Annotated in this window: 200 protein-coding genes, 1 tRNA gene, 3 pseudogenes and 2 riboswitches (2 of these 206 running past the window's edge); of the genes and pseudogenes, 104 read left to right on the forward strand and 100 right to left on the reverse strand. The window is 62.5% G+C overall.

Going from position 1 to position 230686, the window contains the following annotated elements; all coding sequences use genetic code 11:
• Positions 1–735: the 5' portion of an HpcH/HpaI aldolase/citrate lyase family protein gene (locus PWG15_RS17580; RefSeq protein WP_275021797.1), read on the reverse strand. It extends 171 nt beyond the left edge of the window; the window shows 735 of its 906 coding nt (coding positions 1–735); the start codon lies at positions 733–735; its stop codon lies off the left edge, out of view.
• Positions 736–860: 125 nt separating this feature from the next.
• Between PWG15_RS17580 and PWG15_RS17585 the strand changes: the two genes are divergently transcribed.
• The 9 genes from PWG15_RS17585 (at position 861) to PWG15_RS17625 (ending at position 7894) form a co-directional block, all read left to right on the forward strand.
• A complete protein-coding gene (locus tag PWG15_RS17585) occupies positions 861–1115 on the forward strand; it encodes a hypothetical protein (RefSeq protein ID WP_275021798.1) in 255 nt (84 codons plus the stop codon).
• 189 nt (positions 1116–1304) lie between these two features.
• Positions 1305–1736, forward strand: a complete 432-nt coding sequence (locus PWG15_RS17590) for a VOC family protein (protein WP_275021799.1) — start codon at positions 1305–1307, stop codon at positions 1734–1736.
• Positions 1737–1891: 155 nt separating this feature from the next.
• Positions 1892–2497 (forward strand): 3-isopropylmalate dehydratase small subunit, encoded by a 606-nt coding sequence (gene leuD, locus PWG15_RS17595; protein WP_275021800.1) that lies wholly within the window; start codon positions 1892–1894, stop codon positions 2495–2497.
• Positions 2498–2507: 10 nt separating this feature from the next.
• Positions 2508–2888, forward strand: coding sequence for a RidA family protein (locus tag PWG15_RS17600; RefSeq protein ID WP_275021801.1), 381 nt, complete (start codon positions 2508–2510; stop codon positions 2886–2888).
• Between the two features lie 108 nt (positions 2889–2996).
• The gene (locus tag PWG15_RS17605) at positions 2997–3836 is read left to right on the forward strand and encodes an AAA family ATPase (protein WP_034802731.1); all 840 of its coding nucleotides are present in this window, start codon (positions 2997–2999) and stop codon (positions 3834–3836) included.
• On the forward strand, positions 3833–4276 hold the full coding sequence (locus PWG15_RS17610) for an NUDIX hydrolase (RefSeq protein ID WP_275021803.1): 444 nt from the start codon (positions 3833–3835) through the stop codon (positions 4274–4276). Before PWG15_RS17605 ends, PWG15_RS17610 begins: the two co-directional genes overlap by 4 nt.
• Positions 4277–4358: 82 nt before the next feature.
• A riboswitch (SAM riboswitch) is annotated at positions 4359–4436 on the forward strand.
• Between the two features lie 61 nt (positions 4437–4497).
• Positions 4498–5424, forward strand: coding sequence for a homoserine O-acetyltransferase MetA (gene metA / locus PWG15_RS17615; RefSeq protein ID WP_275021804.1), 927 nt, complete (start codon positions 4498–4500; stop codon positions 5422–5424).
• Positions 5425–5431: 7 nt separating this feature from the next.
• Positions 5432–6616, forward strand: a complete 1185-nt coding sequence (locus PWG15_RS17620) for a vWA domain-containing protein (RefSeq protein WP_275021806.1) — start codon at positions 5432–5434, stop codon at positions 6614–6616.
• A gap of 261 nt (positions 6617–6877) precedes the next feature.
• Complete coding sequence (locus PWG15_RS17625; protein WP_275024452.1) at positions 6878–7894, forward strand: aldose epimerase family protein; 1017 nt, start codon at positions 6878–6880, stop codon at positions 7892–7894.
• Positions 7895–8078: 184 nt separating this feature from the next.
• Here the strand turns inward: PWG15_RS17625 and PWG15_RS17630 are convergent.
• A tRNA-Gly gene (locus tag PWG15_RS17630) sits at positions 8079–8153 on the reverse strand.
• A 252-nt stretch (positions 8154–8405) separates the two neighbouring features.
• Here PWG15_RS17630 and PWG15_RS17635 point away from each other — a divergent pair.
• The 4 genes from PWG15_RS17635 (at position 8406) to PWG15_RS17650 (ending at position 11016) form a co-directional block, all read left to right on the forward strand.
• Positions 8406–8915, forward strand: a complete 510-nt coding sequence (locus PWG15_RS17635) for a prolyl-tRNA synthetase associated domain-containing protein (protein ID WP_275021807.1) — start codon at positions 8406–8408, stop codon at positions 8913–8915.
• Between the two features lie 58 nt (positions 8916–8973).
• The gene (gene trxA / locus PWG15_RS17640) at positions 8974–9942 is read left to right on the forward strand and encodes a thioredoxin (RefSeq protein WP_275021808.1); all 969 of its coding nucleotides are present in this window, start codon (positions 8974–8976) and stop codon (positions 9940–9942) included.
• A 194-nt stretch (positions 9943–10136) separates the two neighbouring features.
• The gene (locus PWG15_RS17645) at positions 10137–10817 is read left to right on the forward strand and encodes an LON peptidase substrate-binding domain-containing protein (RefSeq protein ID WP_275021809.1); all 681 of its coding nucleotides are present in this window, start codon (positions 10137–10139) and stop codon (positions 10815–10817) included.
• A 10-nt stretch (positions 10818–10827) separates the two neighbouring features.
• Complete coding sequence (locus PWG15_RS17650) at positions 10828–11016, forward strand: Trm112 family protein (RefSeq protein ID WP_043626122.1); 189 nt, start codon at positions 10828–10830, stop codon at positions 11014–11016.
• A gap of 145 nt (positions 11017–11161) precedes the next feature.
• Here PWG15_RS17650 and PWG15_RS17655 read toward each other — a convergent pair whose 3' ends face one another.
• The gene (locus PWG15_RS17655; protein WP_275021810.1) at positions 11162–12376 is read right to left on the reverse strand and encodes a ubiquinone biosynthesis hydroxylase; all 1215 of its coding nucleotides are present in this window, start codon (positions 12374–12376) and stop codon (positions 11162–11164) included.
• Positions 12377–12460: 84 nt separating this feature from the next.
• On the opposite strand from PWG15_RS17655, the gene tesB reads away from it, so the two are divergent.
• From tesB to PWG15_RS17690, 7 genes are all read left to right on the forward strand, one after another.
• Positions 12461–13345: an acyl-CoA thioesterase II gene (tesB, locus tag PWG15_RS17660; protein WP_275021811.1), complete on the forward strand. Its 885-nt coding sequence runs from the start codon at positions 12461–12463 to the stop codon at positions 13343–13345.
• Positions 13346–13581: 236 nt separating this feature from the next.
• Complete coding sequence (locus PWG15_RS17665) at positions 13582–13920, forward strand: P-II family nitrogen regulator (RefSeq protein WP_275021812.1); 339 nt, start codon at positions 13582–13584, stop codon at positions 13918–13920.
• 27 nt (positions 13921–13947) lie between these two features.
• Positions 13948–15303, forward strand: coding sequence for an ammonium transporter (locus PWG15_RS17670; protein WP_275021813.1), 1356 nt, complete (start codon positions 13948–13950; stop codon positions 15301–15303).
• A gap of 233 nt (positions 15304–15536) precedes the next feature.
• Positions 15537–18206, forward strand: coding sequence for an FtsK/SpoIIIE family DNA translocase (locus tag PWG15_RS17675; RefSeq protein ID WP_275021814.1), 2670 nt, complete (start codon positions 15537–15539; stop codon positions 18204–18206).
• Between the two features lie 204 nt (positions 18207–18410).
• The gene (locus PWG15_RS17680) at positions 18411–19073 is read left to right on the forward strand and encodes an outer membrane lipoprotein carrier protein LolA (protein ID WP_275021815.1); all 663 of its coding nucleotides are present in this window, start codon (positions 18411–18413) and stop codon (positions 19071–19073) included.
• 193 nt (positions 19074–19266) lie between these two features.
• Positions 19267–20073 carry an exodeoxyribonuclease III gene (locus PWG15_RS17685; RefSeq protein ID WP_275021816.1) on the forward strand — a complete coding sequence of 269 codons (807 nt, stop codon included), beginning with the start codon at positions 19267–19269 and terminating at the stop codon, positions 20071–20073.
• Between the two features lie 233 nt (positions 20074–20306).
• Positions 20307–22490, forward strand: coding sequence for a TonB-dependent siderophore receptor (locus tag PWG15_RS17690; protein ID WP_275021817.1), 2184 nt, complete (start codon positions 20307–20309; stop codon positions 22488–22490).
• A 22-nt stretch (positions 22491–22512) separates the two neighbouring features.
• Here PWG15_RS17690 and PWG15_RS17695 read toward each other — a convergent pair whose 3' ends face one another.
• Complete coding sequence (locus PWG15_RS17695) at positions 22513–22968, reverse strand: cyclic nucleotide-binding domain-containing protein (protein WP_275021818.1); 456 nt, start codon at positions 22966–22968, stop codon at positions 22513–22515.
• Between the two features lie 122 nt (positions 22969–23090).
• Entirely contained in the window at positions 23091–23774 is a 684-nt protein-coding gene (locus PWG15_RS17700) for a response regulator transcription factor (RefSeq protein WP_034802783.1), read from the reverse strand.
• A gap of 143 nt (positions 23775–23917) precedes the next feature.
• Between PWG15_RS17700 and PWG15_RS17705 the strand changes: the two genes are divergently transcribed.
• Positions 23918–24466 carry a L,D-transpeptidase family protein gene (locus tag PWG15_RS17705; protein ID WP_275021819.1) on the forward strand — a complete coding sequence of 183 codons (549 nt, stop codon included), beginning with the start codon at positions 23918–23920 and terminating at the stop codon, positions 24464–24466.
• An 18-nt stretch (positions 24467–24484) separates the two neighbouring features.
• Here the strand turns inward: PWG15_RS17705 and PWG15_RS17710 are convergent, their stop codons facing one another.
• The 5 genes from PWG15_RS17710 to rplS all read right to left on the reverse strand — a co-directional run bounded on the left by PWG15_RS17710 (position 24485) and on the right by rplS (position 29119).
• Positions 24485–25021: a SixA phosphatase family protein gene (locus tag PWG15_RS17710; protein ID WP_275021820.1), complete on the reverse strand. Its 537-nt coding sequence runs from the start codon at positions 25019–25021 to the stop codon at positions 24485–24487.
• A 159-nt stretch (positions 25022–25180) separates the two neighbouring features.
• The gene (leuC, locus tag PWG15_RS17715) at positions 25181–26590 is read right to left on the reverse strand and encodes a 3-isopropylmalate dehydratase large subunit (RefSeq protein WP_275021821.1); all 1410 of its coding nucleotides are present in this window, start codon (positions 26588–26590) and stop codon (positions 25181–25183) included.
• A gap of 244 nt (positions 26591–26834) precedes the next feature.
• Positions 26835–27656 (reverse strand): amino acid ABC transporter permease, encoded by an 822-nt coding sequence (locus tag PWG15_RS17720; protein WP_275021822.1) that lies wholly within the window; start codon positions 27654–27656, stop codon positions 26835–26837.
• Positions 27657–27665: 9 nt separating this feature from the next.
• A complete protein-coding gene (locus tag PWG15_RS17725; RefSeq protein ID WP_275021824.1) occupies positions 27666–28475 on the reverse strand; it encodes a basic amino acid ABC transporter substrate-binding protein in 810 nt (269 codons plus the stop codon).
• A 125-nt stretch (positions 28476–28600) separates the two neighbouring features.
• The gene (rplS, locus tag PWG15_RS17730; protein ID WP_043625625.1) at positions 28601–29119 is read right to left on the reverse strand and encodes a 50S ribosomal protein L19; all 519 of its coding nucleotides are present in this window, start codon (positions 29117–29119) and stop codon (positions 28601–28603) included.
• Positions 29120–29445: 326 nt separating this feature from the next.
• Here rplS and PWG15_RS17735 point away from each other — a divergent pair, with 326 nt between their 5' ends.
• Entirely contained in the window at positions 29446–30192 is a 747-nt protein-coding gene (locus PWG15_RS17735) for a sulfite exporter TauE/SafE family protein (RefSeq protein ID WP_275021825.1), read from the forward strand.
• Here the strand turns inward: PWG15_RS17735 and trmD are convergent.
• The 6 genes from trmD to PWG15_RS17765 all read right to left on the reverse strand — a co-directional run bounded on the left by trmD (position 30174) and on the right by PWG15_RS17765 (position 34549).
• Entirely contained in the window at positions 30174–30866 is a 693-nt protein-coding gene (gene trmD / locus PWG15_RS17740; RefSeq protein ID WP_275021826.1) for a tRNA (guanosine(37)-N1)-methyltransferase TrmD, read from the reverse strand. The genes PWG15_RS17735 and trmD overlap by 19 nt on opposite strands.
• 11 nt (positions 30867–30877) lie before the next feature.
• Positions 30878–31441, reverse strand: a complete 564-nt coding sequence (gene rimM / locus PWG15_RS17745) for a ribosome maturation factor RimM (protein ID WP_275021827.1) — start codon at positions 31439–31441, stop codon at positions 30878–30880.
• Positions 31442–31587: 146 nt separating this feature from the next.
• Positions 31588–31950, reverse strand: coding sequence for a 30S ribosomal protein S16 (gene rpsP / locus PWG15_RS17750; RefSeq protein ID WP_275021828.1), 363 nt, complete (start codon positions 31948–31950; stop codon positions 31588–31590).
• A gap of 38 nt (positions 31951–31988) precedes the next feature.
• Complete coding sequence (locus PWG15_RS17755) at positions 31989–32324, reverse strand: chorismate mutase (protein ID WP_275021829.1); 336 nt, start codon at positions 32322–32324, stop codon at positions 31989–31991.
• A 13-nt stretch (positions 32325–32337) separates the two neighbouring features.
• Positions 32338–33903 (reverse strand): signal recognition particle protein, encoded by a 1566-nt coding sequence (ffh, locus tag PWG15_RS17760; protein WP_275021830.1) that lies wholly within the window; start codon positions 33901–33903, stop codon positions 32338–32340.
• 256 nt (positions 33904–34159) lie between these two features.
• The gene (locus tag PWG15_RS17765) at positions 34160–34549 is read right to left on the reverse strand and encodes a MarR family winged helix-turn-helix transcriptional regulator (protein WP_275021831.1); all 390 of its coding nucleotides are present in this window, start codon (positions 34547–34549) and stop codon (positions 34160–34162) included.
• A gap of 208 nt (positions 34550–34757) precedes the next feature.
• Here PWG15_RS17765 and PWG15_RS17770 point away from each other — a divergent pair, with 208 nt between their 5' ends.
• From PWG15_RS17770 to PWG15_RS17795, 6 genes are all read left to right on the forward strand, one after another.
• Positions 34758–35774 (forward strand): MBL fold metallo-hydrolase, encoded by a 1017-nt coding sequence (locus tag PWG15_RS17770; RefSeq protein WP_275021832.1) that lies wholly within the window; start codon positions 34758–34760, stop codon positions 35772–35774.
• 92 nt (positions 35775–35866) lie between these two features.
• The gene (dapF, locus tag PWG15_RS17775; protein WP_275021833.1) at positions 35867–36778 is read left to right on the forward strand and encodes a diaminopimelate epimerase; all 912 of its coding nucleotides are present in this window, start codon (positions 35867–35869) and stop codon (positions 36776–36778) included.
• A complete protein-coding gene (gene mtaB, locus PWG15_RS17780) occupies positions 36775–38049 on the forward strand; it encodes a tRNA (N(6)-L-threonylcarbamoyladenosine(37)-C(2))-methylthiotransferase MtaB (protein ID WP_275021834.1) in 1275 nt (424 codons plus the stop codon). The genes dapF and mtaB overlap by 4 nt, the downstream gene beginning before the upstream one ends.
• Positions 38050–38067: 18 nt before the next feature.
• On the forward strand, positions 38068–39744 hold the full coding sequence (gene ftsY / locus PWG15_RS17785) for a signal recognition particle-docking protein FtsY (RefSeq protein WP_275021835.1): 1677 nt from the start codon (positions 38068–38070) through the stop codon (positions 39742–39744).
• A 108-nt stretch (positions 39745–39852) separates the two neighbouring features.
• The gene (locus PWG15_RS17790; RefSeq protein ID WP_275024453.1) at positions 39853–40485 is read left to right on the forward strand and encodes a septation protein A; all 633 of its coding nucleotides are present in this window, start codon (positions 39853–39855) and stop codon (positions 40483–40485) included.
• Complete coding sequence (locus PWG15_RS17795) at positions 40482–41072, forward strand: DUF2585 domain-containing protein (RefSeq protein ID WP_275021836.1); 591 nt, start codon at positions 40482–40484, stop codon at positions 41070–41072. Before PWG15_RS17790 ends, PWG15_RS17795 begins: the two co-directional genes overlap by 4 nt.
• A 246-nt stretch (positions 41073–41318) precedes the next feature.
• Here PWG15_RS17795 and PWG15_RS17800 read toward each other — a convergent pair whose 3' ends face one another.
• The 5 genes from PWG15_RS17800 to ccmA all read right to left on the reverse strand — a co-directional run bounded on the left by PWG15_RS17800 (position 41319) and on the right by ccmA (position 44378).
• The gene (locus PWG15_RS17800) at positions 41319–41927 is read right to left on the reverse strand and encodes a DsbE family thiol:disulfide interchange protein (RefSeq protein WP_275021837.1); all 609 of its coding nucleotides are present in this window, start codon (positions 41925–41927) and stop codon (positions 41319–41321) included.
• Positions 41924–42100, reverse strand: a complete 177-nt coding sequence (gene ccmD, locus PWG15_RS17805; RefSeq protein ID WP_082640735.1) for a heme exporter protein CcmD — start codon at positions 42098–42100, stop codon at positions 41924–41926. The genes PWG15_RS17800 and ccmD overlap by 4 nt, the downstream gene beginning before the upstream one ends.
• Positions 42097–42867 (reverse strand): heme ABC transporter permease, encoded by a 771-nt coding sequence (locus tag PWG15_RS17810; protein ID WP_275021839.1) that lies wholly within the window; start codon positions 42865–42867, stop codon positions 42097–42099. The genes ccmD and PWG15_RS17810 overlap by 4 nt, the downstream gene beginning before the upstream one ends.
• Before the next feature lie 164 nt (positions 42868–43031).
• On the reverse strand, positions 43032–43691 hold the full coding sequence (ccmB, locus tag PWG15_RS17815) for a heme exporter protein CcmB (protein ID WP_275021840.1): 660 nt from the start codon (positions 43689–43691) through the stop codon (positions 43032–43034).
• Between the two features lie 36 nt (positions 43692–43727).
• Entirely contained in the window at positions 43728–44378 is a 651-nt protein-coding gene (ccmA, locus tag PWG15_RS17820) for a heme ABC exporter ATP-binding protein CcmA (protein WP_275021842.1), read from the reverse strand.
• 269 nt (positions 44379–44647) lie between these two features.
• Here ccmA and acnA point away from each other — a divergent pair, with 269 nt between their 5' ends.
• The 3 genes from acnA to PWG15_RS17835 all read left to right on the forward strand — a co-directional run bounded on the left by acnA (position 44648) and on the right by PWG15_RS17835 (position 49041).
• A complete protein-coding gene (gene acnA / locus PWG15_RS17825) occupies positions 44648–47338 on the forward strand; it encodes an aconitate hydratase AcnA (RefSeq protein WP_275021843.1) in 2691 nt (896 codons plus the stop codon).
• A 211-nt stretch (positions 47339–47549) separates the two neighbouring features.
• Positions 47550–48323 carry a DUF1223 domain-containing protein gene (locus tag PWG15_RS17830; protein ID WP_275021844.1) on the forward strand — a complete coding sequence of 258 codons (774 nt, stop codon included), beginning with the start codon at positions 47550–47552 and terminating at the stop codon, positions 48321–48323.
• A 313-nt stretch (positions 48324–48636) separates the two neighbouring features.
• Positions 48637–49041 carry a DUF2794 domain-containing protein gene (locus tag PWG15_RS17835; protein WP_275021845.1) on the forward strand — a complete coding sequence of 135 codons (405 nt, stop codon included), beginning with the start codon at positions 48637–48639 and terminating at the stop codon, positions 49039–49041.
• 225 nt (positions 49042–49266) lie between these two features.
• On the opposite strand, the gene PWG15_RS17840 is transcribed toward PWG15_RS17835, so the two are convergent.
• The 4 genes from PWG15_RS17840 to PWG15_RS17855 form a co-directional block, all read right to left on the reverse strand.
• Complete coding sequence (locus tag PWG15_RS17840; protein ID WP_275024454.1) at positions 49267–49824, reverse strand: GNAT family N-acetyltransferase; 558 nt, start codon at positions 49822–49824, stop codon at positions 49267–49269.
• Positions 49825–49945: 121 nt separating this feature from the next.
• The gene (locus PWG15_RS17845) at positions 49946–50683 is read right to left on the reverse strand and encodes a Bax inhibitor-1/YccA family protein (protein ID WP_057254909.1); all 738 of its coding nucleotides are present in this window, start codon (positions 50681–50683) and stop codon (positions 49946–49948) included.
• A 223-nt stretch (positions 50684–50906) separates the two neighbouring features.
• Positions 50907–53459: an ABC transporter permease gene (locus PWG15_RS17850; RefSeq protein ID WP_275021846.1), complete on the reverse strand. Its 2553-nt coding sequence runs from the start codon at positions 53457–53459 to the stop codon at positions 50907–50909.
• A complete protein-coding gene (locus PWG15_RS17855) occupies positions 53456–54181 on the reverse strand; it encodes an ABC transporter ATP-binding protein (protein WP_275021848.1) in 726 nt (241 codons plus the stop codon). Before PWG15_RS17855 ends, PWG15_RS17850 begins: the two co-directional genes overlap by 4 nt.
• Before the next feature lie 65 nt (positions 54182–54246).
• Between PWG15_RS17855 and PWG15_RS17860 the strand changes: the two genes are divergently transcribed.
• Positions 54247–54888, forward strand: a complete 642-nt coding sequence (locus tag PWG15_RS17860) for an arylesterase (protein WP_275021849.1) — start codon at positions 54247–54249, stop codon at positions 54886–54888.
• Between the two features lie 114 nt (positions 54889–55002).
• Positions 55003–55593: an RNA 2',3'-cyclic phosphodiesterase gene (gene thpR / locus PWG15_RS17865; protein ID WP_275021850.1), complete on the forward strand. Its 591-nt coding sequence runs from the start codon at positions 55003–55005 to the stop codon at positions 55591–55593.
• Here the strand turns inward: thpR and PWG15_RS17870 are convergent.
• Positions 55530–56006, reverse strand: coding sequence for a low molecular weight protein-tyrosine-phosphatase (locus PWG15_RS17870; protein WP_275021851.1), 477 nt, complete (start codon positions 56004–56006; stop codon positions 55530–55532). The two genes, thpR and PWG15_RS17870, sit on opposite strands and share 64 nt — an antisense overlap.
• A gap of 87 nt (positions 56007–56093) precedes the next feature.
• Here PWG15_RS17870 and PWG15_RS17875 point away from each other — a divergent pair, with 87 nt between their 5' ends.
• The 8 genes from PWG15_RS17875 to PWG15_RS17910 all read left to right on the forward strand — a co-directional run bounded on the left by PWG15_RS17875 (position 56094) and on the right by PWG15_RS17910 (position 62292).
• Entirely contained in the window at positions 56094–56411 is a 318-nt protein-coding gene (locus PWG15_RS17875; RefSeq protein WP_275021852.1) for a 4a-hydroxytetrahydrobiopterin dehydratase, read from the forward strand.
• A gap of 152 nt (positions 56412–56563) precedes the next feature.
• Entirely contained in the window at positions 56564–56941 is a 378-nt protein-coding gene (locus PWG15_RS17880) for a YkvA family protein (RefSeq protein WP_275021854.1), read from the forward strand.
• 84 nt (positions 56942–57025) lie between these two features.
• A complete protein-coding gene (locus PWG15_RS17885) occupies positions 57026–57244 on the forward strand; it encodes a hypothetical protein (RefSeq protein ID WP_275021855.1) in 219 nt (72 codons plus the stop codon).
• Between the two features lie 90 nt (positions 57245–57334).
• The gene (locus tag PWG15_RS17890) at positions 57335–57838 is read left to right on the forward strand and encodes an invasion associated locus B family protein (protein ID WP_275021857.1); all 504 of its coding nucleotides are present in this window, start codon (positions 57335–57337) and stop codon (positions 57836–57838) included.
• Between the two features lie 229 nt (positions 57839–58067).
• Positions 58068–59303, forward strand: a complete 1236-nt coding sequence (gene rlmN / locus PWG15_RS17895) for a dual-specificity RNA methyltransferase RlmN (RefSeq protein ID WP_275021859.1) — start codon at positions 58068–58070, stop codon at positions 59301–59303.
• Between the two features lie 144 nt (positions 59304–59447).
• Entirely contained in the window at positions 59448–60401 is a 954-nt protein-coding gene (locus PWG15_RS17900; RefSeq protein ID WP_275021860.1) for an ABC transporter substrate-binding protein, read from the forward strand.
• A gap of 221 nt (positions 60402–60622) precedes the next feature.
• The gene (locus PWG15_RS17905; RefSeq protein ID WP_275021861.1) at positions 60623–61501 is read left to right on the forward strand and encodes an ABC transporter permease; all 879 of its coding nucleotides are present in this window, start codon (positions 60623–60625) and stop codon (positions 61499–61501) included.
• Positions 61498–62292: an ABC transporter ATP-binding protein gene (locus PWG15_RS17910; protein ID WP_275021862.1), complete on the forward strand. Its 795-nt coding sequence runs from the start codon at positions 61498–61500 to the stop codon at positions 62290–62292. The genes PWG15_RS17905 and PWG15_RS17910 overlap by 4 nt, the downstream gene beginning before the upstream one ends.
• Positions 62293–62549: 257 nt before the next feature.
• Here the strand turns inward: PWG15_RS17910 and PWG15_RS17915 are convergent, their stop codons facing one another.
• Complete coding sequence (locus PWG15_RS17915) at positions 62550–63191, reverse strand: LysE family translocator (protein ID WP_275021864.1); 642 nt, start codon at positions 63189–63191, stop codon at positions 62550–62552.
• Between the two features lie 171 nt (positions 63192–63362).
• Between PWG15_RS17915 and PWG15_RS17920 the strand changes: the two genes are divergently transcribed.
• Positions 63363–64580: an argininosuccinate synthase gene (locus tag PWG15_RS17920; RefSeq protein WP_275021865.1), complete on the forward strand. Its 1218-nt coding sequence runs from the start codon at positions 63363–63365 to the stop codon at positions 64578–64580.
• Positions 64581–64642: 62 nt separating this feature from the next.
• Here PWG15_RS17920 and PWG15_RS17925 read toward each other — a convergent pair whose 3' ends face one another.
• The 5 genes from PWG15_RS17925 to PWG15_RS17945 form a co-directional block, all read right to left on the reverse strand.
• Positions 64643–65881, reverse strand: coding sequence for a multidrug effflux MFS transporter (locus PWG15_RS17925; RefSeq protein WP_275021866.1), 1239 nt, complete (start codon positions 65879–65881; stop codon positions 64643–64645).
• A complete protein-coding gene (locus tag PWG15_RS17930) occupies positions 65878–66381 on the reverse strand; it encodes a MarR family winged helix-turn-helix transcriptional regulator (protein ID WP_275021868.1) in 504 nt (167 codons plus the stop codon). The genes PWG15_RS17925 and PWG15_RS17930 overlap by 4 nt, the downstream gene beginning before the upstream one ends.
• 76 nt (positions 66382–66457) lie before the next feature.
• Positions 66458–68287, reverse strand: a complete 1830-nt coding sequence (locus tag PWG15_RS17935) for an ABC-F family ATP-binding cassette domain-containing protein (RefSeq protein WP_275021869.1) — start codon at positions 68285–68287, stop codon at positions 66458–66460.
• A gap of 3 nt (positions 68288–68290) precedes the next feature.
• Complete coding sequence (locus tag PWG15_RS17940; protein ID WP_275021870.1) at positions 68291–68941, reverse strand: thiamine diphosphokinase; 651 nt, start codon at positions 68939–68941, stop codon at positions 68291–68293.
• An 84-nt stretch (positions 68942–69025) separates the two neighbouring features.
• Entirely contained in the window at positions 69026–69511 is a 486-nt protein-coding gene (locus tag PWG15_RS17945; RefSeq protein ID WP_275021871.1) for a GNAT family N-acetyltransferase, read from the reverse strand.
• A 137-nt stretch (positions 69512–69648) separates the two neighbouring features.
• Positions 69649–69766, forward strand: a riboswitch (TPP riboswitch).
• A 51-nt stretch (positions 69767–69817) separates the two neighbouring features.
• Between PWG15_RS17945 and thiB the strand changes: the two genes are divergently transcribed.
• The 4 genes from thiB (at position 69818) to PWG15_RS17965 (ending at position 75013) form a co-directional block, all read left to right on the forward strand.
• Complete coding sequence (thiB, locus tag PWG15_RS17950) at positions 69818–70846, forward strand: thiamine ABC transporter substrate binding subunit (protein ID WP_275021872.1); 1029 nt, start codon at positions 69818–69820, stop codon at positions 70844–70846.
• Positions 70847–70877: 31 nt separating this feature from the next.
• Positions 70878–72482 carry a thiamine/thiamine pyrophosphate ABC transporter permease ThiP gene (gene thiP / locus PWG15_RS17955; RefSeq protein ID WP_275021874.1) on the forward strand — a complete coding sequence of 535 codons (1605 nt, stop codon included), beginning with the start codon at positions 70878–70880 and terminating at the stop codon, positions 72480–72482.
• Positions 72479–73198, forward strand: coding sequence for a thiamine ABC transporter ATP-binding protein (gene thiQ / locus PWG15_RS17960; protein ID WP_275021875.1), 720 nt, complete (start codon positions 72479–72481; stop codon positions 73196–73198). The genes thiP and thiQ overlap by 4 nt, the downstream gene beginning before the upstream one ends.
• Positions 73199–73501: 303 nt before the next feature.
• A complete protein-coding gene (locus PWG15_RS17965) occupies positions 73502–75013 on the forward strand; it encodes a M48 family metalloprotease (RefSeq protein ID WP_275021876.1) in 1512 nt (503 codons plus the stop codon).
• A 234-nt stretch (positions 75014–75247) separates the two neighbouring features.
• Here PWG15_RS17965 and PWG15_RS17970 read toward each other — a convergent pair whose 3' ends face one another.
• The 8 genes from PWG15_RS17970 to PWG15_RS18005 all read right to left on the reverse strand — a co-directional run bounded on the left by PWG15_RS17970 (position 75248) and on the right by PWG15_RS18005 (position 84480).
• Complete coding sequence (locus tag PWG15_RS17970; protein ID WP_057254889.1) at positions 75248–76114, reverse strand: RNA polymerase factor sigma-32; 867 nt, start codon at positions 76112–76114, stop codon at positions 75248–75250.
• Positions 76115–76536: 422 nt separating this feature from the next.
• On the reverse strand, positions 76537–77106 hold the full coding sequence (locus PWG15_RS17975) for a CarD family transcriptional regulator (protein WP_275021877.1): 570 nt from the start codon (positions 77104–77106) through the stop codon (positions 76537–76539).
• Positions 77107–77516: 410 nt separating this feature from the next.
• The gene (fdxA, locus tag PWG15_RS17980; protein WP_275021878.1) at positions 77517–77855 is read right to left on the reverse strand and encodes a ferredoxin FdxA; all 339 of its coding nucleotides are present in this window, start codon (positions 77853–77855) and stop codon (positions 77517–77519) included.
• Positions 77856–78058: 203 nt separating this feature from the next.
• A complete protein-coding gene (locus PWG15_RS17985; RefSeq protein ID WP_275021879.1) occupies positions 78059–78472 on the reverse strand; it encodes an Hsp15 family ribosome-associated heat shock protein in 414 nt (137 codons plus the stop codon).
• Between the two features lie 8 nt (positions 78473–78480).
• Entirely contained in the window at positions 78481–81519 is a 3039-nt protein-coding gene (locus PWG15_RS17990; protein WP_275021880.1) for a helicase-related protein, read from the reverse strand.
• 663 nt (positions 81520–82182) lie between these two features.
• Positions 82183–82908, reverse strand: coding sequence for a beta-ketoacyl-ACP reductase (locus PWG15_RS17995; RefSeq protein WP_275021881.1), 726 nt, complete (start codon positions 82906–82908; stop codon positions 82183–82185).
• Between the two features lie 17 nt (positions 82909–82925).
• Positions 82926–83285 (reverse strand): hypothetical protein, encoded by a 360-nt coding sequence (locus tag PWG15_RS18000; RefSeq protein WP_275021882.1) that lies wholly within the window; start codon positions 83283–83285, stop codon positions 82926–82928.
• A gap of 13 nt (positions 83286–83298) precedes the next feature.
• Positions 83299–84480 (reverse strand): acetyl-CoA C-acetyltransferase, encoded by a 1182-nt coding sequence (locus PWG15_RS18005; protein ID WP_275021883.1) that lies wholly within the window; start codon positions 84478–84480, stop codon positions 83299–83301.
• Between the two features lie 224 nt (positions 84481–84704).
• Here PWG15_RS18005 and phaR point away from each other — a divergent pair, with 224 nt between their 5' ends.
• Positions 84705–85283, forward strand: a complete 579-nt coding sequence (gene phaR, locus PWG15_RS18010; protein WP_034802922.1) for a polyhydroxyalkanoate synthesis repressor PhaR — start codon at positions 84705–84707, stop codon at positions 85281–85283.
• 100 nt (positions 85284–85383) lie between these two features.
• Here phaR and PWG15_RS18015 read toward each other — a convergent pair whose 3' ends face one another.
• The 5 genes from PWG15_RS18015 to mtgA all read right to left on the reverse strand — a co-directional run bounded on the left by PWG15_RS18015 (position 85384) and on the right by mtgA (position 88732).
• Positions 85384–85785, reverse strand: coding sequence for a hypothetical protein (locus PWG15_RS18015; protein ID WP_275021884.1), 402 nt, complete (start codon positions 85783–85785; stop codon positions 85384–85386).
• Positions 85786–86032: 247 nt separating this feature from the next.
• Complete coding sequence (gene rpmF / locus PWG15_RS18020; protein WP_057254881.1) at positions 86033–86218, reverse strand: 50S ribosomal protein L32; 186 nt, start codon at positions 86216–86218, stop codon at positions 86033–86035.
• A 157-nt stretch (positions 86219–86375) separates the two neighbouring features.
• The gene (locus PWG15_RS18025) at positions 86376–87023 is read right to left on the reverse strand and encodes a glutathione S-transferase family protein (protein WP_275021885.1); all 648 of its coding nucleotides are present in this window, start codon (positions 87021–87023) and stop codon (positions 86376–86378) included.
• A gap of 61 nt (positions 87024–87084) precedes the next feature.
• Entirely contained in the window at positions 87085–87855 is a 771-nt protein-coding gene (locus PWG15_RS18030) for a DUF1868 domain-containing protein (protein WP_275021886.1), read from the reverse strand.
• A gap of 103 nt (positions 87856–87958) precedes the next feature.
• The gene (gene mtgA / locus PWG15_RS18035) at positions 87959–88732 is read right to left on the reverse strand and encodes a monofunctional biosynthetic peptidoglycan transglycosylase (protein ID WP_275021887.1); all 774 of its coding nucleotides are present in this window, start codon (positions 88730–88732) and stop codon (positions 87959–87961) included.
• Between the two features lie 145 nt (positions 88733–88877).
• On the opposite strand from mtgA, the gene PWG15_RS18040 reads away from it, so the two are divergent.
• From PWG15_RS18040 to PWG15_RS36460, 3 genes and pseudogenes are all read left to right on the forward strand, one after another.
• Positions 88878–89792 (forward strand): polyprenyl synthetase family protein, encoded by a 915-nt coding sequence (locus tag PWG15_RS18040; RefSeq protein WP_275021889.1) that lies wholly within the window; start codon positions 88878–88880, stop codon positions 89790–89792.
• Between the two features lie 4 nt (positions 89793–89796).
• Positions 89797–90852: a histidinol-phosphate transaminase gene (gene hisC, locus PWG15_RS18045; RefSeq protein ID WP_275021890.1), complete on the forward strand. Its 1056-nt coding sequence runs from the start codon at positions 89797–89799 to the stop codon at positions 90850–90852.
• Between the two features lie 84 nt (positions 90853–90936).
• Positions 90937–91577 (forward strand): annotated as a pseudogene (locus PWG15_RS36460) (LysE family translocator).
• Between the two features lie 70 nt (positions 91578–91647).
• Here PWG15_RS36460 and ispG read toward each other — a convergent pair.
• Positions 91648–92901: a flavodoxin-dependent (E)-4-hydroxy-3-methylbut-2-enyl-diphosphate synthase gene (gene ispG, locus PWG15_RS18060; RefSeq protein WP_275021893.1), complete on the reverse strand. Its 1254-nt coding sequence runs from the start codon at positions 92899–92901 to the stop codon at positions 91648–91650.
• Between ispG and PWG15_RS18065 the strand changes: the two genes are divergently transcribed.
• Positions 92900–93037 (forward strand): hypothetical protein, encoded by a 138-nt coding sequence (locus tag PWG15_RS18065; protein WP_275021894.1) that lies wholly within the window; start codon positions 92900–92902, stop codon positions 93035–93037. The genes ispG and PWG15_RS18065 overlap by 2 nt on opposite strands.
• A 79-nt stretch (positions 93038–93116) precedes the next feature.
• On the opposite strand, the gene PWG15_RS18070 is transcribed toward PWG15_RS18065, so the two are convergent.
• The 3 genes from PWG15_RS18070 to PWG15_RS18080 are packed head-to-tail and all read right to left on the reverse strand — an operon-like array spanning position 93117 to position 95498.
• Positions 93117–94301, reverse strand: a complete 1185-nt coding sequence (locus PWG15_RS18070; protein ID WP_275021896.1) for an MFS transporter — start codon at positions 94299–94301, stop codon at positions 93117–93119.
• 31 nt (positions 94302–94332) lie between these two features.
• Positions 94333–94716 carry a VOC family protein gene (locus PWG15_RS18075; protein WP_275021897.1) on the reverse strand — a complete coding sequence of 128 codons (384 nt, stop codon included), beginning with the start codon at positions 94714–94716 and terminating at the stop codon, positions 94333–94335.
• Entirely contained in the window at positions 94713–95498 is a 786-nt protein-coding gene (locus tag PWG15_RS18080) for a DeoR/GlpR family DNA-binding transcription regulator (RefSeq protein ID WP_275021898.1), read from the reverse strand. The genes PWG15_RS18075 and PWG15_RS18080 overlap by 4 nt, the downstream gene beginning before the upstream one ends.
• A gap of 25 nt (positions 95499–95523) precedes the next feature.
• Here PWG15_RS18080 and PWG15_RS18085 point away from each other — a divergent pair, with 25 nt between their 5' ends.
• The 4 genes from PWG15_RS18085 (at position 95524) to PWG15_RS18100 (ending at position 98090) form a co-directional block, all read left to right on the forward strand.
• Complete coding sequence (locus PWG15_RS18085; protein WP_275021899.1) at positions 95524–95775, forward strand: hypothetical protein; 252 nt, start codon at positions 95524–95526, stop codon at positions 95773–95775.
• Entirely contained in the window at positions 95772–96545 is a 774-nt protein-coding gene (locus tag PWG15_RS18090; RefSeq protein ID WP_275021900.1) for an amino acid ABC transporter substrate-binding protein, read from the forward strand. The genes PWG15_RS18085 and PWG15_RS18090 overlap by 4 nt, the downstream gene beginning before the upstream one ends.
• A 106-nt stretch (positions 96546–96651) precedes the next feature.
• Positions 96652–97332, forward strand: a complete 681-nt coding sequence (locus tag PWG15_RS18095; RefSeq protein ID WP_082616163.1) for an amino acid ABC transporter permease — start codon at positions 96652–96654, stop codon at positions 97330–97332.
• The gene (locus PWG15_RS18100; RefSeq protein ID WP_275021901.1) at positions 97329–98090 is read left to right on the forward strand and encodes an amino acid ABC transporter ATP-binding protein; all 762 of its coding nucleotides are present in this window, start codon (positions 97329–97331) and stop codon (positions 98088–98090) included. The genes PWG15_RS18095 and PWG15_RS18100 overlap by 4 nt, the downstream gene beginning before the upstream one ends.
• A 71-nt stretch (positions 98091–98161) precedes the next feature.
• Here the strand turns inward: PWG15_RS18100 and pyc are convergent, their stop codons facing one another.
• Positions 98162–101620 carry a pyruvate carboxylase gene (gene pyc, locus PWG15_RS18105; protein ID WP_275021902.1) on the reverse strand — a complete coding sequence of 1153 codons (3459 nt, stop codon included), beginning with the start codon at positions 101618–101620 and terminating at the stop codon, positions 98162–98164.
• A gap of 118 nt (positions 101621–101738) precedes the next feature.
• Positions 101739–102479, reverse strand: coding sequence for a helix-turn-helix transcriptional regulator (locus PWG15_RS18110; RefSeq protein ID WP_065374047.1), 741 nt, complete (start codon positions 102477–102479; stop codon positions 101739–101741).
• A gap of 384 nt (positions 102480–102863) precedes the next feature.
• Here PWG15_RS18110 and PWG15_RS18115 point away from each other — a divergent pair, with 384 nt between their 5' ends.
• Positions 102864–104621: a glucan ABC transporter ATP-binding protein/ permease gene (locus PWG15_RS18115; RefSeq protein WP_275021903.1), complete on the forward strand. Its 1758-nt coding sequence runs from the start codon at positions 102864–102866 to the stop codon at positions 104619–104621.
• A 156-nt stretch (positions 104622–104777) separates the two neighbouring features.
• Positions 104778–105410, forward strand: coding sequence for a LysE family translocator (locus tag PWG15_RS18120; RefSeq protein ID WP_275021905.1), 633 nt, complete (start codon positions 104778–104780; stop codon positions 105408–105410).
• A gap of 35 nt (positions 105411–105445) precedes the next feature.
• Here PWG15_RS18120 and PWG15_RS18125 read toward each other — a convergent pair whose 3' ends face one another.
• The 3 genes from PWG15_RS18125 to PWG15_RS18135 all read right to left on the reverse strand — a co-directional run bounded on the left by PWG15_RS18125 (position 105446) and on the right by PWG15_RS18135 (position 116748).
• Positions 105446–106600 (reverse strand): OpgC family protein, encoded by a 1155-nt coding sequence (locus PWG15_RS18125; RefSeq protein WP_275021906.1) that lies wholly within the window; start codon positions 106598–106600, stop codon positions 105446–105448.
• A gap of 269 nt (positions 106601–106869) precedes the next feature.
• On the reverse strand, positions 106870–115494 hold the full coding sequence (gene ndvB, locus PWG15_RS18130) for a cyclic beta-(1,2)-glucan synthase (RefSeq protein WP_275021908.1): 8625 nt from the start codon (positions 115492–115494) through the stop codon (positions 106870–106872).
• Positions 115495–115854: 360 nt separating this feature from the next.
• Positions 115855–116748, reverse strand: a complete 894-nt coding sequence (locus tag PWG15_RS18135) for a LysR family transcriptional regulator (protein ID WP_275021910.1) — start codon at positions 116746–116748, stop codon at positions 115855–115857.
• Between the two features lie 113 nt (positions 116749–116861).
• Here PWG15_RS18135 and hglS point away from each other — a divergent pair, with 113 nt between their 5' ends.
• From hglS to PWG15_RS18155, 4 genes are read left to right on the forward strand one after another with little or no spacing between them, the layout of a single operon-like run.
• On the forward strand, positions 116862–118262 hold the full coding sequence (gene hglS / locus PWG15_RS18140) for a 2-oxoadipate dioxygenase/decarboxylase HglS (protein WP_275021911.1): 1401 nt from the start codon (positions 116862–116864) through the stop codon (positions 118260–118262).
• 10 nt (positions 118263–118272) lie between these two features.
• Positions 118273–119694 (forward strand): FAD-binding oxidoreductase, encoded by a 1422-nt coding sequence (locus PWG15_RS18145; RefSeq protein ID WP_275021912.1) that lies wholly within the window; start codon positions 118273–118275, stop codon positions 119692–119694.
• A gap of 28 nt (positions 119695–119722) precedes the next feature.
• Positions 119723–121255 (forward strand): L-piperidine-6-carboxylate dehydrogenase, encoded by a 1533-nt coding sequence (amaB, locus tag PWG15_RS18150; RefSeq protein WP_275021913.1) that lies wholly within the window; start codon positions 119723–119725, stop codon positions 121253–121255.
• 26 nt (positions 121256–121281) lie between these two features.
• Positions 121282–122514, forward strand: a complete 1233-nt coding sequence (locus PWG15_RS18155) for a pyridoxal phosphate-dependent aminotransferase (protein ID WP_275021914.1) — start codon at positions 121282–121284, stop codon at positions 122512–122514.
• A 34-nt stretch (positions 122515–122548) separates the two neighbouring features.
• Here PWG15_RS18155 and PWG15_RS18160 read toward each other — a convergent pair whose 3' ends face one another.
• Entirely contained in the window at positions 122549–123097 is a 549-nt protein-coding gene (locus PWG15_RS18160) for a type II toxin-antitoxin system RelB family anti-toxin (RefSeq protein ID WP_065374039.1), read from the reverse strand.
• 147 nt (positions 123098–123244) lie between these two features.
• Here PWG15_RS18160 and PWG15_RS18165 point away from each other — a divergent pair, with 147 nt between their 5' ends.
• On the forward strand, positions 123245–124582 hold the full coding sequence (locus PWG15_RS18165; protein WP_275021917.1) for an omega-aminotransferase AptA: 1338 nt from the start codon (positions 123245–123247) through the stop codon (positions 124580–124582).
• Positions 124583–124689: 107 nt separating this feature from the next.
• On the opposite strand, the gene PWG15_RS18170 is transcribed toward PWG15_RS18165, so the two are convergent.
• From PWG15_RS18170 to PWG15_RS18210, 9 genes are all read right to left on the reverse strand, one after another.
• A complete protein-coding gene (locus tag PWG15_RS18170; protein ID WP_275021919.1) occupies positions 124690–125955 on the reverse strand; it encodes a glycerate kinase type-2 family protein in 1266 nt (421 codons plus the stop codon).
• Between the two features lie 9 nt (positions 125956–125964).
• Positions 125965–126282 (reverse strand): Dabb family protein, encoded by a 318-nt coding sequence (locus PWG15_RS18175; RefSeq protein WP_275021920.1) that lies wholly within the window; start codon positions 126280–126282, stop codon positions 125965–125967.
• Between the two features lie 7 nt (positions 126283–126289).
• On the reverse strand, positions 126290–127945 hold the full coding sequence (locus PWG15_RS18180; RefSeq protein ID WP_275021921.1) for a GMC family oxidoreductase: 1656 nt from the start codon (positions 127943–127945) through the stop codon (positions 126290–126292).
• A gap of 101 nt (positions 127946–128046) precedes the next feature.
• Positions 128047–128826 carry a 3-ketoacyl-ACP reductase gene (locus PWG15_RS18185; RefSeq protein ID WP_275021922.1) on the reverse strand — a complete coding sequence of 260 codons (780 nt, stop codon included), beginning with the start codon at positions 128824–128826 and terminating at the stop codon, positions 128047–128049.
• On the reverse strand, positions 128823–130334 hold the full coding sequence (locus tag PWG15_RS18190; RefSeq protein WP_275021923.1) for an FAD-dependent oxidoreductase: 1512 nt from the start codon (positions 130332–130334) through the stop codon (positions 128823–128825). The genes PWG15_RS18185 and PWG15_RS18190 overlap by 4 nt, the downstream gene beginning before the upstream one ends.
• Before the next feature lie 6 nt (positions 130335–130340).
• On the reverse strand, positions 130341–131456 hold the full coding sequence (locus PWG15_RS18195) for an ABC transporter ATP-binding protein (RefSeq protein ID WP_275021925.1): 1116 nt from the start codon (positions 131454–131456) through the stop codon (positions 130341–130343).
• Positions 131457–131460: 4 nt separating this feature from the next.
• A complete protein-coding gene (locus PWG15_RS18200; RefSeq protein ID WP_275021927.1) occupies positions 131461–132342 on the reverse strand; it encodes a carbohydrate ABC transporter permease in 882 nt (293 codons plus the stop codon).
• The gene (locus PWG15_RS18205) at positions 132342–133220 is read right to left on the reverse strand and encodes a carbohydrate ABC transporter permease (protein ID WP_065374030.1); all 879 of its coding nucleotides are present in this window, start codon (positions 133218–133220) and stop codon (positions 132342–132344) included. Before PWG15_RS18205 ends, PWG15_RS18200 begins: the two co-directional genes overlap by 1 nt.
• A gap of 172 nt (positions 133221–133392) precedes the next feature.
• Positions 133393–134625, reverse strand: coding sequence for an ABC transporter substrate-binding protein (locus tag PWG15_RS18210; protein ID WP_425536765.1), 1233 nt, complete (start codon positions 134623–134625; stop codon positions 133393–133395).
• A 315-nt stretch (positions 134626–134940) separates the two neighbouring features.
• On the opposite strand from PWG15_RS18210, the gene PWG15_RS18215 reads away from it, so the two are divergent.
• Positions 134941–136005: a LacI family transcriptional regulator gene (locus PWG15_RS18215; RefSeq protein ID WP_275021930.1), complete on the forward strand. Its 1065-nt coding sequence runs from the start codon at positions 134941–134943 to the stop codon at positions 136003–136005.
• Between the two features lie 99 nt (positions 136006–136104).
• Here PWG15_RS18215 and PWG15_RS18220 read toward each other — a convergent pair whose 3' ends face one another.
• Genes PWG15_RS18220 through PWG15_RS18240 form a run of 5 tightly spaced genes read right to left on the reverse strand, consistent with a single transcriptional unit; the run spans position 136105 to position 142047 of the window.
• Complete coding sequence (locus PWG15_RS18220) at positions 136105–137613, reverse strand: aldehyde dehydrogenase family protein (RefSeq protein ID WP_275021931.1); 1509 nt, start codon at positions 137611–137613, stop codon at positions 136105–136107.
• Positions 137613–138344: an enoyl-CoA hydratase/isomerase family protein gene (locus PWG15_RS18225; protein WP_275024455.1), complete on the reverse strand. Its 732-nt coding sequence runs from the start codon at positions 138342–138344 to the stop codon at positions 137613–137615. Before PWG15_RS18225 ends, PWG15_RS18220 begins: the two co-directional genes overlap by 1 nt.
• 40 nt (positions 138345–138384) lie before the next feature.
• Complete coding sequence (locus PWG15_RS18230; RefSeq protein WP_275021932.1) at positions 138385–140004, reverse strand: acyl CoA:acetate/3-ketoacid CoA transferase; 1620 nt, start codon at positions 140002–140004, stop codon at positions 138385–138387.
• Positions 140005–140008: 4 nt separating this feature from the next.
• Positions 140009–141010, reverse strand: a complete 1002-nt coding sequence (locus tag PWG15_RS18235; protein ID WP_275021933.1) for a Gfo/Idh/MocA family protein — start codon at positions 141008–141010, stop codon at positions 140009–140011.
• Entirely contained in the window at positions 141007–142047 is a 1041-nt protein-coding gene (locus PWG15_RS18240; protein WP_275021934.1) for a LacI family DNA-binding transcriptional regulator, read from the reverse strand. Before PWG15_RS18240 ends, PWG15_RS18235 begins: the two co-directional genes overlap by 4 nt.
• A 298-nt stretch (positions 142048–142345) precedes the next feature.
• Here PWG15_RS18240 and PWG15_RS18245 point away from each other — a divergent pair, with 298 nt between their 5' ends.
• Positions 142346–143518 (forward strand): dihydrodipicolinate synthase family protein, encoded by a 1173-nt coding sequence (locus tag PWG15_RS18245; RefSeq protein ID WP_275021935.1) that lies wholly within the window; start codon positions 142346–142348, stop codon positions 143516–143518.
• A gap of 72 nt (positions 143519–143590) precedes the next feature.
• Here the strand turns inward: PWG15_RS18245 and PWG15_RS18250 are convergent, their stop codons facing one another.
• Positions 143591–145753 carry a TonB-dependent receptor domain-containing protein gene (locus PWG15_RS18250; RefSeq protein WP_275021936.1) on the reverse strand — a complete coding sequence of 721 codons (2163 nt, stop codon included), beginning with the start codon at positions 145751–145753 and terminating at the stop codon, positions 143591–143593.
• A 151-nt stretch (positions 145754–145904) separates the two neighbouring features.
• On the opposite strand from PWG15_RS18250, the gene PWG15_RS18255 reads away from it, so the two are divergent.
• Complete coding sequence (locus PWG15_RS18255; RefSeq protein WP_275021937.1) at positions 145905–147380, forward strand: glycosyl transferase family protein; 1476 nt, start codon at positions 145905–145907, stop codon at positions 147378–147380.
• Positions 147381–147397: 17 nt separating this feature from the next.
• On the opposite strand, the gene PWG15_RS18260 is transcribed toward PWG15_RS18255, so the two are convergent.
• Positions 147398–149461 (reverse strand): M3 family metallopeptidase, encoded by a 2064-nt coding sequence (locus PWG15_RS18260; RefSeq protein WP_275021939.1) that lies wholly within the window; start codon positions 149459–149461, stop codon positions 147398–147400.
• Positions 149462–149566: 105 nt separating this feature from the next.
• Positions 149567–150208: a LysE family translocator gene (locus PWG15_RS18265; RefSeq protein WP_275021941.1), complete on the reverse strand. Its 642-nt coding sequence runs from the start codon at positions 150206–150208 to the stop codon at positions 149567–149569.
• 448 nt (positions 150209–150656) lie between these two features.
• On the opposite strand from PWG15_RS18265, the gene leuB reads away from it, so the two are divergent.
• Positions 150657–151769 carry a 3-isopropylmalate dehydrogenase gene (gene leuB / locus PWG15_RS18270; RefSeq protein WP_275021942.1) on the forward strand — a complete coding sequence of 371 codons (1113 nt, stop codon included), beginning with the start codon at positions 150657–150659 and terminating at the stop codon, positions 151767–151769.
• Positions 151770–152006: 237 nt separating this feature from the next.
• Positions 152007–152738 carry a phosphatase PAP2 family protein gene (locus PWG15_RS18275; RefSeq protein WP_275021943.1) on the forward strand — a complete coding sequence of 244 codons (732 nt, stop codon included), beginning with the start codon at positions 152007–152009 and terminating at the stop codon, positions 152736–152738.
• A 62-nt stretch (positions 152739–152800) separates the two neighbouring features.
• Here PWG15_RS18275 and PWG15_RS18280 read toward each other — a convergent pair whose 3' ends face one another.
• Positions 152801–154690, reverse strand: a complete 1890-nt coding sequence (locus PWG15_RS18280) for an MFS transporter (RefSeq protein WP_275021944.1) — start codon at positions 154688–154690, stop codon at positions 152801–152803.
• A 499-nt stretch (positions 154691–155189) separates the two neighbouring features.
• Between PWG15_RS18280 and PWG15_RS18285 the strand changes: the two genes are divergently transcribed.
• Positions 155190–156224: an aspartate-semialdehyde dehydrogenase gene (locus PWG15_RS18285; protein WP_034800169.1), complete on the forward strand. Its 1035-nt coding sequence runs from the start codon at positions 155190–155192 to the stop codon at positions 156222–156224.
• A gap of 193 nt (positions 156225–156417) precedes the next feature.
• Positions 156418–157239: a lytic murein transglycosylase gene (locus PWG15_RS18290; RefSeq protein WP_275021949.1), complete on the forward strand. Its 822-nt coding sequence runs from the start codon at positions 156418–156420 to the stop codon at positions 157237–157239.
• A gap of 88 nt (positions 157240–157327) precedes the next feature.
• Here PWG15_RS18290 and PWG15_RS18295 read toward each other — a convergent pair whose 3' ends face one another.
• Both PWG15_RS18295 and pdxY read right to left on the reverse strand, forming a co-directional pair.
• Complete coding sequence (locus PWG15_RS18295) at positions 157328–157981, reverse strand: carbonic anhydrase (protein ID WP_275021951.1); 654 nt, start codon at positions 157979–157981, stop codon at positions 157328–157330.
• 130 nt (positions 157982–158111) lie between these two features.
• Positions 158112–158993 (reverse strand): pyridoxal kinase PdxY, encoded by an 882-nt coding sequence (gene pdxY, locus PWG15_RS18300; RefSeq protein WP_275021953.1) that lies wholly within the window; start codon positions 158991–158993, stop codon positions 158112–158114.
• A 285-nt stretch (positions 158994–159278) separates the two neighbouring features.
• On the opposite strand from pdxY, the gene PWG15_RS18305 reads away from it, so the two are divergent.
• Complete coding sequence (locus PWG15_RS18305; RefSeq protein WP_275021955.1) at positions 159279–164072, forward strand: NAD-glutamate dehydrogenase; 4794 nt, start codon at positions 159279–159281, stop codon at positions 164070–164072.
• Between the two features lie 132 nt (positions 164073–164204).
• The gene (locus PWG15_RS18310) at positions 164205–165632 is read left to right on the forward strand and encodes an MFS transporter (protein ID WP_275021956.1); all 1428 of its coding nucleotides are present in this window, start codon (positions 164205–164207) and stop codon (positions 165630–165632) included.
• Between the two features lie 58 nt (positions 165633–165690).
• On the opposite strand, the gene purH is transcribed toward PWG15_RS18310, so the two are convergent.
• The 4 genes from purH to htpX form a co-directional block, all read right to left on the reverse strand.
• The gene (gene purH, locus PWG15_RS18315) at positions 165691–167301 is read right to left on the reverse strand and encodes a bifunctional phosphoribosylaminoimidazolecarboxamide formyltransferase/IMP cyclohydrolase (RefSeq protein WP_275021957.1); all 1611 of its coding nucleotides are present in this window, start codon (positions 167299–167301) and stop codon (positions 165691–165693) included.
• Positions 167302–167424: 123 nt separating this feature from the next.
• Positions 167425–169110, reverse strand: coding sequence for a heparinase II/III family protein (locus tag PWG15_RS18320; protein WP_275024456.1), 1686 nt, complete (start codon positions 169108–169110; stop codon positions 167425–167427).
• 211 nt (positions 169111–169321) lie between these two features.
• Positions 169322–170734, reverse strand: coding sequence for an RsmB/NOP family class I SAM-dependent RNA methyltransferase (locus PWG15_RS18325; protein ID WP_275021958.1), 1413 nt, complete (start codon positions 170732–170734; stop codon positions 169322–169324).
• Positions 170734–171693 (reverse strand): zinc metalloprotease HtpX, encoded by a 960-nt coding sequence (htpX, locus tag PWG15_RS18330; protein ID WP_275021959.1) that lies wholly within the window; start codon positions 171691–171693, stop codon positions 170734–170736. Before htpX ends, PWG15_RS18325 begins: the two co-directional genes overlap by 1 nt.
• Before the next feature lie 124 nt (positions 171694–171817).
• Between htpX and PWG15_RS18335 the strand changes: the two genes are divergently transcribed.
• A complete protein-coding gene (locus PWG15_RS18335) occupies positions 171818–172018 on the forward strand; it encodes a DUF1674 domain-containing protein (RefSeq protein WP_275021960.1) in 201 nt (66 codons plus the stop codon).
• Positions 172019–172186: 168 nt separating this feature from the next.
• Here the strand turns inward: PWG15_RS18335 and acs are convergent, their stop codons facing one another.
• The gene (acs, locus tag PWG15_RS18340; protein WP_275021961.1) at positions 172187–174136 is read right to left on the reverse strand and encodes an acetate--CoA ligase; all 1950 of its coding nucleotides are present in this window, start codon (positions 174134–174136) and stop codon (positions 172187–172189) included.
• 227 nt (positions 174137–174363) lie between these two features.
• Here acs and PWG15_RS18345 point away from each other — a divergent pair, with 227 nt between their 5' ends.
• Entirely contained in the window at positions 174364–175065 is a 702-nt protein-coding gene (locus tag PWG15_RS18345) for a DUF1013 domain-containing protein (RefSeq protein ID WP_065777709.1), read from the forward strand.
• 74 nt (positions 175066–175139) lie between these two features.
• Here the strand turns inward: PWG15_RS18345 and PWG15_RS18350 are convergent, their stop codons facing one another.
• On the reverse strand, positions 175140–175526 hold the full coding sequence (locus PWG15_RS18350; protein WP_275021964.1) for an ectoine synthase: 387 nt from the start codon (positions 175524–175526) through the stop codon (positions 175140–175142).
• Between the two features lie 138 nt (positions 175527–175664).
• On the opposite strand from PWG15_RS18350, the gene PWG15_RS18355 reads away from it, so the two are divergent.
• On the forward strand, positions 175665–176534 hold the full coding sequence (locus PWG15_RS18355) for a LysR substrate-binding domain-containing protein (RefSeq protein ID WP_425536713.1): 870 nt from the start codon (positions 175665–175667) through the stop codon (positions 176532–176534).
• Between the two features lie 45 nt (positions 176535–176579).
• On the opposite strand, the gene PWG15_RS18360 is transcribed toward PWG15_RS18355, so the two are convergent.
• A complete protein-coding gene (locus tag PWG15_RS18360; protein WP_275021965.1) occupies positions 176580–178487 on the reverse strand; it encodes a propionyl-CoA synthetase in 1908 nt (635 codons plus the stop codon).
• 111 nt (positions 178488–178598) lie between these two features.
• The gene (locus PWG15_RS18365; RefSeq protein ID WP_275021967.1) at positions 178599–179258 is read right to left on the reverse strand and encodes a YggS family pyridoxal phosphate-dependent enzyme; all 660 of its coding nucleotides are present in this window, start codon (positions 179256–179258) and stop codon (positions 178599–178601) included.
• A 224-nt stretch (positions 179259–179482) separates the two neighbouring features.
• Between PWG15_RS18365 and leuS the strand changes: the two genes are divergently transcribed.
• From leuS to holA, 3 genes are read left to right on the forward strand one after another with little or no spacing between them, the layout of a single operon-like run.
• A complete protein-coding gene (leuS, locus tag PWG15_RS18370; RefSeq protein WP_275021969.1) occupies positions 179483–182110 on the forward strand; it encodes a leucine--tRNA ligase in 2628 nt (875 codons plus the stop codon).
• A complete protein-coding gene (lptE, locus tag PWG15_RS18375) occupies positions 182097–182630 on the forward strand; it encodes an LPS assembly lipoprotein LptE (protein ID WP_275021970.1) in 534 nt (177 codons plus the stop codon). Before leuS ends, lptE begins: the two co-directional genes overlap by 14 nt.
• Positions 182631–182641: 11 nt before the next feature.
• Complete coding sequence (holA, locus tag PWG15_RS18380; protein ID WP_275021971.1) at positions 182642–183676, forward strand: DNA polymerase III subunit delta; 1035 nt, start codon at positions 182642–182644, stop codon at positions 183674–183676.
• Between the two features lie 187 nt (positions 183677–183863).
• Here the strand turns inward: holA and PWG15_RS18385 are convergent, their stop codons facing one another.
• From PWG15_RS18385 to hemE, 8 genes are all read right to left on the reverse strand, one after another.
• Positions 183864–184754, reverse strand: coding sequence for a ParB/RepB/Spo0J family partition protein (locus PWG15_RS18385; RefSeq protein WP_275021973.1), 891 nt, complete (start codon positions 184752–184754; stop codon positions 183864–183866).
• Between the two features lie 35 nt (positions 184755–184789).
• On the reverse strand, positions 184790–185584 hold the full coding sequence (locus tag PWG15_RS18390; RefSeq protein WP_065376375.1) for a ParA family protein: 795 nt from the start codon (positions 185582–185584) through the stop codon (positions 184790–184792).
• Between the two features lie 15 nt (positions 185585–185599).
• Positions 185600–186241 (reverse strand): 16S rRNA (guanine(527)-N(7))-methyltransferase RsmG, encoded by a 642-nt coding sequence (rsmG, locus tag PWG15_RS18395; RefSeq protein WP_275021976.1) that lies wholly within the window; start codon positions 186239–186241, stop codon positions 185600–185602.
• Positions 186238–188121, reverse strand: coding sequence for a tRNA uridine-5-carboxymethylaminomethyl(34) synthesis enzyme MnmG (gene mnmG / locus PWG15_RS18400; RefSeq protein ID WP_275021977.1), 1884 nt, complete (start codon positions 188119–188121; stop codon positions 186238–186240). The genes rsmG and mnmG overlap by 4 nt, the downstream gene beginning before the upstream one ends.
• 100 nt (positions 188122–188221) lie before the next feature.
• On the reverse strand, positions 188222–189550 hold the full coding sequence (mnmE, locus tag PWG15_RS18405) for a tRNA uridine-5-carboxymethylaminomethyl(34) synthesis GTPase MnmE (protein ID WP_275021978.1): 1329 nt from the start codon (positions 189548–189550) through the stop codon (positions 188222–188224).
• 375 nt (positions 189551–189925) lie between these two features.
• Complete coding sequence (rho, locus tag PWG15_RS18410) at positions 189926–191191, reverse strand: transcription termination factor Rho (protein WP_089044254.1); 1266 nt, start codon at positions 191189–191191, stop codon at positions 189926–189928.
• Positions 191192–191385: 194 nt separating this feature from the next.
• A complete protein-coding gene (gene hemJ / locus PWG15_RS18415) occupies positions 191386–191928 on the reverse strand; it encodes a protoporphyrinogen oxidase HemJ (protein ID WP_275021979.1) in 543 nt (180 codons plus the stop codon).
• The gene (gene hemE / locus PWG15_RS18420) at positions 191925–192956 is read right to left on the reverse strand and encodes a uroporphyrinogen decarboxylase (RefSeq protein ID WP_275021980.1); all 1032 of its coding nucleotides are present in this window, start codon (positions 192954–192956) and stop codon (positions 191925–191927) included. Before hemE ends, hemJ begins: the two co-directional genes overlap by 4 nt.
• A 407-nt stretch (positions 192957–193363) precedes the next feature.
• On the opposite strand from hemE, the gene PWG15_RS18425 reads away from it, so the two are divergent.
• The 5 genes from PWG15_RS18425 (at position 193364) to dnaQ (ending at position 197076) form a co-directional block, all read left to right on the forward strand.
• On the forward strand, positions 193364–194185 hold the full coding sequence (locus PWG15_RS18425) for a pyruvate, water dikinase regulatory protein (RefSeq protein WP_104667951.1): 822 nt from the start codon (positions 193364–193366) through the stop codon (positions 194183–194185).
• A gap of 142 nt (positions 194186–194327) precedes the next feature.
• Positions 194328–194927 carry a Maf-like protein gene (locus PWG15_RS18430; protein ID WP_275024458.1) on the forward strand — a complete coding sequence of 200 codons (600 nt, stop codon included), beginning with the start codon at positions 194328–194330 and terminating at the stop codon, positions 194925–194927.
• Complete coding sequence (locus PWG15_RS18435) at positions 194920–195777, forward strand: shikimate dehydrogenase (protein WP_275021981.1); 858 nt, start codon at positions 194920–194922, stop codon at positions 195775–195777. The genes PWG15_RS18430 and PWG15_RS18435 overlap by 8 nt, the downstream gene beginning before the upstream one ends.
• Positions 195777–196379: a dephospho-CoA kinase gene (gene coaE, locus PWG15_RS18440; RefSeq protein WP_275021982.1), complete on the forward strand. Its 603-nt coding sequence runs from the start codon at positions 195777–195779 to the stop codon at positions 196377–196379. Before PWG15_RS18435 ends, coaE begins: the two co-directional genes overlap by 1 nt.
• Positions 196372–197076 (forward strand): DNA polymerase III subunit epsilon, encoded by a 705-nt coding sequence (gene dnaQ, locus PWG15_RS18445; protein WP_275021983.1) that lies wholly within the window; start codon positions 196372–196374, stop codon positions 197074–197076. Before coaE ends, dnaQ begins: the two co-directional genes overlap by 8 nt.
• A 64-nt stretch (positions 197077–197140) precedes the next feature.
• On the opposite strand, the gene secB is transcribed toward dnaQ, so the two are convergent.
• Complete coding sequence (gene secB, locus PWG15_RS18450; RefSeq protein WP_275021984.1) at positions 197141–197641, reverse strand: protein-export chaperone SecB; 501 nt, start codon at positions 197639–197641, stop codon at positions 197141–197143.
• 182 nt (positions 197642–197823) lie between these two features.
• A complete protein-coding gene (locus tag PWG15_RS18455; protein WP_275021986.1) occupies positions 197824–198330 on the reverse strand; it encodes an FxsA family protein in 507 nt (168 codons plus the stop codon).
• A 211-nt stretch (positions 198331–198541) separates the two neighbouring features.
• Here PWG15_RS18455 and PWG15_RS18460 point away from each other — a divergent pair, with 211 nt between their 5' ends.
• The 6 genes and pseudogenes from PWG15_RS18460 to gyrB all read left to right on the forward strand — a co-directional run bounded on the left by PWG15_RS18460 (position 198542) and on the right by gyrB (position 203865).
• Positions 198542–199246: a Tim44/TimA family putative adaptor protein gene (locus tag PWG15_RS18460; RefSeq protein WP_275021988.1), complete on the forward strand. Its 705-nt coding sequence runs from the start codon at positions 198542–198544 to the stop codon at positions 199244–199246.
• A gap of 15 nt (positions 199247–199261) precedes the next feature.
• Positions 199262–200362, forward strand: coding sequence for a murein transglycosylase A (mltA, locus tag PWG15_RS18465; protein ID WP_275021989.1), 1101 nt, complete (start codon positions 199262–199264; stop codon positions 200360–200362).
• Positions 200355–200454, forward strand: a pseudogene (locus tag PWG15_RS36555) (Smr/MutS family protein); the annotation flags it as partial. The gene mltA and the pseudogene PWG15_RS36555, both read left to right, overlap by 8 nt.
• Positions 200455–200570: 116 nt before the next feature.
• Positions 200571–200921 (forward strand): annotated as a pseudogene (locus tag PWG15_RS36560) (Smr/MutS family protein); the annotation flags it as partial.
• Positions 200918–201295, forward strand: a complete 378-nt coding sequence (locus PWG15_RS18475; RefSeq protein ID WP_275021991.1) for a type II toxin-antitoxin system RelB family anti-toxin — start codon at positions 200918–200920, stop codon at positions 201293–201295. The pseudogene PWG15_RS36560 and the gene PWG15_RS18475, both read left to right, overlap by 4 nt.
• Positions 201296–201429: 134 nt before the next feature.
• Positions 201430–203865 (forward strand): DNA topoisomerase (ATP-hydrolyzing) subunit B, encoded by a 2436-nt coding sequence (gene gyrB / locus PWG15_RS18480; protein WP_275021992.1) that lies wholly within the window; start codon positions 201430–201432, stop codon positions 203863–203865.
• A 59-nt stretch (positions 203866–203924) separates the two neighbouring features.
• Here gyrB and PWG15_RS18485 read toward each other — a convergent pair whose 3' ends face one another.
• Positions 203925–204521 carry a nitroreductase family protein gene (locus tag PWG15_RS18485; RefSeq protein ID WP_275021993.1) on the reverse strand — a complete coding sequence of 199 codons (597 nt, stop codon included), beginning with the start codon at positions 204519–204521 and terminating at the stop codon, positions 203925–203927.
• Between the two features lie 255 nt (positions 204522–204776).
• Here PWG15_RS18485 and gabD point away from each other — a divergent pair, with 255 nt between their 5' ends.
• Positions 204777–206231: an NADP-dependent succinate-semialdehyde dehydrogenase gene (gabD, locus tag PWG15_RS18490; RefSeq protein WP_275021994.1), complete on the forward strand. Its 1455-nt coding sequence runs from the start codon at positions 204777–204779 to the stop codon at positions 206229–206231.
• A 128-nt stretch (positions 206232–206359) separates the two neighbouring features.
• Complete coding sequence (gene hpaI, locus PWG15_RS18495; RefSeq protein ID WP_275021995.1) at positions 206360–207166, forward strand: 4-hydroxy-2-oxoheptanedioate aldolase; 807 nt, start codon at positions 206360–206362, stop codon at positions 207164–207166.
• Here hpaI and PWG15_RS18500 read toward each other — a convergent pair.
• A complete protein-coding gene (locus PWG15_RS18500; RefSeq protein ID WP_275021997.1) occupies positions 207160–208248 on the reverse strand; it encodes a mannitol dehydrogenase family protein in 1089 nt (362 codons plus the stop codon). The two genes, hpaI and PWG15_RS18500, sit on opposite strands and share 7 nt — an antisense overlap.
• Positions 208249–208267: 19 nt before the next feature.
• On the reverse strand, positions 208268–209146 hold the full coding sequence (locus tag PWG15_RS18505) for a GntR family transcriptional regulator (RefSeq protein ID WP_275021999.1): 879 nt from the start codon (positions 209144–209146) through the stop codon (positions 208268–208270).
• Positions 209147–209369: 223 nt separating this feature from the next.
• Between PWG15_RS18505 and PWG15_RS18510 the strand changes: the two genes are divergently transcribed.
• The 9 genes from PWG15_RS18510 to PWG15_RS18550 all read left to right on the forward strand — a co-directional run bounded on the left by PWG15_RS18510 (position 209370) and on the right by PWG15_RS18550 (position 219844).
• The gene (locus tag PWG15_RS18510; protein WP_275022000.1) at positions 209370–210875 is read left to right on the forward strand and encodes a UxaA family hydrolase; all 1506 of its coding nucleotides are present in this window, start codon (positions 209370–209372) and stop codon (positions 210873–210875) included.
• Positions 210876–210914: 39 nt separating this feature from the next.
• Positions 210915–211934, forward strand: coding sequence for an aldo/keto reductase (locus PWG15_RS18515; RefSeq protein ID WP_275022001.1), 1020 nt, complete (start codon positions 210915–210917; stop codon positions 211932–211934).
• 168 nt (positions 211935–212102) lie between these two features.
• Entirely contained in the window at positions 212103–213092 is a 990-nt protein-coding gene (locus tag PWG15_RS18520; protein WP_275022002.1) for an ABC transporter substrate-binding protein, read from the forward strand.
• A gap of 93 nt (positions 213093–213185) precedes the next feature.
• Entirely contained in the window at positions 213186–214739 is a 1554-nt protein-coding gene (locus PWG15_RS18525) for a sugar ABC transporter ATP-binding protein (RefSeq protein ID WP_275022004.1), read from the forward strand.
• 40 nt (positions 214740–214779) lie between these two features.
• Positions 214780–215757: an ABC transporter permease gene (locus PWG15_RS18530; RefSeq protein ID WP_275022006.1), complete on the forward strand. Its 978-nt coding sequence runs from the start codon at positions 214780–214782 to the stop codon at positions 215755–215757.
• 32 nt (positions 215758–215789) lie between these two features.
• Complete coding sequence (locus PWG15_RS18535; protein ID WP_275022007.1) at positions 215790–216812, forward strand: zinc-binding alcohol dehydrogenase family protein; 1023 nt, start codon at positions 215790–215792, stop codon at positions 216810–216812.
• A 333-nt stretch (positions 216813–217145) separates the two neighbouring features.
• Positions 217146–218420 carry a polyhydroxyalkanoate depolymerase gene (phaZ, locus tag PWG15_RS18540; protein WP_275022009.1) on the forward strand — a complete coding sequence of 425 codons (1275 nt, stop codon included), beginning with the start codon at positions 217146–217148 and terminating at the stop codon, positions 218418–218420.
• A 147-nt stretch (positions 218421–218567) separates the two neighbouring features.
• The gene (locus PWG15_RS18545; protein WP_275022010.1) at positions 218568–218987 is read left to right on the forward strand and encodes a DUF2852 domain-containing protein; all 420 of its coding nucleotides are present in this window, start codon (positions 218568–218570) and stop codon (positions 218985–218987) included.
• 104 nt (positions 218988–219091) lie between these two features.
• On the forward strand, positions 219092–219844 hold the full coding sequence (locus PWG15_RS18550; RefSeq protein ID WP_275022012.1) for a M48 family metallopeptidase: 753 nt from the start codon (positions 219092–219094) through the stop codon (positions 219842–219844).
• A gap of 44 nt (positions 219845–219888) precedes the next feature.
• Here PWG15_RS18550 and PWG15_RS18555 read toward each other — a convergent pair whose 3' ends face one another.
• Positions 219889–220080: a YqaE/Pmp3 family membrane protein gene (locus PWG15_RS18555; protein WP_275022014.1), complete on the reverse strand. Its 192-nt coding sequence runs from the start codon at positions 220078–220080 to the stop codon at positions 219889–219891.
• Positions 220081–220306: 226 nt separating this feature from the next.
• Between PWG15_RS18555 and PWG15_RS18560 the strand changes: the two genes are divergently transcribed.
• From PWG15_RS18560 to PWG15_RS18580, 5 genes are all read left to right on the forward strand, one after another.
• Positions 220307–220981: a phosphoribosylanthranilate isomerase gene (locus PWG15_RS18560; protein ID WP_275022015.1), complete on the forward strand. Its 675-nt coding sequence runs from the start codon at positions 220307–220309 to the stop codon at positions 220979–220981.
• Positions 220978–222198: a tryptophan synthase subunit beta gene (gene trpB / locus PWG15_RS18565; protein ID WP_275022016.1), complete on the forward strand. Its 1221-nt coding sequence runs from the start codon at positions 220978–220980 to the stop codon at positions 222196–222198. Before PWG15_RS18560 ends, trpB begins: the two co-directional genes overlap by 4 nt.
• Before the next feature lie 4 nt (positions 222199–222202).
• On the forward strand, positions 222203–223042 hold the full coding sequence (gene trpA / locus PWG15_RS18570; protein WP_275022018.1) for a tryptophan synthase subunit alpha: 840 nt from the start codon (positions 222203–222205) through the stop codon (positions 223040–223042).
• A gap of 50 nt (positions 223043–223092) precedes the next feature.
• On the forward strand, positions 223093–224007 hold the full coding sequence (gene accD / locus PWG15_RS18575; RefSeq protein ID WP_275022019.1) for an acetyl-CoA carboxylase, carboxyltransferase subunit beta: 915 nt from the start codon (positions 223093–223095) through the stop codon (positions 224005–224007).
• 113 nt (positions 224008–224120) lie between these two features.
• On the forward strand, positions 224121–225464 hold the full coding sequence (locus tag PWG15_RS18580) for a bifunctional folylpolyglutamate synthase/dihydrofolate synthase (protein ID WP_275022020.1): 1344 nt from the start codon (positions 224121–224123) through the stop codon (positions 225462–225464).
• Positions 225465–225560: 96 nt separating this feature from the next.
• Here the strand turns inward: PWG15_RS18580 and trxA (PWG15_RS18585) are convergent, their stop codons facing one another.
• The 3 genes from trxA (PWG15_RS18585) to addB form a co-directional block, all read right to left on the reverse strand.
• On the reverse strand, positions 225561–225884 hold the full coding sequence (gene trxA, locus PWG15_RS18585) for a thioredoxin (RefSeq protein WP_275022021.1): 324 nt from the start codon (positions 225882–225884) through the stop codon (positions 225561–225563).
• An 86-nt stretch (positions 225885–225970) separates the two neighbouring features.
• On the reverse strand, positions 225971–229537 hold the full coding sequence (gene addA / locus PWG15_RS18590; RefSeq protein ID WP_275022022.1) for a double-strand break repair helicase AddA: 3567 nt from the start codon (positions 229535–229537) through the stop codon (positions 225971–225973).
• Positions 229527–230686 carry the end of a double-strand break repair protein AddB gene (gene addB / locus PWG15_RS18595; RefSeq protein WP_425536714.1) on the reverse strand. Its footprint extends 2023 nt past the window's final position, so 1160 of the gene's 3183 nt are visible here — the last part of the coding sequence; its start codon lies beyond the right edge, outside the window — the gene reads right to left on this strand; it ends in the stop codon at positions 229527–229529. Before addB ends, addA begins: the two co-directional genes overlap by 11 nt.

Raw genomic sequence — 230686 nt, forward strand, 5'->3', positions numbered from 1 at the left:
CTGCTCCACGCCGAAACGTTCGTTCGCCGGGCCGATCTGGGCCGGATGGATCAGCATCTTGCCATCGTAGCCCATGTCGCGGCCCTGCCGGCATTCCTCGTCGAAACCATCAACGTCGCGAAAATCGTTGAACACCGCGTCGATGACGTCGAGGCCGCCGCCGCGGGCGGCAAGCAGGATCTGCATCAGCCAGGCAACGAGATAGGGGCGGCCGGGCCGGTCGGGCACGCCGGTTTCCTTGCGCAGGTCATTAAGGCCGACGACGAAACAATCGAGCCTCCCACCGAAGGTGCGGCCGGTCTCGGCGATGACAGGCGCATTGATGACGCCACGCGGCGTCTCGATCATCGCCCAGAGACGCAGCGTCTCCGGCGCATCGTTTTCGGCAAGCCAATCGGCCGCCGCCTGGATATCCGCCGGGCTCTCAACCTTCGGCAGAAGAACAGCATCGGGCTTCGCCGCAAGAGCTGCTGCGAGATCCTCCTGACCGAAGCCGGAGCCGAGCGCATTGATGCGGATAACGATTTCGCAATCCGGCCGGTTCGCCGTGAGGTGCTGTACCAGCGCTGCGCGGGCCTCGGCCTTGCGCTCAGGCGCTACCGCATCCTCGAGATCGAAGATCACTGCGTCCGCCGCCAGCTCGGCGACCTTGGCAAGCGCCCGGGCGTTGTCAGCGGGCACACAAAGCACCGAGCGACGCAGGCGCACGGGGTGATGTTCTGTCGATTTGCTCATGTCTCAGTTGTGCCCGCCTTTCATTCGTTCCGCAAGACGAGGCGAACCGCCGCACCCCATTCGAAAGCCCACCTCTTGCAAGTGCCGGCACGAACCACCACATCGCCATCAGAAAGGTGACGATTATGCAAAGCATTCGCTCTGTTCTCTTTACGGCCGCAGCCCTGACCATCACGTTTGCGGCCTTCGTTCTGACCGCTTCGCTGGCACTGGCGCTGGCCGGCATCGCCGCCGTCGTCGTGATCGGCAGCGCCATTGCCGCCCGGCTGAACCTCAAGCCGGCCCGCGCAACTGTCCGTCCGGCCGCAGCAACTGCCGCCCACGGCCAACGTGAGATGCGCATCTGGAACGACGGTCGCGGCACGATCATCGACCTCTGATCTCTCCCGATCCGGGCAAGACCGGCCGGGCCGATCCACGATCGGCTCGCCTTTTGTGATGCCTGCAAAACGACGCGCCGCACCGGCTTCAAATTTTTTTCCATCCCCATGTCGGATCGGGCGTTCCCCGCCCGTCCTTGAGACAGGCCAGCAACGGTCCTGGCTCCTCAAACAGGATGGAGAAACCCGATGGATACCCAGACGCAGCAAACTGAAACGCAGCAGCCGGCACCGGTTCTGAACGGCCTTCTGCCCTATCTGCAGGTCGATGGCGCCGCCAAGGCGTCCGAATTCTACCAGCGCGCCTTTGGCGGCAAGGAAGTCAACCGGCACCCGCTCGACGAGCAGGGCCGCACGATGCACATCCACCTCTACGTCAACGGCAGTTCGCTGATGCTGGCCGATGCCTATCCGGAATACGGCCATCCGCTGGAAAAGCCGCAGGCCTTCACCCTGACGCTCACCGTCGAAGACATCGACGCCTGGTGGGACCGCGCCGTTGCCGCCGGTGCGGAAGTGGTGATGCCGATCGAGGTGATGTTCTGGGGCGACCGTTACGGCCAGCTTCGCGACCCCTTCGGCGTTCTCTGGGCGATGAACAGCCCTGTGAAGGCAGGCTGAGGCCGGCCCAACAATCGAAATTCGGACGGATGTTCCATCGGGCGGGCATTTTCACCCGCCCGATGACGCGTGTCTGGATAGATTTTCCTTCAATTCGGCGCAAAACTCATCTAAACGCTAGCGCAACATTCTTCTGAAATCGAAGGCCTGAAGTTATGGAAAAATTCGTCAAGCTCACCGGTGTCGCCGCCCCCCTCCCCGTCGTCAACATCGACACGGACATGATCATTCCGAAGGATTACCTGAAGACGATCAAGCGCACCGGCCTTGGCAAGGGCCTTTTCGCCGAAGCCCGTTACAACGAGGATGGCTCGGTCAACCCGGACTTCGTGCTCAACAAGCCCGCCTACCAGAACGCCAAGATCCTGGTTGCCGGCGACAATTTCGGCTGCGGCTCCTCGCGCGAGCACGCACCGTGGGCGCTGCTCGACTTCGGTATCCGCTGCGTGATCTCCACGTCGTTCGCCGACATCTTCTACAACAACTGTTTCAAGAACGGCATTCTGCCGATCGTCGTCAGCCAGGCTGACCTCGACAAGTTGATGGATGACGCCTCGCGCGGTTCCAACGCCATCCTCTCGGTCGACCTCGAATCCCAGGAAATCACCGGTCCGGACGGCGGCTCGGTCAAGTTCGAGGTCGATGCCTTCAAGCGTCACTGCCTGCTGAACGGCCTCGATGACATCGGCCTGACGCTGGAAAAGGCGACCGCCATCGACAGCTTCGAGAAGTCGGTCGGCGCCTCGCGCCCCTGGGCCTAAAGCAAGCGGCATGACGCGCAAGCTCATCTCCTCGGGCTCGCCCTTCGAAAAGACGGCAGGCTATTCGCGTGCCGTCGCGATGGGCGACTGGTGCTTCGTCTCCGGCACGACCGGCTACGACTACGCCACCATGACCATGCCCGAGACGGTGGAGGAGCAGGCGCGCAACTGCCTGAAGACGATCGAGGGCGCGCTGAAGGAAGCGGGCTTCTCGATGAAGGACGTGGTGCGCAACCACTACTACGTCACCGATGCAAGCTTCGCCGACCGAGTGTTCCCGATTTTCGGCGAAGTCTTCGGCGAGATCCGCCCGGCCGCAACCATGATCGTCTGCGATCTGATCCGCCCGGAAATGCTGATCGAGATCGAGGTCACCGCCCTTCGCGGCTGAGACAGAGCTTTCTGCTCGCACCATCACTTCTCAAATCGATTCCGATTTCGGCCAAGATGCGGTAGTCCATGGACTTCGCAGACGAGACGCTGAACCCGGAAGACGCCCATGCAATTTCAAGGCACCGCCGACTATATCGCCGACAAGGACCTGATGATCGCCGTCAACGCCGCGATCCGGCTGGAACGGCCGTTGCTGGTCAAGGGCGAGCCCGGCACCGGCAAGACCGAGCTTGCCCGCCAGATCGCCGCAGCCCTTGGCCTCGAGCTGATCGAATGGAGCGTCAAGTCGACCACCAAGGCGCAGCAGGGGCTTTACGAATACGATGCCGTATCGCGCCTGCGCGACAGCCAGCTCGGCGACGAGCGCGTCAACGAGGTCAGGAATTACATCCGCAAGGGCAAGCTCTGGCAGGCCTTCGAGGCCGATCGGCGCGTGGTGCTCCTGATCGATGAGATCGACAAGGCCGATATCGAATTTCCGAACGACCTGTTGCAGGAACTCGACCGCATGGAATTCCATGTCTACGAGACCGGCGAGATGATCGGCGCCCGTCATCGGCCGATCGTCATCATCACCTCCAACAACGAGAAGGAGCTGCCGGACGCCTTCCTGCGTCGCTGCTTCTTCCACTATATCCGCTTCCCCGACGCCGACACGCTCGCCCGCATCGTCGAGGTGCATTACCCCGGCATCCGCAAGACGCTGCTGTCGGCCGCTCTTGCCGCCTTCTACGACATCCGCCAGGTGCCGGGCCTGAAGAAGAAGCCGTCCACGTCCGAAGCGCTCGACTGGATCCGGCTGCTGGTCGCCGACGAGGTCGATCCGGCAGATCTCCGAGCCGATGCCAAGACCATGCTGCCGAAGCTGCACGGCGCACTGCTCAAGAACGAGCAGGACGTGCACCTGTTCGAACGCCTGGCCTTCATGGCGCGGCGCGACGGATGACCCCGGACGCCCACAAGGTCCTGATCTACGCCACCTGGCGCGACCGATTGTTGGTCTTCGACGAGCCGGACTTTCCCGAGATCGCGCTGCAGGTGCCTGGCGGCACGATGGAGCCGGACGAGAGCCCAGAGGCCGCGGCAGTGAGAGAATTTATCGAGGAGACGGGGCTGACGCCGTCGGAAACGCTCGCCCATCTCGACACGCACGATTATTCCTTCCGGAAGGACGGCCGGACCATCTGCCATCGGCGGCACTATTTTCACGTCGCACTTACTGGCGTGCAGCGGCAGACCTGGCTGCATCAGGAGATGACACCTTTTGGCGGCGGCGAGCCGATCCGCTTCCGCTTCTTCTGGCTCGGCATCGACGAGGCCAAGCGTCGGCTTGGGTATGGGATGCAGGACGGTCTGCATTTGTTGCGGGCTTGCGCCTCACCCTAACCCTCCCCCCGCAGGCGAGGAGAGGGGCTGCCCGGTACCGCCCGAATCGTTTTTCTTGACCCCCGCGCCCCTGTCGCGCTATCAAATTCCCTGTGGTGATTTGGCCGGCCGGCTTGCAGCCACGTTAAACAAGTCGCTAAAGGGCCGAGGAAAGTTGGATTTCCGAGGACCGGTCGCGATCAATCGCCGCCGGTTTTTTTGTATTGATCGAGTGGAAGCCCATGCCCATCAAGATTCCCGATACGCTGCCCGCCTTCGAAACCCTCGTACACGAGGGCGTGCGGGTGATGACCGAGACCGTGGCGATCCGTCAGGATATCCGCCCGCTCCAGATCGGGCTCCTGAACCTCATGCCGAACAAGATCAAGACCGAGATCCAGATGGCGCGCCTGATCGGCGCTTCGCCGCTGCAGGTGGAACTGTCGCTGGTGCGCATCGGCGCCCACCGGGCAAAGAACACCTCGGAAGACCATCTGCTTTCCTTCTACGAGACCTGGGAAGAGGTGCAGGGTCGCAAGTTCGACGGCTTCATCATCACCGGCGCGCCGGTCGAGACGCTGGACTATGAGGACGTCACCTATTGGGACGAATTGAAGCGCATCCTCGACTGGACGGAGACCAACGTGCATTCGACGCTCAACGTCTGCTGGGGCGCGATGGCCGCAATCTACCATTTCCACGACGTGCCGAAATATCCGCTCAACGAGAAGGCCTTCGGCGTCTATCGCCACCAGAACCTCAACCGCTCGTCCGTCTACCTCAACGGCTTTTCCGACGATTTCGCGGTTCCCGTTTCGCGCTGGACCGAGGTCCGACGTGCCGATATCGACAAGGTGCCCAGCCTCGAGATCCTGATGGAATCGAAGGAGATGGGCGTCTGCCTCGTGCACGAGAAGAAGGGCAACCGGCTCTACATGTTCAACCACGTGGAGTATGATTCCACTTCGCTGTCGGACGAATATTTCCGGGACGTGGACGCCGGCGTGCCGATCAAGATGCCGCACGACTATTTCCCGCACAATGATTCGACCCTGCCGCCACAGAACCGCTGGCGCAGCCATGCCCATCTCTTCTTCGGCAACTGGATCAACGAAATGTACCAGACGACGCCCTATGATCTCTCGGAGATCGGCACCGGAAAAAGCTGACTGACCGATGTTCATCCCCTTCTTCCTCGAACTCAAGGCGGCGAAAGTCCCGGTCACGCTCCGGGAATTCCTCTCCTTGATCGAGGGGATGGAGGCGGGCATCGCCACATTCGACGTCGAAGCCTTTTACTACCTGGCGCGCACGGCGCTGGTGAAGGACGAGCGCCATATCGACCGCTTCGACCGGGTGTTCCAGCACTGTTTTTCCGGGCTTGAGGCGGTCAACCCGATGGAAGCCGGCGAAGAGGCCGTCATCCCCGAGGACTGGCTGCGCAAGCTTGCGGAAAAGCACCTGACGGAGGAAGAAAAACGCCTGATCGAGGCGCTCGGCGGCTTCGACAAGCTGATGGAGACCTTGCGCCAGCGGCTGCAGGAACAAAAGGGCCGGCATCAGGGCGGTTCGAAGTGGATCGGCACCGCCGGCACCTCGCCCTTCGGCGCCTATGGCTATAACCCCGAAGGGGTCAGGATCGGCCAGGACCAGTCGCGCCATCGCCGCGCCGTGAAGGTCTGGGACCGGCGCGAGTTCAAAGACTACGACGACACCGTCGAGCTTGGCACGCGCAACATCAAGGTCGCGCTGAAGCGGCTCAGACGCTGGGTGCGCCAGGGTGCTGCCGACGAACTCGACCTCTCGGGCACGATCCGCGCCACCGCCGAGCACGGCTATCTCGACGTGGTGACGCGGCCCGAGCGGCGCAACGCCGTGAAACTTTTGATGTTCTTCGACGTCGGCGGCTCGATGGACGATCACATCCGCATCGTCGAGGAACTGTTCTCCGCCGCCCGCGGCGAGTTCCGCCACATGGAGCATTTCTACTTCCACAATTGCGTCTACGAGGGCCTGTGGAAGGACAATCGCCGCCGCCGCGCCGATATCACCCGCACGACGGAGGTGCTGCGCACCTATGGCGGCGACTATCGCGCCATCTTCGTCGGCGACGCCTCGATGAGCCCCTATGAGATCAGCCATCCCGGCGGCTCGGTCGAGCACTGGAACGACGAGGCCGGCGCGCTGTGGCTGTCACGGATGACGGCGCATTTTCCGCGCTCCATCTGGATCAATCCCGTGCCGGAACAGCACTGGGGCTACACCCAGTCGATCGCCATGGTGAAAAGCCTGTTCGAGGGGCGCATGTTTCCCCTGACGCTTGCCGGGCTACAGGACGCCACCAAGCAGCTGTCGCGCTGACATGACCGCAGTGGCCACTGTAGCACCTTGAATAGCTGGACGTTTTTGCCCTGAGGCCGGAGACGATGCACCGCGACATTTAGTATGATTTTCCGGTTGCCGTGCCTTTGGAAATGACGCAGGTTGTTGCGATCGCACCGCTGCATATTTCCCTGGATCCTAACCGATCCAAGGGCAAAACATGCAGCAATTCAAAAGTGTACGGCGACCTTTGCGCGTCTGGGGAGACGCGCGGCGCTGTAGTGGGAGCCAGCGGTGAACATGCATCAGAACACGGAAATCTTCGGCCACCTGCCATCCGGCGAGCCGGTCCATCGTCTGGTGCTTTCCGGCGGCGGTCTCACCGCGCATGTGCTCACCTGGGGCTCGGTGATCCAGGACCTGCGGCTTGAGGGCCATGAGCCGCCGCTGGTGCTCGGCTTCACCGATCTCGAAAGCTACATTGCCCATTCGCCCTACCTCGGCGCGACGCCTGGGCGCTCAGCCAACCGCATCGGCAATGGACGCTTCACGCTCGATGGCGAGGCCTACCAGCTGGAATTGAATGAGAAGGGCGTCACCCACCTGCATGGCGGCAGCGACAATATCGGTAAGCGCAACTGGACGATCGCCCGGCAAACGCCGGACAGCGTGACGCTCACCATCACTGACCCCGACGGACGCGCCGGCTATCCCGGCAATTGTCAGGTCACCTGTACCTATACGTTGAAGCCCGGCGGCGTCTTGAGCGTCGTCTATGAGAGCAGTACCGACCGGGCAACACTCGCCAATGTCTGCCAGCACAGCTATTTCAACCTCGACGGCAGCGCCGACGCGCTCGGCCACGACATCATGATCGCCGCCGACCACTATCTTCCGACGAACGACCTGCAGGTGCCGACGGGCGAGATCCTTGCCGTCGAGGGCACCGCCTTCGATCTGAGGGAAATGACGCCGCTTCACCGCCAGACCGAAGGCGAACGCATCAGCTACGACCACAATTTCTGCCTTTCGGACGAGCGCATGGCAAAACATTCGGTAGCGCTCGCCCGCAGCATCAACTCCGGCGTCACGCTGGAAGTGCTGACCACCGAGCCCGGCGTGCAGCTCTATACCGGCGCCAAGCTGAACATCCCCGTCCCCGGCCTCGAAGGTCGCCGCTACGGCCCGTTTGCGGGCTTCTGTCTGGAAACCCAGATCTGGCCCGACGCCATCAACCACCCCGGCTTCCCGAACGCGGTGCTGCGCCCCGGTGAGATCCGTGGGCAGGAAACGGACTACGTCTTCATGAAGAGCTGAGTGGCGCGCGGACGTCGATCTGTAGCGAAATGGAAGGACAGCGAACGTCCGAAAGGACTGTCATGGTGTCTGGTCGAGCACAGGTGTCCGCATGGCGAAGCGTCCCGCCGCGAAGTGCAATGCGCCTGACGGCAAATGCCATTCATTTCGAAAACAACTGTGAAATGAAGTGGTTGGGAGAAATTGGAGCGGGTGAGGCGATTCGAACGCCCGACCCCAACCTTGGCAAGGTTGTGCTCTACCCCTGAGCTACACCCGCTCATCAACCTCGGCCCGGGGGTAGTCGGTGGACCGTGGCGTCGGCGCTGTCTTGCGGCGACGGGCGGTATATGGCCTAAGCGATTTTGGAATGCAACAGGGAAATGACGAGAAAGCGAATATTTTTTTGGAGCCCCCTCAGGAAGCCCGGAAATGCCGCGTTTTTGGCGGGCATCGCCGCCCGTGAGATTGCGCCCCGATGGGCTTCTCCCCTAAAGCAGAATGCAAATCGAATGCCCAAGGGATGAGAATCATGAGTGAATCACAGCCGAAGTCCGCCGACGACCTCTTCCATTTTCTTGACGAACTCGGGATCGAGCACAAAACCAAGCGACACCAACCCGTGTTCACCGTTGCCGAATCGGTGGCGCTTCGCGACGAAATCCCCGGCGGCCATACAAAGAACCTGTTCGTGAAGGACAAGAAGGACAATTATTTCCTGCTGACCGTCGAGGAGCACGCCACGGTGGACCTGAAGACCATCCACCAGGTAATCGGCGCGGCAAGCAAGGTGTCCTTCGGCAAGCCGGAGAAGCTGATGGAATATCTGGGCGTCATCCCGGGTGCAGTAACCGCTTTCGGCGCGATCAACGACACCGGTGGTAACGTCAAGGTCATTCTCGACGAGGAACTGATGAAGTTCGACATCGTCAACTGCCATCCGCTCTCCAATGACGCGACCACCTCGATCGCATCGAGCGATCTGCTGCGCTTCATGGAAGCAACCGGACACGAACCGCTTGTCTTGAAAGTCACGGCCTGACATACGATCTTTGGCGCGAATGCAGTAAGCTGGACGACGAGCCGGCGAGGAGAGAAGAATGACGGGCAGTGACAATCCCTATGCAGGGTCTTTCGGCACTCAGATGACGGCCTCGGCCTCCTTCGGTCAGCCGGCGGCCGCGTCGGGCGGTGACCTGATCAAGGAAACCACCACTGCCAACTTCACCAAGGACGTGCTCGACGCCTCCAGGCAGCAGCCGGTTCTCGTCGATTTCTGGGCGCCCTGGTGCGGCCCCTGCAAGCAGCTGACGCCCGTCATCGAAAAGGTGGTCACGGAAGCCGCAGGCCGCGTCAAGCTCGTCAAGATGAACATCGACGATCATCCCTCGATTGCCGGCCAGCTCGGCATCCAGTCGATCCCCGCCGTCATCGCCTTTGTCGGCGGACGCCCGGTCGATGGCTTCATGGGTGCGGTGCCGGAAAGCCAGATCAAGCAATTCATCGAAAAGATCGCCGGCCCCGCCGTCGATGACAGCAAGGCGGAGATCGAGGCCGTGCTCGCCGATGCCAAGGCGCTGCTCGACGCCGGCGACGCCCAGAATGCCGCCGGCCTCTACGGCGCCGTTCTGCAGGCCGATCCGGAAAACGTCGTGGCGATCGCCGGCATGGTCGATTGCATGATCGCACTCGGCCAACTCGCGGAAGCCCGCGAAGCGCTTTCCGGACTGCCCGAAGACCTTGCCAAGGACGCAGGCATTGCGGCGATCGGCAAGAAGCTCGAGCAGATCGAGGAAGCCCGCAAGCTTGGTGATCCCAACGAGTTCGAACGGCGCCTGGCAGCAAACCCCGATGATCACGAAGCGCGCGTGCTGCTCGCCAAGATCCGCAATGTCGAAGGCGACCGGACGGCTGCTGCCGATCACCTGCTGACGGTCATGAAGCGCGATCGGGCTTTCGACGACGACGGCGCGCGGCGCGAGCTGCTCTCCTTCTTCGAGGTCTGGGGCCCGAAGGATCCGGCAACGATCGCCGCACGGCGCAAGTTGTCATCGATCCTGTTCTCCTGAACCGTCAGGCATTTTTCGAGGAAGGGCGCTGTTTGCGCCCTTTTTTGTCAGTGCGCCTGATCACGATCCACATTCACCCATGAAGATCGGTGCCCTCGTCCCTTGAGATTTTCAGGGAGCGCACCATCTCTTCATCTGGTTGCCCACGCTTCCTGGGCGGGGCAAGAGCGGATACCTGCAGGGTCTATCGGAAAATGCACGTTGGAAATGCACGCTACCTCGGTCCGAAGGACTTGCCGGAGATCATTCCGGTGTTTCCGCTGACCGGTGCCCTGCTGCTTCCAGGCGCCCAGCTTCCGCTCAACATCTTCGAGCCGCGCTACCTTGCAATGCTCGATGACGCGCTCTCCGGCAACCGCCTGATCGGCATCGTGCAACCCTCCTTCTGCGAAGGCCGCAACGAGATCGCCACCGGTCCGATGCAGGCGCTCTGCGCGGTCGGCTGCATCGGCCGCATCACCTCGTTCGCCGAGACCGGCGACGGCCGCTACATCACCTCGCTCACCGGGGTTTGCCGCTACCGTCTGTTTTCCGAGGTCGGCGGCACGCGCGGATACCGCCGTTTCCGCATCGGCCCGTTTGCTGCCGATCTCGAAAACCGCGACGATGAAACCCTCGTCGACCGGGCAGCGCTGCTTGCCGCCTTCAAGGCCTATCTCGAAGCCAACAAGCTCAAGGCCGATTGGGAAAGCGTCGAACGGGCAAGCAACCGCACACTCGTCAATTCCATGGCGATGATGTCGCCCTACGGTCCCGCGGAAAAACAGGCGCTGCTCGAAGCGCCCGACCTCAAGACCCGCGCGGAAACCCTGATCGCCATCACCGAGATCGTGCTCGCGCGCGACTTCGGCGATATGGACAGCATCCTGCAATGAGCGACATTTAATGGATATCAACGCCAGCAAGGTCGACCCGAAACTGCTCGAGCTGCTCGTCTGTCCGCTGACCAAGGGGCGCCTCAGCTACCACGCCGAAGCCAACGAACTCGTCTCGGAAAAGGCACGCCTCGCCTATCCCATCCGAGACGGCGTGCCGATCATGCTGGTTTCGGAAGCCCGCAAGATCGAGGACTGAGGCTGACCGCGACTAAGTCGTGCAGAACCCTGCAAATTCCCCTCATCCGACCTGCCGGCCACATTCTCCCCGCAGGCAGGGAGAAGGAAACACGTCGCGCCGCGTGCACCTAAGCAGCGACCGTTCTTGCCCGTTGATCCTCACGTCAAATCGCCTGACCCGAGAGCAGTCGCGGATCGGTCTCACCGGCGATGCCGGCCGCCTGGCGAATGAAGAAACTCTTCAGAGACGGAAGGCGATCGACGAGACCGAGGCCGAAGTCGCGAGCGATCCTGACCGGGGTAATGTCGTTGGAAAACAGCCGGTTGAGCACGTCCGTCGTCACCCCCATGCGGAACGTGTCAAAACGCCGCCAGCTCTGGTAGCGCTCGAGCACCGCCAGCGAGCCAATATCGAGCCCAAGGCGATCCGCCTCAACGATCGTTTCCGCCAGCGCCGCCACATCCTTGAAGCCGAGATTGAGCCCCTGCCCCGAGATCGGGTGAATGCCGTGGGCGGCATCACCGGCAAGCGCGAAACGCGGCTTGACGAAATCGCGCGCGAGCGTCAGGCCGAGCGGAAAGGCCCGCCGTCCGCCGACGACCTTCAGGTGTCCAAGCTTGTGGCCGAAGCGGCGTTCCAGCTCTTCCTCGAAAAGGAAATCGTCGCCCTTGACCAGGCGCTCGGCATCTTCGGTGCGCTCGGTCCAGACCAGCGACGAGCGATTGTTCTTGAGCGGCAGGGTGGCAAACGGGCCGGCCGGCAGGAAATGCTCCTCGGCCGTGCCCTCGTGCGGCCGCTCGTGCTCGACCGTCGTGACGATGCCGGACTGGCCGTAGTCGAATTCGACGGTCTTGATGCCGGCAGCATCGCGCAGCTTGGAGCGCACCCCGTCACAGGCGACGAGCAGCCGTGCCTCCAGCTCTTCGCCGCCGGCAAGCGTGACTGCGACCGCATGATCGCCGCTCTTGAAGGTTTCGACCATCGCCGACTGGCGATTGACGACACCGAGTTCCTCGCAGGCCCCGCGCAGCGCGCCAACCATCGCCGTGTTCGGCACCATATGGGCGAAGGGCCGGCCATCGCCGCCGTCACCATCGAAGGTCAGAAACACCGGGCGCACCGGATCGGCCGCTTTCGAATCGGTGATCACCATGCGGCGGATCGGCTCGGCCTCCGGCACGATCTGATCCCAGACGCCGAGCACGTCGAGCATGCGCTCGGCCGCTGACGCGACCGCCGAGGCGCGCTGGTCCTTCTTCCAGGCGCCGTCCGGCGCACCGTCGATGACCATCACATCCAGATGCGGCGCCGCCTTCTTCAGCGATACCGCGAGCGAAAGGCCGACATAGCCGCCACCGGCAATCAAGACATCGAGCATCGGCTTTCTCCGTCGCACTTGAGCATCGTTTTATGTCTATATAGATCAATGCCATCGACGTTCCTACCATCGGAGACTGCCGAAATGTCGCGCCCCACCGAGACCACCACGCCCATGGATGCGCTGCTCGCCATTCTCGACCTTGAGAAGCTCGAGGAGAACCTGTTCAGGGGCCTGAGCCCGCAGGTCGGCTGGCAGCGGGTCTTCGGCGGCCAAGTGATCGGCCAGGCGCTGGTGGCAGCCCAGCGGACCGTCGACGCCGACCGCTTCGTTCATTCGCTGCACGCCTATTTCATGCGGCCGGGCGATCCGTCCGTACCGATCATCTACGAGGTCGACCGCATTCGTGACGGTTCGAGCTTCGCCACCCGTCGTGTCGTCGCCATCCAGCACGGCAAGGCGATCTTCTCGATGTCGGCCTCGTTCCAGTATGACGAGGACGGCTTCGACCACCAGATCGAGATGCCTGATCTCGCCATGCCGGAGACCTTGCCGGGCGAACAGGAACTGAAGGAGAAATTCCTCGTGCATGCGCCGGAAGCCATCCGTCGCTACTGGGAGCGGCCGCGGCCGATCGAAATCCGCCCGGCCTCGCTGCACCACTATTTCACCCGTAACGACGGCAAACCGATCCAGGATGTCTGGGTCAAGGCGGTCGGCACTGTCCCGGACGAGCGTCATATCCAGGCAGCCATCCTTGCCTATCTCTCCGACATGACCCTGCTCGACACCTCGCTCTATGCGCACGGCACCTCGGTCTTCGATCGCAACCTGCAAGTCGCGAGCCTCGATCATGCGATGTGGTTCCACCGCCCCTGCAAAATGGACGACTGGCTGCTCTATACCCAGGACAGCCCGAGTGCGCATGGTGCCCGCGGGATGACCAGAGGCAGCCTTTTTACGCGTTCCGGCGTGCTGATCGCCTCCGTCGCCCAAGAAGGGCTGATCCGGAAAAAGGCATCTGAATAGAAAGTGAGCAGAATATCCATTCTGCCTATTTTTTAATCTTCTAATTTGACGATTTTTTAGTGCGCCGCAGCATCCGTGCTGCGGCTTTCATTTTTTTCGTTTTTTTTCAGTGATTTAGAACTGTCCTTTGAATCTGGCACGCCCCTTGAATGTCAGTGTCCGGTTGCACGGCGCTCTGGCGCTCCGCAGCAAGGAGAGACGGCCTCCGGCCGGAGGCGAACAAGGATGGAAACCAGATGAAAATTGTGATGGCCATTATCAAGCCGTTCAAGCTCGATGAGGTTCGCGAAGCCCTCACTGCTGTCGGCATCCAGGGCCTGACCGTGACCGAAGTCAAAGGCTACGGCCGCCAGAAGGGACATACCGAAATCTACCGCGGCACCGAATATGCCGTGAGCTTCCTGCCGAAACTGAAGGTCGAAATTGCCGTTCCCTCGGAGCTCGTCGACATGGCGGTGGAAGCGATCGCCGCAGCCGCCAAGACCGGCCAGATCGGCGACGGCAAGATCTTCGTCTACGCCATTGACCATGCCGTGCGCATCCGCACCGGCGAAACCGATTCAGAAGCGTTGTAAATCACGCCGTTCAGGGAGCACTACTCGATGTCATCCAGCAAACTTACCACCTCTCTTGGACGCCTCGGCGCACTCGGCGCCGCCTTGTTTGCGCCGGCCGTCGCCTTCGCACAGGAAGCAGCGCCGGCCGCAGCCGCCGCAGCACCGGTCCCGGACAAGGCGGATACCGCCTTCATGTTCATCTCCACGCTTCTCGTCTTCTTCATGCTCATCCCGGGCCTGGCGCTCTTCTACGGCGGCCTGGTGCGCGCCAAGAACATGCTGTCGGTCCTGATGCAGTGCACCGTGATCGGCGCGGCGATGATGATCGTCTGGGTCGTCTACGGTTACTCCTTCGCCTTCGGCGGCTCGACGAGCCCCTATTTCGGCGGCTTCGCCAAGATGTTCCTCGCTGGCGTTACCGGTGAGAGCACGTCGGCCACCTTCTCGGAAGGTGTCGTCATTCCGGAATACATCTTCATGCTGTTCCAGATGACCTTTGCGGCGCTGACGCCGGCACTGATCGTCGGCGCCTTCGCCGAACGCATCAAGTTCTCGGCCGCAGTCCTCTTCGCAATCCTTTGGGCCACCTTCGTCTACTTCCCGATCGCCCATATGGTCTGGGACGGCAACGGCCTGCTCTTCGGCATGGGCGCCCTCGACTTCGCCGGCGGTACCGTCGTTCACATCAATGCCGGCGTCGCGGGCCTGATCGGCGCGATCATGGTTGGCAAGCGTACCGGCTACGGCCGTGACATGATGGCTCCGCACTCCATGACGCTGACGCTGGTCGGTGCTGCCATGCTCTGGTTCGGCTGGTTCGGCTTCAACGCCGGCTCGAACCTCGAAGCCTCCGGTGGCGCAGTCCTCGCAACCGTCAACACTTTCCTCGCAACCGCTGCCGCCATTCTCTCCTGGTCGGTCGTCGAAACCATCACGCGCGGCAAGGCCTCGATGCTGGGCGCGGCCTCGGGCATGATCGCCGGCCTCGTCGCCATCACGCCTGCCGCCGGCATTGCCGGCCCGATGGGCGCGATCGTCATGGGCGTGCTCGTCTCGCCGCTCTGCTACTTCTTCGTCTCGGTCGTGAAGAACAAGTTCCACTATGACGACACGGCAGACGTCTTCGGCGTCCACGGCGTCGGCGGTTTCTTCGGCGCACTTGCCACCGGCATCTTCGCCTCCTCGTCACTCGGCGGCATCGGCTATGCCGACGGCATCACCATGGGCAGCCAGTTCGTGACGCAGCTCACCGCCGTTGCCATCACCATCGTCTGGTGCGGCGTCGTCTCGGTGATCCTCTACAAGGTGGTGGATTCGATCGTCGGCCTGCGCGTCTCCGTCGAAGCCGAACGCGAAGGCCTCGACCTCTCGTCGCACGGCGAAGCCGCCTACCACAGCTAAGCGGATTGCGGCGCCGGACCTGGCGCCGCGCACAGTCCCGTCGCGATCCGTCTGATGCGGATCGCCTTTGGCCCGGATCGAAAGGTTCGGGCCTTTTTCGTGCCGATCTTCACGTCAACGACCGCTATTTTAGCGGCAACTACGCATGGTTAATGTCGCATTAACCGTACTCCGCTTAGGTTGATTCCATGGCACGCAATGTGCCTTAGAGATCGAGACGGGCAGCAGGCAATATGAGCAGAAGCAATCCGGCAACGCTTGACAGCCGTTCCAACCGGTTCGTGCTAACCACCTTCGTTTGGCGGCAGATCGCGTCGCTGGCGGGCTTTGCGCTTTTCGGCGCATTGGCGCTGGCTGTCGCGGCGCTATCGACATGGAACGTCGCCGACCCGAGCTTCTCCTATGCCACATCGGAAGCGCCCACCAACGTGCTCGGTTATCCGGGCGCGGCCTTTGCCGATATCTTCATGCAGTTCTTCGGTCTTGCCAGCGTCGTCGCCCTGTTGCCGGCCGTTGCCTGGGCGCTGGTGCTGATCAGCGGCAAGCGCTTCGACAAGATCTTCAAGCGCCTTGGCGTCTGGTTCATCGGCTCCGTGCTGGCCGGCGCGGCGCTGAGCTGCGTTCCTGCTCCGATCACCTGGCCGCTGCCCAACGGTCTCGGCGGCGTCTTCGGTGACATGATTCTCCGCTTTCCGGCGCTCTTCACCGGCGCCTTCCCGACCGGCACGCTCGCGACCGTGCTCGCCTGCATCTTCGCCGCTCCTGCCGCCTGGTGCCTGATCTATAGCGCCGGCCTCATCGGCGTCAGCGATGAAGAGCAAGACGAAGAGGTTGTCGAGCCGACACCGAGCAAGGCGCGTACCGTGCGCGACGAGCTCGACGAGGACGACAGTGAAGGCCCTTTCACCCTGCTGATGGGCTCCTTCGCCCATATGCGCTACACGATGCACGCGCGCGTGCGCCGCATCTTCGGCATGAGCGGCACGCGCAGTTCGCCCAAGCGCCAGTATGATGAGCCTTATGATTTCAACAATGACGAGTTCGGCACGCTGAACGAGCCGGTCCGGCCGAAGCCGATGGCTGCCGGCGACCGCATCGAACCCTCGCTCGATCGCTCCGAACGCCGCATCCTCACGCCGCCGCCGATCATGGCCGATGACGAGGACGACGATCTGCCCGTCGATATCGACGAGCGTCGCCCCGCCGGCATCCTGCCCGACGATGAGGACGACGATCCGGCATCCGACTGGGCGCCGCGGGCAGCGCCGCCGAAACAGGGCCTGCCGAAGTCGGGCTCGCGCGTGGCAACGCCAGCGCCCCGCCCGAAATCCGGTCAGCGGATCGAGCGCGAAGCCCAGCGCTCCTTCGTCGAGGACGATGGCGACTTCACGTTGCCGCCGATGCATTTCCTTGCCGAACCAAAGAACGTCAGCCGCGACGCCTCGCTGTCGCCCGACGCGCTCGAGCAGAATGCCCGCATGCTGGAAGGCGTGCTTGAGGATTTCGGCGTCAAGGGCGAGATCATCCATGTACGCCCGGGCCCGGTCGTAACCCTTTATGAACTGGAGCCGGCCCCCGGCATCAAGTCGTCCCGTGTCATCGGCCTTGCCGATGACATCGCCCGCTCGATGAGCGCAATCGCTGCCCGCGTCGCCGTCGTTCCCGGCCGCAATGCCATCGGCATCGAACTGCCGAACCAGCGGCGCGAGACCGTCTACCTGCGCGAACTCATCGGCTCGCGTGACTTCGAGACCTCCAAGGCGCGCCTTGCCATGGCGCTCGGCAAGACCATCGGTGGCGAACCCGTCGTTGCCGACCTCGCCAAGATGCCGCATCTGCTCGTCGCCGGTACCACCGGCTCCGGCAAGTCGGTCGCGATCAACACCATGATCCTGTCGCTGCTCTATCGCCTGCGCCCGGATCAGTGCCGCCTGATCATGATCGACCCGAAGATGCTCGAACTCTCCGTCTACGACGGCATCCCGCACCTGCTTTCGCCCGTGGTCACCGACCCGAAAAAGGCGGTGGTCGCGCTCAAGTGGACGGTGCGCGAGATGGAAGAGCGCTACAAGAAGATGTCGAAGATCGGCGTGCGCAACATCGACGGCTTCAACAGCCGCGTCGAGCAGGCGCTTGCCAAGGGCGAGCAGATCACTCGCACGGTGCAGACCGGCTTCGACCGCCAGACCGGCGAAGCCATGTACGAGACCGAGGAATTCGACCTCACGCCGCTGCCCTATATCGTCGTCATCATCGACGAAATGGCCGACCTGATGATGGTCGCCGGCAAGGACATCGAAGGTGCCGTGCAGCGGCTGGCGCAGATGGCGCGTGCCGCCGGCATCCATGTCATCATGGCAACGCAGCGCCCCTCGGTCGACGTCATCACCGGCACGATCAAGGCCAACTTCCCGACCCGCATCTCGTTCCAGGTGACCTCGAAGATCGACAGCCGCACGATCCTGGGCGAACAGGGCGCCGAACAGCTGCTCGGCATGGGCGACATGCTCTACATGGCCGGTGGTGGCCGCATCCAGCGCGTCCACGGCCCGTTCGTCTCCGACACCGAGGTCGAGGAAGTCGTCGCCTATCTGAAGACCCAGGGCGTGCCGCAATATCTCGACGCCATCACCGAGGACGACGACGAGGACGGCGAAGGCGGCGGACCTGCCGGCACCTCCAACCTTTCCGATTCCGACGACCCCTACGACCAGGCGGTTGCGATCGTTCTGCGCGACGGCAAGGCCTCCACCTCCTACGTACAACGGCGCCTCGGGATCGGTTACAATCGGGCTGCATCGCTGATCGAGCGCATGGAGCAGGAAGGCATCATCGGGCCTGCGAACCACGCCGGAAAACGCGAGATCCTGGTACCGACCGAGGCGGAAATCACCGGCCGGTAAAGCAGTTCCAGCAAGGGTACCGCGCGATTCTCCGTCCGGAATCACGCAGATGAGAGACACGGCCAGCAGATAATGGCCAGGCGCCCCGGCCAAGGGGCCGAACCGGTAACGGTCATGTGAGAGCACGAGCCGAAAAGCTCGAAAAAGGCGCCTTGAAGGCGCCGCACTTGCGCTCCAGATGATCCGTAAATGAAGGAGACCGAGATGACAGAGACGAAGAACGGCGAGCGCAGCCACCCGGTAGTTTCGCGCCGCCTTTTCATGTGCGGACTTGCGGCGCTTGCCGGCATCGGCGGCACCGGTCTCGACATCACCCAGGCTTTGGCGCAGGCACCGAGTGCCGCCCAGAAGATCGCCGATCACTTCTCCTCGGTAAAGACCATGGCCGGCGAATTCGTGCAGTTCGGCCCACGCGGCGAACAGACCGGCGGCAAGTTTTACATCCGCCGCCCCGGCCGCATCCGCTTCAACTATGAAGCCCCGTCGCCGATGCGCGTGATTGCCGACGGCAAGTCGGTCGTCATCGGCAACATGAAGCTGAAGACCTGGGACATCTATCCCCTCTCGAAGACGCCGCTCAAACTGCTGCTCAGCGAGAAGATCGACCTGACCGGCAAGATGGTGCGCGGCGTCAAGGAAGAGTCCGATCTCATCACCATCGTGCTTGGCGACCGCTCGATCTTCGGCGATTCGACCATCACCATGATGTTCGACCCGAAGACCTATGACCTGCGCCAATGGACGATTACCGACGCGCAGAAGAAGGATACTTCGGTGATGATCTTCAATGTCCAGACCGGCATGGCGCTGGACGACAAGGTCTTCCAGATCCCCTACGACGAGGTCCGCAACAAGAAGGGCGGCTAGAGCGATTGGCCGCCGGTATCTAGATCGCTGGCAATATGACATAGGGCCGCCGAATGGCGGCCTTTTTCATGGGTTCCCCTTCCTGCATTCCTTGTCCCGGGGCGTCGGACCTGCTTAAAGCTCAGGTCAAACATCCATCCCAAGCCGGCCTTCCCTTCGCAAGCGTCCGGCGCAGCCGAGCAGGGAATGACGCATGGCCCTTTCCGTCGCCACTTGGAACATCAACTCCGTGCGCCTGCGCATGCCGCTCGTCGAACATCTGCTGAAGACCTGGCAGCCGGACATTCTCTGCCTGCAGGAAACCAAGTGCCCGAACGACCAGTTCCCGTCCAAGCCGCTGAAGGCGCTCGGTTACAATCACATCGAGATGCACGGCCAGAAGGGCTATCACGGCGTGGCGACGATCTCGCGGCTGCCGCTGCATGAGCTCAGCGACCGACGCGACTATTGCGGTGTCGGCGATGCGCGCCATCTCTCGGTCGTCTTCGAGGCCGGCGGCAAGAAGATCCGTCTGCACAATTTCTATGTTCCGGCCGGTGGCGACGAACCGGATCGCAGCATCAATCCGAAATTCGGTCACAAGCTCGATTTCGTCGAAGAAATGAAACTGCTGCACGCCGAAGCCGATGCCGGCATTTCCTCGATCCTCGTCGGCGACCTCAATATCGCCCCGCTCGAAGACGACGTCTGGTCGCACAAGCAGCTCTTAAAGATCGTCAGCCACACGCCGATCGAGACCGAAGGGCTGACCACGGTCATGAACGGCGGCGGCTGGGTCGACCTGATGCGCCAGCACACGCCCGCCCCGACCAAGCTCTACACCTGGTGGAGCTACCGGGCGAAGGACTGGGAAGCGGCCGACCGCGGCCGCCGGCTCGACCACATCTGGTCCTCCGCGGACCTGGCGCCGGCGCTCAAACATGTCGACATCCTGCGCGAAGCGCGCGGCTGGGAGCGCCCCTCCGATCACGTGCCAGTCATCGCGCATTTCGATATCTGACAGCTTTTCTCTGAGCGGCGGCACGCGCCTAGAGCGCGTGACGCTTCATCAGGAAAAACATGACAAAAAGAATCATATTTTTCTTGATGCCAGAATCTAAACGGACTATCCCTCTTTTCGGGCGGCAGGGACACCGCCTCCGATGGCCCATCGGCCATCATTTTCACTGATATCGGGGTGCTCTGCTCTGGCCTTTGCCGGAGGGCTTTCGTGCGCCCTCAAGAGGGCCAGACATGCCAGACACCTTGCCGATCCACCTCACGTGCGCATCACGCCGCGCGCGCTCCGCCGCCACCATGTTGGCCGCAAGCGCTACCGCCGTGTTCCTTTCGTCCATCGCGGCTTCCGCGCAGTCAGCCGAAAGCCAGAAGACGACACGGTTGGAAAAGATCGAGGTGACGGCCGGCAAGGCAGCCGCGACGATCGCCGAGGACAACGACACGATCGTGCCGACACGCAACGTCTCGGCGCTCAAGACCGATACGCCGCTCATCGAGACACCCCGCTCCGTTTCAGTGGTCACGCGCAAGGAACTCGAAGAGCGCGGCGTGCAAGACATGATCCAGGCAACCCGTTATGCTGCCGGCGTCACAACGGGCGCCTTCGGCTTCGATCCACGCTTCGACCAGATCTACATCCGCGGCTTCGAGACGACGACCACGGGGGACTTCCGGGACGGCCTGCGCCAGCCCTACATGAACTACGGCACCTTTCCGACGGAGGTCTACGGACTCGAACGGATCGAGATTCTCAAGGGCCCGGCTTCGGTCATGTATGGTGCCGCCGGGGTCGGCGGTATCGTCAACCGCATATCGAAGATGCCTGAGGAGGAGACGCACCGTGAGATCGAGCTGCAATACGGCACGATCGGCCGCACCCAGGCCGCCTTCGATTTCGGCGGACCGGCAACGGCCGATGGCGACTTCCTCTACCGCATCGTCGGGCTTCTGAGGAACGGCGGGACCAACTACGACGTCGCCGACGACCGCTACCTGCTGCAACCCTCCTTCACCTGGAAACCGGACGAAAGCACGTCGCTGACCGTCTATGGCCTTGGCCAGAAGGGCGAGAGCGATGCCAGCCCGCGTGTACTCGAACATGACGGCCGGCTGCTGCGCTACAGCGATCCGGACTACGACTACCAGAAGGTCCGGCAGTATCAGGCCGGCTACAAATTCGAGCACGAGTTCGACAACGGCCTGACCTTCCGCCAGCACGGCCGCGTCAGTGATCTCGACCTGAAGGCTCGCTACGTGGACTTCGGCACCGAGATTGCGCCAGACGTCTTCGAGCGCTACCCCGTAGCCATCAAGGACGACCAGCGTGCCTACCAGATCGATAACCGGCTTCAGGCCGTCTTCGACACCGGCGCGGTCTCGCACACGCTCCTGGCAGGTCTCGATTATACCTGGATCACCTCCGACTTCGGTCTCGGTTTCGGCGCCGTCGATCCGGCCTACCGCTTCGATCTCAATAATCCCACCTTCGGCATCAGCGGCCCGACGCCGGCACTTACCAGCTTCAGCGGGCGGGATCTCCGGCAGACGGGCATCTATGTCCAGAACCAGCTGGAGTTCGGTAACTGGCGCGCCGTCGGCGGCCTTCGCTATGACTGGGTCGATCAGACCAGCACCAACAAGAACACCGGCGTCGTCGACCGCAAGGACGATGGCGAGCTCACCGGGCAGGCGGGCCTTCTCTATCTCTTCGACAATGGCATCGCGCCCTATGCCAGCTACAGCACCTCCTTCGTACCGCGCACCGAGCTTTCGGCCGACGGCAGAGTGCTCGATCCGACGACCGGAGAGCAGGTCGAACTTGGCCTGAAATATCAGCCGGAAGGCGAGGCCTATTCGCTGAGTGCTGCCTATTACCGGATCGTGGAAACCGGTGCCGCGCAATACGTATCGGACGCATCGCTTCCCGCCGGCTACTACTACAAGTCGGCAGGGGAGGTGACGACCAATGGTCTTGAGGTGGAAGGACGCCGGGAATTCGACAACGGCCTGAGCTTCATCGCCGCCTACAACTACAACGACGCCGAAATCACGGGGAATATCGACCCGTCGCTGATCGGCAACGTGCCCTCGACGAAGCCGCGCCACGTCGCATCGCTCTGGGTTAGCTACCTGCTGCCCGACGACACGCAGCTTGCGGGCCTGAGCGTCGGCGGCGGCGTGCGTCTGGCATCAAGCTCCTATACATCCGACGCCAACACGACGAAGAATGGCGGCGCCGTCTATTTCGACGCCTCGATCGCCTACGACTTCGGCGTCAAGAACCCGGAGCTTGCCGGGCTGTCGCTCGCCGTCAGCGCCACCAATCTCGGCGACCGCCGCGAAGAGGTCTGCACCGATGGCTATTGCTATTTTGGCCAGGGCCGCACCGTGCTCGGTTCGCTGAAATACCGGTGGTAACGAACAGAAGCCGTTTTCGGCTTCAGGCAAAGCGGCCGGCGAGCGCGCCGGCCCTGCGAATCATCGCCTGCAGATTCTCGCGGATGCGGGCTTCGACGAGTTCCGCCACTTCCGGATACTCTTCCAGCATGCGGCGGAAGAGCGGCCGGTTGATGCGGATGACCTCGCTGTCTTCCTCGGCAGTCGCCGTGAACTTGCGTTCGACCATCGAGATCAGCGCCAGTTCCGACAGAAGCGCGCCTCGGCCGACCGTCGAGACTGTCGTCTCGGAACCATCGACGCCAGTCTTCGACAAGGACAGGCTGCCGCTCGCAATCGCATAGGCGCAATCGGCGGGCGCGCCTTCGCGAAACAGCTCCTGCCCCTTGAATATGCGGCGCCGTTCCGCACCGAAGGCGATCAGCCGCAGCTTGTCCTCGCTGATATCGACAAACAGCGGCACGTTGGACAGAAGCACGATATCGTCGTTGAGCGCCAAGCGGCTAACCTCCCGAAATCACCACGCTGCCGGCCGAGCAAGCCGGATCGCGTGCGCGACCAGTCTAGATGACACGAAACGGGATTCGGGCGGTAAATCGCTTCCCACCTTCCTCACCCCGGCTACGGAACGATCTTGTAGCCGCCGTTCTCTGTCACCAAAATCTCGGCATTGGAAGGGTCCCGCTCGATTTTCTGGCGCAGCCGGTAAACGTGGGTTTCGAGCGTATGGGTGGTGACGCCGGAATTGTAGCCCCAGACCTCTTCCAAGAGCACGTCGCGGGTGACCACCTTCTGGTCGGCGCGGTAGAGATAACGGATGATCGCCGCTTCCTTTTCGGTCAGCCGGATCTTCTGGCCGTTTTCCAGCGTCAGCAGCTTCTGGCTGGGCTTGAACGTATAGGGCCCGACGCTGAAGGTCGCGTCCTCGCTCTGCTCGTGCTGGCGCAGCTGTGCGCGAATGCGGGCGAGCAGCACGGCGAAGCGGAACGGCTTCGTCACATAGTCGTTGGCGCCGGCCTCGAGGCCGAGGATCGTATCGGAATCGGTGTCGTGCCCGGTCAGCATGATGATCGGCGCCTTGAAGCCGCCCTTGCGCAGAAGCTTCACCGCTTCGCGGCCATCCATGTCGGGCAGGCCGACATCCATGATCAGGAGGTCCACCTGCTGTGCCCTTGCGGTCTGGATGCCCTTGCCGGCGGTCGCTTCCTGGATGAGGTCGAACTCTTCGTAGAGCGAGAGCTGCTCGACCAATGTCTCGCGCAGGTCATTGTCGTCATCGACAAGAAGAATGGTGCGGGTCGCCATGGGACAATTCCTGTTTGCTTCGGTTTTCAAACTAGCTCAAATGCCTGTGTTGGCAAGCGAACCAGCATTGCTGGCTCGTTATATTCGCAACCGTGCTTATGGTGCCCCTCAAATCACGGGCAAAGCAAAAATCCGTGAGAATGATGCGCAAGAAAACGTCGGGAAAAAGACCAGCCAAGTCCATCATCACAGTCCGCCCGGCGCCGCGCGATCGAAAGCGGGCGCTGGTCTGCTTCGATGGCCGCGTCGAGCAGGCGGCGATCGGACGAAGCGGCATTACCAGCCTGAAGCGTGAAGGCGACGGCGCCACGCCGCGTGCTGCGATGAAGCTGATCGGCGGCTATGTCAGGCGCGATCGTCTCCTTCTGCCGCCGACACCACTGCCGACGCGGACCACGCGCAAGGACATGCTCTGGTGCGACGCTCCAGGTCACGCCCGATACAATCGTCCGGTCATGGCACCATTCACGCCGAGGCATGAGGAGTTGATGCGCGAGGACGGACTCTACGACATCTGCCTCGTGATGGACTGGAACCTCCTCGCCCGGAGGAGAAACGCCGGCTCGGCGATCTTCTTCCACCTGATCCGACCGGGCTATGAGCCGACGCAGGGCTGCGTCGCGGTCAGTCTGCACGCCATGCGGCGGCTGATCCCGCATATGCGCCGCGGCACCGTCGTGCAGGTGCTTTGATATGGACATGCAAACAGCTCAGTCGAGCGAGCGCGGGGTCGCAAAACGCGCGAGTTTGGCGCTGCCCGGCATAAGCTCGCGCCAACCCGCGGCTTCGAATTCGAGAACAGCAAGGGCGGCCGTCGGAAACTTGTCCGCCATGCGCATGCGCAGATCCGCATCGCCGGATCCGACGAGTTCGTGCGCCAGATCTTCCATGCCGGGATTATGGCCGACGATAAGCAATGTCCTGACAGCCGGATCCGTCGCGCGCAGAACGCTCAGGATCTGCGGGGCTCCCACCTCATAAATCGCGCGGGTATTCTCGACCGCGACCTCGGTCGAAAGGGCAGCCGCCACCAATTGCCAGGTCTCCTGCGCACGCTTGGCGGTTGACACAAGCGCGCGATCCGGCACGAGCTTATGCCGCGCCATGTACTTTCCCATCAGCGGCGCCGCCTTGCGACCACGCTCGCCGAGCGGACGATTGATGTCGGCGACGCCGTCCGGCCAGGCGGATTTGGCATGGCGCAACAGCATCAGGCAGTAGCTTTGCACAGACAGATCGTCGCTCATCCGTCGTCCTCCCAAACGCCCTTCGGTCAACACGTTCCCAGACTTGTGAGCAGCCAGCTTAGCGCAATTCACCGACCCGCGCGGAGCGCAGACGTGCGGACAAACAAAAAAGGCCGCCCCGAAGGGCGGCCATTTGCGCCGGAAAAGCTCAAATCCGGCTTATTTCCATTCGCGGATATCGACGAAGTGACCCGCAACCGCAGCGGCTGCCGCCATTGCCGGCGAGACCAGATGCGTGCGGCCCTTGAAGCCCTGGCGTCCTTCGAAGTTGCGGTTCGACGTGGACGCGCAACGCTCGCCCGGCTTCAGCCGGTCGTCATTCATCGCCAGACACATGGAGCAGCCCGGCTCGCGCCAGTCGAAACCGGCTTCCTTGAAGATCTTGTCGAGGCCCTCGGCTTCGGCCTGTTCCTTGACGAGGCCCGAGCCCGGAACGATCATCGCCGACACGCTCGAAGCAACCTTGCGGCCTTCCACCACCTTGGCAACTTCACGCAAGTCCTCGATGCGACCATTGGTGCAGGAGCCGATGAAGACGCGGTCGATACCGATGTCGGTGATCTTGGTGCCCGGCTTCAGGCCCATGTAGTCGAGCGCACGCCACTTTGAGACGCGCTTGGTTTCTTCCTGGATCTCGTCCGGGTTGGGAACGATACCCTGAACAGAAATCACGTCTTCCGGAGAAGAACCCCAGGAAACGATCGGCGGCAGGTTGGCAGCGTCGAGCACGACGACGCGATCATAATGAGCGCCCTCGTCCGTGTGCAGCGTCTTCCAGTAGTCGAGCGCCATGTCCCAGGCCTTGCCCTTCGGAGCACGCGGCTTGTCCTTGATGTAGGCAAACGTCGTCTCGTCGGGCGCGATCAGGCCGGCACGAGCGCCGCCTTCGATCGTCATGTTGCAGATGGTCATGCGGCCTTCCATCGACAGCGAGCGGATGGCTTCGCCAGCAAATTCGATGACGTGGCCGGTGCCGCCGGCGGTGCCGATTTCGCCGATGATCGCAAGGATGATGTCCTTGGCGGTAACGCCTGATGGCAGCTGGCCGTCGACGCGCACCAGCATGTTCTTCGCCTTCTTCTGGATCAACGTCTGCGTGGCGAGCACGTGCTCGACCTCCGACGTGCCGATGCCGTGCGCCAGCGAACCGAAGGCGCCGTGCGTCGACGTGTGGCTGTCACCGCAGACGATGGTCATGCCCGGCAGGGTGAAGCCCTGCTCCGGGCCGACGATGTGCACGATGCCTTGGCGCTTGTCGTTCTCGGAGTAGTATTCAACGCCGAACTCGGCGGCGTTCTTGGCGAGCGCCTCGACCTGGATGCGGCTTTCCTCGTTCTTGATGCCGAGGTGGCGGTCAGCCGAGGTCGGCACGTTGTGGTCGACGACGGCGAGCGTCTTCTCCGGGGCGCGGACCTGGCGGCCGGCCATGCGCAGGCCCTCGAAGGCCTGCGGGCTCGTCACTTCGTGAACGAGGTGACGATCGATGTAGAGAAGACAGGTGCCATCTTCCTGTTCGTTGACCAGGTGGTCGTCCCAGATCTTATCATAGAGGGTACGCGGTGCGCTCATGGCGGTATATCCATCGAGTTTTCAAAAAAGGCAGGAAAAGCCGGCGGCAAGGCGGCCGGAAGCACTGATCGGGAAATCAGGATAGGCGGCTTGTAAGCGCCCCGTGGACGCGCGCAAAGAAGCGTGCCGGCAGGCGCTTGTGGTCCTGCAGCACGACGATTTTCTGCTCGCTACATCCAAATTTGGATTCCATGGCCGTGTTCATATCAATTTTCTGACAGGTCGGCAATCGGTGGAAGCAACCTCAGCGCTGCTCGGCGCGCCTGAGCCGCCGCTCCAGTCCCCGCAATCCCAGCGACAGACCGATGGTCAGCACCAGATAGACATAGGCGACGATCGAATAGGTCTCGAAGAAGCGGAAGGAACCGGAGGCGTACACCTTGCCCATCTGCGTGATGTCGGCGACGCCAAGCACGGAGACGAGCGAACTGTCCTTGACCATGGCGACGAAGTCGTTGCCGAGCGGCGGCAGGATGACACGGATCGCCTGCGGAAAGATGACGAGACGGAAGCGCTGGTAGCGCGTAAGCCCCAGGGCCTTGGCGGCTTCGACCTGCCCCTTGTCGACCGACAGGATGCCGGCGCGGAACACTTCGGCGATGAACGCGGAGTAGCCGATCATCAGGGCGATGATGGCGCGCCACATCAGCGAGATGTCGCGCACGCCGACGGGATCCATCCAGCCGGCTCCGATCAGCGGTGCTGAGATGAAGTTGGCCGCAACGACAAGCGCCGGCGCCCCAACGAAGGCGATATAGAACAGGAGCACCAGGATCGGCACGCCGCGGATCACTTCGGTATAGAAGCGCGCGATCTGCCGGAGCGCCGAATGCTCGGATAGCGCCATCAGCGCGATGCCGAGGCCGAGCGTCGTCGCCAGCACGAACCCCATGAGGGTCACGAAGACGGTGACGCCAAGCCCCTTGAAGACGACGGTGAAAACCTCGGAGAAGATGTCATTGGTGACAATCACGGCAGCGAGTGCCGCTGCGATCACAAGTAGGGCGACCAACCACCAGGGATAGTCGCCCTTGCCGGACATGCCAGAAGATTGTGGAGCGGCCATTGCCTGAAATCAGCCGCCCATTTTGTATTCGAGGAACCACTTCTTATCGAGCGCGTCGAATGTGCCGTCCGCCTTCAACGCCTTGATCGCGGCGTTGATCGGAGCGACGAGATCCGACCCCTTCGGGAAGATGAAACCGAAATCTTCGGTTCCGAGCGGACCGCCGACGACCTTGAGCTTGCCTTCGGAGGAATCGACATAGCCCTTGGCGGCGACGCTATCGGTCAAAACCACGTCGACGTCGCCGGCCTTCAGTGCCTGCACGGTCGCGCCGAAGGTCTCGAACAGCTTGATGCGCGGGTTCTGCTCGTTGCCATCAAGCATTTCGTAGACAGCGGTATAGAACGGCGAGGTGCCGGGCTGGGCGCCGACGAGGCCGTCAGCGAATGCGCCAAAGCTCTTGCCGTCGTTGAACCGTGTCTCATCACTACGCACCAGCATGAACTGCTGCGAACGCATGTAAGGGTCGGAGAAGTCGACCTTCTCCTTGCGGTCGTCCTTGATGGTGATGCCGGTCATGCCGATCTGATACTGGCCGTCATGCACCGCCTGGATCATCGCATCCCAGCTGGTGTTCTGGTATTCGACCTTGAAATTCAACCGCTTGGCGATCTCATTCATGGCGTCGTATTCCCAGCCCTTGGCTTCGCCCGACTTCGGATCGACGAACTGTAGCGGCGGGTAGGCGTTCTCCGTGACGACGACAACCGTCTTGCCACCGAGATCAGGCAGGTCGCTGGCAACGGCCGGTGCAGAAAATGCGAAAGGAACGGCAAGTGCGGCTGCGATGCCCGCAAGCACATGGCGACGGATTGTCATTGGAGGGCTCCCGAAAATTGTGGCAGCGGAAAATGTCACAAATTCAGACGGAAAGACAAGCGGATAGTACCAAAAAAGAAAGGCGGCCGAGGCCGCCTTTCCAACATTCCGAGAGGAATGAAAACTTATTCTGCTGCGGCTTCCGCTGCTGCCTTTGCTTCGGCGGCTTCGGCTGCTGCCTTCTCGGCGGCGAGAGCCTGAGCTGCTGCAACCTTTTCAGCCTCGATGCGTGCCTTTTCCTCGGCGATCGCCTGACGCTCGGCTTCGTTCAGCTTGCGGGCGCGCGTGCCGGTGTTCTCGACGATACGAGCCGACTTACCGCGACGATCGCGCAGGTAGTAGAGCTTGGCGCGACGGACCTTACCGCGGCGAACCACTTCGACGCTCTCGACGAGCGGCGAGTAAACCGGGAATACGCGCTCGACGCCTTCGCCGTAGGAGATCTTGCGAACGGTGAAGCTTTCGTTGATGCCGCCGCCCGAACGAGCGATGCAGACGCCTTCATAGGCCTGAACGCGGGTACGGTTGCCTTCGACAACGCGGACGTTGACGCGCAGCGTGTCGCCGGCGGAGAATTCGGGAAGGGTGCGCTTGGCGGCGATCTTGGCGGCCTGTTCGGCTTCCAGCTGCTGGATGATGTTCATCGGTCTAACCTTTCAAGTTCTTCTGAAACAGCCAGAGCGCTCTCGGTGAACCTGTCGGGCTTGCCTTCAGGTCTTGCCGGAAACCGGCAGGAGCGGATTCGCCATTCTTTGTTTTGGTCGACGGGCAAAGAACCCGAACCGGGGCGGCACATACACCAATCGTCCCGCCTTGTCATCCCCGGAAGCCATATTTTCTCGGCGATCCGCGGCAAGAAACGCCTTTCTATCAGAAATTCCGGATGGATGCTTGCTCGATTGTCCGAACGGACGGGCTTGCGGCTATCCCTGCCACCGGTTATCCCGAGCATGGAGGGTCGGGGGAGACCATGCATATCTTCGAAGTGCTCATGCTGTTTGCGGCCGGCTTCCTGTCCGGCGTCGTCAATGCCATCGCCGGCGGCGGAACGTTCCTGACCTTCGGGGCGATGACGCTTGGCGGCCTGTCGCCGATCGTCGCCAACGCGACCTCGTCGATCATCCAGTTCCCGGGCTACATCACCTCGGCGCTTGCCTATGCCAAGGAGATTCGCGCCGACAAGCGCTATGCCATCCTGCTCGGTGTGATCTCGGCGCTTGGCGGTCTTGCCGGCGCACTGCTCTTGATCTCGCTTTCCAACGCCTCCTTCCGCGCGCTGGTGCCCTGGCTGCTGCTTGCGGCAACTGCGATTTTCGCGGCCGGGCCGCTCTTGAAGCCCAAGGCGCGCGTCGACGAGCATGCGATCAACCCGGCCGGCATCGGCGCCCAGTTCGTCACGTCAATTTATGGCGGCTTCTTCGGCGCCGGCATGGGCATCATGATGCTGGCCGTGCTTGGCCTTGCGACCGGCGGCGGCTACCATCGGCTGAACGCGCTCAAGAACTTCATCTCGATCGTGATAGCGGCGATCGCCATCGTCGTCTTTGCTGCCGGTGGTGTCGTCTCCTGGCTGCATGCGGCGATCATGGTGCCGGGCGCTGCGCTTGGCGGCTACAGCGGCGTCTGGGCGGCGAGACGCGTACCACAGGCGGTCATCCGCGCGCTTGTGGTCGCCGTCGGCCTGCTGCTTGCCGCCTATTACTTCTTTACCGGCTGATCGAGAAGATCGGGCCTGCGCTCGGCGGTCAGGCGCCGCGCCTCCGCCTCGCGCCACTTGGCAATCGCGCCGTGGTTGCCCGAGGTCAGCACCGCCGGGATCTCGCGCCCTTCGAAGACCTGCGGCCGGGTATAGTGCGGATGCTCGAGCAGGCCGCCTTCGAAGCTTTCATGCACGCCCGAAAGCTCGTTGCCCATGACACCCGGCAGGATGCGCACGACGGCATCGAGCAGCGTGAGGGCCGCCGGCTCGCCGCCGGAAAGAATATAGTCGCCTATGGAAACCTCTTCGAGGCCGCGCGCATCGATCACGCGCTGGTCGACGCCTTCGAACCGTCCGCAGACGATGACGACGCCAGGCCCGGACGCGAGTTCACGTACCCGCTCTTGCGTCAGCGGTCGGCCGCGCGGGCTCATCAGCAATCTTGGCCGATCGTCATCTTCAGAGACACGATCGATCGCCCGGGCAAGCACGTCGGGTTTCAGCACCATGCCGGCACCGCCGCCGGCAGGCGTATCGTCGACAGTGCGGTGCTTGTCCTCGGCGAAATCGCGGATCTGCACCGCCTCGATCGACCATTGGCCGCGCTCCAGCGCCTTGCCCGAAAGGGAAACGCCGAGATGGCCCGGAAACATTTCGGGATAGAGCGTCAGAACAGTTGCGCGAAACGTCATCGCCGCGTCGCTCACTTGCGTTTTGCGGAAAACGGATTGCCCGAATCCTGGTCCTTGTCGTCGGAAAGACCGGCGGCCACCGGGTCGACCAGCAGCTTGCCCGCTTCCAGATCGATTTCCAGCACCGACCATTCGGTAAAGGGGATGAGCACCGGGCGCCGGCCCGGACCCTTCAGCTCCAGCAGGTCGCCGGCACCGAAGTCGAAGACCCCGCTGACCTTGCCATAACTGGTGCCATTGCCGTCGATCGCTTCGAGACCCTCGAGATCGGCATAGAAGAACTCGTCCTCGTCCAGATCGTCGTCGGGAAGGTTGTCGCGCTCGATAAAGAGTTCCAGGCCGTTGAGGCCTTCGGCCGCATTGCGGTCGTTGACGCCGCGGAAGCGCACGACGACGACATTCTTCGCCTCGCGGATTTCAAGCACCTCGAAGACGCGGCCGTCGGCACTGTGCAGGTTGCCGTAGTCGCCGAGCGCCGTCGGGTCGTCGGTAAAGGACTTGACCCTGACCTCGCCGCGCAAGCCTTGGGCTGCGCCGATCGTCGCCATCAGAACCGGGTTTTCGAGTTTGCTCATCGTGCGCGTCCGTTTCGGTATATCCCGGTGCACATAACGGAAAACGGGCGGCATGGAAATGCCACCCGTTTCCTTAAGTCACCGCAATCCGAAACGGGAATGCTGCCGGAAGACCGACGATCCCGTTCCAGACCGTTTGCCGGATATTATTCTGCAGCGGCAGCAGCGGCGTCTTCGGCCTTCTGCTTGGCTTCCGCAGCGCGCTCCTGAGCCTTCTTGCCCGGAACAGCCTTGGTCGGGTTGCTGCGAGCCGGACGCTTTGCGAGACCTGCCTGATCGAGGAAGCGCAGAACGCGGTCGGTCGGCTGGGCGCCCTGGGCGATCCAGTGAGCAACGCGCTCGGCGTTGAGCTCGATGCGCTTTTCGTCGTCCTTGCCGAGCATCGGGTTCCACGAGCCGATCTTCTCGAGGAAGCGGCCGTCACGCGGGCTGCGGGCGTCGGCAACGACGATCTGGTAGTACGGACGCTTCTTGGAACCGCCACGGGCGAGACGAATTTTCAGTGCCATTTGAGTTACTCCTTGCAGGCTTTCTTGACCGCTTCGTTTCAAGCGGAATGGGGGGTACCGGCGTTGCCCGCGTTATGCGAGCGATCGGCGGCGATGGCTTCATGATGCCGGATGACTTCCTTGATGATGAAGTTCAGGAACTTCTCGGCGAAATCCGGGTCCAGATTGGCATCCTTGGCCAGGCGGCGCAGGCGTTCGATCTGGTATTCTTCGCGCGCCGGGTCGGCCGGCGGCAAGTCGTGCTTGGCCTTGAGAACGCCGACTGCCTGGGTGCAGCGGAAGCGTTCGGCCAGCATGTGGACGAGTGCGGCATCGATGTTGTCGATCGACTGCCGGTAACCCGCCAATTCCTGTTTGATTTCGGGATCAATCATCTCTCACCGATCCTCACTTCTTCTTCGGCAGGCCGGGAAGGCCGGGGAAACCGCCACCGAGGCCCGGAAGCTTGGCGCCACCCAGACCCGGCAGACCGCCGCCGCCAAGGCCCGGCATGCCACCGGGCTTGAGGCCGGCTGCCTCCGCCTGCTTCTGCAGCGCTTCGAGCTGCTTCGGGTCGAGCTTCGAAAGGTCGGGCATGCCACCGCCACCGAGGCCACCAAGCCCCATCTTGTTGGCAAGGCCGCCCATCATCTGCTTCATCATGCCGCCTTTGCCCTTGCCGCCCATCATCTTCATCATGTCCGCCATCTGGCGGTGCATCTTCAGAAGCTTGTTGATGTCGGCGGCATCAGTGCCAGAACCGGCGGCGATGCGCTTCTTGCGCGAATGCTTCAGGAGGTCGGGGTTGGCACGCTCGGCCTTGGTCATCGACGAGATGATGGCGAGCTGGCGCTTGAACAGGCTGTCGTCAAGGCCTGCGGCAGCCATCTTGTCCTTCATGCCGGCCATGCCCGGCATCAGGCCCATGATGCCGCCCATACCGCCCATCTTCTGCATCTGGCCGAGCTGGTCGGCAAGGTCGTTCAGATCGAACTTGCCCTTGGCCATCTTGGCGGCCATGGCGGCCGCCTTCTCGGCGTCGATGTTCTCGGCCGCCTTCTCGACGAGCGAGACGATGTCGCCCATGCCGAGGATGCGGTCGGCGACGCGACGGGGATGGAACTCTTCGAGTTCGCCCATCTTTTCGCCGACACCGATAAGCTTGATCGGCTTGCCGGTGACCGCGCGCATCGACAGCGCCGCACCGCCGCGGCCGTCGCCGTCCATGCGGGTGAGCACCAGGCCGGTGATGCCGACGCGTTCGTCGAAGTTGCGGGCGAGATTGACTGCGTCCTGACCGGTCAGCGCATCGGCGACGAGCAGGATTTCATGCGGATTGGACTTCCGCTTGATCTCCGCCATCTCGATCATCAGCGGCTCGTCGATATGGGTACGGCCGGCGGTGTCGAGGATGACGACGTCATGACCGCCGAGCTTGGCAGCCTGGACGGCGCGCGCGGCGATATCGGTCGGCGACTGGCCGGCAATGATCGGCAGCGTATCGACACCGGTCTGCACGCCGAGCTGGCGGAGCTGCTCCTGGGCCGCCGGACGACGCGTGTCGAGCGAAGCCATCAGGACCTTTTTCTTGTCCCGCGACTTCATCCGGTTGGCGATCTTGCCGGTGGTCGTCGTCTTACCGGAGCCCTGCAGACCCACCATCATGATGACGACCGGTGCCGGCGCGTTGAGGTCGATCGTCACGCCCTCGGAGCCGAGCATCTCGATGAGTTCGTCATGGACGATCTTGACGACCATCTGGCCGGGCTTGATCGACTTCAGGATCTCGGCGCCGACGGCCTTTTCGCGAACCCTTTCAGTAAAGGAGCGCACGACATCGAGCGCGACGTCGGCTTCGAGCAACGCACGGCGAACCTCGCGGAGCGCAGCGGAAACATCGGCTTCCGACAATGCGCCGCGGCCGGTCAGTCCATTCAATATGGAACCAAGGCGGTCCTGGAGGCTCTCGAACATTCTCACTTCCTTCTGGTTTCCGGTGGCGATCAACTCGCCGGAAACGTGGGTTCCTTCGCCTGGAAAACAAGGCGCAAAGCCAAAAACCACCCGAGGGCGCGACGCGCTGTCGGATGTTGACCTCCGGGTTCTCTTTATACCTTTACGGGACCCGGTCGGTGGCTTCGAAGACTTGAGCTTGCGAAGGAATTGGGGCGGATAAACAGGAAAGCGCAGCAAAAGTCAAGGACGACAGGGCAATGAGGGCGCTTTGGGCTCAGAGCGCCCCGCTATCGACCGCCTCGTCCAGTTCCCCTGCCAACTGTTCGAAGGCCGTTGCCACCCGCGTCATGACCCGCAGCGTCGCGACCACTTCGGTCTGATTGATGTCACCGAGCAGGGCGTGCAGCATCTCGACTTCACGACGATGGATTTCCTCGAACAGATCAAGCCCGGCAGCTGTCGGGGTACAAAGATAGGCACGCCGGTGTTCCGGATTCGGCCGCTTCTCGAGCAAATGCTTGTCCATCAGGCCGTTGACGACGCGCAGCACGAACTGTCGTTTCATCGATAGGCGTCGCGCCGCCTCTGGCACCGTCAGCGGCTCCAGGCAAAAAAGTTCGAGAACAGCGCGCTCCGCAACAGATATGCCGGCGCCGTCGAGCATATGCTCCGACGCTCGTTGCATATTGAGATTGATCGAGCGGACCAGCCGAAGGGTTTTGTAGAGGCGTTCATGCGGGTCGAATCGAACGAGCATGGAAGCACGATAGCAATCCAGTTGCTGTTTTCAAGAATTTGTTAAAGCCCGATCTTCCATCGGATGCGCCGGTGCACCATCTCTTGCAGTCAAATGACATGCCGAAAGGCTCGGGATGAAGAAGTCGCAAAACCCATACTATCGAGGCCCCGTCTCCGATCACTTCGACGGAACCCGCTTCTTCAATCCCGGCGGCAGGCCGCCCAAGGGCATGACTGATTTGCTGCGCTGGCAGTTCGGCGGCGGCAAGGCGCGCTGGCCGGCGCACAATCCAAGCCCATTCGCACAGACCAAGCCTGAACTCGTCGTCGAAGGCGAACGCCTGCGCGTGACGATGGTCGGCCACGCGACGCTGCTCATCCAGGTGCACGGGGTGAACATTTTGACCGACCCCGTCTGGGCACATCGCGCCAGCCCTTTCGCCTTTGCCGGCCCGCAGCGCCGCAACGCCCCCGGTATCGAGCTCGACGACCTGCCGCCGATCGACATCGTGCTCGTTACCCACAATCACTATGATCACCTCGATGTCGAGACGCTAGCCGCGCTCCATGAGGAACACGGGCCGCGGATCATCACCCCGCTCGGCAACGACACGATCATTCGCCGCGCCGTTCCTGACGCTGAGATAACAGTGGTCGACTGGAACGACCAGGTTGATTGCGGCGACGACATCATTCTCCATGCCGAGCCGTGCCATCACTGGTCGGCCCGCGGCTCGCGCGACCGGCGCATGGCGCTCTGGGCAGCTTTTGTACTGGAGACGCCGGCGGGCAAGATCTATCACGTCGGCGACACCGGCTTTCACGACGGCATCAACTACCGTGCGGCGCGCGAAAAACACGGCGCCCTCCGGCTGGCCAACCTGCCCTTCGGCGCCTACGAGCCGCGCTGGTTCATGCGGGACCAGCACCAGAACCCGGAGGAAGCGGTGCGCGGCATGATCGAATGTGCCGCAGCCCATGTGGCGGGCCACCACTGGGGCACGTTCCGCCTGACCGATGAAGGCGTGGACGAGCCGCGCCAGGCGCTGGAACGGGCGCTCGATGCGGCCGGCATCGCCCGCAGCCGTTTCCGGCCCTTGCGCCCCGGCGAAATCTTCGACGTACCCTCGGCGGCGCCGGCCGGCGAATGAACGCGGCACTGGTAATTTCCGGGCTTTTCCGCCATATACAGCCCGAATGAAGGGTGCCTCTCTTGCAAGAGGCCGGTTTGGACAATCGCCACATGACCGACAACGTGCAATTCGCCAGGATGAACGGGCTTGGAAACAAGATCCTTGTCGTCGACATGCGCGGTCGGAAGGATCGGGTCACGCCGGCGGCCGCGATTGCGCTCAATGCCGATCCGGCCACGGCCTTCGACCAGATCATGGCGATCCACGACCCCAGGGCGGCCGGCACCGACGCCTGGATCGATATCGTCAATTGCGACGGTTCCATGGCCCAGGCCTGCGGCAATGGAACCCGTTGTGTCGTCCAGGCGCTCGCGGCCGAAACCGGCAAGAAGGCCTTCACCTTCCAGACCATCGCCGGCATCTTGAACGCCAGGGAGCACGAGGACGGCACGATATCGGTCGATATGGGCACGCCGGTTTTCGCCTGGGACAAGATCCCGCTTGCCGAAGAATTTGCCGACACGAGCCGCATAGAGCTTCAGATCGGACCGATCGACAATCCCGTCCTGCATTCGCCTTCGGCCATGTCGATGGGCAATCCGCACGCGGTTTTCTGGGTGGACAAGGACCCGATGTCCTTCGATCTCGACCGTTTCGGCCCACTGCTTGAAAACCATCCAATGTTTCCCGAGCGCGCCAATATCACGCTGGCACAAGTGCTTTCGCCCTCGTCGCTGCGCACCCGCACCTGGGAACGTGGCGCTGGGCTGACATTGGCCTGTGGCTCGGCCGCCTGTGCGGCCGCCGTCAGCGCCGCACGCACCGGCCGCACCGGCCGGAAGGTGACGATCGACGTCTCCTCCGCCCCCGCCCCGGCAAAGCTGACCATCGAATGGCTGGACAGCAACGACCATGTCGTCATGACCGGTCCGGCCGAATGGGAATGGTCCGGTACGTTGAACCCGACGACCGGCACCTGGCAGCGCGACGAAGCCGAGGCCAGTGGAGCCCGGGCGCTTTGAGCGGCGTCGAGGTCATAACCTTCGGCTGCCGTCTCAATACCTACGAATCCGAAGTGATGCGGGCGGAAGCCGAGAAGGCGGGGCTGAACAACGCCATCCTTGTCAATACCTGCGCCGTCACCGGCGAGGCCGTGCGCCAGGCGCGCCAGGCGATCCGTCGCGCCCGCCGCGACAATCCGCATGCCCGCATCATCGTCACCGGCTGCGCCGCGCAGACCGAGAAGGAAACCTTTGCCGAAATGGCCGAGGTCGATGCCGTGCTCGGCAACGAGGAGAAGCTGAAGAGCGCCTCCTATCGCTCGTTGCCCGACTTCGGCGTCTCGGCGGAAGAAAAGCTGCGCGTCAACGACATCATGAGCGTGCGCGCCACGGCACCGCAGATGGTCAAGCACATCGACGGCCACGTGCGCGCCTTCATCCAGGTACAGAACGGCTGCGACCATCGCTGCACCTTCTGCATCATCCCCTATGGCCGCGGCAATTCCCGCTCCGTGCCGATGGGCGCCGTGGTCGACCAGGCACGCAAGCTCGTCGAGACCGGCTATTGCGAGATCGTGCTGACCGGCGTCGACGCCACCAGCTACGGCGCCGATCTTCCCGGTGCCCCGACACTCGGCCTGCTTGCCAAGACGCTTCTGAAACAGGTGCCGGAGATCCGCCGCCTGCGGCTTTCCTCGATCGACGGCATCGAGGCCGACAAGCACCTCTTCGACCTGATCGCCGACGAGGCGCGTTTCATGCCGCATCTGCATCTGTCGCTGCAGCACGGCGACGACATGATCCTCAAGCGCATGAAGCGCCGGCACTCGAGCGCCGACGCGCGCGCCTTCACGGACCAGGTTCGGCGCTTGCGCCCCGATATCAGCCTCGGCGCCGATATGATCGCCGGCTTTCCGACCGAGACGGAAGAGATGTTCGAAAACGCTGCAAAGCTCGCGGAGGATTGCGGCATTGTGCATCTGCACGTCTTTCCCTACAGCCCGCGTCCCGGCACGCCGGCTGCGCGCATGCCGCAGCTCGATCGCGGCCTCGTCAAGGATCGTGCCTCCCGCCTGCGCGCTGTCGGCGCGACGCTCTACGCCCGCCACCTCGACAGCATGGTCGGAAGCGAGCAGACGATCCTGGTCGAGAACAACGGGCTCGCCCACACACAAAACTTCACGCTTGTCGATGCCGCCGGTCTCGCACCGCGCGCGCTTGTTCCGGTCTCAATCACCGGCAACAATGGCAAGCATCTGACGATGCAGGTAAAACAGATGGCTGCGGCCTGATTTATGCGGAATTCCTGAATGGCAATGGGTTTCATCAAGAGGATCTTCACCTTCGGCAAGGGCGCGGTGGAGGAAACGAAGCCGCAGGATGCCGCGCCGGAGGCGGACGTCGCGGGCGCGTCGCCTGTCGAAACACCGGCTGTGCCGGAACCCGCTATCTTCGAGCACATCTCCCCGGCCGAAGCCATCATCGACGAACAGCCGGCGGCTGAAGAAACCTCCGAAGAGCTGCTTCAGCCGCTGTCCGACATCGAGGCGCTGCCGCTCGCCGTGGAGGACCCGATCCTGCCGGCCGAGATCGAGACCGCAGGTGGACCGGCGCCGGACGAGACGTCCAGCGAAGAGACTATTGCATCAGCAGAGCCCGTCACTGAACAGCATGGACTGTCGCCGGCGGCGCAAGAGTCGCTCGAGGCTTACGGCGAGCTTCAGGAAACCGTGCCTGAAGAACCGCCCGTCGAGCCTGAAGACCTGGCCGAACAGGAAGAAATCGCTGCCGTTGAAACGCAGGCGGTCGACGATGAGGCAAGCCACACGGCCCCCACCTATGCAGAGCCTATCGACGAAGTCACCCCAGAGAGTGACAGTGTTCCCGAGGCGCCAACGTCCGAAGCACCAGCTGCCGAAACGCCGGTTCTTGATGCGCCCGTGCCTGAGGAGCCAGTCCTCGAAACCCCCATCGCCGAAGCTCCCGCTGCCCCCGCAGCCCTCCCCAAGGGCTTTGCGACCGCCGACAGCAGACCCAAGGAAGAGCCGGCCTCTGCGCCGAAGGAAAAGCTCACCTGGTACCAGCGCCTGCGCCGCGGCCTTGCCCGCACCTCGTCGCAGCTGACCGGCCAGATCGCCAGCCTCTTCACCAAGCGCAAGCTCGACGAGGCGACGCTGCAGGATCTTGAAGACCTGCTGATCCAGGCGGACCTTGGCGTCGAGACGGCGATGCGCATCACCGACACGCTTGCCTCCGAGCGCTACGGCAAGGATGTCTCCGGCGAGGACGTTTCGCGCATCATGGCCGGCGAAATCACCAAGGTGCTTTCGCCCGTCGCCAAGCCGCTGGAACTCGACCTCAGCCACAAGCCGCACGTCATTCTCGTCGTCGGCGTCAACGGCACCGGCAAGACGACGACGATCGGCAAGCTCGCAGCCAAGCTTTCGGGCGCGGGCCTGAAGGTCATGCTCGCCGCCGGCGACACCTTCCGTGCCGCGGCGATCGAGCAGCTGAAGATCTGGGCCGAGCGCACCAATTCGGACATCGTTTCTTCCAAGCTCGGCGCCGATGCCGCCGGCCTCGCCTATGAAGCCTTCCAGCAGGCGCGCGAGAAGAAGTCCGACGTGCTCATCATCGACACTGCCGGCCGACTGCAGAACAAGGCCGAACTGATGGCGGAACTCGAAAAGATCGTCCGCGTCCTCGGCAAGCTCGATCCGGATGCACCGCATACCGTATTGCAGACGCTCGATGCCACCACCGGGCAGAACGCCCTGCAGCAGGTCGAGATCTTCCGCAACGTCGCCGGCGTCAGCGGCCTGATCATGACCAAGCTCGACGGCACGGCGCGCGGCGGCATCCTTGTCGCCATCTCGGCCAAGCACAAGCTGCCGGTCTATTTCATCGGCGTCGGCGAAGGCATCGACGACCTGGAGCCGTTCGAGGCCAAGGATTTTGCCGAGGCGATCGCCGGCGTCGCGGCCTGATGAGGCAGTTCTGCGCCCGTGCGTTTGCACGGGCCCATTGCCTTGATATGGTTTTGCCGCAAAGCTGGTGTTATGAGCAGCAGGCACATGCAGAAACAGGACCCGGAAATGTCGTCGATCGAGGCTACCAAGCCGCAGAAGGAAGTCAGCCCCTTGCTCAAGATGGTGCTGGAGCTTGGACCGCTGATGGTCTTCTTCTTCGCCAATTCACGCGGTGAGTGGCTCGCCGGACATTTCCCGGCACTCGCCGAGCTCGGCGGTCCGATCTTCATCGCCACCGGCCTGTTCATGGCCGCGACCGCGATCGCGCTCGCCGTCTCGTGGATACTGACCCGCACCCTGCCGATGATGCCGCTGATCTCGGGCATCGTCGTTTTCGTCTTCGGCGCGCTGACGCTCTGGCTGCAAAACGACACTTTCATCAAGATGAAGCCGACGATCGTCAACACGCTGTTCGGCGCGATCCTGCTCGGCGGCCTTCTCTTCGGCAAGTCGCTGCTCGGCTACGTCTTCCACTCCGCCTTCAAGCTCGATGAAGCCGGCTGGCGCAAGCTGACACTGCGCTGGGGCGTGTTCTTCCTCTTCCTCGCCATCCTCAACGAAGTGGTCTGGCGCTCGTTCTCGACCGACTTCTGGGTCGCCTTCAAGGTGTGGGGCACGATGCCGATCACCATCCTGTTCACGCTCGCCCAGATGCCCTTGATCATGAAGCACTCGCTTGATCAGGAGAACGCCGAGTGAGCACGACGCTTGAGGAGAATGACAGCAACCGTCACGCGCTCCTCTGGCTTGCCGCCTGTTTCGCGGTCCTCGCCATTCAGGTCGTCACCCAGCACCTGATGGGCCGCATCTGGATCTGCGACTGCGGCTACGTCAAACTCTTCGAGCCCGTGGCCAAATCCAGCGGCAACTCCCAGCACATCGCCGACTGGTACACGCCGTCCCACATCATCCACGGCTTCCTGTTCTACGGCCTCGGCCATCTGCTGTTGCGCGGCAAGCCGCTGACGGCCAAGCTCTTCCTGGCGATGGTGATCGAATCCGCCTGGGAGATCGCCGAAAACACTCCCATGGTGATCAACCGCTATCGCTCGGCGACGATCTCACTCGACTACTTCGGCGACAGCATCCTGAACTCGACCATGGACACGCTGGCGATGGTCGCGGGCTTCATGTTCGCCGCCCGCATGCCGGTCTGGCTGACGGTGACGATCGCCATTGTCTTCGAGCTTTTCACCGGCTGGTTGATCCGCGACAATCTCACGCTCAATGTGCTGATGCTGGTCTGGCCGCTCGACGCCGTCAGGGACTGGCAGGCGGGGATCTAGTCGAGCTTCGGAGTTCGCCGTAGCCTCTCATCCCGCTGCCGCCACCTTCTCCCCGCAAACGGGGAGAGGGAATTTGGGGCGCTCGCCTCCGCTACATTCACCGCCCCTCAGAGCAAAATCAGTCACGCCCAAAGCAAACCTGATGAGTTTAGGCAGGCGCGTGCCGCAAGTCTCCTTCTCCCCGCACAGGAAGAAAAGTGGTCGGCGGGCCGAACGAGAGGTAGCTTGCGCCAACAGTGAACGGGATTACGAACCCGCAGCGGCCTTCTCGATTGCCGGCAGCAAACCGTTCTTGACGCTCTCCTCATCGAACGGCCCGACACGCTTGTAGAGGATCGTGCCGTCGGTGCCGACGAGGTAGGATTCAGGGATACCGTAGACGCCCCAGTCGATCGCCGCCTTGCCGCGCGGATCGACCCCGACGGCGGAGAACGGATTGCCGAGTTCGCCGAGGAAACGCAGGGCGTTTTCGTTCTGGTCCTTGTAGTTGATGCCGACGACGGTCAGCCGCGGATCCTTCGAGAGTTCCAGGATAAAAGGATGCTCCTGACGGCAGGGCACGCACCAGGAGGCCCAGACGTTGACGAGCGTCAGCTTGCCCTTGATCGCCGCGTCGGTCAGTGCCGGCATCGGCTGGCCATCGCGCGTCGCCCCTTCGAGCGCCGGAAGATCGAGCTTGGGCGCCTTGGTGCCGATCAGCGCTGAGGGGATTTCGCTCACATCCTTGCCGGAATTGAGCTGGCTCCAGAAGATCGCCGCGAGCCCGGCGAAAATGATGAGCGGCAGCGCCGCCAAGACGAACCGCAAGGGGCCCGGCTTGCGCTCTTCGCTGCCGGGCGCAGGAGTGCTGGTCATCGTGTCTCTCCCGACGCCGGTTCGGCCGAGCGCCTGCGAATGCCCGAGGCCTCGAGTTCGGCGAGTTCACGCCGACGCGCGCGCCCATCCAGGACGACCCAGGCAATCAGCCCGAGGACCGTCAGCGTCGCGATCCCATAGCTCGTAAAGACGTAAGCGGCATGGCTCATCATTTGGTGCGGGCTCCCCGGCCGGCGCTGCGCGCCGCCAGACGGCGCAAGGCTGTGACGCGCCGGCGCAGGATTTCGTTGCGCATGGCGGCGATATGCAGCGTGAAGAACAGAAGCGTGAAGGCGATTGCCATCACGATCAGCGGCCACAGGAATTCCGGGTCGATCGTCGGTCCGTCGAGCCGCATGACGCTTGCCGGCTGATGCAGCGTGTTCCACCATTCGACCGAGAACTTGATGATCGGGATATTGACGAAACCGACCAGCACCAGCACCGCGGAAACCTTGGAAGACCGGGCCGGATCGTCGATGGCGCGGTTGAGCGCCATCAGTCCCAGATACATGAGGAACAGCACGAAGACCGAAGTGAGCCGTGCGTCCCAGACCCACCAGGTGCCCCACATCGGCTTGCCCCAGAGCGAGCCGGTCACGAGCGCCAGGAAGGTGAAACAGGCGCCGATCGGGGCTGCTGCGCGCGAGGAGACGTCGGCGAGCGGATGGCGCCAGACGAGCGTGCCGAGGGCTGCGAGCGCCATGACCGAATAACACATCATCGACAGCCAGGCAGCGGGCACGTGCACATACATGATGCGCACCGTCTCGCCCTGCTGGTAGTCGCCTTCGGTGGCGAAGGAAAGCCAGAGGCCGACGACGAAGAACAGCGCGGTCAGACCGGCTAGCCACGGCAGCAGACGGTCGGCCAGCGCCAGGAACCGTGTCGGGTTGGCGAGGTCGCTGAATTTGCGGATGGCCAGGCTGTTTTCGCTCATGATGGCTCTTTAACGCTTAAGACCGTCTGCTGCAATTGATCCGCGTCAATCGGCCGATCACGATCAGTTTGGGCCACCGATCATAAACGTGATCGATCTGAATGACTTAGCGACGGCTGCGACGGAAAACCGCAAACACTTTCGCCCGTACCCACCCGATTGCGTCAATCGGACGCGTGCCGAAGCGCGGCGGCGGCGGCAACCGGCCCGATGACCGCAAAGAACAGGGTGATCGCCATCAGGATCATCAGCGGCGGCAGGAACGGTGCAGGATCCTCGATTGCGGCATAGACCGCACTGACGCCGAAGATCAGCACCGGGATCGCAAGCGGCAGCACCAGGATCGAAACCAGCAGCCCGCCACGCGGCAGGGACACGGCGACGGCAGCACCGACCGCACCGATGAAGGTGATCGCCGGCGTGCCGATCAGAAGCGTCAGCATGGTGGCGCCGATCGCTGTTTCGCTCATATTCATGAACAGCCCGAGCAAAGGCGAAGCGATCACCAGCGGCAAGCCGGTCGCTGCCCAATGGGCCGCGCATTTGACGAACACGGTAAAGAGCAGCGGCGCCTCCTGCATCAGCATCAGGTCGAGCGAGCCATCGTCCCGCTCCGCCTGGAACAGGCGGTCGAGACCAAGCAGCGAGGCAAGCAGCGCGCCGATCCAGAGGATCGCCGGGCCGATGCGCGAAAGCAGGTTCAGGTCCGGGCCGACTCCGAAGGGAATGACCGCGACCACCGTCATGAAGAAGAGCACGCCGATCATCGCGCCGCCGCCGGCTCGGATCGATAGCTTCAGATCGCGAAAGAAGAGCGCGATCATGCCGGCATGCTCCCGACAGCGCGCATGGTGAGGCTCTTACACATCATGCCAGAGCCCTCCCGCCAGATGCTCGAAACCCTTCATGTGCAACTCTTTCGTCCGGTCGAGGCCGAGTGGCTGATGTGTCGCTGCGATCACGATGCCGCCCTTCCCGAGATGCGCCTTTACCAGATCCGCAAACAGCAGGTCGGCGCCGGCGTCGAGCGCGGCAGTCGGCTCGTCGAGGATCCAGATCGGGCGATGGGCGACGAGCAGCTTCGCCATCGCCATGCGACGTTGCTGGCCGGCTGAGAGATAGCCGAAGGGCAGATGCGCTATGTCAGGCAGACCGACGGCCTCGACGGCCTCGTCGAGGGAGATGCCAATACCACCGGGCGAATCGCCCATGAAACGCTGCCAGAAGGAAAGATTTTCTGCGACGGTCAGTTCCCGCTTCATCGCGTTGCGGTGGCCGAGATAGTGGCTGACCTCCGCGGGACGGGCGATTTCAGGAGGGCCATTCTCAAGTTTCAACTGTCCGCTTTCGGGGCTCAGCAACCCTGCCAGGACCCGAAGCAGGGTGGACTTTCCCGAGCCGTTCGGACCCGTCACCACAAGGGCTTCACCGCTATCAAGCCCAAAGGAAATATCGTTAAAAATCAGATCCTCGCCGCGCTTCGCACTCAAACCTTCAGCCAGCAGGCGCATGAATATTAGACTTCCCTTCGCGCGTCTTTCGCAGAGCAAAAAAAGTTCCAATTGGACCTTCGTTGCTCTGGCACGTTTTGGAGAAATTATCTATAAGGCGGCCAACACGCCAGCGGTCGGCGTGAATTTCATCCTAGCGCCGAACATGGAATGAATTTCCACGTACGGACAGCGGAAATGGCCGCACCCGCATCCCAATTCGCGCTTCACAGGCGCTCGGGCGTTCGTACGTCAGTTTTTGGCGATCAGACGGAACGGGGTATTATCCAGTGTCCAAGTCCCTAGACAGCTTCAATTGTCGCTCCACGCTCACCGTCAACGGTGTGGACTACGTCTACTACAGCCTGCCCAAGGCTGAGGCGAATGGTCTCGCCGGCGTATCCAAGCTTCCCTACTCGATGAAGGTTCTGCTCGAGAACCTGCTGCGCAACGAAGATGGCCGTTCCGTCACCAAGAAGGACATCGAGAACATTGCCGCCTGGCTGAACGACAAGGGCACGGCTGAAAACGAAATCGCCTACCGTCCGGCCCGCGTGCTGATGCAGGACTTCACCGGCGTTCCCGCCGTCGTCGACCTCGCCGCGATGCGCGACGCCATGGTCTCGCTCGGCGGCGACCCGGAGAAGATCAACCCGCTCGTTCCCGTCGACCTCGTCATCGACCACTCGGTCATCGTCGACGAATTCGGCACACCGAACGCCTTTGCCCGCAACGTCGAACTGGAATACCAGCGCAACGGCGAGCGCTACCGCTTCCTGAAGTGGGGCCAGCAGGCATTCAAGAACTTCCGCGTCGTTCCGCCCGGCACCGGCATCTGTCACCAGGTCAATCTGGAATACCTGGGCCAGACGGTCTGGACCCGTGAAGAAGACGGCGAAATCACCGCCTACCCGGATACCTGCGTCGGCACCGACAGCCACACCACCATGATCAACGGTCTCGGCGTTCTCGGCTGGGGCGTCGGCGGTATCGAAGCGGAAGCCGCCATGCTCGGCCAGCCGGTCTCGATGCTCCTGCCTGAAGTCATCGGCTTCAAGCTGACCGGCAAGCTGAAGGAAGGCGTTACCGCGACCGACCTCGTGCTGATGGTCGTCCAGATGCTGCGCAAGAAGGGCGTGGTTTCGAAGTTTGTCGAATTCTTCGGCCCGGGCCTCGACAACATGACGCTCGCCGACCGCGCCACCATCGGCAACATGGGTCCGGAATACGGCGCGACCTGCGGCTTCTTCCCGGTCGACAGCGAAACCATCAACTACCTCACCATGTCCGGCCGCGAAGAGCAGCGCATCGCGCTGGTCGAAGCCTACTCCAAGGCTCAAGGCATGTGGCGCGAAGGTGACGGCTCCGAACTCGTCTTCACCGATACACTCGAACTCGACCTCGGCGACGTCGTTCCGGCCATGGCTGGTCCGAAGCGTCCGGAAGGCCGCATCGCGCTCGAAAACATCGCGTCCGGTTTCGCAACCGCACTCGAAAACGACTACAAGAAGCCCGGCCAGCTCGCGAACCGCTATGCGGTTGAAGGTACCGACTTCGACCTCGGCCATGGCGATGTCGCGATTGCCGCGATCACCTCCTGCACCAACACATCCAACCCGTCGGTGCTGATCGCAGCCGGCCTTCTCGCCCGCAACGCCGTTGCCAAGGGCCTGAAGTCCAAGCCCTGGGTCAAGACCTCGCTTGCACCGGGATCGCAGGTCGTCGGCGAATACCTCGCCAAGTCCGGCCTGCAGAAGGACCTCGATGCCCTCGGCTTCAACCTCGTCGGCTTCGGCTGCACGACCTGCATCGGCAACTCCGGCCCGCTGCCGGCCCCGATCTCGAAGACGATCAACGACAAGGGCCTGATCGCCGCCGGCGTTCTCTCGGGTAACCGCAACTTCGAAGGCCGTATCTCGCCGGACGTTCAGGCGAACTACCTCGCTTCGCCGCCGCTCGTCGTCGCCTACGCGCTTGCAGGTTCCGTCCAGAAGGACCTGACCAACGAGCCGATCGGTGAAGACAAGGACGGCAAGCCGGTCTACCTCAAGGACATCTGGCCGACCTCGAAGGAAATCCAGGAGTTCATCTTCAAGTACGTCACCCGCGAGCTCTATGCGACCAAGTACGCGGACGTCTTCAAGGGCGACGAAAACTGGCAGGCCGTTCAGGTTCCTCCGGGCCAGACCTATGCCTGGGACGATGCGTCGACCTACGTGCAGAACCCGCCCTACTTCGTTGGCATGGGCAAGTCCGGCTCGGGCATCTCCGACATCAAGGGCGCGCGTGTCCTCGGCCTGTTCGGCGACAAGATCACCACGGACCACATCTCGCCGGCCGGTTCGATCAAGGCTGCCTCGCCGGCCGGTGCCTACCTCATCGGTCACGGCGTCGGCGTTGCCGACTTCAACCAGTATGGTACGCGTCGCGGCAACCATGAAGTGATGATGCGCGGCACCTTCGCCAACATCCGCATCCGCAACCACATGCTCGGCCCGAACGGCAAGGAAGGTGGCTACACCATCCACTATCCGTCGAAGGAAGAGATGTCGATCTACGACGCCGCCATGCAGTACAAGGAAGAGGGCGTTCCGCTCGTCATCTTCGCCGGCGTCGAATACGGCAACGGTTCGTCGCGTGACTGGGCCGCGAAGGGCACCAACCTGCTCGGCGTCAAGGCCGTCGTCGCGCAGTCCTTCGAGCGCATCCACCGCTCGAACCTCGTCGGAATGGGCGTCATCCCGTTCGTCTTCGAAGAAGGCACGACCTGGGAATCGCTGGGCCTCAAAGGCGATGAAATCGTCACCATCGACAACCTCGCCAATGTCCAGCCGCGCGAAAAGCGCGTCGCCAAGGTTACCTATGGCGACGGCAGCGTGAAGGAAATTCCGCTGATCTGCCGGATCGATACGCTGGACGAAGTGACCTACGTCAACAACGGCGGCATCCTGCAGACGGTTCTGCGCGACCTCGCCGCCTGATCGGCAGCGGTAGAAACGCCGTGAAACATTGAAGCCGGGGCGTCAAAAGGCGCCCCGGCTTTCTCTTGGCCGCCAAATGCCGGCACGTCCAACACAAGGCTGTGCTCACCCGCCACCTCACTCCAACGTGACTTCCCGTTGATGCGCCGCCGGCGTATGTAATGAACTCCCCCATAAGGAGTAGGCCGACGGCCCCAAACGAAGTGACGCCATGACATCCGCAGACCGTTCTTTCATTCGCCCTCTTGCACTGGCTTTCGGGCTGTTCGCAGCCGCTGGTGCACCGGCCGGGGCACAGGACGGACAGGTGATCAAGGGCGTCGTGGAACTGTTCACCAGCCAGGGCTGCTCTTCTTGCCCGCCAGCCGATGCGGCGCTGAAGGCGCTGGTCGATGGCGGTGACGTCGTGGCGCTCGCCTATCATGTCGACTACTGGAACTATCTCGGCTGGGCCGACACGCTGGCCTCCAAGGAAAATACCGAACGGCAATATGCCTATGCCCGCATGCTCGGTCGCAATGGCGTCTATACGCCCCAGGCGATCCTGAACGGACGCGACCATGTCAACGGCGGCAATCTTCAGGCGATCAAGACGCGGCTCGAGGCCATGACGGCCGAAGGCAAGGGGCTTGCCGTTCCCGTCGAGGCGAAGATAGAGGGCGAAGAAATCCAGATCAGCATCGGCAGCGGCATCGGCAAGGCGAACGTCGTCGTCGTCTATTTCGATCGCGCGAAAGTGGTGAAGATGGAGAAGGGGGAAAACAGCGGCAAGGAAATCCCCTACTGGCATGCCGTGCGTGACATTCAGACGATCGGCATGTGGGACGGAAAGCCGGCGAGCTTCACGCTGCCGGCGACGGTCCTGACCGAGCGCCCCGGCAACAGCGGCTGTGCCGTCCTGCTGCAATCGATGAAGGACAAGGAAACGCCGGGCGCGATCATCGGCGCTACGGCCGTGCTCGCCGGCCCGCAGGGCAAATTGTAGGCGGGCGAGGCGCAAGGGGGTGGTTCGGCCCGGCAGCATCGAGGGGCTGGGGCTGAGGGTTCGAAGTTACCGGACCGAACCGGCCATGGCTGCGTTCGGTGAACTCCCGCAGCATGACGACCTGACCGGACATACGGTGGCAACGACTCTGTCCGTCAGCGCCCGCGAGTTTTGCGGTGAATTGGGGCGGCGATTTGACTGAAATGGGGCAGAGGTAAGAAATGCCCTCATCGTCCAACGGCTTCCGGCTTGCTTTTCGGCTCGCGTCAGGCACACTGTTATCGTTCTGTCACAACAGAAGGCCGGATTGCCGATGACCGATGAGCCGGATTTGCCGCAAGGCGAGGCGCGCCATCAGCGCGAGACCACTTCCGAAGTGGTCGTCGATCTTCACGAATACAAGAACGCCAAGAACCCTCCCCCCATCACTTTCCATCGTCGCGAGTTGGACCAGATCCTTTGGGTCTACGGTCGAATGGTCGGCGAAGGCGAATGGCGGGACTACGCCATAGACCACCTGAAGGACCGAGCGGTCTTCTCGGTGTTCAAGCGTTCGGGGGAAATGCCGCTCTATCGGATCGAGAAGAACCCGAAACTGGCGGCGAAGCAGGGTGCCTATAGCGTGCTGAACATTCACGGCACGATCCTGAAGCGTGGCCACGAGCTCGCCCAGGTGCTCAAGGTGTTCGACAAGGTCCTGAAGCTGGTGGAGACGTGAAGCTGTCGCGCAAAAGTGCACTTCGGTTTTGCGCCAACGACATGCAAACATCAGAAACTTGAGGCGCTGGGAGCGTACCTGAAAGATCGCGACGCGCCTTGAGACCTGATCCGCACCGGCGTCCCGGTGAGATGCGCGGCGACTTCTTCCGACACACGGCTTTGGCCTGGCCGGGAGGGTTGGTCGCAATCAGCGCATGTCGAGCGTCCGCGCGGCATGCGGCGATCAGCTCTGGTAGAGCGTGTCCGGATAGACATCTTCCGGCGGATCGCTCGTCCGTCCCTCACCGAGCGCAAGCTGCATGATCGCCGTATCGAGCCAGCGGCCATGCTTGAAGCCGGTCGCGTTCATCGTGCCCTGGTGTGCGAAGCCGAGGGAGCGGTGCACCGCGATCGAAGCCGGATGAGCGCCGCCGATCACCGCCACCATCTGCCGAAAGCCGAGCTCCGTGCAGCGACGGATCAGTTCGGCAAGCAACGCCTTGCCGGCCCCCTTGCCGCGCGCCTCCGGTGCCAGGTAGATCGAATCCTCGACCAGGAAGCGATAGGCCGTGCGCGTCCGGAAGGCGGATGCATAGGCATAGCCCATGATCGAGCCGCTGTCATCGCATGCGACCATATACGGGTAGCCGTTGCTGATGATCGTCTCGAAACGGGTTCGCATCTCCGCCTCCGAAGGCGGTTCGATCTCATAGGTGGCGACACCGTTCAGAACGGATTCGCGATAGATCCCGGTGATGACGGGAAGGTCGGCGAGGGTAGCATCACGCAAGCTCAGGGACATGGCGGTCGACTGCATCTCGAGGTTTCGTCGCACTTCACTCCCACGGAGGCCGGGCGCGATCAACATTTTCCGGCAACAAAAAAGGCGGCCGAGGCCGCCTTTTCCGTCATTCGCTTCAAGCTTAGTTGTTCCGGTTGCCCATGAATTGCAGCAGGAACATGAACAGGTTGATGAAGTCGAGATAGAGCGTCAGGGCGCCCATGATCGCCTTGCGGCCGGCAACGGTGCTGTCATCGGCTTCGTAGTACATTTCCTTGATCTTCTGCGTGTCGTAGGCGGTGAGGCCAGCGAAGATCAGCACACCGATCACGGAGATCGCGAAGCCGAGGGCCGACGAAGCAAGGAAGATGTTGACGATCGACGCGATGATCAGACCGAAGAGGCCCATGATCAGGAACGTGCCGAAGCCCGACAGGTCTTTCTTGGTCGTGTAGCCGTAGAGCGACAGCGCGCCGAACGAAGCGGCCGTGACGAAGAACGTCTGCACGATGCTCTGGCCGGTGAAGACCAGGAAGATCGACGACAGAGACAGGCCCATCAGGGCGGCGTAGATCCAGAACGTCGTCTGTGCTGCGGAGACGCTCATCGAATTGATGCGGAAGCTCATGAAGAAGACCATCGCCAGCGGCGCCAGCATCACGACCCACTTCAGGGGCGAAGCGTAGATGAGCTGGGCGAATGCCGGATTGGAGGCGGCAAGCGCATAGGTTCCGTAAGCTGCCACGCCGGTGATCGCCAGGCCCAGGGCCATCAGGTTGTAGACCTTCAGCATGTACGCGCGAAGGCCCTCGTCGATCACGGCACCCGCCTGAGCGCCGGCGGGCGACATTCGGGTTTGGTAGTTTCTCAGATCAGCCATTGTTTCCTCATTTAAGCTCCGGTGGAAGTTACGGTGTCGGGCGGCGAACGTCTCGCTTCGGAAGGCTGGCTTCCACGCCCAGGCGCCGCTGCGGAGCTCCAGCATGCCTGTGGATAAATATGATGCCGAAACCCGTTGCGTACAAGACCCGAAGCCCCCGGATTCGAACGCATTCGGCCGGTTCCGGCAAGCACGACGGGGATTTACGGTTAACTTCGTGGCCTCAGAGCTCACGCAGGACTGGCGCCGCCTTCTGCCCGAGAATGCGCCATGTGCCGGCAAGACCAATACCAACGGTCATCACCAGCGCCCCGACGACCGTCAGGATTGCGATATCCGGCAGGAAGTTTGACGGCAGCTTCATGATGCGGCTGACGACGAACCAGGCGGCAACTCCGCCGGCAAACAGCGCGAAAACCGCGGTTGCGAGGCCGAGAATGGCATATTCGTAACTGAAAGCCCGGATGAGGGTCGCGCGCGTCGCGCCCAGCGTCTTCAGGACCACGGCGTCGTGGACACGCGCCCGGTTGCCGGCAGCAAGCGCACCGGCAAGCACCAGGACGGACGCGACGAGCGCCACCGCAGCCGCCGCCCGGATGGCCGTTGCCAACTGTCCAAGCAGCCCGTTCACGATGTCGAGAGCGTCCTTCACCCTCACGCTTGTAATCGTCGGATAGGCGTTGGTCACGGCTTTCAGCACCGCCGCCTCTTCTTCCGGCGTCGCCGCCGGATCAATGACCGTTGCCAGCCATGCATGCGGCGCGCCGGCAAAGGTGTTCGGCGAAAACACCATGACGAAGTTGATCGACAGCGATTCCCACTCGACGTTACGGAAATTGGCGATCTTGGCGGTGATGTTGCGGCCAAGCACGTTGACGGTCACCGTATCGCCGATCTTCAGGTCGAGTTCGCCCGCCTCTTCGGCCGAGAAGGAGACCAAGGGCTCGCCACTATAGTCTGCCGGCCACCACGTGCCCGCGGACAGCGTCGAGTTCTCGGGCTTGTTCTTGGCATAGGTGATGCCGCGGTCGCCGCGCAGCACCCATTGGCCGGCGGGTGGCACGTTGCGCCTGTTCACATCCTCGCCATTGAAGGCGACGATCCGGCCGCGCAGCATCGGCACCTCGATGACCTTGCCCTTCGGGATTGCCTGCTTGAGAACCGAACGGAAGCCTTCGATCTCGTTGCCCTGGATATCGACGAAGAAGAAGTTCGGTGCCCGCTCCGCCATGCTGCCGGTAAGCTCTCGGCGCAGATTGCCGTCGATCAGTGCCAGCGTCACCAGCAGAGCCAGCCCGAGGCCGAGCGACAAGACAACGGAAGACGTGAGCGCACCGGGGCGATGGATGTTGCCGATCGCCAGCCTGAGGGCCGGCGAGTTGACCCGCGGGCTGCGGCGCGCAAGCCAGGCGATCGCGAGCGCGACGACACGCAGGACGATGAAGGCAAAGGCGATCGCGCCCAGGAACACCAGCGAAATATAGCGGTCATAGGCCGCCCAGATCGCAAGCCCCGCAAGTGCGGCAAGGCAAGCGACGGCGCCGAGCAGGTAGGGCCATGCCGGAAAACCGGAGGGGTCGAAGCCCTGCTGGCGAAAGAGCGCGGTTGCCGGAATGGCGCGCGCGCGACCGAGCGGCAGGATGGCGAAAGTCAGCGCCGTCAGCACGCCGAAGAGCGCGGCAAGACCGAGCGCGCCGGGATAGAGGTGGAACTCCGTCGAGATCGGCAGCAGGTCAGCCAGGAACTGCGCCGCGACGAAGGGGATCAGCATGCCGAGGACGAGGCCAATCACGATGCCGATCAGGGCGATCATCAGGATCTGCGTGAGATAGATCATCGCCACCAGCGAGGCAGGAGCACCCAGGCATTTGAAGGTCGCAATGACGCTGCGCTTCTGATCGAGATAGGAGCGCACGGCGTTGGCCACGCCGACGCCGCCGACGATCAGCGCCGTCAGGCCGACAAGCGTCAGAAACTGCGAGAAGCGGGTGATGTTCGCCGTCAATGACGGCGCGGCGTTGGCGCTGGTGCGGATCGACCAGCCGGCGGCCGGAAAGCGCTTTTCGGCATCGGCACGAATGGCCGCAAGCTGCGCCGGGTCGGCGATCTTTACCTTGTAGCTATGCTCGACGAGGCTTCCGGTCTGCACCAGGCCGCTGGCCGCAAGCGCCTCGGCCGAGACCATCAGGCGCGGCGCAAAGCCGAAACCGTCAGACAAGGCGTCCGGCTCCCGCGTGATCGTGCCGGCGATCCGGATCCTGGCGTTGCCGAGAAGGACCTCGTCTCCGACCTGCACGCCCAGCCGATCGAGCAGCAGTGGCGCCACGACGCCACCGAATGTCTCGCCGCTACGCGCCAACAACTCGTGTAGCGGACGGTTCGGCTCACTTTCCAGGGCACCATAGAGCGGATAGACGGCATCGACTGCCTTCAGTTCGACCAGCGCCTGGTTGGATCCATCGGGCAGCCGCGCCATCGACCGCAAGCCGGCCGAGACCGCGACGGTTCCGAGGCTGTCGAGATAGGCACGCTCGTCCGTCGTCGCCACGCGATTGTTGAGCTCGAAGCGGATGTCGCCGGCAAGCAGTTCCTGCCCCTGCGTAGCGATCGTCGCGGTGATCGATTGCGACAGCGAATTGACGCCGGCGATCGCCGCGGTCCCGAGCGCGATGCAGGCAAGGAAAATATAAAAGCCCCTGAGCCCACCGCGCATTTCGCGCAGCGCCAGGCGAAGAGCAAGCAGCGGCCGCAGCCGAACCGATGACGTGCCGCTCATGCCGATGCCACCTCCTGGCGCGGCGCCACCGCAAGCGGCCCCGCCTCGCCACCGGTGACGATCTCGCCGGAGCGGACGTGGACCTGCCGTACGCAGCGCGCGGCAAGTGCCGCATCATGCGTCACGAGAACGAGTGTCATGCCGCGGTCACGCTGTTCGGCGAAAAGCAGATCGGCGATTTGGCGTCCGGTTTCAGCGTCGAGGTTGCCCGTCGGCTCGTCGGCGATCAGCAGTTTCGGCGAGGGCGCAAGTGCCCGGGCGATCGCCACGCGCTGCTGTTCGCCGCCGGAAAGCTGGCCGGGATAGTGGCTGAGCCGTTCGCCGAGACCGACGGCGACGAGTTCCTTGCGCGCAATCTCGAAGGCGTCGGCCACATTGGCGAGTTCGAGCGGCACCGCGACGTTTTCGAGCGCGGTCATATTGGGGATGAGGTGGAAGGACTGGAAGACGATGCCGATGTTGCGCCCGCGAAAGTCCGCCACCCGGTCCTCATCGAGCCGGTGCAGCGGCGTGCCGTCGATGACGATCTCGCCGCTATCCAGCCGCTCGAGTCCGGCGAGCACCATCAGCAGGGTCGACTTGCCCGAACCCGACGGACCGACGATCCCGACGGATTGGCCGGCATCGATCGTGAGGTTCATGCCCTTCAGCACATGCACCGAGGCCGCCGCCTCCCCGAGGGTCAGATCCGCGTTTTTGAGTTCGATGATGGTGCTGGCCAAGCGAAACAACCCTATATGAACGAAGTGGGGAACAGAAACGGCATTCGGGATTTAGGAACAGGCCCATGGCATTAAAAGGATTTCAACGGGTTTTCTTGGCACTGATGATGACAATTGCGTTATCATCGGCAGCACGCGCCGAGACGATCAGCCTCGTGGGGTTCGGCGACAGCCTGATGGCGGGCTATCAGCTCCCCGCGCAGGACGCTTTCCCCGCTCGGCTCGAAAAGGCGCTGAAGGAAAAGGGCCTGGACGTGACGATTGCGAACGCCGGCGTTTCCGGCGACACATCATCCGGCGGGCTTGCCCGCATCGACTGGTCGGTGCCCGATGGCACGAAGGGCGTGATCCTCGAACTCGGCGCCAACGATGCGCTGCGTGGCATCGCGCCGGAAGAGACCCGCAAGAATCTGGAGGCGATGATCACCCGGCTCAAGAACCGCGGCATCGCGGTGTTGCTCGCCGGCATGATGGCACCGCCCAACATGGGCGCAGACTATGCTGCCCGCTTCAACCCGATCTATCCGGAACTTGCCCAGAAATACGGGCTGGAACTCTACCCGTTCTTCCTCGATGGCGTGGTGACAGAGGCCAAGCTCAAGCTCGAAGACGGCATGCATCCCAATGGCGACGGCGTCGGTGTCATGGTCGAAAAGGCACTGCCCGTCGTCGAACGCTTCCTGGCAACCTTGAATAAGACGGAGTGATGACATCGTCCACAGTTAAGCGAACGTTAATATTCGTAAGTGTCAAATACTAGTTGCGTGCAGACTCGATGCGTGATTCGCTGAGACATCTGCAAGAGATTCGGGGAGCTCGCCATGCCGAGACTATTCACCGCCCTCGAAATTCCGCGCAATGCAGCAATGAGTCTTTCGTTGCTGCGCGGAGGACTTCCCGGAGCTCGCTGGATAGATGTGGAGAACTACCACATCACCTTGCGCTTCATCGGTGACGTCGACTGGCGCACCGCCGACGAGATCATCGACAAGCTCGACCGGATCGAACGTCCTGAATTCCAACTGCAACTGACCGGCACCGGCGCATTCGGCTCGAAGAAGCCGCATTCGGTCTGGGCGGGCGTCAGCAACCACCCGGAAATGTACGCCCTTCAGGCCGAGATCGAGCGCATCTGCCAACGGCTCGGGCTCGGGCCGGATCCGCGCAAATTCACGCCGCACGTGACGCTCGGCCGGCTGCGCTCAAGCCGCGTCGAGGATGTGGTCGAGTACCTCTCCGGACGCGGCAATTTCATGACTTCGCTCTTCACGGTCTCGCGCTTCGTATTGTTGTCGTCGCGAGATTCCGTCGGTGGCGGACCCTATCTGACAGAAGAGGTTTTCCCGCTTCACGAGGCCCGGTCGCCGAACCTCTCGAGCAACGACGAGCACCCGGCTTCGAGCATCTGGTAGAGCGCTTCGAAGGCTTCCGGTCCGTCGTAATAGGGATCCGGCACGTCCTGTCCGAGGCCTGAGGCGTAGCGCAGAAAAAGGTGCACTTTCTCTGCCGTGCCTTCAGGTGCCTGCCGCTTGAGCGTGCGGACATTGTTTTCGTCCATGCCGAGGAGCAGGTCGAAATCCCGGAAATCTTCCAGCCGGACCTGGCGCCCGCTGAGGGCCGAGATATCGATCCCGTGCCGCAGCGCCACCTTTATCGAGCGGCTGTCGGGCGGATCGCCGATATGCCAGGCGCCGGTTCCCGCTGAATCCACCTCTAGCGCCGGAGCCAATCCCTTTTGCTCCGCCAACGCACGCAACACGCCCTCGGCCAGCGGAGACCGGCAGATATTGCCGAGACAAACGAAAAGAACTCTGACCGGTTTCATGCTATTCAGTTCGACAGTGCTGGAGATGATGCAGGCTTATACGCGGCAGCTCGGCCTTCGAACAGGCGAATGTGAGGGAGAGAGACGATGACGGTGGAGAAGCTTGACGAGGCGGCGATTGCCGAAAACCTGCACAAGATGGAAGGCTGGGTGCGAGCCGAAGACGGCAACTCGATCTGGAAGGCGTTCCGCTTCAAGAACTTCGTCGAAGCCTTCGGTTTCATGACCGAGTGCGCGATCGTCGCCGAGAAGCTCAACCATCACCCCGAATGGTTCAACGTCTACAATCGCGTCGACGTGACCCTGACGACCCATGACGCCGGCGGGCTGACGGAGCTCGACTTCAAGCTTGCGGGGCGAATGGATAAGGCAGCAGCCGGCCGCATGCCCGATCATTTGAAATAGGGCGCACAATTCCCATATCAGACCATATCGCGCAAAAGTGCGAGGCGGTTTTGCGGTAACGATATGCGCAAAATCAAATCCTCGAGGCGTTAAGAGCGAAGCTGAAAGTTCGCGACTCGCTTTGAGAGCGCTGCAACAGCGAAAGCGGGACGATGGACGACATCAAGATCGGTGAAATTCTCTTGCCTGGCGAAGAATCCGAGCAGGAGCGCAGGGAAAAGCGTGTGAAGCGCCGTTTCTGGCCAACCTTTCGCCGAGCCGCGCGCCAGATCCCTTTCAGCCGTGACCTCGTCGCCGCTTATTATTGCGCGATCGATCCGCAGACGCCGACGCGTACCCGCGGCATCCTGCTTGCCGCACTCGCCTACTTCGTACTGCCAATCGACATCATCCCGGACGTGCTGGCCGTGGTCGGTTTCTCCGATGACGTCGCGGTCCTGACCGCAGCCTTCGCTGCCATCAGCGGCCAGATCAAGGAAACGCACTATACCAAGGCCGACGCAACCCTTGCCGACACTGCGCAAGACTGAACGAGACGGCCTTCCGGGTTGTGGCGCCCCATTCCTGCCCGAAAGTCAAACTCTTGCCCGATTCTTTGTGGCATAGACATGCGAATGACGGCGGTCATGCGCTTTGGTGAGTCGGCGTCATTCAATAGCTTGGGGCAGGAATCCTTCTGGAGCAGCGTTCCGAAGTGCCGCGCATCCGGCATCGACCTGGGTTCGACGATTGCGCGAATCATCGGTCGAAAGGCGCTGGGCAATGGAGCAAACCGCTCCGTTTCGGGGCTAAACCCGCGGTTTTCGGCCATCGTTGACGGTTTGGTAACCTGAATTAAGTCAAAACAAATTCAAATGATGACTACGCGTCGCCCGTCTGACCTGTTTCGGGTGATCGAAGAGCAAGAAAAGCGGCAGGACCTCATGTTTGTAAGAAAGATCGCAACCGCAATCGCACTCGTTCTGGCGACCGCCGGCATGGCTGCCGCCCAGTCTCCGACGCGCATCCAGCAGTTCAACGCCTGGGGCGCCTATTCCTACAACGCCGGCGGTGGCAAGGTTTGCTACGTGCTGTCGGTTCCGAAGGAAAAGAGCCCGGCTGGCATCGACCACGGCGACATCTTCTTCCTCGTTTCCCAGCGCCCCGGCCAGAACATCAGCTATGAGCCGCAGGCGATGATGGGTTACCCCTTGCAGGAAAACTCCAAGGTCAACGTCGTCATCGATGGCCGCACCTTCGTGATGTTCACCAAGGGCAACTCGGCCTGGGTGGAAAACGCGGCGGAAGAACCGGCCCTCGTCGCCGCGATGAAGACCGGCAAGGCGATGTCGGTCAACGCCAAGTCGCGCAGGGGCACGGCAACCTCCTACTCCTACTCGCTCTCGGGTATCTCGGCTGCGCTGAAGCAGATCGAAGCCTGCAAGTAATTCCGCTCGCAAGACGGAAATCAGGGCCGGCTGCAAAGCCGGCCTTTTGCGTTCAAGGCTCTGCCTCGTGACTCCGGGCCAAAACAATGCTAAAGGCCGCTCAACTTGAGAGCCTCCGCGCCCTGATTGGCCGCTTTCGATGGCTCGACCGATTTCAATTCGCGCATCAGGACGAATTCCGGACCCGCCGTCCGGACCGCCTCACGCTGTACGACAGGACATCATGAGCATGGCAGCCACTGAAATTCTGAACCGGGTGGAGATTGCTAAGGCGCCGCAGGCGCGCGCAGCGCCCCAAGCGGAAAAGCCGTCGCTGATCGGTCTGTTGCGCGAGGACATGGCCAAGGCGCTTGTCGAAAAGGGCGTGCCGGAACGGCAGGTCAAGATGCGCGTCAGCCAGCTCTGGCACTGGCTCTATGTGCGCGGCGTCTCCGACTTCGACCATATGACCAACGTGTCGAAGGACATGCGCGAAATGCTGAAAGAGCATTTCACCATTGCCCGGCCCGAAATCGTCGATGAGCAGATCTCCGGCGACGGCACCCGCAAGTGGCTGCTGCGTTTCCCGGCCCGCGGCGCCGGCCGTCCGGTCGAGATCGAGACGGTCTACATTCCCGAAGAAGGCCGCGGCACGCTCTGCATTTCGAGCCAGGTCGGCTGCACGCTCACCTGCTCCTTCTGTCACACCGGCACGCAGAAGCTGGTGCGCAACCTGACGGCCGAGGAAATCCTCGCGCAGCTGCTTCTCGCCCGCGACCGGCTCGGCGACTTCCCGGAACGCGACACGCCGCAGGGCGCGATCGTGCCGGCCGAAGGCCGCAAGATCACCAACATCGTCATGATGGGCATGGGCGAGCCGCTCTATAATTTCGAAGAGGTCAAGACCGCGCTGCTGATCGCGTCTGACGGCGAGGGTCTGTCGCTCTCCAAGCGCCGCATCACCCTTTCGACCTCCGGTATCGTGCCGGAGATCTATCGCACCGGCGAGGAAATCGGCGTCATGCTGGCGATCTCGCTGCATGCGGTACGCGACGACCTGCGCGACATGCTGGTGCCGATCAACAAGAAGTACCCGCTGAAGGAACTGATGGACGCCTGCCGCGCCTATCCGGGGCTTTCCAACGCCCGACGCATCACCTTCGAATATGTGATGCTGAAGGACGTCAACGACAGCCTCGAGGACGCCAAGCAACTGGTGAAGCTCCTGAAGGGCGTGCCGGCGAAGATCAACCTCATTCCCTTCAACCCCTGGCCGGGCACCAACTACCAGTGTTCCGACTGGGAGCACATCGAGAAGTTTGCCGACTACATCAACCAGGCCGGCTACGCCTCGCCGATCCGCACGCCGCGCGGCCGCGACATCCTCGCCGCTTGCGGTCAGCTCAAGTCGGAATCCGAGCGCATGCGCAAGGTCGACCGCCTCGCCTTCGAGGCGATGATGATCGCCAATCACGGCGAGGACTGAGGCGAAACGCCCGCGCGGCGGCGGTTCTTCGCTCCTGGCCTGGCGCCATCGATGAAGAACTTTGATGGATGATGCAGTTCCTATCGATTGATTTCATGCCTCCGGTTTCTTAAAGAAGGCGGGAAATCAATCGGAGGACAACCCATGCGCTCACTTCTCATCGCCCTTGCCGCCACGGTGGCATTCACCCTCCCCGCCCGCGCCGATGAGGTGACCGTCGCCGTAACCGCAATCGTCGAGCATCCGGCGCTCGATGCTGCCCGCGACGGCGTGAAGGATGCGCTGGCCGCCGCCGGCTACAAGGAAGGCGAAAACCTCAAGTTCATCTACGAGTCGGCCCAGGGCAACCCGGCAACCGCAGCCCAGATCGCCCGCCAGTTCGCCGGCGAAGCTCCGAACGTGATCGTGCCGATCTCGACGCCGTCCGCCCAGGCGGTCGTTTCCTCGACCCGTGATATCCCTGTTGTCTTCACCGCCGTTTCCGACCCGCTCGGCGCGCAGCTCGTCAAGGACATGGACAAGCCCGGCGGCAACGTCACCGGCCTCTCGGACATGTCGCCGGTTGCCGAGCACGTCGCGCTGATCAAGGAAATCCTGCCGAACGCCAAGTCGATCGGCTACCTCTACAACTCGGGCGAAGCCAACTCCGTTTCGCTGCTCGCAGTCCTCAAGGCCGAAGCCGAAAAGGCCGGCCTGACCGTGGTCGAATCCGCCGCCACCAAGTCGGCTGAAGTGCAGGGTGCCGCCCGCGCGCTCGTCGGCCGCGCCGATGCGATCTACGTGCCCACCGACAACACGATCATCTCCGCGCTCGAAGGCGCCGTCGCCGTCGCTGAAGAAGCCAAGCTGCCGCTCTTCACCGCCGACACGGATTCGGTTGCCCGCGGCTCGCTCGCAGCCCTCGGCTTCAACTACTACGACGTCGGCAAGCAGACCGGCGAAGTGGTCGTGCGCATCCTCAAGGGCGAAAACCCGGGCGATATCGCCGTCAAGGTTGCCGCCGGTTCCGACCTGGTGATCAACAAGAAGGCCGCCGAGAAAATGGGCGTCACCCTTCCCGAAAGTGTCGTAAAGCGCGCAACGCGCGTTGTTGAATAAGGCTTTCGGCCTTTTCAGGTTCAAGTTTGTTGCGTTTTGCCCGCCTCCGTTCCATACGGGGGCGGTTCGCTATGAGGGCCCTGAAATCCCCGGGGATGCCGGGGCCGCTCCAAAATTCTAAGCCGCACACACGCCCGGCCATCGACGGCCCCGTGTGCCAGGCGAGAGCGTCGCGCCCATAGAGACAAGCACGCGCGACACGTAGAAAAGAGGGTCTGGGGTTGAGTGTCATCGCTTTCTGGGGAGCCGTGGAACTGGGGCTGGTCTATGCCTTTGTTGCCCTTGGCGTCTTTCTCGCCTTCCGGGTGCTCGATTTCCCCGACCTGACGGTCGACGGATCGTTTCCGCTGGGCGCTGCCGTCACCGCCGTGCTGATCATCGCCGGCGTCAATCCGTGGCTTGCGGCCGGCGTCGCCATGGTTGCGGGGGCTGCCGCCGGCATCGTCACGGCGATGCTCAATGTGCGCTTCAAGATCCTCAACCTGCTCGCCTCGATCCTGACGATGATCGCGCTGTTCTCGGTCAATCTGCGCGTCATGGGCAAGCCCAACGTCGCGCTGATCAACGCCGATACGATGCTGTCGCCCTTCTACGGCCTCGGCCTTCGCGATTTCTACGTCCGGCCGCTGTTCATCGGCGTTCTGGTCATCATCGCGATCATCGTCGTCTGGCGCTTCCTTGAAAGCGATGCCGGTCTGGCGATGCGCGCCACCGGCGCCAACGCCCGCATGGCCCGCGCCCAAGGCGTCGACACCAACCGCCAGATCTATCTCGGCATGGCGATCTCCAACGCGCTGGTGGCGCTTGGCGGCGCGCTTTTTGCCCAGACCAACGGCTTTGCCGACGTCACCTCGGGCGTGGGCACCATCGTCGTCGGTCTTGCTGCTGTCATCATCGGCGAAACGCTGCTTGGCGCCCGCGGCATCCTGATCGCGCTGATCGGCTGCGTGCTCGGCTCGATCCTCTACCGCATCGCCATCCAGTTGGCGCTGTCGACCGACATGCTCGGACTGCAGGCTTCCGACCTCAACTTCGTGACGGCCGCACTCGTGACCTTTGCCCTTGTCCTTCCCCGCCTGCGTCGTGGAGGTGCGGCATGATCAGCGTCAACAACATCCAGGTTATCTTCGGCAAGGGCACGCCGCTGCAGAAGCAGGCGCTGAACGGTGTCAGCCTGACGATCGAGCAGGGCTCCTTCGTCACTGTCATCGGCTCCAACGGTGCTGGCAAATCGACGCTGCTCGGCGTGCTCGCCGGCGACGTTTTGCCGAGTGCCGGCCAAGTGATGATCGGCAAGACCGATGTCAGCCGTAAAGGCACCGCTGCCCGCGCGGGCCTCGTCGCCCGCGTCTTCCAGGATCCCTTGACCGGAAGCTGCGGCGCACTGTCGATCGAGGAAAACCTGGCGCTTGCCGCCAAGCGTGGCGAAGCGCGCGGCCTGACCGCAGCGCTCGGCCCCAAGCGTCGCGAGCATTTCCGCGAGCGCATCGCCGAACTCAACCTCGGCCTCGAAAACCGCATGGGCGACCGCATGGACCTTCTGTCCGGTGGCCAGCGCCAGGCGGTTTCACTGGTCATGGCAACGCTCGCCGGTTCTGAAGTTCTACTGCTCGATGAGCATACGGCCGCACTCGACCCGGGCATGGCCGAGTTCGTGATGAACCTTACCCAGAAGATCGTTTCCGAGCGCAAGCTCACGACGATGATGGTGACGCACTCGATGCGCCAGGCGCTCGATTACGGCCACCGCACCATCATGCTGCATGGCGGCGAGATCGTTCTCGACGTCGCCGGCGACAGCCGCAAGGAACTGCAGGTCGAGGACCTGATTGCCATGTTCCGCCGCATCCGCGGCCAGACGCTCGACGACGACGCGCTGCTGATCGGCTGATCTCGAGTCTCTCAGAAGCCTGCCCCTCATCTGCCTGCCGGCATCTTCTCCCCGTAGAGACGGGGAGAAGAGAGCGTGCGGCACCCGCACCATCCCTCTTCAGACCCCCGCCTAGCTCGCAACTGATGAGCCATTCTTACGTTTCGAAACTACTCCGGCTGCAATCTTCTGGCGCCAACGCTGCAGCACGCGTTCTCCCCGCCTGCGGGGAGAAGATGCCGGCAGGCAGATGAGGGACAAGCCCCCGAAAACGCGTCTTACCGCGCCGTCGTCATAAAGATCTTCACCGCAAACACCGAGAAGACCCCGGCGAAGCTGAAGTCGAGCGCCCGCATGACACCCTTGTTTCGTTGAAGCCAGGAGGCCAGCCAGTCGGCGGCGAAGACGACCAGCATGTTGACCGGCATGCCGATGGTGATGAAGAACAGCCCGAGGAACAGGAGCTTGCCAGTGACCGACGGATCGTCGGCGCTGACGAATTGCGGCAGGAAGGTCATGAAGAAGATGATGACCTTGGGGTTCAAGAGGTTCACCCAGAAGCCGGCGGAGATGTTGGCAAACGCCGTACCCTCCGTCACCTCAACCTTCTGCACCGAAATGCTGGAACCGAAGCGGATCGCCTGGATGGCAAGCCACAGCAGATAGGCGGCGCCACCGGTCTTGAGGATGGTAAAGGCGGTAGGCGAGGCGGTGATCAGCGCCGAAATGCCGAAGGCGACCAGAAGCGTATGAACGACGATGCCGAAGCTGGTACCAAGCACGACGAAGAGCGCTGCCTTCTTGCCCTGGGCCAGCGCGCGGCTGATCGATAGCGTCATGTCCGGGCCGGGCGTCGCCGCCAGAAGCAGCGTCGCAGCCGCGAAGGTGGCAAGGATCGGCAGGCTGGGAATGAAGTCCATCGTCGGTCTCCTCGGCGCAGGATCGCTCCCTCTAACGCCGCACTTCTGCTTTTGCCAGCGGATTCGCTCCGTCAGGCGTTCTAGAGCTTGTATCGCCGCAGGTTCTGGCTAAAGTGCCGCAGATTTGCACGCGGCATCGCCGCCCTCCCCAAGACCAGACGGACGGAAACCATGGCATCGCATAAAGACGTGAAAAAGGTCGTTCTCGCCTACTCGGGCGGTCTCGACACCTCGATCATCCTGAAGTGGCTGCAGACCGAACTCGGTGCGGAAGTCGTCACCTTCACGGCCGACCTCGGCCAGGGCGAAGAGCTCGAGCCGGCGCGCAAGAAGGCCGAGATGCTCGGCATCAAGGAGATCTACATCGAGGATGTCCGCGAGGAATTCGTCAAGGATTTCGTCTTCCCGATGTTCCGCGCCAACGCCGTCTATGAAGGCGTCTACCTGCTCGGCACTTCGATCGCCCGGCCGCTGATCTCCAAGCATCTGATCGACATCGCCAAGAAGACCGGCGCCGACGCGATCGCCCACGGCGCCACCGGCAAGGGCAACGACCAGGTTCGTTTCGAACTCTCGGCCTACGCGCTGAACCCCGACATCAAGATCATCGCGCCCTGGCGCGACTGGTCGTTCAAGAGCCGCACCGACCTGCTCGAATTCGCCGAGAAGCACCAGATCCCGGTTGCCAAGGACAAGAAGGGCGAAGCGCCGTTCTCCGTCGACGCCAACCTGCTGCACTCCTCATCGGAGGGCAAGGTTCTCGAAGATCCGGCCCAGGAAGCTCCGGAATACGTGCACATGCGCACGATTTCGCCGGAAGCCGCGCCCGACAAGGCAACCGTCATCAAGATCGGCTTCGAGCGCGGTGACGCCGTCTCGATCAACGGCGTGCGCCTGTCGCCGGCAACCCTGCTTGCCAAGCTCAACGACTATGGCCGCGACAACGGCATCGGCCGCCTCGACCTCGTTGAGAACCGCTTCGTCGGCATGAAGTCGCGCGGCGTCTACGAGACCCCCGGCGGCACGATCCTGCTTTCTGCTCACCGCGCGATTGAATCGATCACGCTCGACCGCGGTGCTGCACACCTCAAGGACGAGCTGATGCCGCGTTATGCCGAGCTGATCTATTACGGCTTCTGGTTCTCGCCGGAGCGAGAAATGCTGCAGGCGGCAATCGACAAGAGCCAGGAGCATGTCGAAGGCGAAGTGACGCTGAAGCTCTACAAGGGCAATGTCATGGTCACCGGCCGTGAAAGCCCGAAGTCGCTCTATTCCGACAAGCTCGTCACCTTCGAGGACGACCAGGGCGCCTACGACCAGAAGGATGCAGCCGGCTTCATCAAGCTCAACGCGTTGCGTCTGCGCACGCTCGCCGCGCGCAACCGCTAAGATCCGTCTGCTGAAAATAAAAAAGCCTCCGCGACCCGTTCGCGGAGGCTTTTTTGTACCGGCTACTCCGCCGCTTCCGGCAGCGGATCCTCGCGGTCAACGGCCACCGCCAGCGGCTTCAACCGCACGGTCCGGCGATACCAGACATAGCTGAGGATGCAGACGAGACCGAAGCTCGGGATGATCGTGCCAAGCGCCAGCACCGGAACTCCAACGGCAGCGGCAATCGCCCCGCCGAGCAGCCCTGAGCCCATCTGGACGAAGCCCATCATCGCCGAAGCGGTGCCGGCGATATCCGGGAAAGGTGCCATCGCCGCCGTCATCATATAGGGCATGACGAAGGCGATGCCGAAAGCATAGATGCCGATCGGCAGCATGACCGAGAGGAAGCTCGGCGAGAGCGCGTGCATGCTATAGGCAAGGACGAGGCTGGCTAGACCGATGAAGACGAGGCCTGCCGGCACCAGCGCCTGTGGTGTGAAGCGGCGCATCAAGAGCCGCACCACCACAGTTCCGGAAAAGAACAGACCCGACTGCATCAGCATGCCGACGCCGAATTCCGTCGGCGTCAGGCCGACTTCGTTGATCAGCACGAAGGGCAGCATCGTCGCCCAGGCATAGAGCGCGCCGACCGCACCGCCGATGACCAGCGTCGAGGAGATGAAGCGGCTGTCGCTGACCAGGCGTCGATAGGCAGTAAGGATCGGCCTCAGATGGCCCTTGGCCCGATCGGGCGTCGACGTCTCCGCCATGAAGAACTGCACGGTGAAACAGGCCATGGCGGCAAAACCAACCATCAGGAAAAAGATCGATTGCCAGCCGAAAAGGCCGAGCGCCAGACCGCCAAGCGTCGGCGACACCGCGGGTCCAAGCGCCAGCATCATGCCGATCATGTTCATGATCCGCGCCGCCTCCGTCCCGGTGAACTGGTCCCGCACGATCGCCCGCGCTACCGTCATGCCGACGGAAGCACCGATGCCCTGTACGAGCCGCCCGGCCAAAAGCACCGCAACCGACGGCGCAAAAGCCGCCATCAGGCTGCCGACGAGATAGATCGCCATGAAGATCAGCGTCGCGCGCCGTCGCCCGATGACGTCGGAGAGCGTGCCGGAGACGAGCTGGGCAAAGGCGAAACCGGCGAAATAGAGCGACAGCGTCATCTTAATCGCCGCCTCGCTCGAGGAGAAGGCACGCACCAGCTCCGGCATGGCTGGCGTATAGAGCGCCATGGAAACAGGCCCGAGCGCCACCAGGAACGCCCCGATGATGCTGGTGCGCCGCTCGCTCATGCGACGCGTCATTGCGCGGCTCCGGACTTACCCTCGGGCTTCTCGCCGGTTTCCTTGCCGGCAAGGCACGGATCAAGCTCACGCAGGTTGTCGCGCAGGATGCGCAAGTTGGCGCAGAGAACTTCGCGCGTCGCCTCGTCGAGCCCTGCGGTATAGGCGTTCATCATCTCCCTGAGCCCCGTCATCAGCTCGGTGAGCAGCGGACCGGCCTTCTCGGTGATCACGACGTTCTTGGCGCGGCGGTCCGCAGGATCCGGCACGCGGGCAACAAGGCCCATCGCCTCCAGCCGGTCGAGATAGGCCGAAAGCGTCATCGGCTCGATCCCCATGCGGGTCGCGATCTCAGCCTGCTTGATGCCTTCTGTCAGCGCCACCTGGATCAGCGTGCGCGCCTCGCCGGGCGTGATGCCCAGATCCATGGCATTGACCTTGCGGTCGAAAGCCCCGCGCAAAAGGCGCGAGACGTCCGTGAGCAGCATTCCGATGGTTTCGGATTCGAGTTTGAAAGGCATAAGGTCGTTCACAAATGATATAATAAGTTTTGCTTACCATATCTCCCGCCGCCGTTCAACGCGTCACTGGTTGCAGCTAGCCTTCCAGCTCCTCGCGCAGCATCTCGAGCTCCAGCCACTCTTCCTCCATGCGAGCGAGATCCGCACGCAGCTTCTCCAGTTCCTGCGCCAGCTTCGCAAAGGCGTTTGGATCTTTTGTGAAGAGGTTGGGATCGGCCATCTTTTCTTCGCGCTTGGCCGCCTCGGCCTCCGCCTTGGCGATCTCCTTCGGCAGGTTTTCGAGCGCGAACTTCTGCTTGTAGGAGAGCTTGCCCTTGGCCGCCTTCGGTGCATCGGCAGCGGGTCCGGCCGTTTCGCTCGCCTTGGCCTTTTCAGCCTTCTCCGCCTTGCGCTTCTCTTCGATTGCGCCCTTGCGCTGCGCCATCATGTCGGAATAGCCGCCGGCATATTCGATCCAACGGCCGTCCGGCTCCTCGGGGTTTGCCGGCGCGATCGTCGAGGTGACGGTACGGTCGAGGAAGTCACGGTCGTGGCTGACGAGGATAACCGTACCGGCAAAGCCGGCGACGATTTCCTGCAACAGGTCGAGCGTTTCGATGTCGAGGTCGTTGGTCGGCTCGTCGAGGATCAAGAGGTTGGTCGCCCGCGACAGGATGCGCGCCAGCATCAGCCGAGCACGCTCGCCACCCGAGAGCTCGCGGATCGGGGTTCGCGCCTGCTCCGGCTGGAACAGGAAATCCTTCATGTAACCGGTGACGTGACGCTGCTCGCCGTTGACGAGCAGGTTGTCGCCGCGTCCGTCTGTCAGGTAATGCGCCAGAGTGTCGTCGAGATTGAGGTCTTCGCGCTTCTGGTCGAGCGTCGCCATTTCGAGATTGGTGCCGAGCTTCACTGTTCCCGCGTCCGGCTCGATCTGACCGGTCAGCATCTTCAGAAGCGTCGTCTTGCCGGCGCCGTTCGGGCCGACGAGACCAATGCGGTCGCCCCGGTGCACGCGGATCGAGAAGGGCGCAACGATGGTGCGGTCGCCATAGGCCTTGCTGATCTTCTCCGCCTCGATCACCAGCTTGCCGGATTCCTTGGCGTCGGCGGCAGTCGCTTGAACGGTGCCCTGCGGCCCCTTGTGGCCGCGATAGGTCGCCCGCATGGTCTGCAGCTCGCCGAGCCGGCGCATGTTGCGCTTGCGCCGCGCGGTCACGCCGTAACGCAGCCAGTGCTCCTCGCGCTCGATCGCCTTGCCGAGCTTGTGCTGTTCCAGTTCCTCGGCCTCGAGTACCTCGTCGCGCCACGCTTCGAAATGCGCAAAACCGCGATCGAGCCGGCGCGACTGGCCACGATCGAGCCAGACGGTCGCGGTCGACACCTTCTCCAGAAAACGCCGGTCGTGCGAAATCAGCACAAGCGCCGAGCGGCTGCGGGTCAACTCGTCTTCCAGCCATTCGATCGTCGGCAGGTCGAGATGGTTGGTCGGCTCGTCAAGCAGGAGGATATCCGGCTCAGGCGCCATGACGCGCGCCAATGCCGCGCGGCGCGCCTCGCCGCCGGAGAGCCGCTTCGGGTCCTCTTCGCCGGTGAGACCGAGATGCTGCAGCAGATAGGCGACACGATAGGGATCATCGCTCGGACCAAGACCCGCCTCGGCATAGGCCTGCACCGTGTCGTAGCCGTCGAAATCCGGTGCCTGGTGCAGATAGCGGATGGTCGCGGAGGGGTGGCGGAACACCTCGCCCGACTGCGCCTCTGCAAGTCCCGCGGCGATCTTCATCAGCGTCGACTTGCCCGAGCCGTTGCGGCCGACCAGGCAGATGCGGTCGCCCGGCTCAACTTGCAGGTTGGCGCCGGCCAGAAGCGGTGCGCCACCAAAGGTGAGGAAGATATCGTCGAGTTTCAGAATGGGAGGCGCCAAGGCTCAGGCTCCGGAAAGATCATAGGGGCGGGCGAGCACGATGGCGCGGCCGCTCTTGAGAGTGAAGCGGAGGGGACCCTCCGCGACGTTGGAAACGGTTCGGGACGAGCCGAACGGCAAAGTGAAATCGTCGAGCGGGTAACGCGCATTGACGATCGAAAGACCGTCAAGCTCCGTCAATCCCAGCACGGAGAACAGGCAACCCTTCGGCAAGTCGAGCTCGAGCGCACCGGCAAGCAGCGGATAGGCCTCCTCCTCACCCGAGGTCATCAGGACCGAGAGACCACGTTCGGCAAGCGCAACGGCTTGCAACAGGTGCAGGAAGGCATGGTCGCTGCGCGTTCCGCCGAGCGCGCCGGCAAAGATCAGGTTGTCGGCACCACGCGAGAGCGCCGCCTCGACCGCGATCTCGCCATCGGTCGCCGCCTTGGCCGCCGGATAGGGTTCGCGTGGAACCGAGGCAAACTCGGAAAGCAGGGCGTCTTCGGTCGAGTCGAAATCGCCGACCCAGACATCGGGCGTCACGCCAAGCAAACGCGCGTGCCGCATGCCGCCATCCGCCGCGACGAAGCGGCTTCCGCTGAGCTGGCGTGTCAGCCGGTCGGTCGCCGAAAGGGCGCCGCCAAGCAGAATGGTGAAGGTCGATCGAGCCATGGCAAAGCCCATAGCGCAAAGGACCGCGGAAGGAAAACGAAGAAAACCGTTGGACGGCCGGATCTAAAGAATTTGCGAAAGCCGTCAGTGGCCTTCCGGCACCGGATCGGGAAACAGCATGCCGGCATAGATACCCGGTGTCGAATCCGGAATCTCGATTGCACCGGCCACCCGCTCGTAGAACTTCGCCGGCCCGACCCCGCCGATCACCGCGTAGCCATAGCCGGTCTCGCGCATCGCCGTCAGGCTTTCGATCAGCAGCGCCTCACCGATGCCCTGCCCGCGCATGTTTTCGTCGACGCCCGTTGGCCCGAAGAAGCCGAGTGCGGTTACGTCATGGCAGGCAAAGCCGACGATCTTTTCGTCGTGCACGGCGATGTGGATGCGCGTCGGAGTCGAGGAAAAGGCCGCCTCCGCCTCCCCTGCCCAGCCGGCTCCAAAAGTCTTCTCGATCCAGGAGACAACGAGGCGGCGCTCCGGCGCCATGGCGCGGCGAATGCTGATACCCGCACCGAGCCGTGATTGGGACTGCGCAGGCAGGGCATAAAGTCGAACGAGCATATCTGGCATGGCGTTTCCTCCTCGTTGCAGTTGTGTAGCGCAGTCGGCGGCTTACGCAAACACAAGCCACTGCACTGATCAAAGCGCCGCTCGCGACTAGCCCCAAACATCGCTTGCCACCGAACCAACCTAGCGGTAAATCTCTTGCCGCTCTAACGGGGTGCCTCCCGACCGCGAAGCGGCCGGAGGCTGAGAGGCGTGAAACGCCAACCCGCGGAACCTGATCCGGCTCATACCGGCGGAGGGATTAGACGCGATCGGATCGATACGCCCTTTTCCCATGCAACAACGAACTTTGGGAGAGAGGTGCTCGCCATGTCCAATTCATCGCAACTCAAATTGTTTAGCCGGCTAGCTCTGGCCGCGGCTGCAAGCCTAGTTTTCGTCGGCGCCGCGGCCGCTGCCGACAAGACGTTGACGGTCTACACCTATGAGAGCTTCATCACCGAATGGGGCCCGGGCGCCAAGGTCGCGGAAGCCTTCGAGAAAACCTGCGAATGCAAGGTCAACTATGTCGGCGTTGCCGACGGCGTCGAGCTGCTCACCCGTCTGAAGCTCGAAGGCGAAGCCTCGAAGGCCGACATCGTGCTCGGTCTCGACACCAATCTTGTTGCCGAAGCCAAGGCGACCGGCTTCTTCGCGCCGCACGGCGTCGACGCCAAGGATCTGAAGGTTCCGGGCGGCTTCTCCGACGATACCTTCCTGCCCTATGACTACGGCCACTTCGCTATCGTCTACGATACCGAAACGCTGAAGACGCCGCCGAAGAGCCTCAAGGAGCTGGTCGAAGGCGACGCGTCGCAGAAGATCGTCATCGAGGATCCGCGCACCTCGACGCCGGGGCTCGGCCTGCTGCTCTGGGTCAAGGCCGTCTATGGCGACGAGGCAGGCGCTGCGTGGGCCAAGCTCAAGGACCGCGTTCTGACCGTCACCCCCGGCTGGTCGGAAGCCTACGGCCTCTTCACGAAGGGTGAGGCGCCGATGGTGCTCTCCTACACCACCTCGCCGGCCTACCACATGGTCGCGGAGAACACCGAGCGCTACCAGGCTGCGGCCTTCTCCGAGGGGCACTACATCCAGATCGAGGTCGCCGGCATGACCAAGAATGCCAAGGAGCCAGAACTGGCAAAACAGTTTCTGAGCTTCATGACCGGACCGGAATTCCAGTCGATCATCCCGACGACCAACTGGATGATGCCGGTCGGCGCCACCAGCGAACCGCTGCCGGACGCCTTCAACAAGCTGGTCAATCCGGAAAAGACCTTCCTGCTGCCGTCGGAAGAGGTCGCGAAGAACCGCAAGGTCTGGATCGACGAGTGGCTTGCCGCGATGAGCAAGAACTGAGGCCGGATTGTTCGCACTTCGCGAAAACCGCATGACTGTTGTCGCCGGGGCATTTTGCCTCGGCGCCTTCCTGCTCTTCGTCGGCCTGGCTGTCGCAGCCTTGCTCGCCCAGACCGGCGGCACGGACGAAAGTACTCTGTTCGACGCCTATATCTGGCGCGTCACCCGCTTCACGCTGTTGCAGGCAAGCCTTTCCACGCTGCTGTCCGTACTGTTCGCGATCCCTGTGGCGCGGGCGCTCGCGCGGCGGCCGCAGTTTTTCGGCCGGATCTGGCTGTTGCGGCTGATGGCGCTGCCGCTCGGCCTGCCCGTTCTCGTCGGCGCACTCGGGCTGATCGAGATCTGGGGGCGCCAGGGTTTCCTCAACTCCGGCCTGCGTTGGCTCGGCCTCGAGCAGCCGATCAGCATCTATGGCCTGTTCGGCATCCTCATCGCCCATGTCTTCTTCAATATGCCGCTTGCGGCGCGCCTGTTTCTGGCCGGGCTTGAGCGTATTCCCGCCGAATACTGGCGTAGCGCTGCCAATCTCGGCATGCCGTCCCGCTCGCTCTTCCGCTTCATCGAATGGCCTGTCCTGCGCGGCCTGCTGCCGGGTGCGGCCGGCCTCGTCTTCATGCTCTGCGCCACCAGCTTCACGCTGGTGCTGACGCTTGGCGGTGGGCCTGCGGCCAGCACCATCGAGGTCGCGATCTATCAGGCGCTGCGCTTCGATTTCGATCCGCCGCGCGCCATCGCGCTGTCCGGCCTGCAGATCGCCATGACCGGCGTCCTGTTTCTCATTCTCAGACGTCTGGCAACGGAGCCGGAAGAGGGCATGACCGGCGGGCGAACCGTTCGACGCTTCGATGGCGCAAGGACACTGGCGCGCCTCAACGACACCGCCTGGATCATCCTGGCACTGCTCTTCCTCCTCGCCCCGCTGGTTGCGGTGGTCATCTCCGGCATGCAGGCCGATCTTCTGAAGCTTGCGCGCGATCCGAACGTCCACAGGGCACTGATGACGAGTGCGGCGATCGCGCTTGCCTCTGCACTTGCCTCCGTCGCCATGGCAGCCGTCATGATCCGCGCCGCAGCGACAATCACCGCGGCCCGCCATGCGGGCGCGCTCGCCCACGGTTTTGCCGGTGCGATCGGCGCCAGCACCTCGCTCATCCTGCTGGTGCCGCCCGTCGTGCTTGGCGCCGGCTGGTTTCTGCTTCTGCGCCCCTTCGGTGATGTCGCGCGCTTTGCGCCTGTGATCGTCGTGGCGATCAATGCCCTGATGGCACTGCCCTTCGTCCACCGTATCCTTGCCCCGGCGATGGCAACGCACGCGGCACGTTCCGAACGGTTGACGGCGAGCCTCGGCATCCGCGGCTTTCATCGCCTGCGATGGATCGACCTTCCCGCGCTTCGAAGGCCGCTGCTGATGGCATTTTCCTTCGCCATGGCGCTGTCTCTCGGCGACCTTGGCGCCGTCGCCCTGTTCGGCTCGCAGGACATGGTAACGCTTCCCTGGCTGCTCTACAGCCGCATGGGTAGCTATCGCACTGCCGATGCGGCCGGCCTTGCCCTCTTCCTCGGGCTTCTCTGCCTGATCTTCACCATCCTCGGCACGGCGGAAGACGACCGCCGACGGGAAGGACGCAAAGCATGACCAGGTCCACCGCTGCCATAGAATTGCGCAATGTCGAGGTTCGTTTCGAAACGACCACGCTACACTTCGATTGCACAATTGCTGCCGGCGGCATCGTCGCCGTCGCCGGCGCCTCCGGTTCCGGCAAGTCGACGCTCTTTCACCTCATCGCAGGCTTTGAAGACCCTGACCATGGCGAGATCCGCATCCTCGACGAGAACGCTGACAACCGGGCACCCTCGGAACGCCCGGTCTCGATGATTTTCCAGGACAACAATCTCTTCGCCCATCTCGATGTCGCCACCAATGTCGGCCTCGGCATCAACCCGACACTTCGCCTGACGGACGAAGACCGCAACAGGATCGAAGAAGCGCTTCGCCGCGTAGGGCTCGAAGGCTTCGAACGACGACTGCCGCCCACGCTTTCCGGCGGCGAGCGTCAGCGGGTCGCCCTTGCCCGTGCGCTTGTGAGGCATCGCCCCCTGCTCTTGCTGGATGAACCTTTTGCCGCCCTCGATCCCGGCATGCGCGCCGGCATGCGCGCGCTTCTTGGCGAGTTGCACGCGGAAGAAGGCAACACCATTCTGATGATCACGCACCATCCCGAAGACGTGAAAGCGCTGGCCGATAGCGTGCTTTTTCTCGACCAGGGGCGTATCATTGCACACGATACACTCGACCGCTTTCTGGAGCGGCGCGACAATGCGGCAATCGACCGCTTCCTTGGCAACGCGTGAAGGTGGGGCCGGATTCTCTGCTCCCCCAACCGATTGCCACAATTTGACCGCGGCGCCATGCGACGCGCGAAATATCCGGTCGGCATCGCGAATATTCGCGCATCCGTTGCCGTGATACCACGGGGCAACTATTTCTACCGAGACAAACTAGGCAGGTGGCGCTGAAATCAGATACAGCAAGACCAGGGCTGAACAGTCGCGGCGGAGCAACGCTGCCGGACTGAAAAAGTAGGACTTTCAACGCTATCGTTCCATCGCCCCGCTGCATGCGGGCGGAGCGACAGACGGGAAACGGGCTGAGGCATGGAGAGGCATACAGTCACACACGACCGGTTCCCGCCGAAGCGCGGACGGCTGCGTGCACGCGTTGTGGTTGCGCTGCTCGCGACCACGCTTCTCTCCGCATGCCAGTCGGTGATCGAACAATCCTACGAGCCGACCGTTTCGCCTTCGTCCAATCCGCAGATTGTCGACGAGGTCCAGAAGAACGATCCGCGCGCCAAAATGGGCGCGCGCGAACATCCGCGCATCGTCGCAAGCTACGGCGGCGAATACAAGGACGCGAAGACCGAACGGCTGGTCGCCCGCATCGCCGGCGCGCTGACCGCCGTCTCGGAAAACCCGCAGCAGTCCTACCGCATCACCATCCTGAATTCGCCGGCGATCAACGCCTTTGCTCTGCCGGGTGGCTATCTCTACGTCACCCGCGGCCTGCTCGCTCTTGCCAATGATGCATCGGAAGTCGCCGCCGTGCTGTCGCACGAAATGGCGCACGTCACCGCCAACCACGGCATCGAACGGCAACAACGCGAAGAAGCGGAGGTCATCGCCAGCCGCGTGGTCTCCGAAGTGCTGTCGTCCGATCTCGCCGGCAAGCAGGCGCTCGCTCGCGGCAAGCTCAGGCTCGCGGCCTTCTCGCGCAACCAGGAACTCCAGGCCGATGTGATCGGCGTACGCATGCTCGGCGAAGCCGGCTACGATCCTTACGCCGCCGCACGCTTCCTGGACTCGATGGCAGCCTATAGCCGCTTCACAGCGGTCGATCCGGAATCCGACCAGAGCCTCGACTTCCTGTCGAGCCACCCGAACGCACCGCAGCGCGTCGATCTCGCGCGCCGGCATGCCCGTGCCTTCGGACCGGAAGGCACCAGTGGCGATCGCGGCCGCGACTACTACCTTGCCGGCATCGACGGCCTGCTCTACGGCGACAGTCCGCAAGAGGGCTATGTCCGCGGCCAGACCTTCCTGCACGGCCAGCTCGGCATCCGTTTCGACGTCCCGACCGGCTTCCAGATCGACAACAAGGCGGAAGCAGTTCTGGCAACCGGCGCCGGTGATATCGCCGTGCGCTTCGACGGCGTCGCCGACACGGGCGGGCGCAGCCTGACCGACTATATCGCCAGCGGCTGGGTCACCGGCCTGCAGCCCGACACGATCAAGCCGATCAGCGTCAACGGTCTGGAAGCCGCGACCGCGCGCGCCTCGGCCGATCGCTGGGACTTCGATGTGACGGTCATCCGGATCGACACCCGCATCTACCGCTTCCTGACCGCCGTTCCCAAGGGTTCGAACGCGCTTGAGCCGACCGCGAACCAGCTGCGCAGCTCGTTCCGCCGCATGACGCAGGGTGAAGCCCAGTCGCTGAAGCCCCTGCGCATCCGCGTGGTGACGGTAAGGCCCGGCGAGACGATCGCCACGCTTTCCGCCCGGATGATGGGGACGGACCGCAAGCTCGACCTGTTCCGGGTGATCAATGCTATGCAGGTCACCTCGACAGTGAAGCCGGGCGACAAGGTCAAGATCGTTTCTGAGTAGGCAAGTGGTCATCCGACTGGGTGAGGCAGCTCACCGCGAGCCGTCGAGCGTACGCAGAGGTAGGCGTGCGCATATGCGTCACGCGCCGATTCTCGGGCCCGCACTTTCGCGCACAAGCCAGCGGGCGGCGCCTGTGAAGCCCGCTGAAGCACATCGCGCCGAAGCCTGCGACGCCGACACGCTGAACAATCGAAACTTGAAGCGCAACAAGTCTCTGAAAGATCGCGATGCGGTTTAGTGAATGCCCGCGGTCAGAGCCGGCGCCTTCGTCGCGAGCGCCACTCTCAGCTTCTCGAGTGCCCGGGTTTCGATCTGCCGCACCCGCTCCTTGGAAATGCCGAGATCGAGGCCGAGCTCTTCCAATGTCGCACCGTCCTCGGACAGTCGTCGTGCACGGATGATCCGCATCTCCCTTTCGGTCAAGGCGCCCAGCGCATCGCGAAGCCACACACGCGCGCGCTCGCCATCGATCATGTCGCTGACCTGTTCATCCGGCAGCGGCGCATCGCTCGCCAGGAAATCCAGCCGCTCGCCACCATCGGAATCGGCGCCACCGACGGGCGCCTGCAAGGAGGTGTCGCTGCCGGAAAGCCGCGCATCCATGGTCTGCACGTCGGCGATGCTGACGCCGAGCGCCGCGGCGATCTCCTCATGCATAGCCTGCGATGTAAGCTGCCTGTCGCCTTGGGCAAGGCGCGCACGCAGGCGCCGCAGGTTGAAGAACAGCGCCTTCTGGGCCGAACTCGTGCCGCCCCGTACGATCGACCAATTGCGCAGGACATAGTCCTGCATCGATGCCCGGATCCACCAGGTCGCATAGGTCGAGAATCGGACCTCACGGCTCGGCTCGAAGCGGGCGGCCGCTTCCAGGAGACCGATATGGCCCTCCTGCACCAGATCGCCCATTGGCAGTCCGAAGTTGCGGAACTTCGCTGCCATCGAGATCACGAGCCGCATGTGTGACATGGCGATCTTGTTGCGGGCTTCCTGATCATGGTCGTTCCGCCAGGCCTGTGCCAGCGCGTGTTCCTCGTCGCGCTCGAGATAAGGCGCCTCCATTGCGATCTTGATCATCCGCCGGTCTGCAGTGAGAGTCTTCATCGATCACTCCGTGACTGGCGCCCGGGCGCCATTGCGTGTGAAGTCCAAAAGGCCGGACAGATGACGCGTCCGGCGGCAGGGGCGTCCAGATCACGACGATTTGGATCGGATAGACCCAGGTCGAAACGTGATCATTTCTAATAAGTTAGAGCTGGATGCGGGCGAAAACCCGAAAACACTTCTCCTCATCCCGCTCCGGAGCCGCGACGTTGGAACTTGAAGAAACGACGCGGCGCCCTAATTCTCGAAGTCACGAACCTGAAGAGTGATGGATCACAAAACCAAGATCGCCCGGCGCGAAAGCGGCGCATTCCTGCCGGCCAATATAAATGCGCGTCAGCGCGAAAGGTTCCATTCGGTCAAAGAAAAAGCCCGGCGCAATGGCCGGGCTTTTTGCAGGTACTGATGCGGGCGTAGTGCGCTTATGCGGCTTCGTCCTGGGCGTCGTCTTCTTCGATAGCCTTACCGCGCTTCGGACCCTTGCTGAGGTTGGCCTCGACGAGGCGCACGGCTTCGGTCTCCGACATTTTGTTCACGGCAGCGATTTCGCGCGCCATGCGGTCAAGGGCAGCTTCATAGAGCTGGCGTTCGGAATAGGACTGTTCCGGCTGGTTTTCGGCGCGATAGAGATCGCGGACGACTTCCGCGATGGAAATCAGGTCACCGGAGTTGATCTTGGCATCGTATTCCTGGGCGCGGCGCGACCACATGGTGCGCTTCACACGAGCCTTGCCCTGCACAACCTTCAACGCGCGATCGACAAAATCGGTTTCGGACAGCTTGCGCATGCCGATGCTGACGGCCTTGGCCACCGGCACTTTCAGACGCATCTTGTCCTTCTCGAAATCGATGACAAAAAGCTCAAGCTTCATGCCGGCGACTTCCTGCTCCTCGATCGCCACAATCTGGCCAACACCGTGGGCCGGATAGACGATCGATTCACCGGTCTTGAAGCCCTGGCGTGTCGGAGATTTTTTCTGCTGGGTCGTCATTCGTTTCAAAAACTCCCTGTTTCGCGCCGGCCATTCTGGCCGGGGCCGGGTCAGTGAGGCCCGGGATAGACGGGGATACCGCCGGGTGGGTACATCCTGGTCCGTCCACGGAACGCAAACAGCCTCATGAAATGCGGTCGCAACAGAGCAAAGCCATGTTGCGTAATAGGGAGATACCGCCTTTTGGAGATCGTTTGCTTTCGTGATGGTTTTCGGGCGCGCAAAAACACCCTCTGTGGATCAGTAGAAGGAACCTATCACAAAAAAGTGCCGAAATCAATAATTTGCTGCATGGCGGCCATCAAGCCACCATTCTCGCAACTGCGAGCGCGGTAGGTGTTTTCCCCAGCTTTGGCGCGCGGGGCCGCTCTCGCTTCGTCAGCTTCGACGAACGGTAGAGATCGTTCGCCTCAGTCGCCCTGCCCCGGCTCGGCGGAGAAGAACTGCTCATACTTGCCTTCGACGCCGTCCATCTCCTTGGCTTCCGGCATCGGGTCGCGCTTGACCGTGATGTTCGGCCACTTGGAGGCAAAATCAGCGTTCAGTTTCAACCACATATCAAGACCCGGCTCGGTGTCCGGCTTGATCGCCTCGGCAGGACATTCCGGCTCGCAGACGCCACAGTCGATGCACTCGTCCGGATGAATGACGAGGAAATTCTCACCCTCATAGAAGCAATCCACGGGGCAGACTTCGACACAGTCGGTATACTTGCAGCGAATGCAGTTGTCGGTCACGACATACGTCATGAGGTACTCCAGCCAATGCTCACGTTTGATGGCAGACGGCAATCAATGGTGATGCTCGTCGTCCGCGCATGCTAGGAATGTCCGGCGCGCATAGCTGCCGAAGCAAACCCGATGCACCCAACGTGGGTCTGTCAGGTAAAGGCTTTATGGGCCCTTTGCAAGAATATTCAATGCGCGAAACGCCGCGGCAAAGGCAGAGTTTTCTAATCCTCGCGCGGATCGAAATCGGGTTTTAGCCGATCGGTTTCCCGCCGCTCTTTCTTGGTGGGGCGTCCCGCCCCACGGTCGCGTGTGGCGATCTCAAATGCCGAAAGTTTTTCCTTCGGCTGTTGCGGCGTGAGATCATCGTAAAGAAGCCGCGCCTCTTCATAGGGGCCCCGTCGCTCCCCCGGCGCAAGTACGCGTACGATTAGGTCGCGGCGGTCGAGGGCGAGCTCGAGCACGTCCCCCGCTTTCACCTGGAACGACGACTGCGTGATCCGTTGGTCATTGACCGCGACACAGCCGTCCTCGATCGCCTTTTGTGCAAGCGATCGCGATTTGATCAGCCGCGTGAAAAACAGCCACTTGTCGAGACGCTGGCGCGATGCCGGGTTGGACGTGGGCTGTTTTTCCATGACCTGCCTTACTTCTTCATCTGCTCCTTGAGCGCCGCGAGCTTGGCGAAGGGCGAATCCGGATCCACCGGCTTTTCGCGACGCGGCGGACGCGCCTCGAACTTGCCCTGGCCCGGTTTGCCACCGCGGTCGTGACGATCATGACGGTCACTGCGGTCCTGACGCGGACCACCTTCCGACTTGCCGCCCTCATGGCGCTTGCCGCGCGCCGGCTGGCCGCCCTTGCGCCCGCCTTCACGTCCCTCGCCCTGGCCTTGACCCTGTCCATGGCGCTGGCCGCCGCGACGCTGGTCGCCCTGGTGGCGACCGCCGCCCTGACGCTGGTTGTCCTGGCGGGTGCCAGGACGCCACAAAAGCACGGGCTTGGCTTCGACCGGTTCTCCGGCCTCCGTGACCTGCGCTTCGGCGGGTTGCGCCTCACTGGCGGCAACGTCACCTTCGGCATTTTCCGCCTCGGCGGCAGGCGCTTCGACAACTGCAGTCTCGGCATCCGTCGCGCCGTCGCCAGCATCCGCATCGTCGACGGCAGCAACCGGCTCGGAAGCGGCGGCGGCAGAGGCCGGCGCGCCGTCCTGGCTGGCGAGGAAGGCCGCAGCCTCCTCGGCCTTGACGCTGTCGGCCCGATAGCCGAGGCCCTTCAGAATCTCTTCCATATCGTCAGGCGTTGCACCGAGGATCGAAAGCATGGAGGTGGTCGCGGTGAAGCGACGGCCGTCATACGCACCTTCCGGGCGCGGCTGCGCGCCGGGCTTCCACTGCAGCAGCGGCCGGATGAGATCGGCCAGGCGCTCGAGGATATCGATGCGCACGGCACGCTTTCCGAGGAACCGGAAACCGGCGAGCTTGTAGAAGGTGCGCTCGAAGGACGGGTCGGTGACGACGGACGTCCGGCCGGCGGCAAGCATCGGGATGAGGTCGCCATAGCCGGGCTTGTCGAGGCCGTCGTTCTTCAACGCCCAGAGAAGCGTGATCAGCTCGGCCGGAGCCGGCTTCAGCAGCGCCGGCAGGAAGATGTGGTAGGCGCCGAAGCGGACACCGTATTTGCGGATCGAAGCGCGACCATCCTGGTCGAGCGACTTCACATCGTCGGCGACATCGCGGCGGAAGAGCACGCCGAGGTTCTCGACGAGCTGGAATGCGAGGCCCTTGGCCAGGCCCTCGAGGTCTTCAGCGCGCGAGATATCGTCGAGCGGCTTTAGCACCGTGCCGATGTGGTGGTTCACGAAGCGCTCGATGCGCGCCAGAACATGCTCGCGGGCATTCGCTTGCAACTGATCGTCGGCCAAAAGGATGACACGCGGGCGCATGACATGATCGCTCGCTGCCAGTCGGGCGACGGGATCACCGAGCCAACGCACGAGACCATCCGACGAAAGCGCCAGGTCGTTGTTGCCCGAAGCGTGCAGGCGTGCAGCCCGCGCCTCGAACTCGAGTGCCAGCGCCTTCTGGGCAGCCCCCTGAACGGCCTTGGCGTCCGGGCCATCGCCGCCGGTCGCCAGCGTAAACCGGAAACCGGTTAGTTGTCCTACGTGGTGTCCTTCGACGAAGACATCACCATTCACACTGATTTCAGCTTCCAGCATAGCATTCTCTCTCAGGCGCTTCATGAGCACAGATGTCCTGCGATCAACAAAGCGTTTCGTCAACCGTTCATGTAGTGCGTCGGATAATCGATCTTCAATTTCCCGCGTCTTTTCTTGCCAGTGTGTCGGATCGGCCAGCCATCCCGGCCGGTTCGACACATAGGTCCAGGTTCTGATCTGCGCGATTCGCGCCGAAAGTGTGTCGATCTCACCGTCGGTATGATCGGCACGCCTGACCTGTTCGGCCATGAAATCCTCGTTCACCGTACCTCGGCGAACGAGATCTGCGTAGATCGTCGAGATCAGATCGGCGTGTTGGGCGGGCGTAATACGCCGATAATCCGGCAACGCGCAGGCTTCCCATAGTTTTTCGACGCGCTCGGCATTGGTCGTGATGTCGACCACCTCCGGGTAGCGGGCCAGATGCTCGAAGGCCTGCTGGTCTACCGCAGGTAGCGCCCGGGCAAGGCCGGGAACTTTCGGCGCGGCGTCGAGACTCTTCTTCAAGGCAGTGAGCGACGAGTAGTCGAACGCCTTCGAGCGCCATTGCAGCACCTTCACTGGGTCGAATTCGTGCGCCTCGATACGATGAACCAGCTCGTTGTCGAAAGGATCGACACGCCCCGTTACCCCAAACGTCCCGTCACGCAGGTGCCGACCGGCGCGCCCGGCGATCTGGGCCAATTCGGCCGGGTTCAGATTTCGGAACTGGTAGCCGTCGAACTTGCGGTCCTGCGCAAAGGCGACGTGATCGACATCGAGGTTGAGCCCCATGCCGATCGCGTCGGTGGCGACCAGATATTCGACGTCACCTTCCTGATAGAGTGCCACCTGCGCATTGCGCGTGCGCGGCGAAAGCGCGCCGAGAACGACGGCAGCGCCCCCGCGCTGGCGGCGGATCAGCTCCGCGATCGCATAGACCTCGTCGGCCGAGAAGGCGACGATCGCCGAGCGATGCGGCAGGCGAGTGATTTTCTTCGAGCCGGCATAGAGAAGCTGCGACATGCGCGGACGTTCGACCACCATGATGCCGGGCAACAACTGTTCGAGGATCGGCCGCATCGTTCCGGCACCGAGCAGCAGCGTCTCGCCGCGTCCTCTCAGATGCAGGATCCGGTCGGTGAAGATGTGACCGCGCTCGAGGTCGCCGGCCAGCTGCACCTCGTCGATCGCCACGAAGGACGCAGTCGTCTCGCGCGGCATGGCTTCGACCGTACAGACCGAGTAGCGGGCGCGGTGCGGCGTGATCTTCTCCTCGCCGGTGATCAGCGCGACATTGTGGTGGCCGACCTTTTCGACAAGGCGCGTATAGACCTCGCGCGCGAGGAGCCGCAGCGGCAGGCCTATGACGCCGCTGTCATGCGCGATCATGCGTTCGATCGCGTAGTGCGTCTTGCCGGTATTGGTTGGCCCGAGCACCGCGGTGACGCCGCGGCCGCTCAGGATCATGGGGTGAACGGACACGTCATCGATCCCGGGCATTCAGAAATTACGGCAGCGTCTTTTCACGCTGGCGGCAAACACATGCCCACGCACCGAGCCAAACGCAAGGGGCGCCGACAACTAAAACCATCGTTCGGAGCCTCTCAGCCCATTGCACCACCTGTTGTGGTTGACGCAACCGGAAACTGGAACAGCCATGGAACGAATCGGCGACGAATCGAAGACTCACCGCGATTCACTGTATGTTCACGACTACATATAGATTTCAACACCCAACGTTGCACCACATGCTGAATCTGGCGCTGACTCCGCGCCTCAGGGCTCGTGACTCGCCTCAACGAGGGCTGTCCCATTGCCGGACAACCCCAAGGATTCCGAATCCAAGACTCTGGAAAGCCTGGAAAATTTTTCACGAATTTCGCCGAAGATTCATCAGCCAGAGAGAATGAGAATCGCACCGCGCCCTCTCGACCAATACGGGAGCATCCGACGGCGACTCGTGATCCGCGCATCATTCTACTTTTGTTCTCCACAAGATATAGTGTCTGCGCGGCAGACCGGCGACAGAATCGAAGGGCAGTTTCGGGTTTCAAATCCCGGATGAACAGGTGTCCCTTTCCGCTGCCTCGCATGAAAACGGCGCCCCGAAGGACGCCGCTCAAAAGCATTGTTGAGATCGCAAGGTCAGACGAAAAACTGTCCGCCATTGGCCGAAATCGTCGAGCCGGTGATGAATCCGGCATCGTCGGAGGCGAGGAACACCACGCAGCGGGCGATTTCTTCCGGTTCGCCGAGACGGCCGACCGGGATCTGCGGAATGATCCGCTCGTTGAGTACCTTCTCCGGCACCGCCCGCACCATTTCCGTACCGATATAGCCCGGGCAGATGGCGTTGACTGTAATGCCCTTGGCAGCCCCTTCTTGGGCAAGCGCCTTGGTGAAGCCCAGATCACCCGCCTTGGCGGCCGAATAATTGGCCTGGCCCATCTGGCCCTTCTGGCCGTTGATCGACGAAATGTTGATGACGCGACCGAAACCGCGGTCGCGCATGGCCGACCAGAGCGGATGCGTCATGTTGAAGAGACCGGTGAGGTTCGTGCCGATCACCTCGCCCCATTGCTCGGGCGTCATCTTGTGGAACATCGCGTCGCGGGTAATGCCGGCATTGTTGACCAGCACGTCGACCGGGCCGAGATCAGCCTCGACCTTGGCGATGCCTTCGGCGCAGGCCTGATAGCTGGAAACATCCCACTTGTAGACCGGGATGCCGGTTTCCTGCTTGAAGGCCTGAGCCTTTTCGTCATTGCCGGCATAGTTTGCAGCCACCTTGTAGCCGGCATTCTTGAGTGCGATGGAGATTGCCGCGCCGATACCGCGCGACCCACCCGTGACCAATGCTACCCTGCTCATGCACGCCTCCCACTTGATCAGTTCAGTTTCTCAAAGGCCTTCTTCATCAGCTTTTCGCCGACCTGTTGTCCGTAGAGCCCGGCGGCCGCCTGAAACTGCGGCGTCGCGAGCACAGACATTCCCACCTCGCACTTGGTCAGCGCGAGATCCATCATCACTATGCTGAGCTGTTCCAGCGACGCCTTCAGCGCGACGCCGTCATCGTTCAAGGCGGCAACCATCACGTCCTTGAACACGCCCTCCTCGTCAGAAGTCGTATGTTCCAGCATGCACTGAACCAGCCGCGCCTCGTCAAGAGGCGCGGGGTTGGCATGTGCGGAAACGATCGGCGAACCGGCCAGAAGAAGGGAGAACGGAACCCACCTGGCGCTGTTCATGCCGCCAAACCGACTAGAGCCGTTCGACGCACATGGCGACGCCCATGCCGCCGCCGATGCAGAGCGTTGCAAGCCCCTTGGAAACGCCACGGCGCTTCATTTCGAAAAGCAGCGTGTTGAGCACGCGGGCGCCGGAAGCACCGATCGGGTGACCGATGGCGATCGCGCCGCCGTTGACGTTGACGATCGACGGATCCCAGCCAAGGTCCTTGTTGACGGCGCAGGCCTGGGCGGCGAAAGCCTCGTTGGCCTCGACCAGTTCGACATCGCCGACCGCCCAGCCGGCTTTCGCCAGCGCCTTGCGCGATGCGGGGATCGGGCCGGTGCCCATGACCTGCGGATCGACGCCGGCGGTCGCCCAGGAGACGATGCGGGCGAGCGGCTGGATGCCACGCTTGGAAGCCTGAGCCTCGGTCATCAGCAGGGTCGCGGCAGCGCCGTCATTGAGCCCGGAGGCGTTGCCGGCGGTGACCGTGCCTTCCTTGTCGAAGGCCGGGCGCAGCTTCGTCATCTGGTCGAGCGTTGCGCCGTGGCGGATGTATTCGTCCTGGTCGACGGTGACGTCGCCCTTGCGGCCCTTGACGATGAAGGGAATGATCTCGTCGGCGAAACGGCCGGCCTTCTGGGCCGCTTCCGCCTTGTTCTGCGAGGCAAGCGCGAACGCGTCCTGCTCCTCGCGGCTCAGCTGCCACTGGCGTGCAACGTTCTCGGCGGTAATGCCCATGTGATAGCCGTAGAACGCGTCGGTCAGGCCGTCCTTGATCATCGTGTCGATCATCTTGAAGTCGCCCATCTTCACGCCACCGCGCAAGTGCGAGCAATGCGGCGCCATCGACATGGATTCCATGCCGCCGGCGACAATGATATCTGCATCACCGGTTGCAATCTGCTGCATGCCGAGCGCCACGGCGCGCAAGCCGGAACCGCAGAGCTGGTTCATGCCCCAGGCGGTTTTCTCCTGCGGAACGCCCGCCTTCATCGCCGCCTGACGCGCCGGGTTCTGGCCTTCGCCAGCCTGCAGCACCTGGCCGAGGATCACCTCGTCGACCTCGCCTGCCTCGACACCTGCGCGCTCGAGCACGCCCTTGATGACGGCGGCGCCGAGCTCGTGCGCCGGCGTGTTGCCGAATGCACCGTTGAAGGATCCGACCGCGGTACGGGCGGCGCTGGCGATCACGATGGAAGGGTTGCTCATGGGACGTTTCCTCAGATCTTTCTTGCCTAATGGAAGCAGACTGGCAAAGCGCGCGGCGCAAGTCAAACGCCTTGATGCACTGCCACAAAACCGTCACCCAAGACGCAACCGCAAGATTTCGCACTTGCGTCGCCGCAACGCACAAAGACATTGTCAGCGGCGCTCTTTTGCGGATACTCTGAAAAACGCAATAAAGACGGGGCGATGGGTGAGAGGAGACCCTGATGGCGAAGCACGAAGGCCAGATCGTTATAAAAAAATATGCGAACCGGCGGCTCTACAACACCGGGACCAGCACCTATGTCACGCTCGACGACCTGGCTGTCATGGTGAAGAAGGGCGAGGATTTCATCGTCCAGGACGCGAAATCCGGAGAGGATATCACCCATTCCGTGTTGACGCAGATCATCTTCGAGCAGGAATCCAAGACCGGCAATACGCTGTTGCCGATCTCCTTCCTGCGCCAGCTCATCTCGTTCTACGGCGACCAGATGCAGATGGTGGTGCCGAGCTATCTCGAGCACTCGATGCAGGCGTTCACCGAGCAGCAGTCGCAGATGCGCGAGCAGATCAACAAGGCCTTCGGCGACACGCCGCTTGGCAAAAACCTGCAGGTTCCGCTGCAACTTGTCGAAGAGCAGGTCCGTCGCAATACTGAGATGTTCCATCAGGCAATGCAGATGTTCTCGCCCTTCATCACCGCCCCACCGGTGAAGGAAACCAAGAAGGCCGAAGCCAAGGATATCGACGAACTCAAGGAGCAGCTTCGCGCGCTCCAGACCAAGCTCGACAATCTCGGCTGAGCGCCTTTCTTCGCAAAGGCGGGTGCGAGCCACCCGCCCAATATCCGGCCAGCAGAACTATTGCTTTGAATTGGGCTAACGCCCCGGGATCGGTCGTGACCTATAGGCCGATCGACACATCCCGGCCGGCAGAGCGCATCGAGACGGCGAAACCGGCGATGACGTCGATGAAGCTGATCGTCATCAGGATGAAGAAGAGCTGGGTTGCCGCCGGCGCCAGCAGCAGGAACTCAACGAGGAAGACGATGAACAGGATCATCGACAACAGGTGATCCATCAGCGCACGCGTGCTCGTGCGGGTCGCCTTCAGCAATTCGACGAAAAGCAACAGCAGTGCGACGACGATCAAAAGGTCGCCGAAGCGCATGGTCCAGGTCGCACCCGACAGCATGGACAGCGACAGCATCTCGGCGTTCAACCCGGCAATGCCGCCGAACATCCCGATCATTGCGAGATTGTAGATAACGAACGGCAGGATCAGCAGTGGAACGGCAGCAAGCATCGGGCACGAACTCCTTTGCCGCGTTCTGCGGCGTCTTCAGGCCCAGAGCGCTGTGCGTTCGCATGAACGCACCAAGGACGCTCTAGCACTTAAGGTCCAGAGCATCTCTCCGCTTCCAGCGACTTCGCTTTGGCGCGTGACGCTCTGGCTCCTGCGGATAACACAGGGTCCAAGCGAGAAAATGTCAGACGCAAAACAAAAGGGCCGGCAGAGCCAGCCCTTTGAACCATTCCACGAACGGAAACGCTTATGCGTTTTCCTTCGGGGTCAGAACCTGACGGCCACGGTACATGCCGGTCTTCAGGTCGATGTGGTGCGGACGACGCAGTTCGCCGGAGTTCTTGTCTTCGACGTAGGTCGGGGTCTTCAGAGCGTCGGCGGAACGGCGCATGCCACGCTTGGACGGGCTCGTTTTTCTTTTAGGTACAGCCATTTCATTCTCCACTTATCGGGCAAACACTGTTCAGCAGCCGAAATGGCCGTGTTAAACAGATGTCAATCACGGAAATTTGGCGCGCTTATACATGGCCAACTGCTGCTTGACCAGTCCCCAGCCGCAATTTTTCGACTCAAGATCTGGCAGCGCCGATTCAGACCTCGTCTTCAGGAACGACCCACGGCTCTGCACGGGCGGCGGCTTCCCACTTCCGGAAGGCTGGAAGCGCCTTCACGCGCTCCATGTAGCCGACCGATTCCGGATCCGCAACGAGATCATAGACGTCGAAGCGGTTGACCACAGGAGCGTACATTGCATCGGCCGCACTGAAGGATCCGAAGAGGAACGGCCCGCCGGATTGGGCGAGCGCCTGCTTCCAGATCTGCTCGATACGGGCGATGTCGGCGCGAACGTCCGCAGCCACGTCAAGAGCCTGCTTCGGCCGGCGAACGTTCATCGGGCAAGCCCCACGCAGCGCCCGGAACCCGGAGAGCATCTCCATCGAATAGCTGCGTGCTCGGGCGCGGGCCTGACGATCGGCCGGCCAGAGGCCGGCGTCGGGATAAAGCTCGGCAACATATTCGATGATCGCAAGCGACTCCCAGACGATGAGATCGCCATGCCGCAGCAGCGGTACGCGTCCCGTCGGCGAGATCGCGCGAATCTCCGGATTTCCGGCGGCGAAATCGAACGGGATGACCACATCCTCGAAATCGATGCCGGCGGTCGTCATCGCCATCCAGGGCCGCATCGACCAGGACGAATAGTTCTTGTTGCCGACGTAGAGGGTAAGTCCGGTCATCTCTTTTCCTTGGTTGCTGGCGTAGAGCGCCGTGCGCATAAACGAACGCACAACGGACACTCTAGCACTTTGATTCTAGGGCATCTTTCCGTTCAAGCAATTCCGCCTGAAAGCGCGATGCCCCGTCCGAGAAAACGATCAGTTCCTCGAAATGGTTCATGTCCTCGAATGAGCAGAAAGCCGGGGGATCAAGCTCGATCACCGGTGCCTGCTCCCTGAGGAAAGACAGTTGTTCGCTCAACATCTCCTGCCAGCGCGGCAGTGCCGCGTCATCGAGCCAGTCGATGACATAGGCGAAGGTGATGTGGAATTCGTAGTCGTCATGGTCCGGATGGCGATAGCCGAAGTTTTCGGCGAAAGTATCGCGCCAGGCCTTCAGAGACGACCGATCGACAGAGCTGTCGCCTTCGAGCGCGAGGCCGGTCGGGGTGATGTCGGTCACCCGGGCACGAAAGGGCTCGAGCGGCGCAAACCCCTTGAGCACCGCGCGATAGTGCTCGGTCATCACCTCTATCGGCGTGTCGAGCGCCATGTCGGCGGGCCAATAGGGCAGCCGGCGGCGATACTCGATGATGCCCTGGAAGATCGTCATGTGCAGGCTGGATGGATGAGTGAAGGCAAACTGTCCAGCTTCGGGCATCGCCACCAGGCGATCGCGCACGGCAAGCACGGCGACCTCGGAAGGTGATCCGGCAGTGATATGGGATACCACGGTATTGCCCGGTTCCCGGAGAAAGTGACCATCCGGGGTATAGCGCGTTCCGAGATGCTTGGGCGGCGCGCCGTTGGCGCTGCGGCCAAAGGCAAGAAGCGAGGGAGAAATCGAGGTCATGGAGCGATCGGGCCTTCTAGGTGGAGAGAGGGCCCAGATGGCAGAACTCTACGAAGCCAGAATGACATCGGCCGTCAACGGCTTCCAATGAAAAGGTCTGATCTCAATCATAAAGGCAGGTGATGTAACCGCCGGAGCGGCTGGCGCGACGCTCGATCAGGTTCGCCAGGCGCTTGAGCCCACGGCCGGGTTTGCCGGCGTTGCGCTCCTTCGGATTGGGCAGCGACACTGCCAACAACGCTGCTTGCCGGCGTGACAGCTTGGCGGCGGAGATGCCGAAATGATGGCGTGCCGCCGCCTCGATGCCGTAGATCCCATCGCCCCACTCGGCTATGTTCAGGTAGATCTCCATCATCCGCCGCTTGCTCCAGACGAAATCGGCAGCGACCGCCAGCGGCAGCTCCATGCCCTTGCGCAAGAAAGACCGACCGTTCCAGAGATAGAGATTCTTGACCGTCTGCATGGGGATGGTGCTGGCACCGCGGGTGGATTCCCCTTCGAGCGCATCCTCGACGACGCCGCGCATCTGGCCCCAGTCGACGCCGTCATGGGCGCAGAATTGGCCGTCCTCAGACATCATCACGGACTGTACGAGAACCGGAGCGATATCGTCGAACTCGACCCACTGGCGGTCGTAGCCGCGCAGCAGGACGAGGTCGCGCAGCATCAGCGTCGAGACCGGATGGATGAACTCCACGAGGTAAAGAACGATCAGCGCGTAAGGAAGGACGAGGAAGCCGAGGACGGCCAGGATGATCTGGCGGCGTCGCGTACGCAATGTCCGGCGGAGCGACGACAGGCGACTGGAAGGCACCTCGCCCTCCTCGCGCGCTTCCGGAACGACGTTCACGGCCTGACTGTCCACCTCACTGTCCATCCGCTTCTCTTAGTGCATGGGCTGGCAAAGTTGAACGGGCTTTCTGGCAAAAGGCAAGCCGCCCGCGCGGCTGTCCCAGAGAAAGCGCGCCGCTGCGACACGAATCCCCGTTGAAAGCCCTCTTCGCCCATGCCAAAGAGCGCGCATGAGCCAGGATACATCGTCTTTCACCCGTCGCCTTGCCAACAACGCCCGCGCCGTCGAGGTTCTGCTCGAGCGTCTGCTCGGCGTGACGACGGAGGCGGACGAGATCACGCGACCGGCAAACCTGCTTGCCGCCATGCGCCACGGCGTGCTGAACGGTGGCAAGCGCCTGCGCCCGTTCCTGGTGATCGAATGCGCCGATCTTCTCGGCGGCAGCACTGATGCGGCCTCACGCGTCGGCGCGGCGCTTGAATGCGTGCACTGCTATTCACTTGTTCATGACGACCTGCCGGCGATGGACGACGATGACATGCGCCGGGGCCAGCCCACCGTACACAAGGCCTTCGACGAGGCGACCGCGATCCTTGCCGGCGACAGCCTGCTGACCTTCGCTTTCGATGTCATCGCTGGCCCGGAAACGACGCTGACAGACACTCAGAAGGTGGAATTGATCCTGGCGCTCGGACGCGCCGCCGGTCACGGCGGCATGGCCGGTGGACAGGCGCTCGATCTGGCCGCCGAAAAATCCCCCCCCGACGAGGCCGGCATCGTCACGCTGCAGGCGATGAAGACCGGCGCCCTGATCCGCTTTGCCTGTGAGGCCGGTGCCATCGTCGCCGGCGCGTCCAGGGACGACCGCGCCCGGCTTCGCAGTTTCGGCGAAAAGATCGGCCTCGCGTTCCAGCTCGCCGACGACCTGCTCGACCTCACCGCCGATGCGGCGACCATGGGCAAGGCAACGGGCAAGGACGCCGCCCGCGGCAAGGGCACACTCGTCGCGCTGCATGGCCAGGCCTGGGCCGAGCAAAGGCTGGAGCAGCTTGTGACAGACGCCGAGGCGCTGCTTTCGCCCTATGGCCAGCGCTCGGCCATTCTCGTCGAAACCGCGCGCTTCATCGCCAACCGCAGGAGCTAAACTCGTGAGCAAGTACTGGTCGCCGATCGTCTCCCAGCTGAAGCCCTATGTGCCGGGCGAACAGCCGCGCATCGCAAACCTGGTGAAGCTCAACACCAACGAATGCCCCTACGGCCCCTCTGAGAAGGTGTTGGAAGCGGTCCGTGCAGCGGCAAGCGATGACTTGCGGCTCTATCCAGACCCATTGGCGTTGAAACTTCGCCAGACGATCGCGGCGCGCGTCGGCGTTTCGGCCGAGGAAGTCTTCGTCGGCAACGGTTCCGACGAGGTTCTGGCGCATATCTTCGCGGGCCTGTTGAAGCACGACGCACCGCTGCTCTACCCGGATATCTCCTACAGCTTCTACTCGACCTATGCGCGGCTCTTCGAGATCGACGCAGCCGAGGTGCCGCTCAACGATCGGTTCGAAATCGATCTCGCCGACTACGACCGGACCTGCGGCGCCATCATCCTGCCGAACCCGAACGCTCCCACCGGCATCGGCTTGCCGCTCGCCGAGATCGAGCGGCTGGTCGCAAACCATCCGAACCAACCCGTCGTCATCGACGAGGCCTATATCGATTTCGGCGGCCATTCGGCGGCAGAACTGGTTTCGAAGTACGAGAACCTGCTGGTCGTGCAGACCTTTTCCAAGTCGCGCGCGCTTGCGGGGCTTCGCGTCGGCTTCGCCATCGGCCAGCGACCACTGATCGAGGCGCTGGAACGGGTCAAGGATAGCTTCAACTCCTATCCGCTCGGCCGCCCAGCCCAGGCCGGCGCCATCGCGGCGATGGAAGACGAGGCGTGGTTCGAGGAAACGCGTGCCAAAATCATCGCGTCTCGCGAGCGCCTCACGGCGGATCTGACCACGCGCGGCTTCGAGGTTCTGCCATCCGGAGCCAATTTCGTTTTCGCCCGCCACGCGGATCACGCGGGCGACCACCTGATGAAGGCGCTGCGCGAACGCGCCGTTCTGGTGCGCCACTTCGCCAAGCCCCGCATTGCCGATTTCCTGCGCATCACCATCGGTACCGATCAAGAGTGCGCTCGGCTAATCGAAGCGCTCGACGAGATCCTCTGAGATCTTGTCACGGGCACAATTCGCGGTTTCGAACAAGCGATGAACTGATCTAGCTTCCGGCGACAGAGCCGGAGCTTTTCTCGCATGTTCGACCCGACGCCCTATCTGCCGCAGCTTCTCGTCGCCTGGACAGCCTATCTGATCGGAACCGCTTCACCGGGACCGGCAATCCTGGCGATCATCACCACCTCCATCAGTGAGGGGCGAAAGGCGGGGCTGGCGCTCGCTTTCGGCGTTCTGACCGGCAGCTACACCTGGGCAATGCTGACGGCGTCCGGCCTTTCGGCGCTGATCCGCGCCTATGGCCACGCCATCATCGTCTTGAAGATTGCCGGCGCCTGCTATCTTTTCTGGCTCGCCTACAATGCTCTGCGCGCCGCCATGCGCAGCGGCAAAAGTGAGATCGTGCCGGTGCGAAGGCGCAAACGTCTTTGCAGCGGCTCTATCTCAAGGGGCTCGGCATCCACCTGACCAACCCCAAGGCGATCTTTTCCTGGATCATGCTGGTCTCTCTCGGCATGCCGGAGGGGGCGCCCGTCGGCGTTACCGCCACCTTCATCGGTGGCTGCATGGTCTTGGGCTTGATGACTTTCTGTGGCTTTGCGATCGCCTTTTCGCTGTCGCCAGTCCACCGCGCCTATCTAAAGTCCAGACGGCTGATCGAAAGCCTGATGGCCGGCTTCTTCGCCTTTGCCGGGCTGAAGCTGCTGACGTCGCGCCTATAGGTCCGGAATCAAACATTCCGGACGAAGAACCCACTTCACGCATTTTGTGGAGCCGCGTTGGCGACTGACGCTATTCGGCAGCGGCCTGGCCGTGGCCGTAGCGCTTCTCGATATAGTCGGAGACCAACGTCTCGAAATCGGCGGCGATGTTCGGGCCGCGAAGGGTCATCGCCTTCTCGCCATCGATGAAGACGGGAGCAGCCGGCATTTCGCCGGTACCCGGCAGCGAGATGCCAATATCGGCATGTTTGCTTTCGCCGGGGCCGTTGACGATGCAGCCCATGACCGCGACCTTCAGGCCCTCGACACCGGGATACTTCTCACGCCAGACCGGCATGTTGCGGCGGATGTCGTCCTGGATCTTCTGGGCAAGCTCCTGGAACACCGTGGACGTCGTGCGCCCACATCCCGGACAGGCGGCAACGACAGGAATGAACTGACGGAAGCCCATGACCTGCAGCAGTTCCTGCGCCACCTGCACTTCGCGGGTGCGGTCACCGCCGGGCTCCGGCGTCAGCGAGATGCGGATCGTGTCGCCGATCCCCTGCTGCATCAAGATGCCGAGCGAGGCGGACGAAGCGACGATGCCCTTCGTGCCCATGCCGGCTTCGGTGAGGCCGAGATGCAGCGCATGGTCGGAGCGCGCCGACAGCATGGCGTAGACGGCGATCAGGTCCTGAACGCCGGAAACCTTGGCCGAGAGGATGATGCGGTTGCGCGGCAGGCCGATCTCTTCGGCAAGTTCCGCCGAGAGCAGCGCCGACTGCACGATCGTCTCGCGCGTCACTTCCTGGGCCGTGAGCGGGAAACCGTTCGCCTTGTTCTCGTCCATCAGCCGCGTCAGCAGCTCCTGATCGAGCGAACCCCAGTTGACGCCGATGCGCACCGGCTTGTCGTAGCGGATCGCCATCTCGACGATCTCGGCGAACTGCTTGTCCTTCTTGTCCTTGAAGCCGACATTGCCCGGATTGATGCGGTACTTGGCCAGCGCCTCGGCGCAGGCCGGATGGTCGGCGAGCAGCTTATGACCGATATAGTGAAAATCGCCGACCAGCGGCACGTCCAGACCCAGACGCTCGAGCCTCTCGCGGATCTTCGGCACGGCGGCAGCACTCTCGTCGCGGTCGACGGTGATGCGCACCAGTTCCGAGCCGGCCTTGTGCAACGCTGCCACCTGCGCCACCGTCGCATCGATATCGGCGGTGTCGGTGTTGGTCATCGACTGGACCACGACCGGCGCCCCGCCCCCGACGATGACACCGCCGACATCGACAGCGACAGAGCCACGGCGGGGTTGCGGATCGAAATCGAAGGCGGAAGACATGAAGGCCTCTTCGTGGTCACTAAGCCGGGCGGGGGTGCGGGCAGAACCCGCACTGACTTTCCTCAATTTGCCCAAGCTATTTGCCCATCAGGTGGATGAGGAAAGCCTGATTGTCAACGGCGACATCATGCCCTGACGGCGATTTGATGACGGCCTTGGGTGCGAAGGCCCCTCATCCCGCTGCAGCTCCATTGGCAACGCGCGCCCTCCGCGGCTCAGTGCCCCTTGGCGTGATCCGCATGGTGAGCGTGGTGCGACAGGAGAAGCACGACGATGAAGAGCACCGGCACCGAGGCAAAGACGATGGCAAAGCCCGTATGTTCTGCGACGAAGCCGATGACAGACGGGGCGAACAGCATGCCCGAATAGCCCATGAAGGTCGCGACCGAGAGGCCGATGCCCGGCTGCAGGCCCGGCATGTTGCCGGCCGCCGAAAATGCGATCGGCACCATGTTGGAGATGCCGACGCCGGCAATGGCGAAGCCGAGGATGGCGATATAGGCATTGGGTGCGGTACCCGCGATGACCATGCCGACAAGGGCTGTCACCGTGCAGATCCGCAAGGTCCGCTTGGCGCCGAAACGGTCACGCACGAGGTCGCCGGCAAAACGCATGGTCGCCATGGTGGCCGAGAAGGCGGCAAAGCCGAAGCCCGAGAGTTCTACCGAGGCGCCGAGTTCGTTGCGCAGATAGAGCGCACCCCAGTCGAGCACCGTGCCCTCGGGCACCATCGAAAACAGCGCCATGATGCCGATCAGCCAGGGCAGTGGCGTCATCGGCAGACGAAGCTTTTCCTTGGCAGCGGCCGGATGCGGCTTGTCGGCAAGGATCATCGGCCAGGCGATCGCAATCAGCGACAGGCAGATCACGGTGACGACGAGGACATGCGGCAGCACGCCGAAGCGCGCCATCAGGAAGCCGCCGATACCGGCGCCGATCAGGCCGCCGAGGCTCCAATAGGCGTGACAGGACGACATGATCGCCCGGCGCATCGACTTTTCGACCTCGACCGCATTGGCGTTCATGGCGACGTCCATGGCGCCGACGAAACCACCGAGCACGAACATCCCGATCGCCGCGGTCCAGACATTCGGCACCAGGGTCAACAGAAGCAGCAGCGGTGAGAGGATGATGGCCGTGGTCTTCACGACCTTCTGCGAGCCGATGCGGGCGATGTAGCCGCCGGCGATCGGCATCAGCACCAGAGAGCCGATGCCGAACATCAGGATCAGGAGCCCAAGCACGCTTTCGCTGATCCCGAGCCGGTCCTTGAACTCGGGGATCTTCGGCGCCCAGCTGCCGGTGACGAAGCCGTTCATCAGGAACAGCAGCGAAACGGCCAGCCGATTGCGGGTCATGTAGCCCTGGCGGACGGTCGCGGTGGGAGAACGTTGGTCCATGGGATTGCCTCGTTACCGGGGGTCGACCGGCTCAAACAGTAATTTCGATCAGATTGCCATCGGGGTCGCGAAGAACCGCCTCGTAGAAGCCATCGCCGGTAAAGCGCGGCTTTGCGATAAGGATACCGTCAGCCTCGGCGCGCGCGGCCATGGCGTCGACCGCCTGCTCGCTACCGAGCGACAACGCGACATGCGCAAGGCCCGTACGCTCTTCTGCCGGATCGCCCGGAGCGACCCAGGGACCTTGCATGATCTCGATCGCCGGACCGTCGCCAAGCTTCAGGAAGCGCGATCGGAAGCCTGGTCGTCGCCGGCTTTCATAGACCTCGCCAACCTCTGCACCGAAGAAGGACGACCAAAAGCTGGCAATCGCTTCAAGGTCGCGGGTCCACAGCGCCACATGGGTAATCGTCATCGCTCAGGCCCTCCCGCCATCAGAATATCCGCGCCCGTCGCCTTGAGCGTCGCACGATGCTCAGCCGGTGCATCCGCTTCGAGCACCAGCGTCGCCTTGTCGTCGATACTGGCGATCGCGTGGGCAGCCGCGGTCCCGAGCTTGTCGCTCGTGATGGCGACGACGAGACGCCGGCTTCTCTGGGCAATCAGCCGCTTGAACTCTGCGTCCTCGAAATAGATCGCCGTCAGACCCGCAGCTGCATCGGCACCGCAGGTGCCGAGAAAGCAGAGGTCGGGCCTCAGCAGTTCCGCATCGCGCTGGGCCCGCGCGCTGATCGCTGCGCCGACCGCGCGGTTCAGCGGCCCGCCGAGCAAGATGAGGTCCACGCCCGGTTTCTCCATGAGGGCCGCGGCAATCAGCGGCGTATTGGTAACGACCGTGACTGACAGGTCCGGCTCGATCAGCTGGGCGATGGCAAGGTTGGTGGAGCCGGCGTCGAGAAACACGGTCATGCCCGGCTTGATAAGCTCAGCCGCCGCGCGGGCGAGCGCTGCCTTACGCTCGGGTGCCATCGCCACCCGCTCGCTCAAACTGCTATGCGCCGCAGGAACGACCGGAAGCGCACCGCCATAGACGCGCTCGCAGAGCCCCGCGGCCGCCATTTCCCTGAGGTCTCGGCGGATCGTGTCTTCAGAGACATTGAGTTCGGCCGCCAGGTCGACAGCGAGCACCCGGCCATTGGCCTTCAACCGTTCCTGGATCAGCGCCTTTCGCTCACGGAGCAGGAGTTCACCCGACATTTTCACCAATCGTGTATAAACGTGCATGAATCGCTACAAATGTGCATATCCATTTTTGAAACCGATTTCAAGTCCCTGCGCCGGCCAATTCGGGCCGGAGCGGGAATTCGAGCAAACCGCGCCATTTGCGCGTGGTTGGCGCCATTTCGGGGAAAATTCTTCATCAAAACGCTCAGGAATTGGTGTTTTATACGCTCAGATCGCTGTTTTTTTATGCGATTGTCCGCTCAATCCGGACGACGGGCCGGGCCAGAAAGAAGATGGAAAATCACGATGAAACTCCTCCCCACGCTGTTCGCCGCTGCTCTGATGCAGGTTGCCGCGCTGTCCTCCGCCGAAGCCGGCGAGAACCTCAACGCGATCAAATCCGCCGGTGTGCTGAAGATCGGCACCGAAGGCACCTACGCCCCCTTCACCTATCATGATGCCTCCGGCGCCCTCGTCGGCTTCGACGTCGAGATCGGCCAGGCGGTTGCGGAAAAGCTCGGCGTCAAGGCTGAATTCCTCGAAGGCAAGTGGGACGGCCTGATCGCCGGTCTCGACGCCAACCGCTACGACACGGTCATCAACCAGGTCGGCATCACCGAGGAGCGCAAGAAGAAGTACGACTTCTCCGAGCCCTATATCGCCTCCAAGGCCGTGCTGATCGTCAAGACCGACAACGAAGAGATCAAGGGCTTTGCCGATCTCAAGGGCAAGAATTCGGCCCAGTCGCTGACCAGCAACTTCGGCAAGCTCGCGACCGCGTCCGGCGCCGAGCTCGTCGGCACCGACGGCTTCGACCAGTCGATCCAGCTCGTGCTCACCGGCCGCGCCGATGCGACGATCAACGACAGCCTCTCCTTCCTCGACTTCAAGAAGAAGAAGCCCGACGCACCGGTAAAGATCGCCGCCGAGCAGGCCGACGCCGACTTCTCCGGCATCATCATCCGCAAGGGCGAGCCGGAACTGCTCGAAGCCATCAACAAGGCGCTCGTCGACATCAAGGCTGACGGCACCTACGACAAGATCTCGCAGAAGTACTTCGGCGCCGACGTCTCGAAGTAAGTTCCAACCGACTTAGTGGCCAGTTTTACCACCGGCCATTCTCGGCTATGAAAAGCGATCCGTTCCGGTCCCCGGGGCGGATCGCGCTTTTTGAAAGGCCCGCCCCTTGCCCACCTGGCTCCAACTGATGCTGGATTCGCTGCCGTCCCTGCTCTGGGCCGGTCTCACCTTCACCATCCCGCTGACGCTGCTTTCCTTCATCTTCGGCCTGATCCTCGGGCTCGCGACCGCCGTTGCCCGGCTGTTCGGTCCGGCGCCCGTCGTCGCGATCGCCAGGTTTTACGTCTGGGTGATCCGCGGCACGCCGCTGCTCGTCCAGCTCTTCGTGATCTTCTACGGCCTGCCGAGCGCCGGCATCCTGCTCGATGCCTTCACCGCCGCCCTCATCGGCTTCTCGCTGAACGTCGGCGCCTATACCTCGGAGATCATCCGAGCGGTGATTTCCTCGGTCCCGCGCGGCCAATGGGAAGCCGCCTATTCCATCGGCATGAGCTGGAGCCAGGCGATGCGCCGCACCATCCTGCCGCAGGCAACCCGCGTCGCCGTGCCGCCGCTGTCCAACACGTTCATCTCGCTGGTGAAGGACACGTCGCTTGCCGCCGCGATCACCGTGCCGGAGATGTTCCAGACGGCACAGCGCATCGTCGCGACCACCTACGAACCATTGATCCTCTACATCCTGGCGGCGCTGATCTACCTTGCCATGAGCTCCGTGCTCTCGGCCCTGCAGGTCCGGCTGGAGCGACGCTTCGCCCGCTATGGCGGCTTCCTGGAGGCACGGGCATGATCGAGCTCTCCCATATCGAAAAGCGCTTCGGCGACAATCTCGTGCTGAAAGATATCTCGGTCACGCTTGCCGAGGGCACCGTGACGGCGCTGGTCGGCCCCTCCGGAGGAGGCAAGAGCACCCTTCTGCGCTGTATCAACCTGCTTGAAATCCCCACATCCGGTTCGATCCGGCTTGGCGACGAAAAGCTCGACTTCGCACCCGGCCGCAAGGTCGGCTGGGCCTCGATCCAGCGCCTGCGTCGGCAGACCGGCATGGTGTTCCAGAACTTCCAGCTCTTTCCGCACCAGACCGCGCTCGGCAATGTCATGGAAGGCCTCGTCACGGTACTGAAGTGGCCAGCGGACAAGGCGAGGGCGCGCGCCATGGAACTCCTGGAAAAGGTCGGCATGGCGCACAAGGCCGATGCCTGGCCGGCGACGCTTTCGGGCGGACAGCAGCAGCGCGTGGCCATCGCCCGGGCGCTTGCCCCCTCGCCGCGTGTGCTGCTCTGCGACGAGCCAACCTCGGCACTCGACCCGGAGCTGGCCGAGGAAGTGGTCGAGGTCCTGAGCCGGCTCGCCCGCGAAGGCACGACGATGGTGATGGCAACCCACGATCTCCGCCTCGCCTCGCGCGTCGCCGACAAGGTGATCTTCCTCGACGGTGGCCTCATCGTCGAAAGCGGCGCGCCGAAGGCGATCTTCTCGGCACCCGAGCGCGAGCGCACCAAGAAGTTCATCGCCTCGCTGAGTGCTCCGCACGACTACGAGATCTGAAACACCGACTGAGAGAAAAGCAAAACGGCCGGATTCGCATCCGGCCGTTTCTGTTTGTCTGGACGGAACCCTTAGGCTTCGTAAACGATCAGCAGATCCTTGGCGTCGATCTGGTCGCCAGCACGCACCAGCACTTCGGCGATCGTGCCGTCCTTCTCGGCGTGCAGCGCCGTTTCCATCTTCATCGCTTCGATCGAGAGCAGCACGTCGCCGGCCTTGACCGCCTGACCGGCATTGACGGCCACGGTCGAGATGACGCCCGGCATCGGCGCGCCGAGATGGGCGGCATTGCCCCCTTCGGCCTTGCGGCGCACGGCGCTCGAAGCGCTGCGGTTGCGGTCCGGAACCTTGATCAGGCGCGGCTGGCCGTTGAGTTCGAAGAACACCTTGACCATGCCCTTCTCGTCCGGCTCGCTCTTGGCCTGATGCAGGATGACGAGCGACTTGCCCCGCTCGATCTCCGGCTGCAGCTCTTCGCCAGGTCCAAGCCCGTAGAAATAGGCCGGCGTCGGCAGGACGCTGACCGGACCATAGGTATCGGCGGCGACCGCATAGTCGGTGAAGACCTTCGGATACATCAGGTAGGAGGCGAACTCGAAGTCATCGACCTTGCGCTCGAGCTTGTCCTCGATGCTCTTACGCTCCGCGTCGAGATCTGCCGGCGGCAACAGCGAGCCCGGAACGGCGGTATAGGCCTTCTCGCCCTTCAGCGCCTTCTTCTGCAGCGCTTCCGGCCAACCGCCCGGGGGCTGGCCGAGATCGCCCTTCAGCATCGAGACGACCGAATCCGGGAAAGCGATGTCCTTGGCCGGGTTCTCGACATCGGCGACGGTCAGGTCCTGGGAGACCATCATCAGCGCCATGTCGCCGACAACCTTGGAGGACGGCGTCACCTTGACGATGTCGCCGAACATCTGGTTGGCGTCCGCATAGGCCTGGGCCACGCGGTGCCACTTGGTTTCAAGGCCGAGCGAACGCGCCTGTTCCTTGAGGTTGGTAAACTGGCCGCCCGGCATTTCGTGCAGGTAGACTTCGGAGGCCGGACCCTTGAGGTCGCTTTCGAAGGCCGCGTATTGGTAACGCACCGCTTCCCAGTAGAAGGAGATGCGGCGGATCCATTCGGGATCGAGACCCGGATCGCGGTCCGATCCGCGCAGCGCCTCGACGATCGAACCAAGGCAGGGCTGCGAGGTGTTGCCGGACAGTGCATCCATTGCCGCATCGACCACGTCGACGCCCGACTCGACGGCGGCGAGCACCGTCGCAGCCGCAATGCCCGAGGTGTCGTGCGTGTGGAAGTGGATCGGCAGATCGGTCGCCTCACGCAGCGCCTTGAACAGAACGCGTGCGGCCGCCGGCTTCAGCAGGCCCGCCATGTCCTTGACGGCGATCATGTGCGCGCCGGCCTTTTCGAGCTCGGCAGCAAGGGCGGTATAATACTTGAGGTCGTATTTCGGGCGGGCCGAATTCAGGATGTCGCCGGTGTAGCAGATCGCCGCCTCGCAGATGCGGTTTTCCTCGGCGACCGCCTCCATCGACACCCGCATGTTGTCGACCCAGTTGAGGCAGTCGAAGACGCGGAAGACGTTGATGCCGCCCCTGGCCGCCTGGCGCACGAAGTACTTGACGACATTGTCCGGGTAGTTCTTGTAGCCGACGCCGTTCGCACCACGGAGCAGCATCTGCAGGAGCAGGTTCGGTGCATCCTCGCGAATGCGCGCGAGGCGATCCCAGGGGTCTTCGGTGAGGAAGCGCATGGAAACGTCGAAGGTCGCGCCACCCCAGCATTCGAGCGAGAACAGCTGCGGCAGGGCGCGGGCATAGGTGCCGGCGACGCGGGCGATGTCGTGCGTCCGCATGCGGGTCGCGAGCAGCGATTGATGGCCGTCGCGCATGGTCGTATCGGTCAGGAACACCTGGTTCTGGCCACGCACCCATTCGGCGAACTTCTTCGGGCCGAGTTCGTCGAGCTTCTGCTTGGTACCTGCAGGGATTTCGCCCTGGATGAACGGCACGACAGGCTTGGCCGCATCCGCCGGCGGCCGCGGACGGCCCTTGGCTTCCGGATGGCCATTGACGGTGACGTCGGCGAGATAGGTGAGCAGCTTCGTCGCGCGATCCTGGCGCCGTACCTGCTGGAACAGTTCCGGCGTCGTGTCGATGAAACGCGTTGTGTATGTGTTGTTGCGGAACTGCTCGTGGCCGATGATCGCCTCGAGGAAGGTGAGGTTGGTGGCGACGCCACGGATACGGAATTCGCGCAGCGCCCGGTCCATGCGGCTGATCGCTTCCTGAGGCGTGCTGCCCGAAGCGGTGACCTTGACCAGCAATGGATCGTAGTAGCGGGTGATGTAGGCACCGGTATAGGCCGTGCCGCCATCGAGACGGATGCCGAAACCGGCGGCCGACCGGTAGCCGGTGATGCGGCCGTAGTCGGGAATGAAGTTCTGCTCCGGATCCTCGGTGGTGATACGGCACTGCAGCGCATGGCCATTGAGGCGAATATCGGCCTGGTCAGGCACGCCTGACGCCGGTGTACCGATCGCCTCGCCGTCGAGGATGTGGATCTGCGCCTTGACGATGTCGATGCCGGTCACCACTTCGGTGACCGTGTGCTCGACCTGGATGCGCGGGTTCACCTCGATGAAGTAGAACTTGCCGGTGTTGGCATCCATCAGATACTCGACCGTGCCGGCGCCGATATAGTTGGTCGCCTTGGCAATCCTCAGCGAGTAGTCGGCAAGCTCCTGGCGCTGCGCCTCCGAAAGGTAGGGCGCAGGCGCGCGCTCGACGACCTTCTGGTTGCGGCGCTGGATCGAGCAGTCACGCTCGAAGAGATGCACGACATTGCCGTGGGTATCGCCGAGGATCTGGCTTTCGACGTGGCGGGCACGCTCGACGAGCTTTTCGAGATAAACTTCGTCCTTGCCGAAGGCGGCCTTGGCCTCGCGCTTGGCTTCCGTCACCTCACGGATCAGGTCCTTCTGGTCGCGGATGGCGCGCATGCCACGGCCGCCGCCGCCCCAGGAGGCCTTGAGCATGACCGGATAGCCGATCTCGGCGGCCAGGCGATGGATTTCCTTTTCGTCGTCCGGCAGCGGATCGGTGGCTGGCACCACCGGCACGCCGACGGAAATGGCGAGGTTGCGCGCCGCCACCTTGTTGCCGAGCTGGCGCATGGTCGCCGGCCGCGGGCCGATGAAGATGATGCCGGCGGCGTCGCAGGCGTCGACGAATTCAGGGCTTTCAGAGAGCAGGCCGTAGCCCGGGTGGATGGCGTCGGCGCCGGAAAGCTTGGCGACCCGGATCACCTCTTCGATCGACAGATAGCTTTCGATCGGGCCGAGATCGCGGGCAAGGTGCGGCCCGCGGCCGATCTGGTAACTTTCGTCCGCCTTGAAGCGGTGCAGCGCAAGTTTGTCCTCTTCCGCCCATATCGCGACCGTTTTCAGACCGAGTTCGTTTGCAGCGCGAAAAACGCGGATGGCAATTTCAGAACGGTTGGCAACAAGGATCTTCGAGATGGGCAAGTCGGTCTCCTCAATGACTTGAAATTGCGGGAAATGCTGCACCCGCGAAATAAAGTATTAGCGGGTCGCAAAGCAGAGCGCAATTTCAGATGCGACAGGAAACCGAAAGCCTTTGACTTTAGGAGATCAACCCGAGCCGGAAGGCGATCGCCACGACGTGATGGCGGTTCTTGCCCTTCAGTTTCTCCTGGATGCCGTTCATGTACCAGTCGACCGTATGGCTCGAAATATCGAGCACCTTGCCGATGTCGTTCGAGGTCATGCCGTCGGCGAGATAGTTGAGCGCTTCCATTTCGCGCCGCGTCATCTGCACCTCGACGCGCGAACCGAGTTCGGCCGAAACTTCCGGGTCGGTCAGTTCCAGCAGCTTCCAGAACAGCCGCTTGGCGATGGCGTCGAAGAGGCTGATCTCCACCGGGCTCAAATCGACGACGCGGCCGCCGACCGTCAGGTTACCGAGCAGACCGCGCCGGCCGTGCACCGGGAAGATGTAGCCGTCGTAGAGACCGTGGTTGCGGGCCTCGATCATCATGCTTTCCATGCGCTTGCGATGCGGGTCGGAGCGGAAGGCAAACAGTGTGTCGCGCCAGCGGAAGCCGCGCTGCGCGTGGCCGAGATAGCGGATGGTCGGGTCGATCACCACGAACTTCTTGCGGATGTAGATCTGCGGCCAGCCTTCCGGCCAGCGACCGGCAAGCAGCAGTCGCAACGGATTGTCATGCGGCTTCGGTTGCCGGACGACGCCGTAGAAGTCGAAGCCGCAGCGGTCGAGCAGGCGCTCGAACTCCGGGATGATTTCCTCGCGTGTCTTCATCTCCTCCAGAAGCGCAAGAAACTGTACGAGCAGCGTAATGTTCATGGATCACCTTCCAGGTAGATGCATATGGTCGCATTTCCGAATCCGGACATAAAGGCACCGTTCAGCGACCATTCATGTTGCACCCGCGATAATCCGTCATACCACGCCCGGTCTTATGCGAAATATGCAAGAAATCGGAGTTGGCACGACAGATAGCAGACTATGAATATTCTCGCCAAGCTCGCATGCGAGCGAAACGGGAATATGAGTGGCTGTCCATGCGTCCGGCTACGGCTTCCCTTTGCCGCAAAAGACCGTCTCAGCGCGGCCCCGAGTGTTGAAGTGCGGAGCGCAAAGCTCGCCCAATAGACCTCGAGGACGCGGGTGCATCCGCCGCAGAAGGACTGCGGCGCGTCAAATCCGGTACCCGGAAGGGGTGAGACAGTGTCATTGTTCCAGGTGTATGCAAGAGCGCTCCAGTATCTTGCGGTTCACAAATTTCGCGTCTCGGCGATCGTGCTTGCCAACGTCGTTCTGGCCGCCATAACGATCGCCGAGCCGATCCTGTTCGGGCGCATCATCGACGCCATCTCGTCGAAGGGCGAAGTCACGCCGATCCTGCTCATGTGGGCGGGTCTCGGTGTGTTCAACACCGTCGCCTTCGTGCTCGTCGCCCGCGAGGCGGACCGGCTGGCTCATGGCCGCCGCGCCACGCTCTTGACGGAAGCCTTCGGCCGTATCGTTTCCATGCCGCTCGCCTGGCATAGCCAGCGCGGCACGTCCAACGCGCTGCATACGCTTCTGCGCGCTTGCGAAACCCTCTTCGGTCTCTGGCTCGAATTCATGCGCCAGCACCTGGCGACTGCCGTGGCGCTTGTGCTGCTCGTTCCGACCGCCTTTGCGATGGACGTGCGCCTCTCGCTCGTGCTTGTCGTGCTCGGTGCACTCTATGTGCTGATCAGCAAAGTCGTCATGAGCCGCACCAAGGAGGGCCAGGCCTCGGTCGAGAACCACTATCACACGGTCTTTTCCCACGTGTCCGACGCCATCAGCAACGTTTCGGTGGTGCACAGCTACAACCGCATCGAGGCTGAAACCCGCGAGCTGAAGAAGTTCACGGAGCGGCTGATCTCCGCCCAGTTCCCTGTGCTCGACTGGTGGGCGCTCGCAAGCGGCCTGAACCGTGTCGCCTCGACCATCTCGATGATGGCGATCCTCGTCATCGGCACCGTGCTCGTGCAGCGCGGCGAACTCGGCGTCGGCGAAGTCATCGCATTCATCGGCTTTGCCAACCTGCTGATCGGTCGTCTCGACCAGATGAAGGCTTTCGTGACGCAGATCTTCGAAGCCCGCGCCAAGCTTGAAGACTTCTTCAACCTCGAAGACGCCGTGCGTGAACGCGACGAACCTGCCGGTGCGACCGAACTGCCAGCGGTTACCGGCGAAGTCGAATTCCGCGATGTCTCCTTCGACTTTGCCAACACGAACCAGGGCGTGCACAACGTCTCGTTCACCGCCAAGGCCGGCCAGACGATCGCCATCGTCGGCCCGACCGGCGCCGGCAAGACGACGCTCGTCAACCTTTTGCAGCGCGTCCACGAGCCGCGCGAGGGCCAGATCCTGATCGACGGCAACGATATCTCGAAGGTGACGCGCAAGTCGCTGCGCCGTTCGATCGCCACCGTCTTCCAGGATGCGGGCCTGATGAACCGTTCGATCTCGGACAACATCCGGCTTGGCCGCGACGATGCGACGATCGAGGAGGTCATGGCCGCCGCCGAGGCAGCTGCCGCCTGCGACTTCATCGAAGGCCGGACGACCGGCTACGACACGGTGGTCGGCGAGCGCGGCAACCGCCTGTCGGGCGGCGAACGCCAGCGTGTGGCGATCGCCCGCGCCATCCTCAAGAACGCGCCGATCCTGGTGCTCGACGAGGCGACCAGCGCGCTCGACGTCGAAACCGAGGCCCGCGTCAAGGATGCGATCGATGCGCTGCGCAAGAACCGCACGACCTTCATCATCGCACACCGCCTGTCGACGGTGCGCGAGGCCGACCTGGTGATCTTCATGGATCAGGGCCGTGTCGTCGAAATGGGCGGCTTCAACGAGCTCAGCCAGAGCAACGGCCGCTTCGCAGCTCTCCTGCGCGCCAGCGGCATCCTGACGGACGAAGACGTCCGCATGAGCCACACGGCAGCATAAGACAGGCGCTTCAAGTCAAGCGAACCAACTTCAGACCACCCGCCGACGCGGGTGGTCTTTTCATTTGGCTGTCTGACAAAGCCACGTCGACCAGCCTTGCCATTCTCAAGATAGCTGGTAGACCGGAATTCCGGCTTCAATTCCAAGGGAATCACCATGCCGGATATCTCCACTATCGCAGTTTTCGCCGCCGCAAGCCTCGTGCTCACCGCCACGCCTGGCCCTGACATGCTGCTCATCGCTTCTCGCAGCGTAAGCCAGGGGCGCGCAGCCGGGTTCCTCACCTATGCCGGCATAGCAGCCGGCACCTATTGCCACGCGCTTGCCGCAGCACTCGGTCTTTCCCAGCTTTTCGTCGCCGTGCCTGTGGCCTATGAGATCGTGCGGTGGGCGGGCTGCGCCTATCTGCTCTACCTTGCCTACAAGACGGTCCGCTCGAACGCATCGAGCACGTCGCCGGTGTCGACGCCCAAGCGACTTTCGAACAGACGGATCTTCGGGGAGGGGCTGATGACGAACCTGCTCAATCCGAAGATGGCTCTCTTCGTATTGGCACTGTTCCCGCAGTTCGTGCGGCCTGACAGCGGGTCGATGGTCGCGCAGATGCTTCTGCTCGCGACCGTGTTGAACGGGGTTGGCTTCCTTGTGAACGGTTCGGTCATCCTGGCTGGCAGCCATCTGCGCGCGCGGCTCGCCGGCATCAGACGTTTCCCGAAACTGCCGCAATACCTTCTCGCCAGCGTGTTCACGGGGCTGGCGTGCCGCCTAGCGCTCAGCGCCAGAAGCTAGAGCATTTCCAGCAAACGCGTTGCCGGCGGCGTTGTTCACGCCGCCGGTAGCGGTTTCGCCGAGGCGATGCCGCGCAACCATTCGAGATAATAGGCATAGGCGAAATGCAGCCCGATGCCGACAAGTACGAAGAGGCTGCCGAAGATCGGGTTTCGCCCGGTGACGAACAACAGCACCTGGCCGGACATCGCCAGGATCGTGCCGAAGATGAAGATCGGCAGCGAATGTCGCCCGACAACCGCGAGCGGATGATCGCGGTCGAGTTTGGCAAGGCTACTGATGCGTGGCGTCACGGCGATGATATAGGCCAGCGCCAGCACGTGAAGCAGCCTGGGGCCCGACAGGAAGGTCTTGTCGAAGCCGGTCAGGACCGCTGGAAGGCCGAAGGAAAGGTCGATGCTCCAGAAGGAGAACAGCACCCAGACAGCGGAAACCGCGAGATAGGTACAGGACAGCACGATCAGCCAGGGCCACCGCGGGAGCGATCCACCATTGCGCACGAAGGTCATCATGACGATGCCGATGACGAACAGGAACTGCCAGGACCAGGGATTGAGGAACCAATAGCCTTCGTCGAGGAAGTTCGACGGCACGAATTTGAAGATGCCTGCGACGAGCCAAAGCGCGGCCGACAATAGTAACAGCAGCTTCTTGCTGACGCCGTTGAGCCAGAGAATACCCGGCAACATCAGGAACAACGCCGCATACATCGACAGAATGTTGTTGTAGCCGAGCTGATGCCCCAGAAGCACCATGGCGACGATGCCCTGCTCCGTCTGCTCCACCATCGGGCGAATGTTGATCTCGCCGATCAGGTCCTGCCGGCCGAAATAGATCGCACCAGCGGCAAAAATCGCCAGCGTTACGATGCTGGTCATAATGTGGGCGATGTAGAGTGCCAGCGCCCGGCGCCAGATCTTCAGCGTCACCGCCAGCCGTCCGCCGACGGCGAACCTGCCACCATAGGCGATACCGACCGACAGGCCGGAGATCAGCACGAAGGCTTCGGCGGAATCGGAAAAGCCGACGTTCTTGTGCGTCAGATATTCGAGATATTGTCCCGGAACGTGGTTGACGAAGATCGTCAACAGGCACAGCGCCCTAAACACGTCGAGGCGTGTGTCACGCTCCTTGGGAACCATTCGGGCAGACGCGTGCTTCGCGCTCCCCTGAAATGTCTTTTGCAGCATGCGGTCCGTTTTCCAGGATTTGGCGCCCCTGCCCCATCCCTGTTGAAACGGGCACCGACAGCTCGCACCGTCATTCAAACGCGCGAGGTGCCCGGCACCATGAACTGGAGTGGGATGAGGAGTTGCGGTTCTCCGCCCGCATCCCGCTCCGGTGATTTAGGACATGACGCCCGGCCGTCGAGGTCATGCCGCCCGCATTTCCGCAAAGAAAAACCGGCCTTGCCCTTGCGGGAACAAAGCCGGTCTCACCCTGTCTTCAATGCCGGCAGTTACAGCAAAATGCCTTCATGCGCGTTTTTTGTGACACTATTGTTTACACTGACGATCGGTTCGCCACTTTTCTGGTCGCGCTGCACCGAAATCTTGTGCCGTGCACCGTTGAGCGTCACTTCCGCAGAGTAGCCGTCCCATGCCGCCGGCAGCACCGGCCGGATCACCAGCTTGTCGCCCTGCCTGCGGATTCCGAGAATGCCCTCGACACCGACGCGATAGAGCCAGCCGGCCGACCCGGTGTACCAGGTCCAGCCGCCGCGGCCCGCGAGATCGCCTTCGCCGTAGATATCGGCGGCAACGACATAGGGCTCGACGCGGTAGTGCTCCGCCGCCTCGCGGTTTTCCGCATGCGAGATCGGGTTCAGCATCTGGAAGACGCGCCAGGCCTCTTCCGCCCTGCCCTGTTCGGCAAAGGCCAGCGCCACCCATGTGGCTGCATGGGTATATTGCCCGCCATTCTCGCGCACGCCGGGCGGATAGGCCTTGATGTAGCCCGGATCCTGCGACGTCCGTTCGAGCGGCGGCGTGAACAGCCGCACGATGCGCTGGTCGGGATCGACCAGTTCAGCCATCACAGCATCCATCGCCTTGAGCGAACGCTGCGCGTCGCCTTCGCCCGAGAGCACGCTCCAGGACTGGCCGATCGAATCGATCCGGCATTCCAGCGCCTCGCTGGTGCCGAGCGGCGTGCCGTCGTCGTAATAGCCGCGACGATAGTAGTCTCCATCCCAGCCGGCCGTGGCCAGTGCCTTCTTCAAGGCCTCGAGATGGGCCTCCCAGCGGCTGACGCGTGTCTGGTCCTTGCGCTCGCGAGCGTAGGGCAGGAAACCGCGGAGCGTGCCTGCGAGGAACCAGCCAAGCCAGGTGCTGGTGCCCTTGCCGGCCTCGCCGACCCGGTTCATGCCGTCGTTCCAGTCTCCGGCGAGGAACAGCGGCAAGCCGTTCTCGCCGGTGCGCCTGATCGCAAGATCGAGGGCCCGGGCGCAATGCTCGTAGACGTCTCCGACCTCTTCGGAAATCTCCGGCTTGTAGAAGGCATCATGCTGCCCCGCTTCCAGTGCCGGCCCCTTGATGAAGGCAAGCCGTTCGGCAAGGAGGTCGGACGTGCCGGTCACCGTGTTATAGCGGGTCACGGCGTGGGCAAGCCAGACGACATCGTCGGAGATCATCGTACGCACCCCGGCGCCGGTTCCCGGCAGCCACCAGTGCTGCACGTCGCCTTCGGTAAACTGCCGGGAGGCGGCGTTCAGGATCTGCGCACGGGCAAGCTCCGGACGATGGATCAGGAAGGCCAGCGTATCCTGCAACTGGTCGCGGAAGCCGAAGGCGCCGCTTGCCTGATAGAAGGCCGAGCGCGCCATGATGCGGCAGCCGAGGCTCTGGTAGGGCAGCCAGTTGTTGATCATGGCGTTGAAGGCCGGATCCGGCGTTTCCACCTTCACGATGTCGGTGAAATCGCGCCAGAACGCTTTGTTCGCCTCAAGCACCGTGTCGAACGCGGTCTCACGCAGTTCGCCGATGATGGCCCGAAGCTGATCCTCCGTGTCGGTATCGCCGAGGATGAACGTGACCTGCCGTTCGGCACCGGGCTCGATCGTAATGTCCGTTGCGACCACGGCGCAAGGATCGCCATCGACATCGACGGAACCCGAAAGCTCCGCACCGGAAATGACCGCCTGCGGTACCAGGATGCCGCCGATCGCGCCCAAGAACTCGCGACGGCTCGCGGTGAAGCCGGCGGCCTCGCCACCATCCACCGCAAAGAAGGCGGAACGGCCGGCAAAGTCGATGCTGTAGGGGTTGGTCGCCACCAGCGCCTCGGCCGTCTCGTCCCATTTGGAAAGGACGAAAGGTGCCGAACGGGCTCGGTTGTTGCCGAGCACCCACTCATTGTAGCCATAGAGCCGCAATTGTCGCGCCGTCGCCGCACGGTTGCGGATCGAGACGCGCACGAGTTTGGCCGGCAGGCTGCGGTGCACCGTCTGCGTGGCCTCTATCTCGAGGTCGTCCTGGGCGCTGCGGAAGGTCGAGTAGCCGAGCCCGTGCGCCGTCTCGAAGACGACGGAACGGCGGCGCGAGAGCGCCGCATAGGGCGTAGAGACCGTGCCGCTTGACATGTCGCGGATGAAGATCGCCTCGCCGGGCCGGTTGACGACCGTGTCGTTGGTCCAGGGTGTCAGCTGGTAGTCGCGCGAATTGCGGCTCCACGAATAGGCAGCACCTTCCGCCGAAATGTGGAAGCCGAAAGCATCATTGGAGATCACGTTGATCCAGGGCTGTGGCGTCGCTTCGCCACCCCGCAGACGCACGACGTATTCGCGACCGCCATCGGCGAAACCGCCGAAGCCGTTCCAGAAGGAAAGGCCATCACCCTTGATTTCCGCCGGAGCGGCGTCCGTGTTTTCCTGCGGTGCGGCCAATAGCGGACCAACGAACTCGCTGCTCTTCTCACCTTTCGCCGGTGCCGGCGAATAGAGCGAGTTGGCGCGGGCGATCTGGTCCGAGATCGTGCCGTTGCGGGCGTGGAATACCGCACGCGACGCCGACAAGAGGGTCGACCAGGTCTCCGGTTCCATCAGGTCGCGCCGCACCGAGAAAATGTGCTGACGCGGACCGTCCGAGAGACCGCGAAGCCTCAGGTTTTCGCACATGGAATCCAGCGCATGCTGCATGTCCTGGGCGTAGGACGAGGCCCGCTCGTTGATGATGACGAGGTCGGCGGTGATGCCACGGGCACGCAGGTACTCCTGGGCGCGCAGCGCTTCACGGGCGATGCCGAGGTCGCCATCGTCGTTGATGCGGAGGCAGAAGATCGGGTAGTCGCCCGAGATCGCCAGCGGCCAGAGCTTCGACTGCGAGTCGAGACCGGCCTGTACCGTCGCGGTATCAGCGCGCAGGTGCATGTCCGGATAGACGAGATAGCGCCCGAGCATCTGGAAGCTCGCGGCCTCCTGCGAGGTCACGCCGACATGGCGCATCTGCACCTGGCTGCGGGTCCAGGCGTGGATGAGTTCCTGGTTGAAGGTTTCCGGATGGCGATAGCGATCGATCGCGCGATCGACCTCCTCGCGGCTTGGTGCCGCGATCGTCCAAAAGACGACGCTGACCTTCTTGCCGGCAGGCACGCGCACGACGCGGCGCAGCGACATGATCGGATCAAGCGTGAAGCCGTCCGTTCCCGACAGCACCGCATCGGTGTCAAACGCGGCAGCTTCCGCAAGCGTGCGGCCCGCGCCGATGAAGCGGCGACGGTCGGTCTCCGCTTCGGTGTGGCGGTCGCTACCGGCATTGTCGGTGACGAGATGCGCCACCTCCATATCCGGGTCGCTGGAGCTGCGCTTGTTGCGGCTGACGCGGATGACGTCGCCACGACGGCTGATTTCCGTGCGCACGAACATCTTCGAGAAGGCTGGGTGTGCGCTGTCGGCCTCGTCGGTCGAAAGTACCGGCTCGGCATAGGAGGTCACTTCGATGAAGCGATCCTGGGTGCCGGTGTTGAGCAGGATGACCCGGCGCCCTTCGGCGTCGTGCTCAGTGGCAACGATGCACTCGACCTCGCTGGTGAGATCGCCGACCGTCTTGACGAATTCCGCCTTGTCATCGCCGAAACGGGTCAGCACTTTCTCGCCGGCTGCACGCCGTGGCTCTGAGGTCGCCGACCACCAGTCGCCTGTCGTCGTGTCGCGCAGGAAGATGAAGGTGCCGGTGCGGTCTTCGACCGGGTCCGGCTTCCAGCGGGTGACGGACTGGCCGTTCCAGCGGGCATAGCCGGCGCCGTTGGCGGTCAGCATCACCGAGTAGTGACCGTTGGAAAGAAACACGGTCTCCCGGTCCTGCGCCAGCGGGTTCTCGATGATGCGGACTTCCGGACGCAGGAGGTCGTCCTGGCCCTTGCCGACTGATTCCGGTTCGCGCTTGGCATTCATGATCGGGATATCGCGCGGCGCCTTTTCCTGCAGCAGGAGTTCCGCGGCCTCGATCACCGGATCGGCATGGAACCATTCGCGCAAGCGGCCATTGAAGACGACGTTGGCGACAGCCGCGATCGACATGCCATGGTGATGCGCATAGTAGTTGCGCACGACCGCGCATTTCTGGCCCTCGGGCACGCGCGTCGGCGTGAAGTCGACCGCATCATGGAAGCCGTAGACGCCGAGCGCACCGGCCTCGCGCAGACGTCCGAGGTTGGCGAGCGCCGATTTCGGATCGTACATGCACGCAAGGATCGAGGCGTAGGGGGCGATGACCGCGTTCTGGCCGAGGCCACGCTTGAGGCCCAGCGTCGGCACGCCGAAGTTGGTGTACTGGTAGGTCAGCTCGTGGTCGCGCGCGTTGAAGGCGGCTTCCGAAATGCCCCAGGGCGTGCCGAGGCGGCGGCCGTGGTTGATCTGCTCCTTCACGACCAGATTGTTGGTCTGGTTGAGAATGCCACCCTGTCGCTCCTGCATGACCAGCGGCGGCATCAGATATTCGAACATCGAGCCCGACCAGGAGATCAGCGCACCGCGTGCGCCGATCGGCACGATCGGACGGCCGAGCTTGTACCAGTGCTCGGTCGGAAGATCCCCCTTGGCGATGGCAAACAGGCTGGTGAGGCGCGCTTCCGAAGCAAGAAGGTCGTAGCAGGCCTCGTCGAGTTCGTTGGCGTTGACGCGGAAACCGATCGACAGCAGGCGGCGCTCCGGCCGGAACAGGAAGCCGAAATCCATCGAGAAGGCGATGTCGCGCGCCCGGTCCTTCAGCACCAGCAGGCGCTGGCGCAGCGATTCGATGGCACCGAGGTCGAAGACACCGTCGGCAATGTGGGCTTCGCAGGTGCTGACGAGCGCATTTGCCCATTTCGTCACTTCGGTGCTTTGCGGCGTGCGCACCTCGTGGTCGAGGTTGACGGTGAGCTTGTGCATGTCGCGCGCCAGGACCGCGAGGTTGATCACGCGGATCGACGCGAACTCGCGCTCGCGCTTGACCGCGGCAAGCGCGTTCTGGAAGCCGACGATGCGTTCTTCGATCAGGCGACGCAGCGGCCGGACCGTCTTGCGGTCGTCGGGCAACTCGCGCAGCACCTCCTGAAGGATCGCCACCACGTCACCGATGCCGTCCAGGCTACCCTGGACATGCGCCGACGGCGCCTCGGCCCAGTCGCGGCACATCGACGATACGGCGATCAGGTGACCGGCGAGGTTGCCGCTGTCGACCGACGAGATGTAGCGCGGCTCCATGGTGTCGAGCGTATTCGTCCGATACCAGTTGAACAGGTGGCCGCGATACTTCGGCATCCGGTCGATGGTGGCGATCGTCTGCTCCAGCCGGTTGATCGTCTCCTCGAAGCCGATCCAGCCGAAATCGCGCGCCGACATCACCGACAGCAGGTAGACGCCGATATTGGTCGGCGAAGTCCGCTCGGCGAGAACCGGCTGCGGCGTTTCCTGGAAGTTGTCCGGCGGCAGGAAGTGCTGCTCGGCGGTGACGAAGGTTTCGAAGTAGCGCCAGGTGCGACGGGCAATCAGGCGCATCTCGTCGATCGCCTCATCGGAAACGACGAGCTGGTCCTCGGTTTCGGCCGACTGGCTGACGAACCAGGCAACGGCAGGCGAGAGTGCCCAGAGCAGCGCGAAAGGAATGCCGATGAACGGCAGGCCGGTGTCGGAGATCGCGGCAAGCGCCAGCGAGATCGCCGACAGCGCCGGCGCGATCCACATGGCGCGATAGTAGTCGCCAATCGTGCCGTGGCCGGCGCTCTGCACCTGCGCAGCCGTGCGCCATTCGAGCATCAGCTTGCCGCTGACAAAGGTGCGGTAGAGCGAGCGCACGATCGCATCGCCCATCATCGCCGCATTATGGGCGATGAAGACGATACGGAGCGCCACTTGCGCATTGGCGGCGCGCACTTCGGTGAGCACCGCATGAAGATGGGCGCGGGCGACGATGTCGTTTCGGCGCGGCAGGAGACCGTTGATCAGCGACAGGGTCGGAGCCACGAACAAGCTGAAGATCAGCACGATCTGCCAGATCAGAGCTTCCGTCGGCTCCATGTAGTACCAGCCCATCACCGAGGCGACGAGCCAGGCAAGCGGGATCAGCGAGCGACGCAGGTTGTCGTACATCTTCCAGCGCCCGAGCATCGACAGCCCGTTGGAGAAATTGAAGATGTAAGGCAGCAGCTGCCAGTCGCCGCGCGCCCAGCGATGCTGGCGCGACATCTCGACCTCGTAGCGGGTCGGGAAGTCCTCGACGAGCTCGACGTCGGTGACGAGTGCGCAGCGCACATAAGAACCTTCGAGCAGGTCATGGCTGAGAACGGCGTTTTCCTGGATGCGGCCCTTCAGCGCCGCCTCGAAGGCGTCGACATGGTAGAGGCCTTTGCCGGTGAAGCTGCCTTCGCCGGCGATGTCCTGATAAACGTCAGAGACGGTGAAGACGTAGGGGTCGATGCCGCGGTTGGCCGAGAAGATGCGCTGGAAGGCCGAGGCGTCACTGCCCGTGGTCAGCGACGGTGTCACCCGCGGCTGCAGCAGGCTGTAGCCGGCGATCACGTCCTGAGTCTCGGGGTCGACGACCGGGCGATTGATCGGATGGTACATCTTGCCGACGAGCTTCGTCACCGCATCGCGCATCAGGCGCGTGTCGGAATCGAGCGTCATCACATACTGCACGTTGTCCGGCACCGTGTTGGCGCCCTGCAGGAACGAGGTGTCGCGGTCACCGCGAAGTAGCATGTTCAGTTCGTGCAGCTTGCCGCGCTTGCGCTCCCAGCCCATCCACACGCCTTCCTGCTCGTTGTAGAGGCGGCGGCGATGAAGGAGATAGAAGCGCGTCTTGCCGTCATAGGCATAGCGCGCCGAGAGCTGGGCAATCTCGCGCTTGGCGTAGTCGAGGACGTCGGAATCGGCGCTCGACTCCTCGACCTTGCTGTCGGCCCAGTCGCTGACGAGCGCAAAGTAGATCTCGCCGCGCGGATTGGCCAGGTAGTGGACCTCAAGATTGCGCACGAGTTCGTCGACATGGTCGCGCTTGGAAATCAGGCATGGTACGGCAACGAGCGTGCGGGCGTGCTCGGGAATGCCGTCGATGAACTCGTAGCCGACAAGACGGGACGGTTTGACGAACAGAGTCACCAGCGTGTTGAACAGCCCCATCGCGCCTTCGGACGCCGGCAGCGCGAAGAGCAGCAGCATGATCAACTTCGCGCCGCTTGGGATATCCATCGGGCTGACGAAGGAGTAGACGGCGATCATCGCCAGGACGGTCAGAAGAATGTTCGGTCCGGCGATCGCGAACCAGTCGAGCTTGCGGCTGAAGCGGATGATCGTCTGCAGCAGCGACGGTCGGTAACCGATCTTTTTCTCGAGCACCTTGCGCTGCTTGCCGACGAGGAAGGAGCCAACGTTCGGCTCCTGCAGCGGCACTTCGGTCTCGGCCGCAGTCTCCGCCTCGCGCACCATCTCGATGGCGATCTGGGTCACCTCGTATTCGCTGTGGCCGGAACGACGCGCGAGCTTCTCGATCGTGTCGCGATACTTGTTGCGCGAGCCGAAATCGAGGGCCGCATAGTCGGACCCCTCACGCAGCGCCGCGTCGATCTTGCTGACGCTTTCGAACCAGACGGCCCAGTCGGTATCGTCGATCTCACGCAGGCTGCGGATGATGTTGCTCATCGTCGCATTGCCGGACGACAGGCGGTTCTGCTCGGCGACCAGCGCGTTTTCAACGTCGCTGCCGCGTTTCTCAAGCTGTTCCTCGATCCAGCCGATGACGGCACCGGAGGTCTGCGAGCCGTCACGCGTGCGGTACAGCAGCTGCGCGACGAAGGTGTTGTCGGCAGCCAGCGCTTCCGATTCCGCCAGCAGTGCCCGACATTTCTCCGGATCGTTCAGGCGGATGATCTGGTCGGCGATGTCGTTCGCCTTGCGGCGCATGCCGCGCGAGCGTTCGACACGGATGGCGATCCGGCGAAGGTTCTCGATCAGCACGAAGCGCAGGATCGACGGCAGCGCCCAGAGTTCGCCGATCTTGAAGGTCTCGTGCTTCTGGAAGCCCTCGACCATCGACGTGATGCTTTCGCGCGTCACCGTGCTGTGGGTGTGGGCCACATAGAGCCAGGCGAGCGCCATGGTGCGCGGGATCACCGTGCCGGAAACCGAAAGCGTCGGCAGCTGGCGATAGAACCGGCGCGGGAAATCGCGTCGGACTTCCTGGATCGCCTCTTCGACGACGTGGTGGTTGTCGAGCAGCCATTCGGCGGCCGGCGTGATCGTCGCCCCGGCCTCCACGTCCGCAGCCGTCGCCCGGTAGACGCGCAGGATCTCGTTCTCGTTCTCGCGATGCCGTGGCCGGAACTCGAACGGGAAGAATCCCGGCAGCGAGGAGGCACCCTTCACTGCGAGATCCTCACCGCATTGCCGGAGGTCCTCCATCGAGAAGAAGGTGGCGCGGATCGAATCGTTGTAATCGATCTGCTTTGCTTCCGGTTCGCGCGGAGAGGTGGGCGGCGTAGTTTGAAGCTGCATGGGTACGGGTTCTGAATCCAACCGGGGTTGATCGGCCCGGTCCTCGTTGGGTTGCCGGGTTGGCTGCGGACCTGAGAATTCAGGCTTAGCCGGCGCATTGCTAGACACGGTCATGTGTCCTCCCATTCACCGTCAATTCCCGCAAGCGGGGAACTGGCGGTAACAGGCACCGCCCTCGACTGGGCATCCGAGATCGCAAAGCCGGCGGCGCATTGGTTTTCAAGGCCGCGGTGATGCATGAAAATGGCATTTTTTAGCCGTGGTGCCAACAGCTTGCAAGGATTGCTCATACAAGTATGGACGATTTGCGCACAGACGAATTAAGCCGAAACCAGCCGCGCGCGCGCCCCCAATGGCACTTCGATACAGCTCTCTCAATTGCCCTCTTCTCAAGCTTCACCGCGGATGGCAGACGAGGCGAAACGTGAAGCGGCGAGGAAGGTTCCCTCGATTTTCAGAAAAGGGTGGGTCCGGTCAGCCCACTTGTTCGGTGATCCACTCCCGAAAGGCCAGGCTGATGGGGTTTTCGAGCTTGCCTTCGGGCACGGCGAGATAATAGCTGTTTTCGGTCTGCATCGGCCGGTCGAGCACGATACTGAGCGTGCCGGCAGCTATTTCCTGCTCGATCAGATAGCGTGGCAGCAACGCGAAGCCGAGCCCGGCTGTTGCCGCCTCGATCACCATGGAGAACTGGTCGAAACGGTTTCCGCGATAGGCCCCTCGGCCATCCATGTCATTCGCCTCGAACCATTGCGCCCAGAGCTTCGGCCGCGTGGCGAGATGCAGCAATGGGCCGGCGACGAGATCCTCGGGGGTCTCGATAGGATGGTTCACCAACAGGGCAGGGCTTGCAGCCGGAACGATGATCTCGCTGCAGAGATAGCTGCAGGTGGCGCGCGCCCAGACCGGCTGGCCATAGTGAATGGCCAGATCGAAGTTCTGCTCGTCGAAATCGAAGGGCGCGGAACGGGAAGCAATGTTCAGCACCGTGTCGGGATGGCGCTTGAGGAAATCGGGAAGCCGCGGCACCAGCCAGCGGCTACCGAAGGTCGGCAGCGACGCGATCGAGAGCGTCGAGTCCGCCCGGGCCGAGGCCATGGCCCGCACCATCAGCTCCTCGGTCTGATTGAGGAGACGGCGAACCTCGGGCAGGAACTTCTGGCCGGCATCCGAGAGGATCACCCGCTGGCGCACACGCTCGAACAGGAGCACGCCGAGCTGGTTTTCGAGATCCTTGATCTGACGGCTGACGGCGCTTTGGGTGAGATTCAGTTCGGCAGCAGCCTGCGTGAAGCTGCCATGTCGCGCCGCGCATTCGAACGCCTGCAGCGTCGTCACGTCGGGAACCAGCCTGCGGCTTAACTTCATTCCAGCCTCGCATCAACATAGTCAGAAGCAGCGCGATCAATGGCCAGTTCGATCGGATATGATCCGAAATGAGAATGACCTTGTCCTTCACCCATAGCGCGAGGCGAGCCCCAGTGAAAGAGAATAGTTTCGTATCGGCCGACGACATCCGTTCGGCCTTTTCCGCAGCCATGTCGGTCATGTACCGCGAAGAGGTGCCGGCCTACGGCACGCTGATGGAGCTGGTCGCCAAGGTGAACGCCGATACGCTCGCCGCCGACCCGGTCCTGAAGGAGCGCCTGGACGCCACGGACACGCTCGACCGCATCTCCGAAGAACGGCACGGCGCGATCCGGCTCGGCACGCCCGCCGAACTTGCAATGATGCGTCGCGTCTTCGCCGTCATGGGCATGTACCCGGTCGGCTACTACGACCTCTCCACCGCCGGCGTCCCGGTTCACTCGACCGCCTTCCGCCCGGTCGGCGAGACCGCGCTGAAGCGCAACCCGTTCCGCGTCTTCACCTCGCTGCTCCGCCTCGATCTCATCGCCGACGAATCGCTGCGCGCCGAAGCGGAAGTGATCCTCGCCGAGCGCCAGATCTTCACGGATGGCGCCGTGGAACTGGCGCAGAAGGCCGAGCGCGACGGTGGCCTCGACAAGGCGGATGCCGAGCGTTTCGTCTCGGAGGTACTCGAAACCTTCCGCTGGCACGACAAGGCCAATGTCAGCACCGATATGTACAAGCGCCTGCATGACGCCCATCGCCTGATCGCCGACGTCGTCTCGTTCAAGGGCCCGCACATCAACCACCTGACGCCGCGCACGCTCGACATCGATCAGGTGCAGGCGCTGATGCCGGAATACGAGATTGCGCCGAAGGCCGTCGTCGAGGGCCCGCCGACCCGCAAGTGCCCGATCCTGCTGCGCCAGACCTCGTTCAAGGCGCTGGAAGAGCCGGTGTCGTTCAAGGACGGCAGCGGCGCGTGGAAGGAAGGCTCGCACACCGCCCGTTTCGGCGAGATTGAACAGCGCGGCATAGCGCTGACGCCGAAGGGCCGCGCGCTCTACGACGACCTGCTTGACGCCTCGCGCAAGATCGTCCGCCCGGCCGCTGACGGCTCGAATGCCCGCGAATATGAAGCTGCCCTTGCCAAGGCCTTCGAGCCCTTCCCGGACACCTGGGCAGGCATCCGCGAAGCCGGCCTCGGCTATTTCAGCTACTCGCTGACGGAAAAGGGTCGCAAGGCCGGCATCTCCGCCAAGCGCGACATCCAAGCGCTGATCGCCGATGGTCTCGTCCAGTTCGACGCCATCGTCTACGAAGACTTCCTTCCGGTTAGCGCCGCAGGTATCTTCCAGTCGAACCTCGGCGACGGCGCCCAGCAGGACTTTGTCGCCAGCCCGAACCAGAAGCGCTTCGAGGCCGATCTCGGTGCCACCGTGCTCAACGAGTTCGACCACTATGCCGGCATCGAGCAGGCTTCGATCGAAAGCTGCATCCAGGCCTTGACCGGCGCGATCGCTGCGGAATGATGCTTCTCTAATGATCGATCAACTGCACATCGACGCGCTCGCCGGCATCCTTGGAGACAGGGGTGTCGTCACGCGTCCTGAAGACCTGGAAGCCTACGAGACCGGCGCGCGCTACGATCGCGGCCGGACCTCGCTCGTGCTGCGGCCGGCGACGACGGAGGAAGTTTCCGCCGCTGTCGCCTATTGTGTGGCGCACGGCATCGCGCTGATCCCGCAGTCCGGCAATACGGGCCTCGTCTCCGGCTCGACCCCGGATCAATCGGGCGACGAAGCCGTCCTCAGCCTCGACCGGTTGACCAAGTGCTTCGAGCTCGACCTCGACAACCGCTCGGTGCGGCTCGATGCCGGCTTCCGCCTGTCCGATCTCAACCGGCGGCTGGAAGAGCACGGCCTGTTCTTCCCGATCGACCTTGGCGCCGACCCGCGCATCGGCGGCATGATCGCCACCAATACCGGCGGCTCGCGCTTTCTGAAATACGGCGACGTGCGGCGCAATACGCTCGGCCTCAAGGTGGTGCTCGCGGACGCGGACGGCACCGTGCTCGACCTGCAATGCGACCTGCGCAAGAACAACACCGGCGTCGACTGGAAGCAGCTCTTCGTCGGCACTTCGGGCGCCTTCGGCATCGTCACCGAATGTGTGCTGAACCTCGAGCGCTTGCCGCAGCAGACGGCAACAGCGCTTCTCGTTCCGGCCAGCGGCGCGCATGTGCTGCCGCTGCTTCGGGCCATGGAAGAGCGGCTTGGCGCATATCTCTCGGCTTTCGAGGGTATGTCGAGCAACGCCGTCAAGGCGGCCTTTGCCCATGTGCCGTCTCTCAAGAACCCGTTCCAGGGCGGCAACGTTCCTGATTACGTCATCCTCGCCGAGATCAGCCGCACCTGGGCCCCACGCGAAGGCGAACAGTCGCTCGACGCCGTTCTCGAAACGGCACTCGCCGAGATCTGGGAAATGGAAACGGCGCCGCTCGCCGATGCTTTCGTCGGCCCGCCGCACGAGATCTGGGCACTGCGCCACGCCTTGTCCGAGGGCGTCAAGCACCTCGGCAAGCTGATCGCCTTCGACGTCTCCTTCCGCAGGGGTGACATCATGGCCTTCTGCGACCATATGAAGGCGGAAATGCCCTCGAAATTCCCTGACGTGACCGTCTGCGATTTCGGCCATATCGGCGACGGCGGCGTGCACTTCAACCTCGTCGTGCCGAAGGACAGCGACCTTCTCAAGGACGAGACTTTCGAACCCCGGCTTCGCGAATGGGTTTTCGCGGTCGCCGTTGAGGAGTATCACGGCAGCTTCAGCGCGGAACATGCGATCGGCCGCCGTAACCAGGCCTATTACGACTTTTATACACCAGACAAACTCAAGGACATGGCCGCAGGCCTGAAGATGCTCACCTCGCCGGCAAAGCTCGGCAGCGTGCGCTTCGGATAGGCAAAGCCAGGAAAACGGGAGTCAGACCATGAACATCGCAACCAAGAAAGTCGACGTGACCAAGGAAGCCGCAGCGCTTCTCGAAAAGATGGGCGTCGCCAAAGAACTCTACACCGGCGGCGACATGCCGTCCTATAGCCCGGTCACCGGCGAGAAGATCGGCAACCTAAAGACGGTTTCTGCCGCAGAAGCTGCCGCCAAGATCGAAAAGGCCCATGAAGCCTTCAAGGCCTGGCGCCTGGTTCCGGCCCCGAAGCGCGGCGAGCTGATCCGCCTGCTCGGCGAAGAACTGCGCGCCTTCAAGGCCGACCTCGGCCGCCTGGTTTCGATCGAAGCCGGCAAGATCACCTCGGAAGGCCTGGGCGAAGTCCAGGAAATGATCGACATCTGCGATTTCGCCGTCGGTCTCTCCCGCCAGCTCTATGGTCTGACGATCGCCACCGAGCGCCCCGGCCACCGCATGATGGAAACCTGGCATCCGCTGGGCGTCGTCGGCGTCATCTCCGCCTTCAACTTCCCGGTCGCCGTCTGGTCGTGGAACACGGCGCTGGCGCTCGTCTGCGGCAACTCCGTCGTCTGGAAGCCGTCGGAAAAGACCCCGCTTACCGCCCTTGCCTCGCAGGCGATCTTCGAACGCGCGGTCGCCCGCTTCGGCGACGCACCGGAAGGCCTGTCGCAGGTGTTGATTGGCGATCGTGCCATCGGTGAAGTCCTCGTCGACAACCCGAAGGTTCCGCTGGTTTCGGCCACTGGCTCCACCCGCATGGGTCGCGACGTCGGCCCGCGCCTTGCCAAGCGTTTCGCCCGCGCCATCCTCGAACTCGGCGGCAACAATGCCGGCATCGTCTGCCCCTCGGCCGATCTCGACATGGCGCTTCGCGCCATCGCCTTCGGCGCCATGGGCACCGCCGGCCAGCGTTGCACCACCATGCGCCGCCTGTTCGTGCATGAGAGCGTCTACGACCAGCTCGTTCCGCGCCTGAAGAAGGCCTATGGCTCGGTTTCGGTCGGCAACCCGCTGGAATCGACCGCGCTCGTCGGCCCACTGGTCGACAAGGCTGCCTTCGACGGCATGCAGAAGGCGATCGCTGAAGCCAAGTCGCACGGCGGCAGCGTCACCGGCGGCGAACGCGTCGAACTCGGCTACGACAACGGCTACTATGCCAAGCCCGCTCTGGTCGAAATGCCTGTCCAAGCCGGCCCGGTCTTCGAAGAAACCTTCGCGCCGATCCTCTACGTCATGAAGTACAGCGACTTCGACGCCGTTCTCGATGACCACAATGCGGTCGCAGCCGGCCTGTCGTCCTCGATCTTCACCCGCGACATGCAGGAATCCGAACGCTTCCTCGCCGTCGACGGCTCGGATTGCGGTATCGCCAACGTCAACATCGGCACCTCGGGCGCTGAAATCGGCGGCGCCTTCGGCGGTGAAAAGGAAACCGGCGGCGGTCGCGAATCCGGTTCGGACTCGTGGAAGGCCTACATGCGCCGCGCCACCAACACGGTGAACTATTCGAAGGCTCTGCCGCTGGCGCAGGGCGTGTCGTTCGACATCGAATAACCGGCGCACCCAGGTAGGCAACGACCATGACCATCAACCAAACGGTCAAGGAGGCGGGCTTTAGGCCCGCCTCGCGGATCTCCTCGATCGGAGTCTCCGAAATCCTGAAGATCGGCGCCCGCGCGCAGGCGATGAAGCGTGAAGGCAAGCCGGTGATCATTCTGGGCGCGGGCGAGCCGGACTTCGACACGCCCGACTACGTCAAGGACGCCGCCTGCGAGGCAATCAAGCGCGGCGACACCAAATACACGGCACTCGACGGCACGCCGGACCTGAAGAAGGCGATCCGCGAGAAGTTCCAGCGTGAAAACGGCCTCGCTTACGAGCAGGACGAGATCACGGTGGCGACAGGCGCCAAGCAGATCCTGTTCAACGCCATGATGGCGTCGATCAATCCTGGCGACGAAGTCGTCATCCCGACGCCCTACTGGACCTCCTATTCGGATATCGTCCAGATCTGCGAAGGTAAGCCGGTTCTGATCCCCTGCGACGCTTCCTCCGGCTTCCGCCTGACCGCCGAAACGCTCGAAGCGGCGATCACGCCGAAGACGCGCTGGGTGCTGCTCAATTCGCCGTCGAACCCTTCGGGTGCCGCCTACAGCGCAGCTGACTACCGGCCGCTGCTGGATGTGCTCCTGAGGCACCCACATGTGTGGCTGCTGGTCGACGACATGTATGAGCACATCGTCTATGACGGCTTCCGTTTCGTCACCCCGGCCCAACTCGAGCCCCGGCTCAAGGACCGTACCTTGACGGTCAACGGCGTCTCCAAGGCCTATGCCATGACCGGCTGGCGCATCGGTTATGCCGGTGGCCCGCGTGACCTGATCAAGGCCATGGCCGTGGTTCAGAGCCAGGCGACCTCCTGCCCGTCTTCCGTCAGCCAGGCCGCTTCGGTGGCAGCACTGACCGGGCCGCAGGAATTCCTGAAGGAACGCACGGCAAGCTTCCAGCACCGCCGCGATCTCGTCGTCAGTGGCCTCAACGCCATCGACGGTCTCGATTGCCGCGTCCCGGAAGGTGCCTTCTACACCTTCTCCGGCTGCGCCGGCATGCTCGGCAAGGTCACGCCCTCGGGCAAGAGGATCGAGACGGATACAGACTTCTGCGCCTACCTGCTCGACGATGCCCATGTGGCCGTCGTCCCGGGCTCGGCCTTCGGTCTCTCGCCGTTCTTCCGCATCTCCTATGCAACCTCGGAAGCGGAATTGAAGGAAGCGCTGACGCGCATCGCCGACGCCTGCGCGCGGCTTTCGTAAGCCACTTCGGACGGCGCCTCGGTGCCGTCCGCTCTCAAAATGTTGGCGGCGTACAGGCGCTGATCACCTCGCACGGCACTGGCCCGACGCAACGGAACCGGTGCGGCCGGCGACTTTCGAAGTAATAGGCATCTCCCGGCCCCAGGATCCGCCGCTCGTCATCGACGGTGACCTCGATACGGCCCGAAAGCACGATCCCCCCCTCCTCGCCATCATGCACCAGCGGTACCTTCCCGGTATCCGCGCCCGGCTGATAAACCTCCTTCAGAATCTGCAGGCTGCGGCCGAAGAGGTTTTCGCCGATCTGCCGATAGGAAATCGGTCCCTTGCCGATCTCGACCAGTTCCTCGGCCGCGTAGAATGCCTTGCGCGGCTTCTCCGGTTCGAAGGAGAAGAACTCAGCAAGCCCGATCGGGATCCCGTCGAGAATGCGCTTCAGCGCGCCGACTGACGGGTTGGAGGCGTTCGATTCAATCAGTGAGATCGTAGAGTTGGTGACACCGGCACGTTTGGCGAGTTCACGCTGCGACAGATTGTGCATCAGCCTCAGATGACGAAGCCGGTTTCCGATATCGACGCTCATGGGCGCACATTTCCCTGTTCAGGTTGTTCGGAATAGCGAAAACTCGCCACTCAACGATGTTATAAATCAATGCTTTAACTGACAGCAGAAAAGGACTTGTTTGGCAAATCAAATCATGGCGTCAATCGCCGACCTCAGGAGGATTCCATGAACCAACACACCAAGCCCAACGCCCCCGTACTCGACAGCTATTGGATGCCGTTTACCGCCAACCGGCAGTTCAAGCAGGCCCCGCGTTTGCTCGCGTCCGCCGAGGGCATGCACTACACCAGCACCGATGGCCGCACGATCCTCGACGGCACTGCCGGTCTCTGGTGCGTCAACGCCGGCCACGGTCGCCGCCAGATCGCAGCCGCCGTCGAGCGCCAGCTGTCGACCATGGATTTTGCCCCCTCCTTCCAGATGGGCCACCCGATCGCCTTCGACTTTGCCGAACGCCTCGCCGAGATCGCGCCCGGCCCCGAGGGCCAGAAGCTCGACCGCGTGTTCTTCACCGGCTCCGGCTCGGAATCGGTCGATACCGCGCTGAAGATTGCGATCGCCTACCAGCGCGCGATCGGCCAGGGCACCCGCACACGCCTCATCGGCCGCGAACGCGGCTACCACGGCGTCGGCTTCGGCGGCATTTCGGTCGGCGGCATCCTCAACAACCGCCGCGTCTTCCCGCAGCTTCCGGGTTCGGATCACCTGCGCCACACCCACGACCTCGGCAAGAACGCCTTCGTCAAGGGCCAGCCGGAACACTGCGCCGAGCTTGCCGACGATCTCGAGCGTCTGGTGGCGCTGCACGGCGCCGAGACCATCGCCGCCTGCATCGTCGAGCCCGTCGCCGGCTCGACCGGCGTGCTCATTCCGCCGAAGGGCTATCTCGAACGCCTGCGTGCGATCTGCGACAAGCACGGCATCCTCCTGATCTTCGACGAAGTGATCACCGGCTTCGGCCGCCTCGGTGCCGCCTTCGCCACCGACTTCTTTGGGGTAACCCCTGATATGGTGACGGCGGCCAAGGGTCTCACCAACGGCGCGATCCCGATGGGCGCTGTCTTTGCCAGCCGCAAGGTGCACGACGCGCTGATGCATGGGCCGGAAAACGCCATCGAGCTCTTCCACGGCTACACCTATTCCGGCCACCCGGCCGCCTGCGCCGCCGGTATCGCCACGCTCGACATCTACCGCGACGAGGGCCTGATGACCCGCGCCGTCGAGCTGCAGGATGCCTGGCATGACGCCATGCATTCGCTGAAGGGGCTGCCCAACGTCATCGACATCCGCACGATCGGCCTCATTGCCGGCATCGAGCTGCAATCGCGCGACGGCGCTGTCGGCGCCCGCGCCTACGACGTCTTCGTCGATTGCTTCGAAAAGGGCCTGCTCATCCGCGTCACCGGCGATATCATCGCCTTCTCGCCGCCGCTGATCGCCGAAGAGAAGCATTTCGGCGAGATCGTCTCGATCCTCGGCGATGCGCTGAAGCGCGCCAAGTAAGCCAAGGCCAGTCAAGACAACGCCGCCGCCGAAGATCCCGGCGGCGGCGCTTGCATTTGGAGGGTCGAGCAGAATCCGGCTAACGTCTCTGAGGTAGCGCCGTGCTCCTATCGGATCAGCAGCGCTCGGAAATCGTTGACATTGGTTCCGGTCGGCCCAGGGACAAAAAGATCTCCGCTCGCCGAAAATGCAGACCAGGCGTCGTGGCGGGCGAGATGCAGACGCGGGTCGATGCCAGCTGCCCGCATGCGGGCGATGCTCGCGCCATCGGCAAAGGCGCCCGCATTGTCTTCAGAACCGTCGATGCCGTCCGTGTCAGCCGCGAGCGCATCGATCCCCGAGACACCGTCGATATCGAGCGCCAGCGACAACAGGAACTCACTGTTGCGTCCGCCCTTGCCATAGTCCTTGCCCGAGATCGTCACCGTCGTCTCGCCGCCGGAAAACAGCACCACCGGCTTGCCGAAGGGGCGGTTCCTTAGCACCACTTCGCGGGCCAGTGCGGCATGCATGCGGCCGATGTCGCGCGCTTCACCCTCGATCGCATCGGAAAGGATGTGGGCCTCGATGCCGAGTTCGCCTGCCTTGGCGGCAGCCGCTTCGAGCGAAACGGCGGCAGAGGCGATGACGTGGCATTCATGACCGGCAAACCGCGGATCGTCCGGATCGGGCGCCTTTGCCGCCTCCGAACGCAGATGCCTCATCACCGGGTCGGGAAGCTCCATGCGGTAGCGGGCGACAATTTCAAGCGCTTCAGCCGCCCTGCTGCGGTCCGGAACGGTCGGCCCGGACGCGACGAAGGCCGGGTTGTCGCCGGGAACGTCGGACACCACCAGACTGACGACACGGGCCGGGAAGGCGGCTGCAGCAAGCCGCCCGCCCTTGATCCGCGAGACGTGCTTGCGCACGACGTTCATCGCCGAAATCGGAGCCCCCGAGGCAAGCAGCGCCTTGTTGACCGCGATCTCGTCGGTGAGTTCCAGGCCCTCCGGGGGAGCCGGCAACAGGGCCGAGCCGCCGCCGGAGATCAGGGCGATAACCAGATCGTCCGATGTCAGCCCCTCAACTGCCTTTAGCAATGCCTCCGATGCGGCAAGCCCTGCCTCATCAGGCACCGGATGGGCCGATTGAAGCACTGTGATTGTCTCGCACTTCTCCACCGGTCCGTGCCGCGCCACCACCGTGCCGCTGAAGGGGTGCGGCCAGAGCTTTTCGAAAGCGGCCGCCATCTGGCTTGCCGCCTTGCCCGCGCCGACGACCACCGTCCGCCCTTTCGGCGGGTCCGGCAGATGCGCCTTGATCGCCTCGTAAGGGTCGGCGGCTCGAACGGCTTCCTCGAACAGCCGGGTCAGGAAGGGGCGTGCTTCAATCATCGCCGCCACTCAGCCGGCAATTTCGAGATCATAGACGAAGATGCCGGCAACACCACCCTCGGCCGCCGCCACGATCTTGGCGCCGGTCTTGCGATGCTCCTCGTCTTCCAGATAGGCGTCGCGCGCGGTGGCATCGGTGAAATCGACGATGAAGCCCAGACCATGGCCCTTGTCCATGCCCACTTCCGGGCTGACATTGCCGCCGATATGGGCCGCCATGAAACCGGGCAGCCGTGATTTCAGCGCGACGATCTCGTCGAAGATCGCCGCCTTTTCCTCCTTGGTGATTTCGGGGCGGAAGCGGATGAAGACGCAATGGCGGATCATGGGGACCTCAACGGATATCGGCGCGGGCGCGCGGGCGGCTGTCGTTGCGTTCGTGGGCGAAGATCGCCGGCGGCAGGGGCTGGCGCTCGCGGATGATGTCGGCGCCCTTCTCGCCCATCATGATCGTCGGCCCGTTGGTGTTGCAAGAGGGAACGCGCGGCATCACCGAGCTGTCGCAGACCCGCAGGCCTTCGAGCCCGCGCACCTTGAGATCGAGGCCGACCACGGCCATCGCGTCCGTGCCCATCTTGCAGGTGCCGACGGGGTGATGATCGGTCTTGGCATTGGCGCAGCCGTAATCGAAGAATTGCTCGTCGCTCATGACCGAATTGCCCGGCAGGCGCTCCGCCAGCACGAAAGGCTTCAGCGCTGCCTGCTGCATGATCTCGCGGGCAATCTTCAGACCCTCGATCGACATCCTGCGGTCATGCGGATCCTCCCAGTAGTTGGGATCGATCAGCGGCGCCGCCGCCGGATCGGAGGATTTGAGCCGCACCGTGCCGCGCGAGCGCGGATGCAAATAGGCCGAATTCAGCGTCACACCGGCATTCTTCAGCTTTTCGACGCCGGCCTCGATACCCGAGCCGAGACCGAGATGGAACTGGATGTCCGGCGACCGGGCGTTCGGATCGGCATACCAGAAGCCGCCGGTTTCAAACAGGCTTGAAGCCACGGGGCCCGAGCGGAACAGCACGTATTGCAGGCCAGCCCATAGCGTACGATGGAGTTTCGCGACACCGTCATAGGTGTGGTCGCCGGTGCATTCGGAAATCACGAAAAGGTCGAGGTGATCCTGCAGGTTGCCGCCGACACCCGGCAGATCGTGTTTCACCGAAACGCCGACCGATTTCAGATGATCGGCCGGGCCGATGCCAGATTGCAGCAGCAGCTTCGGCGACCCGATGGCACCGGAGGAAACCAGCACTTCCCGCTCCGCCCGGATGATCTCGCTGCCCTTGCCCGTGACAACCTCAACGCCGACGGCGCGGGTGCCCTCAAGCACGATCCGCGCCACACGCGCGCCGGTGCGAACCGTCAGGTTGCGGCGGTCCTTGATCGGCGAGAGATAGGCAAGCGACGCGCTCGAGCGGCGGCGGTTGCGCTGGGTGAGCTGGTAGAAACCTACGCCCGCCTGCTGGCGGCCATTGAAATCGTGGTTGTAGGGAATGCCGAGTTCCTGGCCGGCGCGGATATACGCGTCGCAGATCGGCAGCGCCGAGACCGGCATCGAGACACCGAGCGGCCCGCCATAGTCGTGGTAGTCGTCGGCAAAGCGCTGGTTGTCTTCTGAGCGCTTGAAATAGGGAAGCACACTGCGATAGTCCCAACCGGTGCAGCCGTCCTCGGAGGCCCAGAGATCGTAGTCGGCGGCATTGCCACGCGTATAGAGCTGGGCGTTGATCGAGGAGCCGCCGCCAATGACCTTGGCCTGGGTATAGCGCAGCGCCCTGCCCTTCATGTGCTTCTGCGGCACGGTCTCCCAGCCCCAGCTTGCGACGCCCTTGGTCATCTTGGCAAAACCAGCCGGCATGTGGAACAGCGGGTTCCAGTCGCCGCCACCGGCTTCCAGCAGCAGGACGCGAACCGACGGGTCTTCGGAGAGCCGGTTGGCAAGAACGCAGCCGGCCGGGCCGGCACCGGTGATGATGTAGTCGTAGCTCATTCCCTGTTTCCCTCCGACGCCGCCATTTGGAACGTTCCAAATTTTCGGCGTGAAAATTTCAAACCCGCTCGCTGACGAGCCGCTATGCATCCTGGCTGTTTCTAGAGTCGGCCGATCGACAGGCCACCATCCGCCTGGATCACGGAGCCGGTGGCAAAGGCGAATTTTCCACCGGCAAGCCCTGCCGCGATATTGCCGATATCATCCGGTTCGCCCCAGCGACGCATCGGCACCAGTCCACCGTCGATCAGCGCGTCGTATTTTCCCGAGACGCCGGCCGTCATGTCGGAACGAATGATGCCGGGTCGAATTTCGAAAACCGAGATGCCGGTATTGGCGAGCCGAAGTGCCAGCCCCTGGCTGAAGGCGGCTAGCCCAGCCTTGGTCATGCAGTAGTCGAGGCGCTCGGGCGAGGTCATCGTCGCCGAAACCGAGGTGATATTGATGATCGACCGTGGTGTCGTACCGGTCGGATCTGTCAGCATCGACACCAGCACCGCCTGGGTGAAAAACACCGTGCCGCGCAGGTTGGTGGCCACGATCGTGTCGAAATTCTCCGGCAGCAGGTCGAGGAAATCACCACGGACCACCGAGGCGATGCCGGCATTGTTGACGAGGCAGCGTATAGGACCGAGCTCGGCGCGAATGCGCTCGACGGTCGCCGCATGCCCGCCGACATCGGCAAGGTTTGCCTCGATGTAGATCGCCCTACCGCTATCGCCCGCAAGTTCGGACAGCGTCTGAGCGGTCGTGGCGTCGGCGACGCCGAGGCCGGTGATGGCGATATCGAATCCCTCACGGGCAAGCGCGCGGGCAACGCCGAGACCGATGCCGCGGCGGCCGCCGGTGACGATGGCGACGGGACGCGTCGATGCCGTCATGTTCGGAACTCCCTGGTGGCGATATGGTCGGCGACCCTCAGCGCCTGGGCGGCAATTGTCAGCGCCGGATTGACGGCAGCTGAGGTCGGCAGGCAGCCGGCATCGACGACAAAGAGATTGGGATGATCGAAAGCACGGCAGTAGGTGTCGAGCGGCGCGTCCTTCGGGTCGGTGCCCATCCGCACCGTGCCGCACTGGTGCGACGGCGTGCGCTTGTCGAACGCTTGGGAAAGCACGATCGGATAGCCCGCAGCCTTGAAGTGCTCGCGCATCTTCGCCTCGAGACTGGAGAGCGCTTCCATGTTGGAGCGTCGCCACTGCATGATGATGCCCTTGCCATCGACCATGATGCGGCTTTCCGGGTTCGGCAGGTCTTCCGTCATCATGTACCAATCGACCGCATGGCCCGCCATGAGGTCGAAGGCGAAGCGCGGTGCCCAGGAGCCAAATCCCCTCGGCGCATTGGCCTTGAGGATATCGGCGTTGATCTTGCCGAGCAGCTGGACATTACCGAGGGGCAGGCCGTTCCTGCCGCCAGTCAGATAATAATCGTTCAGCATCAGCGTCTTTTGGTAGACGCTGTCATTGCGCTTGAACGGATTGATCGCCAGCATGGCGCTGCAATTGTGGTTCATGAAGTTGCGGCCGACCTGGTCGGACGCGTTGGCGAGCCCCTTGCCGTCGCCGGAGCGCAAGAGGATCGCAGCCGAGTTGATCGCGCCCGCCGACAGGATCACCAGCTTCGGCGACAGCTTCTTCTTCTCGCCTCGATGGGTGTAATGGATCGCCTCGATCCGCCCCCCCGGACCGGCCTCCAGCGTATCGACATGCGCCGACGTGATCAGCTCGATGTTGGGGTCATTCAGTGCAGCAGCGAGCGATGCGGTCTCGGCATCCTTCTTGCCCTTGCCCGTATTCGGAAATCCGTCCCAGGGCGTGCGCCCACCGGCAAGCCACGTGTCGATATCGACGCCGAGCGGCAAGGTCGCCGGATGCAAGCCCTGTGCCTTCAATTCGGCGCGGGCGCGGGCAATGGCCGGCTCGTCCGGCACCGGGCCGAAAGCGTAGGGCGAGCTATGGAACGGTTCCGTCGGATCGTCGCCCAGTTCGCCGCGCACCTCGAACAGTTGTTCCGCCTTGCCATACCACGGCTCCAGTTCCTCATAGGGAAAGGGCCAGGCTGGCGAAATGCCGCCGAGATGCTGCATCTCTGTGAAATCTTCGGCGCGGTAGCGCAACAGCACCGCGCCGAAGAGCTTGGAGTTGCCGCCGACGAAGTAGAAGTTTCCCGGATTGAACTCGGTACCATCAGGCTCGCGCCACATCTCCCTCGGCCGGAAATGGCCCTTGACGAAGATCGAGCTGTAGCTGCGCGCCTCCGGCGTGTCGGGCAGACGCTCGCCACGCTCGAGGATGGTGATACGGGCACCGGAGCCGGCAAGCCCCGCCGCAACGGTGGAGCCGCCGATCCCCGATCCGATGATGACGATGTCCGGCTGCTCCTGCATTGTTCGTTACGCGATCCGCTGCTGGCTTTGCGGGTCGAAGAACACCGCCTTGTCGAGATTGAACGCAAGCCGCGAAGTCTGGCCGGCCGCAATGCGGGCATCGGCCCTGAGCCGGGCAACGATTTCCTTGCCACCGAGGCGGGTGACCGCGAACGTATCGGAGCCTGCGGGCTCGACCACCTCGATCAGGCATTCGCCCTCGGCGACCACCTTGGCATTACGGTCGGCGCCGTCAGGGTCGGTGAGCGCTTCCGGACGGATGCCGAAGATTACGTCCTTGCCGGCATAGGCCGAGAGTGCGCCGTTGGCATGCGGTACCGCCAGCTTCAGCGGCTCGGCATTCGGCCGCGCCAGGGTGACGGCAACATCGGAGCCGCTCTTTTCGATCCGCGCGGTCAGAAGGTTCATTGCCGGCGAGCCCATGAAGTCGGCGACGAACATGTTGGCCGGGTTGTTATAGATCTCAGCCGGCGTCCCGAACTGCTGCAAAACGCCGTCCTTCAGCACTGCAATCTTGGTTGCCAGCGTCATCGCCTCGATCTGGTCGTGGGTGACGTAGACGATCGTCGTCTTCATACGGTTGTGCAGCCGCTTGATCTCGGTGCGCATGTCGACGCGCAGCTTGGCGTCGAGGTTGGAGAGCGGCTCGTCGAACAGGAAGACCTGCGGATTGCGCACCAGCGCACGGCCCATGGCGACACGCTGGCGCTGGCCGCCGGAAAGCTGGCTTGGCTTGCGGTCGAGCAGATGGCCGATCTGCAGCATGTCGGCGACCTGCTTGATCGCCTTCTCGCGCTCTTCCTTCGGTACGCCACGGATTTCCATGCCGAAGGCGATGTTTCCGGCGACCGTCATGTTCGGATAGAGCGCGTAGGATTGGAACACCATGGCGATGTCGCGCTTCGAGGGATGCAGGTCGGCAACCGAGCGGCCATTGATGGCGATCTCGCCCGAGGTGATCGGCTCCAGACCGGCGATTGTGTTGAGAAGCGTGGACTTGCCGCAGCCGGACGGGCCGACAAGCACAAGGAAACCACCCTTTTCGATCTCCAGGTTGATGTCCTTCAGGATCTCGAGCGAGCCATAGGATTTGCGCAGGTTGCTGATTTTCAAGAAAGACATGAGCTTATCCTTTCACGGCGCCCGACATCAGCCCGCGAACGAAGTAGCGGCCGGACACGATGTAGACGATGAGCGTTGGCAGGGCGGCGAGGATCGCGCCCGCGAAGTGAACGTTGTATTCCTTGACCCCTGTCGAGGACGAAACGAGGTTGTTGAGCGCGACCGTCATCGGCGTCGAATAGGGGCCGGAGAAGGAAGCACCGAACAGGAAGTCGTTCCAGATGTTGGTGAACTGCCAGATGACCGAGACGACGACGATCGGACCGGAGGACGGCAGCAGGATGCGCCAGAAGATCTGGAAGAAGCTGGCGCCGTCGATCTGCGCCGCACGCACCAACTCGGTCGGAAACGCCTCGTAGTAGTTGCGGAAGTAAAGTGTCGTGAAGCCGATGCCGTAGATCACATGAACGAAGATCAGGCCCCAGATCGAACCGGCGAGCCCGAGGATGCCGAGGATGCGCGCCATCGGGATCAGGACGATCTGGAACGGGATGAAGCAGGACAGAAGCAGCATACCGAAGAAGATGTTGGCACCGGGAAAGCGCCATTTCGTCAGCACGTAACCGTTGAGCGCGCCGACGATCGTCGAGATCGCCACGGCCGGAACGACCATCAGGATCGAATTGATGAAGAAGGGTTTCAGGCCCGTCGGCTGCACGCCGATCTGCGCCGTCGACCAGGCCTGAAGCCAGGGCTCGATCGTAAAGGTCTGCGGCAGGTTGAGCATGCCGCCCTGGCGGATCTCGTCGAGCGGCTTCACCGAATTCACCAGCATCACGTAGAGCGGCAGCAGCGAATAGAGCGCAAAGAGGATCAGCGCGGTGTAGATCAACGCCCGGGTGAGGCGGTTGTGCGAAATGATGTTGTCTGGGCTCGGAGCGCTCATCAGCGTTTTGCTCCCCGGATTTCGGAATAGAGATACGGAACGATGATCGAGAAGATCATCACCAGCATGATGATCGCCGAGGACGCGCCGATGCCCATCTGGTTGCGGGTAAAGGTGTAGGAATACATGAAGGTCGCCGGCAGTTCGGTCGCCTGGCCCGGGCCGCCGCCCGTCAAGGCGATGATCAGGTCGTAGGCCTTGATCGCCAGATGCGCGAGCACCACGAAGGCCGAGAGAAACACCGGCCGCATCAGCGGAATGATGATCCGGCGATAGATCGTCGATGTCTTGGCGCCGTCGATCTGCGCCGCCTTGATGATCTCGTTGTCGACGCCGCGCAGACCCGCCAGGAACATCGCCATGATGAAGCCGGTCGACTGCCAGACCGCAGCGATGACGACGCAGTAGATGGCGTAGTTGCGGTCCTTGATCCAGTTGAAGGAGAAGCTCTCCCAGCCCCAGAGATGCATGGTGTTTTCAAGACCGATGCCGGGATCGAGGAACCACTTCCACGCCGTTCCGGTCACGATGAAGGAAAGCGCCATCGGATAAAGGTAGATTGGCCGCAGGAATCCTTCGGCGCGGATCTTCTGGTCGAGCAGGATCGCCAGCCCAAGGCCAAGCACCGAGCAGATGGCGATATAGAGCGCGGCGAAGATCGCCAGGTTGCTTACCGCCCGCCACCAGTGCGGCAGCGCCCACAGCTTCGCATAGTTGCTCAGGCCGACGAAATTGTAGGACGGCAGCATCTTGCTGTCCGTCATCGACAGGAAGCCGGTATAGGCAATGAAACCATAGACAAAGATCAGGACGATGAGGAAGCTCGGGGCAAGGACCAGCTTCGGTATCAGGTCCTGCAGGCGACTGCGGCTATCCATGAACGTTCACCACTTCTGGCGCGGCCGACGGGAAGTCCCTGATATCGGCATCCGCGCGAGGTTCTGGGTATCAAAGCGCCCTTCCCCGCGTCCCATTGGCCACGGCGGTACGACGGCGCTTGCATGTCGGAGTGGGTGTCCGGGGCGCTTTAAGCGCCCCGGAACGAGCCCATTACTTCGCAGCCTCGACGGCAGCGACCAGTTCCTTGACGGCCTCTTCGGACGTCAGTTCGCCGTTGAACTCACGCGTCACGACGTCGTAGATCGCGTTCTTGACGGCAGCCGGGTTGGCATGGCCATGCGCCATGGAACCGAAGAGCTTGCCATTGGTGTTGGCTTCGGCAAGGTCCTTGATGCCCTTCTTGCCGCACGCGTCGAAATCCGTGTCCGGAACGTCGGTGCGGGCCGGAACCGAGCCCTTGACCACGTTGAAGGCCGACTGGAAGGTCGGGCTTTCGATGGCCGAAGCCATGGCGAGCTGTGCCGGAACCTTGTCGTCGGCAACCTTGAACATCGCGAACTGGTCGGAGTTGAAGGTGACGGCGCCTTGGGTGCCCGGGAAGCGCATGCAGACGAAGTCGGTGCCCGGCACCTTCTTGGCCTTCAAGAATTCGCCCTTCGCCCAGTCGCCCATGAACTGCAGACCGGCCTTGTTCTCGATGACCATGGCGGAAGCGAGGTTCCAGTCACGACCCGAGAAGTTGTCGTCGACATAGGAGCGCAGCTTCGTCATGCGATCGAAGGCTTCCTTCATCTTGTCGCCGCCGAGCGCTGCCGGGTCGAGGTCGATGAAGGCCTGCTTGTAGAAGTCCGTACCTAGCGAGAGCACGACGGCGTCGAAGATCGTCGCATCCTGCCAAGGCTGACCACCATGGGCGATCGGGGTGATGCCCTGAGCCTTGAAGTTGTCGAGGAGGGCGATCAGCTCGTCCCAGTTGGCCGGCTCCTTGCCGCCAGCCTTGTCGAGTGCCGCCTTGTTGATCCAGACCCAGTTGGTCGAATGGACGTTCACCGGCGCTGCGATCCAGTGGCCGTCATATTTCGAGAACTGCTGCAGGGCGGTCGGGATCACCTTGTCCCAGCCTTCCTTGGAAGCGGTCTCGTCGAGGTTGCCGAGTGCGCCTTCCTTGGCCCAGTCGAGAATGTCGAAGCCGAGCATCTGCACGGCGGTGGGGGCGTTACCCGCGGTGACGCGAGCGCGCAGAACCGTCATGGCTTCCGTACCGCCACCGCCGGCAACCGGCATGTCGGTCCAGGAAATGCCCTTGCTTTCCAGATCCTTCTTCAGAACGTCGAGTGCGGCAGCTTCGCCACCGGATGTCCACCAGTGCAGAACTTCCACGTTCTCGGCTGCGCGCGCGGCGGTGGCCGCCATCATCAGCGCCACAACGGCCGTCGTCGTCATCAACTTGCGCATCGTTATCCTCCCGTTTGCAAGTTTTCGAGATGGAACCTCCTTCCACCCCGGAATTCGCGCCGCTTGAGCCAGCGGCTGGCCATTTAAAACGTTATAAATTCAGCAAGTCAAGCATTCCGCCATTTTGTATTTTAGCACCTTCGGAACCGTTTGAATTTACTGACTTATATAGCACACATTAGCTTTTGCAGTGCAGCAAACCATGCCGCAATGCGAGATTTAAAACGTTTTCATGATTCGATTGCCTAAGCGTTCGCACCACGTTACAAAACCCGCTCTCGCCCGCTTTCAGGATGACTAGCATTGGCCGATCCCTCCAAGCCCGCCCACCACGAAGACAGTGGCGCCGCCGCCAAACGCGGCAAGCCGACCCTTCGCACGATCGCGGAAATCACCGGCCTTGCGGTCACCACCGTTTCGCGCGCGCTCTCCGATGCGCCGCAGATTTCCATCGAGACCCGCAAACGGGTGCGCGAGGTCGCTGACGAGATCGGCTACTCGCCCGACCGCGCCGCCCAGCGCCTGAAGACCGGCCGCACCAACGTCATCGGCGTGCTGCTCGACCCGCATGAGGAAATCCTCGGCTACGGCACCTCGATCATGAGCGGTATCGCCAAGGCGCTGCAGGGCACGGCGTTTCACCTGATCGTCATGCCGAACTTCCTGAACTCGACCAATGTCGAAGCGGTCAACTACATCACCCGCAACGGCATGGCCGACGGCCTGATCTTCTCGCGCACCGAACCGCTCGATCCGCGCGTGCGGCTGCTCTCCGATCTGGGCTTTCCCTTCGTCACCCATGGGCGCACGGAGCTTTCGACCCCGCACCCTTACGTCGACTACGACAACTTCACCTTTTCCTATCAGGCAACGAAGCGCCTGATCGCCAAGGGCAGGCGCAAACCGGCGCTGATCAGCGGTCCGGCCGACTTCACCTTCGCCGGCCACCTGCAGCACGGCTTCATGACCGCCGTGCGCGAGGCTGGCTGCGCCTACGAGATCCTCTCGGGCATCGACCTCGACAGCCCCGCCGGCGCGATCCGCGACCGCATCCGCCAGCGCTACGCCGAGCCCGATCCGCCTGACAGCTTCATGTGCGGCGGCGAGGTCTGTGCGCTTGCGACCATCACCGGCATGAGCGATTGCGGGCTGACGCTCGGCCGCGAATACGACATCGTTGCCAAGCAGACCTCGCACCTCTTGAGCGCCATCCAGCCGCAGGTCGAGACGATCTACGAGGACCTGACCGCAACCGGCGAGGACATGGGCCGGGTGCTGCTGCAGAAGATCGGCGGCGAAAGCGACGTCAGCAAGCTGCAATTGCTGCTCTGTCCGCAGATCCCATCGAGCTTCGACGCGGCCGGCTAGGCGGGCGGAACGAGCGCAAAGGACGGCGCCGCGTGGCGCTGCCTTCTGCGTCTGGTTCCCGCCCTCGATCCGCATGGTCTCTCCTCCCGAGCTCCAGTCTTAACGCGGCATCCACCAGCCGGTGCGCGCGCCCATATGCATGTTGAGTGTCTTCGTCTCGGTGTAGTCTTCCACCGCGTGCCGGCCGAGCTCGCGACCAAGACCGGATTGCCGGTAGCCGCCAAAGGGAAGCTCCGACGCACCATCCATGAAGGTGTTCATCCAGATGGTGCCGGCGCGCACGCGGCGGCCGATCGCCAGGCAGGTGTCGAAATCGCGGCTCCACACACCGGCCGAAAGGCCATAGTCGATCGCATTGGCGATGCGGATCGCCTCTTCCGTCGTCTCGAAAGTCAAGACGGAAAGAACCGGGCCGAACACTTCTTCACGCGCCACTGCCATGTCGGGCCGGACGGAAGAAAGGATCGTCGGCGCCATGAACTGGCCCATGCCGAGATCGAGCGCCGTGCCGCCATGGGCAACCGCTGCCCCTTCCTTCGACGCGGCAGAAACATAGCCGGCAATCTTTTCCAGGTGCTGTGGCGTAACGATCGCGCCGACCTGGGTTTCCGGGTCGAGCGGATCGCCGACCTTGACCTTGGCCGAAAGCTCGGCGATGCGGCGCGTCACCTCGTCGGCGATGTCGCGGTGCAGAATCAGACGCGAGCCGGCATTGCAGCATTCGCCGGCGTTGAAATAGGCGCCGAATACGGCGGCATCGATGAACTCGTCGAGATTGGCGTCCGGGAAGACGATCTGCGGGTTCTTGCCGCCGAGCTCCAGCGACACCTTCTTGAGGGTCTGTGCGGCATTGGCCATGGTGAGGCGACCGACACCGGTCGAGCCAGTGAAGGATACCATGTCGACATCCGGATGTGTCGTCATCGGCGCACCGACCTCGGGACCCGTGCCGGTGATGATGTTGACGACTCCAGCGGGAACGCCGGCGGCTTCCAGGATTTCGCCGAGCAGCAGCGTCGAGGCGGAGGTCAGCTCCGACGGCTTGACGACCGTGGTGCAGCCGGCAGCAAGCGCAAACGGCAGCTTCTGGCTGACGATCAGGAAGGGGAAGTTCCAGGGCGTGATGATCGAGACGACACCAATCGCCTCGCGCAGCACGACGCCGAGCGTGCCATCGCCAAGCGTGTTATAGCTTTCGCCGTGCAGATCGCGGGCGAGAGCGGCGGCGTAGCGCCAGATATCGGCAGCACCGCCGAGTTCACCCTTGGCCTGGCTGATCGGCTTGCCGGATTCGATCGCGTCGAGATAGGCAAGCTCGTCGGCGCGCTCGGCGATGATGTCAGCGGCACGCAGCAGCACCAGCGAGCGCTGCGATGCGGTCATGCGCGGCCAGGCGCCCTCGTCGAAGGCACGGCGGGCGGCGGCGATCGCCTTTTCGGCGTCGACTTTCGTGCCCGCCTGATAGCGGCTGACGACGACGCCATGGCCCGGCGCCACGCGCTCGATCGTGCGCCCTTCGGCACTGTCCACCCATTTGCCGTCGATCAGCATCTGGAAGGCACGGACCTTGTGGCCTTCGATCGGCTTGGGTTTCACGAGCACGGTCATTACCATTCTCCCTTGAATTGGGCTTCACGCTTCTCGGTGAAGGCGGCGACGCCTTCCTTGAGGTCTCCGGTCTTGGCGACAAGGATCGAGCCGAGCGCTTCGACCGCCGCGCCATTGTCTTCGCCATTTGCCGAAGCGATCATCAGTTTCGAAATTTCAAGCGCCGCGGGACCACGTTTGGCGACACGCGCGGCGTAGTCGCGAGCAGCCGCGAGAACCGTTCCGGTCTCGACGACGGCATCGACCAGACCTTCCTTCAGGGCAGCCTCGGCCGTAAACATCTCGCCGCCGAGCACCATACGCCTGACGATCTGCGCGCCGAAGCGGGAGACCAGCCGCTGTGTGCCCGACCAACCGGGCACCATGCCGAGGCTCGTCTCCGGCAGGCCGATCTTGATTTGGGCCTCGGCCAGGCGGATATCGGCAGCGGCGGCAAGTTCTAGCCCGCCGCCGAGCGCGTGGCCATTGAGGGCGGCGATGACAGGCATGCGCAAGGTCGCCAGCCGCTCGAACACGCGGTGGCCGAAACGCACCCAGTCATGACCGAACTCGGGCGCGTCCATGCCGCCCCAGGCCTTGATGTCGCCGCCGGCGGAAAATGCCTTGCCTTCGCCGGTGAGAATGACGACGCGCACGTTGCGATCGCCCTCGACCGTGTCACAGGCAGAGGCCAATGCCTTCAGCATGTCGATGTCGAAGGCATTGAGCTTTTCCGGACGGGCGACCGTCATGGTCGCGATCGGCCCATCCACCTCGATGCGGATGCGTCCCTCAGCCACGATCGCCTCCCCCAATCTTGCGCATCGGCTTCTTCGGCAATTCGAGACCGATCAGGGCGTCCTGGAACAGCGCGGCGTCCATGGTCTTGAGTTTGTCGGAAACGATCAGCGGGAACTCGGACTGGTCGAGAATATGCGCCTGCAGATCGACGCCCGGCGCGATCTCCGTCAGCATCACGCCCTCAGGCGTCAGCTTCATCACGCAGCGCTCGGTCACATAGGTGATGTCCTGGCCCTGCTCGATGCCGCGACGGCCGGAGAAGGTGACGTGTTCGACCTCGTTGACCAGCTTCTTCAGCTTGCCTTCCTTTTCGATCATCAGCTTGCCGTCGGCGATCGCGAGCTTGGCGCCGGCATTGAACATGCCGGAAAAGACGATCTTCTTCGCCCGTGCAGTGATGTCGACGAAGCCACCGGCACCGGCCGTCACATGCGGGCGGAAGGAGAGCTTCGAGACGTTGACCGAACCATGACGGTCGATCTCGAGGAACGAGAGCAGCGAGGCATCGAAGCCGGCACCCTGGAAGTAGGTGAACTGATAGGGCGAAGGCATGAAGGCATCGGCATTCGAGGCGCAGCCGAAGGCGAAGTCCAAGAGCGGCACGCCGCCGACGGCGCCCTGCTCGATCACCCAGGTGACGGCACCATGCAGCCCCTCTTCGAGCAGGATGCGCGGCACGTTGGCCGAGATGCCGAAGCCGAGATTGACGGCGCTGCCGGCCTGCAGTTCCTGCGCCACGCGACGGGCAATCACCTTCTGGATGTTGAACTCCGGCACACGGAAACTGTCGAGCGGCCGGAAGATCTCGCCCGAGATCGCCGGATCGTAAAGCGTCTGGGTCGTCTGCTTCTGGTCGGGATCGACGATGACGTAGTCCACCAGCACGCCCGGCACGCGCACGTCATGGGGCTTCAGCGACCCTTCCTTGGTGATGCGCTTGACCTGGGCAATGACGATGCCGCCATTGTTGCGGGCGGCGAGCGCCTGGTCGAGACCGCCGAGATAGGCGCCCTCATGCTCATAGGTAAGGTTGCCGCGTTCGTCCGCCGTCGTCGCACGGATGATCGCCACCTGAGGCGCGATCGCCTTGAAATACAGCCAGTCCTCGCCCTCGAAGGAGACTTTCTTCACGACAGGCTCGGCCGCAGCCGAGGCGTTCATCGCGCAGCCTTCGCGCGCCGGGTCGACGAAGGTGTCGAGACCGACCTTGGTCATCACACCCGGTCGCTTGGCCGCGGCTTCGCGATGCATGTCGAAGAGAATGCCCGAGGGGATGTTGTAGGCGGCCACTTCGTCTGAACCGATCATCTGCCAGATCAGCGGTGGTTCCGCGCTCGACGGACCGGAAGGATAGGAGCCGCCGATGATCCTTTTCAGCAGGCCCTTCTTGGCGATGTAGTCGACACCCTTGATGCCGCTCATGTCGCCGGCGGCGATCGGGTGCAGCGTGGTGAGATCGCGTGGGTGGCCGGTCGTCTCGAAGCGCTCGCCGATCGCCTTCAGCATCAGGTCCGGGCAACCGAGGCCGCTGGACGACGAGACGGAGACCACTGCGCCATCCGGGATCAGGGCAGCCGCTTCGGCCGGCGAGATATGCTTGTTCATCGACATCAGTTCAAAGTCCCGTTTCGATCGCCACCGCCTGGCCGGTCGCAGCCGCCTTGACCACGGCAAGGCCCGTTGCCAGCGACCAGACGCCATCTTCGCCCGTCGCCGAAGGACGGCCCTCGCCTCTGACGGCGGCATGGAAGGCGGAAAGTGCGGTTTCGTAGAGATTGCGATGATCGAGCGAGAGCTCGGTCTCACCATCGGCATTGCGCAGCGTCACGGTCCCAACCGGTCGCTGGGTCATGACCTTGCGCCCGATCAGCGAGCCCTCGGTGCCATGCACTTCGAGACCGGTGTCGGCGAAGCGCACGGTAAAGGCATCGTGGAATTGGGCGATGACACCGGAGCGGAAGTGGAGCACGCCCATGACGCCGTCCTCCAGACCTTCCTTGCCCATGCCGGCGCTGTGGCTGATGGCAACGGCTTCGATCGGGTCGTCATTGAGAATGAAGCGCAGCGTATCGGCATCGTGCACGGTGATGTCGAGGATCACGCCGCCGCCGGCATCCGGCCGCTCCAGCCGCCAGCCCTGGAGATGGGGCGGCAGATAGACCGCATGGAAGACGCGCGCGGCAATCGGCCGGCCGATCTTGCCGTCTGCGATCGCGTCGCGCATGGCCCGATGGGTGGCGGCATTGCGCAGGTGATGGTTGGTGGCGAGCACGACGCCGGCTTCTCGTGCCGCCGTCACCATTTCGCGCGCATCCTCAAGCGTCATCGCCAACGGCTTTTCGCAGAGCACATGCTTGCCGGCAGCGATCGCCGCCAGCGTCTGCTCGCGATGCAGTTCATTGGTGGTCGAGACATAGACGGCATCGACGTCGGGATCGTCGACCAGTTGCGCGACCGATGTTACCGACTTGGCGATGCCGTTCTCTTCGGCATAGGCAGCACCTCGTTCCGCGCTGGTGCTCATGACGGAGACAACCTCACCGCCGGCGGCGCGGATTGCGCCGATCACCCATTCGCGCGCAATCGTGCTTGCGCCGATCAGACCCCACCTCGTCATGCCAATGCCTCCCTTTTTCTCTCGACCGCAGCACCGCAGCTCTGGCGGACGACGAGACGGACCGAGCCGACGATGGCTTCGGGCTCCGCCTTGCCGGCCTTGATCTGCTTCAGCAGCAATTCGGCGGCGCGCTGGCCCATCCCTTGAGGATCGACGGAAACCGTCGTCAGTGCCGGCACGGCGGTCTTCGCCTCGATCACGTCGTCGAAGCCGATGACGGCAAAGTCGGCACCCGGCTCCAGCCGCCGCGCCCTGAGACCATCACAGACGCCAAAGGCAACCGCATCATTGAAGCACAGCGCTGCCGTCGGGCGGTCGGCGAGCATCATCGCCTGCTCCACAGCCGTTACCCCGCCGGCACGCGACGGCGCCGAACTGATGATCAATGCATCGGAGACCGGAATGCCGGCCTCGATGAGGGCATCGCGGTAGCCGCGCATGCGCGCCTCGAAGACGGCGGTATCCGGAAAGCCGCCGAGGAAGGCGATGCGCTGATGGCCGCGCTCGATCAAATGCCGCACGGCCGCCATGGCGCCGGCATGGTTGTCGGACGTCAGCGACGAAACTTGAGCGTCGGCAATGTCGCGCACCACCAGCACGACAGGAATGCCGCTGGCGACGAGCGGCGCAAGATCGGCAGCTTCCGTGCCGCGGGCCGGCGAGACAATCAGGCCGGACACACCGTGCTCGCGCATCGATGCGACCACTTCGCGCTGCCGCTCGATCTTTTCGCCGGTATTGGCGAGAAACTGCACGAAGCCGGCCGACTGCACGACCGTATCGACGCCGACAGCGAGCTCGGCAAAGAAGCTGTTGGTCAGATCGTTGACGACGATGCCAATGATCTTGGACTTCGCCTGGCGAAGGTTGGCGGCGCTGCGGTTATAGACGTAGCCGAGATCGCGAATGGCGGCATTGACCTTGGCGCGCGTCGCCTCGTTGACGAGCGAGCTGCCCTGGAGGACGAGCGACACGGTCGACTTCGACACGCCGGCGGCGCGCGCAATATCGATGACCGTTACCCTCTCCTTGACCACAGCATCCTCCCAATTCTCTCAGCCGCTTTCCTCCTTCATAATTGGAACGTTCCAATTTCGTCAAGAGATGGCTGATCACTTTTTTCACGTCGCCTGGCTTTGAGCAGGAACATCTGGCGTCTTCTGGTCGCGCTTTCCCATATCATATTCCATATTAATGCGCTGAAAAATAAAGATATTAACCAGAATCCGCGATTGTCGGAGGGAAGCGCGTCGTCATCCAAAATAGAATGCCGCTTGCCATTTGGAACGATCCAAAGTATTCCAAGACAAACTTCCGCGGAGGAGACCAACCCCCATGACTAGCCTGACGCTGCCGCGCCAAGACGGTTCGCTAGAAGAATACCGCCTGACGGGAACGCCGATCGCGCGGCCGCAGACGCCGCCGATCTTCAATCGCATTGCCTATGCCGCCGCCCATGTGGTCTCGGATCCGCTGCGCGATCTCGATCCCTGGGGCAAGCCGGCCATCGACTGGGATGCGACGATGGCCTTCCGTCACCACCTCTGGCGGCTCGGCTTCAAGATCGCCGAGGCGATGGATACCGCTCAGCGCGGCATGGGGCTTGCCTGGCCGGGCGCGCAGCAACTGATCCGCCGCTCGCTCGCCGAAGCGCGACAGGTCCCGGGTGCCGACCTCGCCTGTGGCGCCGGCACCGACCATCTGGCGCCGGCCGATACGCGATCGCTGGATGACGTGATTGCGGCCTATGAGGAACAGGTGGGCTTCGTCGAGGGTGAGGGGGGCAGGGCAATCATGATGGCCAGCCGGGCGCTTGCGCGCGTCGCCCGTTCCGCCGACGACTATCGCCACGTCTATGGACGCATTCTCGGCCAGATCAGGCACAAGGTGGTGCTGCACTGGCTCGGCGACATGTTCGACCCGCAACTCAAGGGCTACTGGGGCTCCGAAGACTTCGACCAGGCACTCGATACGGTGCTATCGATCATCGAAGCCAACCGCGACAAGGTGGAAGGCATCAAGATCTCGCTGCTCGACAACGCCAAGGAAGTGGCGCTCCGCAATCGCCTGCCGGACGGCGTTCTCTGCTTCACCGGCGACGACTTCAACTATGCGGAACTGATCGAGGGCGACGGCAACAGGTACAGCCATGCGCTTCTCGGTATCTTCGATGCGGTGGCACCCTCGGCCTCCACGGCGCTCGCAGCACTCGCGAGGAGCGATCTCGCCACTTTCCGCGGCGTGATCGAGCCGACCGTGCCCTTGTCGCGCAAGATCTTCGAGGCGCCGACGCAATATTACAAAGCCGGCGTCGTTTTCCTTGCCTGGCTAAACGGGCATCAGCGCCACTTCACCATGCCCGCCGGCATGCAATCCGCCCGCGGGGTGCTGCACTACGCCGACATCTTCCGCCTTGCCGACCGCGCCAATGTGCTCGACCGGCCGGACCTGGCGGCGCAGAGAATGAAAAGCCTGCTATCGACCCTCGGCGTGGACCAGGGCGCGTAAAAGAAACGGACGGCGCCCGGAGAGGGCGCCGTCGTCCTTGAAGCTGAAGCCGGGCAGGGACCGGTCGCGTGGTCAGAACGTAGCCGTCAGGCTCATCCAGAAGCGGCGGCCCTCCATCACGGTGTTGAAGTCCGTCTGCTCGACCTCCTTGTCGAAGAGATTATAGACGGCGGCATTCAGCGTCAGCCCCTCGCCGACATCGTATTTCGTGCCGATATCGACGGTCGTGTAGGCGTCGTACTTGCGCCCCTGCTGGCCGTTGATCGTCACCGGCTTGCCGTTGGTGCCGATGCGCGGGCCGGCGCCGATCTCTTCGCCATGATAGTTGACGGAGGCCCAGGCTTCGAGCCCTTCGACCGGCGTGTACCAGTCGGCCCTGAGATTGGCCATGTGCTCCGGCGTGCGCGCCAGCGCGAAGCCGGCGTAAGCTCCGGTCTTCTGCTCGGACTGGGTATAGGTGTAGCTGGCGCGCAGCGTCAGGTCGGCAGTCGCATTCCACGTCGCCGTCAGCTCGACGCCCTGAATGATCGCATCGTCGATATTGTAGTTATACCAGAGGCGGTAGTTCGGATCCTCGCTCCAGCGCATCGGATTGCCGGCCGAATCCAGCACCATGGAGTTGGAAATCTTGTCCCTGAAATCCGTGTAGAAATAGGTGCCGCCGAGAATGATGTCGCCATTGTCCCAGACGGCGCCGATTTCATAGCTGGTGCTCGATTCGGCCTTCAGGTTCGGATCGGCAATGATGACGCCGCAGGTGCCGGTCGGGCCGTAGGAGCAACCGCCGCCGCCGGTCGTATAGGCATAGCCCGGCGCGATGCTGCGGATATCGGGCGCGCGGAAGCCGGTGGAAATGCCGCCCTTCACCGTGACCATGTCGGTCGCGTTCCACACACCATAGATACGTGGGCTCACGTGGTAGCCGTACTCCTGGTGGTGATCGAGGCGCAGGGCGGTGGTCAGCGCGACGTCATCGAGCACGCGCCACTCGTCCTCGGCAAACAGCGCCCATTGCGTCGCCGAGAAGGTCTCGTTCAAGCCGGTACGTCGGCCCGGATTCTGGTCGGAAAGCCGCGCTTCGAAATACTGCCCGCCGGTCACCAGCGTGTGGCTGCCGCCGAGGTCAAACGGCGTGGTGAACTTGCCGTCGGTGACCGTGTTGCGCACCTCGGGCGCGCGTGGCTGCTTGTTGAAGCGACCGTCCGCCTGGCTGTAGTTGTAGTTCCGCCGCTCGGCCCACTCCTGCAGGATGGAGAAATCCGAAGTGGTCGGTCCCCAGCGCCCCGTATGGGAGAATGACCAATGATCGCGGTCATTGTCGTTGTAGGTGCTGACCGCGCGCGGCCCCGGCTCGATCGTCTTGCCGACATTGGCGTCACGGCGAAGCCGCGCGGTACCGCCTTCGAGGAAGAAGTCGTGATCCTCGTTCGGCGTATAGGAAAGCCGCGCCGTCAGGTCGTGCTCTTTCGAACCGGTGATGCCGGAGAGGAACCTGTCTTCGCTGCGCTTGAGGCCGCGACCCCAGATCTGGACGCCGAGGGTGTCCTTGAGGATCGGCCCGCTGGTGTAGAACGACAGTTGCCCTGAATTGCCGAAGCGCTTGTGTTGCTGCATCGTGCCGTCGGTCGTGACCGAGCCAGTCCAGGTGTCGGCGACCTTGCGGGTAATCACGTTGATGACGCCGCCCATGGCATCCGAACCATAAAGCGACGACATCGGACCGCGCACGATCTCGATGCGCTCGATCGCCGCTGCCGGTGGGATGAAGCTCTGCTCGAAACCGGAATTGCCGTTGGTACGCGCGTCGCGCGTGCTCTGGCGTTTGCCGTCGACGAGGATCAGGGTGTAGGAGCCGGGCAGACCGCGGATGAAGATGTCGCGCTCATTGGCGACGCCTGTGACCGCCACCCCTTGCGCGTCGCGCAATGCATCAGTCAGATCGCGAAACGAGCGCTTCTGCAGGTCTTCGCCCGAGATCACGGTCATGCTCGCCGGCGCTTCCTTGACATTCTGCTCGAAACCCGTCGCGGTCACCACGATCTGCTCGAGCTCGGTCACCTTGTCCTTCTCCTTAGCCTGCTGCGCCCCGGCCTCCGCGGGCACCGCCAGCGCCGTGCCGGCGAGGCAGGCGGAAACGAAACGACGTGACCATCCGGTCGAGCCGCGCTGTTTCCGCTGACCGGTCCGTTGCCGCCGATCATCGGTTTCCGTTGCCAGCCCCATCCGCTTCATCATCTTCGCCCCACATATATCTTGAGTAATGTACTCCACTTAGTTATTGGCGAAGGAGGCGGTCAACGACCCTGTTTTGGAATCGTTCTAAATTTGAATGGGCGCAAAACACGGCCTGCGAATATGCCGAACGAGACATGAGGGCGGCACTGGCATGGGCAAAGGAGCGGCGAACGAGACAGTCGAGGGGTCGGCCTCGAACGAACGCCAGACGGATCTGGGCAGGCTGCGTCTGCTCTTGGCGCTCGATGCGCTGCTCCGGGAAAACAGCGTCAGCCGCGCCGCAGCGAGCGTCGGACTGCAGCCCTCGGCGATGAGCCGCCTGCTCGGCCAATTGCGCGACGACTATGCTGATCCGCTGTTTCTGCGCACCGGTCATGGCCTGCGGCCGACACCGCTTGCCGAGTCGCTGCGACTGCGCGTGCGCGCTCTTGCCGCAGAGACCGAAGCCCTGCTTGGCGCAAAACCAAATGACGGCGGATCGACCGCTGCACAGACCGGGCACGCGGGCTGGGAAGGACGCCCCCTGACCGATGCGCCACCGCTGGCGGTCAGGCCGTGCCGCCTGCTCGAAGGCGAACCGGCACCGGAACAATTTGCTGCAAAACTCGCCGAGATCGGCGAAGACGCCGCCCCCGAACGGAGACTTGCGCGCTGCATCGCCACCGTCGGTACCGGCGCGGGCCGCAGCCGCCCCTTGAACGAAGGCGAGGCGGAGGACGCTTTGGCGATCATCCTTGCCGGCGAAGCGGACCCGGTGCAGATCGGCGCGCCGATGACAGTGCTGCACTATCGCGGGCCGACTGCGGTCGAGGTCGCCGGTTTCGTGCGCGCCATGCGCCGCCATGTCGGCGCTATCGAACCGGCAAGCGGCATCGCCGACCTCGACTGGCCCTGCTACCTTTCGCCGAAGTTGAAGACTGCCCCCTGGTTCCTGCATGCCGCGCGCCTCGTCGCAGAAGCCGGGCATCGCGTCGTGCTGCATGGGAACTTCGGTCAGGACAGCGAAGAGCGGCACAAGCTGGAGACCGCCGCTTCCGCAGCCGGCATCCCGATCTGCACGTCGATCACAGCGGCAAAGGCAACACTTGGAACCGCAGGGATCGCCTACCTGCCGCTGTCGGCGTTTGCGCCGCAGATCTATCGCTTGCTCGGACTCTATCGACTGATGGAGATGCGCATGCCGCTGAACGCCGCCATTCACCTCATCAATCCGATGGGCGGGCGGGCAAGCCTGCTCGGCGTTGCGAACCCTTCAAGCCGGACGCTCAGCCGAGACATCGCCATGCTGCTGGGGACCAAAGAGCTGACCATCCTCGGCAACACGCGCGACCACGCCGAGTTCACGCCCTATCGCCAAACGCCGGTGTTCCGCCTTGTCGGCGGTGAAGCCTGCGACCTCATCGTTCCCGCGACGATGGCACCACCGGCCGAACCGCGCACAGGCCTCAGCAGCCGCGAATACTGGCAGGCGGTCTGGACTGGGGCTGCCCGCGACGAGCGCGCCGAAACGATCATCATCACGACGACGGCATCCGCTCTCATCAGTCTGCGCAATCACGATGATTTCGATGCCGCCTGCGAAACGGCGAGGGCACTCTGGGGTAACCGGTCACGCCGGATGGCGTGACCGGAGGTTGGAGAAACTCAGGCTGCCAGGCCCTTCTTCGCCAGCATCGCATCCGGGCTCGGGAGCTTGCCACGGAAGGCCTTGTAGGCATCTTCCGGGTCGATCGAGCCGCCGACCGAATAGATGTTGTCCTTGAGACGGGCGGCCATGGCCGGATCGAAGGCATTACCGGTTTCCTCGAAGGCGGCGAAGGCGTCGGCATCGAGCACTTCCGACCACATGTAGGAATAGTAGCCGGCCGAGTAGCCGTCGCCCGAGAAAACGTGGAGGAAATGCGGGCTGCGGTGGCGCATGACGATGGATTTCGGCATGCCGATTTCATCGAGCTTCTTCGCCTCGAGCGCCATCGGCTCCGCCGTCACCTCGGCCGTGTGGTAGGCCATGTCGACCAGGGCGGAAGACGTGAACTCCACCGTGGCGAAGCCGGAGTTGAAGGTCCGGGCGGCGAGCACCTTGTCGAGCAGCGCCTGCGGCATCGGTTCTCCGGTCTGGTAGTGCACCGCGTAACGCTTGAGGATCTCTGGCACGGTCAGCCAATGCTCGTAGAGCTGCGACGGCAATTCGACGAAGTCGCGCGAGACGCCCGTGCCGGAAACCGAAGGATAGGTGACGTTGGATAGCATGCCATGCAACGCGTGGCCGAACTCGTGGAAGAGCGTGCGGGCATCGTCGAGCGAGAGCAGTGCCGGTTTACCCTCGGCGGGCTTGGCGAAATTGCAGACGTTGTAGATGATCGGCAGTTCGCCCTCGGCCCCGTTCTTCAGTTTCAGCTTGTGCTGCGACTGGAACGAGCTCATCCACGCGCCGGAGCGCTTCGACGGCCGAGCGAAATAGTCGCCGAGGAAGAGCGCCACCAGCTTGCCGGATGCGTCCTTGATCTCGAAGACACGCACATCGGGATGGTAGGCGGCAATACCCTTCTTCTCCGTGGCTGTAATGCCGAACAGGCGCGTGGCAACGTCGAAACAGGCCTCGATGATCTTTTCCAGCTGCAGATAGGGCTTGAGTTCGCCTTCGGAGAAATTGAACTTCTCGGCCCGGAGCTTCTCGGCGTAGTGGCGCCAGTCCCAGGGCATGACGTCGTGATTACGCCCCTCGTCGGCAACGAGCCTCGCAAGCTCCGCCTCCTCCTCGCGGGCACGAGTGACGGCCTTTTCCCAGACCTGCATCAGGAGACCGTTCACGGCATCAGGCGTCTTCGCCATGGTGTCGTCGAGCTTCAGAGACGCGAAATTCTCATAGCCGAGCAGCTTCGCCTTTTCCGCGCGCAGCGCCAGCATCTCGGCGATGAGCCCGCGATTGTCGGTGTCACCACCGTTTTCGCCGCGCGCGATCCAGGCCCGGAAGGCCTGTTCCCGAAGCTCGCGACTGTCAGAGAAGGTCAGGAACGGTTCGATGATCGAGCGCGAAAGGGTGACCGCGTATTTTCCCTTCTGGCCGCGATCCTCGGCCACCGCTGCCATGGCGTCGCGCAAGAAATCGGGCAGACCGGCGAGTTGTTCCTCACTCTCCAGAAACAGAACCCAGCTCTTCTCGTCTGCAAGCACGTTCTGCCCGAATTTCGCGCCGATACCGGCAAGCTTCTCGTTGATCGCTGCCAGCCGCTCCTGCTCGGGCTTATCGAGCTTGGCGCCGGACTTGACGAAACCCTTCCAGTGACGCTCGAGCACACGCGTTGCTTCAAGATCGAGCCCCAGGGACTGGCGGCCTTCCCATAGCGTGTCGATGCGCTTGAACAGCGCAGCATTCATGCCGATCTTCGAATAGTGCCGCGACATCTTCGGCGCGATGTCCCGTTCCAGCGCCTGGATCGCCTCGTTGGTGTCGGCCCCGGCCTTGTTCCAGAAGATCGAGGACACCCGCGACAGTGCATCGCCGGCAATTTCGAGAGCGACGATGGTGTTCTCGAAGGTCGCAGCAGCGGAATTCTCGGCAATCGCGTCGATCTCCGCCTCATGCTCGCGAAAGGCCGCGTCGAAAGCCGGCGCGAAATCCTCGTCCTTCACCAGATCGAAACGCGGCAGGCCCTCGTGGCCTGTCCATGAGGTGAGCGCGGGATTGAGCGGGGTGCTGGTGGTCATCAGAAATCCTTTCGCATGCGATCCGGCTCAAGACCGGGGGAGGGGCCGCCGACCTATGACATCAGGACACGGCGAAAATGAAGGTGGTTGTCGCCAGGGATGCCGTCAAGGCTTGCGCAGACCAAGTAGGCCAGGGGCGGCATGCCAGATGGCCTGGACGGCGAAGCCCATGAACAGGAGACCGGAGAGTCTGACGATTGCCAGTTCGTGGCGTCGGTAGAAACGCCGGACCACAGAGGTGCCGATGATGACGATCAGGATCAGGTCGGCAACGAGAAAGCCGATGAGCGAAACGCCAAGCAGCGCCGGCAGCGCGTTGAACTCAAGCGCGTTGGCCGAGCTGGCAAGCAGCGCCGTGAAGGTTGCAAGCGCCACCGGATATCCCTTGGGATTGGTGAGCCCAAAGATCAGACCGCGCCTTAAGGGACGTTCGACGGTCAGGAGTGCCCGGTTCTCGCCCGCCGGCCTCGCGCGGAGTGCCGTCCAGCCGATCCAGCCGAGATAGGCACCGCAGAACAGGCCGAGAATATCGAAGATCGTCGTGCCGACCGAACGCGCGCCGACGATCGCGACCAGCGCCAAGGTCGACCAGAGAACGTCCCCGGCGAGATGCCCGCCCATGAACAGCGCACCTGCCTTGCGCCCCTGGCCAGCGCCGATACCGAGCAGCGCCAGAAACGCCGGTCCGGGAATAAGGACATAGGAAAGGGCGGCGAGAAAGGCTCCGATCAGCAGCGTCTCGGACATGGCGGGTTCCCGGTTGTGTTGCCCGCATTCGATCCGGAGGCGCCGATTCCGTCAAGAGGAAAGCAAGGCACTCGATGCCGACGGTTGCAGCAGGGAAGCGGAGAAGGCGACCTGCCCCGCTCCCCATGCTCCATGTGTGGCGAATGCTGAGGCCGTCACCGTCCGCGACCGCGACCGCGACCGATAAAGGTCAGAGCATCGATGGTCGCCTGCAGCATCGCCGTTACGGCGCGGATGAATTTCCGCATGATTGCGTTCCTCTCCCGGTGGGTGAGCCTGCCCTCGGGCACGCTCGCACCGGCAGCATTCCATCTACCTGCGCAACCGCCTGTTTCTCCGGGAACGCACGGTCACGCCAGGCGCACAATTCTTTCGTCGCAATGATTTCCCTCGACACGAAGTTGCGCTAGAACGCGGCCGAGTTTTCCCCCCGCGAGAAGGACTATCCATGACTGTGCGCAACCTCTTCCTTCTGCCCGGCGACGGCATCGGCCCGGAAGCCATGGCGGAAGTCCGCAAGATCATCGCCTACATGAACGCCGAGCTTGGTGCCGGCTTCGTGACCGACGAGGGCCTGGTCGGCGGTTCGGCCTATGACGCCCACGGCCAGGCGATCTCGGAAGAGGACATGGCAAAGGCGCTCGCCGCCGATGCGGTGCTGTTTGGCGCCGTCGGCGGTCCGAAGTGGGATGCGGTGCCCTATGAGGTGCGCCCGGAAGCGGGTCTGCTTCGCCTGCGCAAGGACCTGCAGCTGTTTGCCAACCTGCGTCCGGCGATCTGCTATCCGGCGCTTTCGGCCGCCTCGTCGCTGAAGCCGGAGCTGGTCGAGGGCCTCGACATCCTGATCGTGCGCGAACTGACCGGCGGCGTCTATTTCGGCGAACCGAAGGAGATCATCGATCTCGGCAACGGCCAGAAGCGCGGCATCGACACCCAGGTCTACGACACCTACGAGATCGAGCGCATCGCCGGCGTCGCCTTCGAGCTGGCCCGCACCCGTAACAACCGCGTCTGCTCGATGGAAAAGCGCAACGTCATGAAGTCGGGCGTCTTGTGGAACCAGGTGGTGACCGAGACGCACAAGGCGAAATACGCCGACGTCCAGCTCGAGCACATGCTGGCCGATGCCGGCGGCATGCAGCTGGTGCGCCAGCCCAAGCAGTTCGACGTCATCGTCACCGACAACCTGTTCGGCGACATGCTGTCGGACGTGGCCGCGATGCTCACCGGTTCGCTCGGCATGCTGCCGTCGGCCTCGCTCGGTGCGCCGGACGGTGTCAGCGGCAAGCGCAAGGCGCTCTACGAGCCGGTGCATGGCTCGGCACCCGACATTGCCGGCAAGGGCATTGCCAACCCGATCGCCATGATCGCGTCGTTTGCCATGTGCCTGCGTTACTCCTTCAACCTCACGAAGGAAGCCGACAATCTGGAAAAGGCGATCGCCAACGTGCTCGACCAGGGCATCCGCACCGGCGACATCATGGCCGAAGGCGCACGCCAGGTCGGCACCACGGAAATGGGCGACGCCATTCTCGCCGAGTTCAAGGTGCTGTCGGCGTAACCGACGAACAGCCGCCGAAGGCGTCGACATGACGCCAGCAGGTAACCTGGAAAACAAACACCTCCGGAACCCATCCGGAGGTGTTTTGCGTTTCATGGCCTTGAATTTGCCAAACGAACCGACACATCGGGAGAAGAAACGGCCGAGGTCATATGGTGCACGACAACGCGCTACAGACGGCCCAAGAACAAGCGATGCCGCACGACCTGCAAGGCGGTGAGGCAGGATGGGAGTTTCATGAACCGACCACTTGCGGCCACCGGATGGATCATGCTGACGACAGTCGTCCTCGTGTTCGCGCTCATCCCGCTGGACCCTTTTCTGTCGCAGCGGGCGCAAGGCCTGCCAGACAGCATCGTCACCTTCAACGAAAGGATCACCGATTTCGGGACTTTCGGCTGGATGATCTATCTTTCCGGCGCCATCCTTGCGGGAGCCTTCGTGCTGCACCGGGCGGCCAGCCAGGGGCCACTTCGGCAGAAGGCGCGCACCGCCCGCGATCTTGCCGCCTACTTCCTGCTGACGATCGGCACTGCCAGCGCACTGGTGCATACGCTGAAGTTCTTTATCGGCCGGGCCCGGCCGGTACTGTTCGCCGAACTCGGCGCCTACAGCCTGACGCCGTTTGCCACCAGCAATCTCTATGAAAGCTTTCCATCTGGTCATTCGACCGCGGCCGGCGCCTTCTTCGGCGTCTTCGCCATGTTGCTACCGAGGTTCAGGCCACTCTTCCTGGTCCTGGCGCTGACGATCGGCGTTTCCCGCGTCATCGTCGGCGCGCACTATCCGAGCGACGTCGCCGCCGGGCTGCTGCTCGGCCTATGGACATCGGTGATGGTGGCGTTTCTCTTCGCCAGATACGGCCGGCTGTTTCATCTCGGCCCAGGCGGATGGCCACTCGTCGGACAAAGCCACCCGACCAATAAAAAGCCGGCGCGGAAGGCCGCGCCGGAGTCAGGAGAGCCATAGAGCTCGGGGAAGAGTTGGTGCACTCCCGGGAAATGTGCTCCCGGGAGCGCATGACTGCAGTCCTAGTCCATCGCGTGGATGTCGCGATCCTTCGTTTCCGGCAGGAACAGGAGGCCGATGACCAGCGTGATGCCTGCAAAGACGATCGGGTACCAGAGACCGTAGTAGATATCGCCCTGGGCCGCGCTCATGGCGAAGGCCGTTGCCGGGAGCAGGCCGCCGAACCAGCCGTTGCCAATGTGGTAGGGCAGCGACATGCCGGTGTAGCGGATGCGGGTCGGGAACAGTTCCACCAGCAGCGCTGCGATCGGGCCGTAGACCATCGTCACATAGATGACGAGCACGGTCAGAACCGCAATGATCGTCGTCCAGTTGACGTTGGCCGGATCCGCCACCATCGCGTAGGTGCCACCGCCGGCGATCGTGTAGACGGCCATTTCGGTCGCAGTGCCGACTTCATCCTTCGTCAGCAGCTTGTCGGCCACGAGCTTGTCGGCCGGAACCATGGTCTTCTCGCCGCTGCGGACGGCAGCGGCGTCAAGCGCCAGTTCCGGATTGGCGGCAACAAAGCCGTCAAGCTTGGATTCCGGAACCTTGGCGGCACCACGAACCAGCGGGTAGCCGGCATCGTGGAGGGCCATGTTGACCTGCTTTTCGAAGGCGCCATTGGCAGCCTTGGCACCATCGCCTGCAGCAACCGCGTCGTAGCTGTTGATCGTCGTTTCGCCGACCTTGACCGTCGCGGCCGTACCCGCGGCGGCCGTCGTCACGACGTCATAGGGTACCGAGTTCTTGGTGAGGAACGCGGTTGCGATATCGCACGAGGTGGTGAACTTCGCCGTACCCGTCGGGTTGAACTGGAATTTGCAATCGCCGGGAGCCGCGGTGACCGTTGCGCGAACGGTTGCCTGAGCCTGAGCGAGTGCCGGGTTACCGGCCCAGGTCAGCGCCTTGAACAGCGGGAAGTAGGTGAGCATGGCAAGCAGCAGGCCGGCCATGATGATCGGCTTGCGGCCGATCTTGTCGGAGAGCCAGCCAAAGAACACGAAGAAGCCCGTGCCGATCAAGAGCGAAATGGCAACCATGATGTTGGCCGACTGCCCGTCGACCTTGAGCACGCCGGTCAGGAAGAACAGCGCATAGAACTGGCCGGAGTACCAGACGACGGCCTGGCCGACGACGGCGCCGAAGAGCGCCAGTAGCGCGATCTTGGCGTTCTTCCACTGGCCGAAAGCTTCCGACAGCGGCGCCTTGGAGGTCTTGCCCTCTTCCTTCATCTTCTTGAAGGCCGGCGATTCGTTCATTTTCAGGCGGATCCAGACGGAAATACCGAGAAGAACGCACGACAGAAGGAACGGAATGCGCCAGCCCCAGGCGGCGAAGGCTTCCTTGCCGAGGGCGAACTGCACGAGCAGGATCACCACCAGCGACAGGAACAGGCCGAGCGTTGCCGTGGTCTGGATCCATGAGGTGAAGTAACCGCGGCGCCCATTCGGCGCATGCTCGGCCACATAAGTTGCGGCACCGCCATATTCACCGCCGAGCGCCAGACCCTGCAGCATGCGCAGCGCGATGAGCAGAATCGGTGCGGCGATGCCGATCGAGGCTGCACCTGGCAGGATGCCGACCAGGAAAGTCGACAGGCCCATGATCAGAATCGTCACGAGGAAGGTGTATTTGCGGCCGACGAGGTCACCCAGGCGACCGAAGACCAGAGCGCCGAACGGGCGAACCAGGAAGCCCGCGGCAAAAGCCAGAAGCGCGAAGATGTTCCGCGTCGTTTCCGGATAGGAGCTGAAGAAGGTCGCGCCGATGTAAACGGCGAGCGAACCGTAGAGATAGAAGTCGTACCATTCGAACACGGTACCAAGCGACGAGGCGAAGATGACCTTCTTCTCCTCACCGGTCATCGGACGCGTTTTTGCGTCGTCCGCTGTCGCGACATTTGCCATTTTGTTTATCCTCCACTCCAAAACAGCTTGTTGGAGCGCCCATTGGCTGGTCCGGCATTCCTCCCAAGAATGTCCGGACGTGGTGCGCCTGGTGAAGAGGATGTCAGAAAAGCGACCGCGCAGGCAGAGATGCTTTCGGCTTATGACTTTCGTCTAATGCGGCGATCGACCGCGGAGAGCCGTCCCCGAAGGCCGCGGCGCGGCGCGGCGTCTTGACTCTTCTTCAAAACCGCGTAAGAGCAGCGTCGAACGAGGAAATCACCGCCATGCGACCGATCGGTCCAGCCATCGCTGCTTTGATCCTGCCGGCTCTTGCCGCGGGGCAGGATGTCGATTTTTCGTTCGCTTGCAAAACAACGGCCAAAACGACGACGAAAACCGTCTGACGTCTCTGGCCCTCCGCTCTCTCCCCGGTTTGGCCGGGGACAGGAACCCTCGCGGCAGATCGCGCGGCTTCCCCCTCACCCGACGAGGAGAGACAGAAAAGAGAGCTTAGATCATGGGTTTCAAGATTGCAGTTGCAGGCGCCACCGGCAATGTCGGCCGGGAGATGCTGAACATCCTTTCCGAACGCGGCTTTCCCGCGGATGAAGTGGTCGCGCTTGCTTCCGCCCGCTCCCAGGGCACGGAAGTCTCCTTCGGCGACAAGACCCTCAAGGTCAAGAACCTCGAAAACTACGATTTCTCCGATACCGACATCTGCCTGATGTCTGCCGGCGGCGCCGTATCGCTGAAGTATTCGCCGAAGATCGGCCAGCAGGGCTGCGTCGTCATCGACAACTCTTCAGCCTGGCGCTACGACGCCGAGGTACCGCTGATCGTGCCGGAAGTGAACCCGGACGCGATTGCGCAGTTCACCAAGAAGAACATCATCGCCAACCCGAATTGCTCGACCGCCCAGCTCGTCGTCGCGCTGAAGCCGCTGCACGACCACGCCAAGATCAAGCGCGTCGTCGTCTCGACCTACCAGTCGGTTTCCGGCGCCGGCAAGGACGGCATGGATGAGCTCTTCAACCAGACCCGCGCCGTCTTCGTCGCCGATCCGATCGAATCGAAGAAGTTCACCAAGCGCATCGCCTTCAACGTCATCCCGCACATCGACGTGTTCATGGAAGACGGCTACACGAAGGAAGAGTGGAAGGTGCTGGCCGAAACCAAGAAGATGCTCGACCCGAAGATCAAGGTGACCTGCACGGCCGTGCGCGTTCCCGTCTTCATCGGCCATTCGGAATCGGTCAACATCGAGTTCGAAAACGAGATCACCGCAGACGAGGCACGCGACATCCTGCGCGAGGCACCGGGTTGCCTGGTCGTCGACAAGCATGAAAACGGCGGCTACGTCACGCCGTACGAATGCGCCGGCGAAGACGCGACCTACATCTCGCGCATCCGCGAAGACGCAACGGTCGAAAACGGCCTCAACCTGTGGGTCGTCTCCGACAACCTGCGCAAGGGTGCCGCACTGAACGCGATCCAGATTGCCGAGCTTCTGGTCAACCGCGGTCTCATCAAGCCGCGCAAGCAGGCCGCCTGAAAACGGCAATTGAGCAATTCGCTCCCGCCAAGCCCATTCGGGCTTGGCGGGTTTCCTGTTTCACGATCGCGGCCGTTTCGCCCGGCTTCACGTGAAACCACGAAAAAGTTACCGCCGCCTCCGGCAGGTGACACGGCCGGCGAAGGCTGGCATTTTTGAAAGCAATGAGATTCGGGCTATGACGGGGTATTTCATGCACAGGGCAAAGTGCGTAGCGGTGGGGCTTGCTGCCCTGGTTTCGACTGCAGTTTTTCCGGCGGTGGCATCCGCCGCCCAATGCGGCAATGACGGAAGCGGATTTGCTGCCTGGGTGCAGAACTTCAAGCAGGAAGCCTCCGGCAACGGCATCAGCCCCCAGGTGCTCGACCGTGCGCTCTCCGGCGTCTCCTACAACAAGGCGACGATCCGTGCCGACCGCGGCCAGAAGAGCTTCAAGCTTTCGCTCGACCAGTTCATGCAGAAGCGCGGCGGTCAGACGATCATTTCCCGCGGCAAGAAGATGAAGCAGCAGAATGCAGCGCTCTTCACCAGCATTGAACGCCGCTTCGGCGTGCCGGCCGGCCCGCTGATCGCGATCTGGGGCATGGAAACCGGCTTTGGCGGCTTCATGGGCAAGGAGCATACGCTCTCGGCCGTCTCGACGCTCGCCTATGACTGCCGCCGCTCGGACTACTTCACCGACCAGCTCTACGCCGCCCTGCAGCTCGTGCAGCGCGGTGATCTGAGCCCCGATGCACGCGGCGCGGCGCACGGCGAGATCGGCCAGACCCAGTTCCTTCCGGCCAACGTCCTGAAGTACGGGGTCGATGGCGACGGCAACGGCCACATCGACATGGTTCGCTCCAAGGCCGACGCGCTGGCCTCGACCGCCAACTTCCTGCGTGGCCATGGCTGGCAGCCGGGTGCCGGGTATCAGCCAGGCCAGGCGAATTTTGGCGCTATCCAGGGCTGGAACGCGGCGACCGTCTACCAGCAGGCAATCGCCATCATCGGCGCCGAGATCGACGGTCTCTGATCGAATCCCATTCGCGCATCTCTCCGGATGCACGATGCCTTTCGGAAGATTGCAAAGCCCGGATCGACGATCCGGGCTTTTTTGCTGGTTACATGCCCGGGCGGGAGAAGTCGCCGGTCGTCGGATCCATGACCCAGAGTTCGCCGGTCGAGATGTCGAACCAGGCGCCGTGCAGATGCAGCTTGCCCTTGGCCTCGAGGATCTGAACGCAAGGGAAGGTGCGCAGGTTGGCAAGCGAGTTGCGGATCGAAACCCGTTCGAGCGCACGCTGCCGTTCCGCCTGGGTCATGACGTCGTTGCTCTGGATCTGCTCGGCGGCAGGCTTCAGGAGGTTCATCCAGCGACCGATGAAATCGCCCGGCGACAAGGGCTCGGCATCCGGATCGAGCGCCGCCTTGATACCGCCGCAGCGGCCATGTCCCATCACGACAATGTCGCTGACGCGCAGCGACTGCACGGCGAACTCGAGCGCGGCCGACGTCGAATGGTAATGTCCATCCGGCTCGTATGGCGGCATCAGATTGGCAACGTTGCGCACGACGAAGAGTTCGCCCGGCCCGCTATCGAAGACAGTTTCAGGTGCTGCCCGCGAGTCGCAACAGGCGACAACCATCGTCCTCGGCTTCTGGCCGGTTTCCGCCAGCGCCTTGTAGCGCTTCTGCTGTTCGCTGAAGCGGCCGTTCATGAAGTTGTGGTAGCCGTTCAGAAGGTGGTCCGGAAAACGCTGCTGCTGCTTGTCCATCGATTACTCCGCTGCTGCTTCGAGCGGGATGAGCGGAATTCCGCCCGCATCACGCCCCGCCATGAAAATCATCATGACCTAAAGTTCAATCCACGATGCCACAAGGGCTGCTGCCCATGAACAGTTTCTTCTATTTGCGCCGGATCTGATTCGGATGCACCAGGCGGCGCATCTGCACCATCGCCATCGGCGTCGACAGGCTCGAAGCGTCCTGCTCGATCGTCAACTCGTCGGCGCCGCGCTTCACGCTTCGCGCGATGATTTCGAACACGCTTGCGGTCGCCATCTGCAAGGCGCGCTCTTCCGACAGCCCTTCCAGAAGCCGCGCCAGAAACACGGCAGTCAGCAGGTCGCCGGTGCCATTCGGCGGGTTCTCGACCAGCCGATGCTCGGCGAGTAGCGCGTGATTGCCCGATAGGAAGAGATTGCCGGTACCGCCGCTCATCATCGGCACCGCTGATGTCACCAGCACGCGGGCCGGACCGAGGCCGAGGGCGGCATCGAGGATCGCCGTATTCGTTTCCAGCGTCGCGCCGGCGAGCCATGCGAGCTCGAAGCGGTTCGGTGTCGCCAGGTTGGCAAGCGGCAGCAGCTGGTCGCGAATGGCCGTTGCGGTTGCCTCCGGAACATAGAGCCCGCCGGCATCGCCGATGACGGGATCGCAGGCGTAGATCAGCTTGGGACTGCGCTCCCTGAGAGCTGTCACCAGCCGCGCGACGCCTTCAGCCTGGCCGGGCGAGCCGAGATAGCCCGAAAGCACAGCGCGCACCTCGCCAACCCACGGCGCGGCGATGAGATCGTCAATCACGGACTGGAAGTCCGCATCCGAAATGGTGACGCGGGTGGAGCGCCCGTGTCCGGGATGCCAGGGAAGAATGACCGTCGGCAGTGCCCACACCGGATGCCCCAGCGTCTCCAACGCGAACACCGCAGCCCGGTTGCCGACCTTGCCACGCACGACATGGCTCGAGATGACGATGACGGCGCCGGGCAGGGAGGGCATTTCGGGCATCGACGAGTCCAATCCTTCGGTCTAGAAACTCTGATCACCCGACTGTCACCGCCCTGTCAACAGGCGATGGCAGATAGGTCCGGTGGAAGCCGCTGGCGTTTTCGTGCTTTTTCATCGATTTTCGAGCAATTTTCGCGAAATTGCCTTCGATTTAAATGGATTTAAGCTGTTTTCACGTGAAATTCTCCAATTTTTGGCTCGATTTTGCCGAAATCGGCGTAAAAAGCGGTCGCCATTAGCCATGGTTCTGATAGGGTTTGGCCTATCATGAATGGGAGAGACTTCATGGGCGTGAAATACAATCCGAAGCGGGACAGACACATCGACGCAGCAAAGGCGGCCGCCATCAAACTGGGCGTCGATGCACTGGCGCCGGAGATCCTCTTCGGTGGGGCCAGCAACGACGACCTCGATCTCTATTCGGCGGACATGCTGGCGCTGACCGCAGCCCACGCACATCGCGAACTCGCCCGCTGGGATGGTGGCAAGCCGCAGGTTTCGGTCGAGACCGTCGCCGGCATCGCACCTGCAGGTACTGAGGTTTCGGTCATCGCCGTTACCGAACACAACATGCCGTTCCTTTATGATTCGGTCATGGGTGAGATCACCAGCACCCACCGTGACATCCATCTTGCGATCCACCCGATCCTGGTCCAGGAGCCCGGCAAGGCCGCGAAACTCTTCGATCCGGAAGAACCAAGCGATCCCGCACACCGCGTCAGCCACATCCAGATCCACCTGACCAAGCTTGCGCCTGTCGAGGCCGAGCAGCTCAGCAACCGCATCCGCGACGTTCTGGAACAGGTGCACCAGACCGTGCACGACTGGCCGGCGATGACGGCGCAGCTCGACCAGGCGATGCAGGAGCTCGAAGCCTACAACGCCTCTCGCAAGAAGAGTGACCGCGACGAAGCGCTCGCCTTTCTTCGCTGGCTGCGCGACAACAATTTCACCTTCCTCGGCATGCGCGAATACACCTATTCCGGCAAGGGCGGGAAAGCGACGGTCGAGCGCGGCAAGGGAAGGGGCCTCGGCATTCTCTCCAACCCCGACGTGCGCGTTCTGCGCCAGGGCAAGGATGCCGTGCTGACCACGCCGGAGATCCTCGCCTTCCTCGAAAGCCCGGATTTCCTGATCGTCACCAAGGCCAACGTCAAGTCGGTCGTCCATCGCCGCGCCTATATGGACTATATCGGCGTCAAGCGTTTCGATGCCGACGGCAACGTCGCCGGCGAACTGCGCATCGTCGGCCTCTTTACCTCCTCGGCCTATACCCGCCAGGCGGCCGAAATTCCGCTTTTGCGCCACAAGATCGAGAAGATCGTCGACCATTTCGGCTATGATCCGCAGAGCCACTCCGGCAAGATGCTCGACAACACGCTGGAATCCTATCCGCGCGACGACCTCTTCCAGATCGATGTCGGTCTGCTGGCCGCCTTCTGCGAACAGATCAACGAACTCGGCGACCGGCCGCGCATCCGAGTGCTGCCGCGCATCGATCATTTCGACCGCTTCGTCTCGGTCATCGTCTTCGTGCCGCGCGAGCAGTACGATTCGGACGTCCGCGAGAAGATCGGCGACTACCTGAAGACGGTCTATGACGGCCGCGTCTCGGCCTACTACCCGGCCTTCCCGGAAGGCGGCCTCGCCCGCGTTCACTTCATCATCGGCCGCTCGGCCGGCAAGACGCCACGCATTCCGCAGGCCAAGCTTGAAGAAGCGGTGCGTGGCATCGTCACCCGCTGGATCGACCGGTTCGACCTGCTCGCCCGCAAGGACGGCATCGAACTCGATGTCGACAATGCCTACCAGTCGTTCTTCACGCCGGCGGAAGCCTATGCCGATCTCTCGGATATCGCCGCCTGCAAGGGGCCGGATCCGATCCGGATCGAGTTCTACAACTATCCGCGTGCCACCACCCGCGCCGATACGGCTGAGCTGAAGATCTTCCATGCCAGCGAACCGGTATCGCTGTCGCGCCGCGTGCCGCTGTTGGAAAACCTTGGCTTCCGGGTGATCAGCGAACAGACTTACGATATCGGCGTCAACGCCCACGGCGAAGAAAAGCGCAAGGTCGTGCTGCACGACATGGAGCTGATCCACCGCGACGGACATGCACTGAACCTCGACAAGAGCGGCCCAGCGCTGGAAGAAGCCTTTCTTGCCGCTTGGAACGGCACGATCGAGGACGACAACTTCAACCGGCTGATCCTGCTTTCAGGTCTCAATGCCCGCGAAGTGACGGTGCTGCGCGCCTATGCCCGCTACCTGCGTCAGGCCGGCATTACCTATTCGCAAGGCTACATCGCCGACACGCTGAACAAGTATCCGGCAATTGCCGCTGATATCTTCAAGCTGTTCGTGACACGCATGGATCCGAAGCTCGAGGAAAAGCCGCGCGCCAAGAAGTGCAACGCCCTGCTCGCCTCGATCGAGGATGCGCTTTCGGCGGTTCCGAGCCTTGACGAAGACCGGATTCTCCGCCGCTACGTCAACGCGATCGAAGCGACGCTTCGCACCAACTACTTCCAGCACGATGCAGACGGCAAGCCGCGCGCGGTTCTCGCCTTCAAGCTTGATCCCAAGCAGCTCGATGGCCTGCCGGAGCCGCGTCCATTCCGCGAAATCTTCGTCTACGGCACCGAAGTCGAGGGCGTGCACCTGCGCTTCGGCAAGGTCGCCCGTGGCGGCCTGCGCTGGTCGGACCGTGCGCAGGACTACCGCACGGAAGTGCTCGGCCTGGTCAAGGCACAGCAGGTGAAGAATGCGGTGATCGTACCGGTTGGCGCCAAGGGCGGCTTCTATCCGAAGCAACTGCCGGTCGGCGGCAGCCGCGACGAGATCTTCAAGGCCGGCACCGAAGCCTACAAGACCTACATCCGCACGCTGCTGTCGGTCACCGACAACATCGTCGGCCAGGATATCGTGCCGCCGGCCGATACGCTGCGCCATGACGGCGACGATCCCTACTTCGTCGTTGCCGCCGACAAGGGCACCGCAACCTTCTCCGACACGGCCAACGGCCTGGCGCAGGAAGCGGGTTTCTGGCTCGACGACGCCTTCGCCTCCGGCGGCTCCGCCGGCTACGACCACAAGAAGATGGGCATCACCGCCCGCGGCGCCTGGGAGACCGTCAAGCGGCACTTCCGCGAGATGGACACCGACATCCAGACGACGCCCTTCACCGTTGCCGGCGTCGGCGACATGTCCGGTGACGTCTTCGGCAACGGCATGCTGCTCTCCGAGAAGATCCGCCTGATTGCCGCTTTCGATCACCGCGACATCTTCATCGATCCATCGCCGGATATCGATGGCTCCTTCGCCGAGCGCACGCGCATGTTCGCCCTGCCGCGTTCGAGCTGGCAGGACTATGACCGCAAGACGCTTTCGGAAGGCGCGATGATCATCTCGCGTGCCGAAAAATCGGTGACACTGACGCCGCAGGCGATGGCCGCCATCGGCCTCGACAAGCAGAAGGCGACGCCCTTCGAGATCATGAACGCGATCCTGAAGAGCCAGGTCGATCTTCTCTGGTTCGGCGGTATCGGCACCTATGTGCGAGGCAGCAACGAAACGGACGCGGAAGTCGGCGACCGCGCCAACGACGCGATCCGCGTGACAGCCGAAGAAGTTCGCGCCCGGGTCATTGGCGAGGGCGCCAACCTCGGCGTTACCCAGAAGGGCCGCATCGGCTTCGGACTCAACGGCGGTCGCTGCAACTCGGACGCCATCGACAACTCGGCCGGCGTCAACTCCTCCGACGTCGAGGTCAACATCAAGATCGCGCTTGCTTCGGCCATGCGCGATGGTCGCCTGACCCGTCCGAAGCGCAACACGCTGCTCGCCTCGATGACCGAGGAAGTGGGCCATCTGGTGCTGCGCAACAACTACGAACAATCGCTGGCGATCTCGCTGACCGCGATGCAAGGGCTCGGCAACCGCACGACGCTTGGCCGGCTCATGACCCGCCTCGAGGCCGACGGCCATCTCAACCGCAAGGTCGAGACGCTGCCGACCGACCAGGCGATGACAGAACGCTACCAGGCCGGCAAGCCGTTGACCCGTGCGGAAATCGGCGTGCTGCTCTCCTACTCCAAGCTCGTTCTCTTCGATGAGTTGATCGCGAGCGAACTGCCCGACGATCCGTACTTCACGGCGACGCTGGAGCGTTACTTCCCGGCGAAGATGCGCAAGAGCTATGCCGGCGACATTCACGGCCATCGCCTGCGCCGCGAAATCATCGCGACGATCCTCGCCAACGAGGTCATCAACCGCGGTGGCCCGGCTTTCGTGTCGACTTTGACGGATGCCACCGGCTTCCTCTCGGCCGACGTCGTCAAGGCCGCTGTGCTGGCGCTCGACGGCTTTGACCTGCCGCGCATCTACGACGAGATCGACGCGCTCGACAACAAGATCGGCGGCGACCTGCAGAACATCCTCTACCAGGAAGTCGGCCGCATCTTCACGCTCGTCACCGAGCGGGCGCTGCGTACCCATGCGGCAACCGGCTCCGTCTCCGAAGCCGTATCACGCCTGGGCGACGGCCTGCAGAAGCTGCGCGCGACGATGCGGACCGCGGTCTCGGGCGAGAGTGCCGAAGAAGCACGGTTGAAGACGGCAGCCTTCGTCGAGGGCGGCGTACCGGCCAAGCTCGCCGAGGAGATTTCGGAACTGGCGCTGATGACGCTCGTGCCCGAGATCATGCAGATTGCCGCTGAAACCGGCGAGACGCTGAGCCGCACGGCCCAGGGCTACTTCGCCGTCACCGATACGCTTCGGATCAACCGGCTGCTCGCCGCTTCCGACCGTGTCCCGGCAACGGAGCAGTTCGAGGCAATGGCCCTGTCGCGGGCCGTATCGGATATCGCCGCCGCACGGCGCGATATCACCGCGGCAGCGCTGCGCGCGCAGAAGAAGGACCGCAATCCGGTTGCCGCCTGGGAAGAGAGCGAGCGCGTCCGTGTCGCCCAGGCGACGGGCCAGTTGCGGCTCCTGACCGAGAAGGGCGAAACGACGCTCGCCAAGATCACCGTCGCCGCAGGTCTCCTCAACGACCTGGCACGGGGAAGGGCGAAGTAGCAGGACGAACGCGGATGCGGGCAGTTTTTTCGCCCGCACCCTGCTCTGGACCTTTTGGAATCGGTCGAATTGAAGATAGGCTGCGCCGCGCGTTCGAGAGGACGCGCGGCGCAGTCGTTTCGGGAGGGGACCTTGCAGATTTCGGCCGAGAGGACTGAGGAATTGCCGCGGGCATCACGCGCGGGCGTAGCCGGCTGGATGCTGTTCGACTGGGCGGCGCAACCCTTCTTCACGGTCATCACCACCTTCATCTTCGGGCCCTACTTCGTCTCGCGACTGACGGAGGATCATGCGGTCGGCCAGGCAATGTGGGGCTACACGCTCACCGTTTCCGGCATCATTATCGCGGTCCTTTCGCCGGTACTGGGCGCCATTGCCGACGCGACCGGCCCGCGAAAGCCATGGATCGCTTTCTTCGCCGTCATCAAGATCATATCGCTGGTTATGCTCTGGTTCGCAGCCCCGGGCTCGCCGATCCTCTATCCGGCGATCTTCATGATCCTCGCCACGGTTGCGGCCGAGTTCTCGATCGTCTTCAACGATTCGATGATGCCCCGCCTGGTGCCGGAAAAAGACGTCGGCCGCATCTCCAACATCGCCTGGGGACTCGGCTATCTCGGCGGCATGATCGTGTTGATCGCAGTCGTTGCGTTGCTCGCCGGCAGCCCGGAAACCGGCAAGACGGCGGCCGGCATCGATCCGTTGTTTGGTCTCGATCCTGCCAAGGGAGAGGATGCGCGGATCACCGGACCGATCTCGGCGCTTTGGTACCTCATCTTCATTCTGCCGATGTTCCTGTTCACGCCCGATGCGACCAAGGCAACCATGTCGCTCGGCAAGGCAACCGTGACAGGCCTCAGGGAGCTCAAGGGCACGCTCGGCGAACTCAGGGAGAGAGCAGGCATCCTGCGCTTCCTGATCGCGCGCATGATCTTCCAGGATGGCGTGAACGGCCTTCTGGCGCTTGGCGGTACCTTCGCCGCGGCAATGTTCGGCTGGAGGACCTTGGAGCTCGGCATCTACGGAATCATACTCAACGTCGTCGCGATCGGCGGCTGCCTCTATGCGAGCAGGCTCGACACGCGGCTCGGTTCGAAAGTGATCGTCACTGCCAGCCTGATCTGCCTGACGCTCGCGACGATCGGCATCGTCTCGACAGGCCCGGGCTTCACGCTTTTTGGCCTGATACCGTTATCGACCGAGGATTCCGGCAGCTTGTTCGGTACGGCGGCCGAGAAGGCCTATATCCTCTATGGCTTGCTTGTGGGCATCGCCTTCGGCCCGGTCCAGGCCTCGTCGCGCTCCTATCTCGCCCGCAGTGTCAGCCTGGACGAGGCCGGACGCTACTTCGGCCTCTATGCGCTGTCCGGCCGCGCCACGTCGTTCCTTGCCCCTGCCTCGGTCGCCACAATCACCCTTGCCACGGGATCGGCGCGTATCGGCATGATGGCGCTCATCGCCTTCCTGGTCGTCGGCCTGCTGATCCTTCTGCGCACGCCCTATCCCGCGGATGATGGCCGCAAAAAAGCCGCCGTATCCTTTGGACGCGGCGGCTCCTGACTATCAGCGGATAACCTTAGAGTTCCGGGACAGGTAAAGGCGCTTGTCCCGGTTGATCCTAGTGGCGGAAGTGACGCATGCCGGTGAAGACCATGGCGACGCCATGCTCGTTCGCAGCCGCAATCACCTCTTCGTCGCGCATCGAGCCGCCCGGCTGGATGACGGCGGTGGCACCTGCGGCGATCGCCGAGAGCAGGCCGTCAGCGAAAGGCAGGAAGGCTTCGGAGGCAACGGCAGAACCCTTGGTGAGCGGCGTTGCGAGGCCCAGGGCCTTGGCCGCTTCCTCGGCCTTGATCGCCGCGATACGGGCGGAGTCGACGCGGCTCATCTGGCCGGCACCGATACCGGCGGTCTGCCCGTCCTTGGCATATACGATCGCGTTCGACTTCACGTGCTTGGCGACCTTGAAGGCGAACTTCATGTCTTCGAGTTCCTGGGCGGTCGGCGCGCGCTTGGTGACGACCTTGAGCTCGAGATCCTCGACCATGCCATTGTCGCGCGTTTGCACCAGCAGGCCGCCGGAGACCGTCTTGGCGGCAAGGCCCGGGATGCGCGGATCCGGCAGGCCGCCGGTCGAGAGCAGGCGCAGGTTGGGCTTGCGGGCAATCACCGCCTTGGCCGCATCGCTGACCGAAGGCGCGATAATGACCTCGGTGAAGAGCTTGACGATTTCCTCGGCAGTTTCGGCGTCAAGCTCCTGATTGAGCGCGATGATGCCGCCGAAGGCCGAGGTGGAATCGCAGGCAAGCGCCCGGCGATAGGCTTCGGCAAGCGTCGGCGCCGTCGCAACGCCGCAGGGGTTGGCGTGCTTGATGATGGCGCAGGCCGGCGCCTTCTCCGGCAGGAACTCGGCGACCAGCTCGAAAGCCGCGTCCGTGTCGTTGATGTTGTTGTAGGAGAGCTGCTTGCCCTGCAGCAACGCTGCCGTGGCGACGCCCGGACGGTTCTCGCCGGTGAGGTAGAAACCCGCCTTCTGGTGCGGGTTCTCGCCGTAGCGCATCTCTTCCTTCAAGACGCCGCCGATCACCCGGTGGCGCGGCATCGGCGTATCGAGCGCTTCAGCAAACCAGTTGGAGATGGCAGTATCGTAGGCGGCGGTGCGGGCATAGGCCTTGGCCGCCATCTTCTGGCGGAACGCATAGGTCGTCTTGCCGGCACCAAGCTCTTCGAGCAGCACCGGATAGTCGGCCGGATCGGTGACGATCGTCACATAGGCATGGTTCTTGGCCGAGGCGCGGATCATCGCCGGTCCACCGATGTCGATGTTTTCGACCGTCGTCGGGTAGTCGCCGCCCTGGGCGCGGACTTCTTCGAAGGGATAGAGGTTGATGATCGCAAGGTCGATCGCGGTGATGCCGTGCGCCGTCATGGCCGCTACGTGGTCGGCATCGTCGCGGATCGCGAGCAAGCCGCCGTGAACGCCCGGGTGCAACGTCTTTACGCGGCCATCCATGACTTCAGGAAAGCCCGTCAGCTCAGAAACGTCGCTTACCGGCAAGCCGGCCTCCGAGAGCGCCTTGTGCGTGCCGCCGGTCGATACGAGCCGAATGCCCTTTTCGTGAAGGGCGCGCGCAAGATCGACGACGCCTGATTTGTCGGACACGGAGAGGAGGGCGGTGCGGACCGTAACCTCGTTCGGGGCGGGGATTTTCTTGGAGGCGACAGCCATCACCATGCTCCTTTGGCGGCGCCGGAGGCCCGGGAGAAGGTCCGGCGATTGGGATGGCTGCCCGTTAGCATAGCTTGTCCGCCGAAGGAACCTCGGCAAAGCCATCGTGCTAAAATAAGCGCGTCAGATTGCCCGAGAGAAAGTCCACTGGATCTCCGGTTGGCGGGCAACGGCAAAGGTCACGGTCAATTGCGACGACGCACGGATACCCGAGGGATCGGCAAAGAAGATGTCCTCTTCGACCGCGAGTTCTCCGTCCTGGCAGGCAAAGAGCCAGATCTCGCCATCCGGCGCGGTCAGAAAAATCTCGCGTGCATTGTTCTGGCGAATGCTGACGGCCGGATGGATGTGGAAGCGGGCGACCGCCGTGGCGGTATTGCCTTCGTCCGGATTGCTGCCATCTGCCCGCGACAGCCGGTCGCGACCACGGATCATGCGGCCACCGTTCAGAACGCCGATGTCACGTTCGTGGATCAGGTCGAAGGCAGCGAGATAGCCATCATGACTTGCCGTCACCGACTCCAACCCGCCTGGCTCGTCTTTCCGCGCCACCGTTACCTTGGAAACGCCTGACGTCATGATCGGCCCCAGAAACCGGGACTGCGAAAAACGCGAAGAGGACGTATCGTTGACGGTGACCGTCGAATGCGCTGCGGTCGTGCGCGACATCTGCCGAAAACGATCGCCGGCAAATTTCGGTGCGCCCGAATTGACGACGAAGCGCGTCTTGCCCGAGGACATTTCGAAGGACAGGCAGCCGGCGTGGGCGCTGCGCGAAAGATCGACGGAAAGCGGGCGGCCGGTATCCATGATGACGACCGTGTTCTCGATCGCCAGACGCTCGTAATGCGCATGCGGCAATGAACGGAACGGTTCGCCTGCCGTCTCGTCATAACGCAGCACCGAAGCCAGTTCATGTGCCAGAACCGAGGTCGCGCCATTGAACAGCGCAAGTTCGCCGCCCTGATGGCGGAAAAAGCGCAGGGCCGGGTACATCCGGTCGATGCAAGGGATCAAGCGTGACGGCACGTCATGGCCGAGATTGACGTAGGTCTGCCGAAGCGGCAGCAGGTCGAGCAGCAATTCGAGCCCAGCCCGCGGGCTGCGCGAGCAATGGCTGCCATCCGGCAGGATCTGGCGGTCCAGTTCGAGGTCGAGATGGCGCGATGCTTTGCGAATGGCGCTCGGCGAAGCCGGCATGGCGACAGACGCCATGGCAAGCGCAAGCCGTACCCGAAGCCTCGCCTCGCCGTCGCGCACCGTCTCGGCGATATGGCGAAGGTAACGCACCTGAAGGGCGAGGCTCTTCAGGAAACGGCGATAGAAACCGTGTTCCGCATTGCGCAGGACGACGGGCGAGTGGGAAAGCCAGGCGATAATGCGCTGGGCGATGATATCCGGATCCCAGGCAATACCGCCGAGATCACGGCCGTGGGTAACGATCCAGTCGTCGACGATCTGGCGCAAACGCACGTAGCCAGCATCCTCGCGGATCGCACGCAGGTGTCTCAGCCATCCGAAGGAGTGGAGACGCGCCGCGAACTCGCGCGACGGCAGATCGATTTCGAACGGTGACTCGCCTTCCGTATCGAGCACGCGACCGGCAAGCGGGAAACGGCCGGCAAGAACTTCCTCGGCGACAAAGGGATCGACCGCTCTGAGATCCGTCGGTGCGACGATCAGGCGGTTGGGCGTCGAGCCGGTAAAACGCAAGGTGGAGACACGACCTATCGATAGCCGGCGCGAGACGCGGCGCCAGCCTTCACGCACATACAGGTAAGAAAGCCTCCGCCTGCCGGAAAACAACATCAACGCCGCCGGTTTCCTCATTTCTGGCACGACCGCTCAAACATCTGAACGGGCGATGGTCTCGCGCCAGCCGCCGCATGGTGCCAGAGAGACCGTTAAACTTTTATCAATCTTGTCATCTTTGATAGGCCTCTGACGCGAAAGCGTCAAATGACACGGCAGAACAGGGCCTTGAGCCCCATTTTGATCGACCCGACTACGGTCAGCGACATTATTTGCGGCGAATCACCGCCGCGTAGAAGCCATCGAGCCCGCTCGCATAGGGAGCATTAAGCGGCAACATGGCCGGCGTGGTGCGCATTTCGCCGAGCGGCGTGATCGCGTCCTCCAGCCCCGGCCAATCCGCAGCGGAAATCGCAACGCGTTCATAGGCGGCGCCAGAACCGACCACTCGCTCGACCACCTCTTCGCCCTCGAGCGGATCGAGAGAGCAATTGGAAAAGACGACGACGCCGCCGGGCTTGACGACGGTGAGCGCATGGCGGAGCAGGCGCTCCTGCAAGGCGGCGAGTTTTGCGATATCCTCCGGCCCCTTGGTCCAGAGCACATCGGGGTGACGACGCGTCGTTCCGGTGGAAGAGCAGGGTGCGTCGAGCAAGGCCGCATCAAACAGCATGTCCGGCTGGAAGTCGGCCATGTTGACTTCCTTCGTATCCGCCTCCAGGCCAAGCCGCTTCAGATTGCCCTTCAACCGGCGCAAGCGGCTGCCGGACTGATCGAGCGCCGTCACTTCGGCGCCGGCGAGGATGAGCTGAGCGGTCTTGCCGCCCGGTGCGGCACAGAGATCGACGACCCGCTTGCCGCTGAGATCGCCGAATAGCCGTGCCGGTATCGATGCGGCTGCATCCTGAACCCACCAGGCACCATCGTCGAATCCGGCTAAGGAAGGGATGGAGCCAGAGAATGGGCCGAGACGAACCGAGCCCGTCGGCAAGACGGTACCGCCCAGACGTTCGGCCCAGCTCACAGGTTCCGATTTGACCGATAGATCGATGGCCGCCGGTGTGAGTTGTGCTTCGGCGATCTGCTGGGCTTGTCCAGCGCCATAGCGGGCGACCAGGCGCTCGAAGAACCAGTCCGGCATCGCCGGCAAATCGCGCACGCTTTCGAGAATGGCATCCTTCTCGCGCGACAGGCGCCGAAGGACCGCATTCACGAGATTGGCAAAACGCCGATTGCGCGGATCCGCCTGCGCCTGTTCGACGGCAAGGTCGACGGCGGAATGATCAGGCACATCGAGATAAAGGATCTGCGCCGCCGCGACGGCAAGCACGTGATCAAGCGCACGCGCGCCCTCCGGCAAAGGCGTCTGCAGCAGAGAATTGATGGCCGCCTGGATGCGCGGCAGATGGCGAAGCGCTGAGTTCAGGATCGCCCGAGCCAGTGCGCGATCGGCCTCGTTGAGTTCGCGGTAGGCTGGGTTGCCGTGCTCGCTGTCGAGCATGCCGTCGAGCGACGTCTTGCGGTCGATGACTGCGGCAAGGATTTTAGCGGCGGCCTGGCGCGCTATCAGGCCCGGCTTCTCCAGCCCACGAGGCGCAGCGGCGGGCTTCTTCGTCTTCGCTGCGGCGCTGTTTCGGTGTGATCGTTTCGGGCGTGAATCGTTTTTGTTTTCTGCGGACATCAGGACCAGGGACCTTTGGGCGGTTCGGAACCACCGCGACCCCAACCGGTAGGAGGCACAGAGCGCGATTTGCGCACGGGATTATCAGCCCGAACCGGCGGCGTCGAGACCGAAGACATTTCCTGAGCCATCTGCTGCAGGGCCGCAATCCGGTTTTCGGTGTTCGGATGGGTCGAGAACAGATTGTCCATGCGCTCGCCGGAAAGCGGATTGATGATGAACATATGCGCTGTCGCCGGGTTGCGTTCGGCGTCGTCATTGTGAATCTGATGCGCGGCGCCGGCGATCTTCTGCAGCGCCGAAGCCAGTGCCATGGGCTTGCCGCAGATTTCGGCGCCGCGCCGGTCGGCCGAGTATTCGCGGGTGCGGCTGATCGCCATCTGCACCAGCATCGCCGCCAGCGGCGCCACGATCATGGCGACCAGCGTGCCGATGAAACCCAGTGGGTTGTTGTTTTCACGGTTGCCGCCGAAGAAGAAGGCAAAGTTGCCGAGCATCGAGATCGCCCCGGCAAGCGTCGCCGTCAGCGTCATCGTGAGGGTGTCACGGTTTTGGACGTGCGCGAGCTCGTGCGCCATGACCCCGGCGACTTCATCGTAGTTAAGCGCATGCAACAGGCCGGTGGAGGCGGCGACCGCGGCGTTTTCCGGGTTGCGGCCGGTGGCAAACGCATTCGGCTGCGGGCTGTCGATCACATAGACACGTGGCATCGGCAGGCCGGCATTTCGGGCAAGGTCGCGGACGATGCCGTAATACTCCGGCGCACTGCGCTCATCGACTTCCTGGGCGCGATACATGCGCAGGACCATCTTGTCGGAGTTCCAGTAGGAGAAGAAGTTCATGCCGGCGGCCATGACGAAAGCGATCATCATGCCGCCACGTCCGCCGATGACGAAGCCCACCGCCATGCACAAGGCGGTCATGACTGCAAGCAGCATGGCGGTGCGGACAAGGTTCATCTAAGTCTCCGGATCGTCGATGTTTCACGTGAATCAGGGTTCCCGACAGGGGAACGGCAACCTATATGATGGGTGCAAATGCCCAATTCTTCAATATTGATGCTCGAATCCGGATACCGTTCATATGCAGAACGACAATGACAACGCTCCCGATCGCCCGAAACGCCCCTTGCCGCCAGCGGCCATACGCGCGCTGAAGGAAGCCGAAGAGCGGCGTCAGGCGGAAATCAAGAAGGAATTGCCTCCGGAAATCGGCGGGCGCGGCGGTGAAGATCCTGCCCGTTACGGCGACTGGGAGATCAAGGGCAGGGCGATCGACTTCTGAGTTTGGGGCTGCGAGCGGTCGGTCTTTTTAGCTGCGATCTGAATCCGGCTCACTAAGTCGTAATGTACGCAAAACGCCGCGCGTCGCGACGCCGAAAGTCTCTTGCGAAACTTGTTTACTCAGTCGAAACGGCCGCTGCACATACGCAATGTGCAGCGGCCGTTAATGTTAGGCCTTGTTCTGGCGGTTGGCGATCAGATCGTCGACGACAGCCGGATCGGCAAGCGTCGAAGTATCGCCGAGCGCGCCGAAATCGTCTTCGGCGATCTTGCGCAGGATACGCCGCATGATCTTGCCTGAGCGGGTCTTCGGCAGGCCCGGCGCAAACTGGATCTTGTCGGGCGTGGCGATCGGTCCGATTTCCGAACGCACGTGCTTCACCAGGGCAGCGCGGAGATCGTCGTTGCCGATTTCGCCGGCCATCAGTGAGACATAGCAGTAGATGCCCTGACCCTTGATCGGATGCGGATAACCGACGACGGCGGCTTCCGAGACGAGGTGATGCGATACCAGCGCGGATTCGACTTCTGCCGTGCCGAGGCGGTGGCCGGAGACGTTGAGAACGTCGTCGACGCGACCGGTGATCCAGTAGTAGCCATCCTCATCGCGGCGGCAGCCGTCTCCGGTGAAATACTTGCCCTTGTAGGTGGCAAAGTAGGTCTGGCCGAAGCGCGCGTGATCGCCGTAGATCGTGCGCATCTGGCCCGGCCAACTGTCGGTGATGCAGAGGTTGCCGTCAGCAGCGCCCTCGAGCACGTTGCCCTCATTGTCGACGAGCTGCGGCTGCACGCCGAAGAACGGCCGGGTGGCGGAACCGGGCTTGAGATCGGTCGCGCCCGGCAGCGGCGTAATCAGAATGCCGCCGGTCTCCGTCTGCCACCAGGTATCGACGATCGGCGACTTCTGTTCGCCGACGACGTTGTAGTACCATTCCCAGGCTTCCGGGTTGATCGGCTCACCGACCGAGCCGAGCAGGCGGAGCGACGAGCGCGAGGCGCGCTTGACGAAATCATCACCGGCACCCATCAGCGAGCGAATCGCCGTCGGCGCCGTGTAGAAGACGTTGACCTTGTGCTTGTCGACCACTTCCCAGAAGCGTCCGGCATCCGGGAAATTCGGAACACCTTCGAACATCACGGTCGTCGCGGCATTCGCGAGCGGGCCGTAGACGATATAGGAATGGCCCGTGACCCAGCCGACATCGGCCGTGCACCAGTAGACCTCGCCGTCACGGTAGTCGAAGACATATTCATGCGTCATCGACGCGTAGACGAGGTAACCGCCGGTCGTGTGCAGCACGCCCTTCGGCTTGCCGGTCGAGCCCGAAGTATAGAGGATGAACAGCGGATCCTCCGCCTTCATCTTCGCCGGCTCGCAATGCGGCTTCACCGTGGCAATTTCCTGGTGGTACCAGAGGTCACGACCTGGCGCCCAGGCGGTCTTGCCGCCGGTGCGGCGCACCACGAGCACCTTGTTGACGATGACATGCTGCTTGGCCGCGATATCGATCGCCGTGTCAGTGTTTTCCTTGAGCGGTACCGGCTTGCCGCCGCGCACGCCCTCATCGCAGGTGATGACGAAGGTGCTCTCGCAGTCGACGATACGGCCAGCAAGCGCGTCCGGCGAGAAACCGCCGAAGACGACCGAATGGATCGCGCCGATACGCGAGCAGGCGAGCATCGCATAGGCCGCTTCCGGGATCATGGGCATGTAGATGGTGACGCGGTCGCCCTTCTTCACACCGTGCTTCTTCAGCACGTTTGCGAGGCGACAAACCTGCTCGTAAAGCTGGTTGTAGGTGATCTTCTTGTCGATATAGGGGTTGTCGCCCTCCCAGATGATCGCGGTCTTCTCGCCATGCGTCTTCAGGTGGCGGTCGATACAGTTGTAGGAGACGTTTGTCAGGCCATCTTCATACCACTTGATCGAAACCTTGCCCTTGAACGAAGTGTTCTTGACCTTGGTATAAGGCTTGAACCAATCGATCCGTTTGCCGTGCTTGCCCCAGAACTTTGCCGGGTCCGAAACGCTCTCCTCATACCACTTCAGGTAAGTGGCATTGTCGAGCAGCGTCCGGCTCTTGGCAGACTTCAACACCGGATAGATCTTGGCGGACATATTTTCCTCCCTACGCATTCCTAGTGCGGCTCGCCACTCCCAGGGCCAGCCCGTTTCGCGGACATACATAGCAGGTCAAATGCCCGCCGCAATTAGACAAAAGGACATTTGGAACTGAAGAATTGCAATTTTGAGACAAGGACGGTATAGAGGCCCACATTTCCCGGAAATCAGTGGTAGACTCCACGGCCCGCGACACCGGCGCGGCGGACAAAAGGACTATATCCATGGCTCAGCAACTGCTTATGCCCAAGGCAACAGCCGTCTGGCTCGTTGACAATACCGCGCTGTCCTTCGACCAGATCGCGCAGTTTTGCAAGCTGCACCCGCTTGAAGTAAAGGCGATCGCCGACGGTGAATCCGCGCAGGGCATCAAGGGCCTTGACCCGATTGCCACGGGCCAGCTTTCGCGTGACGAAATCGCTCGCGCAGAAGGAAACCCCAACCACAAGCTGAAGCTTTCCGAGCCGAAGGTCCGCGTCCCTGACTCGAAGCGCAAGGGTCCGCGCTACACGCCGGTTTCCAAGCGCCAGGATCGCCCGAACGCCATTCTCTGGCTGGTTCGCAACCATCCGGAGTTGAAGGACGCGCAGATTTCGCGTCTCGTCGGCACCACCAAGTCGACGATCGAGCAGATCCGTGAGCGTACCCACTGGAACTCCGCCAACCTGACGCCGATGGATCCGGTGACCCTCGGCCTGTGCTCGCAGATCGACCTCGACCTCGAAGTCGAACGCGCCTCCAAGGGCCGTCCGCTGCCGACGGCCGCCGAGCTCGGCGCGACGCTGGAATCGGCTCAGGAGACCGAAAAGCTGGGCTTCAGCTACGAGCGCGAGGAAGAGAAGGAAATCGACGCCGATGCCGTCTTCGCCAAGCTCAAGTCGCTGAAGTCGGACCGCAAGGACGAGGACGAAGACGATCACTACTGATCGCCGTCCAGCGCGATGAAAAAAGCCCGGATCGTCGATCCGGGCTTTTTTGTTGGCCGATGTTCAATAGGTGTTCAGTAAGCCGAACCGGATGCATCATTGAGGTTGTGGCGCTCGGTCCCCTTGAGCGGCGGGTTGAAGATGCTGACGAGGATCAGGTCCTCGTCCTTGCCGCCGCGCAGATAGTGTTTGTCGTGCTGGTCGAGCACGTAGATGTCGCCCTTGTTGATCGGGAAGATCTTGCCCTGCATATCTTCGACCTCCCCGTGGCCGGCGATGCAGTAGCACGCCTCCAGATGATTGCGGTACTCCAGCAGCGACACCGTGCCGGCGCGCACCACTGTGTGGCATACGGTGAAGCCCATGCCATCCTTCTCGGTAAGCAGCCGATGGCTGGTGCCGCTGCCCCATTCGACGAAATGATCGGTTGCTTCGATCTGCTGCAGGCTGCGCACGAACATGGGCCTCTCCATCTGTAAGGATTTCTAATGTTTTCTGGCGGGGCTTCCGCCCCATTGCCGTGACAGAACCAGTATCTGTTGACAGCGGCAGCCAATCAAACGACGATTCCTCAAGGCATTGATGAGGAAAACTTACAGATGATCCTGCCACCACTCGGCATGCTGCGCGCCTTCGAAGCCGCGGCGCGCTTGGCAAGTTTCTCCCGCGCCGGCGACGAACTGCATGTGACGCATGCAGCCATCAGCCACCAGATCCGTCTGCTGGAGGAGTGGTTCGGCCGGCCGCTCTTCGTGCGGGAGAAGCGTGGCGTGCGGCTGGCAGCGGAGGCTGAGAGCCTGGCAGCGGCGCTGACCTCGGCATTCGAGCGCATCGCTGCGGAAACGGAGGTCCTACGACTGAATGCCAAGGCGCAAGTGAGCGTCGCCTGTATTCCCTCGATCGCCACCCGCTGGCTGATCCCGGCGCTCGGTGAATTTCTCGGCCGCCATCCCGAAGTCGACGTCAAGGTCGTCTACGCCATGGCCGAACAGCAATTGCGCGAAACCGGCTGCGACATCCTCATCACGCTCGGCGCCGATACGAGCGAAGGGACGCGGTCAGATCGACTGTTTTCGCGAATCAATCGGCCGGTTGCGAGCCCGCGCTACATCGAACGGAAAGGTGAGTTGAGGGCAGCGCAGGCGATCGCTTCCGCCGATCTGCTGCACGACGAGACAACCTCGCGCTGGCGCGACTGGTTCGCCCGGGCAGGGGTGGCGGCGGGACAAAACCTGCGGGGTCCGATCTTCCAGGACTTCAACCTGCTCGCCACGGCCGTCATCGCCGGCCATGGCGTCGCCCTTTGCCCGGTTGAGGTCTTTCGGCGTGAAATCGAGAGCGGCGACCTCGTGATACTTTCCGATATCGCCACTCTCGAAGACGAGAGCTACTTTCTCATCACCAAGACCGCATGCTCAAAGGCCGTGTCGGCCTTCAGCAACTGGTTTGCGACCGTTGTCAGGTCGTGATGCGAGCGCCGTGGCGCTCACATCATAAGCCGGCTCAGCAAGCCTCTAGATGCCGATGCCGCGGCCATGCAAAGCCACGGTGATCTCGTCGAGGATAACCGGATCGTCGATCGTCGCCGGCATTTTCCAGGGTTGGCGATCGGCGATCTTCTGGATCGTGGCCCTGAGGATCTTGCCCGATCGCGTCTTCGGCAGCCGCTTGACGCAAATCGCCATGCGGAAAGCCGCCACCGGCCCGATGCGCTCGCGCACGAGGCTGATCACTTCGCGTTCGATTTCCGATGTTTCACGGGAAACATTGGAATTGATGACGAGGAAACCGGCTGGCACCTGACCCTTCAAGTCATCGGCGATGCCGATGACCGCGCATTCGGCAACGTCAGGATGGCTGGCACAGACCTCCTCCATCGCTCCAGTGGAGAGGCGGTGACCGGCAACGTTGATGATATCGTCGGTGCGCGCCATGATGAAGATATAGCCGTCCTCGTCGAGATAACCGGCATCGGCGGTCTTGTAGTAACCGGGGAACTCTTCGAGATAGGCCGCGCGGAAACGATGGTCGGCATTCCAGAGCGTCGGCAGGCAGCCGGGCGGCAGCGGCAGTTTTACAACGACATTGCCGAGCGTGCCCGGGCCGACCGGATGTCCGGCATCATCGAGAATCTGAACATCGTAGCCCGGCAACGGAACCGCCGGAGAACCGTACTTGACCGGCAGCAAGCCGAGACCCATGGGATTGCCGGCCACGGGCCAACCGGTCTCCGTCTGCCACCAGTGGTCGATAACGGGCACCCCAAGCGCTTTCTCCGCCCAGCGGATCGTATCGGGATCCGCGCGCTCACCGGCAAGGAACAGCGCACGGAAGCGCGACAGGTCATAACGGCCGACATAGGATGCGTCGGGATCGTCCTTGCGGATCGCCCGCAATGCCGTCGGCGCCGTGAACATCACCACGACGCCGTGCTCGGCTATGATCCGCCAATAGGTTCCGGGATCGGGCGTGCCGACCGGCTTGCCTTCGAAGAGGATCGAGGTGCTGCCGTTAAGCAGCGGGCCATAGACGATGTAGGAATGGCCAACGACCCAGCCGATGTCGGAGGCAGCCCAGAACACTTCGCCCGGCTGGACGCCAAAGAAGTTCTCCATCGACCATTTGAGCGCGACCATGTGGCCGCCATTGTCACGCACAACACCCTTGGGCTGGCCGGTCGTGCCCGACGTGTAGAGTACATAAAGCGGATCGGTGGAGGCAACGGGCGTGCACCCGACCTGTTCACCCGCCTGCTTTGCAGCCGCCAGCGCCGCAGCGAAATCGATGTCCCGTCCCTCGGTCATGGCGGCTTGCGCCATTTCCCGCTGGAAGACGAGGCAATGCGCCGGCTTGTGGGTCGCGATCTCGAGCGCTGCGTCGAGCAGCGGCTTGTAGGCGACAGTACGGCCAGGTTCGATGCCGCAGCTGGCGGAAACCACGAGTTTCGCCTGGCAATCATCAATGCGCACCGCCAGCTCGTTGGCGGCAAAACCGCCAAAGACCACGGAATGCACGGCGCCGATCCGCGCGGCGGCGAGCATGGCAACCGCTGCCTGCGGTATCATCGGCATATAGATGATGATGCGGTCGCCCTTGCCAACGCCGAGCTTCTGATAGACGGCTGCAAGCGCCTTCACATCGGCCAGCAGCGCCGCATAGGAGATGCGCTCGACCCGTCCGGTGACCGGACTGTCATAGATGAAAGCGATCTGCTCACCACGCCCGGCTTCGACGTGGCGGTCGAGACAGTTGTAGCAGGTGTTCGTCGAGCCACCGGCATACCAGTGCCCATAGGTGCCGCCCTCGGCATCGAAAGCGCGTTGCGGACGCTCGAACCAGTCAATGGCGTCGGCAGCACCGGACCAGAAGCCTTGCGGATCCGCCTTCCAGGCGGCGTACACTTCGGAATAGCGACTCGCCATTTCCGTTCCTCCCTATGCATTTGCCGGACATGTCCGGCCTCCTCGTGCACAAGGATAGGCTAATGAGAGATGAGGGGAACCCCGACGAAAGCGTAATGCGACGAATTGGCGTTACCGCGCGCCGAAAATGGCCGAACCGACCCGCACGCTGGTAGCGCCAAACTGCACGGCCGTCTCGAAATCGCCGGACATCCCCATCGACAGCTTCTGGAGCTTGCAGGCGGCGGCCAGCTTGGCGAGCAGGGCAAAATGCGGGCCGGGATTTTCCTCGACCGGCGGAATGCACATCAGCCCCTCGATCTGCAGCCCCAGTTCCACGCGGCAAAGATCGACGAAGGCAGCTGTCTCTTCCGGTGGGATACCGGCCTTCTGCGGCTCGAGCCCGGTATTGACCTGAACGTAGAGCCTGAGGTGCCGTCCCTGTTTCTGCATTTCCGCTGCAAGCGCTCGGGCAATCTTCTCCCGGTCAACGGTTTCGATGACATCGAAAAGGGCAACCGCTTCGGCGGCCTTGTTCGATTGCAGCGGACCAATCAGGTGGAGTTCGAGACCGGATGTCTCTGCTTTCAGTTCCGGCCACTTGCCCTGCGCTTCCTGCACGCGGTTCTCACCGAAGACACGCTGGCCCGCCGCGATCACGGGACGGATCGCATCAGCATCGAAGGTCTTGGATACCGCGACCAGCGTGACAGCGCCCTTGGCAGGATCGGCAGACCTTTCCGCCGCCTGAATCCGGCTCACGACATCCTGCAACCGCTCTTGAACTTCCATGGACCTGCTCTCCGACACGGGATTTCCCAACCACTGACCGAGCGGCTTAGGCAAAGTTGAGCCGGTTGCCAAGGCCACTGCCACACCGGCAGGCTCAAATCCGCCAAAGTCTCGCGGCAAACCCTCCAAAAACTTGACCGTCAGGCGGTTTCGTGGTGAAGGTCACCCCAACTATCATGAGGCGCTCCCTATGCGCCGCAGAACTTCCGGAACATCGAAAAGATATGTCTAGCGAACGATACAATCCGCGTGATGCCGAGCCCCGTTGGCAGCAGGAATGGGAAAAGAACGAGGTCTTCCAGACCGAGAACGACGATCCGCGCGAAAAGTACTACGTGCTCGAAATGTTCCCCTATCCGTCGGGCCGCATCCATATGGGCCACGTGCGCAACTACACCATGGGCGACGTGGTGGCGCGCTACAAGCGCGCCCGCGGCTTCAACGTGCTGCACCCGATGGGCTGGGATGCCTTCGGCATGCCGGCCGAAAACGCTGCCATGGAACGCGGCGTGCATCCGGCGAGCTGGACCTACCAGAACATCGCCTCGATGAAGGCGCAGCTCAAGGTCATGGGCCTGTCGCTCGACTGGAACCGCGAGTTCGCGACCTGCGACCCCGCGTACTACCAGCGCCAGCAGCACCTGTTCCTGGATTTCCTGGAAAAGGGCCTCGTCTACCGCAAGCAGTCCAAGGTCAACTGGGATCCGGTCGACAACACCGTGCTCGCCAACGAGCAGGTAATCGACGGCCGTGGCTGGCGCTCTGGCGCGCTGGTCGAACAGCGCGAACTGACGCAGTGGTTCTTCCGCATCACCGACTTCAGCCAGGAACTGCTCGATGCGCTCGACACGCTGGATCAGTGGCCCGAGAAGGTGCGCCTGATGCAGAAGAACTGGATCGGCCGCTCGGAAGGCCTGTCGCTGCGTTGGGAACTCGTTGAAGGCACCGCAGGCGACGCGAGCGAAGTCACCGTCTACACGACCCGTCCGGACACGCTCTTCGGCGCCTCCTTCCTGGCGATCGCTGCCGACCATCCGCTGGCGAAGCAGGTGGCAGCCACCAACCGGGAAGTCGACGCATTCTGCGACGAATGCCGCCGCGCCGGCACCTCGCTCGCCGCACTGGAGACGGCAGAAAAGAAGGGCATCGACACCGGTATTCGCGCCAGGCACCCGCTTGATCCGAGCTGGGAGTTGCCGGTCTATGTCGCCAATTTCGTGCTGATGGACTACGGCACGGGCGCCATCTTCGGCTGCCCCTCCGGCGACCAGCGTGACCTCGATTTCGCCCGCAAATACGACTTGCCGGTCGTTCCGGTCGTCATGCCGAAAGACGGCGATTCCGCGACCTTCACCATCGGCGACGAGGCCTATATCGGCGACGGCGTGATGATCAACTCGCGCTTCCTCGACGGCCTGTCCGCTGAAGAAGCCTTCGAGACGGTCGCTTCGAAACTGGAGAAGGAAACGCTCGACGGTACGCCTCGTGCCGAGCGCAAGGTGAACTTCCGCCTCCGCGACTGGGGCATTTCACGTCAGCGCTATTGGGGCTGCCCGATCCCGGTCATTCATTGCGACGACTGCGGCGTCGTACCGGTTCCGAAGGCCGACCTGCCTGTGGTGCTGCCGCCGGACGTCACCTTCGACAAGCCGGGCAATCCGCTCGACCGCCATCCGACCTGGCGCCACGTCGCCTGCCCACATTGCGGCAAGGATGCCCGCCGCGAAACGGACACGATGGATACCTTCGTCGATTCGTCGTGGTACTTCACCCGCTTTACCGCACCGTGGGAAGACAATCCGACGGATCCCAAGGTCGCCAACCACTGGCTGCCGGTGGACCAATATATCGGCGGCATCGAGCACGCGATCCTGCACCTGCTCTATTCACGCTTCTTCACCCGCGCGATGAAGGCAACCGGCCATGTCGCGATCGACGAGCCGTTCAAGGGCCTCTTCACCCAGGGCATGGTTGTGCATGAAACCTATAGCCGCGGCGAGGGTGCCCAGCGCGAATGGGTGACGCCAGCCGAGATCAGCATCGAGGAGACCGATGGTCGTCGTCGCGCGACACTCATCGAAACCGGTGAGGAAATCGCCATCGGCTCGATCGAAAAGATGTCGAAGTCGAAGAAGAACGTCGTCGATCCTGATGACATCATCGCTTCCTATGGTGCCGATACCGCGCGCTTCTTCGTTCTCTCCGATTCGCCGCCGGATCGCGACGTCATCTGGTCCGAAGCGGGTGTGGAAGGATCGCATCGCTTCGTCCAGCGCGCCTGGCGCTTGATCAGCGAGGCGGCCGAAAAGCTGCGCGTGATCGAAGCTGCACCGGCGCTGGAAGGCGAGGCCCTTGCCGTTTCTCAGGCGGCCCACAAGACGCTGCGCGCCGTCGAGGCGGACTATGACAAGCTCGCCTTCAACAAGGCCGTGGCGCGCATCTATGAGCTCGTGAACACGCTTGCCGCGCCGCTGACCCAGGTTGCCGCCGGCAAGGCGGATACGGCGTTCGCCAGCGCTGTGAAGGACGCCACGACGATCCTGATCAATCTGATCGCACCGATGACGCCGCACCTCGCCGAAGAATGCTGGCGTGAAATCGGTGGCGAGGGGCTGATTGCGGAGCGCGGCTGGCCGGTGTTCAACCCTGCACTGGTGGTCGAGAACGAGGTCACCTTGCCGGTGCAGATCAACGGCAAGAAGCGCGCCGATTTGACAATCGCGCGCGATGCGGATCAGAGTGCGATCGAAAGCGCCGTCCTGGCGCTCGATGCCGTCAAGTCAGCGCTCAACGGCAGCAGCCCCAAGAAAATCATCGTTGTGCCCCAGAGGATCGTCAATGTCGTTGTCTGATAGAGCTGGCTCCCGCGTCCGGTCGTTTCCGGTGGTGGCAGGTGTTCTTTTGCTGGCCGCGCTCGCCGGCTGCCAGGTCAGGCCGCTCTATTCCGATCCTGGCGGCACATCGACGGCACTGGCGGCGATCGAGATTTCCGATGCCGACGACCGCGTCGAGCAGGAAGTCCGCAACGCTTTGATCTTCCTGGTGGCAGGCGGGCAGGGCGAACCGGTGAACCCGCAGTATCACCTGTCGCTTGAGGTCACGACCCGCGCCATGGGCGTGCTCTATGATCAGAACAAGGACCGCGTCGACCGCGCCAGCGCCGGTCGCATTGTCGTCAAGGCGGACTACAATCTGACGAAGATCGGTACGGGTGAGACAATCAAGTCCGGCAACCGTACAGCGGTCGCGCTTGTCGACTTCCCGGTCCAGGAATTTGCCAAGGTGCGTGCCGTTCGCGACGGCGAAAACCGCGCTGCAAAGGAACTGGCCGAGCTGATCCGGGCTGATATCGCCGCGGCCCTCAGCCGCTAGTCGGTGTCGGGATGAGCGAAGTCAAGTCGCACGAATTCGACTCCTTCCTCCAGAAGTCCGCCGGAGTCTACCGGTTGTTCATTCTCTACGGGCCCGATCGCGGGCTCGTGTCCGAACGTGCATCCGCCATCGCTTCGCGCTGCGGCGTTCCGTTGGATGATCCCTTTTCGGTATTGAAGCTCGATGTCAGCGAACTGGCGCAATCGCCGGGTCGGCTGCTCGACGAGGTCAATTCCATCGGCCTCTTCGGCGGTGAAAAGCTCGTCTGGGTGCGGGGAGCGGCCAACGAAAAATCACTCGTCGACGCATTGCAGCTTCTCGCCGCCGAACCGCCGGTCGGAAGCTACGTGATTGTCGAAGCCGGTGACCTGAAGAAGGGATCAGCACTTCGCAAGATCGGCGAGACGGCCCGCTCTGTCGCCTGTATCGCCTGCTACAGTGACGACGTTCGCGGCCTGCAGGCGCTGATAGACAAAGAGCTTGGCGACGAGAAGCTTGGAATCACACCGGCTGCCCGTGCGCGTCTGGTGGAGGCTCTCGGTGGTGATCGCCTGGCATCCCGCAACGAACTGCGCAAGTTAACCCTTTATTGCCGTGGCAAGACGGCCGTCGACGAAGAGGATGTGCTCGACATTGTCGGCGACGCCAGCGCCATTTCCGTGGATGACGCGGTCGACGCAGTGTTGAAGGGGGATCTCGACGGGCTGCTGCACGCAATGCAGAAGATCACCACGTCGAAGACGCCGGCGTTTCTCGTGCTCCAGGCTTGCCTCCGACAATTTCAGCAACTCGACGTGATGCGCGCCGAAATGGATACCAGTCGTCAGCAGGCGGGGCAGGTGATTGCAACGCTCGGCCGAGGTTTGCATTTTCGGCGCAAGCCGATTGTCGAAGCTGCGCTGAAACAGTGGACGGCGCCGGCGATACGCCGTGAACTCAACCGCCTTCAGACGACGATCTTCCAGAGCCGCAGTCGCGCAAGCCTCGAAGAAAGCCTGGTCCTGCAGAACCTCATGGCAATAGCGGTGCAATCCGCACGGCGTTGATGCACCAGCGAAATCCCCTCCGCTGTCATTCATTTTCAGAAACATTTGTAGGCAAATTCCCCGACACGGAAGGAGCCCGCTGACCGGGTCTGGTCGCGAAGAAGAGGTAGATAAATCAATAATTTAAGGCGCGCCTTGTGTCCAAGACGCGCCCCTCGATGGTTCTCAAAATGCAGCTTTTAGGCTCTCAGCGGCGCTCGAGCAGCCGGCAAATTTCCTCGAGCTGATCGAGCGTCTTGTAGGCGATGCGGAGATGACCGCCGGACGCCTTGTGGTTGACGGTGACCTCGAGACCAAGGCTGTCCGACAGGGTGCGTTCCAGCGCCAGCGTGTCCGCATCCTTTTCGTCGCGGCGTGCCGTCTTGCCGAAACTCGGGTCGTTCTGCGCGCGGATATCGTTCTGGGCGATGCGCTCCGCATCGCGCACCGAAAGCCCCTTGGCGACGATCGTACGGGCCAATGTCGCCGGATCCGATGTTGGAATCAGCGCCCGCGCATGACCGGCGGAAAGCGTGCCTTCCGACAGCATGTCGCGCACCGGTTCTGGCAGCTTCAGCAGACGCAGGCTGTTGGCGACATGGCTGCGGCTCTTGCCGATGATTTCGCCGAGATCGTTCTGCGTATAGCCGTGCTCGGCGATCAGTTGTTCGTAGCCGAGCGCCTCGTCGAGCGGGTTGAGATCCGAACGCTGAACGTTTTCGACGATCGCGATTTCGAGAGCGGTGCGATCGTCAACGTCACGGATGATCACCGGAATTTCGGTGAATCCGGCTAACTGTGCTGCCCGCCAGCGACGTTCGCCAGCGATAATCTCGAATCGATCGGCGCCGATCGTGCGGGCGACAACGGGCTGAACAATGCCGTGTTGGCGAATTGAATTGGCAAGGTCCTGAAGTTCGGCCTCGTCGAACTGCCGGCGCGGATTGCGCGGGTTGCGCGAAACAAACTCGATCGGCACCCGCCGGTCCGGATTGACCGGGGCAGGGGCCGATGCACCCGCTTGCAACGGTTGATCCATCTCGCCGATCAATGCGGCCAGTCCGCGACCAAGCCGTCTCTTCGAGCTATCGTCGTTCATATCGTCACCCGACTTAAATTACGCTACCGAAATGATTATGCAGCCTTGCGCTGCCGTTCGCGTTGAATCACTTCCGATGCCAACTGTAGGTACGCCTGGCTTCCTGCGCATTTCAGATCATAGAGGATCGCCGGTTTGCCATAGGACGGCGCCTCGGAAACACGAACGTTGCGCGGAATAAGCGTATGATAGACCTTATCCCCAAGATGGGTCCGGACGTCACTGACGACCTGTTGCGCAAGGTTATTGCGCGAATCGAACATCGTCAGAACGATACCCTGTATATCCAGCGACGGGTTCACCGACCGGCGGACTTGGTCTACGGTTTCCAGCAGCTGGCTCAGACCTTCGAGGGCAAAGAACTCACACTGCAACGGTACCAGCACGGAATGCGCCGCGGCCATGGCATTCATTGTCAACAGATTGAACGACGGCGGGCAATCGACGAGCACATAGGAATATTCCATCGCAGCAGGGCTGACCAAAGCCTTGCGCAGTCGGAAAACCCGGTCCGGCTCCTGCGAAATCTCCATTTCGACGCCGAGAAGGTCCATGGTCGAAGGCACGATTGAGAGGTTCGGAACCGCGGTTTGCTGCGCGATCTCACCGATCCCGTGCGACCCCATCATCAGTTCGTAGGACGAGAGATTTCTGTCGCGCCGTTGAATGCCCAAACCCGTGCTCGCGTTGCCCTGCGGGTCGAGGTCGACAATGAGGACACGCTCGCCGATTGCCGCGAGCGCCGTCGCCAGATTGATGGCGGTCGTCGTTTTACCAACTCCGCCCTTCTGATTTGCGATTGTGATGATCCGATTTCTTGCGCCAAACATATTTCCGCTCGCCGATCACTGAACCTTGCGTGATAGATTTGCGATCTCGAGCACAACAGAGTCCGGCTCGACGACGCTTGGATGTTTTACCAGATCGAACTGGTAGCGGCCAATGGCTTTATCGATCTCGCGCTGGTAATCCCGCCCTTTGTGGAAATAGGCGACCGTCTTATGCTCGTCAGACAGTAACCAAGGAGCCGAGTAGTCGAGCAACAGCGTCAAATCGGCCAAAGCGCGCGCCGAAACCGCATCCGCTTGTGGAATTGCTTTGCCGGCTTCTTCGATCCGAATCGGATAGACGGAACCGCGTGCACCTGTTTCTGCCAGCGCGACTCGCAAGAACGCAGCCTTTTTATTGTTGCTCTCGACGAGATGCACCCAACCGTCGGCGAATTCCGATAGATAGATCGCTGTGATGATACCTGGGAAGCCGCCACCGCTGCCGAGGTCAACCCAGGTCTTTGGCTTGGGCGACAATTGCACCAGCTGCAGGCTGTCGACGATATGGCGGCGCCACAGATCCTCGATCGTCGACGGCGCTACGAGATTGATCGACTTCGCCCATTTTTGAAAGAGACGAGCGAAATGCTCCAGCCGTTCATTCGTTTCACGTGAAACACGCAGTCCGTTCAACATATCGATTGGACTCGTTTTCATTGTGCACTTGCCTTTTCTTCCCGTTCTACGGTTCCGTTCTGACGTTTCAACCAGGCAAGGATCAGTGACGCGGCAGCCGGCGTCATGCTGTCCACCTTCATCACCTGAGCCAGATTGCGCGGTGCCTGCTGCTTCAGCTTCTGCTTCAACTCATTGGACAATCCGGAGAGCTTGTCAAAGTCAAAGCCGTCAGGGATGACCAAATTCTCCTCGCGACGAATGCCGGCAATATCCGCCGCCTGCCGGTCCATATACACGGCGTAGGCGGCATCAATTTCCAGGCCCTCAACCACCCGCGCGCCTATCGACGATAGCTCCGGCCAAATTGGCATCAGGGCAGAAATCGATTGATCCGGATAGGAAAGGATCTCGAAGGCGGTGCGCCGCTGACCATCCTGGTTCAGCTTCAGACCATGGCGATTGCCTTCCGCCGGCGTCACCGAAAGACTCTTCAGCAGCTGACGTCCGTCATCGAACTGCGCCCGCCAGTCGACAAAGCGGGCACGACGCGCATCTGAAATACAGCCGAGTTCCATCGCCAATGGTGTCAGACGCGCATCGGCATTGTCCGCGCGGAGCGACAGCCGATACTCGGCACGAGAGGTGAACATGCGATAGGGCTCGGTGATGCCACGCGACGTCAAGTCGTCGATCATGACGCCGATATAGGAGTTGGTGCGGCTGAAGATCACTTCCGGCCGGTCGGTCGCTGACAATGCCGCATTCAATCCGGCGACCAGGCCCTGCGCGCCCGCTTCCTCATAACCTGTCGTCCCGTTGATCTGCCCCGCCAAGAACAGGCCGGGCATTTTCCGCACCGCCAGCGTCGCATTCAATTCGCGCGGATCCACATGATCATACTCGATCGCATAGCCGGGCTGCAGGATCGTCACATTCGCCAATCCAGGGATCGTGCGAATGAACGCCTCCTGGATGTCGGCGGGCAACGACGTCGAGATTCCGTTTGGATAGATGGTATCATCATCCAAACCTTCCGGCTCCAAGAAGATCTGGTGACCGTCACGCTCGCCAAAGCGCACGATCTTGTCTTCGATCGACGGGCAATAGCGCGGACCGACGCCTTCGATCTGCCCCGAATACATGGCTGATTTGCCGATATTGTCAGCAATGATCTTGTGCGTGGCTTCGGTCGTGCGGGTTACACCGCAATCAATCTGGCGGTTCAGAATGTGGTCGGTCATGAAGGAGAACGGTACCGGATCCTCATCGGGACCTTGGCGGCCGACTCTGTCCCAGTCGATCGTGCGCCCGTCCAGGCGCGCCGGCGTGCCGGTCTTCAGACGACCGAGCTTTAGGCCGTAACGTAGCAATGTCCCGGAAAGACCAACGGAAGGCTCTTCCCCGACACGGCCGGCGGGAATCTTCTGGTCGCCAATATGGATCAGCCCCTTCAAAAAGGTGCCGGTGGTCAAAACCACGGACTTGGATGCAAAGGTCCTGCCATCCTTCATGACGACACCGCCAACCTTGCCGTCAGCCTCGATCAAGTCGAAGGCGTCACCCTCGATCACCGTCAAGTTGGCAATGGCGCTAATCTCGCGCTGCATGGCTTCGCGATAGAGGCGTCGGTCGGCCTGCGTGCGCGGACCGCGGACCGCCGGGCCCTTGCGACGATTGAGCAGGCGAAACTGAATTCCGCCGGCATCCGCCACCCGACCCATCAGGCCATCCATCGCGTCGATCTCGCGCACGAGATGGCCCTTGCCCAATCCACCGATCGCCGGGTTGCAGGACATCACGCCGATCGTCGACGCCTTGTGGGTGATCAACGCCGTATTGGCGCCGAGGCGCGCTGCCGCGGCTGCCGCTTCGCAACCCGCATGGCCGCCGCCAATGACGATAACGTCATACTGGTTCATTGTTCATATCTCCATGCCAGCACACCCCGGCACCGGCGCGAATCGTTTCACGTGAAACACAACGAAGGACTCGCAAACGTTGTATCGTTGTATCCACAGCCTATTTTCCGATACAGAATTCGGAAAATATCACATCCAAAAGGTTCTCGACATCCACCCGGCCGGTAATCCGGCCAATTGCGTCTCCGGCGATGCGGAGTTGCTCAGCTTGGATATCCAGACCAAAACGCTCTCCCGCCAAACTCTCTTCGATTGCCCGAAGAGCCTGCCGCAGGTTGTCGACATGACGGCGACGTGATGGCAAGGCGAGGGACGTTCGGCCGCTAAGGTCTGGGAGATGGGCGGTGATCAAATCCAAAAGGCGATCCATGCCTTCACCCGTCCTCGTCGAGATCAAGACATCCGCCTTGTCCAGGGACCATCGTCGATCATCCCGATCTACCTTGGTCGCCACCCGCAACACAGGCGTCGCGTCAGACGCGATATTCGACAGAGATTCAAATCCGCGCACTGTCTCCGACAAGAGAAGGATCAGATCCGCTCGTTCGATAACTTCTCGCGCACGACGGATACCCTCCTGTTCAACGCGTTCCTCGGTTTCACGTAAACCCGCAGTATCGTAGAGTTTTACAGAGAATCCGGCTAAGGAAAGGTCAACTGAGAGCACGTCACGCGTCGTACCCGCAATTTCCGTGACAATAGCAATATCTCTCTGCGCCAATGCATTGAGCAAGCTCGACTTTCCCGCGTTCGGCTCTCCGGCGATGACGATCTTCAATCCATCCCGGATGATCTCGGCGATCGGCGCATCGGCGATATGTGCAGCAATCTCCTGCGCGAGCTTTGACATGTCCTGCCAGATGCGTTCGCTCACCGAGCCTGGTACGTCATCCTCGTCGGCAAAGTCGAGTTCTGCTTCGATCATCGCCCGCGCATGGGTGAGACGCTTCGCCCAGGCCGCATAGACCTTCGATTGCCCGCCACCAGAATGCTCGATCGCAAGGCGACGCTGCATTTCGGTTTCAGCGACAATCAGGTCAGAGAGCCCCTCGACTTCCACCAGGTCCAGTTTTCCATTCTGGAACGCCCGCCGCGAAAACTCACCGGCCTCGGCATGGCGCAATCCATCGAACTTGGCGAGTTCTTCGAGCAGGGCATTCACCGCAGCCCGGCCACCGTGGATCTGAAACTCTGCACAGTCTTCGCCCGTAAAGGACGCGGGCCCACGGAAATAGAGAACGAGGCCGCTATCAATCACGAGACCGTTGCGAGACCGAATCGATTTGAGCGTCGCTGTCCGCGGTGGCGGGACATCGCCACACAATGTCCGAAGCACCGTCGCCGTGTGCTGACCGCTAACACGCACGACCGCGACACCAGCGGGCAGGGCACCGCTGGAAAGCGCATATACCGTTTGCGTTGCAGTCATTGGCTCACCTGGAGGACCGCAGAGGCGGCATTGCCTCAGCTGATCGAAACAATGGGGATCGTCGAAGTTCCGGACCTGATCGTTCTACTGTGCGGAGCATGCTCACGCCGGATGAAAACGGTATCTCAAAGGGTCGGGGAGCTTATGCCGAAACAGCGTTGAAAGATCAAGGTCCCACGACGCGCATGTTTCATGGCATCGCTGTGTTTCACGTGAATCAGCGAAAGCGATTGGGAGTTCCGGCTGCGTTTTTTAAGGACCGGATCGTTGCGAAACCGAAACGGTGCCTTAGGGAATCCGGCTAAGTTTCTAGAGAAACAAAAACCGGCCAACGATCAAGTCGGCCGGTTTCTAATGTCGGATATCGAGCGCTTCTTACGTGTTCATCGAGTCGAAGAAGTCGCCGTTGTTCTTCGTCTGCTTGAGTTTGTCGATGAGGAACTCGATCGCATCTGTCGTGCCCATCGGCGCCAGAATACGGCGGAGCACGAAGATCTTCTGCAGATCCTGGCGCGGCACCAGCAGGTCTTCCTTACGCGTGCCGGACTTGAGGATGTCCATCGCCGGGAAGATGCGCTTGTCGGCGACCTTGCGGTCGAGGACGATTTCGGAGTTACCGGTACCCTTGAACTCTTCGAAGATGACTTCGTCCATGCGGCTGCCGGTATCAATCAGCGCCGTCGCGATGATCGTCAGCGAACCACCTTCTTCGATGTTGCGGGCCGCACCGAAGAAGCGCTTCGGACGCTGCAGCGCATTGGCGTCGACACCACCGGTCAGGACCTTGCCCGATGACGGAACGACCGTGTTGTAGGCGCGGCCAAGGCGGGTGATCGAGTCGAGCAGGATGACGACGTCGCGGCCATGTTCGACAAGGCGCTTGGCCTTCTCGATCACCATTTCGGCGACCTGAACGTGGCGCGTCGCCGGTTCGTCGAAGGTCGAGGAAACGACTTCACCCTTCACCGAGCGCTGCATGTCCGTCACTTCTTCCGGACGTTCGTCGATCAGAAGAACGATCAGGTAGCATTCCGGATGATTGGCGGTGATCGAATGAGCGATGTTCTGCAGCAGAACGGTCTTGCCGGTTCGCGGCGGTGCGACGATCAGACCACGCTGGCCTTTGCCGAGCGGCGCCACCAGGTCGATGACGCGGGCCGAGAGATCCTTCGACGTCGGAACGTCAAGTTCCATCTTGAAGCGCTCGTTCGGATAGAGCGGCGTCAGGTTGTCGAAGTGAACCTTGTGACGGATCTTTTCCGGATCGTCGAAATTGATGGTGTTGACCTTGAGGAGGGCGAAGTAGCGCTCGCCTTCTTTCGGTCCGCGGATCGGGCCCTCAACCGTGTCGCCGGTCTTCAGAGAGAAGCGGCGGATCTGGGAAGGCGAGATGTAGATGTCGTCAGGGCCGGGGAGGTAGTTCGCATTCGCCGAGCGGAGAAAGCCGAAACCATCCTGCAGCACTTCAACGACGCCTTCACCGATGATCTCGATATCCTGGGCCGCGAGCATCTTGAGGATTGCAAACATCAGCTCCTGCTTGCGCATCGTGCTGGCGTTTTCCACCTCGAGCTCCTCGGCAAAGGCGAGCAGATCGGTCGGCGTCTTGTTCTTGAGTTCTTGTAGCTTCATTTCAGCCATGAAGGATCCATGTTTGGTATGGGTAATGGAGAGATGGCGAGTATTCGTTGGGGAGCTGCGGCTGGAAGAGGCAGGCTCTTGTCTTTGTCACAAGCCATGAAGAGGAGATGGCAGAAAATAGCGATTCACGTGAAACCCTGCAAGGGGCTGTCGCAAATTAGAAACGACTATTGCAAATCACCAATCGATTAAATTCAGAACGGCTTCACCACGACCATGATCACGATGAGAATCATCAGCAGCGTCGGGGCCTCGTTCATCAGCCGCCAATAGCGCGCATCGTGCTTGTTTTGGTCACGCTGGAATTCGCGGACGGCACGGCTGAAACGCATGTGGACCACCGTCAACAGGACGACGAACAGAAGCTTGGCGTGCAGCCAGCCGCCCTTAAAGCCATAGACACTCCAGGCGAGGTAGAGCCCGAGTATCCAGGAGATCATCATCGCCGGGTTCATGATCACCTTCAGCAGCCGCATCTCCATCATCTTGAAGGTTTCCGACTGCGCCGAGCCTGGCTCGGCGTCGGTGTGGTAGATGAAGAGGCGCGGCATGTAGAGTAGGGCCGCCATCCAGGACATCACCGCGATGACGTGCAGTGCCTTGATCCAGAGATAGAAATCATCCGGCTGCCAGACGAAGAGACCGACGAGAAGCGCCACGAAAGCACCAAGCGCAATCGCTGCCCTGAGCCGCGCCCTGTTGCCGGGCGCCTGATCAGTCTGCTTCTCGGCCATCATTGTGCTCCGCGGACCCGGGCGACCAGCGCCGACACGTGATCGGGATCGGCCTGCGGCGTGATGCCATGGCCGAGATTGAAGATCAGCGGTCCATCGCCGAGTGCATCGAGAATACGGTCGATGCCTTCCTCGAGCGCAATGCCACCCGCAACGACCCGCATCGGATCGAGGTTACCCTGGACGGGTCCTTCCTTCTGCAGATCCTTCGCAAAGGAAAGCGGCACGGTCCAGTCGAGGCCGATGGCGTCGGCGCCCGTCGCCTGGCGATAGGCTTTCAGCAGCTGCCCGGCACCTTTTGCAAAAGCGATGATCTTCGCATGCGGCCGCTGCGCCCTGACCGAGGCAATCATTCGCTGCACCGGCTTGACGGCGTAGCGCGCAAACTCCTCCTCGCCGAGAACGCCGGCCCAGGAATCGAAGATCTGCACTGCATCGGCACCGGCATCGATCTGCCGCACGAGATAATCGGCCGAGACATCCGCCAGAAATGACAGCAGATGATCGAAGGCTTCCGGGTTGCGGTAGGCGAAGAGGCGGGCAGGGGCCTGGTCCGGCGTCCCGTGTCCGGCGATCATATAGGTCGCAACCGTCCAGGGAGCGCCACAGAAGCCGAGCAGCGTCGTTTCGGCAGGAAGTTCAGCGCGCAACCGCGACACCGTCTCAAAGACTGGCTGGAGGTGCTCAGGGATGCCCTCCGGCTTCAGGCGCAGGATACCATCGACATCGATCGGATCCATTCGTGGTCCATGGCCTTCCTCGAAGCGCACGTTGCGTTTCAGAGCATCAGGAATGACCAGGATATCGGAGAAGAGGATGGCAGCATCGAAAGCGTATCGACGGATCGGCTGCAAGGTCACCTCGACCGCGAGATCAGGTGTGTAACAGAGATCGAGGAAACTTCCGGCCACGGCGCGTGTGGCCCGGTACTCCGGGAGGTAACGGCCCGCCTGGCGCATGAGCCACACCGGTGGAGGAGACACCGTCTTCCCTGCCAAAACCTCCAGAACCTTTCTGCGCGTTTCGGTCACGGATCATCTCTCCCAATTTAAAATCAAAGATATTTAGAAGGTTTCTATTTCTTAGAGTCGGTGGGTATCAAGGATTAAAACAACCCACCAACTTGTCCACGGCCGCCGATCGTGACGAGCCGCGATGGGGGAACGTCCAGGCAATCTGGGACAATAGCGCAGAGTGGCGAATAAAGGCATTTGGATTCAGACCATTAGCCGATCCGCGTTTTCGATTGCACCTGTGGACAAGCCGTTGATACGCGTGACACTTTGTCATCGTCGCGAGTCTTTTCCACATTTGCCGCGGAGCAGTTTCCGCGACTGCGCCAATTGTGAATAACTCGGCTGTTTTCCACTTGCCCGGATCGGCACCGCGTCGTTAGCTGTCTTTCATCCCGGCTTATCAACAGCACCAGGAGAATTGCGTGGAGAACAAGAAAAACTACTTCCACCTCCACCTGATTTCGGACTCAACGGGTGAGACTCTGATCGCAGCCGGACGCGCCGCAGCCGCTCAATTTCAGAGCTCGCATGCGCTGGAGCATGTCTATCCGCTGATCCGCAACCGCAAACAGCTGCTGCAGGTTCTCGACGCCATCGATGGCGCGCCCGGCATCGTGCTCTATACGATCGTCGACCGGGAACTCGCTGATATCATCGATCGGCGTTGCCGCGAGATGGGTGTCCCTTGCGTCTCGGTGCTCGATCCGATCATCGACCTGTTCCAGTCCTATCTGGGATCACCGTCGCGCCGCCGCTCGGGCGCCCAGCATGTGATGGATGCCGAGTACTTCGCCCGCATCGACGCGCTCAATTTTACCATGGACCACGATGATGGTCAGTTGCCCGCCGACTTCGACGAGGCGGATGTTGTTCTCGTCGGCATCAGCCGGACGTCGAAGACGCCGACCAGCATCTATCTTGCCAACCGCGGCATCAAGACCGCCAATATCCCGATCGTGCCTGGCGTGCCGCTACCCGAAAGATTGATGGAGGCGACGAAGCCCCTCGTCGTCGGCCTGATTGCGACGGCTGACCGTATCTCGCAGGTGCGCCAGCACCGGGTGCTCGGAACGACGCAGGGTTTTCACGGTGACCAGTATACGGACAAGGCTTCGATCACCGAAGAACTGAAATATGCCCGCTCGCTTTGCGCCCGCAACAATTGGCCGGTCATCGACGTCACCCGCCGCTCGATCGAGGAAACCGCAGCGGCAATCGTTGCCCTGCGTCCGCGGCTGCGTTAGAGCGGAATGAGGAAAAGCGCTTGCGGTTTTCCGCCCCGTCATCCCGCTCTCACTTAAAAGAATCGATCACGTTTACGATTTGGGTCGAGCCGACCCCAAATCACGTGATAGACCCGATTCGAACATTACGGGAACCTGCATGATGTTACCTTCACTCGTCCTGGCCTCGGCAAGCCCGTTTCGGCGTGCGCTCCTGGAGAATGCCGGCCTCGTGTTCGAGGCGAAGGCAGCCAAGATCGATGAACGCGCGCTGGAAAAGCCGCTCGAAGACGCCGGTGCTGCACCCGAAACCGTGGCGCTGGCGCTGGCAGAAGCAAAGGCGCGCGATGTCGTCAGGCATTTCGGCGACGTGCTGGTGATCGGCTCGGATCAGACCATGTCCTTGGACACAAGGGTCTATCATAAGCCAAGGGATATGGCGGAAGCGGCGCAGCACCTGCTGTCGCTGTCCGGCAAGACCCATCGCTTGAACAGCGCCATCGTCCTCTTGCGTGGTGAAGAGGTCGTCTGGCGACATGTTTCTTCCGCCCACATGAGCGTGCGGCCGCTGACTGCAGGTTTTGTCGAGCGCCACCTGCAGCGTGTTGGCGAAAAGGCGCTTTCGAGCGTCGGCGCCTATCAGCTGGAGGGCGAAGGCATCCAGCTCTTCGAAAGGATCGAGGGTGACTACTTCACCATCCTCGGTCTTCCGATGCTGCCGCTGCTCGCCAAACTTCGTGAACTGGGAACGATCGATGCGTGATTCACGTGAAACATTTGTTAACCACGCCTTCGTCACCGGTTACCCGATCAAGCATTCCCGGTCACCGCTCATCCACGGCTATTGGCTGAAACAGCTCGGTCTGCCCGGCAGCTATCGCGCACATGAGGTCAGGCCGGAAGATTTCTCCGCCTTCATCGAAGGCCTCAAGAATGGAACGTCCGGCTTCTGCGGCGGCAATGTCACCATCCCGCACAAGGAGCTCGCCTGTCGTCTGGCGGATCGGCCAGATGAGCTAAGCCAGGAACTCGGCGCCGCCAATACGCTATGGCTCAGAGAAGGAGAGGTGCACGCTACCAACACCGACGGCCGCGGCTTCGTTGCCAATCTCGATGAGCGGGCGGCCGGCTGGGACAAGACGTCGACCGCGGTCATCCTCGGCGCCGGCGGTGCCAGCCGCGCCATCATCCAGGCCGTCCGTGATCGTGGCATCAAGACGATCCATGTTGTCAATCGCACGGTCGACAGGGCGAAGGAACTCGCGGATCGTTTCGGCCCGTCGGTCGAAGCGCATCCGATGGGCGCGCTCAAAGATGTGATGACGGGCGCAGGCCTGTTCATCAACACCACATCGCTTGGCATGGATGGCAGCGAGGCGCCGGCGATCGATTTCGGCATCATGGCTTCCGGCGCTGTCGTCACGGATATCGTCTATGTTCCCCTGAAGACGCCGATCCTTGCTCAGGCAGAGGCGCAGGGTTTTGCGATCGTCGACGGCTTGGGCATGCTTCTGCACCAAGCCGTGCCCGGTTTCGAACTCTGGTTCGGCTGTCGGCCGACGGTCGATGCCACGCTTCGACAGCTCATCATCGATGACATGGAAAGACACTGATGATTATCCTTGGGCTCACGGGATCGATCGCCATGGGCAAGTCGACGACGGCCCAGATGTTCCGTGACTTCGGCGTTCCGGTGAACGATGCCGACGAGGTCGTGCATGAGCTTTATCGCGGCGAAGCGGTTGCGCCGGTCGAGGCGGCCTTTCCCGGAACAGTGAAAGACGGTCAGGTTGACCGGGCCGAACTGTCGCGCCAGCTCATGGTAGCGCCGGGGCGGCTGCCCGAACTCGAAGCGATCGTTCATCCGCTCGTGCGCAAAAAGGAGCAGGAGTTCCTGGCGAAGAACTTGGCCGCGGGCTCGCCTTTTGTCGTCCTGGATATTCCGCTGCTGTTTGAAACGGGCGCGGAAAAAAGGGTCGATCGTGTCGCCGTGGTGACGTGCTCGGCCGATCTTCAGCGCGAAAGAGCACTGAAACGCCCCGGAATGACCGAGGAAAAACTCGCGATGATCCTTGCGCGGCAGGTGCCGGACAGCGAAAAGCGTAAACGCGCCGACTACATCATCGATACCAGCGACAGTTTCGACGTCACCCGCGGCCAGGTAAAGGCCGTCGTCGATGTACTCGCAGCCAGCAACGGAGACGCGGATGCGTGAGATCATCTTCGATACGGAAACAACGGGCCTCGACAATCGCGAGGACCGGGTGATCGAAATCGGTGGCGTCGAGCTCGAGAACCAGTTTCCGACCGGCCGTACGCTGCATATCTTCATCAATCCCGGCAATCGCAAGGTTCACCCGGACGCGCTCGCCATCCACGGGATCACCGACGACTTCCTGAAGGACAAACCGCCCTTCGCCGATGTCGTTGATGAGATCCTCGATTTCTTCGGCGACGCGCGCTGGGTCGCGCACAACGCCACCTTTGACATGGGCTTCGTCAACGCCGAGTTCGCACGTCTGGGACTGCCGCCGATCGCCATCGATCGGGTGACGGACACACTGGCGCTCGCTCGCCGCAAGCATCCGATGGGACCGAACTCGCTCGATGCGCTTTGCCGTCGTTACGGCATCGACAACTCGCACCGCGCAAAGCACGGCGCTCTTCTCGACTCCGAACTGCTGGCCGAAGTCTATATCGAGATGATCGGTGGTCGGCAGGCGGCGCTTGGCCTTGTCTCGACCAAATCGGCGGGACAGTCGATCGAGCTCGACGATGCGCCGATCGTCATCGGCCAGCGCCCGCGTCCGCTGCCGAGCCGGCTGTCGGAGGACGACCTTGCGGCTCACGCTGCGCTGATTGCCAAGATCGGCTCCAAGGCGATCTGGGCGAAATACGAACCCCAGGAATAACAATCAGGCATCAAAAAAGCCCGGCGCGAGCCGGGCTTCATTGTTTCAGCGTCCTGAATTTCGATCAGTTCGCGGTTTCGTTCGAATTCGAAACCTGGGCACGGACCTTTTCTTCGGCCATGCGCTGCGCGAACATCTGCGCAAAGTCGATCGGGTCGATCATCAGCGGCGGGAAGCCACCGTTGCGGGTCGCGTCGGCAACGATCTGGCGCGCGAACGGGAACAGCAGGCGGGGGCACTCGATGAAGAGCAGCGGCAGCATGTGCTCCTGCGGGAAGCCAGCAACGCGGAAGACGCCGCCATAGGCGAGCTCGACGTTGAAGAGAACGCGGTCGCCGTCCTTGGCTTCGGCGTTCAGCGACAGAACGACGTCAAAATCGTTCTCTGCGAGCGGATTGGCGTTGACATTGACGTTGATGTTGATCGACGGCGCCTTGTCACGAGCCTGCAGCGAACGCGGTGCGCCCGGGTTCTCGAAGGAAAGGTCCTTGATATACTGGGCGAGGATGTTCAGCGACGGGCTCTGCGCGCTGCCGTTGCCATTGGATGCGGTATCAGTCGTCATAAGGGTTCCTCGACATCAATTCGGTGAGGCCATCTAGCATTTCGGCCTAGGGCTTACAACCCTGCGGACCCGGCGCTTTCGGCCGGATGCGCGTACCTTTGCTCCAAATCGCCAAGCCAGGATTATGCTCCGGAATGTGGGCGACAGAGTGCCGTCTGCGCATTCCGCCAAACGTTGCTCGTCTAGGGGCGGTCGCGATCCCCACCTTGCGGCGGATCCTCATCGTCCGCCCGCGAGAATTCGCCTTCGTTAAGGTCGATGACGCGCGTCGAGGGTCGTGGCTGCCGCGGGTCGTCCTGCGGGTACCAATTTGCCCCGGATGCCGCAGTCACGATCGTCATCCTCTTGCGCAGATAGGCGGCAGCCGCATTTCGGACAAAGGGCAGAAACAGGAGGAGACCGATCACGTCGCTTACGAAGCCCGGTACGACGAGCAGGATCGCCGCGACGAACAGCAAGGCGCCGCCGATCACCTCGCGACCCGGGTCACTGCCGGTGCGGGTGGCATCCTGCATCCTGCGGATGACGGTAAATCCCTGGACTCGGAGCAGGATCACACCCACAAATGCGCTTGCAAGCACCAGAAGCAGCGTCATCAAAAGTCCGATCTCTCGGCCAACGACGACGAAACCGGCGATCTCGGCGAGCGGAAGCCCGAAGATGACAAGGGGAATAAGAAATGAACGCATCAATCTGCCCGAAAATGGAACCTGGTGTTCCCTTAAAACGTCTCCGGATTAAGGGCAAAGACATGCAGCAACTCTAAAGCGCCACAGCGGCCTTTGTGCGTCTTAAAAGGCGTTCGGCGCTGTAAGGGTGCGACATCGCCATTTGAATGATCTATTCTTGCGGACTATATGGAATAACCACGAGAAATTCTAACAGCGGTTCCGGGTGGAAATGGGCTCTTTTGACTTCATCACGTTTTTTTTCCTGATCGCCGCGGTGGTCATTTTCCTGCAACTGCGCAGCGTTTTGGGCCGCCGGACAGGAAGCGAACGGCCGCCATTCGATCCATATTCGCCGCGTGACATGAGCCAGGGGCCGGAAAACGGCGACAAGGGCAAGGTGGTGCAATTGCCGCGACGCGAGAACGCGGACGAAGAAGCGGGGCGCTACGAATCGATCGATGCCTTCGCCAAGGCCGGCACAACGCTGAACACCCAGCTTCGGGCGCTGAGCGACGCTGATCCGAGCTTCGATCCCAAGGAATTCGTCAACGGCGCCAAGATGGCCTACGAGATGATCGTCATGGCCTTTGCCGATGGTGACCGCAAGACGCTGAAGAACCTGTTGTCCCGCGAGGTCTATGAAGGCTTCGACGCGGCGATCACCGATCGTGAGCGCAAGGGCGAAGTCGTCAAGTCCACCTTCGTCGGCATCGACAAGGCTGATATCATTCACGCCGAAGTGAAGGACAGCGAAGAGAACATTACGGTCCGTATCGTCAGCCAGCTGATTTCGGCGACCTATGACAAGCAGGGTGGCATGATCGACGGCGATGCCGAGTCGGTTGCCGAGGTCAACGACCTCTGGACCTTTGCGCGCGACATCCGTTCGCGGGATCCGAACTGGAAGCTGATCGCCACCGAATCCGAAAATTGAGCGGACGTGGCGACAATGTCCTTTCAACTTGACCCCGTCAGTTTCGACGATCTTCCGGGCTGGCGGGATGACGACCCGACCAAGGTGATAGAGGCGATGCGCCGCTGTCTGAAGCACGTGGCGATCAAGCCCTATCGTACCGGATCGATGGGGATCTCTGTCGATGATTTGATGCCGGCCTTTTCGGCTTCCTCAGCGGAAGTCGGCACGGCTGGCGGCGCGCGGGCCTTCTTCGAGAAGCACTTCGTACCGTTCCGGATCAAACCGGAAGCCGGTTCCGGCTTTGTCACCGCCTTCTATGAACCGGAAATCGAGGTTCGCACCGAAGCGGACGAGATCTATCGCTATCCGCTCTATCGACGCCCTGCGGATCTGGTTGACATCGACGATACCAACCGGCCCGATGGGATGGATCCCTATTTCGCCTTTGGTCGTTCCGAAGATGGACGGATCAGCGAATATCCGGACAGGCGGGCAATCGAGCAGGGCTACCTTGCCGGCCGCGGCCTGGAGATCGCCTATGCGAAATCCAAGGTCGAAGTTTTCTTTGTTCATGTCCAGGGCGCGGCGCGGCTCCTGTTCCCGGATGGTTCGCGCCGTCGCGTGACCTATGCCGCCAAGACCGGCCACTATTTCTCTGCCGTCGGCAAGCTACTGATCGAACGCGGCAAGATCGATGCCGCGACCGTCTCGATGATGAGCATTCGAGACTGGCTGGAGGCACATCCGGACGACGTCGATGAGGTTCTCTGGCACAACAGGTCGTTTATCTTCTTCCGCGAGGCTGCGGTCGAGGACGAACAACTGGGCCCGATCGCCGCTGCAAAGGTCTCGCTCGAGCCCGGCCGTTCCCTGGCGGTGGATCGCCTGATCCACACCTTCGGTGTGCCTTTCTACATCGCAAGCGAGAGCCTGACACGCCTGGACGAAGGCAAGCCCTTCCAGCGCCTGATGCTGGCGCTCGATACGGGTTCGGCGATCGTCGGGCCTGCGCGCGGTGACATCTTCACCGGTTCCGGCTTCGAGGCGGGCGAACGGGCCGGGGCGGTTCGCAATCCGGCTGACTTCTATGTTTTCGTTCCCAAGGCGGCCGCGGCACGATACGGCCATGCCTAAGGAAAAGAAGCTCTCGTCCGAGGACCGCATTCTCTGGGGCAAGGTTACCCGCTCCACGAGACCGATGCCAGGTCGGCTCGACGACCTGATGGGCATGTTGGCCGAGGACGAGCAGCCGAAAGCGCAGGAAGAACCGAAGGCCAAGCCGCAGCAGAAATCGACGGACGCCGTCGAACAGACGGGCATCGCGCTGACGAAGAAGGCGGGCGAGAAACTGCATCATCCGCTCGAGAAGCCGGTCAAGCGCAAGCTCGCCAAGGGGCGCCTGACGCTTGAAGCGCGCATCGACCTGCATGGCATGATCCAGAGCGAAGCGCATGGCCTGCTGTTGCAGTTTCTCTTGAGGGCGCACGAGCGCGGGCTGCGCCATGTGCTTGTCATCACCGGCAAGGGCACCTCGTTTGGCAGCGACGGTGCCTTGAAGCGGGCGGTACCGCTCTGGTTTTCCCTGCCCGAGTTCCGGCCGCTGATCTCATCCTACGAGCAGGCCGCTCGCAACCATGGTGGCGAGGGTGCTCTCTATGTCCGCCTGGCGCGCGTGAGGGGAAGCACGATATGACGCCCTTCGGCGAGGCGCTGCGCGAACTGAGGCGCAGGAAGGGCGTGTCGCAGAAACAGATGGCGGCGGCGATCAACGTTTCGGCCGCCTATCTCTCAGCCCTCGAACACGGAAAGCGCGGTGCCCCTAGTTTCGATTTTCTCCAGCGGGTGGCTGGCTACTTCAACGTCATCTGGGATGAGGCGGAGGAATTGTTCCGTATCGCCAACGTCTCCACGCCGAGAGTCGTACTGGACACGTCAGGCCTGACGCCGGAGCACACGGCATTTGCCAACCGGCTCAGCGAACAAATCCGCACTTTGTCGCCCGAGACGATCCGCGCCCTGGAAGATGTTTTGGAAAAAGCCACATTTCCTGATAATGACAGGGGATGAATGCCTGTTTCCGGCTGCTGCCTCGCGGTCGGGATTTGGAACCGTGGACAAATTTTCTATAGTCCACGAGGCGTCCGAGACGTGATTCGCAACGAATCACCCTGTCCGAAGAACCTGGAAAGACCCGTAGCTGAATGACCGACAATCCTGAGACCGAAACCGGCGCCAGCGCCGAATATGGTGCCGATTCCATCAAGGTGCTGAAGGGCCTGGATGCCGTGCGCAAGCGGCCGGGCATGTATATCGGCGACACCGACGATGGTTCCGGTCTGCACCACATGGTCTACGAGGTCGTCGACAACGCGATCGACGAGGCACTGGCGGGCCATGCGGACATCGTCACGGTGACGCTCAATCCGGATGGGTCGGTGACGGTGACCGACAACGGCCGCGGCATCCCGACCGATATCCATAAGGAAGAGGGCGTCTCGGCCGCAGAGGTCATCATGACCCAGCTGCATGCCGGCGGTAAGTTCGACCAGAACTCCTACAAGGTTTCCGGCGGTCTGCACGGCGTTGGCGTATCCGTGGTCAACGCGCTTTCCGTTTCGTTGAAGCTGAAGATCCGCCGCGCCGGCAAGATCCACGAGATGAGCTTTACCCACGGTGTTGCCGATAGCCCGCTCGCCGTGACCGGCGAGGCAGGTGGCGAGACCGGCACCGAGGTAACGTTCCTGCCGAGCGGCGAGACCTTCTCCAAGACCGAATTCGACTATTCGACGCTGGAACACCGGTTGCGCGAACTTGCCTTCCTCAATTCCGGCGTCCACATCATGCTGACGGACAAGCGCCATTCCGATATCCGTCAGGACGAGTTGATGTATGAAGGTGGCCTCGAGGCCTTCGTTGCCTATCTCGACCGGGCAAAGAAGCCTTTGGTTCATAAGCCGGTTGCCATTCGCGGCGAAAAGGATGGCATCACCGTCGAAGTGGCCATGTGGTGGAACGACAGCTACCACGAAAACGTGCTCTGCTTTACCAACAACATCCCGCAACGTGACGGCGGCACCCATATGGCGGGCTTCCGCGCCGCATTGACCCGGCAGGTCACCTCCTATGCGGATTCCTCCGGCATCACGAAGAAGGAAAAGATCTCACTGCAGGGCGAAGACTGCCGCGAAGGCCTGACGGCCGTTCTTTCGGTCAAGGTTCCGGATCCGAAGTTCTCGTCGCAGACGAAGGACAAGCTCGTTTCCTCGGAAGTGCGCCCGGTTGTCGAAAGCCTCGTCAACGAAGCGCTGAGCACCTGGTTCGAGGAGCATCCGACCGAGGCCAAGATCCTCGTCGGCAAGGTGGTCGAAGCGGCCGCCGCCCGCGAAGCCGCCCGCAAGGCACGCGAACTGACGCGCCGCAAGGGTGCGCTCGATATCTCGTCTCTGCCTGGAAAGCTTGCCGACTGCTCCGAGCGCGACCCGGCCAAGTCCGAACTCTTCCTGGTGGAAGGTGACTCGGCAGGCGGTTCTGCCAAGCAGGGCCGCTCGCGCGAAAACCAGGCGATCCTACCGCTGCGCGGCAAGATCCTCAACGTCGAACGCGCGCGCTTCGACAAGATGCTGTCGAGCCAGGAAATCGGCACGCTGATCACCGCACTCGGCACCTCGATCGGCAAGGACGAGTTCAACGCCGACAAGTTGCGCTACCACAAGATCATCATCATGACGGACGCCGACGTCGACGGCGCCCATATCCGCACCCTGCTGCTCACCTTCTTCTTCCGCCAGATGCCGGAACTGATCGAGCGCGGACATCTCTATATCGCCCAGCCGCCGCTCTACAAGGTGACGCGCGGCAAGTCGGCCCAGTACCTGAAGAACGAGCAGGCACTGGAAGACTATCTGATCACGATGGGTCTGGAAGAAGCCGCGCTGGAGCTGGAGTCGGGCGAAGTGCGCGCCGGCCAGGATCTGCGCGAAGTCATCAACGATGCGCTCCGCCTGCGCAATCTCATGAACGGCCTTCACTCGCGCTACAACCGCGCGATCGTCGAACAGGCGGCGATTGCCGGTGCGCTGAATGTCGAACTCAACGGCCAGCGCGACGCCTACGAGGCGATCGCCGCTGAGGTTGCCCGTCGCCTCGATGTCATTGCCGAGGAAACCGAACGCGGCTGGAGCGGTGCGGTCACTTCAGAAGGTGGTCTCCGCCTCGAGCGCATGGTGCGCGGCGTCAAGGAAGTCGCGGTACTCGACATGGCGCTGATCGGCTCGTCTGATGCCCGCTACATCGACCAGCTCAGCGCCAAGCTCAAGGAAGTCTATGCCGCTCCGCCGGCCCTGCGCCGCCGCGACGGTACGCAGGAAATCAGCGGACCGCGTGCGCTTCTCGATGCGATCTTCGCCGCCGGCCGCAAGGGTCTCTCGATGCAGCGCTACAAGGGTCTGGGCGAAATGAATGCCGAGCAGCTCTGGGAAACGACGCTCGATCCGAACGTCCGCTCGCTGCTGCAGGTCCGCGTCACCGACGCCACCGATGCCGACGGCCTGTTCTCGCGCCTGATGGGCGACGAGGTCGAACCGCGTCGCGACTTTATCCAGGAAAACGCCCTGAGCGTCGCCAACCTCGACATCTGATCTATTCGGATATCTTGACCACTTGGGATCCCGGTGCCTCGCGGCACCGGGATTTTTGGTTATTCGCCCTTGAACTGGCCTTCGAAGGCGAACTCGCTGACCGGCTTGCGCTGGCTCGGGATTTCGCGTGCACGCAGGTCGTCCGGAAGTGTCGAGGGATCGGCAAGCCGGCCGATTGCAACTGCGGCCTCGACCCGGTGATGCTCGGGAACGTTCAGAACGCGCATCGCCTTGTCGCGATCGATGCCGGCCATGCCATGGGTATGCCAGCCCGCAAGCGACGCCTGCAAAGCGAGGCTGTACCAGGCAGAGCCCGTGTCGAAGGCGTGGGTATAGGCGTGCCGCATCTCACCGCTTTGTGCCGCGTTATGGGTCCTTGAAATGACGATCAGAAGTGCCGCGGCATTCTTCGCCCAGCGCTGGTTGCCTTCATCGAGAATATCGAGCAGCACGGGAAAATGTTCGGTGCCCCGACGGGCATAGACGAACCGCCAGGGCTGGCGGTTGCTCGCAGAAGGCGCCCACCGGGCCGCTTCGAAGAAGGATAGCAGCGTGCTTTCCTCGATTTCTTCGCTGGTGAAGGCACGGGGAGACCACCTCTCGATAAACATCGCATCAATGGGGTGATCGGCTTTTCTGTTGTCGGTCGCCGTCATGGACATGCCTCTTCTATGTGCTCGCTAAATCCTCGGCCGATCTTCGGCGCCTGATCCGTCGCCTGCGCCTATGGCTCGATTCGTTTCGGACGCTACATGAGGGCGGAAGCGGATGGAACCGGGTGGGCACACGGAAACGCGAGCGCGGTCGATACGCGACGCGCGCCAGGAAAGTGCAGAAACGGTCGCGTGGGTCATTGCCGTTTCCAAGAAAAAAGTTGTATAAGTTCTGTAGATTTCGAGAGAGGACGGATCATGTCGTTTAAAGACCCATCATTGTTTCGCCAGGCAGCGCTTGTCGGTGGCGAGTGGATCGAGGCGGACGCGGCCAACGCGATCGAGGTGAACAACCCCGCGACTGGCGAGATCATCGGCCGGGTGCCGAAGCTCGGCGCCAGGGAAACCAAGGCGGCGATCGAGGCGGCACGTATCGCCCAGAAGGGCTGGGCTGCCCGCACCGCCAAGGACCGCGCCGGCGTGCTGCGCCGCTGGTTCGAGCTGATGATCGAGAACAAGGAGGACCTTGGCCGCATCCTGACGCTGGAGCAGGGCAAGCCGCTGGCGGAAGCCACCGGCGAAATCGTCTATGGCGCAAGCTTTGTCGAGTGGTTCGCCGAAGAGGCGCGTCGTCTCTATGGTGACCTGATTCCCGGCCACCAGCCCGACAAGCGCATCCTGGTGATGAAGCAGCCGATCGGCGTCGTCGCGGCGATCACGCCGTGGAACTTCCCCAATGCGATGATCACCCGCAAGGCCGGCCCGGCTTTTGCCGCCGGTTGCGCCATGGTGCTGAAGCCTGCGGCCCAGACGCCGTTCTCGGCGATCGCGATCGCCATCCTTGCCGAGCGCGCCGGCCTGCCCAAGGGCCTGTTCAGCGTCATCACCGGCTCGGCCCGCGAGATCGGCGCCGAGATGACCTCCAACCCCGTCGTGCGCAAGCTGACCTTCACCGGCTCGACCGAAGTCGGCGCCGAGCTCTACCGCCAGAGTGCGGCCACCATCAAGAAGCTCGGTCTCGAGCTTGGCGGCAATGCGCCGTTCATCGTCTTTGACGATGCCGATCTCGATGCGGCAGTCGAAGGCGCGCTGATCGCCAAGTTCCGCAACAATGGCCAGACCTGTGTGTGCGCCAACCGCATCTATGTGCAGGACAAGGTCTATGACGCCTTTGCCGACAAACTCGCCAAGGCGGTCGCCAAGCTGAAGATCGGCAATGGCGTCGACGAGGGCGTCATCCTCGGCCCGCTGATCGACAAGGCGGCACTGGAGAAGGTGGAAGAGCACATTGCCGACGCGACGTCGAAGGGTGCACGCGTCATCCAGGGCGGCAAGCGTCATGCGCTTGGCGGCACCTTCTACGAGGCGACGGTTCTGGCCGATGTCACCCAGGCGATGGCGGTCGCGCGCGAGGAAACCTTCGGCCCGGTGGCGCCGCTCTTCCGCTTCAAGGATGAATCGGACGTGATCGCGCAGGCAAACGACACCGAATTCGGTCTCGCCTCCTACTTCTACGCCAAGGAGCTTGCTCGGGTGTTCCGGGTGGCCGAAGCGCTGGAATACGGCATGGTCGGGGTCAACACCGGTCTGATCTCGACGGCGGAGGCACCGTTCGGCGGTGTCAAGCTCTCGGGCCTCGGCCGCGAGGGCTCGCGCTACGGCATCGAGGAGTTCACCGAGATCAAATACGTCTGCCTCGGCGGCGTTGCGTAAGATACGGTAACCCAATCGCGAAAACCGGCCGGAAAGCTCTGGCCGGTTTTTTTCTTTGCCGGTAGAACCTCGTGAGTGCGGGATTGAGACATGTCGCCGGTCCCGTCGCAATGCAGGAGGAGATGGCCATGCCGGCACCAAAGAACCCTTTCAAGGCAGCTCTGCGCGAAAACCGTTTCCAGCTCGGGCTCTGGGTGGCGCTTGCCAGCCCCTACGCGGCGGAAGTGGTGTCCGGTAGCGGTTACGACTGGCTGCTGATTGATGGCGAGCATGCTCCGAATGATATCCCGCTGCTGTCGGCGCAGTTTCGTGCCATCGCAGCGTCGGCAAGCCACCCGATGGTTCGTCTGCCGGTCGGCGATACCGTGCTGATCAAGCAGATCCTCGACACCGGCGTTCAGACCCTACTGATCCCGATGGTCGAGAGCCTGGAGCAGGCGCGGCAGCTGGTCCGCGCCACCCGCTATCCGCCCCATGGCGTTCGCGGCGTCGGTGCGGCCCTCGGCCGTGCTTCTCAGTTCGGCCGCATCGGCGACTATCTGCAGACAGCGGGCGACGAAATCTGCCTGATCCTTCAGATCGAAAGCCGCGCCGGCCTTGCCGCGATCGACGAAATTGCCGCGCTCGACGGCGTCGACGGTCTCTTCATCGGCCCATCAGACCTGGCGGCCGACATGGGTTATCTCGGCAAGCCCGGCCATCCGGACGTGCGGGCGGCCATCGCCGACGCGTTCGAGCGTATCAAGCGTGCGGGCAAGGCGAGGGGTATCATGACGCTTGATCTGGAGCAGGCGCGTGACTACCGCGACATGGGCGCCGACTTCATGGCGATCGGCACCGATGTCACTTCGTTGGTGCGGGCGACGACGGCCCTGCGCCAGGAATTCCTCGGCGAGGCGGCTCCAGTACAAAAGAAGCAGGAATCCGGCTACTGATCGGAAATCGCCGAGAGCTGGGGCATCGGTGTGTCCGGGCTCCAGCGCCGGAAGTCCGCGATCCGTCGCTCTATCTTATCGCTGTGGTGGTTGGCGATATCGCTTAGGCGGTGGTTGAGGAACGGGTTTCTGAAGCGTTCCAGTGTGGCGGCGACATAGTCTAACGCTTCGCTCTCCAGGCCCTTTGCAGCGAAAGCGGGGATCACTTCGGTTTGATAGATGTGGTCCAGTCGCGCTGCGACGCCGGCGTCGGCCAGGATCTCCCGCACAGTCTCATTCGGGTCTCGGCCTTCCTTGAGCCAGAGATCGGCCAGAACGGTGTGGCCGAGATTGAGGATGTGAAGCTTCAGCTTCTCGTAGGGCGTCAGGTCATCCACGAGCTTTACACACGGATGGGTGCAGGGTGAGCGAAGACCGGGCTGGTTTTCGATCGCCCAGAGCGCATAGGGTTCGGCAACCGCGCCGGCGGGCTCCAGGGGCTCGGAGACGATGCGGTCTACGAGCGTATTTGCCCAGACGACACCCGTGTCCAGCCAGTTCGTGAAAGTGGCGTCTTTGACTCGCGCCGCCGCGAGTTCCAGCATCAGCGCCTTCAACACGTCACCGTTGCGTGACACGAGTTCGCAGGGAAGGATCGTCAGCGCACGCCCACCCGCTTCGAAGCGCGACTTCAAAAGCAGCAGCAGCTTGCCGGGAAAGGAGCGGGGAACGTCCGTTGTCAGGTCGTCGTCGCCGACCCGGAAACCCGTATCACCGGTATTGGAGATCAGGATCTCGGCTTCCTCGGCGACAATCGCCTGGACCTCGCTCCAGTTTTCAGCGGTCGAAAGCGCCCGCGCCACGCTGGTCACCCGTTGCGTTGTGTCGATCCGTTTCCCGCCCTGGATGCCACGGATGATGACGGGAAAGCCCTCGGGGCGAGCAAGCGCCGCGAGACGTCCGGAACGCTCGCTGGACCCGGTCGTCTGCACCACGGTGAGAGGCCCAAGCGCCTGACCTGTTTTCAGCGCCTCGCCGACGAAGAGATCGGCATGGGCCTGAAGGAAACGGCTCGTTCCGAATTGCACGATCGGCGTCGTCATCTCTGGCTCCGATGGCTCGCTATGGAATGGATTGAAGCAAGGTCTCGCGCGCGGACTGGAGGTGCCGGCGGCAGGCCTGTTCGGCCTTGGCGGGGTCGTGCGAGCGCAAGGCTTCGATATAGGCGAGGTGCTCTTCCAGCGCGCGGGCGTTGCGCTGGCGGGCATTCGTCTTGTTCCACTGGTAGTGATAGTGGAAGACGATCGCGATGATATCGTAGAAATCGACGATGAAGCGGTTGCTGGATGCCTTGTGCACCAGCAGGTGGAATTGCTCGTCCAACTCAGAGAAATCCCGGTAGCGGTTATCGATATCGGCAAGAATTTCCCGGTGCAGGGTCTCGATTTCCCTGAGCTCCTTCCAGGCTGGGTGATCGTCCGGAAGGGAAACGAAACGTGCGGCCGAGCGCAGCTCGAACATCTCGCGCACTTCCGTCAGTTCCAGCGCGAACTCGCGGGTGAAGCCCTTCAGGACCCAGTGGCTGTTTGGCCGCTTTTCGATCAGGCCGAAACGACTGAAACGGATCAGGAACTCGCGCACGCTGGTCGTGCCGGTACCGATCTCGCGCGCCAGTTCGAGTTCGTTGATCTGCATGCCGGGCTCGGCGCCGCCGGCGAGAATCCGGCGCATGAAGCTGCGCTCGATGATCTCGGCGAGTGAATCGGTCTCTTCCGTTGGAAAGTAGTCGTCTGGGCGGGGCTGCCGCAGCACGTTCTTCTTGCGTTTGTCCCAGGCGATCAGCTGCACCTCTTCGAAGCGGCTGAGGATCGCGCGCACCGTCGTCCGGCTGACGCCGAGCACCTGCCCGAGTTCCGGCTCGGAGGGCAGCGAGGATGTTTCCGCCAGAAGCTTCAGGCAGCGGTTATAGGCATCCTTGAAGACGGTGTTCTGTTTTGCCATGGCAAGATCCGGCCGGTTCGAAATTGTCTGCGCTTGTCAGGGACGCTCCTCTATCGCGGCGATCCGGTTTTGTCTCCGTCTGTCGTCAACATCTGTTCCTCCCGTTCACCCCGGTCGTTGGCCCGGCGGCGTCGCTGATGTTTTCGTTATAATACCCATTGACGGAAATCTGTCTATTGTAGATAAAAGACAGAACAGCGAAATAACAATCACGGAGAAATTGGTGTCAGCGCCGTCCACCATCCTGCTCGCACCGGAGGACAACGTCGTCGTGGCGACATTGGCGATTGCCGCCGGTGAAGCCTTGCCGAACGGCGCTCGCGCTGCAGCGAAGGTCGATGCCGGCCACAAGGTTGCGATCCGCCCCATTCACGCCGGTGAACCGGTCGTCAAATACGCCCAGGCGATCGGGCGGGCGACCGCCGATATCGCGCCGGGCGACCATGTGCACTCCCACAACCTCGCCTTCGACCGGGATCGCCTGGCAATCGGACCGCAGGGAACGCCGGAAGCGGCAAGCGATGCCGACAAGGCGCGCACCTTCATGGGCTATCGGCGCGGTGACGGGCGCGCTGCGACCCGAAACTACATTGGTGTTGTCGCCAGCGTGAACTGTTCCACCACCGTCTGCCGCGCCATTGCCGAGGAGGCAAACCGTCGCATCCTGCCGAAGTACGAGGGCATCGATGGTTTCGTGCCGATCGTGCACGATCAGGGCTGCGGCATGTCGTCGACCGGCGACGGCATGGCCAACCTGCACCGAACGCTCGCCGGCTACGCCCGCCATGCCAATTTCGGCGGTGTGCTGATGGTGGGCCTCGGTTGCGAGGTCAATCAACTGACGCTCTATGGCCAGAGCGGCGCCGGCGCCGAAAAACGGCATTTCAACATCCAGGAAGCCGGCGGCTCCCGCCGTTCGGTGGAAAAAGCCCTCGGCATTCTCGAGGAAATCGCCGCCGAAGTCGGCAAGGAGCGCCGTGTTGCAATCCCGGTGAGCGAGATCATCGTCGGCTTGCAATGCGGCGGGTCGGATGGGCTTTCGGGTATCACCGCCAATCCGGCGCTCGGCGCCGCCGTCGATATCCTTGCGGCAGCCGGCGGCACCGCAATCCTCTCGGAGACCTCGGAAATCTATGGCGCCGAGCATCTGCTGCGCAGCCGGGCGATCAATGAGGCCGTCGCGGTGAAACTCGACGGCCTGATTGCCTGGTGGGAGAACTATGTGGCGATGCATGGTGCATCGCTCGACAACAATCCTTCGCCGGGCAACAAACGCGGCGGTTTGACGACTATTCTTGAAAAGTCGCTCGGCGCTGTCGCCAAGGGCGGCCGCTCGCCGCTCAACGCCGTCTATCGCTATGCCGAGCGTGTGACCGAGCACGGGCTCGTTTTCATGGATACGCCCGGCTACGACCCGGTGTCGGCCACCGGCCAGGTCGCCGGCGGCGCCAACGTCATTGCCTTTACCACCGGTCGCGGCAGTTGCTTCGGCTGTCGGCCGGCGCCGTCGATCAAGCTCACCAGCAACACGGCGCTGTTTCGGGCGATGGAAGAGGACATGGACATCGATTGCGGCGTGATCGCTTCGGGGGAGGCGAGCATTGCCGGGCTTGGCCGGGAGATCTTCGACCTGATCGTCGAGACCGCCTCTGGCCGCAAGACCAAGAGCGAGCTTTTCGGCTACGGCGACAATGAGTTCGTGCCCTGGCATCTGGGAGCGACGCTCTAACTTTGCAACGACTGACATCCTTGGAGGAGGAGACGGGGAATGCAGACGAGACGGATCGGTCGAACCGGCCTATCGGTGACCGAATTCAGCTTCGGTGCCGCCGGCCTCGGTGGCCTCTACCGGGAGTGCACCCGCGACGCGGCCATCGCGACCCTGGACGCTGCCTGGGAGGCGGGCCTGCGCTACTTCGACGTGGCGCCCTATTACGGTCTCGGGCTTGCCGAGCGTCGCGTCGGCGACTTCCTGCGTGACAAGCCGCGCGATCAGTTCGTACTTTCCACCAAGGTTGGCCGTCTTCTGCACCCGGTGCCCGAAGACAAGGTGCCTGACTACTCCTATGTGAAGCCGCTCAATTTCGATGTCGCCTACGACTACAGCTATGACGGCATCATGCGCTCGGTCGAGTTCAGCTATGCCCGGCTCGGGCTCAATCGCATCGACATTCTCTATGTGCACGATATCGGCGTATATACCCACGGCGCCGCCCGCAATGCCGTCTATCTCAGACAGTTGCTGGATGGCGGACTGAAGGCGCTCGAGGAACTCAAATCGTCGGGCGCGATCGCCGCCTATGGTCTCGGCGTGAACGAGGTTCCCGTCTGTCTCGAGGTTGTGCGCCGGGCCGATATCGACTGCATCCTGCTGGCCGGCCGCTACACGCTGCTCGACCGCTCGGCCGTCGCCGAACTGCTGCCGCTTTGTGAAAGGAAGCAGACATCGCTTGTCGTCGGCGGGGTTTTCAACTCGGGAATTTTGGCAACGGGTCCTGTCGAGGGCGCGCATTTCGACTACATGCCGGCAACGGAAGATATCCGGCAAAAGGTCGCTGCCATGGACGCGGTTGCGCGCCGAATGAACGTGCCGCTTGCCGCGCCGGCCATGCAGTTTCCGCTGAGCCATCCGATGGTCGCCTCCGTGCTGCTCGGCACCGCCAAGCCGGGAAGCCTGACGCGCAACATGGCGCTCGCTGAACACCGGTTTTCCGCGGCCGATTTCGCGGCTTTTGAACCGTTTACGCTGGTCGCGCCAGTGCTCGGGGACGAGCCGGTACGAGTTTAACGGGCGGCCCTCGCCTTGCGGCCTGAAATGGTGTTTCGGCCGCTTGCCAAGCCGGAATTGTCGTACTAGCATTCCGATATGTTTTTTATCGATAAAAGGTCGATAAGCCAGCACCTGCGATCGATCTCCAAGAAGTGGAACACGGTGCACTGAGAGGAGAAACCTGGGATGAGCATTCTGAAAAGCAGCCTTACCCGTCGTGCCTTCACCGCCCTGGCCGGTGCCGCGATGATCGCCGGCATGTCGCCGGTCGCATCCTTCGCGCAGGACGTGACGATCCCGATCATCGTCAAGGACACCACGTCCTTCTACTGGCAGATCGTGCTGGCCGGCGCGCGCGCCGCCGGCAAGGACCTCGGGGTCAATGTACCCGAACTCGGCGCCCAGTCCGAGTCCGATATCAACGGCCAGATCAGCATTCTCGAAAACGCGGTCGCCGGCGCTCCAGCTGCTGTCGTCATCTCGCCGACGGAATTCAAGGCGCTCGGCAAGCCGATCGATGAAGCGGCCAAGGCCGTCCCGATCATCGGCATCGACTCTGGCGCCGACTCAAAGGCCTTCTCCTCGTTCCTGACCACCGACAACGTCCAGGGCGGCCGCATCGCTGCCGACGGACTTGCTGCAGCGGTCAAGGAAATGAGCGGCAAGGAAGAGGGTGAGATTGCGATCATCACCAGCCTTCCGGGTGTCGGCTCGCTCGACCAGCGCCGCGAAGGCTTCCTCGATCAGGTCAAGACCAAGTACCCGGGCTTCAAGGTTGTCGTCGACAAATATGCCGACGGTCAGGCGACCACCGGCCTTAACATCATGACCGACCTGATCACCGCCAATCCCAATCTTGTCGGTGTGTTTGCGTCCAACCTGATCATGGCGCAGGGTGTGGGCCAGGCGATTGCCGAAAACAAGCTCGGCGACAAGATCAAGGTGATCGGCTTCGACAGCGACGACAAGACCGTCGGCTTCCTCAAGGAAGGCGTTCTCGCGGGGCTCGTCGTTCAGGATCCCTATCGCATGGGCTATGATGGCGTGAAGACGGCGCTGGCCGTCTCCAAGGGTGATAAGGTTGAGGCGAATGTCGATACCGGTGCCAATCTGGTGACCAAGGCCAACATGGCCGAACCGAAGATCGACGCTCTCTTGAACCCGAAGGTCAAGTAACGACGGCCGCGGCGGGCTCCTGCCCGCCGCACCCGCTTGCGGCCGGAACGAGGACCGGCCGCAAGCGATCTCTGCGATGGGAGGAATGCGCAGATGACCGAGTTGCAAGAGGCGCGCGACATCAGGACCGAGGGCCTGCAGGTGGCGACGCGTCATCCGGTGCCCAAAGGCGAGCCGATCCTGGAACTGCGCGCCCTGCAAAAGAAGTACGGCGCCGTGGAGGCCCTGAAGCCGGCGTCGTTAACCTTTCTCTCTGGCGAAATTCACGCGATCGTCGGCGAGAACGGTGCCGGCAAGTCGACGCTGATCAAGCTTCTGACCGGCGTCATCAAGCGCACATCCGGTGAAATCTTCTGGTGTGGTAAACCCGTTCAGCTCGGCACGCCCCAGGAGGCGATCGAACGCGGCATCAACGCCGTGCACCAGGAGGTCGTGCTCTGCGCCCACCTGACTGTGGCGGCCAACATGTTTCTCGGCGACGAGATCAATCGCAACGGCCTGATGCGCAAGCGCGCCATGACCGATGCGGCGCAACGTGTCCTCGATGACCTTGGCTTCAATCTGCCCGCCGGTGCCGTTCTCGGCAGTCTCACCATCGGCCAGCAACAATTGGTCGCCACGGCACGCGCCGCGATGCGGGGCACGCAGTTCCTGATCTTCGACGAGCCTACGGCCTACCTTACCCGACAGGAGTCGGCCCAGCTCTTCCGGCTGATCCGCAGGCTCCAGGCTGAAGGTGTGACCATCGTCTATATTAGCCACCGCATGGAGGAAGTCTTCGAGCTTGCCGACCGCGTTTCTGTTCTGCGCGACGGCACCCATGTCGGCACCCGCAAGATCGGCGAAACGAACGAGGCGGAATTGATCGCGTTGATGATCAACCGCACGATCGAGCAGATCTACCACAAGGAGCATTTTCCGCCCGGCGAGGTGATCGTCGAAACGCGCGGTCTCAGTGGCCCCGGTTTCCAGGATGTGTCGCTGACCGTTCGGGCCGGCGAGATCGTCGGCCTCTACGGGCTGATCGGCGCAGGGCGCAGCGAGTTTGCGCTCGGTCTCTACGGCCGCCACCGTCCGAGTGCAGGCGAGGTCTACTGGCAGGGGCGCAAGGTGGATATCGCCAGCGAACGTGTCGCCATGGATCTCGGCATCGCGCTCGCGCCGGAAAGCCGTCGCGACCAGGGCCTGTGCCTCAATCTGCCGATCGGGCTCAACATCAACCTGCCGGTCTTCAATCGACTGACGCGTGGCATGACGATCAACGGCCAGCAGGAGCGGGAGAATGCCGACCGGCAGATCCGCGATCTGAAGATCAAGACGCCGTCGCGACGGGTGCTGGCGTCGGCCATGTCCGGAGGCAACCAGCAGAAGATCGTTATCGGCAAGTGGCTGAGTCACGGTGCCAAGTTGTTCATCTTCGACGAGCCGACCGTTGGCGTCGATGTGGGTACCAAGGCGGAAATCTACAGGCTGTTTGCGCGGCTTCTGGAGAAGGGGGCGGGCATCATCCTGATCTCGTCCTATCTGCCTGAAGTCTACGAGCTTGCGGACAGATTGCACGTGTTCCGGCGCGGCCGGCTGGTTGCCAGCCACGACTATCGCGCCGCAAGCCACGAGGAAGTGCTGACGCAGGCGATCGGCGTTTGAGCTCACAAAAAGAAACTTGAGGGATGCAGGGAGGAAGACGATGAGTGCGGAAACGGTGGAGAGCGGCGCCAGTGCGGCGCCACGCAAGGGCGTGAGCATTCTGTTCGGCCTCACCCTGCTGGGGCTGCTTCTGTTCCTCTGGCTGCTGCTGGGCCTCGCCACCAACAGTTTCTGGACGCCCAACAACATCAGCAACCTGCTGCGCCAGGGCGCGATGACCGCGATCCTTGCGGTCGGCCAGACCTTCGTCATCATCACCGCCGGCATCGATCTGTCGGTCGGTGCCGTGGTCGGCTTCACCAGCGTCATCGTCGCCTGGCTGCTTGCCGCCGGCGTACCGCTCTGGGCCGCCATCCTCCTGACGCTTGCCTTCGGTGTGCTGATCGGTGCCTTCCACGCCTTCGGCATCGTGCGCATGGGGCTGCCACCCTTCATCATCACGCTTGCAACCCTCACTTCGTTGCGCGGCATCGGCCTGTTGATCACCAACGGTTCGACGATCTCGATCACCAACGAGGCCTTTACCAATTTCTCGCGCTCCGATTTCCTCGGCGTGCCGAGCCTGTTCTGGATGGTGATCGTGGTGGCGATCCCCGCCTATGTCTTTCTGCACTTGAGCCGCTTCGGTCGTTACCTCTTCGCCGTCGGCTCCAACAGCGAAGCGGCGCGCCTCTCCGGCGTCAACGTTCACCGCACCATCTATCTTGCCTATATCCTCTCCTCGACCTGCGCCGCCTTCGTCGGCCTCTTGCTCGCCTCGCGCATCGGTATCGGCAACGCCACGCAAGCCGAGGGCTGGGAGTTGCAGGCGATCGCTTCGTCGGTCATCGGCGGCACCAGCCTGTTCGGTGCCGTTGGCTCAGTGCACGGGCCTTTGCTCGGCGCGTTCATCCTCGCGACGATCAACAACGGCGCCAATCTCCTCAACGTCAACTCGTTCTGGCAGCGCATCATCACCGGCGTGCTGATCATCGTCATCGTCTATTTCGATCAACTCCGGCGCCGCAGCGCCCGCTAGGCGCTGCCACCGAACATTCTGTGAGAACTGCCATGAAAGCCGTGCTCTGCCTCGAACCCGGCCGCCTGGAGGTCGTTGACCGTTCACCGGCTAAGGACGTGCCTGACGGTTGGGTGCATCTATCCGTCAGCCATGTCGGCATTTGCGGCACCGACTATCATATCTTGGCCGGCAAACATCCGTTCCTCGAATATCCCCGCGTCATGGGCCACGAGATCTCCGCAACGGTCATTTCCGGTGGCCGCGGCACGGAGATCGCGCCCGGTACTCCCGTCGTGGTCAACCCCTATCTCTCCTGCGGTACCTGCGTTGCCTGCCGAAAGGGCAAGCCGAACTGCTGCACCGCCATCAAGGTTCTCGGCGTGCACACCGACGGTGCCTTTTGCGAAGAGATCGTCGTGCCCGAGGGTAATCTTTATCCGGCGCACGGTCTGTCTGCCGAAGCTGCGGCGACGGTCGAATTCCTGGCGATCGGTGCCCATGCGGTGCGCCGAGCATGTACGGATGCGGGGGCACGAGCGCTGGTCATCGGTGCAGGGCCGATTGGCCTCGGCACCGCGATCTTCTCGCGCATAGCCGGCCATCAGGTGACGCTCGTTGACACCAGCGACGAACGGCTGAACTTTGCCGCCGAGAAGCTCGGTTTCGCCAATGGCATCGTCGCGGGCGCCGATTTGGCCTCACGCGTAGCCGAAGCGACGGGGGGCGACGGCTTCGACGTCGTCTTCGATGCCACCGGGTATAGTGGCTCGATGCAGTCCGCCTTCGCCTATGTCGCCCATGGTGGCACGCTGGTCTTCGTCAGCGTCGTCAAGGACGAGATACGCTTCTCCGATCCGGAGTTCCATAAACGCGAGATGACCTTGATCGGCAGCCGCAATGCGACCCGCGGGGACTTTGATCATGTCGTTGCATCGATTGCTTCCGGTCTCGTGCCGGTCGAGGCGCTGATCACCCACCGCACGACGCTGGAAGGCGCGGTCGCCGATCTTCCGCGATGGGCGGAGGAAAAGTCGGGCCTGGTCAAGGCAATCATCAAGGTCGCGGCGATATGAGCGATGGCAGCTTTGCTGCATTGCCGCAGAGGCCGCACACGGCTTTCGCTCTTCGGAGCCGTCATTTTCTCCTTGAAAAGACCCGGCATCGGTTTTCAACACACGAAAATAGCGGAAAACCGCCAGTTTCGGACAAGCTCGTTTGCAAATCGTCAGGAATCCAGATTCATTCTGGCCTGAGGCCTTGTATCGAGGTGAGACGGGTATATTTGTTGCACTGCACAAGAAAAGTGGTAGTCTGGCAGCGATTGCGGACACCAAGACAAACAATCGCAAGCTTGCGTCCGACCGGGAGCGGCGTTGTCGTCGATTGAACCAAGGGGTACGCTTCCCATGTTCTACCAGCTCTATGAATTGAACCATGCAATGATGGCGCCGTGGCGTACGGCCGCCGATGCCATGCGGCTTGCCTTCAGCAATCCGATGAATCCGGTCTCGCACACCTATTTCGGTCGTGCGGCCGCCGCCGGGCTCGAGGTGTTCGAGCGCTCCACCCGCCGCTATGGCAAACCGGAGTTCGGGCTTCCCGCGACCGAGGTCGACGGCACGTCCGTCTCCGTCTACGAACGCATCGTCTGGCGCGCACCCTTCTGCAATCTCATCCATTTCGAGCGCGCCTTGCCCAAGGGACGTGCCGCCGATCCGAAGGTTCTGATCGTCGCGCCGATGTCCGGCCACTACGCGACGCTGCTGCGCGGCACGGTGGAAGCGCTGCTGCCGCATTCCGACATCTACATCACCGACTGGATCGACGCGCGCATGGTGCCGCTCAGCGAGGGCACTTTCGATCTCGATGATTACATCGACTACGTCATCCAGATGCTGCACTTCCTGGGCCCGAACACGCATGTGATCGGCGTCTGTCAGCCGGCGGTGCCGGTGCTCGCCGCCGTCGCCCTGATGGAGGCGACTGATGACCCGCTGTCGCCGGCGACGATGACGCTGATGGGCGGGCCGATCGACACGCGCATCAATCCGACCGGCGTCAATCAGCTCGCCGAGCAGCGCCCGATCGAATGGTTCCGCGATAATGTCATCATGCCGGTGCCGTGGCCGCAGCCGGGCTTCATGCGCATGGTCTATCCGGGCTTCCTTCAGCTCTCGGGTTTCATGTCGATGAACCTCGATCGGCACCTGATCGCCCACAAGGAGTTCTTCGCCCATCTGGTGAAGAACGACGGTGACGCTGCCGAAAAGCATCGCGACTTCTACGACGAATATCTCGCAGTCATGGACCTGACCGCCGAATTCTATCTGCAGACCGTGCAGGTGGTCTTCATGCAGCACGCTCTGCCGAAGGGCGAGATGATGCACCGCGGCAAGCGCGTCGATACGACGGCAATCAAGAAGGTCGCGCTGCTGACAGTCGAAGGCGAGAACGACGACATCTCCGGCGTTGGTCAGACCAAGGCGGCGCAGACGATCTGCACCAACATCCCCGACCATATGCGCATGCATTACATGCAGCCGGATGTCGGCCACTACGGTGTCTTCAACGGATCGCGCTTCCGCCGCGAAATCGCGCCGCGCATCGTCGCTTTCCACCGCGAGCACTCGCGGCACGTAAAACCGGTGAAGCAACTCATCAAGGGCGGCAAGTCCGCCTGACCTCACTATCGCGGCCGTTTTGACCGCGTAGAGTCAAGGGTTTGTCCGATTCCGGGGGGAGGGCGCCTTGCAGAGCCAAGGGCGCCTTCCCACATCGTTTTCATCGGGCCGCATGGGCGGCCCGGATGATTGCGAGGAATCCTGAAGATGAACCAATCTGCAATGATCCGTCCGGATTGGACGCCCGCGACCATCGCCCTGATGGTGCTCGGCTTCGTGGTCTTTTGGCCACTGGGCCTGGCCATGCTCGCCTACATCCTGTTCGGCGAAAAGCTCAAGACGTTCAAGAAAGACGCCAACGATACGGTGGATGGCATGTGCTCGGCATTCAAGCGCGGCGGTCGCCGTTCCAATTGGACGCATCGCACCGGCAACGTCGCCTTCGACGACTGGCGCGAAGCAGAACTTGCGCGCCTCGATGAGGAACGCCGCAAGCTCGACGAAATGCGCGAAGAATTCGACACCTATGTGCGCGAGCTTCGCCGCGCCAAGGACCAGGAAGAGTTTGACCGCTTCATGCGCGACCGCAAGAATGGCGGTTCTGGCCCGATCGTCGAAGCCCATTAATTTTCGGAAAACGCTTCCGGCGTTTCACATGAAACGCCGGATTATCTTTTTCGCGCCTCGCGGCGCTGTAGGCGAAGGCCCAGCGAATCGGTTAGAAAGCCTGCATGTTCCCTTCCTTCAAGCGGCGCATCCAACCTGCTCCACCCGCCACGACGCGGCAGATTGAGGTCGCCGGCAAGTCTCTGCCGCTGACGATCAAGCAGAACGCGCGTGCGACCCGCATGACATTGCGCATCGAACCCGGTGGCCGGGCCTTGAAGATGACGGTGCCGCAGGGTCTGCCCGAGCGTGAGGTGAATGCCTTCCTGACGCGGCATCAGGGTTGGCTGATGACCAAGCTCGCCCGCTTTTCCGGCGAAAGCCAGATCGAGGAAGGTGGCTCCATCCTGATCCGCGGCATTTCCCATCGCATCGAGCGCACCGGCAAGATCCGCGGGCTGACAGAAGCGCTGATGGTTGATGACGAGCCTGTGCTGCGCGTCAGTGGCGACGAGGAGCATCTCAACCGCCGCATCGTCGATTTCTTGAAGAAGGAAGCACGCCAGGATCTCGATCGACTGGTTGCGATCTACACCGGTCGCATTGGCCGGCGGGCGAAGTCCGTGTCGCTGAAAGATACGCGCAGCCGCTGGGGATCATGCTCGGCCGATGGCGCGCTGAGCTTTTCCTGGCGCATCGTGATGGCGCCTCCGAAAGTCATCGCCTATCTCGCAGCGCACGAGGTCGCGCATTTGCAGGAGATGAACCACGGCCCCGATTTTTGGGCGCTGTGTGGCAAGCTGTGCCCGGATACGGAGGATGCCAAGCGGTGGCTCCGCCGCAACGGCACGATGCTGCACGCGATCGATTTCGACTGAGCAGGCGAACTGACCCGGCCGTCATCCGCAAAGCCAAGGCTTTATCAGCGAGCGCGCATCGCCTCGCGGATCTTCTCGTCGGTCTTGTATTGGCTGAGCGCATAGACTGACCAGATCGCGGCCGGCACCCAGCCGATCAGGGTCAACTGCAGGATCAGACACATGAGGCCTGCAAAGGGGCGTCCGATCGTGAAAAACTGCAGCCAGGGCAGGATAAGCGCGAGCAAAAGGCGCATCTGTGTCTCCGTTGTGGTAAAATGCATATGGTGAAAGCCGGACTGGCCGACAAGGGGCTCGGCGTGCTCCGAGCGCATTGCCCGCAGGCTCCTCGAGGACGAGGCTAGCCGAGCAGCACGCCACTTGCAGAACGCCTCGGCACACCGCATCTAAGGGCGTTGGCTGTCGTGTTCTACGTCGGTTTTTGGCTCGACTCCCGTGACATTTCATGCAAGGTCGCTTCTCATGAAAACCGAAGTGAAGATATGCGGGCTGAAGACCGCGGAAGCGGTTGAGCGTGCGGTCGCGCTCGGAGCGTCCCATACCGGCTTCATCTTTTTCCCGAAGAGCCCGAGGAACATCGAGCCCGATGATGCCGGCCGGCTGGCGGACCGGATTCGCGGCCGGGCGAAGATCGTTGCCGTCACGGTCAATGCCGACAACGACGAACTCGATGAAATCGTCTCGGCGCTGAACCCGGATATCCTGCAACTGCATGGCGGCGAAAGCCCGGAGCGACTGCTGACGGTCAAGGCGATGTACGGCCTACCTGTCATGAAGGTTTTTTCGGTCCGCGACGCTGCCGATTTCGAAAAGATCGACGCCTATATCGGTATCGCCGATCGCTTCCTTTTCGACGCCAAGGCCCCGGCGGGTTCCGATTTGCCCGGTGGCAACGGCGTTTCCTTTGACTGGAAGCTGCTTGATGCGCTTGACGCAAGCGTCGATTACATGCTTTCCGGTGGTCTTAACGCCAGTAACATTGGCGAGGCCATGGCGCAGACCCGCGCCCGCGCTATCGATATCTCCTCCGGCGTCGAGAGCGCGCCGGGCGTCAAGGATCTGAAGCTCATGGAATCGTTTTTCAATGCCGTTCGCCAGGCGGAGGCGGGCATGCCACGGTCAGGGAGCAGGACGTGAACCAGGCGCCAAAGTTGAATTCCTTCCGGGGCGGCCCGGATGAAGACGGTCGTTTCGGCATCTTTGGTGGCCGTTTCGTCGCCGAGACATTGATGCCTCTGATCCTCGACCTGCAGAACGAGTGGGACAAGGCGAAGGACGATCCGACCTTCAAGGCGGAACTGGAACACCTCGGCGCCCACTATATCGGCCGGCCGAGCCCGCTCTACTTCGCCGAACGGCTGACCGCCGAACTCGGCGGCGCCAAGATCTATTTCAAGCGCGAAGAGCTGAACCACACCGGTTCGCACAAGATCAACAACTGCATCGGCCAGATCCTGCTCGCCAAGCGCATGGGCAAGACGCGCATCATCGCCGAAACCGGTGCCGGCCAGCATGGCGTGGCTTCGGCTACCGTCGCCGCCCGCTTCGGCCTGCCCTGTGTCGTCTACATGGGCGCGACCGATGTCGAGCGTCAGGCGCCGAACGTCTTTCGCATGAAGCTGCTCGGTGCCGAGGTGAAGCCGGTCACCGCCGGCAGCGGCACGCTCAAGGACGCCATGAACGAGGCGCTGCGCGACTGGGTCACCAATGTCGACAACACCTATTACCTGATCGGCACGGCTGCCGGCCCGCATCCCTATCCGGAAATGGTCCGCGATTTCCAGGCGATCATCGGCCAGGAAGCCAAGGAGCAGATGCTTGCCGCCGAAGGCCGGCTGCCGGATCTCGTCGTTGCCGCCGTCGGCGGTGGCTCGAACGCCATCGGCATCTTCCATCCGTTCCTCGACGATGAAAGCGTCAAGATCGTCGGCGTCGAAGCTGGCGGCAAGGGCATCGAGGGCGACGAGCATTGCGCCTCGATCACCGCCGGTTCGCCCGGCGTGCTGCACGGCAACCGCACCTACCTGCTGCAGGATGGTGACGGCCAGATCAAGGAAGGCCATTCGATTTCGGCCGGCCTCGACTACCCCGGCATCGGCCCGGAACATGCCTGGCTGAACGATGTCGGCCGCGTCGAATATGTGCCGATCATGGATCACGAGGCACTCGAGGCCTTCCAGACGCTGACGCGCCTCGAAGGCATCATTCCGGCGCTCGAGCCGTCACACGCGCTTGCCGAAGTCATCAAGCGTGCGCCGAAGATGGGCAAGGACGAGATCATCCTGATGAACCTCTCCGGTCGCGGCGACAAGGACATCTTCACCGTCGGCAAGATTCTGGGAATGGGGCAGTAAGATCATGACCGCACGCATGGACAAGAGATTTGCCGATGTGGCGGCCGAAGGACGTCCGGTCCTCGTCACCTATTTCATGGCCGGTGATCCGGATTTCGAGACGTCGCTGTCGATCATGAAGGCGCTGCCGAAGGCGGGAGCCGACGTCATCGAGCTGGGTATGCCCTTCTCTGACCCGATGGCCGATGGTCCGGCGATCCAGCTTGCAGGTCAGCGGTCGCTGAAGGGCGGCCAGACGCTCGCCAAGACGCTGGAAATTGCCCGTCGCTTCCGCGAGGACGACCAGCGCACGCCGATCGTGCTGATGGGCTATTACAATCCGATCTACATCTATGGCGTCGACCGTTTCCTGACGGATGCGCTCGCTGCCGGTATCGACGGCCTCATCGTCGTCGACCTGCCGCCGGAGATGGACGACGAGCTTTGCATCCCGGCGCTCGAAAAGGGCATCAACTTCATCCGCCTGGCGACCCCGACGACGGACGAGCGTCGCTTGCCGAAGGTGCTCGAAAACACCTCCGGTTTCGTCTACTACGTGTCGATGAACGGCATCACCGGCTCGGCTCTGCCCGACCCGTCGTTGATTGGCGGCGCCGTCGCGCGTATCAAGGCGCACACCAACCTGCCGGTTTGCGTCGGTTTCGGCGTCAAGACGGCGGAACATGCAAGGGCCATCGGAGCATCCGCCGATGGCGTGGTCGTCGGTACGGCGATCGTCAACCAGATCGCGTCAAGCCTGACCGAAGAGGGCAAGGCGACGGACGCGACGGTTCCGGGTGTTGAAGCGCTGGTCAGAGGGCTCTCGGCAGGCGTGCGGTCCGCACGCCTCGCAGCAGCCGAATAATTGCCTATATTAGCGCGCACAACCCGAAGGAAATCTTCAGGAGTTACTAAGTGAACTGGATCACAAACTACGTTCGGCCGAAGATCAACTCGATGCTGGGCCGCCGGGAAGTTCCGGAAAATCTCTGGATCAAGTGCCCGGAAACCGGCGAGATGGTGTTCCACCGCGATCTCGAAGAAAACAAATGGGTTATCCCCCAGTCCGGCTTCCACATGAAGATGCCGGCCAAGGCGCGGTTGAAGGACCTGTTCGACGGCGGCATCTATGAAGCGTTTCCGCAGCCGAAGGTTGCTCAGGATCCGCTGAAGTTCCGAGATTCCAAGAAGTACTCGGACCGTCTGCGCGACAGCCGCACGAAGACCGAACTCGAAGACACGATCGTTGCCGGCCTCGGTCGCGTTCAGGGCGTCAAGCTTGTCGCCGTCGTGCACGAGTTCAACTTCATCGGCGGTTCGCTTGGCATGGCCGCTGGCGAGGCGATCATCAAGGCCTTCGAAAGGGCGATTTCCGAGAAGTGCCCGCTGGTCATCTTCCCGGCATCGGGTGGCGCCCGCATGCAGGAAGGCATCCTGTCGCTGATGCAGCTGCCGCGCACCACGGTTGCCGTCAACATGCTCAAGGAAGCCGGTCTTCCCTACATCGTCGTGCTCACCAATCCGACGACCGGTGGCGTCACCGCATCCTATGCGATGCTTGGCGATATCCACATGGCAGAGCCTGGCGCCGAAATCGGCTTTGCCGGCAAGCGGGTGATCGAGCAGACGCTGCGCGAAAAGCTGCCGGAAGGCTTCCAGACCTCCGAGTATCTCCTTGAGCACGGCATGGTCGACATGGTCGTCAAGCGCCATGACCTCCCGTCGACGCTGGCCCGGGTCCTGAAGATCCTGCTGAAGAAGCCGGCAGAAGCCTCCAAGCTCAACGGCGGCACGCAGCCGGCTGCCTTGCCGGTCGCGGCAAGCGCTTAAAGGCAGTTTCAGGAAAAGCGGGAGCCGCTTTCCTGAAATACGCAGAACAACAATGAGCATCTCCGCCAGACCGGAGGTGCTTGGCAGTCAAGCTTGTCGGGGCGGGGTGAGAAATGGCAGCTGTGGAAGCCAGCGAAGCGGGCTACGAGATCGAAAAACTCCTTGCCCTCCACCCCAAGGGCTTCGACCTGTCACTGGACAGGATCACCCGGCTGCTCGCCGCGCTCGGCAATCCGCAGGACCGCCTGCCACCGGTGATCCACGTCGCTGGCACCAATGGCAAGGGCTCGGCAACCGCATTCTCGCGGGCGATCCTGGAAGCGGCTGGCCTCAGCGTCCACGTCCATACCTCGCCGCATCTCGTCAATTGGCATGAGCGCTACCGCCTTGGCGTCAAGGGCGGCAGGGGGCGGCTCGTCAGCGATCCTGTTCTCGCCGATGCCGTGCGGCGCGTCGCCGAAGCCAACGGCGGCGAGAAGATCACCGTCTTCGAAATCCTGACCGCCGTCACCTTTCTGCTTTTCGCCGAGCATCCGGCGGATGTCGCGATCATCGAGGTCGGCCTCGGCGGCCGCTTCGACGCGACCAATGTCATTGCCCGGTCGGCCGTCTCGGTCATCATGCCGATCTCGCTCGATCATCAGGCCTATCTTGGCGATCGGGTGGAACTGATCGCCGCGGAAAAGGCCGGCATCATGAAGCGCGGCTGCCCGGTGGTGATCGGCCACCAGGAGGAAGAGGCGGCGCGCGACGTGCTGATCTCGACGGCCGAGCGGCTCGGCTGCCCGATGTTCGTCTATGGCCAGGACTTCATGGCGCATGAGGAATTCGGCCGTCTTATCTATCAGGACGAAGGTGGCCTCTCCGACTTGCCGCTGCCGAAGCTGCCGGGACGTCACCAGTACGCCAATGCCGCCGCCGCCGTTCGCGCGGTGCGGGCCGCGGGCTTCGACGTTTCCGAGGCGGCGATCGAGAAGGGGCTAGCCGGCGTCGAGTGGCCCGGACGCCTGCAGCGCCTGACGAGCGGCAAGCTTACGCGCTACGGTCCGGCCGATGCGGAAATCTGGGTCGACGGCGGCCATAATCCGGGTGCCGGCCAGGTGATTGCCGAGGCAATGGCGACATTCGAGGAACGCGAATCGCGACCCTTGTTCCTGATCATCGGCATGATCAACACCAAGGATCCGATCGGCTATTTCCGGGCATTTCTCGATCTTGCCGAACAGGTCTTCACCGTGCCGATCCGTGGTTCCGATGCGGGCCTCGATCCTGTGGCGCTTGCAAGCGACGCGGCTGCTGTGGGTTTCGAGGCTTCGGCGGTCTCTTCCGTCGCCGAAGCGCTGACGATCGTCGCCAACCTGGTCGATGAGGATCCAGCGCCGCCGCGCATCCTGATCGGCGGCTCGCTCTATCTGGTGGGCGACGTTCTCGCCGACAACGGCACGCCGCCGAAGTGATCCGGAGGTGGCGCTGCCATCCCGGCAACAATCAGGTTCAAGGCAAGAAAAAAGCCCGGCATGCCGGGCTTTCTGCTGAGGTAGTCAGCGAAGGTCTCAGGCGACCGCCGTGGAGATCCACGAGGTAAGGGCCGTCTTCGGCGCGGCGCCAACCTTGATGTCGGCCACTTCGCCGGCCTTGAACATGGCGAGCGTCGGGATCGAACGAACGCCGTACTGGGCAGCCAGTTCCGGGTTTTCGTCGATGTTGAGCTTGGCGACCTTGACCTTGCCGGCGAGCTCGTTCGAGATTTCCTCGAGGCTCGGCGCGATCATCTTGCACGGGCCGCACCATTCAGCCCAGAAATCGACAACCACCGGCTCGGCGGAGTTCAGCACTTCCTGCTGAAAATTGGACGTATCGACCTTTACAGTAGCCATAGGCTGCTCCTTGCGTTCGGAATGGGAGTATCCAGATGTTGTGTCTCATGTGAGATGGCACCGCTGGATTTTCAATATCGGGTATCTCACTTTGTCGCGAGGTCTTCAAGGCTCCTGTCGAGCGCCTGATCCGTTACGACGTGGATTGCCGGTCCTTCGGTGAAGATCAGCACGCATCGGAAGGCGTGCCCGGGATAGAGCGGCCGCAACAGCTCGCGATAGATCGCAAGCTGTGCCCTGTAAGCGAAGGGAATATCACCCTCAGAAGCCGGCACCTGTCGGTTCGTCTTGAAGTCGGCAATGGTCACCGTCCCGTCGCTGACGGCGAGCCGGTCGATGCGGCCGGAGACCGCGTGGTCGCGCGTGCCGAGCGTGAGCGTGCCCATGACCGAGACTTCGGCACGACTGCTTGCCGAGAAGAGCGCACCGAGATCCGGGTGGTCGAGCACGTTCTCGACAGCGGCAATCAGCGCTGCCCGCTGCTCGGGCGACCAGCGGGGAACGGAACGCAGAAGATAGCGCTCTGCCGCTGCGCGACGATCATTGCCCGCAATGGAAGGCAGGACCTGCAGCAGGCGGTGCAGGATGGCGCCGCGCAACATCGAGAGATTTGTCGGTGCCTTCTCTGAAAACAGCGCGGATCCGACAAGCCCATCGCCGTCGTCCTCGTCGACCGCAATGCCGACGCCGGAGGGACTGAGCGGTCGTGGCAGTCGCTTCTGCGGCGGCAGCGGCGTCGAAAGCGCCTTCGGCAGGCCGAAGGCCGGGCGGTTGGCGTCCGCCGAGGTCGCTTCCTTGGACGGAAGGTCACGTTCGAGCTGCTTCTCGCGCCAGGCGTGGCCGGACCATTCCTCGCCGCCGGCATGAAAGGTCTTCGGGTGGCCGCGGCCATTTTCATCCCCGGCAAGGCTCGCCTGGACCATGGCATGCCATGTTTCGGCGACGGCCCTTTGTCCGCGATAGCCGCAGACGATCAGGCGGTCGGCGGCGCGAGTCATGCCGACATAGAGAAGGCGTCGATACTCTTCCTCGGCAAGCGTCTTCAGACGTTCGCTGTCGGCGGTCACGAGCGTGTTCGACTCCGATCCCGGTGCACGCCACACCGGCAACGACAGGACGCCGCCATCCCGTTGGGTGAGCTCCAGGAAGCGGAGAGATGGGACATGCTGGTTGCTGAAGGGCGCACCGCCGCCATCGACGAGGAAGACGACCGGCGCTTCGAGACCCTTGGCGGCGTGCACCGTCATGATCCGGACTTCGTCGCGCTCCTTGTCCTGCTCGCGCTTGACCGTCGGCGCTTCCATTTCCAGCGTCGAAACGAAGGCTTGCAGGCCGGGGAGGCCGCTTCTTTCCTGATCGAGCGCGAAGGTGAGGAATTCGTCGAGGATGTCGCTGACCTCGGTGCCGAGCCGCGCCAGGAAGGCGGCGCGGCCGCCATGGACGCCAAGGATGCGGGCATAGAGATCGTGGGGCGCAAGCTGGTTGGCGAGCGCCACATAGGCTTTCAGTGTCCTTGCTGCCTGATGGAACAGGATGCCCTCGGCCGCCTCGGCCTGAAGCCGCTGCCAGAGGCTTTCGCCTTCTTTGCGTCGCGCCGCGAGCTCGAACAGAGCGTCCTCGCCGAGATTGAACAGCGGGCTTTTCAAGAGCGCGGCGAGTGACAGGTCGTCCTGCGGCAAGAGCACGAACCGCCCGAGTGCGAGCAGGTCCTGGACGGCAATATGCTTGGTCAGCACCAGGCGGTCGGCGCCGGCAACTGGGATGTTGTTGCGGCGCTTCAGCGCTCGGGTCAGCGCATTGACGAAGGCATCGCGCTTGCGCACCAGCACGATCACATCGCCCGGCCGCATCGGCCGGCGAACGCCCTTCTCGACGATCGTCTCCTTGCCGATCCAGCTTTCCAGGACGCCGGCGATCCGGCGTGCGAGGATATTGACCGGTGCGCTCTCAGGCGTCGCGTCGAAGGCCGCCGTCCATTCTTCGTCCGCATCCATCGGTTCGGAGGCAATCACATCCCAGATATCGACGGCGCCGGGGTGGCCGATGCGGTTCGAGGCATGAACGACGGGCTCGCTGCGGGCGCTGAGGCCGCGTGCATGCGCCGGATTGGCGAAGACCATATCGACGGCCGAAAGCACGTCGACGGTCGAGCGGAAGGAGAGCTGTAGGCGGATGGGCTCGAAGGCCTTGCCGCCGTCGCGCACCCGCCGTTCGGTTACCTGGCTCTCATGCGAAAACCGTTCCGGTCGTGCGCCCTGGAAGGAGTAGATCGACTGCTTCTCGTCGCCGACGGCAAACATGGTGCGGTTGGTGCCGCGGGCGCTTTCGCCGGAGAAGAAGTCGGCCGCCAGCGCCTGGATGATGGTCCATTGCGCCGGGCTGGTATCCTGGGCCTCGTCGACGAGGATATGGTCGATGCCCTGGTCGAGCTTGTAATGGACCCAGGCGCTGACGTCGCCGCGGGCAAAGAGCGCCGCCGTGCGGTTGATCAGGTCCTCGAAATCGAGCTGGCTGCGCCGCCGCTTGAGTTCCTCGTAGTCGACGTTGAGCCGTTCGGCGAGCGTCAGGGCCGCAAGCGTCGCCTCGAACATCCTGAGAATGCTGATGTGATCGATGCAGGCGACGACATGGCGGTAGGCTTCGTCCACCAGGTCGATGAGATCGGGGGCCGCCTGCTGCATCGCCTTGTTGAGGAAGGCCGATTGTGCCCGGGGCTTGCCGGTGCCGGTGAAGAACAAATGCCTGAGAGCGTCATAGCGTGCGCCCAGGTCCGCGAGCTTGGAGACGGTTCGCAGTCCCTCTGCAAATTCCAGAACCTTCGTTCCACCAACGCTTGTGGCGAGGGAAAAGTAACGTTCCAGGGACGCGCCGTTGAGGCCCTCCAGCGGCCAGATCGCGGCCATGGCGCTGTCGACGCTTTCCCCCGGGGAAAGCTTCAGGGCCCGGCGCAACTCGGCCTCGGTGCCGCCGAGCGCGTCGGCATGTTCGAGAAAGGCCTGGATCGAAGTGCGGTTCTCGACGATCGCCGCGAGCAGTTTTTCAAGCCCGGTATCGTCGGCGAGGTCGAGCACGGTGGCGAAGGCGCGCGCCAGTTCCGGATCGTCCTTGGCCGCCGTCGCCGTCAGCAGCATGCGGCGGGCATCCGCAAGCAGCACGGCGGCAGCGCGGTCGTCGAGAACGGAGAAATGGCCGGCGACGTTGGCTTCCAGTGGAAACTGATGCAGCAGTGCCTCGCAGAAGGCGTGGATCGTCTGGATCTTGAGGCCGCCGGGTGTCTCCAGCGCGCGGGCGAACAGGCGCCGCGCCTCCTGCAGCTTCAGAAGACCGGGCCGCTCGCCCTCGATCGCCTCGATCCGCTTTTCGAGCGTCGCGTCGTCGAGCGTTACCCATTCGGCCAGCCGTTCGAAGACGCGGTTCGACATTTCGGATGCCGCGGCCTTGGTATAGGTCAGGCAGAGGATCGCCGAGGGCCGGCAGCCGGCAAGCAGCAGCCGGATCACCCGCTGGGTCAGCACATGCGTCTTGCCGGATCCGGCATTGGCCGAAACCCAGGCGGAACGCGCGGGATCGGAGGCAAGCGATTGCCGACGCGAGGTCCAGTCGAGCCAGGCTTGCGGCGTCGCCTGTTCGGGGCCGAGGCTGTCATCCCTCATCGCCGTCGTCCTCCTCGCTATCGGCCGTCGACCATTCGGCCACGCGCGCCAGATGGTCGTATTCGCCGCCGTAATCCCGCTCTTTTTGAACAATCACGCGCGATGCAAAGCCATGCTTGCCCGAAAGCAGCGCAGCCAGGAGCTTTCTGAGCTCGGTGAGGGATTCGTCCGCAAGCTGGTCGGCAGATTTCGTTTCCTTCGCCTTGCTACCCTCGTTGTTCACGGTCTCCTGCTTGAAACGCGAGCCGGGCTTCAGTCGGACATAGAGCAGCGATTGCGGATGGCTGGGCGGCAGGTCCTTGAAGGCACCGGCCTTGAGGGCTGCGGCTTCGAGGGCGAGCTGCGGGTCAAGCAGCACACGGGCTTCCTTGACCGATGGGCTGGAGCCGGTCTTGTAGTCGATGATCTCCACGCTGCCGTCGGTCAGCGTATCGAGCCGGTCGGCAATGCCCGTCAGCCGCATGTCCGCGACGCCAAGCTCCATCGATGCCGGAGCTTCCGTGCGCGAGCGACGGATGAAGCGCGCACGGTCCCGCTCCCACTTGATGAAAGCCAAGCCGACGGCGGCGAAGCGTGGCCGCCAGATCGTGTCGATATGCATGGGCAGCCGCGCCTCGTCGAAGGCCTCGTTCAGCAGCCTGTGCATCGCCTCTTCGGCAGCATGGGACATGAGGTCGAAGCCGCCACGAACGAAGCGCTCGACGATCTGGTGATAGAGCGTGCCGCGTTCGGCCGGACCGGGATCGCTGTTGAACGGCAGCAGCGGATGCAGACGGAGAATGCGCCGGGCGTAGATCGCGTAGGGGTCTCGCCTCAACCGCGAGACCTCGCTGAAGGAGTATTTTCGCGGCTGCAGGTCCGCAGGTGGCTTGGGCGCGGGGCGTTCGGCAAGCGGCTGCCGCCCTCCGTCGTCGAGCATCCGGGCCCAGGCCAGATAGTCGGCGCCATTGGCCTGCAAGGCGGCAGTCAGCCCCTCGCCGCCAAGCGCGAGCAGTCGCTGCAGCCAGCGCGAGGCGACGGTGGGTGCTGCGCCCTGGCGCATCGAGCGCGTGAGGATCAACCGTCTCGTGCCGCAGGCCATCTGGAAGTCGTGCGCGAGCTGGCCGATGCGCCGCTCCGGCGGCTCGAGACCGATGCCCGTCTTCATCG

Source organism: Ensifer adhaerens (assembly GCF_028993555.1).
Lineage (GTDB): Bacteria > Pseudomonadota > Alphaproteobacteria > Rhizobiales > Rhizobiaceae > Ensifer > Ensifer adhaerens_I.

Bases quoted from the DNA above. Each gene is read 5' to 3' on its own strand.
- PWG15_RS17585 (WP_275021798.1), top strand. From the start codon at position 861: ATGCAAAGCATTCGCTCTGTTCTCTTTACGGCCGCAGCCCTGACCATC.
- PWG15_RS17590 (WP_275021799.1), top strand. From the start codon at position 1,305: ATGGATACCCAGACGCAGCAAACTGAAACGCAGCAGCCGGCACCGGTT.
- leuD (WP_275021800.1), top strand. From the start codon at position 1,892: ATGGAAAAATTCGTCAAGCTCACCGGTGTCGCCGCCCCCCTCCCCGTC.
- PWG15_RS17600 (WP_275021801.1), top strand. From the start codon at position 2,508: ATGACGCGCAAGCTCATCTCCTCGGGCTCGCCCTTCGAAAAGACGGCA.
- PWG15_RS17605 (WP_034802731.1), top strand. From the start codon at position 2,997: ATGCAATTTCAAGGCACCGCCGACTATATCGCCGACAAGGACCTGATG.
- PWG15_RS17610 (WP_275021803.1), top strand. From the start codon at position 3,833: ATGACCCCGGACGCCCACAAGGTCCTGATCTACGCCACCTGGCGCGAC.
- metA (WP_275021804.1), top strand. From the start codon at position 4,498: ATGCCCATCAAGATTCCCGATACGCTGCCCGCCTTCGAAACCCTCGTA.
- PWG15_RS17620 (WP_275021806.1), top strand. From the start codon at position 5,432: ATGTTCATCCCCTTCTTCCTCGAACTCAAGGCGGCGAAAGTCCCGGTC.
- PWG15_RS17625 (WP_275024452.1), top strand. From the start codon at position 6,878: ATGCATCAGAACACGGAAATCTTCGGCCACCTGCCATCCGGCGAGCCG.
- PWG15_RS17635 (WP_275021807.1), top strand. From the start codon at position 8,406: ATGAGTGAATCACAGCCGAAGTCCGCCGACGACCTCTTCCATTTTCTT.
- trxA (WP_275021808.1), top strand. From the start codon at position 8,974: ATGACGGGCAGTGACAATCCCTATGCAGGGTCTTTCGGCACTCAGATG.
- PWG15_RS17645 (WP_275021809.1), top strand. From the start codon at position 10,137: ATGCACGTTGGAAATGCACGCTACCTCGGTCCGAAGGACTTGCCGGAG.
- PWG15_RS17650 (WP_043626122.1), top strand. From the start codon at position 10,828: ATGGATATCAACGCCAGCAAGGTCGACCCGAAACTGCTCGAGCTGCTC.
- PWG15_RS17655 (WP_275021810.1), bottom strand. From the start codon at position 12,376: ATGCTCGATGTCTTGATTGCCGGTGGCGGCTATGTCGGCCTTTCGCTC.
- tesB (WP_275021811.1), top strand. From the start codon at position 12,461: ATGTCGCGCCCCACCGAGACCACCACGCCCATGGATGCGCTGCTCGCC.
- PWG15_RS17665 (WP_275021812.1), top strand. From the start codon at position 13,582: ATGAAAATTGTGATGGCCATTATCAAGCCGTTCAAGCTCGATGAGGTT.
- PWG15_RS17670 (WP_275021813.1), top strand. From the start codon at position 13,948: ATGTCATCCAGCAAACTTACCACCTCTCTTGGACGCCTCGGCGCACTC.
- PWG15_RS17675 (WP_275021814.1), top strand. From the start codon at position 15,537: ATGAGCAGAAGCAATCCGGCAACGCTTGACAGCCGTTCCAACCGGTTC.
- PWG15_RS17680 (WP_275021815.1), top strand. From the start codon at position 18,411: ATGACAGAGACGAAGAACGGCGAGCGCAGCCACCCGGTAGTTTCGCGC.
- PWG15_RS17685 (WP_275021816.1), top strand. From the start codon at position 19,267: ATGGCCCTTTCCGTCGCCACTTGGAACATCAACTCCGTGCGCCTGCGC.
- PWG15_RS17690 (WP_275021817.1), top strand. From the start codon at position 20,307: ATGCCAGACACCTTGCCGATCCACCTCACGTGCGCATCACGCCGCGCG.
- PWG15_RS17700 (WP_034802783.1), bottom strand. From the start codon at position 23,774: ATGGCGACCCGCACCATTCTTCTTGTCGATGACGACAATGACCTGCGC.
- PWG15_RS17705 (WP_275021819.1), top strand. From the start codon at position 23,918: ATGCGCAAGAAAACGTCGGGAAAAAGACCAGCCAAGTCCATCATCACA.
- PWG15_RS17710 (WP_275021820.1), bottom strand. From the start codon at position 25,021: ATGAGCGACGATCTGTCTGTGCAAAGCTACTGCCTGATGCTGTTGCGC.
- leuC (WP_275021821.1), bottom strand. From the start codon at position 26,590: ATGAGCGCACCGCGTACCCTCTATGATAAGATCTGGGACGACCACCTG.
- PWG15_RS17720 (WP_275021822.1), bottom strand. From the start codon at position 27,656: ATGGCCGCTCCACAATCTTCTGGCATGTCCGGCAAGGGCGACTATCCC.
- PWG15_RS17725 (WP_275021824.1), bottom strand. From the start codon at position 28,475: ATGACAATCCGTCGCCATGTGCTTGCGGGCATCGCAGCCGCACTTGCC.
- rplS (WP_043625625.1), bottom strand. From the start codon at position 29,119: ATGAACATCATCCAGCAGCTGGAAGCCGAACAGGCCGCCAAGATCGCC.
- PWG15_RS17735 (WP_275021825.1), top strand. From the start codon at position 29,446: ATGCATATCTTCGAAGTGCTCATGCTGTTTGCGGCCGGCTTCCTGTCC.
- trmD (WP_275021826.1), bottom strand. From the start codon at position 30,866: ATGACGTTTCGCGCAACTGTTCTGACGCTCTATCCCGAAATGTTTCCG.
- rimM (WP_275021827.1), bottom strand. From the start codon at position 31,441: ATGAGCAAACTCGAAAACCCGGTTCTGATGGCGACGATCGGCGCAGCC.
- rpsP (WP_275021828.1), bottom strand. From the start codon at position 31,950: ATGGCACTGAAAATTCGTCTCGCCCGTGGCGGTTCCAAGAAGCGTCCG.
- PWG15_RS17755 (WP_275021829.1), bottom strand. From the start codon at position 32,324: ATGATTGATCCCGAAATCAAACAGGAATTGGCGGGTTACCGGCAGTCG.
- ffh (WP_275021830.1), bottom strand. From the start codon at position 33,903: ATGTTCGAGAGCCTCCAGGACCGCCTTGGTTCCATATTGAATGGACTG.
- PWG15_RS17765 (WP_275021831.1), bottom strand. From the start codon at position 34,549: ATGCTCGACGGCGCCGGCATATCTGTTGCGGAGCGCGCTGTTCTCGAA.
- PWG15_RS17770 (WP_275021832.1), top strand. From the start codon at position 34,758: ATGAAGAAGTCGCAAAACCCATACTATCGAGGCCCCGTCTCCGATCAC.
- dapF (WP_275021833.1), top strand. From the start codon at position 35,867: ATGACCGACAACGTGCAATTCGCCAGGATGAACGGGCTTGGAAACAAG.
- ftsY (WP_275021835.1), top strand. From the start codon at position 38,068: ATGGCAATGGGTTTCATCAAGAGGATCTTCACCTTCGGCAAGGGCGCG.
- PWG15_RS17790 (WP_275024453.1), top strand. From the start codon at position 39,853: ATGTCGTCGATCGAGGCTACCAAGCCGCAGAAGGAAGTCAGCCCCTTG.
- PWG15_RS17800 (WP_275021837.1), bottom strand. From the start codon at position 41,927: ATGACCAGCACTCCTGCGCCCGGCAGCGAAGAGCGCAAGCCGGGCCCC.
- ccmD (WP_082640735.1), bottom strand. From the start codon at position 42,100: ATGATGAGCCATGCCGCTTACGTCTTTACGAGCTATGGGATCGCGACG.
- PWG15_RS17810 (WP_275021839.1), bottom strand. From the start codon at position 42,867: ATGAGCGAAAACAGCCTGGCCATCCGCAAATTCAGCGACCTCGCCAAC.
- ccmB (WP_275021840.1), bottom strand. From the start codon at position 43,691: ATGATCGCGCTCTTCTTTCGCGATCTGAAGCTATCGATCCGAGCCGGC.
- ccmA (WP_275021842.1), bottom strand. From the start codon at position 44,378: ATGCGCCTGCTGGCTGAAGGTTTGAGTGCGAAGCGCGGCGAGGATCTG.
- PWG15_RS17830 (WP_275021844.1), top strand. From the start codon at position 47,550: ATGACATCCGCAGACCGTTCTTTCATTCGCCCTCTTGCACTGGCTTTC.
- PWG15_RS17835 (WP_275021845.1), top strand. From the start codon at position 48,637: ATGACCGATGAGCCGGATTTGCCGCAAGGCGAGGCGCGCCATCAGCGC.
- PWG15_RS17840 (WP_275024454.1), bottom strand. From the start codon at position 49,824: ATGTCCCTGAGCTTGCGTGATGCTACCCTCGCCGACCTTCCCGTCATC.
- PWG15_RS17845 (WP_057254909.1), bottom strand. From the start codon at position 50,683: ATGGCTGATCTGAGAAACTACCAAACCCGAATGTCGCCCGCCGGCGCT.
- PWG15_RS17850 (WP_275021846.1), bottom strand. From the start codon at position 53,459: ATGAGCGGCACGTCATCGGTTCGGCTGCGGCCGCTGCTTGCTCTTCGC.
- PWG15_RS17860 (WP_275021849.1), top strand. From the start codon at position 54,247: ATGGCATTAAAAGGATTTCAACGGGTTTTCTTGGCACTGATGATGACA.
- thpR (WP_275021850.1), top strand. From the start codon at position 55,003: ATGCCGAGACTATTCACCGCCCTCGAAATTCCGCGCAATGCAGCAATG.
- PWG15_RS17870 (WP_275021851.1), bottom strand. From the start codon at position 56,006: ATGAAACCGGTCAGAGTTCTTTTCGTTTGTCTCGGCAATATCTGCCGG.
- PWG15_RS17875 (WP_275021852.1), top strand. From the start codon at position 56,094: ATGACGGTGGAGAAGCTTGACGAGGCGGCGATTGCCGAAAACCTGCAC.
- PWG15_RS17880 (WP_275021854.1), top strand. From the start codon at position 56,564: ATGGACGACATCAAGATCGGTGAAATTCTCTTGCCTGGCGAAGAATCC.
- PWG15_RS17885 (WP_275021855.1), top strand. From the start codon at position 57,026: ATGACGGCGGTCATGCGCTTTGGTGAGTCGGCGTCATTCAATAGCTTG.
- PWG15_RS17890 (WP_275021857.1), top strand. From the start codon at position 57,335: ATGTTTGTAAGAAAGATCGCAACCGCAATCGCACTCGTTCTGGCGACC.
- rlmN (WP_275021859.1), top strand. From the start codon at position 58,068: ATGGCAGCCACTGAAATTCTGAACCGGGTGGAGATTGCTAAGGCGCCG.
- PWG15_RS17900 (WP_275021860.1), top strand. From the start codon at position 59,448: ATGCGCTCACTTCTCATCGCCCTTGCCGCCACGGTGGCATTCACCCTC.
- PWG15_RS17910 (WP_275021862.1), top strand. From the start codon at position 61,498: ATGATCAGCGTCAACAACATCCAGGTTATCTTCGGCAAGGGCACGCCG.
- PWG15_RS17915 (WP_275021864.1), bottom strand. From the start codon at position 63,191: ATGGACTTCATTCCCAGCCTGCCGATCCTTGCCACCTTCGCGGCTGCG.
- PWG15_RS17920 (WP_275021865.1), top strand. From the start codon at position 63,363: ATGGCATCGCATAAAGACGTGAAAAAGGTCGTTCTCGCCTACTCGGGC.
- PWG15_RS17925 (WP_275021866.1), bottom strand. From the start codon at position 65,881: ATGACGCGTCGCATGAGCGAGCGGCGCACCAGCATCATCGGGGCGTTC.
- PWG15_RS17930 (WP_275021868.1), bottom strand. From the start codon at position 66,381: ATGCCTTTCAAACTCGAATCCGAAACCATCGGAATGCTGCTCACGGAC.
- PWG15_RS17940 (WP_275021870.1), bottom strand. From the start codon at position 68,941: ATGGCTCGATCGACCTTCACCATTCTGCTTGGCGGCGCCCTTTCGGCG.
- PWG15_RS17945 (WP_275021871.1), bottom strand. From the start codon at position 69,511: ATGCCAGATATGCTCGTTCGACTTTATGCCCTGCCTGCGCAGTCCCAA.
- thiB (WP_275021872.1), top strand. From the start codon at position 69,818: ATGTCCAATTCATCGCAACTCAAATTGTTTAGCCGGCTAGCTCTGGCC.
- thiP (WP_275021874.1), top strand. From the start codon at position 70,878: ATGACTGTTGTCGCCGGGGCATTTTGCCTCGGCGCCTTCCTGCTCTTC.
- thiQ (WP_275021875.1), top strand. From the start codon at position 72,479: ATGACCAGGTCCACCGCTGCCATAGAATTGCGCAATGTCGAGGTTCGT.
- PWG15_RS17965 (WP_275021876.1), top strand. From the start codon at position 73,502: ATGGAGAGGCATACAGTCACACACGACCGGTTCCCGCCGAAGCGCGGA.
- PWG15_RS17970 (WP_057254889.1), bottom strand. From the start codon at position 76,114: ATGAAGACTCTCACTGCAGACCGGCGGATGATCAAGATCGCAATGGAG.
- PWG15_RS17975 (WP_275021877.1), bottom strand. From the start codon at position 77,106: ATGACGACCCAGCAGAAAAAATCTCCGACACGCCAGGGCTTCAAGACC.
- fdxA (WP_275021878.1), bottom strand. From the start codon at position 77,855: ATGACGTATGTCGTGACCGACAACTGCATTCGCTGCAAGTATACCGAC.
- PWG15_RS17985 (WP_275021879.1), bottom strand. From the start codon at position 78,472: ATGGAAAAACAGCCCACGTCCAACCCGGCATCGCGCCAGCGTCTCGAC.
- PWG15_RS17995 (WP_275021881.1), bottom strand. From the start codon at position 82,908: ATGAGCAGGGTAGCATTGGTCACGGGTGGGTCGCGCGGTATCGGCGCG.
- PWG15_RS18000 (WP_275021882.1), bottom strand. From the start codon at position 83,285: ATGAACAGCGCCAGGTGGGTTCCGTTCTCCCTTCTTCTGGCCGGTTCG.
- PWG15_RS18005 (WP_275021883.1), bottom strand. From the start codon at position 84,480: ATGAGCAACCCTTCCATCGTGATCGCCAGCGCCGCCCGTACCGCGGTC.
- phaR (WP_034802922.1), top strand. From the start codon at position 84,705: ATGGCGAAGCACGAAGGCCAGATCGTTATAAAAAAATATGCGAACCGG.
- PWG15_RS18015 (WP_275021884.1), bottom strand. From the start codon at position 85,785: ATGCTTGCTGCCGTTCCACTGCTGATCCTGCCGTTCGTTATCTACAAT.
- rpmF (WP_057254881.1), bottom strand. From the start codon at position 86,218: ATGGCTGTACCTAAAAGAAAAACGAGCCCGTCCAAGCGTGGCATGCGC.
- PWG15_RS18025 (WP_275021885.1), bottom strand. From the start codon at position 87,023: ATGACCGGACTTACCCTCTACGTCGGCAACAAGAACTATTCGTCCTGG.
- PWG15_RS18030 (WP_275021886.1), bottom strand. From the start codon at position 87,855: ATGACCTCGATTTCTCCCTCGCTTCTTGCCTTTGGCCGCAGCGCCAAC.
- mtgA (WP_275021887.1), bottom strand. From the start codon at position 88,732: ATGGACAGTGAGGTGGACAGTCAGGCCGTGAACGTCGTTCCGGAAGCG.
- PWG15_RS18040 (WP_275021889.1), top strand. From the start codon at position 88,878: ATGAGCCAGGATACATCGTCTTTCACCCGTCGCCTTGCCAACAACGCC.
- PWG15_RS18065 (WP_275021894.1), top strand. From the start codon at position 92,900: ATGAAGGCCTCTTCGTGGTCACTAAGCCGGGCGGGGGTGCGGGCAGAA.
- ispG (WP_275021893.1), bottom strand. From the start codon at position 92,901: ATGTCTTCCGCCTTCGATTTCGATCCGCAACCCCGCCGTGGCTCTGTC.
- PWG15_RS18070 (WP_275021896.1), bottom strand. From the start codon at position 94,301: ATGGACCAACGTTCTCCCACCGCGACCGTCCGCCAGGGCTACATGACC.
- PWG15_RS18075 (WP_275021897.1), bottom strand. From the start codon at position 94,716: ATGACGATTACCCATGTGGCGCTGTGGACCCGCGACCTTGAAGCGATT.
- PWG15_RS18080 (WP_275021898.1), bottom strand. From the start codon at position 95,498: ATGTCGGGTGAACTCCTGCTCCGTGAGCGAAAGGCGCTGATCCAGGAA.
- PWG15_RS18085 (WP_275021899.1), top strand. From the start codon at position 95,524: ATGAATCGCTACAAATGTGCATATCCATTTTTGAAACCGATTTCAAGT.
- PWG15_RS18090 (WP_275021900.1), top strand. From the start codon at position 95,772: ATGAAACTCCTCCCCACGCTGTTCGCCGCTGCTCTGATGCAGGTTGCC.
- PWG15_RS18100 (WP_275021901.1), top strand. From the start codon at position 97,329: ATGATCGAGCTCTCCCATATCGAAAAGCGCTTCGGCGACAATCTCGTG.
- PWG15_RS18110 (WP_065374047.1), bottom strand. From the start codon at position 102,479: ATGAACATTACGCTGCTCGTACAGTTTCTTGCGCTTCTGGAGGAGATG.
- PWG15_RS18120 (WP_275021905.1), top strand. From the start codon at position 104,778: ATGCCGGATATCTCCACTATCGCAGTTTTCGCCGCCGCAAGCCTCGTG.
- PWG15_RS18125 (WP_275021906.1), bottom strand. From the start codon at position 106,600: ATGCTGCAAAAGACATTTCAGGGGAGCGCGAAGCACGCGTCTGCCCGA.
- ndvB (WP_275021908.1), bottom strand. From the start codon at position 115,494: ATGACCGTGTCTAGCAATGCGCCGGCTAAGCCTGAATTCTCAGGTCCG.
- PWG15_RS18135 (WP_275021910.1), bottom strand. From the start codon at position 116,748: ATGAAGTTAAGCCGCAGGCTGGTTCCCGACGTGACGACGCTGCAGGCG.
- PWG15_RS18145 (WP_275021912.1), top strand. From the start codon at position 118,273: ATGATCGATCAACTGCACATCGACGCGCTCGCCGGCATCCTTGGAGAC.
- amaB (WP_275021913.1), top strand. From the start codon at position 119,723: ATGAACATCGCAACCAAGAAAGTCGACGTGACCAAGGAAGCCGCAGCG.
- PWG15_RS18155 (WP_275021914.1), top strand. From the start codon at position 121,282: ATGACCATCAACCAAACGGTCAAGGAGGCGGGCTTTAGGCCCGCCTCG.
- PWG15_RS18160 (WP_065374039.1), bottom strand. From the start codon at position 123,097: ATGAGCGTCGATATCGGAAACCGGCTTCGTCATCTGAGGCTGATGCAC.
- PWG15_RS18165 (WP_275021917.1), top strand. From the start codon at position 123,245: ATGAACCAACACACCAAGCCCAACGCCCCCGTACTCGACAGCTATTGG.
- PWG15_RS18170 (WP_275021919.1), bottom strand. From the start codon at position 125,955: ATGATTGAAGCACGCCCCTTCCTGACCCGGCTGTTCGAGGAAGCCGTT.
- PWG15_RS18175 (WP_275021920.1), bottom strand. From the start codon at position 126,282: ATGATCCGCCATTGCGTCTTCATCCGCTTCCGCCCCGAAATCACCAAG.
- PWG15_RS18180 (WP_275021921.1), bottom strand. From the start codon at position 127,945: ATGAGCTACGACTACATCATCACCGGTGCCGGCCCGGCCGGCTGCGTT.
- PWG15_RS18185 (WP_275021922.1), bottom strand. From the start codon at position 128,826: ATGACGGCATCGACGCGTCCCGTCGCCATCGTCACCGGCGGCCGCCGC.
- PWG15_RS18190 (WP_275021923.1), bottom strand. From the start codon at position 130,334: ATGCAGGAGCAGCCGGACATCGTCATCATCGGATCGGGGATCGGCGGC.
- PWG15_RS18195 (WP_275021925.1), bottom strand. From the start codon at position 131,456: ATGTCTTTCTTGAAAATCAGCAACCTGCGCAAATCCTATGGCTCGCTC.
- PWG15_RS18200 (WP_275021927.1), bottom strand. From the start codon at position 132,342: ATGAGCGCTCCGAGCCCAGACAACATCATTTCGCACAACCGCCTCACC.
- PWG15_RS18205 (WP_065374030.1), bottom strand. From the start codon at position 133,220: ATGGATAGCCGCAGTCGCCTGCAGGACCTGATACCGAAGCTGGTCCTT.
- PWG15_RS18210 (WP_425536765.1), bottom strand. From the start codon at position 134,625: ATGACGACGACGGCCGTTGTGGCGCTGATGATGGCGGCCACCGCCGCG.
- PWG15_RS18220 (WP_275021931.1), bottom strand. From the start codon at position 137,613: ATGACCGTGCTCGTGAAACCCAAGCCGATCGAAGGCCACAAGGTCCGT.
- PWG15_RS18225 (WP_275024455.1), bottom strand. From the start codon at position 138,344: ATGACGGTCGCCCGTCCGGAAAAGCTCAATGCCTTCGACATCGACATG.
- PWG15_RS18230 (WP_275021932.1), bottom strand. From the start codon at position 140,004: ATGTCGATGAACAAGCATATCTCGCCGGCCGAAGCGGCTGCCCTGATC.
- PWG15_RS18235 (WP_275021933.1), bottom strand. From the start codon at position 141,010: ATGACGAGGTGGGGTCTGATCGGCGCAAGCACGATTGCGCGCGAATGG.
- PWG15_RS18245 (WP_275021935.1), top strand. From the start codon at position 142,346: ATGACTAGCCTGACGCTGCCGCGCCAAGACGGTTCGCTAGAAGAATAC.
- PWG15_RS18250 (WP_275021936.1), bottom strand. From the start codon at position 145,753: ATGATGAAGCGGATGGGGCTGGCAACGGAAACCGATGATCGGCGGCAA.
- PWG15_RS18255 (WP_275021937.1), top strand. From the start codon at position 145,905: ATGGGCAAAGGAGCGGCGAACGAGACAGTCGAGGGGTCGGCCTCGAAC.
- PWG15_RS18260 (WP_275021939.1), bottom strand. From the start codon at position 149,461: ATGACCACCAGCACCCCGCTCAATCCCGCGCTCACCTCATGGACAGGC.
- PWG15_RS18265 (WP_275021941.1), bottom strand. From the start codon at position 150,208: ATGTCCGAGACGCTGCTGATCGGAGCCTTTCTCGCCGCCCTTTCCTAT.
- leuB (WP_275021942.1), top strand. From the start codon at position 150,657: ATGACTGTGCGCAACCTCTTCCTTCTGCCCGGCGACGGCATCGGCCCG.
- PWG15_RS18275 (WP_275021943.1), top strand. From the start codon at position 152,007: ATGAACCGACCACTTGCGGCCACCGGATGGATCATGCTGACGACAGTC.
- PWG15_RS18280 (WP_275021944.1), bottom strand. From the start codon at position 154,690: ATGGCAAATGTCGCGACAGCGGACGACGCAAAAACGCGTCCGATGACC.
- PWG15_RS18285 (WP_034800169.1), top strand. From the start codon at position 155,190: ATGGGTTTCAAGATTGCAGTTGCAGGCGCCACCGGCAATGTCGGCCGG.
- PWG15_RS18290 (WP_275021949.1), top strand. From the start codon at position 156,418: ATGCACAGGGCAAAGTGCGTAGCGGTGGGGCTTGCTGCCCTGGTTTCG.
- PWG15_RS18295 (WP_275021951.1), bottom strand. From the start codon at position 157,981: ATGGACAAGCAGCAGCAGCGTTTTCCGGACCACCTTCTGAACGGCTAC.
- pdxY (WP_275021953.1), bottom strand. From the start codon at position 158,993: ATGCCCGAAATGCCCTCCCTGCCCGGCGCCGTCATCGTCATCTCGAGC.
- PWG15_RS18305 (WP_275021955.1), top strand. From the start codon at position 159,279: ATGGGCGTGAAATACAATCCGAAGCGGGACAGACACATCGACGCAGCA.
- purH (WP_275021957.1), bottom strand. From the start codon at position 167,301: ATGGCTGTCGCCTCCAAGAAAATCCCCGCCCCGAACGAGGTTACGGTC.
- PWG15_RS18320 (WP_275024456.1), bottom strand. From the start codon at position 169,110: ATGTTGTTTTCCGGCAGGCGGAGGCTTTCTTACCTGTATGTGCGTGAA.
- PWG15_RS18325 (WP_275021958.1), bottom strand. From the start codon at position 170,734: ATGTCCGCAGAAAACAAAAACGATTCACGCCCGAAACGATCACACCGA.
- htpX (WP_275021959.1), bottom strand. From the start codon at position 171,693: ATGAACCTTGTCCGCACCGCCATGCTGCTTGCAGTCATGACCGCCTTG.
- PWG15_RS18335 (WP_275021960.1), top strand. From the start codon at position 171,818: ATGCAGAACGACAATGACAACGCTCCCGATCGCCCGAAACGCCCCTTG.
- acs (WP_275021961.1), bottom strand. From the start codon at position 174,136: ATGTCCGCCAAGATCTATCCGGTGTTGAAGTCTGCCAAGAGCCGGACG.
- PWG15_RS18345 (WP_065777709.1), top strand. From the start codon at position 174,364: ATGGCTCAGCAACTGCTTATGCCCAAGGCAACAGCCGTCTGGCTCGTT.
- PWG15_RS18350 (WP_275021964.1), bottom strand. From the start codon at position 175,526: ATGTTCGTGCGCAGCCTGCAGCAGATCGAAGCAACCGATCATTTCGTC.
- PWG15_RS18355 (WP_425536713.1), top strand. From the start codon at position 175,665: ATGATCCTGCCACCACTCGGCATGCTGCGCGCCTTCGAAGCCGCGGCG.
- PWG15_RS18360 (WP_275021965.1), bottom strand. From the start codon at position 178,487: ATGGCGAGTCGCTATTCCGAAGTGTACGCCGCCTGGAAGGCGGATCCG.
- PWG15_RS18365 (WP_275021967.1), bottom strand. From the start codon at position 179,258: ATGGAAGTTCAAGAGCGGTTGCAGGATGTCGTGAGCCGGATTCAGGCG.
- leuS (WP_275021969.1), top strand. From the start codon at position 179,483: ATGTCTAGCGAACGATACAATCCGCGTGATGCCGAGCCCCGTTGGCAG.
- lptE (WP_275021970.1), top strand. From the start codon at position 182,097: ATGTCGTTGTCTGATAGAGCTGGCTCCCGCGTCCGGTCGTTTCCGGTG.
- holA (WP_275021971.1), top strand. From the start codon at position 182,642: ATGAGCGAAGTCAAGTCGCACGAATTCGACTCCTTCCTCCAGAAGTCC.
- PWG15_RS18385 (WP_275021973.1), bottom strand. From the start codon at position 184,754: ATGAACGACGATAGCTCGAAGAGACGGCTTGGTCGCGGACTGGCCGCA.
- PWG15_RS18390 (WP_065376375.1), bottom strand. From the start codon at position 185,584: ATGTTTGGCGCAAGAAATCGGATCATCACAATCGCAAATCAGAAGGGC.
- rsmG (WP_275021976.1), bottom strand. From the start codon at position 186,241: ATGAAAACGAGTCCAATCGATATGTTGAACGGACTGCGTGTTTCACGT.
- mnmG (WP_275021977.1), bottom strand. From the start codon at position 188,121: ATGAACCAGTATGACGTTATCGTCATTGGCGGCGGCCATGCGGGTTGC.
- mnmE (WP_275021978.1), bottom strand. From the start codon at position 189,550: ATGACTGCAACGCAAACGGTATATGCGCTTTCCAGCGGTGCCCTGCCC.
- rho (WP_089044254.1), bottom strand. From the start codon at position 191,191: ATGGCTGAAATGAAGCTACAAGAACTCAAGAACAAGACGCCGACCGAT.
- hemJ (WP_275021979.1), bottom strand. From the start codon at position 191,928: ATGATGGCCGAGAAGCAGACTGATCAGGCGCCCGGCAACAGGGCGCGG.
- PWG15_RS18430 (WP_275024458.1), top strand. From the start codon at position 194,328: ATGTTACCTTCACTCGTCCTGGCCTCGGCAAGCCCGTTTCGGCGTGCG.
- PWG15_RS18435 (WP_275021981.1), top strand. From the start codon at position 194,920: ATGCGTGATTCACGTGAAACATTTGTTAACCACGCCTTCGTCACCGGT.
- coaE (WP_275021982.1), top strand. From the start codon at position 195,777: ATGATTATCCTTGGGCTCACGGGATCGATCGCCATGGGCAAGTCGACG.
- dnaQ (WP_275021983.1), top strand. From the start codon at position 196,372: ATGCGTGAGATCATCTTCGATACGGAAACAACGGGCCTCGACAATCGC.
- secB (WP_275021984.1), bottom strand. From the start codon at position 197,641: ATGACGACTGATACCGCATCCAATGGCAACGGCAGCGCGCAGAGCCCG.
- PWG15_RS18455 (WP_275021986.1), bottom strand. From the start codon at position 198,330: ATGCGTTCATTTCTTATTCCCCTTGTCATCTTCGGGCTTCCGCTCGCC.
- PWG15_RS18460 (WP_275021988.1), top strand. From the start codon at position 198,542: ATGGGCTCTTTTGACTTCATCACGTTTTTTTTCCTGATCGCCGCGGTG.
- mltA (WP_275021989.1), top strand. From the start codon at position 199,262: ATGTCCTTTCAACTTGACCCCGTCAGTTTCGACGATCTTCCGGGCTGG.
- PWG15_RS18475 (WP_275021991.1), top strand. From the start codon at position 200,918: ATGACGCCCTTCGGCGAGGCGCTGCGCGAACTGAGGCGCAGGAAGGGC.
- gyrB (WP_275021992.1), top strand. From the start codon at position 201,430: ATGACCGACAATCCTGAGACCGAAACCGGCGCCAGCGCCGAATATGGT.
- PWG15_RS18485 (WP_275021993.1), bottom strand. From the start codon at position 204,521: ATGACGGCGACCGACAACAGAAAAGCCGATCACCCCATTGATGCGATG.
- gabD (WP_275021994.1), top strand. From the start codon at position 204,777: ATGTCGTTTAAAGACCCATCATTGTTTCGCCAGGCAGCGCTTGTCGGT.
- hpaI (WP_275021995.1), top strand. From the start codon at position 206,360: ATGCCGGCACCAAAGAACCCTTTCAAGGCAGCTCTGCGCGAAAACCGT.
- PWG15_RS18500 (WP_275021997.1), bottom strand. From the start codon at position 208,248: ATGACGACGCCGATCGTGCAATTCGGAACGAGCCGTTTCCTTCAGGCC.
- PWG15_RS18505 (WP_275021999.1), bottom strand. From the start codon at position 209,146: ATGGCAAAACAGAACACCGTCTTCAAGGATGCCTATAACCGCTGCCTG.
- PWG15_RS18515 (WP_275022001.1), top strand. From the start codon at position 210,915: ATGCAGACGAGACGGATCGGTCGAACCGGCCTATCGGTGACCGAATTC.
- PWG15_RS18520 (WP_275022002.1), top strand. From the start codon at position 212,103: ATGAGCATTCTGAAAAGCAGCCTTACCCGTCGTGCCTTCACCGCCCTG.
- PWG15_RS18525 (WP_275022004.1), top strand. From the start codon at position 213,186: ATGACCGAGTTGCAAGAGGCGCGCGACATCAGGACCGAGGGCCTGCAG.
- PWG15_RS18530 (WP_275022006.1), top strand. From the start codon at position 214,780: ATGAGTGCGGAAACGGTGGAGAGCGGCGCCAGTGCGGCGCCACGCAAG.
- PWG15_RS18535 (WP_275022007.1), top strand. From the start codon at position 215,790: ATGAAAGCCGTGCTCTGCCTCGAACCCGGCCGCCTGGAGGTCGTTGAC.
- phaZ (WP_275022009.1), top strand. From the start codon at position 217,146: ATGTTCTACCAGCTCTATGAATTGAACCATGCAATGATGGCGCCGTGG.
- PWG15_RS18545 (WP_275022010.1), top strand. From the start codon at position 218,568: ATGAACCAATCTGCAATGATCCGTCCGGATTGGACGCCCGCGACCATC.
- PWG15_RS18550 (WP_275022012.1), top strand. From the start codon at position 219,092: ATGTTCCCTTCCTTCAAGCGGCGCATCCAACCTGCTCCACCCGCCACG.
- PWG15_RS18555 (WP_275022014.1), bottom strand. From the start codon at position 220,080: ATGCGCCTTTTGCTCGCGCTTATCCTGCCCTGGCTGCAGTTTTTCACG.
- PWG15_RS18560 (WP_275022015.1), top strand. From the start codon at position 220,307: ATGAAAACCGAAGTGAAGATATGCGGGCTGAAGACCGCGGAAGCGGTT.
- trpA (WP_275022018.1), top strand. From the start codon at position 222,203: ATGACCGCACGCATGGACAAGAGATTTGCCGATGTGGCGGCCGAAGGA.
- PWG15_RS18580 (WP_275022020.1), top strand. From the start codon at position 224,121: ATGGCAGCTGTGGAAGCCAGCGAAGCGGGCTACGAGATCGAAAAACTC.
- trxA (WP_275022021.1), bottom strand. From the start codon at position 225,884: ATGGCTACTGTAAAGGTCGATACGTCCAATTTTCAGCAGGAAGTGCTG.
- addA (WP_275022022.1), bottom strand. From the start codon at position 229,537: ATGAGGGATGACAGCCTCGGCCCCGAACAGGCGACGCCGCAAGCCTGG.